Genomic DNA, 230,686 nt, shown 5'->3' with positions numbered 1-230,686 from the left:
GCTTTTACAAAATTTCAACGAATTTTTCAACAGAAAAAGCGAGCTAATATGTATTAGCTCGCTTTTTTCTCTTGATCATAAATATTAATTCCAGCTTGATGTAACATCCATTCAATATGAACACCATATCCGGATGTTGGATCATTTACAAACACATGTGTAACAGCACCAATTACTTTTCCATTTTGTACAATTGGACTTCCACTCATTCCTTGTACGATACCGCCCGTTTTCGCTAATAGACGTTTATCTGTTACCTTTATTACCATACCCTTTGTAGCTGGGAATTTTTGCTGCACTGTACTAACAACTTCAATATCAAACGCTTCTACTTTATCTTGATCAATAACTGTTAATATTTTTGCCGGTCCTTCTTTTACTTGATGAGATAATGCGATAGGCATTGCTTTATCCATTATACCGTTTTTCATATTCGTATTTAATTTTCCAAAAATACCATATGGACTATTAATTGTAATATTGCCAATCACTTCACGATCTGGTGAAAATCTTGCTAATTTCTCGCCTGGATTCCCATGACTGCCTCTTTCAATTGATGTAACTGTCGAGCGCATAATTTGTCCATCTTCGACTTGAATCGGCTTTTTTGTATCATTATCAGAAATAACATGACCAAGCGCCCCGTATTTCATAGAATCCGGATGAACAAATGTCATCGTTCCAATTCCAGCTGCCGAATCGCGGATATACAAGCCAATTCGATAAGACGATTCACCATTGTCTTTTTGCGGCGTTAGCTTCGTGCGAATATATTTTCCATCTCTTAACAATACAAGATTAAGCGGTTCACCTGTTTCTCCACTATTATGAATAAACGGTGCTACATCACTCATTCTTTCAATGGTTTTACCATTAATTTCAGTAATCATATCTCCAATTTGTACACCTGCTGTTTCACCAGGAGATATTTTACCTTTTTCAGTTTGAATTAAATGATGGCCTACAACAAGTACACCTTTTGTATTTAATTTCACACCAATTGATTGTCCACCTGGAATCACTTTAAAATCTTTTAACACTTTCACATTTACTTTTTTCACTGGAAAACCCGCAAGCTGAAATACCATATCAGCTTCACCATTTTGATGAGAATTTACCATAAGTCCTTGTTTTTGTTCATTCGAACTCACTGTAAATACATGACGATTTGTGGATGAAGCTTTGAAAACTGGTAATGATGATATTTCTGATTGTTGTCCTTCAAAAACAACAAGTTGTTTCGGTGATGAAATAAACGTTCGAAGCGGTTTAAAACATCCAATAAAAACTAAAGAAACAAGGAGACAAAGACCTATTATTTTTCGAAATTTTTCTAATTTCAACTTGTTCACTCTCCTCGCTCCTACCCCACATTCAGCCTCTTGGCTTCACTTTTTAATCTCTCCTTGCAATGCTTTATTTATAACCGGAAGAATTAAGAAATCGTCATTTGAGAAAAAAAGCTATCCATTACTGGATAGCCTCTGCTGTCTGTTTAAAATGATGCGCTTGCGTAAGTAATTCTTTCGCATGCTCCGTCGTTAAATCTGTGATTTCCACACCAGAAATCATTCGAGCTATTTCTGTTACTTTATCCTCCATAGTTAAAACAGTAACTGATGTAATTGTCCGATCATTCGCTACTTGTTTTCGAATAAATAAATGCGAATCTGCCATTGAAGCTACTTGAGGTAAGTGCGTAATACAAAGTACTTGCGAGTTTACTGATACTCGATAAATTTTTTCAGCAATAGCCTGTGCGACCCGGCCACTTACACCCGTATCCACTTCATCAAAAATAACAGATGCAACCCCTTGATGCTTAGAAAAAATGCTTTTTAAAGCTAAAATGATACGAGATAACTCTCCGCCAGAAGCAACCTTTGAAAGTGGTTTTAGCGGCTCTCCTGGGTTGGTCGAAATATAAAATTCCACATGATCGTAACCATCTGCCGTAAGTCTTACCGGTGCACCTTCCACAAGGGGCTCTTCTGCATTTCCTTCTCTCTTCATAATTCTCACTTCAAATTTCGTTTTTTCCATATATAATTCTTTTAATTCCTGATGAATTGCATTTGTAAGGTGTTCTGCAAGCTCATGACGCATATTACTTAACAACGTTGCTTCTTTCAGAATAACACTTTCTAATTCCTTCAACTGTTTCTTCGTCGTTTCAATATGAACGTCTTTATTTTCAATTGTAAATATTTCTTGTTCAATTTTATCTGCATACGCTAAAATCTCTTCTACAGTATTTCCATATTTTCTCTTTAGCATACGAATTTCATTCAAACGTGTTTCGATTTCATCTAAACGATTTGGATCATATTCCATCATATCGAGCTTTTCTCTCAGTTGATATGCAACCTCTTCTAATAAGTAATAGCTATTTGCAATTGAATCATGATTCTCTTGATACATTTCATCTAAATGTGTAATACTTTCCATTTGTCCCATTGCGCTTCTTACATTATCTAATCCTTGTCCGTCAGCACTCAATGAACGATATGCATCACCTAATGCTTTATAAATCTTTTCAAAATTAGAAATTTGCAATCGTTCCTCAGTTAATTCATTTTCTTCATCCATCTTTAAATCAGCTTTGCGAATTTCTTCATGCTGAAATTGAATTAAATCTAAGCGATGTGCCATCTGTTGTTCATTTTCACTTAACGATTTCAATTGTTTTTTTAATTTTTCATAGTCAGCGTATACGTTTTGATATATGTCTAGTTGTTTAACGATTCGATCCCCATCAAAGTGATCAAGCATAAACAGATGTCGTTCTTCATTCATTAAATCTTGCGTTTCATGCTGTCCATGAATATCAACAAGTGTTTTCCCAATTTCTTTTAATATGCTAAGTGTAACAAGCTTCCCATTTACACGACATACACTCTTCCCGTTCGCAGCAATATCACGCTTTAAAATAATCATGCCATCTTCTATTTCTATATCTAACTCTTCTGCCTTTTCAATACATGGATGCTTATCATCTTCAACATAAAACAGCCCTTCAATCTCAGCCTTTTCTGTTCCATATCGAACAAATTCTGCTGACCCACGGCCACCTACAAGTAAACTAATCGCATCAATAATAATCGATTTTCCGGCCCCTGTTTCACCGCTTAAAACCGTTAAACCTTTTTGAAAAGAAATATTTAATGCTTCAATAATAGCAAAGTTTCTAATCGATAATTCCGATAACAATGCCCCATTCACCTCGTTATAAAATAATCCCTTACTAAAGGATTTTCTCATTTCTTCATTCAAATAATCATGCTATATATTTGTATGTATATACTCTTCTAACCCGCTTCATTGTACCAAACATTTGTTTTACGGGTCAATCCATCTATTTTCTAACTTTATGCAAACAAAATATTATATTACAATTGAAAAATCATATTTTTGACCAATAAAAATATCTTGTTCACTTCCCACTTTACGATGGAAAGCAAACAAGATTTTTTGTTACAACATATTTAAGAAACGATCAGAGACAACACCTGTATCGTCAGGTGTACGGCAAATAATTAAGCAAGTATCATCACCACAGATGGTTCCGATGATCTCATCCCACTCTAAATGATCAATAAGTGCTCCAAGTGAATGAGCGTTACCAGGCAATGTTTTTAGCACAAGCATATGTCCTGCCGTGTCTAATTTTACAAATGAATCCACTAGATTTCGTTTTAATTTTTGTAACGGGTTAAATCGTTGATCTGCTGGCAAGCTATATTTATAGCGCCCATCATGTAATGGCACCTTCACTAAGTGCAGTTCTTTAATATCGCGCGATACTGTTGCTTGCGTTACATTAAATCCCTCATTACGTAAAATATCAACTAATTCATCTTGTGTTTCAATTTCTTTGTTTGCAATAATTTCCCTGATTTTAATATGGCGCTGACCTTTATTCATACATTTGCACCTCACACTATCTCTTACCATAGTTTAAACATTGGTATACTTCACTTATTTATGTTAACTTATAATTCGTTTCTTGTACACAATTGTTTTTACAATCATTATACAATTACAGCAAAAAGAGGAACAACATATGTTATTCCCCTTTCCCTTTTTGTTTTAGAACGTCATGTGCTTCTGTAACAACTTGCTCTATAGAAATCGGAGAATGATTTTCGCCATTCTCACGTTCACCATGCCATTTCAGATGAATTAAAAATTCAATATTACCATCCCCACCCGTAATTGGTGAGAATGTTAAACCTTCCACATCATAGCCCTCTTTTAAAGCAAAATCGACAATCATTTCTACAACAGCTTCATGTACTTTTCTATCACGAACGATACCTTTTTTCCCAACTTGCTCTCTTCCAGCTTCAAACTGCGGTTTAATTAACGCTGCTACATCTCCGTTAGGCATAAGCATTGTTTTTAAAACTGGCAGTATAAGCTTTAATGATATAAATGAAACATCAATACTTGCAAATTGAGGTAAACCACGTTCTAAGTCTGCTGGTGTCACGTAACGGAAGTTTGTTCGTTCCATTACAACAACACGCTCATCCTGACGTAATTTCCACGCTAGTTGATTGTATCCTACATCTAATGCATAAGATAATTTCGCTCCATTTTGAAGCGCGCAATCTGTAAAGCCACCAGTTGATGAACCAATATCTATCATAACTTTATCTTGTAAATCAAGATGAAATGTCTCTAATGCCTTTTCAAGTTTATAACCACCACGACTTACATACGGCATAACTTGTCCCTTCACCGTAATCTCAGTATCTTGCGAGATTTTCTCTCCTGGCTTATCAAGTCTCATCTCATTTGCATATACGAGTCCGGCCATAATGGCGCGCTTTGCTTTCTCACGCGTTTCTATAAGTCCTCGCTCTACTAATAGTACATCTACTCTTTCTTTTTTTACGCTCATTTGTTACGCCCTTTTTTGTTTTGATGGAATCATTGTATGAATACGGTCTACAACAGCATCTGTCGTTAAACCAATTTCTTCTAATAATTTTGTTACACTTCCGTGCTCTATGAAGCGGTCTGGAATACCCATTCGTTCAACTAATGCACTATGGTAACCATTTTCAGATGCAAATTCAACTACTCCTGTTCCAAAACCACCGATTAAACAAGCTTCTTCAATCGTTAAAATCGGTATATTCTTCCCTAGAAGATCATGTAAATATGCTTCATCCATTGGTTTAATAAAGCGAGCATTCACTACTTTCACTGAAACCCCAGCTTTTTCAAGACGCTCAGCTGCTTCCATTGCCATTGGTATTGTTGTACCAAACGTTAAAATAGCTGCTTGTGTACCCTCTTTTAACGTCTCCCACGTACCGATTGGAATCGCCTTTAATTCTTCATCCATATGAACGCCAAGTCCATTACCACGAGCATAACGCAATGCGATTGGTCCATCTTCATATTGCATCGCCGTATAAACTAAATGTTGCCCTTCATTTTCATCTTTCGGCATCATAAGCACCATATTCGGCAAGTGACGTAAGAATGAGATATCAAATACGCCTTGATGCGTTTCACCATCTGCTCCTACTAATCCCGAGCGATCTATTCCGATGAAAACATTTAAATTTTGGCGGCATATATCATGAACAACTTGGTCATATGCTCTTTGTAAAAATGTCGAATAAATTGCTAAGAATGGCTTCATTCCTTGCGTTGCCATACCTGCTGCCATTGTTGTAGCGTGCTGTTCTGCAATACCTACATCAATCATACGATCTGGGAATTCTTTTTGGAATTTCTCAAGTTTTGATCCAACAGGCATTGCAGGTGTAATTGCTACGATACGCTCATCCGCTCTCGCTAGCTTAAGTACTGTTTCACTAACGACAGCACTCCATGCTGGTGCAACTTCTTTTGGCTTAACGAAGTCACCTGATTCAATTTTATAAGGTCCTGTTCCATGCCAAGTTCCAATAACGTCACTCTCAGCCGGTTTATAACCTTTTCCTTTTTTCGTAATAACGTGAACAAGTACTGGGCCTTTTGTTTTCTTTGCATATTGCAACGTTTCGAATAACTTTTCATAATCATGCCCATCGACTGGACCTAAATATGTAAAGCCTAACTCTTCGAAAAAGACACCAGATACTAGTAAATATTTAAGACTATCTTTTATTTTCTCTGCTGTCGCAGCCACTTTTCCGCCAACTGCTGGGATTTTCTTTAATATATACTCTAACTCATCTTTTACCCAGTGATATTTTCCTGCGGTACGTAAACGACCGAGTACATTATGAAGCGCACCAACGTTTGGTGCAATTGACATTTCATTATCATTCAAAATAACAATCATGTCTGTTTTTTCATGTCCAATATGGTTCAATGCCTCTAAGGCCATTCCACCTGTTAAAGCACCATCTCCAATAATTGGTATAACATATTCTTTCGTTTTCTTTAAATCACGTGCCAGAGCCATTCCCATTGCAGCCGATAACGAAGTCGAGCTATGACCAGTTTCCCATACATCATGCTCACTCTCGCAACGTTTCGGGAAACCACATAGACCTTGATATTGCCTTAATGTACCAAACTCTTTCGCGCGTCCAGTTAAAATTTTATGTACATAGGATTGATGTCCTACATCCCATAAAAATTTATCTTGCGGGCTATCAAATAATTTGTGCAGAGCAATTGTGAGTTCTACTACACCTAAATTAGGTGCAATATGTCCACCTGTTTGAGAGAGCTCTTCAATTAAAAACTTACGAATATCCTCACTCAATCCCTCTAGTTCACTGATAGACATATCTTTCAAAAAACTAGGGTTTTGAATTTGCGTTAGATCCACATGGATCACTCACTTTCATTTCATAATCTGTCAACATGTCAAATATTATAAAAAACATTTACACAAAACAAGAAATTCTCTTTTCTATTTTTCGTCTTGTCCCGCTATTAACCAGTCTATTGCGCCTTAATCCTATTATAAACCATATTTCTTTAGGCGATGAAAAAAATAGCCGCTAACACGAAGTGATAACGGCAATGTAATCTACATATATTTTTGCCAATAACAAGAAAAGAAAAACCTTTTCCTACATTTATATCATAAAATGATGAATGACTCAACAAATGAAAACGCTGTTATATTAGTTATTACGTTTTGCAATCAAATCGCAAATAGATAGTAAATATTCATCTTGTAATTGCAAGGAGCTAATTGCACCTTTTGCTTCTGCAATTGTTTCTTCTAAAATATCCTTTGCTCTATCTACAGTAAACAACGTCGTATATGTGCTCTTTTCATTAGAAAGATCGCTACCAATCGGTTTTCCAATCTCTTCTTCGGTGCCTTCGACATCTAAAATATCGTCTCGAATTTGGAAAGCTAGACCGATATATTTAGCAAACGTAAGCAACTTTTCTTCTTGCTCTTCTGTCGCATCAGAAAGTATCGCACCCGCAAGTACAGCAAATTCAAGCAGTTTTCCGGTCTTATGTTTATGGATGTACTCCAATTCATCAATCGTAAGGCGTTTCCCTTCAGCTTCCATATCTGCCACTTGTCCGCCAACCATTCCTTCTGGTCCTGCTGCTTTTGCAAGTTCAAGTACAAGTCTTACTTTTTTTTCTGCAGAAATTTCTTTTTGCTCATATGCCATAATAACTTGAAAAGCATACGTCAATAAGCCATCTCCTGCTAAAACTGCCATCGCTTCACCAAATACTTTGTGATTTGTGGGCTTTCCTCTTCTTAAATCATCATCATCCATACAAGGTAAATCGTCATGAACTAACGAATATGTATGAATCATTTCAAGAGCACAAGCTGCACCTACTCCAAGATTTCTTTCTTTCCCAAACGCTTGTAATGTTGCAAACAAAAGTAACGGGCGGAGACGTTTTCCACCCGCTTCTAAAGAATATGCCATCGCTTCACGAAGTACATTTGGACATTGTAATTCATTTGCATAGCTTACAAGTTTCTCTTCTACGAAAGTTTTACTTTCCTTCAAAAAAGTATCAAAAGCAATCGTCACTATGCTTCATCTCCTAAAGCAGTAAACGGTTCAAGCTCTCCATCTTCCCCAAGAATAACTGCCATTTGTTCTTGTACATTCTTCAACTTCTCATCACAAAGCTTAGATAATTCCATACCCTCTTTAAAATAAGAAATCGCTTCTTCTAAAGGTACGTCACCTTGTTCTAGCTTAGAAACAAGATGCTCAAGTTGCGAAATTGCCTCTTCAAAGCTTAATTTATTTTCCATTATTCAATTCACGCTCCTCTATGCCTGATACGCTACAATCTAGTATTCCATCTTGTAATTGAACTGAAACAGCATCTCCAAGGCTTACATCTTTCACACTTTTTAACACTTGCTTCTCTTCATCATATACAAGCCCGTACCCTCTCATCATTACTTTAAGCGGACTTAACGCTTCAAGTTTTTGAGCAGCTCTTACAAAGGCAAATTCTTTCGTTTGAAGTAACGTTTGCATTTCACGTTGTAATTGCTTTTGCAAAGTTTCAACAGCTACCTTCGTTTGAATAATTTTTTGAGATGGGTGGTGCTTCTCTAAATAAAATGAAAGTTGCTTTAACTGATTCACCTTTTTATCAATATAGCGCTCTTTCGCTAAAACAAGCTGTTCTAGCGCTCTATCTAATTGCTCTTCCTTTTGCTCATATACTTGTCTTGGATAACGGAACGCATACGATTTTTGCAACACTTGTAGTTTTTCTTCTTTTTTATGTACTAACTCTTTCATTGCTCTTTGCAATCTCAGAGTTCTTTGTAATACCTTTTCTTGTAACTCTATAATATTAGGTGCTGCTAGCTCAGCTGCTGCAGTCGGTGTTGGTGCGCGTAAATCTGCAACAAAATCTGCGATTGTAAAGTCCGTTTCATGGCCGACTGCCGAAATAATAGGAATTTCACTCTTAAAGATTGCTCTTGCAACCATTTCCTCATTGAAAGCCCATAATTCCTCAATAGAACCTCCACCACGACCAACGATTAGTACATCTATCTCTCCCATTTCATTCGCTGTACGAATCGCTTGTACAATCGAGGGAGCCGCTGACTCCCCTTGTACAAGTACCGGAAATACAATAACATTCCCAATTGGATAACGACGTTTAATCGTTGTTATAATATCACGAATCGCTGCTCCTGTTGGCGACGTAATCACACCTATTGTTTTAGCGTAAGGAGGAATTGCTTTTTTATAAACTTGAGAAAAAAGTCCTTCTTCTTCTAAGCGAACTTTTAACTGTTCGTACGCTAAATGTAAATTTCCGACTCCGTCAGGCTGCATGTCTTGAATATAAATTTGATAAGAACCACTCGCCTCGTAAACAGAGATTTTCCCTTTCACGAGTACCTTCATCCCATTTTCAGGTTTGAATTTAATATTACGATTATGACCCGCAAACATAACCGCTGCGATTCTTGCATTTTCATCTTTCAATGTAAAATACATGTGGCCACGGCTATGATTTTTAAAGTTGGAAATTTCACCTTTTAACCAAACAGACTGCAAATGCGGATCATATTCTATTTTTGTTTTTATATAGCGTGTTAACGCTGTAACGGTTAAATATTGCTTCTCCATTTCTCTCTCCTCATAGCCGACTCAAATTATTTACAAACGACACCTGCACGTTTGGCAGATTCAACAGTATTATGAAGAAGCATTGTGATTGTCATTGGACCAACACCCTTTGGCACAGGTGTAATGTAACCCGCAACATCTAACACGTTGTCAAAGTCAACATCACCACAAAGTTTTCCTGTTTCTAAACGGTTAACACCAACGTCAATTACAACCGCTCCTTCTTTAATATAATCCGCTGTTATCATTTTAGGTCGTCCAACAGCTACGATTAAAATATCAGCTAACTTCGATAACTCTTTCATATTTTGCGTCTTAGAATGACAATATGTGACAGTTGCATTTTCATTTAAAAACAATTGCCCCACTGGTTTACCGACAATATTACTTCTTCCAATTACTACTACATGTTTTCCAGAAATATCAAGATTTGTTTCTTTTACTAATTCTACAATACCATGCGGTGTACATGGAAGGAATGTATCTTGTCCCGTCATCATACGTCCCACGCTGATTGGGTGAAATCCGTCTACATCCTTTTCTGGTGAAATTCTTTCAATGATAGCTTTTTCTTCAATATGTTTTGGTAAAGGTAATTGCACTAATATGCCATTAATACGGTCATCGCCATTTAAGCGATCGATTTCAGCAAGCAAACGTTCCTCAGTAATTGTTTCAGGAAGTTCAATTAGCTCTGAGTAAATCCCTACTTGTTCACAGCCTTTTTCTTTTCCTTTCACATAAGAACGAGATGCTGGATCTTCTCCAACTAAAATAACTGCTAACCCTGGTACAATACCTTGCTCTTTCAACTTCACAACTTCTTCTGTTAATTGTGCTCGTTTTTTCTCCGCAACTTCATTTCCTTTGATGATTACTGCTACCATTTTAAGATTCCCCCTTAAAGAATTTACAGTGTATCTTTTATATTAGATAAAACGCCGTTAATAAAACGACGAGATTCCTCATCCCCAAATGTTTTAGCAATTTCAATTGCTTCGTTAATTGTTACGTTGTGTGGAATTTCTTCCATGTATTTCATTTCATACACAGCTACACGTAAAATACTGCGATCAACAATGCTAATACGCTCAAGCTTCCACTTTTTTAAGTTTTGACGAATCGCTTCATCGATTGCTTCTTTATTTTCTACAAAACCTACTACAAGTGACTCTAGAAACTCATTTGTTTCTTCGCCTTCATCTAGCGTGTTTTCCACTGCTACTTTCGGTTCTAATTCACCTGTAATATCCATTTGGTATAATGCTTGCATTGCTCTTTCTCTAGCCGTCCTACGTTTCATTGTAACTCTCCTTTATGCTTCAAGTCTTTCCTTATACTTTGTTATATTATTATAATTTATAAGCCGTCAATTCACTTACTCTTACAGTTTTCATTGATTTTCCAACCTTATAATACAATGATAATAACACAATTTATCGTTTCACACACGGGTTACAAGGCTGAAAAATAATAAAAAGATTAACTTCAAGTTCCATATCTTATCACAATGTACGTTTTTTGGAAAAACGACACATTTTCTTGTTTATTTCTTATTTTTTGAAATAGTATAATAATTAGAGGGTTGTAATTTGTGAAGAAATGAAACGATAAAAAAGATGCCTATGTTACTAGGCACCTTTTCATTCTTACACTGGTTCGATTTCTGTTTTTTGTGTTTCGAATGTTACGCCAACGATGTGAACATTCACTTCTTTTGGCTCAAGTCCTGTCATCGTAAAGAGTGCTTGGCGAATATTGTCTTGAATCTTTTGTGCAACAACTGGAATTGCTACACCAAAATACATTACAACATAAAGGTCAACGATAATATCTTCGTTTGCTAATTCAACCTTTACACCTTTACCATGATTTTTCTTACCTAACTTCTCAACAACATCTGTAGCAAAATTACCGCGCATTGCCGCTACACCTTCTACTTCAGCAGCTGCAATACCTGCAATTACTTCAATTACTTCTGGTGCAATTTCTACTTTACCAAGAGTTGTATCTTGACCCATATCTAACATATGTTCAGCCATGAAAAAAACCTCCTTTAATGTATCACTGCGTCACAAGTTCATGCTCTTCCAAAAATTTCGTATTAAACTCACCTTTTACAAAATCAGGATGATCTAGCAATTGCAAATGGAACGGGATTGTTGTATGTACGCCTTCAATGACAAATTCACTAAGTGCGCGCTTCATTTTTGCAATTGCCTCTTCACGTGTTTTTCCGTGAACAATTAATTTAGCAACCATCGAATCATAGAAAGGTGGGATTGAATATCCCGGATATACAGCTGAATCGACGCGAATACCAAATCCTCCTGGTGGTAAGTACATTTCTACTTTACCTGGAGATGGCATAAATTTTTTGGCAGGGTTTTCCGCATTAATTCGACATTCAATTGCCCAACCATTAAATTGTACTTCTTCTTGCTGTAACGATAACTTTTCTCCTGAAGCAACAAGAATTTGTTCTTTAATTAAGTCCATTCCCGTTACCATTTCAGTAACCGGATGCTCAACCTGAATTCTCGTATTCATCTCCATGAAATAAAAGGTTTTCGTTTTATATTCATAAATAAACTCAACCGTACCAGCACCTGTATAATCAACCGCTACCGCCGCTTTAACTGCCGCTTCACCCATCTGCTTGCGAATATCTTCATCAAGTGCAGGTGATGGACTTTCTTCTAATAGTTTTTGCAAACGGCGCTGAATTGTACAATCACGCTCTCCTAAATGAATGGCATTTCCGTGTGTATCTGCCATTATTTGAATCTCAACATGGCGGAAATCTTCAACGTACTTTTCTAAGTATACACCAGGGTTCCCAAAAGCGGTACTAGCTTCTTGCTGTGTAATTTGAATTCCTTTTATAAGCTCTTCTTCATGGCGTGCAACACGAATACCTTTTCCGCCGCCACCTGCAGTCGCTTTAATAATAACTGGATATCCAATTTGATTAGCAAGCTCGATCGCTTCTTCGGTATTTTTAATAATCCCTTGTGAACCTGGTACAATCGGAACCCCTGCTTCTTTCATTGTATCACGAGCAACGTCTTTTGTGCCCATCTTTGAAATAGCTTCTGGACTTGGACCGATAAAAATCAAGTTACATTCACGGCATAACTCTGCGAAATCTGCATTCTCTGCTAAAAATCCATATCCCGGATGAATAGCATCGCAGCCTGTTAACTTCGCAACGCTAATAATGTTCGTCAAATTTAAATAGCTTTCTTTCGAAATCGTTGGTCCTACACAATACGCCTCGTCTGCAATCTGTACGTGAAGTGACTCTTTATCTGCTTCTGAATAAATTGCAACTGTTTCAATATCCATTTCTTTACAAGCACGAATAATTCGTACAGCAATTTCCCCACGATTGGCTATTAATACTTTTTTTATCATCACAAAGACTCCCTTATTACGCTTTTACAAGAAATAGCGGTTGTCCATACTCAACAAGCTGTCCGTTATTAACAAGAATTTCAACAATTTCGCCCTCTACATCAGCATCAATTTCGTTAAATAACTTCATAGCCTCGACAATACATACGATAGAATCTTTCGATACTCTATCCCCAACACTTACATATGGAGGTGTATCAGGTGAAGAAGAAGAATAGAATGTACCTACCATTGGTGAGGTGATCTTATGTAGGTTTTCATCTTGAACAGTTTTCTTCTCTTCTTGTTTTGGCGCTTCTGCTTGCGCTGCTGCTACTGTCGTTTCAACTTCAACAGGCGCTACTGGTTGCATAGCTTGTTTTGCTGCAGGTGCTTGCACAGCAACAACTTCATTACCACGCTTTTTCATTTTGATTGTTGTACCGTCTTTTTTGTATTCAAATTCATCAATATTAGAGCTATCAATTAATTTAATTAATTCACGAACTTCTTGAATTTTAAACATGTAAAATCCACTCCCATACTCTTGTTTGTCCCGTTTTTACAGATTCTCATCACGAAAACTAGATTGACTGTAAAAATACGATGTATTCTATTAGAAAATATATTTCATTAACTAATAGAAATATTTACTATTTCCATCTTACGATAAATTTTTTAAACATTCCAATTTATATTTCTTTATAATAAATCGAAACTCCTGTAAAAATATTATTCCAATAAAAATTTAATACCTAGTAATAATACCAAGTTTCACATGAAATTGGCAAGACCACTTCTTAAAAAACATTCACTACTTTAGCAAAACGTTACACAGCAAACATGCCATTCCCTCTCCACTCTTCACTACACCTATAGTCAATAACATATTTTTACCAAATATTATTTTTTTGTTTACACGCCGTTCATCATTCCTTCATATAAGAATAGTATGTTCAAAGTGTAGAAAATATATTGTGTCGAGGTGTGGAAATATGATATGGCTCATTCTCTTTTTACCTGCTGTAATCGTTTGGGCATGTGTTCTTTGCATCCACGTCAAATCCGGAAAAAGTAATCATCAGTACCATGAACCATTAATCTTTTACTCGCAACGTGTTTCTCCATTCCGAGTTGAACATAGTAAAAATAACTACAAAGACGAAATAGAAAAAAGCTATCGAAAATGATAGCTTTTTTCTATTCACACATTTACTTACATACTCTATTTTACTATTTGCATACCCTTTGCTTAATAAAAGATAATAATCCGCAGGGAAATCCCTGCGGATTAAAGTTTCACTTATTTCGCTGGTGGATCAAATTTCACACCTACATCTTTTGATCCGCCTTCACTTCTTACAAGTTGAATAATTTTATTTGCTTCTTTCTGTGAATGTTTTGCCGCTTTAACCGTTACTCTAATGTCAGTACCATCAGCTCTTACAAGAGCATCTGGATATCCTCCTTGAGATTTAATTACTGTCTCAAGTAATTCTTGCTTCGTTTCCATTGTCGTAATGGCATCAAAATTTTCTTTTGCTTTATTCTTTTCTGTTGCTGAAGCTTTTGTTGAACTCATCACTTCTTGTAATTTTGCTTTCGCTTCACTACGCTGATCTTCCATTTGCATACGTAAAGCTGTGAAATTCTCATCACTTGATTGAACTGATACATTGCCCTCTTTTTTACTTGTTTCTTTTTTTGCATTTTCTTTTTTGTCTGTTTCTTTATTTGTTGTTTCCTTGCTTGTATTTTCTTTTTTCGGAGTTTCTTTAGGCGCTTCGTTTGTTACTGCTTTATCAGTACCTTGTTTTTCTTGTCCAATCTTTTCACCTGTTGCCGGCGATGCTGTATTCATTTTGTCAGGAGTTGTCACGTAATACACAGATAGTACAACAACTAAACTTAACATCGTTAATAACCAAACTGTTTGTTTTTTTAACACTTTATTTCCTCCCTATCAATTTTTCGGTGAAACTGAAACGCGATGGGCCGGTACATCTAGCAGCCTTATCACAGCTTCTTTTACCATTGCTTTAACTTGTATATTATCCACTCCCTTTGCTACGACAAGAACACCACGTACTTTCGGCTTCTCTGTTCGTAAAACAACAGGAGTTTCTTTATCCCCTTCACGTATAATGACAGTCTTTTCATCAAGAGACTCGTCCTCTACTTCTCTCTTACCGCCTGTTTTATCTGTTTCACCTGTTGTTTGTGAGCGTTTCACTGTATTTTTTTCTAAAATTTTTTCTTCAGATGAATCTAAATTCACTTTAATCGTTACGTCTTTTACTCCTGCTATTTCTTCTAAAGCCGTTTTTAATTCTTGTTCATACGCTTTTTCATATTTTTCTACAGTTGACATACTATCATTACTTTTTTGTCCGAAAGTTGGTACGTCTTTTTCTTGATTTTGAGTTTTTTGTTCTTTAAATACAGGTACTTCTTCTTTTTTACTTGAAAAGAGACTACTAGAAAACATAAGCAAAATTCCAAGTATGAGTAGGACAAGTAAAAACTTAGGTGTTACCTTTTTACCCTTCTCGTTGCTTTCTTTTTGATCCCCATTCAATAAGTTTCGAAAAAATGAGAACTTCGAATTTTTATCTTTATTGTCCATTTACTCTACCTGTCCTCCCTTCCATTTGAACTTGGATTTGTTTACCCTCTAGTTGCCACCTGCTTGAAAAGAAATCTTTCATTTCTACATTCGTTTCTTCCACTTTTTTTGGAGGCTCTTTCGTGTTAATTTCAATTGGCTTTACTGTTTCGATTGCATCATTTTTACTACGTTCTTTTTCTTTCAACGTCACAACAACAGATTGAATATCTTTCGCTGACTTTACTTCTTCTGTATTTTCTGCTGCGACTATTTGTATTTCAGAGACAGTCATACCATACTTTTTCTCAAACTCTTTTCCTACTTCTTTTTTCATTTTGGTAGCCATCTCTTCTAAACTATATGCACGTGTTAGAGCTTGTATTTCTTTTTTCTTCGAATCTATTGAATTTTTTACAGATCCTTCTGCTACGTACTTTTCTTCATTAAAATTTGCAATTACTTCATTTACATCTGTCTGCAATAGTTTAAAAAGGGGCGTTAAAATTAATACAACTAACAAAAGACTTACAACGAATTTAACGTATTTTTGCAAATTCGAATTTGGAAGAATAAGATGAAGCATTGTTGCTAAGAGCAAAAAAACGATAATATTTCTGATCCACTCTGTAACAAATTGCATACTCTTCACCTCCTACCGCATCATAAGTGTAATATTCCCCGCAGCAATAATAATTGTAATACTTAAAAAGAACATAAATGATACGATAGCTAAGCAAGCAAATACGTAAATGATGCTTCGTCCAATAATGTCTAAACATTGAATAATTGCTCCGCCGCCAACCGGTTGCAATACTGCTGCTGCGAATTTATAAATAAATGCAATACAGAAAATTTGAATCGCTGGAAAAGCAACAATTAAGCATAAAATGACGAGCCCAATAATTCCGACTGTGTTTTTCAATAATCCTGATGCGCTAATAACAGTATCTGCCGCTTCTGTAAACATCCTTCCAACTACTGGAATGAAGTTTCCTGTTACAAATTTAGCAGTTTTCACAGCTATTCCATCAGCAACAGCTGTTGCTGTCCCTTGTACAGATAATACTCCTAAAAAAATTGTTAAAAAGACACCGATAATCCCTACGCTAACGTTTTGCAGAAGCTTGGATAATTTCGTCACTTTATATTGATCACTCATTGTACTTACAATACTTAATATCGTTGCCAGTAATAAAAGTGGTAGAACGATATAATTCATAAGAAGCCCACTCGTATTCATTAAGAAAATGATAACCGGATGAAAAAATGATACAGATACAACCCCGCCCCCAGTTGCTATAAGCGCCAGCAAAATTGGCAATAACGCTAATATGAAATCTACCATTGTTTGTATCGTTTCTCTTGCATATGTCATAACGACATAAAAACTATTTAAAGCAAAAATAATAAGTACCATATACACAACAGCATCAGCAATTTTACTTACGCTACTTTTTGAAAAAGCGGATTGCAGTGATTGCAACAATGCACTAAAGATTGTGAGCATAATAAGTGTGCCAAGCAGTTTTCCATTAGCAGCAAGCTCATGAAATAAATATTTTAATAACCCTATCATCCACTCTTTTAGAGAGAATTCTTTTTCTCCCTTTACAAACTCCATAAAGCTCCCTTTTTGACTCTCTGGCAAATAGCCTCCATATTTTGTAACAAGCCCGTCCCAAAATTGCTTCACATCTTCAATTCCGAGCTTATCCAATTGTTGATCAACGACGTTTGTTTCTACAGGAGAAGCTTGTACAACAACCGGTAAAGAAAAGAAAAGGAAGCAAGCAAATAGCAGCTTAGCTCCAAACCTCCTCAACATTCACTCCCCCTTATCCCGTCGGTAAAAATCCGAGAATAGTTTCAATTACAACCGTCAAAATAGGAATCGCCATAACGAGAATTAAGATTTTCCCAGCAAGTTCAATTTTCGAAGCGATGGCACCTTGACCAGCATCTTTTGTAATTTGGGCTCCAAACTCAGCAATATAAGCAATTCCAATAATCTTTAGTAACGTTTCCACGTAGACGTTACTAACTTTCGCTTCACTTGCTACTCTCTCAATCATTTGTAAAATAGAATGAATTTGATCGATTAAAATAAGAAACATCACGCTACCTACGAACACAATAAATAAAGATGTAATACTAGATTTATGCTGATTCAAAACAGCAGCTAAAAACGTAGCAACGAGGCCTAATCCGACAATTTGTATAATTTCGATTCGAACCGCCTCCTTTACTGGAAGAGAAAGACACTTTTAATCTTGTCAAATAGCGTGTTAATTAAAAATGCAACATGAAATAAAATGACGACAAAACCGACAAGGATAACCCAATTTGCAATATCCTCCCGCTTTAATTCTTTTAGTACAGTATGAATGAAAGCTAAAACAATGCCGATTCCGGCGATTTGAAATATTAATCCAACATCAATGGACATCGCCTTTCTCCCCCCTATAGCAGTAAAATTACAATAAGTAGCCCTGCTAGTACCCCTAAGCTCTTAATCATTTTTTCGTATTGCAGTTGTAGTGCTTTCGCTTCTCCTTCTTCTCTCTCCAAATGTGTAATACATAAGCGAATATGTTTTTGTTGTGATTCACGATCATGTTGCCCGAGCGTTTCACCAAATTGCTGCAGTATTTCATACTCAGTTTGTTGAAATGCGGTTAACTTCCAGTTCTCTTTCAAACTATCTATCCACGCTTCTCTTACTGTTTGTTCCCCGCTTTGTAGTCTTCTGGCGAAACTTTGAAATATCCAATTTAATGGCTTTGGCATTTGTTTAACTAATCGCTCGGCAGCCTCAGATAAAGGTGTGTGTCCATACATAATTTCTGCTTCTAATGATTGAAGTGCTGATTTTAATAATCTAAGTTGCCTCGGCCTCTCACTATATCTTTTAGCGTATGAAAACCCGAAAAAGGTGCTGACCGCAACGATTAACACTGCACCGAATATTTTCACCATACGCCCTCAGCCTTTCTACTTGATAGCACTGGTTTTCCATATTTATCTTTCACCTGCATAACCGTTCCTGGACCCCTCGCTTTTGACAACTCCACAAACCTATCAAATATACCAAGCTCTAGCACTGCCTTTAGCGATGGACGTCTCACAACATCCTCATAGGAAAATCCGTGTGCACTTATAAAAAGCTGAACACCTGCATGCACTGCCTCCATAATTGCTTCACTATCTTCTTTACGGCCAATTTCATCTACGATCAAAATATCAGGACTCATAGAACGAATCATCATCATCATTCCTTCTGCCTTTGGACACGCGTCTAACACATCGACTCGGGTACCAAAATCATATTGCGGGATCCCTTTCACACAGCCAGCAATTTCTGACCGTTCATCAACGATCCCCACTTTACAAGAAGGAATTTCCGAAGCACTTACTCCTTGACTCATGCAACGAGCTACATCTCTTAAAAGTGTCGTTTTTCCCGTTTGCGGAGGGCCAATTACCATCGTGTTTAACCATCTTTTTTCATACAAATATGGCAAAAGCGGTTCAGCAATCCCTATTTTTTGACGAGCAATACGAATATTAAAGGAAGAGACATCACGAATCATTTTCACTGCGCTTTTTTCTGTAATGACTTTTCCCGCTAATCCGATTCTATGCCCCCCGCGAAGTGTCACATACCCACGTTTTAATTCCTCTTCCATCGTATAAATTGAGAATTGACTTAACTTATTCAGTAAGTAAATAGCATCCTCTGCAGTAGTGATATAGTCATAAAAAAACACCTTTCCGTGTGCAATACACTCTAGCGGTCTTCCAATTCGAACACGAATTTCCTCTAAAGCATCGTATTGCTTACATTCTTCAATTAAATACTTCATCGTTTTTGGTAAAACTTCTAATACCTCTTTCATCGGCTTCTCCCCACTATACTCGACTTACTATTTCAGTAATGCGATAAAAATACAGCAAATTCCAAGCGCTAGAAAAAAGAGCTTCAAGAAAGAAATTTCACTTGCTACACTCGCTATCCCAATTGTCATTGTTAAAATTAATACGGTAGGTCCAACAAACGCTAACATACCATTTATAAACAACGCTTTCTTCGCATCATTCACATAAAGCATAAGCAAAGCAGCAAATATCTCCGCACTACCTGAAAATAATCGAAGTGCTCCCATAACAAGCACGGATGTTTCCATTGCCGCTAGCCACTGTTTCATTCTTCCACCTTCTCCCGTAACAGTTACTAACTTCGTATTCTTAAAAAGAATATATTTGTACAACCATATGCAGAGGTTGTCTATTTCAGAAGTAAAAACATAATTTTTCTCTAAAGCCCGAATTAGAATCTGAATATTCATATTATTTTATGGTATATTATGGTACATTTAGTTTAAAAGGGGTAGAAAACATGCAGCACGTTACTTTATTACCACTCGATTTACGCTATACAAATGTGATTTTCGAGCTATCAAGTGATCCACATATAAAAAATGCATTAGGGATAACGGTAGAAAACATCGAAGACACAAAAGCATTTCTTCTTTTCGCAATAGAAGAAGAACATCAAAAGAAATCCTTATCGAGAATGATTGTGAATGAAGAGAATGAAATAATTGGCCTCACCACACTTAAACATATTAATGATGAGAAGAAGCAATCTCACATTGGTAGTTGGCTCGGCTATCCGTACTGGGGAAAAGGCTATAACGAGGCTGCTAAAAAAGAAATCTTTAAAATCGCCTTTTTAGACTTACAACTTTCCTACGTATTTGCTGGTGCTAAAACGAATAATACCCGCTCGTTAAAAGCACAAGAAAAACTACCTTATATTTCATTGCATGTGGAAAACAAGTTTCCAGACGAATACGCTGCACTAGAGAAAGAAGTAAAGTCAACTTGCTCTTTGCATGTCGTGTCACGTGAAAATTTTTTAAACTGGTTGAGATTACAGAATGAGGGGGAAAAATATGAAGACATTGAAAATTAGTTTAACCGTTGTAGTAGAATTAGCTCTTATTTATCTTTTTTCCTTATTGGTCGGTTGGTCATTTATAGAGACATTTTTCCTTGGTAGTTTAGCAATATTTGCAATTATGTGGTTAATTATTATGAGTAACCATAGAAATAACATTACAGATCACGCAATAAGTAAAACATTAACTGGTGTTGAGACTGGCGAAATAAAACCATTTCAAATTGTTTTGACTCCATCTATTATGGGTACTCTTTCACTTGTTTTAGTCAGTTTTATTATAACAGCTATTTACTATATACCCTATTTCCTATAAAAAAAGCACTCGTGAATTATCACGAGTGCTTTTCTACTATGCACGAGAAACGTATTTACCTTCACCAGTGTTGATGATAAGCATTTCGCCTTCGTTAATGAAGATTGGTACTTGTACAACAAGACCAGTTTCTAATGTAGCTGGTTTTGTTACGTTAGAAGCAGTATCACCTTTAATACCAGGCTCTGTTTCTGTAACTTGTAATTCAACTGTGTTTGGAAGTTCAACACCAAGTACTTCGCCTTGGTAAGTCATGATTGCTACTTCCATGTTTTCTTTTAGGAATTTAAGCTCGCGCTCGATTTGTTTTTCACCAAGCTCGATTTGCTCATAAGTTCCGTTATCCATAAATACGTGAGCCTCACCACTTGCGTATAAGTATTGCATACGACGGTTTTCGATGTGTGCTTTTTCTACTTTCTCACCTGCACGGAATGTTTTCTCCTGAACAGATCCTGTGCGAATGTTACGTAGTTTAGAACGAACGAATGCAGCACCTTTACCTGGCTTTACGTGTTGGAAATCAAGTACTTGCCAAAGGGCATTGTCCACTGAAATTGTTAAACCTGTACGAAAATCGTTTACTGAAATCATGTAAAAAAATCCTCCTGTGTATTACAAAATAATAAGTTCTTTTGGTGATTTCGTAATTACTTCATTACCTTCACTTGTCACAATGATATCATCTTCAATACGTACGCCGCCAATACCTGGAATATAAATACCTGGTTCTACTGTTACAGCCATGCCGGGTTCAAGTACTGTATCAGAACGGAACGCTAAACCTGGCGCTTCATGGATTTCAAGACCTATTCCATGACCAGTAGAGTGTCCAAAGTATTCACCATATCCTTTTTCCGTTATGTAATCACGCGTTAGCGCATCAGCCTCGCGACCTGTTAAACCAGCTTTAATACCGTTCACACCACGTAGTTGCGCTTCTAAAACGATATTATAAATTTCTTTTAATTTATCAGATGGTTCACCGACTGCAATCGTACGAGTAATATCAGAGCAATATCCTTTGTAATAAGCGCCGAAGTCTAATGTAACGAAATCTCCTGTTTCTATCACTTTTTCAGATGCCACGCCGTGCGGTAATGCCGAACGAAGACCTGAAGCAACGATAATATCAAACGAAGAAGATGTTGCTCCTTGTTTTCTCATGAAAAATTCAAGTTCATTTGACACTTCAATTTCAGATACTCCCGGGCGAATGAATGATAGAATATGCTCAAAGGCAGCATCTGCAATCTGTGCAGCTTCCTTTAATATCTTAATCTCTGAATCAGTCTTTATCAAGCGTAACTTTTCTACAAGTCCAGAAGTTGGGATAAATTCAGCATCAATCGCTTCCTTATGCGCTGAATAAGAACTATATGTAAGAGTATCTTGCTCAAAACCAAGCTTTTGAATTCCAAGCTCTTTCACTTGCTTTGCCACTTCATCAATGATTAATCCTGCGTGCTGTACAATCTCATATCCAACCGCTTGTTTACTTGCCTGCTCGACGTAACGGAAATCTGTAATAAATTGAGCACGATCTTTTGAAATAAGAACTACACCTGCTGTTCCTGTGAAGTTAGCCATATATCTACGACTATGTTCATTTGTTAACAAAATACCGTCAATGCCAGCCTCATCAAATGCACTTCGTAATCTTTCAATTTTCTCCATTACTTTATGCCTCCCTTAATTTCTCCATTAATGCAAATAACGCTAACTTATAGCCATAAAAACCAAATCCTACAATTTGACCTGCACAAACAGCTGCCGTCACAGATTCATGACGGAACGATTCGCGCTGATGAATGTTAGAAATATGTACTTCAATAACAGGAATCGAAATGCTCGCAATGGCATCACGAATCGCATAGCTATAATGCGTAAATGCTCCCGGGTTTAAAATGATCCCTTCATATATATCTTCCGCTTCATGAATAATGTCGATAATGGCACCTTCATGATTCGATTGGAAACATTCTAACTCCACTCCCATTGTTTCCGCTTCTTGCTTCATATCTGCTTCAAGTGTCGCTAGCGTGCCCTTTCCATATACATTTACCTCACGAACACCGAGGCGATTTAGGTTAGGACCGTTTACGAGGAGTAACTTTTTCATATTCTTAAAACTCCTTAATATTAAATATCTATACAATATTTTAACATAGGAGTTACTTATTTGAATAGTTCGTCTTCTCTCGCCCTTCTTGCTCTACTTTATTGCTATTTACTGCGTAAGAAACAGAATATGCTATAAACACACCATACAATATAAAAATACATATTGTCGTTACAATTGTCTCTTTTGGTAAATGGAGCGCACTTTTAATAACAGGAGCCATTAAACCCATCCCCAAAAACAGTAATGCCCACCAAAATAATCCATAAATAATTCCCGCAATAATCCCTTCAAACTTCGCAAAAAATGCTTTATACAAAAAGGCAATCAAAATTGAAAGAAGTCCCATACAAACTATTCCTGACACATTCCCCCATACACCTTCCTTCCAACTTCCAAACGCAAATGGTAAAAGGAAATAATTCGGTCCCGCCTCCGTGAATGAAAATATATGAAGGAAATACCATATCCCGCCCCAAAAGATTCCACCAAACAAACCGATTTGTACAAAATTCCTTGTTCCTAATTGTTCTTGACTCACATCGACACCTCCGCTCAATAGTATGCCCGAAACTATTTTGAAGCATGTTTAAATCCTGCGAAATTTGTCTATAAAAAGAATAAGAAATGTCCGACTCTCATAACATTTTCCCTTGTCATCTACTTGTATTTGCCGATAAAATAAAGGAAACTCGGTGATTGTCTTATTTCAAAACGACAGAACCCAGTATGACAATTGCCTCTTTTTCTACATAAGAGAGAAACAAATACAGGTTGGTGTTAACATGGCAGAAGAGTCAAAACAAATATATGGCGGGCAAGCGGTCATAGAAGGAGTTATGTTTGGCGGTAGAGAATATACTGTTACAGCGGTTCGTCGTAAAGATAAATCGATTGAATTTTATCGATTACCACGCGTTCGTAATAAAGTATTATCTATCCTAAAAAAAATTCCATTTTTACGAGGTATTGCCGCTATTGTGGATGCAAGTGCGAATGGAGCAAAGCATTTAAACTTCGCTTCAGAACGATTTGACGTCCACCCAGAAGATGATGAACAAATTGCAAATAAAAAAGAAGAACAATCAAAATTAACGATGGTATTAGGAGTTGCAGCTGTTGGCGTTTTATCTTTCATATTCGGTAAAGTCATCTTCACAGCAGTTCCTGCACTATTAGCTGAATTAACGAGACCGATTTTCCCATCTCATACTGGGCAAATCATTGTCGAAAGTGTCATTAAGCTCATGCTATTATTGAGCTATATATACTTTATTTCTTTAACCCCACTTATTAAGCGGGTATTTCAGTATCACGGTGCAGAGCATAAGGTAATCAATGCTTATGAGAATAACCTTCCTCTGACTGTAGAAAACGTTCAAAAGCAAACTCGCCTCCATTATAGATGCGGCAGTAGCTTTATTATATTTACAGTCATTATTGGAATGTTCGTTTATTTCCTAGTCCCTACAGATCCTCTTTGGGCACGAGTTATAAACCGAATTTTATTAATTCCAGTTGTACTTGGTATTTCTTTTGAAGTATTGCAATTTACAAATCGATTAAGAGATATTCCCGTATTACGCGTACTTGGATATCCTGGGTTATGGCTACAACTATTAACAACGAAAGAACCAACAGATGACCAAGTGGAAGTAGCAATTGCATCGTTTGAAGAATTATTACGTTTAGAGAACAAACAATAATTATTTAAAAATGGTGTTCAACTCCTTTCCTCATCGTTAATATACTAATTTTAATATACGTTTTTAGGAGGTGTCCCTTATGAACGGTCGTTCGTTTACTTTCGCTATATTTGTGCTTATTATTGGATTGGCAATATTCGGCCTTGTTTCATCTGTTATTACAAATCCCATGGGTGTATTAAGAAATATCGGGTACATGTTACTTGTTGTCGGTATCTTTTACTTGCTATACAAGATGTTTACAAATTCCAGTGGTTCCGCAAATTCGCAAAGCTCATATAAGCGTGCGGCAAAACAATCGAACCGCAAACATGGGAAACAAAATGTAGCACCCCTAGGCAATTCTTTCTTTAAGTCAAATACTTCTAATGACAAAAGTAAAAAAGGGAATTCTTCCACTTTGAAACGAAAAAGAAAACAGTCTCATTTAACTGTCATTGAAGGAAAAAAAAGTAAAAAGAAAGACCGTGCTTCCTTTTAGGAAATACGGTCTTTTTTTTTACTTTGAAGCACTTCTTTTAAACTTTTCTCTCTCATACTTTCAATTCGAAGATGATGATTTTTAAATGGTAAATTCCGTGTCACATCATTAGGTACAACAACGCACGTTAATCCCGCTGCAACTGCTGCTCTCAATCCATTTAATGAATCTTCAAATACAACAGCTTCAGATGGCTTAATTCCTAATTCTTCTATTGCAACTCGATAAAGAGCTGGATCTGGTTTTACCTTCTCAACATCTTCTCTCGTTTTAATTACTTCAAAATATTCTCGAATCTGTAGCTCTTCTAAAAAATGAATAACCCATTCTCTAGACGAACTAGAAGCTAGTGCGATTTTTAATCCCATTTCTTTCGCTTCTTCTAAATATTCTTTTACCCCGTCACGAGCTTCTGGTATTTTCATTTTCTCTTTATGTAAAGTTGCCACTTTTTCTTTTAATACACTTTTGTTAAACTTCTCTTTTAATTGATCATTTAAATATGCATAAAGTACCTCATCTGTTGTTCCAATGCATTTCGCAAATTCCTCTAAAGGTAGTTCCCCGCCGTATTCACGAACAGCATCTCTGAAAGAGTGAAACCATATCGTTTCTGTGTCCACAATTAATCCATCAAAATCAAAAATAATTGCTTTCATAATTCTCCCATCCTTTTCGAATTGAAATAAAAAAGGAAACGCCATCCGTTCCCCTTAATTACTTTTCTCTTCATTTGCTTTTTGAACACCACGAAGTGTTTCCACTCGAACCTCATCTTGTTCAAAGTATTGTACTAAATCACCGATACGGTCAATTGATTCCCAACTTAAATGATGTTCAATTCCTTCTACATCATTATAAATTTTGCTTTCATCCACACCGATAATGCGCATAAACTGTTCTAACAATTCATGTCGATATACGAGACGTTCCCCGATTTTTTTACCTTTTGATGTTAATACAAGCCCTCTATATTTTTCATAAATTAGATATTCGTCTTTGTCTAATTTTTGTACCATTTTTGTTACAGAGGATGGATGTACACTAAGCGCTTCAGCAATATCAGATACACGGGCATAACCCTTTTCATCAATCAACAAATAAATTTGTTCAATATAATCTTCCATACTAGGGGTAGGCATCGGTTTCCTCCATCCAATTTCATTTTGCTTATTCCGTACGAAGCAATCAATAAAATGATACACCAGAAAGAATAACGTGACAAGGTGGAAACGAGCCTAAATCTGCAAAAGTGAAAAGAACCTGTATTCACATACAAGTTCCTTTCATGTAAAATATTGAATTTCTGCGTCAGGAAAAAAGTGATGAATATATCCTCGAATCGTTTCCTCCAATACTTCTGCATCATCTTTTTTATATACATATTTCCCAATTCCATATCGTCCCCATTTATACTTTCGCTTCTCTTCATCCATTTCAAGCTTCGTATTTGGATAACGCTCTTGAATAACCTTTTTCGCTGGTTTCGTAAAACGATGCTGAATTAATTCAAACGTTAAATTTGGTATCGTCATATCTTTCAGCGCATTGTACAGTCGCTCAAATAGTTCACGATATCCTTCTTCCCATCCTTCATGCATATAAAGTGGCGCGACTATAAAACCAAGTGGATAACCTGCACCTGCTACTTTACGTGCCGCCTCAATTCGCTCCTCAAATGGCGATGTCCCTGGTTCAAAATTTTTAATTACATATCGTGAATTTATACTAAACCTGAAACGAGTTTTCCCATTATGCTTTGCATCTAATAAATGATCAACGTGCGAATATTTCGTGACGAAACGTAAGCGCCCATATTCACTTTCTCCAATGAATTCAATCGCCCGCTTTAATGCATGTGTTAAATGATCAATCCCAACAATGTCTGATGTACACGCTGCTTCAAATCTTGTTATTTCAGGTGCCCTTTCATCCATATATTGCTTTGCCTTCTCAAATATTTCATCAAGATTCACATACACACGAACGTAAGGCTTACTCCCAAGTGTTGTTTGCAAATAGCAATAATGACAATGTCCCATACACCCTGTTGCGAGCGGAATTGCATATTCAGCTGACGGTTTTGACGTATCAAACTTTAGCGTCTTCCTTACTCCAACGACAAGTGTAGCCTTTGCATTACGATACTTTTGCAAATCATTTTCTCCTGGCAAATTTCTAATTTGATTATGTGATGTCGTTTCACGAATTTCTAATCCCATCTTCGTAAACTTCTCATAAAGCTCTTTTCCAAGCGGATATTCAAGTGCCTTTGGTTCAAAGTAAACGAGTTTTGGCATAAATGGTTTCATGTGCTTCCCTCCCTCTCGTTAGTATGGGAAACGTTAAAAAATTAACACGCATTAAAGTTTTCCACTTCAGTAACTTGCGTTGCAAGTTACTGAATGTTATAATTTGGATAACAGCTACCTTGCAACGCAAGTTACCTGAGTAAAAGGTGGTGAAATCATGCACAGCCAAATGTTAAAAGGTGTACTAGAAGGTTGCATCCTATACATCATTTCACAAGAAGAAGTGTACGGATATGAACTGAGCACAAAATTAAATAAACACGGATTTACATTCGTAAGCGAAGGAAGCATATATCCGTTATTGTTACGTATGCAAAAAGAAAAATTGATTGAAGGAACATTAAAAGCCTCCTCACTCGGTCCAAAACGAAAATATTATCACGTAACCGATAAAGGATTAGAGCAGCTTGAAGAATTTAAACAAAGCTGGGGAATGGTTTCAACTACGGTAAATAACTTATTACAGGGGGAGTGATAGGGATGAATGCACAAGACATGATTGAATTGAATAATAAAAAACGTGAGCTTCTAACACCTGAAAATGAAGTTGCTTATAGCGATATGTTAGTTTATCTTCGTTTATCTAACGTGCCAGAGCAACAAGTAGAAGAACTATTACTAGAAATATTAGACCATCTCATCGAAGCACAAACAGAAAATAAAAATGCTTATGACATTTTTGGTGATGACTTACAATCTTATTGTGATGAACTCATATCGGCTTTGCCGGTTCAAACAATGTTAGAAAAAACTTCTTTAATCGGCTTTGTTATTAGCTTACTTCTCGCTATACAGTTTGGAATGGACACCATTGCTTCTCTTTTCATTTTCTTTTTTGAAAAGAACACCGAAATAATAAGTCCACCTTTTAGTATCCTTGGAACTACTTCGTCTGTTTCAATAATTATACTAGGTATACTATTTATTTTATATTTATTAAAGCGGTACTCCTTTGATCAGAAAGTGAATTGGAAAAGAAGAATTCTATTTGGATTCGCATTTGCTATCCCGTTTTGTTCCGCTATATTCTTAAATATTTATTTTAAAAAACAACCTTATCTCATTTATCATCTAACCTTTTGGCAAAATGCCTTAATCGCTATCTTATTTTTTATTTTATATAAATTACTATATAAAAAATCAAATTTTTAACAGCCCTTCAAAAGGCTGTTTTTTCTTCTGTCTAATTTTACAAATTGAAAAATTTCATAAAGAAAATAAGAAAAATGCAAAATAATTAAAGTTAATTGTTGACGTGATGCTTTTATTATCGGTATCATAAATCTTCGTGAGCAATTATTTTTCGTTATACGATTTTTTTATTATTACTGAATTTTTGAGAGGAGAAATTAGATGTCAGTTAAGAAGAAAACGCAAGTACGCACCGGCAAAATGGTACGTGAACTAATGTTAGCAGACGAAGATGTAAATGCTTCGCTAATTATGGTATATAGTGAAAACGGTGTAAACGCAGAAATTAAAATCGAGGGCTTAACGCCGAAATGTAACGAAGAATTATTTTTGAGCGGAAACGTGGATTGGAACAAGAGTGTTATTTATAAAATTGTTGATTTCACTGGGAACGCTGAAGTTGGTAAAGTTACATTAACAGCGATGAACAAAAACAATGTTTCTCTAGAAATTGAACGCGTTATGTGGAGCAAAGAGAATAAAGAAGCTGCTGAGCAAGAAGAAACTGTTATAGAAGCTACTCCGAAAAAAGAAGTAGTTGTAGAAGCGCCAAAAGCAGTTACACCTGCTCCAAAACCTGTTACGCGAGTAGAAACACCTGCAGCACCTAAACCTACTCCGGTACCAACACCGAAGCCAGTAAGTGTAGAAGCTGCTATGGAATTATCTACTCCAGCACCTGTGAAAAAAGCAGTACCAACTCCAGTTACAAAGCAAGAGTCTGCACCGGTTGCGCCTGCAAAACCGAAGCAATCTGCTTTGACTGAAACAAATACAAAACTACAAGAAAATTATGTTAAACTCGTGAAAAAGACAATTGAAGTTTGTCAAGATTACGAGCTTGGCATCGACATAGATGATTCTATTGAAAGCTTAAAAGAAGAACTACAAAGCCAAGGTATTAGCGTTACATTTGACAAAGAAATTATGGACGTTGTAAGTCGCCTTCGTTCTTTACAAGATAAAGGAATCAAAGTAGAAAAAGTACTTAATTTACTATAAAAAAATAAGAGGTGGCAATTGCCATCTCTTATTTTTTATAATTCCACTCATTACTTTCATACTTTTCTTTCGCTAACGTTTGAACTTCATGTAACTGTTCTTCTGTTAATTCATATGGAACAAGTTCTACATCCAATCCTTTTTCAAAGCCAACTTCAAACGCTTTAATTAACTGTTCTATCGTAAATGTACGGTCTGTTAATTCATTAATTGCTACTGCTTTAGAAGAGAACATACTCTTCATACGTTCCTTCACACGTTCATTTGGGAATAAAAATAGATCATATAGTTCATCTAAATCAATTTCTAATGGAATCGATCCATGCTGTAAAATAACACCTTTTTGACGTGTTTGAGCACTACCAGCAATTTTTCTTCCTTCCACTACAATTTCATACCAAGATGGTGCATCAAAACATACACCTGAACGTGGATTTTTCAAATTTTCACGATCTGCTTCTGTTTTTGGAACTGCATAATATGCTTCTAACCCTAATGCCTTAAAACCATCTAATAAGCCTTGCGAAATAACACGATATGCTTCTGTAACTGTTTTCGGCATATTCGGATGATCTTCAGACACAATAACACTATACGTTAACTCTTTGTCATGTAGTACACCCCTGCCGCCTGTTTGACGACGAACGAATCCATATTTTTTTTCGTTAACTACATCCATATTAATATCTTTCTCAACACGTTGAAAATATCCAACTGTTAATGTTGGTACTTCCCATTCATAAAAACGAATTGTTGGTGGCATTTTCTTTTCACTTTGCCAATTTAACAAACATTCATCTAACGCCATATTAAATGCCGGTGAACATTGACCAGAGTTAATATAACACCATTTTTCTTTTCCCATCCTGCACCTCATATAACCAATTATTTTTCACATTCTCTAGTCTACCAAATTCGACAAAATTTGTGAAAGAATACGAAATTTCTTCTTATATGCAAATGAATCTGTTGCATAAATACATATGGGCATTATAATATTGAAAGTAGGATAAGAAAAAAGGGAGCGATAGAATCGTGTCAACAACTTGGATTATTTTATTAGCCGTAATCGTAGCATTTATCGGCTACACTGTATGGATGTACTTCTATCAGAAAAAATTAATTAAAACTCTTACAGAAGAAGAATTTCGCGCTGGCTACCGTAAAGCACAGCTTATCGATATTCGTGAAGCAGACGAATATAACGCAGGGCATATTTTAGGTGCACGTAACATTCCGTTATCACAAATTCGCCTTCGCCATAAAGAACTTCGTCAAGATCAACCTGTTTACTTATATTGCCAAAGCGGATTCCGTACAGGTCGTGCAGCGCAATACTTAAAAAAACAAGGCTACAAAGATTTCTACCAATTACAAGGTGGATTTAAATCTTGGACAGGCAAAATTAAAAAGAAATAATAACATACAAAAAACTAGCTGAATAAATCAGCTAGTTTTTTCATTTCATCTTATTCGCAATGTATAATAAATTCTGCTTGATTACCTTTTCATCGTTCTCTTCTACATTCCGATACAGCAGCTGATATTCAATTCCTTTCTCTTTCCATATAAGCGTAGCAAATTCGTCACCACGTTCATAATCATCTTTATTTTTAAAATAAGCAGACGTTCCATTATTCAGTTTCATTTGTTCTTGAAATCGCTTCTCTTCCATAAGATCCGGAAAACTATAAGGAAAGTTCGCGACATTTAACTCAATATACTCATTTCTACCTGGCTCCTTCTGTTTATATTTAATCGTTAAGACAGCGTTCTTTTTCCCAAGCGTTCTTACTTCACCCTTCACATCACTTGTAATGTCGTACGGTAAAAACGTTGGAACTTTAAACTTCACCGGAAAATATTTTGGAAGTTCCTTTAGCGGAATAGGATCCGTAACACGATCCATAGCTCCTCCTGTTGTTCCCACAAAGTGTTTTTCTTCTTGCATCGTTTGCTGAAACGAACACGAACTAAGTACAAAACTAGAAAACACGAAACAAATGATTCTTTTTTTCAATTTGTTTCCGCCCTTTCATACCGCTCTCTTAACGAACGAAGCGTTGATATGCTCTTCATATTCGCTTTGTCATCAAACTCCACCTTTGAAAACTTTCCACGTTATTCTCACACATTTTGACAACACTTTTTGCAAACAAAAAAGACCCCTATCATTCTTACGCCCAAGTGAAAAGGTTACGCGAATAAAAAGAAGTCTTATTAATACCATAGTTTGTGAAAAGCTTTTCAGGTCAAGATTTTTTCTTTCTTATTATTTTCCCTTTATAATAAGGGAAAGAGGTGATACATATGGCCAATATAAAACAAATTGCTAAAACTGCTGGTGTATCGATATCAACTGTTTCTCGTGTTCTGAATAATCACCCTTACGTAAAAGAAGAAAAGCGTAAGCGTGTTCTAGACGCTGTTGAAGAATTAAACTACGCAAAAAATATAAATGCTGTCCATTTAATAAGAGGGAAAACATATACAATTGGCGTTATGCTTCCTTTCATTAACCTCCCCTACTTCAGTACCATTATTGAAGGAATCGGTAACGAAGCATTATTAGCTGGATATCACATTAATTTATGCCAAACAAATTACGATAGCCTTGAAGAAATTCGTGTTCTTGAAATGATGAAAATGAAACAATTTGATGGGATGATTATTTGCTCCCGAACGAGCTCTTGGGAACAAATCGAACCTTTCGCAAAATTTGCCCCTATTATTTCATGTGAAAAAATGAAGCCCCCCCTCATTTCATCCATCTACGTAGATCATTATGAAGGTTTCCGTCTCGGTACTGCCTATTTACTAAGTAAAGGCCATGAAAAAATCGGAATTTGTTTAGCAAGAAAAACAAGTGTAAATTCCATGGAGCGCGAAAAAGCGTTCGCCGATACCCTTCGTAACGAAGGGAAAACGTTGCATCCTGAATGGATTTTCCACCAATGCTATACAATGCAGGACGGAGCACAAATACTCCATCGTATTTTAAATATGAAAAATCGTCCAACTGCTATTTTTACAGCGAACGATCAAGTTGCAGCTGGTTTATTAACAGAGGCTCGAAAACATGGTATTCGAGTACCTGAAGACCTTGCTATCCTTGGATTTGATAATCATGAAATTTCAAAGGCATTAGAAATTTCCACAATTGAACATCCCGGTCTCGCAATGGGCTCACATGCTTTTTCTTTATTCCATAAGCAGATCCAAAGCGAGCAAATTGTCGGCAGTGCAAAAGAACTTTCATTCCATTTAATTGAGCGAGAGACTGTCTAAAAAGAGCGTTACCTATAACGCTCTTTTTCAGCTCTTCACCTATTGACATTATATTTTTTATCTCATATAATGAACCTAACGAACGGTAGGTAGGGGATGAAAATGACAGCAAACCGCATTAAAGCTGTAGCACTTTCTCATTTCGCACGCTACGGCTATGAAGGAACTTCATTGGCAAATATTGCTCAAGAAGTTGGGATTAAAAAACCATCGATTTACGCACACTTTAAAGGAAAAGAAGAGCTATATTTCATATGCTTAGAATCTGCTCTTCAAAAAGATTTGCAGAGCTTCACAGGCGATATCGAAAGCTTTTCCAATTCGTCCACTGAAGAATTGCTTTTAAAATTATTAAAAGGCTATGCAAAACGCTTTGGTGAAAGTGAAGAATCAATGTTTTGGTTACGAACTTCTTATTTTCCGCCTGATGCATTTCGCGAACAAATTATTAATAAAGCAAATGTACACATTGAAAACGTCGGAAAACTTTTATTCCCTGTATTTAAAAGAGCAAGCGAACAAGATGAGTTGCATAACATTGAAGTAAAAGACGCCTTAGAGGCTTTTCTATGCTTACTCGACGGTCTTATGGTTGAACTACTATACGCAGGTTTAAATCGTTTTGAGACACGTTTAGACGCTTCTTGGAAAGTATTTTGGCGCGGACTTTCAAACTGACGGATTGCTCCTTTGCAATGCGTCGTTTTTAAGCCCTTTACCTAACGACTGGTAGGAAGGAGAAATGACATATGGCATGGATTTATGTAATCATCGCTGGTATTATTGAAATATTTTGGGTGATTGGACTAAAAAAAGCAGAGGCACCACTTGAATGGGCTGGTGTTGCTCTATTAATTACAATTAGTTTCGTCTTATTATTTAGAGCTTATAAAGATTTACCTGTCGGCACTGTATACGCAGTCTTTACAGGAATCGGAGCTGGTGGAATCGTTCTTACAGAGATTTTCATCTTCGGAGAACCTTTCTCTATCTTAAAAGTTTTATTAATCGGTTTAATCTTCTTTGGAGTAATTGGTTTAAAACGAGTAACAGAAGAAAAAGAAGCGAAGGAGGCCGCATAAAATGGCTTGGGTATTTTTAATTCTAGCTGGTATTTGTGAAATTATTGGTGTACTCTTTATGAAAGTAGCCACTGAAAAGAAAGGCTGGGCACCAAAAGTTATTTTAATCGCTAACTTCGGCGTAAGCTTCTTCTTCTTATCTCTTGCGATGAACACATTACCGATGGGAACTGCTTACGCAATTTGGACTGGAATCGGAACTGCTGGAAGTGCAATTCTAGGCATTCTCATTTTCCGAGAATCAGCGGATTGGCGTCGTCTTGCTTTCTTAAGCTGTATTCTATGCGGCGCTGTTGGCTTAAAACTATTAAGCTAACGTGAGGTGAATGTCATGTGGAAAGAAAAAGGAAAGAAAATATTAGCATGGATCACACTTAGTATCCTCATTCTATTACAAATAAGTTTTCATATAATAGAATCATTGTTTCATAAAGTATTATCCATTCTCACATTCCTTCCTAACATGACACTTGAAATTATATCGATTGTTTGGTCCATTATCGCCTCCATTGCAATCGTCATTATATGGAGTATCGCCAAACTATGGAATAAGTTATTTAAAAAGGACAGTACTTCTGAAAAAGAATAACTGTCCTTTTTTATATTCATTCATATTTTCTATAAAAGTTAGATGCAATAAGACAAAGAAGACCAACTATGACAATACTTATACCAATTCCTTTATGCAAATTAGGAAACGGTGATGGTATGTCTGAATAAAAATTTGCTAATATGAGACCGATTGAAACGAAAAGTACCCCTATTCTATATAACCATTTTCTTTTGTTCATCATTCTCCCCTCCTAAAATTTTTCATACACTCCTTTCTTTTGGACATACTACCTAAAAAAGGAGTGAATAATATGCAAAATTCTATACATAAGCAAATCCTATTTTTATTTTTCCTATTTCTTATTCTCATCATCGTTTTCAGCTTTATATTACATACTCCGAAAGATGTACCAAATAGCGTTTCTTTCTATAAACTACTGCTCTCGTATTGCCGTTATTGAAGAAGGTGCCTTTTATGAGGCACCTTTTAAAATTCTCTTTTTTCATATAGCTTTATCGAAACGAAGGTAGCTAAAATTAGCATACACATATTGAATAAAGCAATATTAAGGTTGTGATACAAATAATAAACAAAAATTATACAAAGTAGAAATTTATAGTAAAATCTTTTTTCCACTAATCCAAGCAGTTGATCAATACATATACAGATTGAATCCGTAAATTAATTTGTGTTTTTCCTCCCTACATGTCACTCCTATATCAAATAAAGTAGCCATAATCGCTTGGTAAGATTTTAATAATACACACGCTTTTTAACAAAATAATGAACTTATTCCACAATATAAATCAAATACCTAAAGGCATCTGTTATTCATACTTCCACAGTAATCACACGGGGCGTAGAAATATAAAAAGAATGCAACAATTTCTTGAAAAATCGCTTCACACCCATATAATTTCTAGCTTCACTCAAATGAAGGTCAATCGTATTCTCTTCAGAATTAATAGTAAGATATCAATACATCCATTATCCTTATATCCATGTCATCTACTCTCCCTGAATCGTTCCTTTAAGATAAAGCCCAATTCTTTTCTCAACCCCGGGTCTATATTGATAAACCCCACGCATAATTGTAGAATAAGTCAATGCTATTTCTCATTCTTCCGCCATTTCCACCAAATCACAAAAACTGAGATTGCCTTATTAGAGTTATAGCATCTACGTATCCGCTTTCAGTAAATCTCTTATAAGAGAACCGTCCTTTCTAAAATAAGTTATTCTACTTATTATCAAACACTTCAACTCTTTGTTAACAAAGATTATAAACTCGAATACCGTAGGAATTAAATAGTAAAAAACCATGAAATTGCATTTCCGCAACTTCATGGCCTTCATAAACAGATAAGAAAGTACTATTATTTAATTAAAAACATTCTATTTTACCAAGCTACAGCCTTATCTCTTCCCTTCTTCTTAATTACATACTTAATTCCAGCTATTCCTCCTGCGGCAATTAACCCCGCACCAGAAACTGCACTTACCATACTAATGATTGTTAAAACTGTAGATCCTTTATTTATTAAATCAATAACTATAGCCGCAGCAGATTGTGTTAATCCTAACTTTGTAGCAAAAAAGCTACTTTGACTTCCAAAATCAATTTCCGTTATAGGAATATTTCCAGTAACTGTACCAAAAAATGTGACCATAATAATTGAAACCATCATAAAACTTGTAACAGTTAGTTTTTCTCTTTTTGAAATGGTTAAATTCATGTTACCCCCCCTAGTATAATTACTTCACAACAAATCTTTTTACCAAGCTACAGCCTTGTCTCTCCCCTTCTTCTTAATTACATACTTAATTCCAGCTATTCCTCCTGCGGCAATTAACCCTGCACCAGAAACTGCACTTACCATACTAATGATTGTTAAAACTGTAGATCCTTTATTTATTAAATCAATAACTATAGCCGCACTAGAATGTGATAATCCTAATAATGTAGCAAAAAAGCTACTTTGACTTCCAAAATCAATTTCCGTTATAGGAATATTTCCAGTAACTGTACCAAAAAATGCAATCATAATACTTGAAGCCATCATAAAACTTGTAACAATTAGTTTCTCTTTTTTTGAAATGGTTAAATTCATATTAATCCTCCTAGTATAATTACTTCAAAATAATTTTTTTACCAAGCAGCAGCTTTATCTTTCCCCTGCTTCTTAATCACATACTTAATTCCAGCTATTCCCCCTGCGGCAATTAACCCTGCACCTGTAACAGCAGTTACTATACTAACGATTGTCATAATTGTAGATCCTGTGTCTATTAAGTAAATAATTCTATTCGCCGAAAGATTGGTAAGTCCTAATTTTGAAGCTAAAAAACTACTTTGACCCGAAAAACCAGTACTTGTTACAGAGATATCCCCAGTAACTGTACCCAGAAACCCTATCATGATAATTGCAATCAAAACTAAAGTTGAAACTATCACCTTTTCCTGCTGAGATGCATTTAGATTCATCCATTCCCTCCTCTTAATTATTTAAATTTACTCCCTCACAAAAAAACATTTTCATACATTAAAAGAAATAATTGGAAGTAATGTTTATGGTTTATATTATACAATATATTTAAATAATAACAAGATTTAAATTGGATTTTTTATACAATTAGAATTATAGAATAGCGATAATTTCACAATAAAGTTTGCGAGGCAATTTGAAATAGGTAATATGTAACACAGTAAATCACTATAACTATTCTTTTTAATTTAGTCGTACTTAATAATCTATAAAAAACATATATAGCCAACATTAAAAATGGATTAAACATAACAAAATATAAATTTGTAGACGGCGTTATTAATTTATCACCTTCAAATAAATTTAAACAGCCTAACGGGACAGTAATTAACATATTAAAGAAAACCACGACACTGATGATGTATAGATATTTAGTTTTTGAAGTATCATCCTGCATTAACACACCAAAAAAGTAAAATATTATACTAACTAACATTAGACCTACTAATATAAATATTAAAACTAGTATTTGTCCAGTTACTATAAGAGTGATTAACGTCGAATCTTCTAACGAATTTACCCCACTCTGTTTTACTGTATTAAGTACACTATCCAAAAGACTATATTGATAAAATGTGTACATTGTAATTATACCTATCCATACCATTAATACATTTTTAAACGATACTTTCTTATCCATAAATATCTCCTTTTTTAAATACTCACCAACAAAGCCCAGAATAGTCCTAACGATATAACAGCAAAACTAATTAATATAAATTTTTTCATATATGCATTAGAAAAATATTTATAGGCTATGATAGAATATAAAATTAAAGCTACTTCAATTAAAGGTAATGCTATAATACTATATTCCTTATTAATAAAAATAATAATAAAAGCGATTATTATCATTAAAGTGGCAACCTTGTCCATTATTTTCATTGTATTCTCCTTTCCATTATTAAGAAGGCGTTATATACCATTCTATTAATCCTGCTAAGCAAATCAAAATTAAAACCAAAATAATTAGAGTTAGTATCTCTAAAAAACCTTGATAAAGTACTATCCTTACTCTTTTTTTACTAAAATACATTCTTATAATTAGGTCTACTGCTTTAAGTCCTATAGCTGATGCAAGAATTAGGGCTGGAAGCTCAAATATACCATGGGGAATTAATTTCACTAGTATTTCTGATATATCCATATTATTTTGAAAAGCATCCCTTATGGCTACCCCTATAATTAAACCATTAAATAATCCATAAAATAGAGTTGTGCCACCCAGTGTTAAAATGCCAGATGCTAAAAATAAACAAGCAACTATATTATTTACTATAAGATGAAGAGCACTATCAGCCCTAATATACGTATCCATATAAGATTCACTAGTAGGTATGTTAAGCCCCATTAATACCCCACTACATAATATGAAAAACGCCATCAAAATAATAACTATATTACTCTTTAAAGATATAACAATTAAACTGCTTGCTTTTCTAATCATTTATATAAATTCCTTTTATAATATTTTCAATCTCATCCAATGAAAATTCATTTGTAGATAATTGTTCTCGAATGTTTCCTTTGTGCAAAATAAATATTTTTTTACTTAGTGAATAAGCTAACTCTAAAATATGAGTCGTAAAAATTACCGTATTTAATTCTGCATAATCTTTTAAATAACTTTTTATAGAATCTGTACTTATAAGATCAACTCCTGTTAAAGGTTCATCTAAAAATAATATATCCGGATTATCAATAATAGCCGAGGCTATAGCTATTTTTTGCTTCATCCCATTACTGTAAGTTGTTAGTAATTTATCCTTAGAGTTATATAAGTTAAAAAGCTTTAACTTATCTCTAACAATATCTAAACGTTGTTCTTTCGAAACCCCTAAAATAGAAGAAACAAACATTAAATACTCTTCTCCACTAAGGTATTCATACAAAGAAGGTGTATCTGGCACAAAGCCTAATCTCTCTGTATTTATATTTATATCTCCACTATCATATTTGGCATAGCCTAATATCGTTTTAAATAATGTTGTTTTCCCCACTCCATTTGTACCAACTATAGAATATATACCATTGGATTCAATACTAAAGCTTAAATTATTCAATACCTGTTGTTTTTGATACTTTTTATTTAAATTATTTACTTGTAGTATTGTCATTTAATAAAAACATCCTTTATATATTTATTCTTTAAAAATTTTATTGTCAGAAATTGAGCTAATATATATAACGCTAAAATTACAGGTATTAATAAAATTAAATACAATTCACTCAAATAATATATACCCAATTTTTCGGAAAGATATGTAGCTATTAATAAAGGTAAATATAAGGGAATTAATATAATACTTAACAAATTATTAACCCTGGTTCCTTTTTCTGATCCCCCAATTTCAAAATGGTGTTCCCAATTTAGTTTAGGATATAAGCCAGTCGTAGCTAATTGAAATAAACCAGATAACATTCCAAATGAGAAAGAAATTGTGGCGGTTAAAAACATTAACAAAAGACTTCTTGACAATAAAAAAACTATTAACCCTACTGTACTAGTTGTTATCAAAACAAAAAAACTATATATATATAATTTTTGTCTTACTAAATTCCATACAGTGTATCCTTTATTTATAAACAAATGAATGCTATTTTTCTCAGCATCAACCGATAATATCGTCCTTAATGCATCTCCGATTAATTGAAAAGAAGGTATTACAAGTATTAAACATATCGCAATAGCAGATGTATAAGGTGATTCGCCCAAGTAATAATAAATAAATGGTAAAGTCATCCCCATAAAAAATAATAGTCCTAGCGTAGTTTTAATAATATATTCAATAAACCATCCCCCTGCTCTTTTCATATGAATCACATCCTTAGTATAAAAAGGAATATCACTTTTTATAAATAGATTCCCTTCACCCTTAACCAAAATATTACTAGCTAGATTTCTAAATTCTATTAAGTCAAATTTCTTTATTGTATATAACCATAAATAAGAAAGCCCTATTATACATAAAATTATCAAAAATATGTAAACATAATACATATCTTGAATGAGAAAAATCCTCATATATTCTATCGCAATGTTTACCACATTAATTTCCGATATTCCCCTTATTTGATTAATTACAAATTTATCATTCAAGACTAACGATATGATCGAATACGGTATTAGAAAAAGAAATATCCCCGTAATAAAATAGTTAAAAACTCTCATAGCGCTAATTTTTTTATTTGAATAAAAGATTTTAGAAACATTAAATTGTATATATGTTATTAACAGACTTAATCCTACATTGACTAAAATCATAAAAGGTATAATTTTAATCCAAAATAACATTTCAAAATTCTTGATAAAAATTATAGGTAAAATAAACGGTAAAAAAATTACTCCCCATATAAAAAATGATTTAAAAAGAGCTGAAAATGTAATACCAGATAAAATTCGCATTTGCTTAAATACAGTTAAAGAATCTAGTATTTTTGTTTCGTCTAAAAGAAACAAATGTTTATTCTGATGAAAATATCCAAAATTATCCATTGCAGATACAAAAAATAAAAAAATTACAAATAACGGCAATAATTCTAATGTTATTTGTGTTTTAATAGTAAAGTATACTGAAAGTGTAAGAACCACTAAAAACGAAATAATCAAAAAAGAAAAAATATATTTTATGAATAGTTTAAAGTTGAAATTATGGATATCCCAATCTGCAAAAAACTTTCGATATTTATATTTGGAATTAAAAACAACAAAAGAATAATATTGTTCTAATTGTTTTCTCATTTAAATTCTCCTCCCTACTACAATTACCTATTTTTTCATAAAACTTAATATTTTTCTATTTTTGTATTAAGTTTACATTATATATTCATTATAGATACTCTGCCCTTAAAAATAAACCTTTTTTGTAATTTTTGTTAAATTATCCCTTGTCAACCTTTTAAATAATTAGTTTTTATCTTACATTTAAGTCCATAACATACTTCATGCCTGCGAAATCTTCATAACTTTTACAAACGTTTTTTAGCTCTAACATCTCTTATTCCCCCTTGTATAAACACGCAATCAGCTGCTGCAAATCTTCAAGTGACAGCTGCAACGCTTTACTTTCCAATAAACGAAGCCTTTGCTCTTTTAATAGTTCATTATTTTTACGTGAAACATAAGTCCCCTTCCCAGCAACAGTTTCTATATATCCTTCTTTTTCAAGCTCCTCGTACGCACGCTTCGTTGTAATTACACTAATTTGTAATTCCTTCGCTAAATTGCGAATAGACGGTAATTGGTCTCCACCCTTTAAACCACCATTTAAAATAAGCTGGCTTAATTGTTTTCTTATTTGCACATAAATAGGGTCTTGGGAAGAATTCGAAATAATAATATTCATGTTTTCCTCCAGTGTGTGTATATACAAAACATCCTATTTTTAGCAAGAAAAAAAGACCAACATTTTCCTGTTGGTCTTTCGTATATGTATCACTTTTCAAAGCGATCTAACATCTCGTCTCTCATTCCGAAACTTACTACTGCAATTCCTATATACATAAACAGAAGGAATGCCGGATGAACCGTGTTGTACCAGCTGCTGTCAACGATTAAGTAAATCGTTAATGCCACAACAAGAACAAACGCTAAGATAAACATATAAAAGTGTCTTGTACTACCCATGATAAACTCCTCTCTTCTCACTTCACCATTCAACAGTTTATTTTATCGAATAATTCGATATGACTCAAGGTTAACTTTCTGTTATGTAATCAAGTTCCACCTTTACAATGTCCTCACATGCTATTGAAATGATTGTTCCTTGTTTATCAATCGCCGTCACTTCTCTATTATCCATTACACGATTTGCTACTCTTTCTAACACTTTCCCTTGGTCTCGATAGCAAAATTCTTTTACATCTTTAATTGTTTCTCCATTTTCTAAATGGTATACCATTCTATAACATCGATATCCCACACTTTCACCCCCGTCTTGCTCGTTTTTTCACATATACATAAAAATGAGTAATTTTTGCCTCATCACATCTTCTTAATTTCAATAAAATTCTAACAAAAATAAATACTTTTATCAAACCGACTTTTTCAACAAAACTACCTATAAAACTACACCTTTACACCATTAGGAAACAAAAAATATAATTTTTTAACATTTTCTTCACTATTTCTGCATAAAGTGAAACTTTAATCAGTGGGGATTTTTGTTCATCCCCACTGATTATTAGTTGAACCAATCGGGCATTTACGGACAGTTTATCTCCCACCTGGCTTCTTTGCACCAGCTAAGTTTTGAGTTGGGAGTTTACTGTCCGTTAATGCGGGACAAATTGTCCATACAAAAAAAGAACCCGCCGCAGCGAGTTCTCCTTTTGTTATTCTAATCAAACTTGTACAGGAGCTGGCTTTGCATAACGTAAAACTGGTTTACGTGCAGCCATCGTTTCGTCTAAACGTTTAATGACTGTCGTATGCGGTGCTTCTTGTACAACTTCTGGATTTTCTTCTACTTCTTTAGCGATTTGAATCATCTTATCAATGAAACCATCTAATGTTTCTTTTGATTCTGTTTCTGTCGGCTCAATCATAATACACTCTTCCACATTTAATGGGAAGTAAATTGTTGGTGGATGGTAACCGAAATCAAGCAGACGTTTTGCAATATCTAATGTACGTACGCCAAGTTTCTTTTGACGACGACCTGATAATACAAATTCATGCTTACAATGTCTATCGAATGGAAGATCGTAGAATGGCGCTAATCTTCTCATCATATAGTTCGCATTTAATACAGCATACTCAGTTACTGCACGCAAGCCATCTGGACCCATAGAGCGAATATACGTGTATGCACGAACGTTAATTCCGAAGTTACCATAGAATGGCTTCACACGACCAATTGCTTCTGGACGGTCGTAGTTGAAGTGATAACCATTTTCCGTTTTTTCTAAAATCGGTTTTGGTAAGTACGGAATTAAATCAGCTTTCACACCTACTGGACCAGAACCTGGGCCACCACCGCCGTGAGGACCTGTAAATGTTTTATGAAGGTTTAAATGCACAACGTCAAATCCCATATCTCCTGGGCGTGCTTGGCTTAATACCGCATTTAAGTTTGCACCATCATAGTATAACTTACCGCCTGCATTATGGACGATTTCTGCCATTTCTAAAATATTTTCTTCGAATAGACCTAATGTATTAGGATTTGTTAACATAAGTGCTGCTGTTTCTTCGTTTACAACACGTTTTAAGTCTTCTAAGTCAACAAGGCCATTTTCATTTGATTTTACTGTAATTGTTTCAAAACCAGCTACAGTTGCAGATGCCGGGTTCGTTCCGTGAGCAGAGTCAGGTACAATTACTTTCGTACGGTTAAAGTCACCATTCGCTTCATGGTATGCACGAATTAACATTAAACCTGTCCATTCTCCGTGTGCACCAGCTGCTGGTTGTAAAGTAACAGTATCCATACCTGTAATTTCAATTAAATGCTCTTGTAAGTCATACATTAATTCCATTGCACCTTGTACTGTCTTTTCATCTTGCAGTGGATGAATATTTGCAAATCCTGCGAAACGAGCTACACTCTCATTAATTTTCGGATTATATTTCATCGTACAAGATCCAAGTGGATAGAATCCAGAATCAACACCGTGGTTACGGTTTGAAAGTGCTGTATAGTGGCGCATAATATCAAGTTCAGATACTTCTGGTAGCTCTGCATCTTCTACTCGAATATAATCGCTCTCAAACACATCTTCTAGTTTCACTTCTTCTACATCTAATTTGGGTAAGCTATATCCTATGCGTCCTTCTTTACTCACTTCAAAGATAAGTGCTTGGTCTTGGTTCTTCATTGGATAGCCCCCATTTCGTTTACAAGTGTGTCAATTTCCTCTTTTGTACGAAGCTCAGTTACTGCTACAAGCATATGGTTTTCATGCTCTTTATAATCACGGCCTAGATCGTAACCACCGATAATATTCTTTTGTAATAATGCATCGTTTACTTCTTTCACTGGACGTTTGCAATCTACAACAAACTCATTGAAGAATGGTCCAGCAAATGTTACTGTGAAGCCTTTCGCCTCAAATTGACGTTTTGCATACTGTGCTTTAGAAATGTTTTGACGTGCCATTTCTTTCACACCTTGTTTGCCAAGTGCCGTCATTGCAACAGAAGCTGCTAATGCATTTAACGCTTGGTTTGAACAAATATTAGACGTCGCTTTATCACGGCGAATATGCTGTTCACGTGCTTGTAACGTTAATACAAATCCACGTTTACCATCTGAATCTACAGTTTGTCCAACAAGACGTCCTGGAATTTTACGCATAAATGCTTTCGTTGTTGCAAAGTAACCACAGTGCGGTCCACCAAACTGCGTTGGAATACCGAATGGTTGTGCATCACCGATTACAATATCAGCACCAAATTTCCCTGGTGGTGTTAATGCGCCTAATGATAATGGATTTGAAGAAACGATAAATAATGATTTTTGTTGATGAACGATTTTTTCAATATCAGCTAATTTTTCAACTTGTCCGAAGAAGTTTGGATATTGAACGATTACACAAGCAACTGTATCATCTACTTCACTTTGTAATACGTCTAAATCTGTTACACCATCTTTATGATTAATTTCAACAACTTCAAGATTTTGACCTTTTGCATACGTTTCAAGTACTGCTCTTGATTCTGGATGAACCGCGCTAGATACAAGAATTTTCTTTTTGCGAGTATGGCCAGCTGCTAACATTGCCGCTTCAGCTAAAGCTGTACCCCCGTCATACATAGAAGAGTTTGCTACATCCATTCCTGTTAATTCACAAATCATTGTTTGGAATTCAAAGATTGCTTGTAATTCCCCTTGTGAAATTTCCGGTTGGTATGGTGTGTAAGCTGTATAAAATTCTGAGCGAGAAATAACATGATCTACAATTACTGGAGCATAATGATCGTATACGCCTGCTCCTAAGAAAGAAGCGTATTCTTTTAAGTTAGCATTTTTACTAGCCATTTGAGATAGCTCTTTTAAAAGCTCTGGCTCTGATTTTGCTTCTTTAATTTTTAAATCCCCTTTAAAACGAACACTCTCTGGAATATCAGAGAATAATTCATCGATCGTTTGAACGCCGATCGTTTGTAACATTTCTTTTTTGTCTTCTTCTGTCATTGGAAGATAACGATGCAACATGAAATCTACCCCTCTCCCCGTTACTTTGAACGTTTGTAAAATGGTGTTGGAACAACTACTGCTTTGACGCGTTTATTACGAATTTCAATTTCTACTTCTGTATCAACTGCTGCGTATTTTACATCAATTAGTGCTAAACCAATGCTTTTCTTTAACGTTGGAGATTGTGTACCACTCGTTACTTCCCCAATTTTTTCTTCACCAATAAATACAGGGTAATGCGTACGAGGAATTCCACGTTCGATTACTTCGATGCCGACTAATTTACGAGGCGCACCGTTTTCTTTTTGCTCTTTTAACGTTGCTTTTCCAAAGAAGTCTGCTTCTTTATTTGTTTTTACCGCAAAGCCAATTCCAGCCTCAATCGGTGTAATATCTTTTGATAATTCTTGTCCATAAAGTGGTAATGTTGCTTCGAATCGAAGTGTATCACGAGCACCTAAACCACATGCTTTTAAGCCCTCTTCTGCTCCAACTTCAAGAAGTTTCTCCCAAAGTTTTGCAGCATCTTCACTCTTACAGTAAATTTCGAATCCATCTTCACCTGTATAACCTGTACGAGATACAAGTGCTGGAATTCCATCTACAAGAATATCGTTTTTAAATTTAAAGAACTTAATTTCTTTCAAATCTTCTGACACAACTTTTTGTAAAATGCCTTCTGCTTTTGGTCCTTGAATTGCAAGCTGTGCAACTTCACTAGAAACATTGACTACTGTCGCATCGCCAATTACATGACTTGCTAACCATTCGTAATCTTTCTTGATATTTGATGCATTGATTACTAATAAATAGTCTTCTTCACCACGTTTGTAGATTAATAAATCATCTACTGTACCACCATTTTCGTAGCACATAGCTGTATATTGTGCGCCCCCTACCTTTAAGGTAGATACGTCATTTGTAACAACACGTTGTAAAAATGCTAAACTATCTACACCTTTTACTTCAACTTCTCCCATATGAGACACATCGAACAAACCTGCAGCTGTACGTACAGCTTCGTGTTCTTCTTTAATGCTTGAAAATTGAACTGGTAATTCCCAACCACCGAAGTCGATTGTTTTCCCACCATACTTCGCGTATACATCAAATAACGGTGTACGTTGTAATGTAATCATGCTCTCTCCCCCTTATGCTTTGACAAATCAATAAAAGTTGCTTCCCTTTTCTAAACATTTTCATTCTGAAAAGATAGGATATACGGAATCTCATTATATTTTTTTATGAAAGCGTAAATAAAAAATCACTTTCTTGGATAAAATACGAAAGATTCCACACATTTCACACCATTATCCTAACATCATTCGCTATATTTCATCAATATTCTAGCATAAAAAATAATTTAGAATTTTTTATGTTAAAACACAATAAATACAGCTTTTGAGATTTAATACTTTATTATTGTCTATCATATAGCCTTTAATAACGATAATTATGCCTTCTTTTAAGGCAAATCATCATACATTAAAAAATAATTACTTTAGTTTATAAAAGGTGGGAGAGTCGTAATGAATGTCGATATTTCCGTAGATCGGACGTGGCAAAACAATTTTTTAAATAGAATTGATGAAGATGGTCCTTGGACAAACTGGGATTTATATCACTTAGCTTATGAAACAGAAAAATCGTTACTTGTTCCTACTTTTGATGGACTACAAGCACCGAAACATTTATCCCATTTCACACCGCTTCCGCATCAATTAGAAGTCGCTCAAAATGTAATTGAACAAATGAATGGTAAAGCGATTCTAGCAGATGAAGTAGGTCTTGGAAAAACAATCGAAGCTGGACTTATTTTGAAAGAATACATGGTCCGCGGGCTTGTGAAAAAGGTACTTATACTTGTCCCAGCTTCTCTCGTATCACAATGGGCATACGAGCTGAATACAAAGTTTTTCATTCCCGCTGTAGCACAAAAGAAAAGCTACTCGTGGGAACAAGCTGACGTAATCGTATCATCAATTGATACTGCGAAACGTTCACCACATCGCGATATCGTGTTGAACTTAGAATATGACCTTATTATTATCGATGAAGCACATAAACTGAAAAATAATAAAACAAAAAACTATGAATTTGCACAACGATTAAAAAAGAAGTTTTGTTTATTACTAACCGCTACTCCTGTTCAAAATAAGATTGATGAAATTTTTAACCTTGTTTCTTTATTAAAGCCAGGACATCTAGGCAATCAATCCAACTTTGAAGAATATTACGCTTCCAAAAATCGTTCAGCCGAATCAGATGAAGACTTAAAAGCTCTCATTAACAAAGTAATGGTGCGAAATAGACGACATAATACCGGTATCGATTGGCCGAAGAGACATGTACGTACAATTTTTGTTGAGTTTAATGAACAAGAACAAGCTCTATATAATGATATCGAAAATTGGCGAGGGCAAGACGCCTTCACATCTGCTTTCTCATCGTTAACTTTAAAACGGGAAGCGTGCAGTAGTCGTGAGGCTGTTTACTATTCATTGAAAAAGCATGTAGAAAAAAGACAGAAAGAAAATGAACATTATATAAAAGATCCACATATCGATGTGCTAATGGACAAAATTAATCATATTCCTTTCAACTCGAAAGCAACTAAAGCTCTAGAGCTTATAAAAGAAATTGACGATAAAGTCGTCATTTTCACGGAATACCGAGCATCACAGATGTACTTACAATGGTTTTTACAACAACACGGTATTTCTTCCGTCCCATTCCGCGGCGGATTTAAACGCGGGAAGAAAGATTGGATGAAGGAACTTTTCCAAAATCGTGCCCAAGTGTTAATTGCAACGGAAGCTGGCGGAGAAGGCATTAACTTACAGTTTTGTAGCCATATGATCAATTATGATTTGCCATGGAATCCAATGCGTCTTGAGCAAAGAATCGGACGTATTCACCGTCTCGGTCAAAAGAATGATGTTCATATTTATAACTTAGCTACAAAGCATACTGTTGAAGAACATATTTTGAAACTGTTATATGAAAAAATCAACTTATTCGAGCGTGTTATCGGTGAACTCGATGAAATTTTAACGAGAATTAATATGAAAAACATCGACGCGCACATTCAAGAAATTTTCGCGCAATCAAAAAGCGAAGGTGAAATTAGAATTAAGATGGAAAACTTAACATCTATTATCGACTTTGCGAAACGAAATGAAGCTGAGGTGCAAGGCTATGCAGCAACATGAAATTCATAATTACTTATACAATTTCTTTGAGGCGAATAACTGTGAAATTTTAGAACGTTCTCCTCATTTATTAGATGTACAGTTAACAATTGAGATGGATAAATTATTAATGAATCGCCCTTTTTATTGGCACTATCTTGAGAAAACAGGAGGCGTACCGAATCCGATGCGCCTTACTCTTATTACAAATCCAGAAAATGAAGAAAATGATGGTGAGCTTATTCACTACGGTTCACCACGTCTACATCAAATTTTCCAAACGACAAAAGAATTAGGCTCTTACATACGTTTATATGAGGATGTAAGACATAATGGGGCAACACATACACCGCTCCACCCTTGGCTCGGTATTAATATAAAAGTTTCCTATCAATGTGATCGAAAAAAAGACATCCTTCACTCGATTGGCATTCATCTCATTTCTGGAACAATGATGGCAAACTTTCATGAAACATTAACAAACATTAAACTTACACCAAAAATACCTGATTTTTGTTTTACGCTCTCGCCCATCATTAAACCTCAAAGTGGTTTACAACGCATAGAAGACGCTTTAAAAAATATAATTGCAGAAGATGACCATACGTGGGCAAAAGAAGCAAGAGTGCGTTGGAATCATGATCTAGACCTTTTAAACCGTTTTTATGAAGAAAGTGACGAACTTCCTGAGAGCTATGAAATTGAAAAACAAGCTCTGCAAGAACAGTATGAACCACATATTACAGTGCAAATTATTAACGGTGGCCTTTTTTATGTTACCGCGAATCATTTTCTATCTTGAAGAAGCTCCTTCTGCTTTAGAAGGAGCCTCTTTTGAGCTATTTTCTACCCTACTCGCTATCGCCACTACGCTCTTGCTGTTTTTTCTGTGCCATACGTTTCTGGTGTGCACGATCCTTTGCACTCACATGATTTGCATCAGTTGGAAGATTTTCTTTCGAACGTCCAATTCCATTGCTCATCTTTCCCACTCCTTTTTACGTTTTTCAAAATACATGTTTATTTTCAGCTAGAGTTACAATCCTTATACAAAAAATAAGAGCAGCCATTGGCTACTCTTACTCGCTCACATATTTTTGAAACATATCATGGATGCCTTTATTTACTAGGTTCGAGATCTGCTCGTCAGATTTATTCGGATAACGATCACGCAATCTGATAGATGCCTTCACCATTAAATTTTCTAATACAGAACGGCCACCTTCTCCATAAATAATTTCAGCATATTTAACAAGCCTTCCATCCTCTACTGTTGCTGGATTATGATTGAAGAAAAATTTACTCATTGTCTCCACCTCTCTCTTTTGATAACGTTTACATTTATATAGATTATTTATGTTATTTATTTCACAATATTGTATGCATGTATATTTAATTAGTTTCATTATAAAGCAACATATCGATAGTAAATATGTGATTTTCCGTCCATTTTGTGAACAAACTAAAAATGAAAGCGTTTCCTTTATTATATACTAAAAAAACTTACTACGCTAGGGGCAATTTTTTTCAATCTACTAATCCCTCAAAAATTGATATATTTTTTCTTTTCCCATTAAACCTTATACAATTTTCAGAAATTATATTATAAAATATATGTATGACTTAAGGAGGCTTTGTATGAATCAAAATAAAAAAGCTATATTAGATCTTGTCTTTTATCTCGTAATCCCATTCCTCATTTGGAAATTTGCAAAACCTTATATCGATCCTTATTACGCGATGTTACTTTCCTCTGTTCCGGGGATTATTTATACACTGTATACCTTTAAAAAAGAAAAACAGTTTAACGTGACAGGGTTCTTTATTTTAATTACACTCATTTCTAATACAACGGTAGATCTATTATCTGGATCAGCTGAACGAATGTTGTGGAATGATGCATATTATCACATCGTACTCGGTATTATCGTCATCTGTACAATTTTCATAAAAAAACCACTCATGTTATATTTCGCTGCGGATATTGCAGCGCTGCAAGGACATGACCGCGATAAAAGTCGTGAACTGTATCGTGATAGTCGTATCTATCCAGCACTACAATACTTAACGTTATTTTTCGGCCTACAATTCATATTAAAAAGCTTCTTAAAAATTTATTTCATCTCTGTTTTTGGTGTAGATGGCTACGGTGAAATGAGAGCGATTATGACCGCTGTCGGCTGGGGCATTTCTATTTGTATCGGAATAGGGTTCGTATGGGTGAACAATAAAATACATGCCGTTACGGAAGAACAAGAATCCGTGCAGTAAATAAAAATCCCCTAGTGTATTACGACACTAGGGGATCTTTATTTTGCTAGACATATGACTAAAATTTAACTTGATTTTTTTCTTTTACTTTTTACATTTCGATAAAACAAAGCAGCACTCAGCGGCATAACACCAAACCACTTATTCATAAATGGCTCTTTTTCAGCACGGCGTTGTTCTTTCTTTTGTTTTCGATCTTCTTTTGGAGCATCCATATACGACACAAACTGCTGCGTCACAAAGCGAACATAATCATTAGTAGACATATTATCATCACCTCTACTTGATTAGTATGTCCACTTTTTTATACATTAATCTTTTCCTTTAATTCATTCATAATTTGCTTTACAGACTTATTTGTCGTATCGATATGAATATGAGCCTCTTCATAATAAGCTCGGCGTAATTCAAATTTCGTTACAAATGCATCTATATCTTTCTTTTGAAATAGTGGACGTGTCGTATCTTCACGAAGCCTCTCTGCAATTACATGCGGATCACAATATAAATACACGACAGTTCCGTTCTCTTTCATCCACTTGCGATTTTCCGCTCGTTCAATAATTCCCCCACCAGTTGTAATAATGACATTATGGACTGGTAGCGAACGTAACATTTCGCTTTCATATTCCCGAAAAGCCGTTTCGCCTTCTTCGGCAAAAATATCACGAATTGCCTTCTCTTGCTTCTCTTCGATTTTTTGATCAGTATCTACAACATCCATTTGAAGTTCTTGACTTAATGCTTTTCCAATTGTTGTTTTCCCTGCTCCCATATAGCCGGTTATGTATATAGATTTCATTTTCTGTCCTCTCAATCGTCATTTATTAATTGTTATTATAACGAAAGATGCTACTTTGTTTAATAAAAAAACGTTTTGTTCTTATACTATGAAGAACAAAACGTAACACTCGCTTTTACTTATAAGTACCTCTTCTCACCCACTGCGTTGCAATCCATTTCTCGCCTTTCGTTACAGGTGCCCCTCCGTGTAACGTAAGCTCATTTAGTGATTGATCTTGATAAAAATACTCAAAGTATACTGCCATTCCCTTTCTAGGGTGTACAGAAAGATTTAATTTCGGGAAGTACGTTTCCCCGCCTTCTTCTACATCATTTAAGTACATTACAAGCGTACTAATACGATTGTTAGCAGCTGATCTACTATGTTCCGCAAAATAATCATAGTGTGCTTTATATTGTTGATCCACTTCATAATTTAAAATGTGCAATCCTTCACCATGCGACGCAGGAACATTCATGATAGATGAAATTCGTTTTTCAATCTTTGAAGTAAGTTCATTGTCTTCCAAAAATGCACCGCTACTTGTTCGAATATCATTTACATCACGTGATGAACCAACTTTAGAACGCTTCATTTTATTTTTAGACATTTCAATCAATTCATCACACTCTTCATCACTTAGTACATTTGCTAATACGACAATAAGAGGTTCTTCGAATTTTGAAATAATGTGTATTTCTCTATCTTCTGTCATAATCGTATTTCCTTTATGATCAAAAATAGTTTGTTCCTTATTTTCACCTATTTGATTGTTGTTTGTCATTTCCCTATTCTCCCTAAAAATAATGATTGGATAGCATGAATATATCACATTCTTTCTACCTTTCTCTTTTTTGAGAAAATTTAAACTTTTAATCATTATATTTATCCATTTCTTCTAAAAAATCAATTCAATTTACAATAGAAATCCCTGGTTTTTCTTCGTATTTTTTACATACTATTCTTCTATCCAATCGACTATTTTTCCATCCTTTTTTCTATACCGAAAGCTCACCGTATAGAAAGCTTCCTGTTTGAGTGTACACTGCAACGCAACGAGAATTAAATCATTTTCAAAGATATAATTTCCACTCACTTCTCCCTTTTCATACTGAAAGAAAAATGCACCTTCTTTTTCTTTTTGCTGTAAGTCTTTTTTTATATCTGTAATAGATCGGTTAAGTAGTTCATCCAGTAAAAACTTTTGTTCTATTTCTATATAAAAATTTTTATCTGTAAACAACATATTTGTTTCGTATATAAAAAAAGAAGTTAATAAAATAAGAAAGATGAGTGTTCCAGGCATTGTAAACCCATTTTGCCCTCTCATACATTCATTTCCATTTCACTATATCGCATAACTACACCTTCATATATTTTTCCGCTAGTATCTTTCACATTTATAATGAGTACATGAGGTGTTAGTTTGTAAGAAACCGTTCCAATATTTTGTAAAACAACTTCCCTCCCGCGCCTATTTACCTTTCTTATAAGACGACTATTCTCTTTTTCATACGATACTTCACTCCCATTACGCGATCGAAATCGTAAAATACTTTCTCCATTTTCAAATGCTAGCTGTTCTCCAGATGATACTTCACGAAACTCCAATTGCATTTGCCCTAAATACACATCCCACTCCCAATCATTTAACCCTTTCGACTGTTTATTTTCCATTTCAATGAAATGTAAGCGGGGAAAGAGCAAAAAAAATATTGATAATAGAAACAGACATACAATCATTTCTATTAATGAAAAACCAAATTCTAATTTATTTTTTCTCCTACATAAAAGCATTGTTCCATCACTCTGTCTTTCACATCTCTCCACAGGGTACAAACTTCATTGCCTCCCCAATATGTGTAATACACAATTCCATTTATATTCTTTTCTATTATTCGCTTTTCTTCATTTCCATACATATATATAATTGCTTCCTTTTTTAATAATCCAGATGCCTTATAACGAATTTGTATATTTTTTCTTTCTTGCATAACTAATACTGTTTGCGGTAGTAGTAACGATACAGCCATCATTAAAATACTTAACGATACAATCATTTCAGCCATTATGGATCCTTTTTGACATTTCACGATACGTAAATCTCCCTCTTCCAAGCTGAAATACAATTTCATATTTATAATTTCGATATGAAATTATAATCGTACCACCTCTATTAATATTTCCACTTGGATTATATGTCATCGGATTTGGAAACGTATGCAAATCAATTTGTATATCTTCTTCATACTCCCGCTTGACGATATAATACTTTGTACCTGACTCTTTTATAGCATACATATTTCTATCTTTATGCCAACGTAATGTATAGTGCTTTTGACGATTTATCGCTAATTGCTGCATATACAAAATATCATTTGAAAACTGTCTCAAAAATTGTTCAACTTTTTGTCGCTCGTATAAGGAATGAACACTAAAATACGTAACTACACTTAATACAGAAATAGCAAATAAAACGAGTAACATTTCTAAAAAAGTAAACCCCTGTTGTTTCACAATGCCCTAATTGATACTGAGCCATCATCTGAAATATGAATAGATTCGCCATTCGGGCACTTATCAGTTGTAATATACTTTTCATCTGTCAGTTCTTTTAACGATGGAATTTTATTATGTTGTAATTGATATACTTGTATTTGCGCTTCTATAGATTTCACGTAAGCTGCACACCCTTTTCCTTGGACCGATGAACGCTGTGTAACTACATTCGGAATAATTAATAGTAATAATATAGTTATGACAACCATTACTAATAGCATCTCTAACAGAGTAAATCCTTCCTCATTCTGCATACAAATGCCCCCTAAATAGAATTCATCATTTGAAACATTGGCATAATCATCGCTAAATACATAAGGACAACGATTCCTCCAATACATGTAAATAAAATAGGCTGAATGATAACTAACATATGTTTAATTTTCCGTTCCATCTTTTCCATAATAAGATCGCTATAGTCACCTAATTCAATCGCTAAATTGCCGTTTGCTTGTCCATGCGTAATAACATAAGAAAGTTCTTTCTCGTAATACCCACTTTTAGCAATGATAGATTGTAACTGTTCTCCTCCAATTAATTGTCTTTCAATCCGGCTCGCTTCATATTGAAAGAACGGATGATATCTTTGCTCCATCATTATTGTTAAAGCTTCGCATACTGATAGTCCACCATTTAATAAACCACTCAACTGAGTAGCAAAATAATGTGAATGCTTTAAAATAAGAAATGTTTTGATGAGGGGCATACGAAGCATGATTTTTACCTGGCTAATATGTGGAAGTTTCCTAAAATACAACATATACAAACTACATCCAATAATAACAGTTAAAATAGCGGTTAAAATAATGTAAGGTAGCAGTTTTATTGCACTTAAAATTTGTTCTGTAAGTAGTGGTGTATTAGAACCGAACGAACTATAAACCATTTCAACCTGAGGTAATAAAATGAGGTTGAAAATAAAAAGCATGATTAGTAGAAAAAACATTAAAAACATAGGATACTGCATGATTTTCATCATATCTCTCCTATACTTATCTTTCTTATAAAGAAGTGCACTTCCTTGTTGCAAAGCAAAAGAAATATCACCATGTTGCTCGGCATAAAATAAATAACTTAACATGTCCTGATGAAACTTTAACTGATGAAAAGAATCGTGTAGACTTTTCCCATCTTTTAACCCCTCAATCATGTGCTGCAATTGTACTTTCTTTTCTACAGGTAATTGAAACTGTAAAAATTCTAATGCTTGTAGAAGAGAGTAGCCTTTTTCTAGTAATTCTCCTAAACGTTTCAACAATACTACTTGATCACTTAAACTCCAAGTTTTCTTAAACATAAACATCATCTTCTAAAAAACCTAAAGCATATCCTTTTCTTATTGACGATTCTAAAGTCTCATGTTTGTAAGTAACACATTCTCCATCTGCTTCTTTAAGCGCTTGTTTTAACTCATATCCATATAGCAGCTCATAAATGCTTGCTTGCCTTACTTGCCTCATTGATTTACATAAAGTTGAGCACTTTCCTCTGCAAAACGGACACTTCAATTCGACAAGTCGCTGTGCAGCTACAGCCAATAAAGACTGTTCAATCTCTTGCCTCGTTATACCATAATCCATGAAACGAATGATTGCTCCTTTCGCATCATTCGTATGCAGCGTTGTCATGACTAAATGTCCTGTCAAACTTGCTCTTATAGCTATTTTTGCTGTTTCTTCATCACGGATTTCACCGACTAAAATAATATCTGGATCATGACGTAAAATAGCCTTTAATCCTGTTTCATATGTGAGACCCGCTTTTTCATTTATTTGAATTTGTAATACATCGTCACTTCTTTTTTCAACCGGATCTTCAAGTGTAATGATGCGGCGTGTTTTCTTTTTTCTAATTACCTCTAATAATGCATACATTGTCGTTGTCTTCCCAGAACCAGTCGGTCCAGTAAACACGAGTAGCCCCTGTGAATAGCGTAAAAACGAGAGTAGTTTTGCTGCCGTACTTGGAAATAACGAAAGATGTGATAAGGGCTGCACAGATGCTTGTAAATGAAGGCGAATAACGAGACTTTCTTGATATACTGTTGGAAGTGTTGAAAGGCGTAAATACACTTCTTGTCCATCAATTTGCAAATACAACGAACCATTCTGTGGCTTCCGTTTCTCTCCTATGTCCATAGATGCTAAAAATTTAAAATGTGAGACAAGTTTTTCTCCAAACTCCTTTTCAATACAATGTCTCGTCATTAAATCTTTTCCTACACGTAGTTGCACCGCTACATCCTTCTGCCGGGGCACAATATGTAAATCTGACGCTTGTACCCTACACGCTTCTTTTAAAATTGTATTCGCAAAAATTTCAATCCCATTCATCACTTTTCCCTCCTCACTATGTATATAGCATGAAAACATGCACAATAAAAATTTGGAATTTTGTATTTTCACTAGAACAAAAAGGAAAAATATGTTTGTGAAATTATGAACAATTTCTGAATTATTGTCTGAAATTACCTATACTCATGTTTATCTGTATTATAATGTTATTATCTTGGATAAAGTGATAAAGGTGGAGATCCTCATGGAACAAGCTTTAAAAATTACAGGTGTTTTAGCTGACCCAACTCGTTATTACATTTATAAATATATTTCGCAAAAACATAGTTACGTAACTGTACAAGAAATTGCAGATGAATTCGATATTCATCCAAACGTAGCGCGTTTACATTTATCTAAATTAGAAGATGTTCATATGCTTAAATCGGAAACGAAGAAAACTGGAAAAGGCGGAAGACCAAGCAGATTATATGTCTTATCTGAAGATGTTATTCAATTGCAATTTCCATTCCGTGATTATCAATTGTTAGCAAGAATAGCATTTAATTCTTTACTTAGCCTTGGCGCTGCTGGTGAAAAAGCGCTATACGAAACAGGAAAACAATTCGGGGCCGAATTAATGCAACAACATATGCAACGTTTAAATGTGAGTGAAGATGCTTTAACAGTAGAGCAAAAAGTTCAAATTGCAAAAGAAGCTTTCTCAACAGCCGGCTTATCACCTGCATTTGAATTAAGTGCAGATGGAACAAAAATTTTCTATGATGTACACAATTGTCCATTTAAAGAAGTTGCTGTTCATCATCCAACTGAAATTTGTAACATGCACGGAGATATGATGAAAGGCATTTTTGAAATCCTATTCCCTAACATGGAATTAACTCGACATGATAGTCTATTAGATGGATGTAAATCTTGTAATTATAAACTAACAATTTAATTTATCATATAAAAAGAAGCCAATAATAATTGGCTTCTTTTTATATGAACGAATATTTACAATAGTAAGAAAAATAAACTATAATGAAAAGAGGTTTTACTTTTTCTAGAAAAGGAGGGAAATAGCATGGATCGCATGTTTCGCGTTCTCGGCTTTTGGACTGGAATTTTCTCGGTTATGTTTTACGTAGGAGATATGCAACAGGCTGCACTACTATTTTTAGGACAAACAGGTTTCTTCGTACTTTTAAGCTATTTAAAATTAACAGAGCGTATGTATATATACGTATTTGGGGCATATTTAACTGTTTTCTTCATAGGATTTACATACTACACGACATTTTTACTTGTCCCTGGGGCTGGACATTAAAAGATGGCATTTTGCCATCTTTTTTTTAATCCCGGAATTTCCTAGTTGACTTATAGGTTTTATTACCTTATATTCTATATAACAGATTGGAATTAGGGGGAATCAACATGAATACACTGCTTGTCGGAATTAACGTTGCAGTCATGCTCATCTTAGTTGGCGTATTATATTATATGCAACGTAAGCATGTATCTTTTAATAAACGTGTATTTACCGCTTTAGGAGTCGGAATTTTATTCGGTCTTATATTACAATTCATTTATGAGCCAACTTCTAAAGTAATTATTGAATCAAATACTTGGTTTGGCTTAATTGGTAACGGTTATGTGAAATTACTTCAAATGATCGTTATGCCACTTATTTTAGTATCTATTATTTCAGCATTTACAAAATTACAGTTAACGAAAAACCTTGGTAAAATTAGTGGTCTTATTATCGGAATTTTAATTCTTACTACAGGAATCGCTGCAGCTGTCGGTATCGCTGCAAGTGCAGGATTTGATGTATCTGCAACAGGCTTGCAACAAGGTGATGCAGAATCTGCTCGTCTGAAACTAGTTGAAGAAAGATTTACTTCTATTGAAAAGACAACAATTCCAGATAAATTATTAGAGCTATTGCCTACAAATCCGTTTCTTGATTTAACAGGCGCTCGTCCAACATCAACAATTTCTGTCGTAATATTTGCAGCCTTTATCGGCATTGCCTTTATAGGTGTAAAACGAAAATATCCAGAACAAGCAGAGCTATTTAAGAAAATGCTTGATGCTGTATATGCAATCGTAATGCGTATGGTAACATTAATTTTACGCCTTACTCCATACGGCGTATTAGCTCTTATGGCAAAAACAGTTGCTGGTAGCGATATAAATGCTATTTTAAAGCTTGGTAACTTCGTGTTAGCCTCTTATGTAGCACTTATCGTAATGTTTATCATTCACTTATTATTAATTGCATTGTCTGGTTTAAATCCAATTCAATATTTGAAAAAAGTGTTCCCTGTACTAACTTTTGCATTCACATCTCGCTCTAGTGCTGGTGCGATGCCATTAAATATTGAAGCTCAAAAAGAAAAGCTTGGTATCTCCGAAGGAATTGCAAACTTCGCAGCTTCATTTGGGGTATCTATCGGACAAAACGGTTGCGCAGGTATTTATCCAGCAATGCTTGCAATGATGGTCGCTCCAACTGTAGGAATTGATCCATTACAACCACAATTTATTTTAACTTTAATCGCTGTTGTTGCTATTAGCTCATTCGGTGTTGCCGGAGTTGGTGGCGGTGCAACATTCGCAGCTTTAATCGTACTATCTACAATGAACTTACCAATCGGTATTGTTGCTCTAGTTATCTCGGTTGAGCCATTAATCGATATGGGTCGTACAGCTCTTAACGTAAGTGGTTCTATGACAGCAGGTCTTATTTCAAGTAAATGGCTTGGTGAATTAGATCAAGATACGTACAATCAAGATGATACAAAAACTGGTGAAATTGCTTCATAATGAAAAAAAGACGCTAACATACAATTGTTAGCGTCTTTTTTATTCCGTTCCCTCTTTATAGATCTTATCTTGAGAATTATCACTCCAAGTATTCTTCTAATTGCTCTTTTAACTCTTCCTCAATCTCATAACAAGATTCATCAGCGAGTTCTCCTACTTTCTTACTACCCAAAATGTTTGATTGAATTGGCATTCCTAAAAAGATTCTTTCACATTCCCAAATTGGAATATTGTGAAATTTAATCATCTCTTTTTCTTCATCTAATATAGCTATAGCAACTGTTGAATAATAACCCACCTCAAAGGGATTCTCTTTTTCTCTTGCAAATCCCATATCTAATTCCATGTTTTTTTCTATGTATAAATGCGAATACTCTTTATACAATTTAAGTGACATTCGCTCTATTTCCTTCTCCATACATTGAATGTTCTCTTTTAACTCCAACGTAAACTCCTGTTCTTTATATTTCATTTTCGCCTCCTTAAACATAGAAAAAGAGAATACAATAATATATTCTCTTTCCTCAAATATATTTCATTATCTCACAGCCCGTCCTTTTCACAAATAACCATTTTGTTCGCACCATTTATGAAATTGTCCTACGTCTACTCCAACTAACACGATATCCTTTAGCTCTACATCAATAATTTGTTCTCCAATTACAATAGCAAACTGCGATGCTAATTTTGTCTCGTTTTTCTTTACAATTCCAATTCGGTTCCGATGCGGTCCATCTTTTATATATGCTTTTTGTCCTACAATATCAAAGTTCAAGATTCTCACCTCTTTTACTGCGCTCAAATTGGAAATACGATCTCCACCTCGGAAAATTTCCTTTCATTGCACTATTTCTCTATATATATGACGAAACAATAAAAGAGTCCTTCCTTCTTTACAATTATTTTTTCTTTGTTTCATTTTTGTGATTGAAACGTAAAGTTTATAATAAAATACACTTGGAAGCGCTTTCTATGTAATTTTTTATGTTATAATATAAAAGTAGAACTTCGTAAAGAGGGTTAAAAAAATGAATACAAAAATGATTAAAAAAGTAATTGAAGCATTAAAAGTATATGGCTTTCAGGATGTATCATTCTGTGACAAAACGAGGCAATTTTTATTTCATAACGAAACCGATATTATGAGCGGCTATGCAGAAATAACATATAGTAGTCAATTTGAAAAATTCAACGTACAAATTCATCCAATTGAAACACATCACCAAGCAGAGTTACAAGAGGTTGAAAGACATATACAAGCTTGTATAAGAAAAGTGGAATATTTAAACGCACTTCTTACCGGGCAGACAAAACTAGATGATAAAATTATTATTATGTAAAAAAAGAACGTGATTGAATCACGTTCTTTTTTCATTATATGTTCATCTTTTCCTTTAGTTGTAATCCTGTAACAGATTCTAATACATCCATCGATTCTCCAAATGTCATATCAAAAATTGTATTGTTCTCTATGTACGGAAACTGTCTGAAACGCTTTTCTAACACCTTTACAGCATCTGATGTAAAGTTTGCACTATCAATGCCAAATTCTGTTTCAAGAAGAACGATCCAATCTAACACATGAAAACCTAATCCATTGACGAATGCAATAAGTTTTTCTTCTGGGTTTGAAGATAAGAATACTTGGCGTTCCATCTCACTAAAAAGTTCTTCTCCTAAGATTTCAGCTAACTCATCATCATGTTCACGTTCAACAAGTTCTTCGTAGCCGTAATCATCCACAAGCTCTTCTACTTCTTCACTATCCTGACAAAGCAATTGACTAAGAAGTGCCTCTTTCTTAAATTCACTATTTTGTACGACTTCTAAAAAGCTCGTTTCCCATCCATTTTCTAATTTCATATTATGTACTCCTTTATATACGTTTCTTATCATCACTGTACCCAAAAGATCACTTTTATAACCTTTTAGGTAGTTACTATTATTTCACATGATTCATAACATAAGATGCAAACTCAGCTACATCTCCTTCAAAAATATTTATTTCTGGCAAGTGATAGAACGTTGTTTGGAGCGGGTTTCCTGCATCATATACATATATCGTTTTCTCTAGTGCAATCGCCATTCCAAACTCTGTATGGCTCCCGTTTCCGCCATCTAATATAAGTAAAAACACATCCGCTTCTTTTACAGCATTTTTTTCTGCCTGACCAATTTCTCTTAATTGTTCTTGATTCACTGCTCTTTCGTTTTTGGTCCAATCATATGTATGGTGCCATCCTGCATGTTTCAGTTCATTTGCTACGGAACATACAAGATGTTTATTTTGGAAACCTGAGGCGATATAAAAATTCATTTATATACACTCCTTCATTATGTATGGGGAAACTCCTTTTTAGCGTTAATTGTTATAGCTATAATAAAGAACAACTTCAAAAAAAATCCCCATCTTTAAAACTTATTTGCGTTTAAATGATGGGATGCTTCATGGTCTTCTTTTATTTTTTGTTTTTTATAACTTTCATCAGCTAACATTTCTAGTTCAGCTGTTATCTCTGATTTTTCAAGCTCTCTTTCTTGCGAAAATTTCCTTGAAATATAAACAATAACACTACCAACGTACAACACAAAGCATATAATAAGTGCAGTATTTTCATAGAGACTTAGCTCCAACACAGTCACTCCTAATCCATTCGTATTTTCACGCTTCATTAATTGGAATTTCCCTATTAACCCATTTGTTATCCCGCTATTTGAGGGCAGTAAAACCCCCTCCTCAAATTCCAGTGAAAGCAAAGAAGTTAGATGGAGGATGCCCCCAACTGATTAAAGTTTCACTTTATTGTAACATAAAAATATCAATTCTTGGAATCTTTCACCCTACTAAAAGAGGCATGATTGTTTCATCATGCCTCTGAAATATTTTGAATGATTGTTTTAATTGCTTCTTTTCCATTATATTTTTTTAGTGCTGTTTTATACTTCTCATTATTTTGATTCAATTCTTCGACATACTTTATAAGAGATTTTACAGTTACATCTTCTTCATATAATACGGAGGCATACCCTTGCCTTTCAAAGGACTCTGCATTTAATATTTGATCTCCACGGCTTGCAAATTTCGATAATGGAATTAAAACCATCGGCTTTTGTAATGTTAAAAATTCAAAAATTGCGTTGGAGCCCGCGCGTGAAATAACAAAATCTGTTACCGCTAATATATCTGGCAGTTCTCCATGTACATATTCAAATTGTCTATATCCTTCTTTATTTTGTAAACTTTCATCAAGGTTACCTTTTCCGCAAAGGTGAACAATTTGATACTTTTTAAGAAGTTCTGGTAATGCTTCTCGAGCCGTATCATTAATTTTTTTCGCGCCCAAGCTACCTCCCATAATCGTAATAACTGGCTTTTTACGTGAAAAACCTAAAAATGCTAAACCTGTTTCACGATTTCCCTTCAGCACTTCTTCACGTACAGGAGATCCCGTATATATTACTTTTTCTTTCGGTAAATGTTTCGCCGCTTCTTCAAATGTAACAAATATTTTCGAAGCAAAACGAAGCGCAATTTTATTTGCTAGTCCTGGCGTCATATCAGATTCATGTAATAAAACTGGTACTCTATTTAGCCATCCTCCAATTACGACTGGTACGGATACGAAACCGCCTTTTGAAAAAATCACATCTGGTTTTAGTTTTCGAATCCTTACATACGCATCCATAACCCCCTTCATTACAAGAAAAGGATCTTTTATATTTTTTAAATCAAAATAACGACGTAGCTTTCCACTCGAAATACTATAGTAGGGAATGCCTTCCTTTTCTATAATCGTTTTCTCAATACCTTGATGAGAACCAATGTAAGAGATATCCCAGTTGTCTTCCTGTAAATATGGGATAATGGCTAAATTAGGTGTTACATGTCCTGCCGAACCGCCACCTGTAAAGACTATTTTCTTCATACGTCTCCCCCTTCTAGACTATAATACACTAAAATATCTTGCCTCAGGGTGAGAAAATACCATAGCCGTTACGGACGCTTCTGGCTCCATCATGAATCCTTCTGTTAATGAAATACCTATTTCCTCTGGATGAATTAAGCGAAATAGCTTTTCTTGATCTGCAAGTTCTGGACACGCCGGATAACCAAATGACACGCGTATTCCTCTATATTTCGTACGGAAACGTTCTTCCATCGTCAGTTCAGGTGAGTCTGGAATGCCCCAGCGGTCACGAATGAGCATATGTGTTTTTTCAGCAAGTCCTTCTGCTAATTCAAGCGCTAACGATTGAATGGCATGACTACGTAAGTAATCACCTTTCGCCTTCCACTCTTCAGCAATGTCCCGAACTCCTTCCCCAACCGTAACAGATAAGAAAGCAACATAGTCCATCTCATCTCCAATTGGGCGCAAATAATCGCCTAAAGTACGATAGGGAGCCTTTCCTTGTCTAGGGAATGTGAAACGCTCTATAACACGCGTATGATCTTCTGGATCATATATTACAATGTTTTGTCCGTCGCTTTGCGCTGGGAAAAATTGATACACTGCTTTCGGCTTTAACCAAGATTGTCCTTCCTGCAATAATTCATCTATTAAATCATTTAATTCATGTGCTCTCTTATCTCCCTCTTTCAAAAGCTTCTTCACATTTCCTTTTAATCCAAGGTGATGCCCAAGTAGCATTTGTCTATTTAAAAATGGAGCGAGATGAAGAGCCGGAATATCACGTAATACAATTCGTTTTGTTGAATCAGGCACCATAACCTCAGCCTTCGGTAATGGCTCAATTACTGCTGGAATTTCTACTTTCTTCTCCTCTTTTTTTACGATATGAAGATGACGTTCTTTTTTATCCTGTTTCATCTTCTCACGCTCTTCTTCTTTTTGAAGCTTATTAATAATATCGAGCCCCGTCATCGCATCACTCGCATAACAAACGAGCCCTTTATATGATGGTGAAATCCGATTATCTGTAAACTTTCTCGTTAACGCTGCACCACCTACAACAATGGGCACATCAATATTTGCTGCTTTTAAATCTTCAGCAGTCGTTACCATTTGTTGCGCTGATTTTACTAATAAACCTGAAAGGCCTATAATGTCCGGCTTCTTTTCTTGTACTTCTTGAACAATTCGATCCGAACGTACATTAATTCCTAAATTAATAATCTCATATCCGTTATTCGCTAAAATAATTTCAACGAGATTTTTCCCAATATCATGCACATCACCTTTTACAGTTGCTAATAATACTTTCCCTTTTTTTGCACTATCGCTAGATTCCATATGTGGCTCTAAATAACTTACAGCAGCTTTCATACTTTCGGCACTTTGCAATACTTCAGCAACAATAAGTTCATTATTATTAAATAGTCGTCCTACCTCATCCATCCCTGTCATAAGCGGACCGTTAATAATATCAAGAGGTTTTCTTCCTTCTTCAAGTGCAAGACTTAAATCCTCGTGTAATCCTTGTTTCGTACCTTCTACAATATAATTTGCTAGTCGTTCATCTAGCGTTAACGTTTCTTGCACAACGACATCTTTCTTTTTAGCGACTCGGTAAAAGTTTGTAAATTCTTCTAACGTCTCTTTCGTCGTTTCAAACAGTAATGCATCTGCAAGGTGTTTTTCTTCCTCTGGAATCGACGCATAGCGTTCTAATTTTTCCGTATTAACAATCGCGTAATCTAATCCAGCCTTCGTAGCATGATATAAAAAGACGGAATTCAATACTTCACGTCCAGCCGGTGGTAAACCAAATGATATGTTACTTACACCTAAAATCGTTAAACACTCTGGTAACGCTTCTTTAATAAGGCGAATGCCCTCTATAGTCGCTGCCGCTGAACCAATATATTCTTCATCACCTGTCCCTACTGGAAACACAAGTGCATCAAAAATAATATCTGACGGGCGTATCCCATATTTCGTCGTTAATAATTCGTAACTTCTTTTTGCAATTTCTAATTTTCTTTCAGCACTTACTGCCATACCATCTTCATCGATTGTACCAACTACAATTGCAGCACCATACTTACGAAGAAGCGGTGTTACCTTTTCAAAACGCTCTTCTCCATCTTCTAAATTAATAGAGTTGATAACAGCTTTTCCTTGAATATAAGTAAGTGCTCTTGCCATAACATTTTCATCCGTTGAATCAATCATAATCGGTACTTTTAACACTTTCGTAACTTCTGTCAAAAATTTCTCCATATCTTCTATTTCATCACGATCAGGATCTGCCATACAAATATCAATAATATGAGCATTTTTCTTCACTTGCGCTCTTGCCACTTCAGCAGCCTCTTCAAATTTCCCTTCTGCTACTAATCGTTTAAATTTACGTGATCCAATAACATTCGTTCTTTCACCTACAAATAACGGTCTCATAGACTCATCATATTGCAGTGCCTCTAATCCACTAATTCCATGTCCTTCTCTCTCATGATGGTCACGAGGCTTAAGAGATGCTAGTGCTTCTTTCATTGCTTTTATATGTTCTGGTGTCGTGCCACAACAACCACCGATAATATTAACCCATCCTTCTTCAGCAAATCGCTTCACCTTTTCAGCGAGAGAAGATGGAGACTCATGGTAATGTCCATCTTCATCAGGAAGACCTGCATTTGGATAACAAGAAATGTAATACTCCGATAAATCAGATAGTGAACGAATATGGTCCCTCATAAACTCCGGACCAGTCGCACAATTTAACCCAACAGATAATGGTTTCATATGTTCTACTGATAAATAAAAAGCTTCAATTGTTTGCCCAGCCAGAGTCGTTCCCATTGGCTCAATCGTTCCTGAAATCATAATAGGAACCGTTTTTTTCAGTTCTTCAAAAGCAGCTTGAATTCCAATATAAGCTGCTTTCACGTTACGCATATCTTGACTCGTCTCAACGAGTAATACATCAACTTCTCCTTTTAATAATCCTCGTGCCTGCCTTGTATAAGCCTCAATCAATTCTTCAAAAGTCACACCACCAGTAACACTAATTGCTTTCGTTGTTGGTCCCATCGCTCCCGCAACATATACTTCCTTACCGCTTTCTTTAACAGCTTGCTTCGCCAAAAGTGCTGCCTTTTCATTTAGTTCTTCATCTAAATGAGACAGCTCATAATCACTTAGTACAATATTCGTTGCCCCAAATGTATTTGTTTCAATAATATCCGCTCCAGCTTCAATATAAGCTTTATGAATCTTTAAAATAACGTCTGGTCTTGTTTCTACTAAATATTCATTACAGCCCTCGTACTCTTCTCCTCCGAAATCTTCAGCAGTTAAATCCTCTTGCTGAATCATTGTTCCCATTGCACCATCTAATATTAAAATGCTATTTTGTAATTTTTCTTCTATACACTTCATCAATTAATACCTTCTTTCACTTCTTGCTTTTCTCTTACATATTTAACAAGATGTTCTGTAATTTCATATTTTAAAAATGGTGTAATAAGATAAATACCATTAAAATATTTCATCGCTGCGTCGATCAATTCTTGCGAAATGCGAATCCCTTCCTCAATTGCCGCCTCTTTCGTTTCGTGTCCATCCATTCTCTCTCTTATTTCTTCTGGAAGAGTAATACCCGGTACCTCAAAATGAAGAAAATCTGCATTCCGCTTACTTACTAACGGCATAATTCCAATAAAAATAGGTTGTTCCAAATGCTTTGTCGCTTCATACACTTCTTCAATTAACGCGATATCGTAAATTGGCTGAGTTAAAAAATATTCCGCTCCAGCATCTATTTTTCGTTCCATTCGCTTAACCGCTGCTTTTAAGTGCCTCACGTGAGGATTAAATGCGCCGCCTACAGAAAACCTTGTCGCCGGTCCAATTGATTTCCCTAAAATTGAACGTCCATCGTTCATTTCTTTAATCATTTTAATGAGCTCAATAGAGGACAAATCGTATACAGAAGTTGCACCAGGAAAATCACCAACGCGCGCTGGATCACCAGTTAAAGCTAACACTTCTTCCATCCCTAACGCCGATAAACCTAACAAATGAGATTGTAGTCCAATGACGTTATGATCCCTACACGTTAAATGTGTCAATACCGGGATATCATGCTTCGTTAATAACGCACCCATTGCCATATTAGAAATACGAGGCGATGCTAATGAATTATCTGCTAGAGTAATAGCATCTGCTCCCGCTCTTTTTAAAGCTCTTGCTCCTTCAAAAAACCGCTGTGTATCTAACGTTTTCGGTGGATCTAATTCCACTACAACTGTCGTTTGTTTTTTCGCTTTCTCTGCTAGAGTGACGTGAGCCTTCGAACGTTTCTCATGCGTATGAACAACTTTCGGCCTTTGAATGGTGTCTTTTTCTATTACAGGTGTAACATTCGCAACAGCGTGCTTCATACTTTGAATATGTTCTGGAGTCGTACCACAACAACCACCTAATAACCGAATACCTTGCTCAATAAATCTCGGCGTCATCGCCTCAAAATAAGCTGGGCTTCCCTCATATACGTAACGTCCCTCCACATAATTCGGGAGACCTGCATTTGGGTATGCTGATAAATAGCCATTTTGCGGAATCGATATCATTTTGAAAGCCTCCGTCATATGAAGCGGCCCTAGTTGACAATTTAATCCAACAACATTTGCACCGTAATCTATAAGTTGCTTTAATATTTCATTGACATCATTTCCATTTTGAGTCGTACCTGCTTCATGTAACGCTAATTGAGCAACAATTGGAATGTTCGTTTGCTTACGCAATACTTTAACAGCATGAAGTAATTCAAATTCATCGTAAAAAGTTTCTAATAGTAATCCATCAACCTGTTCTTCTAGTAAAGCCCCTGCCTGTTCAAGTAGCATAAACTCCCTTTCCATATCAGTCGTTGTAACGGCTCCGATATGTTTCATACCACCAATTGTTCCTAAAATTGCATTTTTATCTGTAACAGATGCTTTCGCCAGTTTTACTGCCGCTCTATTAATTTCTGTAACTTGATTTTCTAAGCCGTACATACGTAATTTCGCCTCATTTGCTCCATACGTATTCGTTTGAATTACATCTGCTCCAGCAGCTACATATTGTTTATGGATCGATATAATTAAGTCTGGATCAGATACATTCAATTCTTCAAAGCTACTTTGCAAGCCATGTGAATGCAATAACGTTCCAACCGCACCATCACCTATTACAATTCCTTTTGATAATAAATCTAGTAATTTCACGAATCTCCCTCATTTCTATCAATATAAAAACCCCCTCTTCACTTTGAAGAGGGGGACATAATCGTTCCTCCTCTTATTATGCAAAACATTCGTTTTGCAGGTATTAGCACCGTTTCAAACATTTCGTTTGAAGGTTGCCGGGTTTCACAGGGCCTTTCCCTCCACCGCTCTCAATAAGAGTTGTCTTTATTATTTTATTTATGTAGCTAAAAGGAAATGCGTTCCCCTTTTAACAATGTTTGTTAATTTTTTAATAAATTTAGCATGCACAAAAGTAAAAGTCAATGACACTTGCGGAAAAATAAAAATTTTTCAAAATAAAGTTGCAATTCAATTATCTTTTGTTGTAAAGTTAAAAACATAATAAAAATTTCATACGAACATTCTTATCTAGAGAGGTAGAGGGACTGGCCCTGTGACGCCTCAGCAACCATTAACATTTTGTTAATAAGGTGCTAATTCCAGCAAATTGTGAAAGATTTGACAGATGAGAAGAAGACTCTATTCAAACCGAAAGCCTTCTTCTTAGAAGGCTTTTTTTATTTTATATTCACTTAATGTTTCAATTTAAAAAGGAGGAATTTTCACATGTCAACAATCGAAACAAAACTAGCACAAATCGGCAATCGCAGTGAAACTACAACTGGAACGGTTAATCCACCAGTTTATTTCTCAACCGCTTATCGTCATGAAGGAATTGGTAAATCTACTGGCTTTGACTATTCACGAACTGGCAATCCAACTCGAGGTCTTTTAGAACAGGCAATCGCAGACTTAGAATATGGCGAACAAGGTTATGCCTGTAGTTCAGGGATGGCGGCTGTTCTCCTCGTCCTTTCTCTATTCCGCTCTGGAGACGAACTTATTGTATCTGAAGATTTATACGGTGGAACGTATCGATTATTTTCTGAACATGAAAAAAAGTGGAATGTTCGATGTAGATACGTAAATACACAGTCTATTAAACAAATTGAGCAAGCTATCACAACTGAAACGAAGGCTATTTTCATAGAAACTCCAACTAATCCATTAATGCAAGTTACTGATATTGCTGCTGTCGCAACTGTAGCGAAAAGGCACGGACTACTTCTTATTGTAGACAACACATTCTACACACCTTATATACAGCAACCATTAACAGAAGGTGCTGACATTGTACTTCACAGCGCAACGAAATATTTAGGGGGACATAACGATGTACTAAGCGGACTTGTCGTTGCAAAAGGAAAGGAACTTTGTGAAGAAATCGCTCATTATCATAATGCATCAGGTGCAGTTTTAAGCCCATTTGACTCATGGTTATTAATTCGCGGTATGAAAACGTTAGCGCTTCGCATGAGACAGCATGAAGAAAATGCGAAAGCAGTTGTTGCATATTTAAATGATGAAGACGGGGTGACAGATGTATTTTATCCTGGAAGAGGCGGCATGATTTCATTTCGCCTTAAAGATGAAGCTTGGATTAATCCATTCTTACAATCTTTATCCTTAATTACATTTGCCGAAAGTCTTGGTGGTGTAGAAAGTTTAATGACTTATCCAGCAACGCAAACACATGCTGATATTCCTGAAGAAATTAGAACAGCAAACGGTGTATGTAATCGTCTTCTTCGATTCTCCGTTGGCATTGAAAATAGTAACGATTTAATTCAAGACTTAAAGCAAGCCATTAAACTTGTAAAAGAAGGTGTAAGAATATGAGTTATTCTATAGATACACTCTTACTACACAACCAATATAAACATGACTCGCAAACAGGAGCTGTGAACGTTCCTATCTATAACACATCAACTTTTCACCAGTTTGATGTAGATACGTTCGGAAAATATGACTATAGCAGGTCAGGAAATCCAACTCGTGAAGCTCTTGAAGATATCATTGCTTTATTAGAAGGTGGAACAAAGGGATTCGCCTTTGCATCAGGCATTGCAGCAATTTCCACTGCATTCCTCCTTCTTTCACAAGGTGATCACGTACTCATTTCAGAAGATGTATACGGAGGCACTTACCGAGTGATAACTGAGGTACTCTCCCGTTACGGTGTTTCACATACATTTGTTGATATGACCAATTTAGAAGAAATAAAACAAAGCATTAAACCAAATACAAAGCTCTTTTATGTAGAAACACCTTCTAATCCACTTTTAAAGGTGACAGATATTCGCGAGGTTTCTAAACTTGCAAAATCTATTGGGGCTCTTACTTTTGTTGATAATACATTTTTGACACCACTATTCCAAAAACCACTTGAACTTGGAGCTGATGTTGTTCTTCATAGTGCCACAAAATTTATTGCTGGGCATAGTGATGTTACTGCCGGATTAGCAGTAGTAAAAGATGCAGAACTCGCTCAAAAGCTTGGATTTTTACAAAATGCATTCGGTGCTATTTTAGGACCTCAAGATTGTTCTCTCGTACTTCGCGGTCTAAAAACATTACATGTACGCCTCGAGCATTCAGCTAAAAATGCCAATAAAATTGCACATTATTTACAAGAGCACGCTAAAGTACAAAATGTCTATTATCCGGGATTACAAACACATCTCGGATTTGATATTCAACAATCTCAAGCAACATCAGCTGGAGCAGTCTTATCATTTACTTTGCAGTCAGAAGATGCACTCCGCCAATTTTTATCAAAAGTAAAATTACCTGTTTTTGCAGTTAGTTTAGGAGCTGTAGAGTCAATTCTTTCTTATCCAGCAAAAATGTCACATGCAGCACTGTCGCAAGAAGCTCGTGATGAAAGAGGAATCTCTAATTCATTACTTCGGTTATCAGTCGGTCTTGAAAATGTTAACGATTTAATATCCGATTTTGAAAATGCCCTTTCTTATGTAGAAGAACCTGTAAATGCATAGAGAAAAAAGAAGATATGAGAATAGGTTTTCATATCTTCTTTTTATGCGATTTAGTTATAGTCATTTGAAATTTTTCTTATAGTCCATAAAAAATAAAAGTATATCATCTATTTCTAAAAAATTTATTAATTGATATATTAAAAAATAAAAAAGGGGTAAAAATAATGGATACTTGTGCAGATATTTTAATCGTTATCGATTTACAAAATGGCGTATGTTATGGCGGAGAGCATTTATTTGATTTACAGAACTTACTAACAAAAGTAAATAAAAGAATTTCTTCATACAGAAAATTAAATAAACCAATCCTTTTTGTTCAACATTGTGATGATGATTTAGTACCCGAGAAAGAACTTTGGGCTATTCATACCGATCTTGATGTTCAAGAACAAGATTTTTTTGTAAGAAAAACACATGCAAATTCATTTTATAAAACAAACTTAAAAGAAATTTTAGATCAATTATCTGTAAATCGCATTGAATTTTGCGGTGCCCAAACAGAGTACTGTATGGATGCTACGATTAAGTTTGCCCACGGACTGGGATACGAAAACTTTATGATACAGAAAACAACCTCTACGTTGAATAATCCTTTTATGTCCGCAAAAGAGACAATTGATTTTTACGAGAACATATGGAATCACAGATTTTTAACGTTGCTAAAAGATGAATTTTAGAATAAATGACTAATGACTTGATTATCCTAAGATTTATCAGCCGTAATCAAATATTTCATTATCACCATAAAGAAGCGAATTACATTCAGCTTCTTTTCTTTTAACCTGTTTTATATTCTATATATATCATTATAATTCCTTTGTCATATTATTTTAAAAATTTCGTATATTCATTTGAAAGAATAAGAAAATCATGATAAAATTGTGTTACAAATATATCTATATCTTTCAATTTTTAAAACGCATCGAAATTTTCACCCAAAAATGTCATTTTACAAAAACGTGCTAATTTACCTATTTTATTTACATCATGGTCTCTTTTCTTACAATTTCTTTACTTTAGGACTTTTTTTCTGCAACAACTATTTTCTTTTCTTTAAATTTTTGGTATGTATAGTATGGTATAATAGCTCACACGGAGGTGGAAAAGAACATGTTAGAAACCTTTCAAAAAGAATTAGAACTATATGAAAGTAATGCAGAATTATTAAAAGTGCTGGCTCATCCTGTTCGTTTATGTATCGTAAAAGGATTAATTGAGCGCGGTCCAAGCAACGTTTCTACAATGTACACTGGCTTAAACATGCCACAATCTACAATTTCACAGCATTTAGCAAAATTAAAAAGCGCTAAAATCGTTTCTAGTGAAAGAAAAGGATTGGAAATTTATTACAAAGTAGAGAACGAAACAATAATTCAACTCGTTCGCGTATTATTAGGTTAGGGACTAATAATCGAAGAAAAAGAACGTATTCTATATTTTTTATCTCATATCTTTAATATAAATATATATCATGAGAGGAAATATATAATACTACATAAGTCGTATTAAAAAACAAGACACAGTATATACTGTGTCTTGTTTTTTATATTGTTACATACCGATCCAAATGTAAATGTTGCATATCTTTTGTATGTATAACAACATCAAACGCACTCCCTACTCCTCCATTCAAAATCATAGAACGAACTGCTCGATTTTGTTTTTGCGTTTCAGAAAAAGGATTCATATCTTGATGGCTCGTAAGCTGTTCTAATATCCCTGCAGCTAACAAGAACTCAGATTGTTTCTTATGCCATACTGCACTCATTCCTTGCATACTAAACATCTCCTTTAGCTCGTCCCAATGAATATGAGTAGTAAGATCCATTTCACCTGGATGCGCTAGTGGGTTACGTATTAGCTTATGCTGATAATAACCTCGCAAACTTCCTTCACGGTGTGCTGGATGCATCCATTCTTCTTTTGTGTATCCGTAATCAACTGTAATACATATACCTTTTTGAAACCATTTCGCAATTTCTTTTATATACTCCTCCATCACAAGTGGTACTTCAAAACGTTGCCCTTCAGCAATATGAATATTATATTTCAATAAATATCGACCAATTCTTTTATCTAACGGCCTACATATTTCTGAAAGGCTTCCTTCCTCTGTATATGTAATACGCACTTCATACAACATACCATTTCTTTTCTCAATTATTTCAACAGGAAATGCATCAAACAACTCATTCGAAAAAAGAATTCCCTCGAAAGAATCTCCCATTTCACTATAAGAGGTATAGTACGATACATTAGAAAATGAGCTAAGGTGCTCCTGCTGTAATTTCCTATGAAAAGGGCTCACTTCAATCATTGAATAGTTTAAATCAATAAAGGTTTTTGGAGATAATTGCTTCCATTCTTGTAAAACATCATAGGCAAACTTTCCAGTTCCCCCACCAACCTCACAAATATTCGAAGCAACTTCACCATTTTCAACAAGACGAATAAAAAGTTTAGCAAAAGTTTTTGCAAAAACAGAGGATACATTGCTACTTGTAAAAAAATCCCCTTGTCTTCCAATCTTTTCACGTTCTTTCATATAATATCCATGACCTTCTGTATACAATACAAGGTTCATATACGTACTATATGAAATTGAATAATCCTTTTCTTTCCCCATCCATTCTCTTAAAATGAGCTCCATTCCCATAATGACTCCTTATTGTAAAAACGGATTATTTTCTTTTTCAAAACCAATGCTTGTTTCTGGACCATGTCCACATAACACCGCTGTCTCATCTGGTAATACAAATAATTTCTCTTCAATACTTCCAATTAATTCAGCAAAACTTCCACCAGGCAAATCTGTTCTTCCAATGCTCATTTGGAACAATACATCTCCTGAGAATACAGCATTTGCCTCTTTACTATAATAAGAAATACTTCCTGGAGAATGTCCTGGCGTCTCAAAAATTTCAAAATTAAATGATCCAATTGTTAATGTACCTTCTGCATCAATAATATGATCCGCTGGTTTTGCTGTAATACTGCGGTTCATCATAAAAATTTGAGAGCCGTTTACAGTTGCATCTCCTAACCAATCTGCTTCTTCTTTATGTACGTATACAGGAATATGAAAAGCGTCTCTTACCGTATCAACAGCACCGATATGATCAAAGTGAGCATGCGTTAATAAAACAGCCAATGGTTTTAATTGTTCTTCTTGTAAATATGTAACGAGCTTTTCACCTTCGTGCCCAGGGTCAAAGATAATGCACTCTTTTTGATCGTTCATTAAAATATAAGCATTTGTTTGTAATGGGCCTAACGGCATTTGTATCCATTTCATATGAAAATCTCCTCCAGTTATTAAACTTACTTTTAATGATACAACATTTCTTTCTCTTAGGAAAAGAAAGGATGCTATCTCGACAATCATTTTTAAAACATGTACAATATAAAAGAGTAAATATTCCAAAAACTCATAATAAGAAATGGGTAGACAGAGGAGGATATTGCATGGGCCTTGTTATTATTTTTACACTTGTCACTCTGTTAGCTGTATTTGCTACGCTTAGAACACTTCGTGAAAAAAACTTTTTCGCGAGCGGCTTTGCAATTGCAACTGTACTCGTTTTCGGATGGTTTACGATCATGACTGTTCTATATAACGGGTATCCACCAGCAGCTTAATTCGTTTACACTTTATTCTTCATCGAGATTTCACACAAAAAGAGGAAGGGTTCCCCCTTCCTCTTTTCATATTTCAAAACTTATATCATCTTCGCTTCGTATTTGTGCTTTTTTACAAGCCAAGCTCCTCCGATAACACCTGCATCATTACCAAGTGTTGCAATAGCTAACTTCGTGCTCTTTACAGCACGTGAGAAAGCGTATTGCTCGAAATAGCGTTGAATTGGTTCTAATAGCGCATCTCCAGCTTTAGACACGCCTCCACCAATAACAATTTTCTCTGGGTTCAACGTACTAGATAGGTTCGCTACAGCTAACCCTAAATAAGAAGCTACCTTTTCTACTACTTCGCCTGCTAATTCATCACCTTGTCCAAGTGCTTCAAAGACATCTTTTGATGTAATACGTCCTTCTTCAGCTAACATAGAACGCAACATGCTTTCTTTATTAGTCTCTTGTATTTTTTGCATAGCAACACGTACAATACCTGTCGCAGATGCTACTGTTTCTAAGCAACCAGACTTCCCGCAATTACATGGGAAAGCATTTTCTGTAACTACTGTAATATGTCCAATCTCACCAGCAGCACCACTCACGCCGTGTACAATCTCACCATTGGCGATTACACCACCACCAACGCCCGTACCAAGTGTCATGCAGATTAAATCTTTTGCACCTTCACCAGCACCTTTCCACATTTCACCAAGCGCTGCTAAGTTTGCATCATTATCAATAACAACAGGTAATCCTGTTTCTACTTCTAATAAATCTTTTAGCGGATAGTTTTTCCACCCTAAATTAACCGCTTCATAAATCATTCCAGATGCCACATGTACAGGGCCAGGAGCTCCCATACCAATACCAATTAACTTGCTCTTCAATTCGCCTAATTCTTCTAGCTTTTTATCAATTGCTTTCGCAACATCAAGTGTAATATGTTTTCCTTGCTCACCTGTATTTGTAGGGATTTCCCACTTATGTAAAATTTCGCCGTATACATTAATAAATGCTAATTTAATCGTTGTACCACCAAGGTCAACACCAACTAACCATTTCTCTTCCATGTTGCTTACCTACCTTTATCTAATTCTTATTTAGCTCTTTTTGAATTTCTTGCTTCAATAAAAATAAAGCTGTTTGATAGTCTTGTGGATCGATTAGCTGTGATTGATTTAATTCACGCAATTCATCTTGCATTAATTGTAAATCTGCAATTCGATCTCCCGTATAAATAATCGTACCAAATTTCTTTAGCAATTGCTGAATATCATAAATAGATACCATTTCATCACCCTCTATGCTCACTTACTATAAAAATTATAATAAGAAAACGTTCACATATTTTATTATAATCAAGAAGAAAAAGTCTCGTCAATTTTTATTTGTCTATACAAGCTCATTTATAAGCATTGTTCCTTTTTCTGTAATAATTTTTTCTATATTTTTATCAAATGGCTCTATCGGAATGTGTTTTACCATTTGAAAATCATATGCTAATGATAGCGTTTTCCCTTTATAATGCACGAGATAACGATCATAATAGCCCCCGCCGTATCCAATCCGTTCTCCTCGCTCTGTATAAGCTACGCCTGGCACAATTTGAAGATCAATGTCATCCGCACTCACTTCTTCCGTAAGTCCCGGAATCGGTTCACGTAAGTTCATATACACCGTTTCTAATTGATCAAAATCACTAATTTTCCGGAAGGACATCGTTCTTGTTCCTTTATTACACTTAGGAACTACAACTTTCTTTCCTTCTTCCCAAGCTTTTTCGATAATAGGATATGTATTCACTTCATTTTCCATTGAGAGAGTAATTCCAATTGTTTTAGCTTCAACCCACTCTTTTTGCGCATACAACGAAAATGCAATCTGTTCTGATAAAGTTGTATATTGTTCTTCTGATAAAGAATTCATGTGTTCTATTATTTGTTTACGCAAACGCACTTTCTCTTCTTTCACACATTCTCCTCCTTACAGTGACACTTTACTCTATGATGATAGTGTATCACTTTTAACATAGGAATCGAATAAAAAAAGAAACAGTAGGAAAATATTCCTACTGCTTACTTTGTTTCACGGTGTAACGTAGACTTCTTGTCACGCTTGCAATACTTTTTAAGCTCGATACGCTCAGCGTTGTTACGTTTATTTTTCTTTGAGATATAGTTACGATCTCCGCATTCTGTACATGCTAGAGTAATATTCACACGCATTCTTATTTCCCTCCAGTACTAATAACTTAAATCAGACTATACTATAATACCACTTTTAAAATAAAAATTCTACACCTTTTGATATTGTCTAATTTTTTCTATAAGATTTTTCATGTTTTCCCTTGCTATTACTGGGTTTCTAGCATGTGAATACACTAAAAATTTTGGTTGTTTTGTGTCAGAAACGATATAAGACCACTCTTTTTCAGTATATTTGAACTGTACTCCTTCAAATATACCTTCTCCCTTCCTTTCAATATCATCCAATAATTTCCTCATAATTTTCCCTTTTTCATTCCATGAACATACCACTTCATCATAAAGTAAATAGAGCGGAGGTGATTGCTCTACTATGCTGAGAAACGTTTTTCCTTGCAATGCTATTAGCTCAAATAATTTTCCAATTCGATATAAAATATCTCGCTTCCACCTTACTTGAAACGACTTCCTTTCATCCTGCGTATAAAACAGAAGATAACATTCTCCTAATTTCAAAGACATTGGGTAAATATTTCCTGTAGATTCGAGTAAGAAATCTGGAATATCTACCTCTTCCAAATCTGTACCTTGGTAAATATTACTATGTTTATCGTATAACTCGAAATGATTTCCTTGCTCAGAAAACATAAGAGCCATATTTGCTTTACTTGATTTCATCAAAGCTTTCACATGATCTTTTTGTTCGCTTGCATAAATCCATGTAACTGTACAACCAAGTCTTTGTAGAAAGAGCATAAGTAAATGTTGCAACGTATCATTTCTCTTATTAATAAGAAGATGAAACTTCTGCATCTGTATTTTCTCGATATCAATATGCCCCAATATAACTTCTATATACTCATTCATAGAAACATGAACCAGCTTATTTCTCCCCATCTCTTTCTCATGCACGTAATAAAACAATTCGGACATATATACTTGTTCTATCTCTTTTTGCTGCTTATACGTTAACGGCATGCCAGCTTGACCATACAACTTTATAACAATCTCATTCTCATTCTCCACTTGAATGAAAACCCCACCTGCACATTGCAAATGATGAACACTATATTGAAAAAGTGACTCGTTCATTTCTTTGCATTCCATCGTATGAATCCCTATACCATGAATAGCATGTAAAAATAAATTTTTATAAGAGGTTGTTTCTATATTTTCTTGACTTCCAATTAATATACTTTCTCCTTTTGTAAAAAGAGAGCCATACGCCATCGCAATCTTCACGATAAACTGGGGAGTAATTTCAACATTCCCTCTTCCTACAATGCGGCTTTTTTGTAACCACCCTGCACTCATTTCACTCTCTTGAATACCAGCCGCTCCTACTATCGAATGACTATCAATCGCCTTATAAGGCCATAGTTTTCCTTTTTGCTTAATTATCGTACTTCTCCCGATATGACAGTGATCCGCTACAATGCTTTTTTGAAACAGTGTAACGTCATCTTCAACTATTGTACGCTCTCCTATTGTCGTTTCTAATAGTTCACAATACTTTCCAATATGGGCATTTGCAAAAACAATACTTTTTTGAAGATGAGAATAATTTGAAACGATACTATTTTTTCCAATAATAGAATATGGCTCAATTACAGCTCCTGTACCAATCTTTGCTCCTTCTCCAATGAAAGAGGGGCCATGAATTTTTGTCCCTTTCCCAATCGTCACCCCTTCTCCCATCCATACCATCGGTAATACTTCCGTATAAGGAATAGGTACTTGTAACTTTTTCGTTAACAAATCAAATTGTGCTTGTCGATATTGATTAAATGTGCCGATATCTAACCAATAACCTTCTGACAAATATGCGAATAACACATTTTTGTTTGCCAATAACGGAAACACATCATGACTGAAATCAAAAAATTGTCTAGGCGGTATGTAAGAAAAGATTTCTGGCTCCATAATATATATGCCTGTATTCACAACATTAGATACTACCTCATTCCAGCCCGGCTTTTCTATATATCGTGTAACCTCCTGGTCTTTATTCATTACAACCAATCCAAATGAGAGTGGATTTTCTACTTCTTTCACAAACATTGTTACCATTCTTTTCTTTTGTTCATGAAACCTAATTCCTTCTGATAATTGAAAGTCAGTTAATGCATCCCCGCTTATTACAACAAATGTTTCATCTAAAAATTGTTCTGCTTGTTTAATACTCCCTGCTGTACCAAGCGGAGGAGAGTCTTCAAAATAATACAAGTTAACTCCCCATTTACTACCATCACCAAAATATCGCTTAATCGTCGTACTCATATATTGAACAGTAATTGCAATTTCACGAATACCATGCTGGCGTAATAACTCAATATTGTATTCTAAAACTGGTTTTTCTAATAATGGTAACATCGGCTTTGGAGTATTACATGTTAATGGTCTAAGGCGTCTTCCTTTTCCTCCAGCTAAAATAACCCCCTTCATATACTTCAGCCTCCACTTATATAATGTTCAGTAGCTCCATATACCATATGTATATTCTCTATCCCACATGAACTAGCAGCATAAACTTGATTAGTTAAACGAATCCTCATTTAAAAGACCCTATAATTAAATTTCCCACCTATAAAAACGTACGTTTCAAACGACAAGAAAGCGCTTACTATTAATTGATAAATAATACTTATTAACGAACAACATATATACTAATTTTCCCATTACATTATGATACATCTTATCATCATAAACTAAAGGAAACAACGAGCTTTTTTTGTCATGTTTTGACTAAAAAAAGCAGGTGATTTCTCATCACCTACTTTCATTCCTACTCATTCAATAAATAATGCTTTCCTTTTACTAAATAAAATACATTTTCAGCAATGTTTGTAATATGGTCTGCTACACGCTCAATATATCTCGCCACAAATGATAATTGTGTAATTTGCGTAATTGCTTCTGGTTGTTCCGGAACTGAAGATATAAACTCACGAATTGCTTTTCCATATATTTCATCAACGGAATCATCCATTTCAGCAATTTGTTTCGCGAAAGTTAAATTTTCTTGTTCATATGCTTCTAACGCTAAATGCAACATCTTATTTGCAACCGCAAACATTTCATCCAGGTTGTGCAAACTAACAGCCACTTCTTTTTCCCCAAGACGAATTGTAGCCTTTGCAATATTAACAGCATGATCTGCAATACGCTCTAAATCTGTCGCTGTTTTAATTGAAATAAAGATCCTTCTTAAGTCACTTGCTACAGGTTGCTGCTTCGTAATGAGCATAAGCGCAAGATCGTTTATTTCCTCTTCTAAATTATCCATACGGTAATCACCATCAATGACCTCTAACGCTTTCTCTACATCCCTTGTATGCAGACCTTCCATAGCAATCAATAAAGCCGCATTTGCTAATTCGCCAAGCTCAATCACCTTTTGCTGTAACACTTTTAAATCACCTTGAAACTGTTCTCTTACCATTTTTTCTTCCCCCTCAATATTATGTGCCATTATATACAAAGTGAAACTTTAATCACCCCTCATCAATCGGGCTTTTACAGGCCGCCTGCCCACCTAACTTCTTTGCTTTTGCTGAATTTTGAGGTGGGGTCTTACTGCCCGCAAATAGCGGGATAAATCTCCTACATAACCTCTTACGCTTGTAATAAACCTTAAGATAAAGAGAAGGTATTACTTCCCTATTAAAGTGAGATAAAAATAAGAAATGCCCTCTGTTAAGAGGGCATTTTCTCTTAGCTTTGCAACGATATCAACCAAAGCGACCTGTAATATAATCTTCTGTACGCTTATCTGAAGGCGTCGTAAATAATTTGTTTGTATCTGTATACTCCACAACTTCCCCGCTTAAGAAGAAAGCGGTTTTGTCTGAAATACGCGCTGCTTGTTGCATATTATGCGTTACGATAACAATACTAAAGTCTTTCTTTAACTCTTGAATTAATTCTTCTACTTTTAATGTTGAAATTGGATCTAGTGCCGATGTTGGCTCATCCATTAAAATAACGTCTGGCTCAATAGCTAAGCAACGTGCGATGCATAGACGCTGTTGCTGTCCACCAGATAAACCGTATGCATTATCGTGCAAACGATCTTTTAACTCATCCCAAATCGCTGCTCCGCGTAAACTTTTCTCAACAATTTCATCTAATGTCTTTTTGTCACGAATACCATGGATTTTTGGACCGTATGCTACATTCTCATAAATAGATTTTGGAAATGGATTTGGCTTTTGGAACACCATTCCTACGTGCGTTCTTAATTCTTCAACTGGATATGATTTATCAAATATATTGCGTTCTCTATACTCAATTACACCTGTAGTTCGAACGATCGGTACTAACTCTACCATGCGATTTAACGTTTTTAAGTACGTTGATTTACCACAGCCACTTGGACCGATAATTGCTGTAACTTCATTCTCATGAATACTTAAATTAATATCTTTTAAAGCATGGTCTTCCCCATACCATAAATTTAAGTTTTTCGTATCAAATACTACTTTCTTTGGCGCAGTCTCGATTTTCTCTTCGTTTTTCACCTGTACATTTACTACTGTTGCTACCATTTGAATTCCCCTTTCATCCACTTCCAACTTATTTTCGATTTCGTAACCATAAAACAAATATATTGATAAATAGCAACAAACCTAACAAAACAATCATCCCAGCTGCTGCTACATACTGAAATTCTTCTTGTGGCCTACTCATCCAATTAAAAATTTGAATTGGTAAAACTGTAAATCTATCAAACATACTAAATGGAACATAATTTGCAAACGCAAGTGCCCCAATAACTAATAGTGGTGCTGCTTCTCCAATTGCTCTTGATATCGCTAACGTACAGCCCGTTATAATCCCCGGGAAAGCATATGGCAATACAATTTGATACATCGTTTGCCACTTCGTAGCACCTAATCCGTAAGAACCCTCTAATAATGCACTTGGTACTGATCGGATTGCTTCTTGACTCGCCACAACAACTGTTGGTAAGACGAGTAAACTCATCGTCAGTGCTGCTGCAACTATACTCTCTCCTAAATGAAGAGCATATACAAAAATAGTTAAACCAAGCAATCCAAATACAACGGATGGTACTCCTGCTAATGTTTGATTATTAATCTCTACTATTTTTTTAAATAGAGATTCCTTCGCATATTGCTCTAAATAAAGGGCTGTTCCAACTCCAAATATAAAAGAAACAGGTATAACAATACTCATAAATAATATTGTCCCTGACAAAGCTGCAGCAATACCAGCTTCTTTCGGATTACGTGAAGCGAAATTTGTAAAGAAATCTATTGAAAGATAGCTTATACCTTTTTCAACAATTTGAAACAGTAACACAAACAAAATTACGATTGAAAATAAAATCGCTATATAAAATAACAATTTGTAAATTCGATCTTTTAAAAAGCGTGATGCCATGTTTTTTTGTATTTTTTTATGATTCAACATCCGCATATTATGTCATCCTCCTAAAACGGCGCATAATTGACTGCGAAATGATGTTCATAATAAAAGTAAACAAAAATAATGTTGCACCTACAGCATACATGCTGTAATACGTAATCGTTCCATGCGGAGCATCACCTAAACTTACTTGCACAATATAGGCTGTTAACGTTTGAATAGAATGTGTCGGATCAAGCGATACATTTGGTGTGGATCCTGCCGCAATTACAACAATCATCGTTTCACCAATTGCACGCGAAGCCGCTAATATAATTGCTGCCATAATCCCTGTAAAAGCGGACGGAAACACCACTTGTTTTACCATTTCAAACCGCGTCGCTCCGAGTGCTAATGAAGCTTCTTTCGTCCCTTTCGCCACAGCTCTCATCGCGTCTTCAGATAGAGATGCAACTGTAGGCATCATCATAAATCCGATAACGATTCCTGGGCTAATCGCATTAAAAAACTGTAAATCTGGTATAATCCTTTGTAAAAGCGGCGTAACAATTGTTAATGCAAAAAAACCATATACAATTGTCGGGATACCTGCTAATAGCTCTAACATCGGCTTTAATATTTTCCGTGCACTATTTGAAGCATATTCGCTTAAAAATACGGCACACGCTAAACCAATAGGAATTGCTACAAACATAGCGATTGCTGTTACAAGGAACGTTCCACATATAAGTGGTAATATACCGAATTTAGGATTTTCAAAAAACGGTAACCATTCTTTCTCCGTCAAAAAGGAGTACAATGATATTTTTTGAAAAAACATGATTGTTTCATTAGAGAGCGTAAAAACAATTCCAAGTGTCGTAACAATAGAAACGCTAGCAATTATTTTTAGTAACAAAGGCATTATTCGATTGATTCGCTGCGTTTTTTTTCTTTGTTTTGTATTTCTTTCAATCAAATGTTGTACAGAAAATGTAATTTGACTTTTGTCATTATGAGCCAAAGATGAAAACCCCTTTCCACCCTGACATTACCTTTTTATTTCTGTTAACATACGCAGCTGTTCATTGTATTTTTCTTTTCTTAATTTTACATACCCGACCTCTTCAGCGAGGTTACCAACATGCTGAATCATAAACTCAACATAGTTTGCTACATTCATTTTATTTCGGATAGATGCATTATTCACATAAGTAAGTAGCGGCCTAGATAACGGCTTATACTTACCTGACTGAATGGTCTCTTTCGTCGGAAATACACCATTCACTTTTATTGCTTTCACCTTATCTCGATTAGCCATATAATAAGCATATCCTACAAAAGCAATGGCATGTTTATCATTCATTACCCCTTGCATAATAACTTGATCATCTTCAGACAAAGAGACTTTTTTTACAATGCGATGATTTTGTAAGATGACATTTTGAAAATAATCATAAGTACCAGAGTCTACGCCTGGTGCATAAAACTTCACTTGTTCACGTGGCCATGTTGAATGAATTTGTGACCATCGCTTCTCTCTTCCATCTTCACTCCACAGTAAACGTAACTCGTCTACTGACATATCGTCTACCCATGTATTGTGCCGATTCACAACGATTGTAAGACCATCGTTAGCGACCTCAAAAGGTGTGAACTGAATAGAGTTTTTCTTCATCTCATTTTTCTCGACTTGTTTCATTACTCTCGAAGCATTATTTATATCTACTTCTCCTTTACTGAAACGATTAAATCCTCCTCCAGTTCCAGAAACACTGATGGAAATTTTCACGTCTGGATGCACCTTTGTATATTCCTCCGCTACTGCTTCTATAATAGGAAAAACCGTTGAGGATCCATCAACTCTCACTTCTCCCATATCATTTAAAGCAAATGCAGTAGACATTTCAAAACAGAGGAACCATATCGATAGTACGAAAATTATAATCGGTGTACGCATCCATTTCACGTGTTCTTCCTCCTAGAAGTAACCGGAAATAACAGGATTACAGATATAAGAATACTGCTAAACTATTAATTCGGTTTTAATTGTTTGTAAAAGTTTTGTAAAGTTCCACAAAAATCAACATACGATAAAGTGAAACTTTAATCAGCCCTCACCAATCGGGCTTTTACGGACAGCCCGACCCCCACCTAACTTTTTTGCTTTCGCTGAATTTTGAGATGGGGGTCTTACTGCCCGTTAATAGCGGGATACAATTTTAATCGGTAGTAGTTATTCATTTTCTCTGATAATTTCCCTATAAAACAGTTATCCCCTATCTCATCATATACAAGTATTATTTATAAGGCCGCGTATTTCCCAATATTGTATACTTGTCCACATTTATTACACGATATGCATAAACCATAAAAAAAAGCACACTATCTTTTCAGATAGTGTGCTTTTTTAAAATTTTTTTATTCATCATCTTGATCTTTATTTTTATTGTTTTTATCATCTTTTGGAGCTTCACCATTTACTTCTTGGTTTTTTAAATCAAAGTAGGCGTCCATAATTTCACGACCAATATATCCATTAATACCAGTCTTATCATCATGTACCCATGGAACAACAACAGAGAATGCTACTTCTGGATCTTCAAGTGGCGCATAACCTACTAATGTTAAGTTATATGTTTCCACACGTTCACCATTTGCCTTTCTACCAATCTCTTTATCTCCGCCATACACAGTTTGCGCGGTACCTGTCTTCCCTGCCGCTTTATATTTTGCACCTGTAAAGTATTTGGTAGCTGTACCACCTGAATCATTATACACTTGTCTAAATCCTTCTTGAACACGTTTAATTTGCGATTCTGGCATATCAACACGATTTAATACTTTCGGTTCCATAGATTGAACAACTTTCCCAACTTCATCTGGTTTCACTGCCGGTTGACGAATTTCTTTTACAACTTGTGGTTGCATACGATATCCACCATTGGCAATCGTCGAAATATATTGCGCTAATTGAAGCGGTGTATACGTATCATACTGTCCAATTGATAAATCTAGTAAGAAACCTGGTTGACTACCTCTCCCCATCTGACCAGCAGATTCATTCGGTAAATCAATTCCTGTTTTTACACCAAGTCCAAACTGTCCGAAATAATAACGCATCGTATCAAATGCTTTTTGAGGTATATCTAACGTACCACCTCTCACATACTGAACACCGGCGATATTCATCGCTGTTTTAAACATATAAACGTTAGAAGACATTTTTAAAGCTGTAAGGTCATTAATATATCCCATCGTTTTCCAAGATGACTTCGTAGGTGTACCTTTTAATTTAATTGGTTCATCCAATTGTACTGAACCTGGTTGAATCGCACCAGTTTGATATCCAGTAAGTACTGTTGCACCTTTTACAGTTGACCCCATCGGATAAGAACTTGTCATGGTACCTAATGCAAAGTCATTTACTTTCGTTTGACCATCTTCGTTAACTAATTGTTTCCCAGCCATAGATAAAACTTCACCATTTTTTGGGTTCATCATTACAACGAATGCGCGATCTAAAAGAGGTTCGCTTCCTTTAAATCTCATTAAATTCTTCGTAAGAATATCCTCCACACGCTTTTGTAATTCCATATCAATCGTTAAATTCAGGTCATTACCACTTTGTCCTTTTGATACATTAATCGTTTCTAAAATATTACCGTTTTTATCTGTAACATTTCTAACTTCTGCTTTCGTACCGTGCAGACTATCTTCATACTGTTGTTCAAGATAACTTTTTCCTACTCGGTCATTTCGATTATAATCACGAACAAGATAGTAATCTAGTCTTTCTCTTGGTAAACCTTCGTCAGAAGTTGTTACACCACCAAGTACACTTCGGAACAAATCACCATCATATGCATATTTTCGTTCCCAATCAACACTTGTATCTACTCCCGGCAATTGCGCTAAATTTTCACTAATAATCGCATATTCTTCATCTGTTGCATTTTTCTTAAGAACTTGAGGTGTCATTGCATATCCGCCATCCATCTTACTCTTAATCGCTAGTATTTCTAGATCTTTTGCGGATAATTGATTAATCTCTTCTTCTGTTACACGACTGCGCTGACGCTCGTCTAATTCTTTATCATCAATTTTTTTATCTTTAAACTCTTGACGATCTTTATTCGTAATTTTTTCTTTAGCTTCCTCTTTATGCATAGCAAGCCAATAATCTTTTTTATCGCGATCTGTTAATTTATCTGTCGGTACTTCAATCAAATCTGCTAGCTTTTTCGCTGTTTCTAAGCGATCCTCTGCAGTTGATCCTTTCATTTTTGTAAATGTAATAGTACGAATGGCTGCATTATCTACTACAGGTCGCCCATAACGGTCAAATATTTTCCCACGCGGTACAGGATTACTTATCGTTGAGTTTTCTTTCTTCTCCACTTCATTCTTATATTCTTCACCGCGAACAATTTGTACATATCCGAGCCTTACAATAACCGCGGAGAACATTAAAAACACGCAGAAAAACAGCACGTTTAACCGAAAAGGAACGTGGGTCTTTTTCTTATTTTGCTTCTGCTTCTTGCTCATACAAACCCCCTCTACCAACAGCTATGTAATGTGAAAGGGACACCTTCATACAGGTGTCCTCACTGCTGTCTTACATCTTTTTCTATTCTAGCATAAAACAAACGAGAAGTTAACCTTCTGGTTCAGTTTGGTTTTGCGCGTTCCCTTGCGTTACAACACTTGTTTTACTCGCATTTCCCTCATCATATTTGACATTTTTAACTGCAAAATAAATAAGAAAATGTCCAGCACCTAAAATACATAATAAGTAAGGTAAACTTTTTTCAGGTGGAAAGAATAGTACAGCACATAAAAAACTTAAAATAGAACAGATTCTTCCGGCGTTTAACCACAGCTCCCGAACAACGACATATTCCACACGCCATTCTCTCGCATTTTTCGCTCTACCAATTACGTCATATGTCATTGATCCATACGGAACAAGTAAAATAGGATATGCAATCGCAATACATGCCGCATAAATAAGTAATTTCGTGTATGTAACATTGAAAATAACTAAAAAGACGACAGCATATAAAATAATGCCTCCAAGTAAAATTGCTTTTTTTCGCCACTCCTTCTTTAACATACGAGCAACTAAGTAATAACATACAAAGGATACAGCAGAGTTCACTAAACTATATTTCCCTAATGCGAACTCACTATTAGTTGCTAAATAAACATATACTGAAATGACAAAAATAAACGTTCCTTCTCTCAATCCTTGGAAAAAATGAGCTCGTGTAATCTTTCCCCAGTTTTTATCAATCCGTCGTTCTTTCAATACTTGCACGATTTCATAACGCCCTTCACATTCTCTTTTAGATAAAAAGAAGCTTAAGACGACAGCAATTGCAAATAGAACTAATGAAAGAAAGAATATAACAGTATAACCACTCCATTTCTCCATACGTGAAATTGTGTATCCTGCTGCTATTGGTCCGATCATCCCAGAGAAGGATGTAAGAAGTCCAAGAAACCCATTAAAGAAATCTCTTGTTTCTGGTTCTGTAATTTCAAATGTCAATAAGTTAAAAGCCAACCAGTAAAAACCGTATCCTACTCCTAAAAGAGCCCCCATTAATAAAATATACTGAGAAGCACTTTTCCCCGCTACTAAGACAACAATAAAAAAAATTGCGAGCGTTCCTACTCCTATTCGTAATAAAATCGAGCGATCGATACGTTTCGCTAATTTTCCCCCTACAAGAAATGTGAGAGGCTGTAATATAACGCTGGCCAAATTATACAAGCCAAGATTCACATAATTTTGTGTTTGTTTCCATAAATAAATATTTACAAACGTATTCGATAAAGAAATTGCGAGCGTGTATAAACCTCCTATAAGGAGCAATAACACTAAATCCCGATTCACTTCAACGTCACCAATTATATGTTTCCACTTCATACACAACTCTCCTTTACTTCATGTTCTAGTCTTCCAAAGACAAGCCCAATTATGTAAAAGGAAAGCATAGAAAAAAAGCTAGGGGTTCTCCCCTAGCTTTTTTCTATATTTATTACAATTATTTTGCTTCTTGGTAACGTTTTTCAGCAGCGTTCCAATCTACAACGTTCCAGAATGCACCGATGTAGTCTGGACGACGGTTTTGGTAGTTTAAGTAGTAAGCATGCTCCCAAACATCTAAACCGATAACTGGCGTTTTACCTTCAGTTAAAGGAGAATCTTGGTTTGGAGTGCTTGTTACTTCTAGCTCACCATTGTTTACTACTAACCAAGCCCAACCAGAACCGAAGCGAGTTGCGCCAGCTTTTGCGAATTCTTCTTTGAATGCATCGAAGCTACCGAATTTTGCTTCAATTGCAGTTGCAAGTTCACCTACAGGTTGTCCTCCGCCGTTTGGAGATAGGATTGTCCAGAAGAATGTATGGTTAGCATGTCCGCCACCATTGTTACGTACTGCTGTACGGATTGCTTCTGGTACTTCGTTTAAGTTTGCAACTAATTCTTCTACGCTTTTGTCAGCTAATTCTGCATGACCTTCTAAAGCAGCGTTTAAGTTTGTAATGTACGTGTTGTGATGTTTTGTATGATGGATGTTCATTGTTTCTTTGTCAAAGTGAGGCTCTAAAGCATCATACGCATAAGGTAAATTTGGTAATTCGTGTTTTGCCATTGTTATATTCCTCCCAGTTTATGTATTGCCACTTAAGTGACATACAACTTCATTCTACCCTAATTGCCATAGGGTGCAAACAAATAAATCACATTGTCTTGCTATCATTAAAGTAGCAAAATTCCCACTTCTTTTCAATTAAAATGCTCATATATTCCGTAAAAAAAGCTTCCTTCTACAAGGAAGCTTCCTGCTAACATAATAAACATGCGAAATGGATATGGACCCTGTAGGACTCGAACCTACGACCGGACGGTTATGAGCCGTCTGCTCTAACCAGCTGAGCTAAGGGTCCACAATTATGTATATAACAACATATCAAATAAAGGAATTCCTATCGGATATGCCCTTTAAGAAATGTAAGATAAATTTACCATATAGAAAAGAAAAGTGTCAATTGTATTTTTCTTATTTAAAAGAAGAAAGTTAATAAAAAGAAATTTAGTTATCTCCACTATATGTAAATATAATATATCTTGAGATTCTCTAGATTCCTACGTTACAATGATTTTATACATACATAAAGGAAGTGAATCTATGTCCATATTTACCCAATTCGTAAAAAGCATATACTCGCCTAAAGATATGGCGCTATTCCGTTTTCAAAAAATCGGTAAAACCATTTTGTATATTATGCTACTTTGCTTAATTACTACTATTCCAAGAACTTTTTTGTACGGTAGTTTTATCCAAGATGGTGTAGGCATGGTAAATCAAGTCATCGATAAAGATTTACCTGATTTTAAAATTGAAAATGGCGAACTAAAAGCCGATATTGATCAGCCTATTGAAAAAGAAGAAGGAAATGCACTTTTCGTATTTGATCCAAATTCAACAGACCTAGAAAAATATCAAAATAAAACAGGTTTATTTGTTTTAAAAGATAAAGTAGTCTCTATGGGAAATGGTCAAACACAAACGTATTCTTATAACGATTTGTTAGGTGCATCTCTTGAGAAAAAAGATCTACAAGAATTTATTTCTTTATTCGATAATATTTATCCAATTTTATTATTTGTTATTGGATTCTTAGTGTACCTATTCCAATTATTCATCACTTTTGTAGGCGTGACTTTACTTGCGTTCATCGGTTCTGCTATGAGCGGTCAACGTAAACTATCCTATAAACAAGTTTGGACACTAACTGCATACAGCTACACAATCCCAACCATTTTCTTCATGATTATGGATTTATTCAAAATCGTCGTACCTGGGGCAACATTCATTTATATCGCTGTTGTTTTAATCGTTCTATACTTAACGATTAAAGAGGTACCCCAACCGAAAGAAAAATAAAAAAATGCCTAAATAGGCATTTTTTTTTTGGACAAGCATATATTCCTAGCAAAGGAGTGAAGAATATGAAGAGGTTAGGTATATTCCTATTCGTGCTTGTTCTCGGTTATATATTTTATTACGATATAAAAATCGGTACTTTACCGATGTTAAGTTCATATAAAAAAACAACTGCTGCCCAAACGATAAAAAAAGAAAACACAGACAGCCAACAAAATAAAGAGAATAAAACAGAAAAAGAAACGGATACATCTTATAAAACAATTGAAGTAAAAACTGGCGAGACAGTTCTTTCTATTACAGAACAAATTAACAAGAAAAAAATTCCTTCCATAGAAAAAGTCATTGACGACTTTAAACAATTAAACAAAAGTACATCTGCTACAAAAATACAAATTGGAAAGTCTTATAAATTCCCGTTATATCAATAAGCTATCACTTAATCCTTGTCAATTACATAAAGGCGCTGATACAATAGTAAAAGTGAAACCGAGCACTTCGGTTTCTATAGCCCTATATCACGTATACTATCATTGATATGAGGGACTAAATAAGAAACTTCTTTTATAAGGAGAGCGATCTATTCGTGAATGAAATGACTCATCGTACAAAAACACGTCCAGTTAAAGTCGGTAATTTAACAATTGGCGGTAATAATGAATTAATTATACAAAGTATGACAACAACAAAAACACATGATGTTGAAGCAACAGTTGCTGAAATCAAGCGTTTAGAAGAAGCTGGCTGTCAAGTCGTCCGCGTTGCCGTTCCAGATGAACGCGCAGCTAATGCTATTGCTGATATAAAAAAACAAATCAACATTCCACTTGTTGCTGATATTCATTTTGATTATCGCCTTGCTTTAAAAGCAATTGAAGGTGGCATTGATAAAGTACGTATCAATCCAGGTAATATTGGGCGTCGCCATAAAGTAGAAGCTGTTGTAAATGCAGCAAAAGAGCGCGGTATTCCAATCCGTATTGGTGTAAACGCTGGTTCATTAGAGCGCCACATTTTAGAAAAGTACGGATACCCAACTGCTGATGGTATGGTTGAGAGCGCGCTACATCATATTAAAATTTTAGAGGACTTAGATTTCCACGATATTATCGTATCTATGAAAGCCTCTGATGTTAACTTAGCAATCGAAGCATACGAGAAAGCTGCTCGCGCTTTTGATTACCCATTACATTTAGGTATTACAGAATCTGGAACATTGTTTGCTGGAACTGTAAAAAGTGCCGCTGGTCTTGGAGCAATCTTAAGTAAAGGCATCGGAAATACACTACGTATTTCATTAAGTGCTGATCCAGTTGAAGAAGTAAAAGTTGCTCGTGAATTATTAAAATCATTCGGTCTTGCGTCTAACGCAGCGACACTTATCTCTTGTCCAACTTGTGGTCGTATTGAAATCGATTTAATTAGCATCGCTAACGAAGTGGAAGAATACATCTCTACACTTCAAGTACCAATTAAAGTTGCAGTACTTGGTTGCGCTGTAAATGGTCCTGGTGAAGCTCGTGAAGCTGATATCGGTATTGCTGGTGCACGTGGAGAGGGATTATTATTCCGTAAAGGGCAAGTCGTTCGTAAAGTACCAGAAGAAACAATGGTAGAAGAACTGAAAAAAGAAATCGACGTAATTGCTGCTGAAATGGCTGCTGAACGAGAAAAAGAAAAAGAGACACAAGAACAATAAAAAGAAGGTTGCCACAATATTTGTGAGCAACCTTCTTTTCTACGTAAAAAAGCTCGTCAGTTATATAACCGACGAGCTTTTACTTTGCACATTTTGGACAACGACCATATATTTCAAACTTATGACCCGTTACTTCATAACCAGTAAAATCTTTATTCATAAAATCCATTGGGCAGGAAGTAATCTCTTTCGTCCCACCACAATCCAAACAAATAAAATGATGATGATGTTCCATAATAGAACAAGTGAAACGAAAATGTTTTTCACCATTTAATTCCGTTTGTTCTAAAACACCAATCTCAGCAAAAACTGTTAAGTTACGATAAATCGTATCAAAACTAAGCCCTGGATAATCGTCTTTCATATGCTCTAAAACGTCTTTCGCAGTTAAATAACGATTATGTGCTGCAAATAATCTGAGCATCTCTTCTCTTTTTCCAGTATGTTTGTATCCTTTTTCCTTCATTAGGCGTAAAGCTTCTGTTAGATTCATACCTATCCCTACTTTATGCAGTTTTTTTCTTCTTCCATAAAATCGCACCGATTAAAATAAGAACTGCTATCATAACAATTGTACCACCTGGTGCTAGATCAAGTTGATACGAAGCAAACATTCCACCAATTACTGCAATTTCACCAAATAAAATGGAAAAGAAAATTGTTTGTTTAAATCCTTTAGCAATACGAATACTTGCTGCAACTGGTAACGTCATTAATGATGATACGAGAAGAACCCCTACTACACGCATTGATACTGCAATGACAAGAGCAACTAATATAATGAAAATAAAGTGAATCCATTTCGCTCTTAAACCAGTTGATACTGCGTATTCCTCATCAAATGATAGTAGAAACAGCTCTTTATATAATAAAATAATTGTCGCAACAACAACAATTGCTACAATCCCAATAATAATTAAATCCGTACTTGTTACAGCACTGACACTACCAAATAAATAACTAAATAAGTCTGTGTTAAATCCATTTGCAAGTGAAATGAAAATAACTCCAACTCCCATCCCTGCCGAAAGAATAATCGGAATTGCTAATTCTTGATAGTGCTTATATACAGTTCTTAACTTTTCGATTAATAGCGCTCCACCAATTGAAAAAACCATCCCCATATATAAGGGGTTTAAAAATCCACCTGTAAAAATGGTTTTTTCAAGTAATAAACTTGCTGCAATACCTGATAACGTCACGTGACTTAATGCATCCGCAATAAGAGATAAACGACGAATAACAACAAACACACCTATTAGTGGTGCAACAAGTCCAATTAAAATACCTGCGTATAAAGAATTACGTAAAAAGTCATATTGTAAAAAATCTTGTATCATTATATCCTCCCGTGATGCTCATGTTCGTGTTCTAAACGATGAACATGATGTCCATATAAGACGGACATTTCTGCATCTTCTAACTCTCGGAACTTCTCTACATTTCCATGGAAATGTAGATGTTGGTTTAGGCATGCAACATGTGTTACTTTTTCGGTAACAGCTCCCATATCATGAGTAACAAGAATTAATGTGATCCCGAGCCTTTTGTTTAAATCCTCTAATATTTCGTAAAAACTTTCCACATTTTTTACATCGATTCCAACAGTAGGCTCGTCTAAAATAAGCAATTCAGGATCACTAACGAGCGCACGAGCAATAAATACACGCTGTTGCTGTCCACCAGAAAGCTCTCCAATATTACGACCTTGAAACTCACTCATCCCTACATCAGCAATTGCTTTTTCTACCTTTTTCTTATCCTCTTTTGTGAAAAAGCGAAAAAGCCCTTTTTTCGAAACAAGTCCCATTGACACAACTTCAGAAACAGTTGCTGGAAAACCAGAATTGAAACTATTTGCTTTTTGGGATACATAACCAACTTTATTCCATTCCTTAAACTTCTTACTATCAACGCCAAACACACGAATACTTCCTTCTTTTGGCTTTAAAACGCCTAATAAACACTTAAGTAAAGTTGATTTACCTGAACCATTCGGTCCCACTAAACCTAAAAAAGCTCCCTTCGGAACTTGCAAATTAATATTTTCTAACACATTCCGATCTTCGTATCGGAATGTTAAACCTTCAATCTCTAATATATTATTCATAGCATCTCACCTATTTTAATTCAGAATGATTCCGATTTATATCTATTTGAATTATAGTACAGCTTATTATAGTTGTAAACCAATCTGCCTAAAATATATCTATTTTTTCAAGAAACCTTACTATTATAACAAAAAGCAGAGAAAAATTCTCTGCTTTCGAAAAATATTCCTATATACGTTTAGTGAATAGCCGATTTAAACTTACCACCATTTGTCTCTTGCGTGCTCATAATCGTAACAAACGCATTTTCATCAATTTCATGCACAATTGACTTTAACTTCGTCACTTCTAGACGCGTTACAACTGCATAAATAACTTCTTTTTCTTTATCTGTATAACCACCTTTTGCTACAAGCTTTGTAGTTCCACGGCCGAGTCGATGTAAAATCGCATTTGATACTTCCTCATATTGATCAGATACAATTAAAACTGCTTTCGTTTCATCTAGCCCTTGAATTACTGTATCGATTGTTTTAAATGCAATATAGTACGTCATAACAGAATACATCGCTTGTTCCACACCAAACACAAATGCTGCCCATGCAAAAATAAATAAGTTCACAAACATTACGAATTCACCAACAGAGAACGGTAATTTCTTCGTTAATAAAATCCCCATAATTTCAGTTCCATCTAACGATCCACCATGACGAATTACAAGTCCTACACCAAGACCTAAAATAAGACCACCAAACACAGTCGCTAAAATAGGCTCTGTTGTAAACGGTGGCACCGCATGTAACGTTGACTCAATGAATGCTAGTGCTACAATACCAAATGCCGAAGATAACATAAATGTTTTTCCAATTTGCTTATAACCCGAATACATAAATGGGATATTGAGAACAACGACTAAAGTAGAAAAACTTAACCACCAAATATTAGGAGTAAGATAATCTAATATAAGAGAAATACCAATAATTCCACCATCAATAATTTTATTTGGCATTAAAAATAGTTCAATTGCTACCGCCGCGCATGCTGCCCCAAAAATAATCATAACTAAACGATAAATGAGATGAATAACACTTTCTTTTCGATGTTGCTTTTGCTCCATAGGTCCTCCCTTTACTCTTTTTCTGTAGTTTTGTCCTTATATTATAACATACGCTTCTTTTCCTCATGAAAAAAGAAACTCTATACGAATATGTACAAGCTATATGCTCATATATTTCGATAGAAGAACGCGTGAAGGAGGATAATAAGATGAACCTCATTAAACAAATTGTTAATAAAAAATTAAATCATATTTCTACAAAAGAGTTATTAAAATATAGCAAAGAATATGAAGTTTCTATTACGACTGCACAAGCTGACCAAATCGTTTTACTTATGAAAGGTAAAAATATTAATATTTACGATAACAACGAGCGACTAGAGCTCTTAAAACAGATCGCAAAAGTAACTTCCCCTGCCACTGCCCAACAAGTAAATACATTATTTCAGCAATTACTAAAATAAGGAGGGGAAATCCCCTCCTTATTGCGCTTTAATTTTTTCAAGAAGCCCTTCATCAAAAGTACCGTTTTTCAGCATTTCGATTTCCAATTTGTATGGTGGCTTCTTATCTTTTTTATCTTCCCCTACATACGGTGTTTCAAGAATTTTTGGTACATGCATTAACTGTGGATGATGTACAATGTGATGCAACGCTTTATACCCAATGTGACCAAATCCGATGTTTTCATGACGGTCTTTTCCTGCTCCGCGTACATTTTTACTATCATTAATATGAAGTACTTGTAAACGATCTATACCAACGATCTTATCAAATTCGTTTAATACACCGTCAAAGTCATTTACAATATCATATCCTGCATCGTGCGTATGACACGTATCAAAGCATACAGATAGCTTTTCATTATATTTTACGCCATCAATGATCTTTGCAATTTCTTCAAAGCTACGACCACATTCTGTTCCTTTTCCTGCCATCGTCTCTAACGCAATGTTAACCGTCTGTTCTGGCGTTAGTACTTCATTAAGCCCTTTAATAATTTGTTGAATACCAGCATCTGCTCCAGCACCAACGTGCGCTCCTGGGTGAAGAACAATTTGTTTCGCTACACCTAATGCCGATGTTCTTTCAATTTCCATACGAAGGAAGTCTACACCTAATTGGAATGTTTCTGGCTTCGTCGTATTCCCAACATTAATAATATACGGCGCATGGACGATAATTTCCTCAATACCATTCAGCTCCATATGTTTTCTTCCTGCTTCTATGTTCAATTCTTCAATTGGTTTTCTTCGTGTATTTTGCGGTGCACCTGTATAAATCATAAACGTTGTTGCACCGTATGAAACAGCCTCTTCACTTGCTGCTAATAACATGTTCTTACCACTCATGGAAACATGAGATCCAATCTTTAACATACAATCACCTCTTCAATATACAATAGATATAATGATAGCATAATTTGTAGAAATATGTAGTGAATTGTTTGTTCACAAAAGACGCACTACACAAATTTATATGAGTATTTAAACAGACTATACTCTTCATTTAAATTAGCGGGATTAAAAAAAGATAAGGGAAACCCCTTATCTTTTTTTATTGCTATATTTTCTCTTCACTTTGTCACGTTCTGTTGCAAGTTTACGTTTATAGTTTGGTTTTACTTTTTTCGGTTTTTTAATAACTTTCGTTGCCATAACATCAAGTTCGTCATTTGGTTTTTTACGGCTCTTACGACGACGACGCTCACCTAAATCCGCCCACTCATCTCCGCGTAAATCTACATGTTTAAACTCGATATGACGTTGTTTTTCTAAGCTATCTAATGCTTCCTCGTTTGCTGGATCATAAATCGTCACTGCAATACCAGAATGCCCCGCACGTGCTGTTCTTCCAACGCGGTGAACGAAGAAATCTAAATCTGATGGTAGTTCATAGTTAATAACATGGCTAATTCCTTCAATATCAATACCACGTGCTGCTAAATCAGTCGCAACAATATATTGGAATTCAAGGTCACGAATTTGTTTCATCATTTTTTTACGATCACGTGGTGATAAATCCCCGTGAATTCGTCCAACTTTTAAGCCGCGTTCCATTAATCCATCAGCAACTTGATCTGCCATTTTTTTCGTATTCGTGAAAACAACTGCTAAATACGGTTTAAATTGAAGTAGCATTTTATTCACTAAATCAATTTTATTACGATGTTTAGAAGGCACTAAATAGTGTTCAATGTTTCCAGCTGCAACTTGTTTTGGATTGATATGAATATGCTCTGGATTCTCCATATATTTCTTCAGAAACGGTTTTAGTTTTTGAGGAATTGTTGCAGAGAAAACTAGCATTTGCAAGTTTTTAGGCATGCGTGCTGCAATTTTATCTACATCGTGAATGAATCCCATATCAAGCATTAAGTCAGCTTCATCGACAATAATCGTATTTGCTTTATGAACAAATAATGCTTGTTCTTCTACTAAGTCTTTAATACGTCCTGGTGTCCCGACTACGATATGAGGTTGTTTTTTCAACTTTTCAATTGAACGTTGTTTATCAGTTCCACCAATTAAACAACGCGCTGTAATCATTTGATCTTCCGCACAGAATTTTGTTAATTTCACAATCTCTTCGTAAATTTGTTGTGCTAACTCACGAGTAGGTGCTGTAATAACAAGTTGTACTTCTTCACGGCTTGCATTAATTCTGTTCAATGTAGGAAGTAAGTATGCATGTGTTTTCCCAGAACCTGTTTGGGATTGTCCAATTACACTTACACCTTTTTTCACGACCGGGAAAATTTTCTGCTGAATTCCTGTCGGCTCTGTAAAGCGTAGTTCACGAACTGCATCTATTAAAAATGGTTTAAAATCATACTGTGTAAAAGTTTGTTGTGTCATAAGTTACACCTTCTTTCTAAATTTCTACTGCGCGCACAAATCAGTCAAGTCTACATTATATCGAAATCTACAAGTAAAATCCATCTTTAGTTTAGGTTTTCCCTTCAAAAACTAACCTTCTTCCCCCTTATTGCATATTGTATGTGTATATACCTAACTGAAGAAAGGAGGATTTCTCACATGTTTCCAAAATCCCCCACAAGACAAATGTATCCAAATCAAGGGCAGCAACCTTATACACCATATCCAATTCCACAACTACCACCGATGGCACAAAAAAAGAAAGGGTTCCTTGCTAAACTCTTTAAAAAACACGATCCAACCGAACCTTACATGCAAATGGTTCCGCCTTATCGACAAATGGAAGGACCGCCACCAATGATGCACCAGCACCAGCAACCGCCACCTCAATATCGACAACAATATCAACCCCAATATCAACAGCAATACCCACAGCAGTACTCACAGCAATATCAACCATATATGCAGCAGCATCCAGAGCAAATGATTCCCCCTCAAATGTACGAATCAAACGAAACGCGCGGCGGTGCAACAACTACAGCAGCATCCAGTAGCGGCATCGGCAGTTTTTTTGCGAATTTAATTTCGAATCCAACTAATATGATAAACAATATAGAAAAAGTATCCCAAGTCGTTCAATCTGTAAGCCCTGTCGTCGAACAGTACGGCCCTATTATGCGTAACCTACCAAGCATTGTTAAAATCCTCACCTCTGGAAAAAGTACGGAAGAAGATTCAACTAAAAATCAGGCTGAAGACATAACAGAAAAGGTTGAGGTAGCAACTCCACCTCCTCCACAAAAAAAAAGAAAAAGAAAAAAAATAGTGATTGAGCCAGTCATAGAAAAAGAATTACGAGAGGAGCCTGTTCAAAAAACAGCAACAAAACCAAAACTATATGTGTAACAATCCTTTGTTTTCTATCCACTCCTCCTTTATAATGTAAAAGACTATGCACAAAAGTATCCCTTGTTTAGAAGGAGAGGATTACTCATATGAAAATTGTTAAAATTTCCCCTCGTGGTTATTGCTACGGTGTTGTCGATGCAATGGTAATTGCACGTAACGCCGCATTAGATAAATCATTGCCGAGACCCATTTATATTTTAGGTATGATTGTTCACAATAAACATGTTACAGACGCTTTTGAAGAAGATGGAATCATCACATTAGACGGTCCAAGTCGCTTAGAAATTTTAGATAAAATTGATTCTGGTACTGTTATTTTCACTGCACACGGTGTTTCTCCAGAAGTTAAACAACGCGCAAAAGAAAAAGGTTTAACAACAATCGATGCCACTTGTCCAGATGTTACCAAGACACATGACCTTATCGAAGCTAAGAAAGCGGAAGGGTATCATGTCATTTATATCGGTAAAAAAAATCATCCAGAGCCAGAAGGCGCAGTTGGTATTGCACCTGACATCGTTCACCTTATCGAAAAAGCCGATGATTTAAAAACATTAGAAATCCCAACAGATAAAATTTTAGTAACGAATCAAACAACGATGAGTCAATGGGATGTTCAACATTTAATGGAGGACATTCAAAAAAAATTCCCAACAGCAGAATTCCATAAAGAAATTTGTTTAGCAACTCAAGTTCGCCAAGAAGCTGTCGCTAAACAAGCTGATGTTGCAGACTTAACAATTGTTGTCGGTGATCCGAAAAGTAACAACTCAAACCGTTTAGCACAAGTGTCACAAGAAATTGCCGGTACGAAAGCATACCGCGTTGCAGACGTAAGTGAGATTAAATTAGAGTGGCTACAAGGTGTAGAAAACGTAGCTGTTACAGCAGGTGCTTCTACTCCAACTCCAATTACAAAAGAAGTTATCGCTTTCTTAGATCAATATGACCCAATGAATCCCGCTACATGGGAGAGAGTTCGAAAAGTACCGTTACAAAAAATATTACCTCGTGTAAAAGTGAAAAAAGAACAATAATAAAAACCGTTGCCTATATGAGCAACGGTTTTTATTTTTCTTATACAAATGTAAATGGATCTGTATGTAATTGCGAAGCATGAATGTGTACATTGAGTTTCTTTGCATCCACTTTTTCTTGTAATTGCTTTTGCACACCTTGCTTCATTACTTTTTCAACGTTATGTCCTGGGTCAACTATATTTAAACCGAGCATCATCGCATCATGAGCAACATGATAATACATGTCACCTGTTACATATACATCTGCTCCTTTAAATTTAGCTTGATTGATGTATTTGTTACCATCACCACCAAGTACAGCTACTTTGCGCACTTTATCATCTAATTTCCCAACAACTCGTGCACCCTTTACATCTAATGATTGCTTTACATGTTCTGCAAACTGTCCAAGTGTCATTTCTTCTTTTAAGTATCCTATTTTCCCAAGCCCTAATGTTTCGCCTTTGTTATCAAGTGGATACACATCATACGCTACTTCTTCATATGGATGTGCCGTTACCATTGCTTTAATCACTTTTCGTTGTAGTGAAACTGGAATAATCGTTTCGATCCGCACTTCTTCTACACGCTCTAACTGTCCAGTTTTCCCTACATAAGGATTTGTCCCCTCTTGAGGTACAAACGTACCTGTACCCTCGCTACTAAACGTACAGTGGCTATAATTGCCGATATGACCAGCACCTGCGTCTCCTAATGCTTTTCGTACTTCCTCTGCATGAGTTACTGGCACAAACACAACAACTTTTTTCATTTCTTCTGCATATGTCGGTGCCAAAACTTCTGTATTTTGCAACCCTAACGCCTCAGCAAGTAAATCATTTACCCCGCCCTTGGCAACATCCACATTTGTATGCGCTGCATAAATGGCAATATCATTTTTAATACACGTTTCAATAATTCTTCCGTACGCTTTATCTGTATGAATCGCTTTTAACGGATTAAAAATTAAAGGATGATGCGCGATAATGACATTCGCCCCTAATTGAATCGCTTCCTCCACAACTTCCTCCGTTACATCTAATGCAATTAATACGTGTTGTACAGATTTATTAAGCGCTCCAATCTGCAGACCAATTTTATCTCCTTCCATCGCCAGATGCTTCGGATACATACTTTCAAATAAAGAAATAATTTCATGGCCGTTTGGAATTTTACTCATGATAAAATCTCCCCTATCATTTTCATTTTCGCTTCTACTTCTGCACGTTTCGCTTTTGTTTCTTCAGAATTAGCCGCACGTTCTAACTGTTTTAAAATATTTTGGAAGTTTTTCAATTCCCCTTCCCATTTTTCAACGAAAGCTTCACTTTTTTCTTTTATTAAAAATGGCCCCATAAACAATCCCGCTTGTTTATTTTCCGAGTAAGGTGCTTCGACATTTCCTCGCTCTCCTACTAAAATCTCATAAATTTTCCCATCTTCTTTTACGATTTTTTCATGGATAAGCTCCCAACCATTTTCAACAAACCATTCACGAATATGATGTGCTGCAATATTCGGCTGTAAAATTAAACGTGTTACACCTTCTAATTTTTCTTTACCACTTTCTAAAATGTCACGAATTAACGCTCCACCCATTCCAGCAACCGTAATTACATCTACTTCTCCTGGCGCTATAACAGCTAATCCATTCCCTTTACGCACATCTACTTTATCTCGCAAGCCACTTTCAGCTACAGTTGCTTGTGCAGAGCGAAACGGTCCATCTACAACCTCTCCAGCAACTGCTTTTGTAGCAATATTATTTATAATTGTATAACACGGTAAATACGCATGATCCGATCCAATATCAGCAACTGTAGATCCTACCGGTATTTCACGCACAACTTCTTCTAATCGTTTTGAAAGCTTTACTTCATTCATGTATTTCCATTACTCCTTCTCTTGTCAGTCTGTCTCCATGATAATGAATTTATAGTAGTTGTTGCAAGCCTATAACAACAATTCACTTCTCTATCATTTATCGTATTTTAGAAAATATAGAAAAACAAGCCCTTTGCATAAGCAAAAGACTTGTCATACGGAACTTTATTTTTTCTTCGATAACCAATCAGCTACTTTAGTGGCTTGATCAGCTGGAACTATATTAGCAGGCATATTGCCCTTTCCTTTCGAAAGAATTTCTTTAATTTCATCCTTTGAAAGTTTCCCACCAATTTTTTGTAAGTTAGGTCCTACTGCCCCTTGTAACTGATCACCGTGGCAGCTCGTACAGCTTTGCTTCACAATATCCTCTGGTTTTGATGCTGTTTGTGCTGGCTTCCCGCCATTTTTTGCATCAGCTAACTCTTTAGATTTATTTAGCCCCTGAAATGAAAATACAAACATAACGATAATACCCAATGCTGCAATAAGAGCGAACGGAATCAGCGGATTACGTTTCATATCTCTTCTCCCCCCTCTATACCCCTAAATAGTTAGATGATTCAGTCATTTCCATTGTACTTGAAAACGCTCTATCAGAAAAGAGAAAACTACTACTTGTTAAAAATATTCCATAAATTCAGTTTATTGTTTTTTATTGTCATATAGCTTATTATTTCGATAATTATTAACGTTTCTCATCATATTTTTCGCTTTTCTACATATATTTTTGTATAGAATAAACAAAATTAATCGAAAAATCGAAAAATGAGCATTTGCAAATCAAAAGACAATTCTGTAAAATAAATTACAAGAAATTGTAATCGTTGCCGATAGCTAAATTTTAACAAAAATTAACAAAATAAAAAAGTTTACTTCACAAAGGTGAAGTAAACTTAAAAAATAACCTATTCTAAGAAATCCTTAAGACGCTTACTACGACTTGGATGTCTTAATTTGCGAAGTGCTTTTGCTTCAATTTGACGGATACGCTCTCTCGTTACGCCGAATACTTTCCCAACTTCTTCAAGCGTACGAGTTCGTCCATCATCTAAACCGAAACGAAGACGCAGAACATTTTCTTCACGATCTGTTAGTGTATCTAACACATCTTCTAATTGTTCTTTTAGCAATTCATAGGCTGCATGGTCCGCAGGCGATGTTGCTTCTTGGTCTTCAATAAAGTCACCTAAATGGGAGTCATCTTCTTCACCAATTGGTGTTTCAAGAGAAACTGGCTCCTGTGCAATTTTTAAGATTTCACGTACTTTTTCTGGAGCAAGATCCATTTCTTCACCAATCTCTTCAGGAGACGGTTCGCGACCTAAATCTTGTAATAATTGACGTTGTACACGAATTAACTTATTAATCGTTTCAACCATATGAACTGGAATACGAATTGTTCGCGCTTGGTCCGCAATCGCACGTGTAATAGCTTGGCGAATCCACCAAGTTGCATACGTACTAAATTTGAAACCTTTACGATAATCGAACTTTTCAACAGCTTTAATTAGACCCATATTACCTTCTTGAATTAAGTCTAAGAAAAGCATACCACGGCCTACGTAGCGCTTTGCAATACTTACTACAAGACGTAAGTTTGCTTCTGCAAGACGACGTTTCGCTTCTTCATCGCCTTCTTCAATACGCGTTGCAAGTCGAATTTCTTCTTCTGCAGATAGTAAGTCTACACGACCAATTTCTTTTAAATACATACGAACAGGATCGTTGATTTTAACCCCAGGTGGTACACTTAAATCATTGAGGTCAAACTCTTCTTCTGTTTTTGTAATTTGGCGATTATTAGGGCCTTCTTCGTTGTCATTATCACCAACTAAGTCAATGCCTTGTTCACCTAAATATTCATAGTATTCATCCATTTGATCGGATTCAATTTCAAATCCATTCATGCGTTCTGCAATCTCTTCATATGTAAGAACGCCACGTTTTTTTCCGAGCTCAGTGAGTTGTTCTTTCACTTGCTCAAGGGTCATTTCAGTTTCAATTTGTTTAGAACGAGCTGGTTTGTCAGCCATCTGTTCCCCTCCTTACGCGAGATACAAACATTCATTATACTAAAACTTTATCAAAAAAGCTATTTTCTCGCTTTTTGATTTTGTAAATATGCTACATAATATTTAGCAGCCTCTACAGGATCTGTTTTTTCCATTTGTTTCACTTTAAAGATGATCTCCATCTTTTCAAGTTTTTCCTGATGCCGTCTAAGCGTCTCCAAATGGCCTTGCAACACTTCTTCTGTGTATTCTGGATTAATAAATTCATCCGTCGAAATATCAGTGATAATATTTTTCAACTTTTCATCAGAGAGCCAACTTAAAAATGTTCCGACTGAAGGTTCATTTCCCTTTTCATAATATGCGTATAGTTCATATAAAATCCCTTTATGTTCTTCTGTATGAAAATCTTCTATATGGGATTCCATACGAACAGCTACTTCTGCACTTTGCAACATATGGTAAATAATTTCTCTTTCCGCTCTTTCAAAACCTGTTAACTTCGGTTTTGTTTGAACGACTTGAGACGGTTTAGCAACCTGCTTTATTTGTTTTTGCTGTACCTTTTGTTCTTTGCGATATTGGTGCAATTGATTCAAAAGTGTTTCCATTGAATACGAAAATTCTTGCGATAATGACTTCAAATATGACTCTGCCTGCATCGCATCTTGTAACAACGATAACTCTTTTAAAACACTTTTCACATATTCTTCTTTGCCAGACTCATCTTGCAAATTTTTCCCTAAACGCAAATAATTTATTTTAAAACCAACAAAACTCACACTTGATTTCACAAGATTTTCAAAAGCGGTAGTCCCATATTGTTGCACATATTCATCAGGATCAAGCTTATCTGGCAAGGATGTGACTTTCACTTGGCAACCAACTTTTAGCAATAATTGCCCTGCTTTCATCGTCGCTTCTCGCCCTGCTTTATCACCATCATAGCAAAGAACAACAGTTTCAACGTTACGTCGCAGAAGTTTTGCTTGTTCTTCAGTTAAAGCTGTTCCCATTGTCGCAACAGCTTCTTCCACACCACTTTTTACCGCAGCTAGCACATCGGCATATCCTTCAAAAAGAACCACTTGCCCACGCTTTCTAATAAACGGTCTTGCTTGGTGGAAGTTATACAACAATTTACTTTTGTGAAAAATCGGTGTTTCAGGGCTATTTAAATATTTCGGAGTGTCATCCCCTAACGCCCTTCCACTAAACGCTATCACCTTGCCTTGTAACGTATAGATCGGGAACATAACTCTTCCACGGAAGCGATCGTAATGACTACCATCCTTCTCACTTCTTATTAGAAGGCCAGCTTGTTCCATACTAGACAGCGATAAACCTCTTTTTTGTAAAATTTTCGTCGCTGCATCCCAAGCAGGTGATGCATAACCAATTTCAAACTTCTCAATCATCTCTTTCGTAATACCACGGTTTAATAAATATGAAAGTGCTTCATTTCCCTCTTCCGTATTTACTAATAAATGATGATAATACTTTTTCAATAATTCATGAGCTTGTTGCATGATGACAGTGTCATCAGATATGTCTTCTTGTTGTCCTTGCCCTGATGTATACTCTGCAACCGCAATTCCATTTCTTTCGCCTAGCTTTTGAACAGCCTCGGTAAAAGCCAGTCCTTCCATTTTCATTAGAAAGGAAAATACATTTCCACCTTCTCCACATCCGAAGCAATGAAAAATTTGCTTATCAGATGAAACAGAGAATGAAGGAGAATTCTCACCATGAAATGGACAAAGGCCGAAATAGTTACGCCCCTGTTTTCTAAGTTGAACGTATTCACCAATCACTTCTACAATATCGGATGATGTCCGAATTTGTTCAACAACTTCTTCGGGAATTCTGTTCCCCATAACTCCATCTCCGTGTCGTATTTTGTATTCGATATAAATTAAAAAATTCCTTTATAATTCGACAATATTTTTCTAAACTTGTTAGAAAGTGTTGCCGATTACATTGTATAAACGATTTTGAACCTTTCCTATAGGTCCTTTATCTGCATAAATCGCATATACATACTTGCTATATAAAATTGTATACATTTGCTCATCTGTTACAAATGTATCTCTTAGAAACAATACATATACACCTTTTTACAAGAAGAGTAGCAAGCCACATATACTGTTTGATCTTGAGATCTGTAACATTTGCATGTTGATCCATATAACAATCAACTCCATTTTGTTCAGTATCTACAAAGATCCAATTGCCTTGCTATTTCCTTAAAGGATGAGCATATGATGCGACAAACAAAATTCCGACATGAAATTCCGCTCCAACTTGCACAATTTCAGCCTTCACGGGATATACATCTACACCAACTAATATGTTGTTGATGTTTTGCATATTTCTGTATTCTACATCCCTTCTGTGAATCCTTCCATAATGTGCGTTTTCTTGTATAGATTTTGTCGATTTAACGTAATTACATGTCTTTTTCGTAAATCCTATCCCTAGTTTATTCTGAAAAATTAAAGTCTAAACGTAAAATATAGGTTTTTATCACAATTTTTTATTATAATATATTTTCTTCAACTACGCTACATATCCCTTTATTTTTTCATCTTACATTTCAGGATGACAAACTCACACCTTGAATATACTAAAAGACAAAGGAGTATAAGTATAACCATTACACTACAATCTATTACAAAATCCATAGGTATCATATTTCACACGAGCGAAAAAAGCACATTCACCTTTGGTAAATGTGCTAAAACATTTTTTGGTTTTGCACTGCATTCACAATAATATTTGCTGTTTCTTCAATCGCTTTATTCGATACATCGATTACTTGGCAATTTATTTTACTAATTACTTCCTCAAAGTGATCAATTTCTTCTTGAATACGATTAATATTTGCATATGTTGCTCCATCACTTAATCCAAGTGATTTTAATCGTTCTTTTCGAATATGATTTAACTTATCTGGCGTAATTTTCAAACCGAAACATTTTTCTTTTGCCACTTGATATAGTTCTTCAGGTGGGTCAACTTCTGGCACGAGTGGTACATTCGCAACTTTCAAGCGTTTGTTATGAGCTAAATATTGGGAAAGTGGTGTTTTTGATGTACGCGAAACACCAATCAACACGATATCTGCTTTTAAAATACCTCGTGCATCTCTGCCGTCATCATACTTCACAGCAAACTCAATCGCTTCAATCTTTTTAAAGTATTCTTCATCTAACCTACGGACAACACCTGGCTCATATCTCGGCACTTGCCCCGTAATTTCTTCAATTTGATCAATAAGAGGGCCGATAATATCGTATGCCTCTACCCCTTCTTTTGCAGCCTCTGTTACTAAATACTGGCGCATATCAGGCTTAACTAACGTAAAACATATAAGTGCTTGATTACTCTTAGCAATCGAAATCACTTCTTTTAATGTCCCTGTATCTTCTACATACGGTACACGTCTAATATCAGGAGCAAACGGGAATTGCCCCATTGCTGCTCGAACAACCAAATCAGCCGTTTCCCCTACAGAGTCAGATACGACATATACGATTTTATTATCCATTACATTACCTCACTTTAAACAAATTACACTTATTCGTTATTTACTAAATTTACAAACGCACGTGTAATATTTGTTTTTGTAATTCGCCCAATCACTTCTAAACCTTGTTTCGTATCTTTTACAACTGGCATTGCATCAATCTGTCTTTCTATTAATTCCATCGCAATATCATATAAAGAATCCTCTCTACGACACATCGCAATGTTTGGCATCCTTGTCATGATAATATTAACCGGAAGAGAGGTTAAATCCTGCTTTCCTAAGCTCGCTCTTAATAAATCTTTACGAGACACAACACCAACTAATAGAGTCATCTGATCTACAACGAACAATGTACCAACGTCCTCTAAAAACATCGTACAAATTGCATCGTATACGGAAACATTTTTATCAATTACAACCGGTCTAGATTGATAATCTTGTACTTTAATTTTCTTAACAGCTTCAGATAATAGCTGCCCCCCAGTTTTACCCGTATAAAAATAACCTACGCGTGGACGTGCTTCTAAATAACCAGCCATCGTTAAAATTGCTAAGTCTGGTCTTAGCGTCGCACGTGTTAGACCCAATTGCGCTGCAATTGATTCCCCTGTAATAGGACCGTGATCTTTTACAATCTGAATGATATGTTCTTGCCGTTTATTCAGCTCTATGATAATCACCACCTTTAATGCACAACGAAAAAAGTTATACTATCTCTTAAATATTATATACTAAATATGCTATTCGAAAAAGAAAGTATGTAAAAAGGACCGTATACGGCCCAAAATTATATTTGAAACTTATCAAGTTGTTCTAAAAAACGTCTTGATTTCAAATAAATTCCGCAATATTCATCATAATATGTATTCAATACTAAACGCATTTGTTTTTTTGTGCTATCCTTTACCGATACATTTCCGAGCCTATGTAAATCGAAATGGAAGAAAAGACGTAATAATTTATGAACAGCTTCTCCTACCGGTATACGATATGGGTCTTGCTCTGCATGGCGTGAGCACAGAAAACCGCCTTCCCTTACGGAGAAGGCGACAAAGTCTGTTTCTTGATGACAAATCGCACATGTATCAAAGTACGGGCGCATCCCTAATACCGGAAGCATTTTCGTTTGATAAATTAATGATAACACTTCTGGATCAACACCCTCACACATATAATGCAACGTTTGATATAACATTTCAAATAAATACGGATTATGTTTTTTATCTTCTGTTGCTTTATCAGTTAACTCAACAATAAATGATGCATAAGCAGTTAAAAATATATCCTCGCGAATTTCTTTCATAGTTGAAATAATCTCGCCTTGTTGCAATGTTCCAAGCCCAGATCCCATTTGAATAAGAAAATGGCCATGTGTCATTAATTGCGACACAGATGCTAATCGGCTTTTCGGTTTTTTTGCCCCTCTTGCCATTGCACTTACCTTACCAAGTTCTCTTGAGAATATTGTAACAATCTTGTTCGTTTCTCCGTAATCTGTCGTACGGATAACGATGCCCTCAACTTTTTGAAACATGTTCGTCACCATCCAAGGTTTGAACAAAACGGGTCAAGAAATTGGAGAGTCTAGATGCGCTAGCTCCTCTTCATGTTGATCCATCTCATCGTTTACGTCTTTTTCCATTTCTTTCAAAAGCAAGTACGTTTCAATGCTTCCTGTTTTGGAGAAAAACTTCCAGGTAAAATCTAGCATAAGAATCCACCTTTCTCAATAAGCGTAGCCTATAAACCAATTTCCTTTGTTGTTATTAAATTGACCCATTTTGTCCATTTTCATGTGAGAAAAATTTTTCCTAATTTATCAAAGTTCATAAAAACCAATAATCAGTGGATGAACCAACCATCCACTGATTACAACTTTACTCTATTTTAGTACTCATCCTCGCGGAAACCTAGGTCACGAAGCTGAGACATTTTATTACGCCAATCTTTTTGCACTTTTACCCATACTTCTAAAAATACTTTAGAACCAAGTAGCGCTTCAATATCAAAACGAGCTCGCTTACCAACTTCTTTTAACATTTTCCCTTGTTTTCCGATGATGATTCCTTTTTGTGATGCACGTTCAACAACAATCGTTGCATTTATATAAACTGCCCCGCCCTCACGCTTTTGAATCGCATCGATAACAACAGCCACAGAATGCGGCACTTCTTCACGTGTTAAATGTAGTACTTTCTCACGAATAAGCTCTGCAATAATAAATCTCTCCGGATGATCCGTTACTTGATTCTCTGGATAGTATTGTGGTCCTTCTGGTAAATACTTTTTAATTGTTCCAATTAAAGCGTCCACATTATTACCGTCTAACGCAGAAATTGGTACAATCTCTGCAAACTCATGTAGTTTACGATATTGATCAATTAACTCTAGTAATTGCTCTGGATGAAGTTGGTCAATTTTATTAATGACTAAAAATACTGGTTGTTTCGTTTCTTTTAATTTCTCAATGATGAATTCCTCACCACGACCAAATCCTTCAACTGCATTAACCATAAACAGAACAATATCAACTTCTTTTAATGTCGTTTGCGCCATCTTTACCATAAAGTCGCCTAATTTATGTTTAGGTTTATGTATTCCTGGTGTATCAATGAAAATAACTTGTGCATCATTTTCTGTATATACACCTTGAATTTTATTACGAGTCGTTTGTGGCTTATCACTCATAATAGCAATTTTCTGGCCGATAATACGGTTTAAAAATGTAGATTTTCCAACATTCGGTCTGCCAATAATAGAGACAAAACCTGATTTATAACCTTTTCTATTCATGTAAATCCTCCGCTAAAAATGCTCCTGGTAACAATTCTCCGACTGTCGTCTCTTGAACGTCACCATGTAAGTTTGATAAGTATACTTTCGTATCCTGTTTACATAATTCTACCATAACTTGTCGACATGCTCCACAAGGAGGTACTGGGCGCTTTGTATCTGCTACAACCGCAATGGCTACAAATTCTTTATCTCCTTCAGAAATCGCCTTAAATAAAGCTGTTCTTTCAGCACAATTACATAAGCCATATGATGCATTCTCAACATTACATCCACGATATACTTTTCCACCGCGCGTTAATAATGCTGCACCTACTTGAAATTTAGAATATGGTACGTACGCTTGTTTACGCGCTTCGATTGCTTCTAGAATTAATTGTTTACTATTCATATTCCCGCATCCTTCCTGTTCACAGCTATGAAGAGATACACTCTCTCATTAAAGGCCCTTACAGCACTTCCGAAGCTTAATAAAAGCTTCGGAATGCAACTATACCATATACGGTAAAAAGATAATAGCACCAATTATAACAGCTATAATTGCAAACAATAAAACCGCTCCTGCCGCAACATCCTTTGCAATTTTTGCAAACGGATGAATATCGGCAGTCGCTAAATCTACCGTTTTTTCCACAGCCGTATTTACCATCTCTAAACTCATTACACTCCCTATTACAATAAGTAATATCATCCACTCTATTTTCGTAATATGGAAATAAAAGCCGCAGCATATAACAATGACTGCGGCTAAATAATGGATTTTCATATTTCGTTCATGACGAAAACAAAAGAATATACCAGCTATAGCATATCCAAAACTATCTATAAGTTTTCCTTTTTTCATCGTCCTAATCCAAAAGCTTCTAAAATTTCTTTTTGTCTTCCGAACATTTCTTTTTCATCTTCTTCTGTCATGTGATCATAACCAAGTAAATGTAAAAAGCCATGTAACGCCAAAAATCCAAGTTCACGATCGAAAGAATGTCCGTACTCTTCAGCTTGCTCTTTCGCCCTTGGAATAGAGATAATAAGATCCCCTAACATGCGCGGCATCTCTACACCAACAATCTCCATTTCTCCTTCTCCCATCTCTTCCATGGCAAAGGATATTACATCTGTAGGTTGATCTTTATCTCGGTAATCACGATTAATTTCTCTAATGCGCTCATTATCTACAAATGTCACCGATACCTCCGCACCATCCTCGATATTTTCCATTTGAGCTGCTTTTTCTAACACTTCACGAATTAAACTCATATACTCTTCTTTTACTTCTTCTGTTTCATCAATAAAATCAATTAACAAACTCATTCTTTCTCCTTTTCTTCCGGAGGTTCCGGATATGTAATACGCGAATGGAAAATACCATTTAACGTTTCACACAACGTTTTTCCAACGATTTGTAGTTCCTTAAACGTCAAATCACATTCACTAAATTGACCGTCTTGCAGTCGATCTTTAATAATACTTTGCACCAAATTATTAATTTGTTCTGGCGTTGGGTGATTCATAGAACGTACCGCAGCTTCTACACTATCAGCAATACCAACAATTGCCGATTCTTTCGAAGTTGCTTTTGAACCTGGATAACGGAACATCTCTTCTGTATATTTTTCTTTATCTTCTTTAATAGCTTTATAATAAAAATATTTCAGTAACGTTGTACCGTGATGTTGCCCAGCGATATCAATAATTTCTTGTGGAATATGATATTCTTCGAGCATTCTTACTCCATCCGTTACGTGAGCAATTATAATATCTTTACTCGTTACAGGATCTAATTTATCATGCGGGTTTTTAATTCCCATTTGGTTTTCAATAAAGAATTGCGGTTGTACTGTTTTTCCTACATCATGATAATATGCCCCTACACGCGCTAATACACCATTTGCCCCAACTGCTTCACAAGCAGCCTCAGAAAGATTCGCTACCATTACACTATGATGATACGTCCCTGGCGCTTCTAACAAAATTCTGCGTAAAAGCGGATGATTTGGACTTGATAGTTCCATAAGCTTCATACTTGATACGATTCCAAGTCCACTTTCTAAATATGGTAAAATCCCCATAGCCAAAACGGATGATATAATCCCTGAAAGTGAAGCCATTAATAATTGCGTACCAATTTCAAGAGGCGAAAAATTCCCATTACGTAATAATAAGAGCGCCGCTAATACGACTACATTTAATACAGAAACGAGTATACCAGCTTGTAAAATCATTGTACGACGATTTTTTTCTCGCAAGAAAATACTAACTGATAATGAACTTAACAATACGTAAATCCCTACACTATAATTTAATGTACTCGTTACTCCTTCATTAAACATAATACTTCCGCATACAGAAAAAATCATACTCGTTAAAAAGACAAATCGATCACCAATCATTAGTTTTACAAGTATTGTTCCCATCGCAACTGGGACAACATATGCAATCCCTGCGTATTCAAGTTTTTGAAACAAACTAATGATTTTCATTAAGACGATTGTGATAGACAGAATTGTAATATACGCTAAAACATACGGTCTATCTTCTCTTTTTCTCTTTAAAAATAATTCAAATTGTTTATGCATAAAGTATAGTAATACACCAATGAGTACCGCTAATCCAACATAAGGTTGAAAGCCGTTCCCTTTTTCTAACAAACCAACTAATTTCAACTGATTATACACATCACTTGAAATCGTTTCACCTTCTCTAACAAGAACTTGTCCTTGAAGAATATAAACAGGTGGAACTAAATCTTCCTCTGCTTTTCTCTTCTCTTTCGTTAAGATCGGGTCATAAAAATAGTTCGCTGAAATTGCATATCTTCCTAGCGCCTTAATTGACTCTTTTAAACCATTATCAACATTAACACTATTCATCTCACTTACATATCGTTCTTTCGCATCTTTCAATTCGTCCATTTTAATATGCTCAGTCATGATACTATTAATCGCTGTGACCGCAGCATCTTTCGCTAATACTAATTGGCTCGAATCTGCATTAATCAAATTTAGTAAGTTTGAATCAGATAATTCTTTCGTTAAGTCAGCGGGTAGTTTCTTTTTTAACTTATCCACTTTCTCAGCATCAGTCATCTTTTTTTGATCATCCGGTCCAACAGCTTTAATCTCTTGCACCACTTCATCCACTTTAGCAAAGACGTCATTCACAATATCAACTTTGTTTTGTTTATACTCACTTTTATATGTATATTGATCTTCAACTTTTGTAGCGGCTTCTTTTTTCTTTTTATCCGTTGTAACTTTATCTTCAATTTTTATAGGAGAATGGATTGTCTTTTTCGCAATAGAATACATATTAACATCTAATTGTTCTGGTTTTACATTATTCATAAGCGCAAAAAACAGCACTGCTCCTAACACAACGTAAGAAATCCAACTTAGTTTTTTCGAATGTTGTAAATTACGAAACCACTTAGAAATTTCTTGAGATCTTGACATGATTTCAATACCTTCTCCTCTCCAGAAATAAAGTGAAACTATTTATAGCTTTCATTTCTTCTACCCAACGATACTTTGAGGCAACATTTTACACACCAGTACCTATAGTTTATTTTCCTTATCTTTCATGATAGTAAAAAATATGACATTCGCCAACCTTATCATACAAAAAGAAATGATCCTGACAAATAGGATCATTCCATTTTATCATATGCCTCAATAATACGTTGCACCAATGGATGTCTCACAACGTCCGTTTGTTCTAATGTAATAAATGACAGACCTGATACACCAGATAAAATATTAGCAGCTATAGATAGCCCTGATTTTACCCCTTTTGGCAAGTCTACTTGTGAAGGGTCCCCTGTAATAACCATTTTAGAGCTAAAACCTAATCTTGTTAAAAACATTTTTATTTGAGCACCCGTTGTATTTTGAGCCTCATCTAAAATAACAAATGAATCATCAAGCGTACGCCCCCTCATATAAGCAAGCGGCGCGATTTCAATTACTCCTCGCTCCATCATACGCTGCGTATATTCTTGTCCAAGAATATCATGTAAGGCATCATATAATGGACGTAAGTATGGATCTACCTTCTCTTTCAAATCCCCTGGTAAAAAACCTAAATTTTCTCCAGCTTCTACAGCAGGTCTTGTTAAAATAATTTTCTTTACATATCCTTGTTTTAAAGCTCTCACAGCCATTACTACAGCTAAGTATGTTTTTCCAGTTCCTGCAGGCCCTATCCCAAAGACAATATCATTCTTCTTCATCGCATGAATATATCTTCTTTGCCCCATTGTTTTTACACGAATGGATTTACCTTTCGCAGTCTTGAAAATTTCTTCTTCATATAACTCTTCAAATTGAGCAATTTTCCCTTGTTGCGCGAGCTGAATTGCATACGCAACATCTCTCTCTGAAATTGATATACTTTTACGAATTACAACAAGTAATTGCTGTAAGATTTTTTCTACGAGTGTCACCGTTTCAACTGCTCCAGATACATGAACAGTTTCTCCTCTAGTTACGATCGATACATTCAGTTCTCGTTCAATTACTTTTAAATGTGCATCATTGACTCCAAAAAGAGCGATTGCTTCGTTAGTATTTTCCAATTGTTGGTTCATTTCTACTAATTGTTCTGCCATTACTCAGTCTCCTTGAATATCGGATTCGGATATTGGTTGTGGCTCTGCAATATTTTCAACCACAGTATAATGCAATGTGACTTTTAGTTGATCCGCCTCAACCTCTTTACTCAAAATCTTATCACTTACAATCATAGCATGTTCATCCAATTTTTTCTTTAGTTCTTTTTCGGCCATCTCCTTCGCTACTTTCAGCGCTTGCTTTTCTGTATATTCTCGATTCGCTTCTTCCTCTTCTCTCACAACATCTTTTTCATATGCAATCGGCAGTGTAAAACCAAATAATTTCACATCATGCTTTACACTTTCAGTACGAGAGCGTTTATACTTATCATGCTGAAATCCCCATATTTTTATTTTCGTATCCCCGAATTTAAGAAAATGTTCATTGTATACATTACCAGTATACACTTGGAATTGCGTCTTTAGCGGAACATCTACCTTAGATGTATACCACGTTTCGCCATACACAATACCTTTCGCTGAAACAATCGTCGGACTTTCCTCATTACCATATATTCCCGATACGAGAATCTGCCCTTTTTCTACATGATCATTCTTCAGTACAACCGGCTTTCCAACTTCTACAAACGTTTTTGTAATAATCGCTTCTTTTTTTGCTACTAAATTTTGCGGCCTTTGTTCCTTTTCTTTTTTTGGTTCGTTTTTTTCAACAATTTTAAAATGATACGTCGTTCCTCTTACTTCTAGTCCCGCCCAAGTAATGGCATTAATATTATCTGTCAAATGGCGTTGTACATCTTCTACATTCGGCATTTGAAATTGTAATTTCCCTTTTTTAATACCCATTTTATCCAATTCTTTCATCAATATATATTCTGTTTCGGGTTTTGCTCCTGTAATTTCAATTTTCCAAACCATATTTGACATTGCAATCACGCCAAAAAAGAAAATTAAAAACCCAATTAAAAATCCACTATTTTTAATTAAACGCTTATTCCAAAAAGGAAAACCATAACGTCCAATAAAATATAATTTACATTCATTTTTTCTATAAATTGGTTTTATTTTTTTCACATCGCGTAACAACATACAAAAAACTAACGTTTCATCAGCTATTTTCTTAACATCCCAAACTAACAAATTCCTCCGTACACATTCATTAACAAACCGTTCCGCTCCTCTACCTTCAATCCGCACTTTTACATATCCAAGCCACTTTATAAACCATTTATTTTTCATTTACCACCTTCACTGCCTTTCTAAAAGTAGATATACTACTTTTTATTTGAAGCATTAAAATAGCTCGTACTAAAATGAAACAAATTAAAACTGTAATCGGTCTCTATCAACGAAACTTTTACAGGATAAAGAAGAAAAACTTCACAAATGGAAGTTTCACTTCAATCACCTTTTTTTTCATTTTCTAAAAATGTTACTTGCTCAATTATCCCTTCGAGCAAAAGCTCTTCTGGAAGAATCGTTTTAATAACAAAGGATTGTCCTTTAATTAGTAATTGACCATGTTTTAAAAGCAATCGCACTTCTTTATCTGAAAACACTAATAGCCCCCGATGATTTTCTATATAAATATGTATTTGCCCAACAAGAGTAATCCGAGGCAGATCCATTAATACATCCACTGGTAGGTCTACTTGTTTTGTTAACCAATTTTTCATTTGTTCTAATTTCTTCATCTCGAAAGACCCCCTCCTCATCCCATATATATGTATTTCTTCACAAGTGCCTATCGTGTTATAACGACTTCACTAACATAACTATATTCTGTAAGAGTTCATCTCATGTTAATTAAAACAGTCGCTATATGAAATCATATTTATCAGGACAATGATGGATCAGAGAATGTTACCCATAATAATAGAAGTATTAATACAAGAATATGCGCCCTCAGGGGATATCAGTACAAGTTAAATTAAGAAATTGAGCCTAGCAAGAAGTTGGAAACTTGAAAAAACCTGTTACAATTCGTTCTGGACGTGACATACTGACCATAGAATAAGTAGTTGTCATTCATTAGACAAATGAGATAAAATCCGAAAAAGGAAATTGCTCCACTCTGAATTTTGCGGTGTAAGTAAGAATATTTTATAGCTGGTTGTTATATGAATCTCAAAAAAATATTAGGATTCATTAAAAAACAAAAAAATGAATTAATAAGCGAGGAAATACGAAAGGAAATTGGATTTAGTCAAGAAATTTTGAATGTTATAAAACAAGTTACTAACAGCAGCATCCAGCCCTTTTATGCAACTGATTCAAAATCTAAAATAGCCGGAGTCTCTTTCGTTACCTTTGAGGATTCTGCTGAACAGCAAGTTATAAAACTTCAATCTGAGGTTCAGAAACTTGGATACTTAGCTTTTATTTGCGAAAGAAGTTTTAGTCAAGGAAGTAAGAGTGAGTGTAGAATTGCAATTACACAAGGAAATGACCAATTTGATATCCTTACAATCCAACAAACAAATGGCGTTAATTACGAAGTGAGCAATATAGATGTTATTTTTAAACTAAGAAAATGGAATGATCGCTATCCTTTTATCATAATCGGTGCAGATCATGACTGGGTTGATGCCATTTTTAGCGCGTTACCTACAGACGAAGAAATGCAATCTTTCGCGCAAGAAATGTATGAATTTTGTCCAGATATAGTGGAACAAGGAACAGAAAGCATTGAGGAGTTAGTCGAAGAAATTAAGAAAACGAAAAAGCTTTTTTTATGGTGGGATTAATCATAACTAAGGCCGTTACCTTTTTTTACATACCAGAGGCGTTTCTATCACTTACAGAAACGCTTTTTAAGCAATATAGCTTTTTTCCTTAATAAGAACAATAAAAAAACGTCTCATACGAAATGAGACGTTTTTTTATGCTAATAGCTGGATAACCAACTTATTCACAAGTGATCCGTCTGTTTTACCTTTTACTTTCGGCATAACAGCAGTCATCACCTTACCCATATCTGCTTTAGAAGTCGCACCAACTTCAGAAATAACTTGCTTGATTACATCAACTAGTTCTTCTTCAGTTAATTGCTCTGGCAAATATGCGCTTAAAATCTGAATTTCACTTTGCAGTTTATTAACAAGGTCTTCACGACCAGCTTTTTTAAATTCAAGGAGGGAGTCCTTATACTGTTTTACTTCACGAGCTAAAACTGTTACTTCCTCTTCTTCAGTAAGAGTATGTTGCAGTTTAATACCTTCATTTTGTAAAGCAGCCTTAACCATACGAATAACGGTTAATTTTTCTTTTTGTTTATTCTTCATCGCTTGTTTCATATCATCGTTTAAACGACCGAGAAGACTCATAACTTACACCCTCTCTTAGAATTTACGCTTTCTTGCCGCTTCAGATTTCTTCTTACGTTTTACACTTGGTTTTTCATAAAACTCGCGCTTTCTTGCTTCAGCAAGTGTACCAGTTTTAGAAACCGATCTTTTAAAACGGCGAAGTGCATCCTCCAAAGACTCGTTTTTACGAACGACTGTTTTTGACATTCTCTTTCCCTCCCTCCGAAACATCACACTTACATACTAACTTCAGCATGCAAAAAGAAACACTTCTTCAGCATGTCTTTTACGATTATAATACATTTTATCACTTCAGGTCAACTATTTGGCAGAATAAAAGAAGAATAGAAGCATTTCCTTTTCAAAAGTTATACAAATAGCTAGTATCCTTCTTTCATGAAGACAACTATATTTTTATCATTTCAACTTTTTTCATACAGGGATGCACGAAACGCCTCTCCACCTTCTAGTACTTAACCGCTTCAAATAAAGAAAGCATGCAAACCGTTTCCGGTTGCACGCTCTTTTTTATGCGCTTGCTGATTCTTTTTTCACATCATCTTCAAGAACACGAACAAATTGCGCTTCGTTATATGGATAGCCAGCTTTCGTAATTTTCACTTTCACTAGCTTACCAATTAATTCTTCTGATCCTTCAAATACAATTTTCAAGTAGTTATCTGTATACCCTACATATAACCCTTCACGGTCGCCGTCTTTAAATTGCTCTTCTGGAATGATTTCAAGCACTTCCCCTTCAAACGCTGATGCATATTCTTTCGCTAATTGATTAGATAGCTCAATTAAACGATGAACACGATCGTTCTTCACATCTTCAGGAACTTGATCTTCCATGCGTGCTGCAGGTGTTCCTGTACGTTTTGAATAAGGGAACACGTGTAACTCAGAGAAGCGGTTCTCTTTAATGAAATTGTATGTTTCCATGAATTCTTCTTCTGTTTCACCTGGGAAACCAACGATTACGTCAGATGTAATCGCAAGGCCTGGTAACGCTTCTTTCAAACGATCTAAACGCTCTTGGAAGAATTCCATCGTATATTTACGACGCATACGTTTTAATACAGTATTAGAACCAGATTGCAACGGAATATGCAAGTGACGTACAACTACTTCAGATTTATCTAACACTTCAATTACTTCATCTGAAATTTGACTCGCTTCAATAGAAGAAATACGAAGACGTTTTAATCCGCCTACTTCCGCTTCCATATCACGAAGTAATCCAGCTAAGTTATAATCTTTTATATCTTCGCCGTATCCACCTGTATGAATACCCGTTAATACGATTTCTTTATAGCCTGCATCCACTAATTGTTGTGCTTGTTTAATAACCTCTTTTCCATCACGAGAACGCATTAAACCACGCGCCCAAGGAATGATACAGAATGTACAGAAGTTATTGCAACCCTCTTGTATTTTTAAAGACGCACGTGTACGATCCGTGAAATAAGGTACATCAAGTTCTTCGTACACACGTGTTTTCATAATATTGCGGACAGCATTAATTGGTTGACGCTCTTTACGGAATTCTTCGATGTAACCTAACATCTTTTCACGATCCTGTGTACCAACTACAATATCTACACCTGGAATCGCCATAATTTCAGCTGGAGATGTTTGTGCATAACATCCCGTTACGCAAATAACTGCATCTGGATTTTGACGCACAGCACGTCTGATTACTTGACGGCTTTTTTTGTCCCCAGTATTCGTTACTGTACATGTGTTAATAACATATACATCAGCTTTCTTTTCATATTCTGTTCTTTCATAACCACCTTGTTTAAACAATTGCCAAATGGCTTCTGTTTCATAGTGGTTTACTTTACAACCTAACGTATGGAACGCAACAGTTGACATTGATCATCACCCCATCAATTCAAAATGATACGAAGCAGCACTTAACGCGTATAACGGCGCCGTTTCTGTTCTTAAAATTCTTGGTCCTAAACTACATGGTACAAATTTATGTTCACGAAGCGCTGTAATCTCTTCCTCAGCTAAACCGCCTTCTGGGCCAAATACAATCAATAGCTTTTGACCTGGTTTCATTGTCGTTAAAGCTTTCGCAAAATTAGATTTCTCGCCTTGTTTCGCTTCCTCTTCGTAAGCAACAAGACAAACATCATACTCACCACTCATTGTAAGCAGTTGCTTAAATGATGCCGGAGCATGTACTTCCGGAATTTCACTTCTATGTGATTGTTCCGCAGCTTCTTTCACAATTTTTCTTAAACGCTCAACTTTTTTATCAGCTTTTTTCGTATCCCATTTTACGATAGAGCGAGATGCTTGAAATGGTAAGAATGCAGCTGCCCCAAGCTCAGTTCCTTTTTGAAAAATCAACTCTAGCTTGTCTCCTTTTGGCAGTCCACTTGCAATCGTCACGAAAACAGGAAGTTCACTTGACGCCTCTACCCATTCTACAATAGCCGTATTAATAAATTCACTGGTAATTTCATCAATTGAACATACTGCTGTTTTTCCGTTTACACAGCAATAAATTTGATCGCCAGCTGTCATACGCATTACTCTCGCAATGTGATGTACATCATCACCTACAATGCGAATTTTTGCTTCACTTACATGTTTTTCTTCTACAAAATAACGTTGCATATAATCACCTTAGTAGAGTTTCGTTCCTTTCGTAAGTCAACACTTACGAAAAGAACGAAACATTATCATTTTTCATATAACAAACGGCAAGTCCCTCACCTTATAGTGAGAGACTCCCCTTTTCATTATAGACTAAAATCTATATTACGCATTTCGTGCAATAATTGCTACCCAATCTTCCATTCGTAACACTTCTTCAATTGTAAATCCAGCTTGTTCTAACGCCTCAGAAATTACTTTTTCCTTCGCAGCAATAATGCCCGACGTAATAAATAATCCACCTGACTTCACAACTCTCGCTGCATCTTCAGGGAATAAAAGAATAATTTCTGCTAATAAGTTAGCTACGATTAAATCAACAGGACCTTCAATACCTTCTAAAAGACTATTTTGCCCAACAGACACGATATCATCTGTTTTATTTAAACGCACATTCATTTCTGCACTTTCAACTGCAACCGGATCTAAATCATATGCTTGAACAGAAGACGCACCTAATTTTGCCGCTGCAATACTAAGCACACCAGAACCTGTTCCTACATCAATGATAGTGTCACCTGGCTGTACTGTTTTTTCTAAAGCACGAATACACATCGTTGTTGTTGGATGAGTTCCTGTACCAAACGCCATACCTGGGTCTAATTCAATGATTTTTTCATCAGGAGAAGATGGTGTATATTCTTCCCACGTCGGTACGATTGTGAATGTATCAGAAATTTGTACTGGATGGTAATATTTTTTCCAAGCAGTAGCCCAATCTTCTTCATTGACTTCGTTAACGGTAATATTTCCAGTACCAATTTCAATGTCGTAAGATGGAAGCACATCAATAGATGATTTTACACCTGCAATCGTTTCATGTAAAGAATCCGTTTGCGGGAAATATGCTTTTATTAATACACCTTCCGCCGGATATTCATCTGGATTCAATGCATAAATTTCACCATATTGTTGCTCGCGCTCTTTCGTTAACTCCGCTGGATCCTCAATCGCAACTCCGCTAGCACCAGCTTCATGTAAAATATGAGAGACAGCTTCTACTGCTTCTTCTGTTGTATGAATACTAATTTCTGACCATTTCACAATTTACCAACTCCATTTTTTATTTCCATTATTCCCCTTTGAAAGCACGTTTAAGCTTTCCGAATAAACTATCATCCTGCTCTTCTTGTCCTGCAAATTCACGTAATAAATCTTTTTGCTGTGAAGTCAATTTCGTCGGTACAACAACACGAACGACTACATATTGATCTCCTTGGCCGTATCCACGTACGTTCGGAGCACCTTTTCCTTTTAAGCGGAATTCTGTTCCGGTTTGTGTTCCTGCTGGAATTTTCAGCTTCACTTTACCATGAACAGTAGGAACTTCCACTTCATCACCAAGCGCCATTTGCGCAAATGTTAATGGCATTTCGCAAATAATGTGATCCCCTTCACGCTCGAAGAATTCATGATTTCTTACATGAACGACAACATATAAGTCTCCTGCTGGTCCGCCATTTACGCCGGCTTCACCTTTTCCAGACACACGAATTTGTTGACCATTATCGATACCCGCTGGAATTTTAACATTGATTTTTTTACGCTTACGAACTTTACCTGAACCGTGACATGTCGTACATTTTTCTTTAATAATTTGTCCAGTTCCTGAACAATGACCACAAGCTTGACGGTTTACGATACGACCAAACGGTGTGTTTTGTTCTACACTCACTTGACCAGAGCCTGAACAATGTTTACATGTTTCTTTTGAAGTTCCTGGTTTTGCTCCACTACCTTTACAAGTATCACATGGATCTTCTACTGGAATTTCCACATTTAATTCCTTACCAAAAATAGCTTCTTCAAAATCTAAAGTGACTTGATATTGTAAGTCAGCACCTTGGCGCGGAGCATTTGGATCACGACGTCTGCCGCCGCCACCGCCAAAGAAAGAACTAAATATATCTTCAAAACCGAAGCCACCGCCGAAGTCTCCTCCGCCGCCAAATCCACCGAATCCTTGATTTGCACCAGCATGACCAAATTGATCGTACTGCGCACGCTTTTGATCATCACTTAACACTTCGTATGCTTCTTGTACTTCTTTAAACTTTTCAATTGCATTTTCTTCTTTGCTTACGTCTGGATGGTATTTTTTAGCCAAACGACGATACGCTTTTTTTATTTCATCTGTTGAAGCGCCCTTGCTAAGTCCAAGGACCTCATAATAGTCTCGTTTACTCATAAATTTACAACCCCCGAATCTTTCACATAAACGTAATTTTAACACCGAAAGAAAGTGCTTTGCAACAAAGTTTCCTCACTTACAGTATGCAAAGCGAAAAACTTAAGATCCTCACACATCGCTTCTCATTCGTGAAAAAAGCCAAAGTCAAGGCACGCTTGACTTTGACTTTTTGTCATCTTACTTATTATGTTTACAGTTGAATTACTTGTCTTCTTTTACTTCTTCAAACTCAGCGTCAACTACATTGTCTTTCTTCGTGCCAGCGTCTTGTGCACCTTGCGCACCTTCTGCTTGACCAGCAGCTGCTTGAGCTTGCTCGTATAATTTAACAGTTAATTGTTGTACGATTTCTTGTAAAGCATCTTTTTTCGCACGAATTTCTTCAAGCTCGTTTTTCTCAATTGCAGCTTGTAATGCTTCTTTCGCTTCTGTTGCTTTTGCAATTTCAGCTGCATCTACTTTACCTTCTAAATCTTTTACAACTTTGTCTGTTTGGAATACAAGTTGGTCAGCTTCGTTACGAAGTTCAACTTCTTCCTTACGTTTTTGGTCAGCGTCAGCATTTGCTTCCGCTTCTTGTACCATACGTTCTACTTCTTCATCAGAAAGACCTGAAGAAGATTGGATTGTAATAGCTTGCTCTTTGCTTGTTCCTAAGTCTTTCGCACGTACGTTAACGATACCGTTCGCATCAATATCGAATGTTACTTCGATTTGTGGAATACCACGTGGTGCTGGTGGAAGGTCAGTTAATTGGAAACGACCTAACGTTTTGTTGTCAGCTGACATTGGACGCTCACCTTGTAATACGTGAATGTCTACTGCTGGTTGATTATCAGCAGCTGTCGAGAATACTTGTGACTTACTTGTTGGAATTGTAGTGTTACGCTCGATTAATTTCGTGAACACGCCACCCATAGTTTCAATACCTAAAGAAAGTGGAGTTACGTCTAATAATAGAACGCCTTCTACATCACCAGTAAGTACGCCACCTTGAACTGCAGCACCTAATGCTACAACTTCATCAGGGTTTACACCTTTATATGGCTCTTTACCAGTTTCACGTTTAATAGCTTCTTGTACAGCTGGGATACGAGTAGATCCACCAACAAGAATAACTTTATCTAATTCGCTTGGAGCAAAACCAGCGTCTTTTAATGCACGACGAGTTGGCTCTAATGTTCTTTCAACAAGACCTGCTGAAAGCTCTTCGAATTTCGCTCTTGTTAACGTTAATTCTAAGTGTAATGGACCAGCAGCTCCAGCACTAATGAATGGTAATGAAATTTGAGTTTGTGTTACACCAGAAAGATCTTTTTTCGCTTTTTCAGCTGCATCTTTCAAGCGTTGAAGCGCCATTTTATCTTGGCTTAAATCAATGTTATTTTCTTTTTTGAACTCAGCTACTAAGTGATCGATGATAACTTGGTCAAAGTCATCGCCACCAAGACGGTTGTCACCAGCAGTTGAAATAACTTCAAATGTGCCGTCTGCTAACTCAAGGATAGATACGTCAAATGTACCGCCACCTAAGTCATATACTAAGATTTTTTGTTCTTCGTCTTGTTTTTCTAAACCATAAGCAAGTGCTGCTGCTGTTGGCTCGTTAATGATACGCTCAACTTCTAAACCAGCGATACGACCAGCATCTTTCGTTGCTTGACGCTCTGCATCGTTGAAGTATGCAGGTACTGTAATAACAGCTTTCGTTACTGTTTCACCTAAGTATGCTTCAGCAGAAGCTTTTAAGTTTTGTAAAATGATTGCAGAAATTTCTTGAGGTGTATAATCTTTACCTTCAACTTCTACTTTGTAGTCTGTACCCATATGACGTTTAACAGACATGATTGTATTTGGGTTTGTAATTGCTTGGCGCTTTGCAACTTCCCCAACTTGACGTTCTTCATTTTTGAAAGCTACAACAGAAGGTGTTGTACGGTTTCCTTCTGGATTTGGGATAACCTTTGGTTCTCCACCTTCCATAACAGCTACACAAGAGTTTGTTGTACCTAAGTCAATACCGATAATTTTACTCATGGCGAATCCTCCTAGTTTTATGTAAATTATTGATTTACTTTTACCATTGATGGGCGAATCACACGGTCTTTTAATTTATAACCTTTTTGGAATTCTTCCACAACCGCGTTTGATTCAAATTCACTATCTTCCACTTGCATAATAGCTTGGTGTTCATTAGGATCAAACTGTTTACCAACAGCTTCAATCACTTCCACACCTTCTTTATTCAGCGCTTCTAACAATTGACGATGCACCATTTCCATACCTTGTAACAAGGATTTCGTTTGCTCATCAGTCGCTTCCACTTGCATTGCTCTTTCAAAATTATCAAGAGCTGGCAAGATGTCTGAAACTAGACTTTGTGCTCTATATTTTTCAGCAGCCTGTTTATCCATTTGGACACGGCGCTTATAATTTTCAAAATCAGCTTGTAGACGTAATGTGCGACCTTCCGTTTCCGTTAGTTTCGCTTGTAACTCATCTACTTTTTCTTGTAAAAGAGCAGCCTCACTTTTTTCTTCTACAGTTTCTTCACTGTTTTCTGGCGTGACAGCTTCTTCAACTTGCGCTTCTTTTACTTCTTCTACCACTTGTTCGTTACGCTCTTCCACAATATTCACCTCCTTAAAAGGTATTAGGTATCATGCATAGCATGATTACCTAAGCATTATATATTACACACAGCAATGAAAATTTCATCACTTGAGCGAATGTATTACTCTCATTTACTTTTTAAGTCCATCAGTAAATTGTCTCGTAAATAACTGTAACAAACTAATTACACGAGAATATTGCATTCTCGTAGGACCTAAAATAGCAATTGTTCCAAGTTGCTCTTCGCCGATCGAATATGTTGCAGAAATTAAACTGCAATCCTCCATAGCCGTCGAAGTGTTTTCCCTACCAATTTTCACTTGAATCCCGACTTGTTTATGACGCAAAATGTCATAAAATTCGGCTTCATTATCAATCATGGTAAGCAAAGATCTAACCTTTTGAATGTCATGGAACTCTGGCTGCGAAAGCATATTTGCTTTTCCTCCAAAGTATATCTTTTCCGATAACGGAACTTGAAATGTACCATCTAACATTTTTATTGCACTATCGTAATTATGAACATACCCACGTAAAACTGTAACAATCTCCTTAAAGATTTTATTATGAAGTTCTTCCATCGGTACGCCAGATAGCTTTTCATTTAAAACATTAACCATTTTTTCTAAATCTGATAAATCAACAGATTCCGGAACGGTAATCGTTTTACTTTGTACATGCCCTGTATCAGTTACAATAATAGCGACTGCAGTTTGACGATCAAGCGGCACAATTTGTACATTTTTAAGTTTATTTGTACTTAACTTCGGTCCAAGAACAATGGCCGTATAATTCGTAAGTTCTGATAAAATTTGAGCAGATTGCTGTGCAATTTTTTCCGCTTCAAAAATTCTTTCAGCAAATAAATCTTTAATTTGTACAATTTCAGCGTTCGGTAAGTTTTGCGGCGCTAAAAGATGGTCTACATAAAATCGGTAGCCTTTCTCAGAAGGAACACGTCCAGAAGAACTGTGCGTTTTTTCAATAAAACCTAATTCTTCTAAGTCCGCCATTTCATTTCGAATAGTAGCTGAACTAAATGTAATTTCATCTTTTTTAGCCAACGTTCTAGACCCAACAGGCTGCGCTGATCCAATAAAGTCATCAATAATTGTTTGTAAAATTAAGAGCTGACGTTCCGTAAGCATCTCATCATCACCTCTGTTAGCACTCTTTGTCTTTGAGTGCTAAATCTATTAATAACTTACCAAAATTGACATTCAATTGTCAACGGAAACGTCACGAAATAATGAAACTTTTTCACGCCTATGGAACATTTAATTAGTCAATCAAAAATGATTGGAATACTTCATTCCCTAATAATTTTCCTTTTCGCGTTAAACGCACATGTCCATTTTCCTCTTCAAGTAATCCTTGTTCTTGATTGCTTTGTAACTGCTTCGCGAAAACTTGATCCATCTCCACATTAAATTTATTGCGGAATGCCGTTTTAGAAACACCTTTTGTTTTTCGAAGTCCTAAGAACAGTTCTTCTTCCATTCTTTCTTTCTCCGTCACCTTATGAACATCTAAATACGGAAATCCTGTTTCATCAATTTTATTAAAATATTGCTTCAGCGGACCTACATTTTGAATACGTTCCCCATTCACATAACTATGAGCTCCAGCTCCAAAGCCATAATACTCTTCATTATTCCAGTATGTGAGATTATGTCTACTTTTATTGTCACCTTTTGAGAAATTACTAATTTCATACTGGTTATAACCGTGTTTCTCCATTTCATCCATTACCATTTCATACATTTTAGCTTCATGGTCTTCACCCGGAAGACGCAATTTCCCTTTATTCATTAAGTTATAAAACACTGTTTTAGGTTCCACAATTAATGAATATGCCGAGAAATGTTGTACACCAAGCGTAAAAGCAATGTCTAATGTTTCCTTCACATCTTCTATCGTTTGTCCTGGCAAAGCATAAATAATATCTACATTAATATTTTTAAAGCCTACTTCCTGAGCTTCTCGAATCGCTAGGAATGCATCTTCCCTCGTATGCTTGCGCCCGATTTTCTCAAGCAGTTCATCACGGAACGTTTGCACACCAAAACTAATTCGATTCACTCCACCTTCTAGTAGTACATTCAACTTCTCTTTCGGTAGATCTCCTGGATTCGCTTCAAATGTCAATTCACAATTCGGAGCAAACGGACGCAAATGACGATTAATAATCTCGAGTAATTTTTTTGTCTGTTCCATATTTAACGCTGTCGGAGTTCCACCGCCCACAAAAATCGTTTTCATACTATCAAACGGAACTTTTTGAACCGTATTTATTATTTCCTTCTCTAAGTAATCTAAATATTGATCAACCGGTTGGCGTTCAATAAACACTTTATTAAAATCACAATAGTGACAAATGTGCTGACAAAACGGAATATGAATATATGCAGCTTGTACCAAATATAACTCCTACCTTTCTAAAAAGAAAACCTCCGCACTCCGGAGGATTCTCTACTTCTCTAACGTATTACGAATTTGTTCCATTCGCATTTTTCCCCAATCATACATCATTTCAACGATCGGTAAAAGTGACATGCCTAGTTCCGTCATATAATACTCAACACGAGGAGGAATTTCGGGATATACTGTTCGATCAACAATCCCATCTTCCATTAACTCTTTTAATTGGTTCGACAAAACTTTATGAGAAATGCTTGGGAATAACCGTTGTAATTCACTAAAACGATGAGGCCCTTCCACACCAAGATGCCACAGTATCACAACTTTCCACTTTCCACTAATAATAGAAAGCGTCAATTCCTTTTCACAATTAAAATTGCCATTTTGTATTTTATCTTGAATATCTTTTCGAATATTTTCGGACATTAACAATCTCCTAACTCTATATGAACTAAAAAGCTCTCTCATTATTGTAAATGAGAGCTGCTCAGATGTCTAAAAAGTAATTATACAGAAAAAAGAAGCCGCACAAACGACTTCTTTTTTATTTCAAATATTAGTTGTCATCCATTTTCAGTACAGCCATGAATGCCTCTTGTGGCACTTCTACAGAACCAACAGACTTCATACGTTTTTTACCTTCTTTTTGCTTATCAAGAAGTTTACGCTTACGAGAAATGTCACCGCCGTAACATTTTGCAAGTACGTTTTTACGCATCGCCTTAATTGTAGAACGTGCTACAACTTTATTTCCGATAGTCGCCTGAATTGGTACTTCAAACTGTTGTCTCGGAATTAATTCTTTTAATTTCTCTACAATTACTTTACCACGGTCATACGCTGAATCACGGTGTACGATAAATGATAAAGCATCCACTTGTTCATTATTTAAAAGAATATCCATTTTCACAAGTTTAGATGGTTTATAACCAATTAACTCGTAGTCAAATGATGCATACCCTTTCGTATTTGATTTCAATTGATCGAAGAAGTCATATACGATTTCTGATAACGGGATTTCATATGTTAATGTAACACGCGTTTCATCTAAATATTGCATATCAATAAACGTTCCACGTTTACCTTGGCAAATTTCCATTACAGCTCCAACATAGTCATTCGGAACCATAATTGAAGCCTTCACAAACGGCTCTTCTACACGATCGATAGACTGTGGATCTGGCATATTAGATGGATTATCAACAATAACATCTTCACCGTTTGTTAAATAAACTTTATAAATAACGCTTGGCGCTGTTGTAATTAAGTCAATCTTAAATTCACGTTCAATACGTTCTTGAATGATTTCCATGTGAAGAAGTCCTAAGAATCCACAACGGAAACCAAATCCTAACGCTTGAGATGTTTCTGGTTCAAACTCAAGAGCAGAATCGTTTAACTCTAATTTTTCCAACGCATCACGTAAATCGTTATAACGAGCAGAATCAATTGGATACAGCCCACAGAATACCATCGGGTTTAATTTACGGTAACCTGGTAACGCCTCTGCAGCTGGACGTTTCGCATGTGTAATCGTATCACCAACACGTGTATCACCTACGTTTTTAATAGATGCTGCTAAGAAACCTACATCACCTACTGTTAACTCGTCACGTTGCGTAGTTTTCGGTGTAAATACACCTACTTCTGTTACTTCAAATTCTTTACCCGTTGCCATCATACGTACTTTATCGCCAACTTTTACCGTTCCATTTACAACACGGATATAAGCAATTACACCACGGTACGGATCATATAAAGAGTCGAAAATCATACATTGTAACGGCTCTTCTGAATCACCTGCCGGAGCTGGTACTTTTTCAACAATTTGTTCTAAAATTTCTTCAATACCAATTCCAGCTTTCGCAGAAGCAAGTACCGCTTCTGATGCATCTAAACCAATTACATCTTCTACCTCTTGACGTACACGTTCTGGATCCGCACTTGGTAAGTCGATTTTATTGATAACTGGTAAAATTTCTAAGTTGTTATCGAGCGCTAAGTATACGTTCGCTAACGTTTGAGCTTCAATACCTTGCGCTGCATCTACTACAAGAATCGCGCCTTCACAAGCCGCTAAACTACGAGATACTTCGTACGTAAAGTCGACGTGTCCTGGTGTATCAATTAAATGAAGAATATACTCTTCACCATCTTTTGCTTTATAGTTTAATTGAACTGCGTTTAATTTGATTGTAATACCACGCTCACGCTCTAAATCCATAGAGTCAAGCAACTGAGCTTTCATTTCGCGTTGTGTTAACGCATTTGTTTTCTCTAAAATACGGTCTGCTAACGTTGATTTTCCGTGGTCAATATGAGCAATAATAGAGAAATTACGAATTTTGGACTGTCTTTTTGCTCTTTCTTCTTTGTTCATCTATGTTCTCAACTCCTAATAGTCTCGCCAATATACACTAGCACTGATTATATCAATAGAGCAACAAAGATTCAATGAAAACTCGTGCTGCTTACGATACAAATCATTCTATCTATATCTTATGCGAATAAACCATAAGAGACAAACCCTTTTCAAATTTTAAAACGGTTGTCTTACAAATCAGTAAAACAACCATCTCCCATGCTACTCTTAGCTAAAAATCCCCTTTATTTTCCCAACAACTATATCCGTTCCGAACTTCGTCATTTCATAAGCTACACTTGCTACCGCCATCCCAATTCCTTCTACAACATTAAAACTTCTTAAACGTTCTAATTGTTGTTGTTTTTCTGAAGCTGAAAACGAACTACCCAAAATTTCTGATTCAACACCTGTACTCTCTGTCCCTGTCATATGAGCTATTTGTTCATACGACAATTGCCGATAACCTTTCATACTTTTCAAACCATGATTAGCAAGTGACACTCCTGCTATCATCATAAGTAAACATAAAGCTACACTACATATACACAAAAGCGCAAAACGACTCAAACTATTATCATCTTTCTCCCTCAATGTGTATACGCTCCCGTATTATCTTGATCAATTTGATGATGCAGCGCTGCATTTAAACCACTCGCTATTACATTCGCCATATCCTCAATAAAAGTATCTACTTCTTTTGGGGTCACCATTAAGTTATGACCAAGGGGCGATAGCACTTCATAAATCAACCTTCTTTTTTCTTCTTCTTCTAACGTACCAACAGCACCTAAAAACATATTTCGGCTCTTTTCATCTGGCATATCTTCTTCTGTTAATTTTTTCTTTTCTCCAAATGAAAATCCCGCTGGTAACAAAGATCTTGAAGGTTTGTTTCCTTCTTTCATCTCTCGACCAAAATGTTTCAAAATAAAATCAATCGTATCACTTGTAATCGAAACGGCATCGACCACAGTCGGAACACCAATTGCGATAACAGGGATACCTAATGTCTCTTTACTTAGTTCCTTACGTTTATTCCCAACCCCTGATCCAGGATGGATTCCAGTATCAGAAATTTGTATCGTGCTATTTACTCGTTCAATAGAACGGGCAGCTAATGCGTCAATCGCAATTACAAAGTCTGGATTTGTCTTCTCAATAATCCCATAAATAACATCGCTCGTTTCGATGCCTGTAATCCCCATTACCCCCGGCCGAATTGCACTAACAGGCCTGAATCCTTCTTCTACACTTTCAGGCTGCAATTGAAACAAATGTCTCGTTACTAATACATTTTCTACAACTATTGGCCCAAGAGCATCCGGTGTTACATTCCAATTCCCAAGGCCTACAATTAAACAGCTCGCTTCTTTTGTAACACCAACCTCTTCTAAGAAATAAGAAAATTCTTTTGCAAAAATACGCTCCACTTTTTGTTGAAGTTCTGTATCTTGCTGACGTATACCTTGTACTTCAAGCGTTAAATAATTTCCAGGTTTTTTACCCATCGCTTCAGAGGCAGCTTCATCAATTGTTACTTTTGTAATTATAGTACCTTCTTCTTCCCTCTCTTTTACAATTACCCCCTGTATCCCTTTTTGCTCTTCTTGGCTTTCTTGCAACATTTGATGAGCTTCTACAGCAAGGTCAGTTCTAACGCTATATTTACTTAAATCCAATGGTTCTTTCATCGTATCTCCTCCGTAATTCATAGTAAATATCGTTAGATTTCCCAAAGTTATATAAGGTCATTCTTTCCTTTACGTGAAATTTCATGGATATACTATTGCAATTCTCTTCACCGTTTGATAGAATATCACTTGTTCTATGTAAGAATCGAGTCATTCGATTGCACCAGGGAGGTGAAAAGTATGGCAAACATCAAATCTGCTATCAAACGCGCTAAACTTAGCGAAGAGCGTCGTGCACATAACGCTTCTATCAAGTCTGACATGCGTTCTGCTGTTAAAACTGTAGAAGCTTTAGTTACTAATAACGATCTTGAAAATGCTAAAGAAGCTTTCAAAACTGCTTCTAAAAAACTTGACAAAGCAGCACGTAAAGGTCTTATCCACCAAAACGCTGCATCTCGTCAAAAATCTCGCTTAGCGAAACAAGTAAACGCGTAAGGCGTTTAAAAAACGATCCATTTGGATCGTTTTTTTATATACAAAAAAAGTTCATGCACTAGGTACATGAACTTTTTTGTGTCATCACATATGATTTAATCGCATTAAGAAAAACTCGAGCACAAGTTTCTTATCCATCTTTCCCGTCTTCATACTATAATCAGCTTCCGCTAATTCTATAATCACTTTTTTTAATTCTTCAAAAGAGAAAAATTTCGTTTGATTCATCGCCAATTTTACACGATACGGATGTACACCAATATGAGATGCAATTTGATTTTGCCCATAACCACGTTGCTGTAACTCTTTCACTTGATACAACAAACGGAATTGACTCACTAATAACGCAAGCAATTTAATCGGTTCTTCCTGCTGCGTAAATAATCCATCCAAAATTTGCATTGCACCTGCAATATCTTTTTTCACCACTTTTTCTGTCAAAGCAAATACATTTTGCTCAACTGATTTTGGCACAAGCTCCGCAACAAGTTTCGTCGTAATCTCTCCGCCCATACCAACGTATAACGTTAACTTGTCCATTTCCTTCGCCAACATCGTTACATTACTTCCCACAAGCTCTAGCAACAAACTAACAGCCGCGTTATCAATGTGCACATGCACTTCATCTGCACGAGCAATAATCCACTTCTGAACATCCTGCACTTGCATCGCATTCGCTTCTACTACATCTGCTGTTTTCTTTAATAGTTTTGTAATTTTTTTTCGCTCATCAAGTTTTTCGTAAGGCGCAACAAAAACAAGAATAGAAAATGGAGAAGGTTCACCAATGTATTCTTCTAAAATTTTTATATTTTGCTCTAACTTTTCTTTTTGCGAAGTCAGAAATAGCGGTGATTTTATTAACAGTACTTTCCGTTCTCCAAAGAAAGGAAGCGTACGCGCATCCTCAACCACATCTTCTAAATATGCTTCTTCCAAATCGTATGTCACAACATTAAACTCTCGATCTTCTTCTTCAAGTGCTTCTGTCGTAATAAGCTTTATCGTTTCATTTATAAAAAAAGCTTCCGTTCCATATAGTAAATATAACGAAGCAAACTGTTTCTTTTTAATTTTTTTATGTATATCACTCATACTTTTTCCTACTCCCTAACTTGGCAATATATATTTATACTAATGCCCTAGCTTTTGTTTTACAAGTACAAAGGAACAGGCTTTATAACCCGTCCCTTTATTTATATTAAACGCCACGCAATAAGCCCCGGGTTTCTTATTGGTGTGCGGTAATCACCTTCCCTTTATTATTCACAATAAAAATTCGAGTATAAGTGCCAACTGTTAACATGCTTGGAAACAAAAAACTCACGTTACTTCATGATCTAAAAGTAGCAAAAAAGCTCATTTTCTCTTCATATGGAAATTGTAGATTTTTTTCTGACAATATTTTATACTAAAGTGGAATGTTGGGGAGGGATTCTAAATGAATGATTTTGAACAAAACGTTCAAAGTAAACGCAATGACGCTATTGATTCAGGGGTAGGATTTATCGTCTCATTTGGTTTTTTCGCAACACTTTTCATCATTGCAACTGTTATTAAATTTATCGGTTCTTAAAGGCTGCCACTTCATGGCAGTCTTCTCTTTTTCACCTATTATATGTCTTATCGTATGTGATTTTACTTTGAAAGGTTCCATTTTCCCCTTTAAAAACATAGGAAATAGCACCTTGCTTGTCCGTGCGCCATATCGCACTCCCCATCTTCTCCAAACGCTCTATCACTTCTTTATGTGGGTGTCCATATCTATTCTGCTTACCAACAGATATAATCGCTACACGGGGCTGTATAACGTTCAAAAAAGACTCTATAGATGACGTGTTACTTCCATGATGAGCAACTTTTAAAACATCTACTCGCAAATCTGGATACGCAGATACTAAAAACTGCTCTCCTTCTTCTTCTAAATCGCCTGTAAATAGCCACGTCAATCCTCCAAATTTTGCCCATATTACAATTGAAGCATTATTTTCACTTTTTTCTTTTCCTTTTGGAGCTAAAACGAAAAATTCAGCTTCATTTACACTCCAACTTTCCCCTTCCCCCACTTCAGTTATTTTCATTTCCTTTTCTAATGCCTGTTTCTTTACTACTTTTTCTAATACTGCATCTTTTCCCTTTCGGCCAAATACAACTTCTTTTACAGGTATATATGATAATAATTCTTGCGCAGCACCTATATGATCTGCATCTCCATGCGTTACGATTAATTTATCAATTGTTTTAATACCTTCTTTTTGTAAATAGGGTATTAAAACATCATTTCCAACAGAAAATTCATGCTTTTTTTGTTGCCACTCTTCCTTATTGACACGAAGCGTTCCACCTGTATCAATAAGATAAACCCCTTTATCATACGGAAGGCGAATTAATATTGCATCACCTTGTCCAACATCAATAAATGTTACACTTCCACTTCCTCTAAAATATGGATATACATAATGACACGTGCTAATAAAAAGAAATATACTCACAACTATACAAACCATTTTTTTCGGCGCTCTCCTTTCCCAAACCATCAATATACTGACAATACTCGCGCAATATACAGCTACAAGATTGAAGGACGTTTTCCCGAAAATAAGCTGGTTAAATGGTAAACTTTCACAATAACTTAGAAAAACATTAGACATACTCAAGCCTATTGATAACACATCCGCAAATCCTTTTGCGAGAAACGGGACAATTGGCATACACAGTAAAATAATAACGCTACATGGTAATACAATGATAGATAAAAACGGAACGTATAAAAGATTGAGGAAAATGCTATATGGAGAAAAATAACCAAAGTGATATAACAAAATCGGAGTACTAACGAGCTGTGAAATGATAGAAATATAAATAGAATTTCGGATTACTCCGTTGCTACTCACTAACAATAACGGAGCAGACAAAAGTAAAGCGAAGCTACCTACAAAAGAAAACTGAAATCCAATATTAAAAACAAGATAAGGGTCATATATAAGCATACATATAGCTGTTACACTTAAAGCATCTAAACTAGATAAACGAATCGAGCACATAAAAGCAATCAACGTCAAAACTCCTGTTATAGAAGCCCTTATAACAGAGGGTGACGCCCCTGCTAAAACCATATACAAAGGAATACAAATGATAAGGCAAATTGTTGCTACCTCCCTCGTCGCACCACTTCTTAGCAAAATAAAATATACTATCACCATTAACAATACAATGTGCGAACCTGAAATTGCTAACAAATGTACAAGACCAAACTGTTGATATTGCTCTTCCACTTCAAACGTCATTTGTTGTCTATCACCAAATAGTAACGCATTCATAAAAGCACCTGATTGCTCTGGAAACATCTCTGTAACTTTCGAGATTACTTGTTGCCTCAAAAGGAGAATCCGTTGCATGAGCGACAGTGATGTTTTATAGCATTCAGAAATATATGCAGCCTCAAATGTGAAATGAATATGTTGCTTGTATAAATAATCACGGTAATTAAAACCATGAAAATTCCGAGCTGTTTGCGGTTCTTTCCTCTCACCCTCGAATACACATGATATCCCTGCGTATAATTGTTGCATTTTTTCCTTTTCCAAGGCTGATTTTATTCTATAACTTAACTGCACTATATTTTTATTGTGATCTTCAAACTGAAAAGATAGGCGATCTCCATTAACAAGCGGTGTGTTTTGTATAACCCCTCTTGTAACTCCATAGGGCTCTCCTAGAGACTTATTCCACCCTTGAACATAGGAAGTGTATATAGCGCCACTAAAGCACGCTACAATGCAAAAAAAGAAGGTTTTACGCGAAGTGCGATATAAACAGAAGAAACCATTTAAAAAGAGGCAAAAAACTATCAATAAAAGTGACGAGGAAAAGGCAATTGCAATCCCTATTATAAACGAGATTGCAACATACCCCCATTGTTCCTGCAACTTATACTCACTCCTTATAGCATCATTTTTGCTTTCGTGAATACATGCTGTAATTCTTCCATTGATAAATTATCTTTTTCTAAAGACGCAAATAATTCTTTTAACTCCGTATAACGTTTTTGCTCCTCTAATGCAGCGATATCATATTCTAGCGGAACGTGCTTCACTGTTACATTCGCTTGTTCAAATAACTCTATGGCGTATGGATGATTTTTATAATCCTGCGCATAATAAACCGCTGTAATACCACTTTGAATAATTGCCTTACAACATTGTAAACAAGGGAAATGCGTAACGTAAATTTCTGCTTCCTCTGTTTTCGCACCAAACTTGGCACATTGTAATAAAGCATTCATTTCGGCATGAATTGTCCGAACACAATGATTATCGATTACGTAACAACCATCATCTATACAATGTACGCCACCTTTAATCGAACCATTATATCCACCAGCAATAATTCGTTTATCGCGAACGATTGTCGCTCCTACCGCAAGCCTTGTACATGTACTACGTAACGATAGTAGATGGCTTTGCGTCATAAAATATTGATCCCATGAAATTCGTTCCATATTTTTCACCTACTTTTTTGTCTACTTGTAGTGTAGCGAAAGAAGAAAAACTTCGTCAATCTTTTACGGAATAATAATTTGATCTTTTATCTTTTCAAGAGACTTCGCACCAATCCCATCAATCTCTAATAAATCTTCTATTTTCTGAAACGGACCATGCTCTTCTCGATATTTCAAAATACTTTCTGCCTTTCGAGAGCCAATCCCTGTAATTTTTTCCAATTGCTCTTTCGCTGCTGTATTTATTCGAATCTTGCCATCTTCCTTAGAAGAAGTAAACATCCCTTGTTCTGGCTCATTTTTACTCGGTATATAAAGAAGCATTTGATCTTGTACAATTTGTGCTAAATTCACTTTTTTCATATCTACTTCTGATAAAAAACCACCAGCCTTTTGAACCGCATCCTTTACGCGATCTCCTTCCTTCATTTCATATACCCCTTCTTTATTAACCGCTCCTTTCACATCAATTATAATTGTTCTTTTCTGTTCCTTTGTATCCGATATTTTCGGTTTACCCTTTTTTTCTATCTCCTTCTCTTGCACATTCATTGTAATAGGCGTTCGTTCTACACTCTGATTCGTTTTCCAAAAAACAAGAAAAAGTAAAGTTCCAATAATAGCTACTAAACCTAACCACTTTTTCGGAAAATCCCACATCATTTTACACCTCTAATCATAAATTTATAACATCATTCATATTGTTTAGGAGAAAGCTGTTACGAAGGAGGGATGAAACTTTGAACATAGGAATTATAGGGACAGGAAACATGGGGAATATACTAATCGATGCATTTTTAGAAACCCGTGCTGTCAAACCTTCGTGCCTTACAATCATTAATCGGACGCCTGCCAAAGCATATCACATAAAAGAAAAATACCCTTCTGTTCATATAGCAAAAACAATCCCGGAAGTAATCGAACAATCACAACTTATTTTTATTTGCGTTAAGCCGATAGATATATACCCTATCCTAAAAAAATACGCTGAACATTTTTCTGATGAAACGTGCTTAGTTTCTATTACAAGTCCAATATCTCCATCACAATTAGAGACTCTCGTACCGTGCCACGTCGCACGTATCATTCCAAGTATCACAAATCGCGCCCTCTCTGGCGCCTCACTATTTACATTTGGAAATAATTGCTCTGAAGAATGGCAACAAAAACTACTTCGTCTATTCAAAAATATTTCTACACCTCTTGTAATAGAAGAAGATATAACACGTGTTTCATCTGATATAGCAAGTTGCGGTCCTGCTTTCTTTAGTTATTTACTACAATGCTTCATTAACGCTGCTGTAGATAAAACAAATATTACACACGAAGAGGCTACTACTTTAGTAAGTGAAATGGTCGTGGGGATGGGGAAATTACTTGAAAAAGAAATCTTCACATTACCTACCTTACAAGAAAAGGTTTGCGTGAAAGGCGGCGTTACCGGGGAAGGCATTCGGGTTTTAGAAGAACACGTTGGAGATATGTTCCATAAGTTAATCGAGCGAACACATGAAAAATTTGATGAAGATTTAGAATGCGTTGATCAGCAATTCAATAAACACACATAATAAATACGTCATTTTCATTCCAAATCCTTTTTATAAATACTTACTTTTTTACAATACATTTTCACTTCAACTACTATTCCCACACTTTACGCATACGATCTTCAGATTATGCTAGAACTAAAAATACATCTTCTTTATAAAACAAAAGCAACCTTCTCGGTTGCTTTTGTTTTATTTGTTTTATCCGTTTTTCTTCGCCATGAAGAAAATACGCTCTGTTTGTTCTGTAACTTCAAGTCGCTCAAAATCACCTGTTACACGAAGAACTGTAAAACCTGCTTCTTCAAGCCATTTCGTTAACTCTTCCACTTGATATGCACGTTGCACGTGACATTCATCAAACCGATGGTACACATCTTCTTCCGGATCTTGAACAAAGAATGTCAAATCATGCTCTACACTATTTGATTCTTCACCAGGGAAGCAATTCCAAATAAGAGATATTTCTTCTCCATTCACTGTATACGTTTCATTTTGAAATACATGATGTATTTTATATAAAGAATGTACATCAAATAAAAACAAACCATCTTGACGCAAATGGTGAAACACTCTTCTAAATGTTTCTTGTACTCCATCTTCTTGCAATACATAATTTAATGAATCACAAAAGATAGTGACACAGTCAAACTCACCTGGAACATCAAGCTCTCGCATGTCTTGTTGGTAAAAAGGAATAAAGTATCCCTCTCCTCCTAGTTTTTGCTGAGCGACTGTTAACATTTCTTCTGAAAGATCGACACCTATTAAATCGTAACCCTTTTGCACAAGCGGAAGGGTTACATTACCCGTACCGCATGCTACATCAAGAATTTTTGCCTCTTTCATATCTGCCTGCTGCAGGCTTTCCTCTGTGAATTCTACCCATTTATCATAAGGGACATCATTCATCAGTTCGTCGTACAACAATGCAAATTGTTCGTATTTCATTGGCCTAGCTCTTCTGTTATATCTTCACGTGGCACATCGCCCCATAGACGCTCTAAATTATAGTGATTACGCTCATCTTTATGGAATACATGGGCAACTACATCTCCAAGATCAACTAATACCCAACGTGCTTCGTCAAAACCTTCCATACGTTGTACGTCGATTTGGAACTCATGTGCTTTTGATTTAATTTCACGTGCAATTGCTTGCACTTGTTTATCTGAATTACCGTGACAAATAATGAAATAATCTGCAATTGGTGAAATACCTTGCATATTTAGGACAACCATATCTTCTGCTCTTTTATCATCAGCTGCTTTTGCCGCTAACACTAATAAATCTTTATCGTTCATTTACTCATTTCCTCCTTGATAACTGCATTGTATGTTTGGAATGTTAATGGATAAATCGTCTGATTTTTTTCCATTAAAAATTGAATTGTTCTCTTTAAGGCAAATAATAAAGCTTGATTTATATCCGTATATGCGAGTTTACGAGCCTCTTCCACACCTGGAAACTTTCGCCCTGGCTCAATGTAATCAGCTACATAAATCACTTTATCTAACATCGTCATGTTCTCATGACCACTTGTATGATATGTAATAGCTTGCAATATTTCAGAATCCGTAATGCCTACCTCTTTTTCTACTAAGTATGCCCCAACAGGCGCATGCCACAACTCTTTATTATAGCAAAGTAAATCTTTCGGCAAATCTTCACGTTTAATAATCTCTTCCATCTCTGAAATTGCTCTACATTTCGCATAATCATGGAATATAGCTGCCATCTCTGCTTTTTTCTCGTCCACACCGTATAACTTAGCAAGCTCAATCGCTGTCTCCATTACACCAATTGTGTGTATATAACGTTTTTCATGCATTTGTTGTTTGACAATATGCAGTGCATTCTCACGATTCATACAACCCATTCCTCTCGATATATACCTGTACTTTTTCAGGAAGTAAATATTTACACGTTTTCTTCTCCTTATATCTCTCACGTAATAAGGATGAAGAAACTGCAAATTCCGGAATTTCCACTGTAGTAATCTTATATGGTGTATGCAATGTATACCCAGGTCTTGCAACTCCAACAAATGTTACAAGATTAAGTAAAGCTTCAATGTTATACCACTTCGGTAAATACTCAACCATATCCCCACCGATAATAAAGTGAAACTGCACATCCGGATACTTCTTCGTCAATTGTAACATAGTGTCATACGTATAAGATGGGCCCTTCCTGCTTAGCTCTTCTAAACAAATAGAAAAGTGTTCTTCTGCCTCAGTCGCAAGCTCTAACATATGTAAACGACTTTCTATACTTGTAATATTACGTCCTTGTTTATGTGGCGGAATCTGGTTTGGCAAGAACCATACTTCTTCCAATTCCAAAGCGTGATATACTTCATTTGCAATTAGCAAATGTCCATAGTGAGGCGGATCAAATGTACCGCCAATGATGCCAATTTTCCTCAAAAGAAACGCCCCTTCCTTTTACATACAGCAACTCTCCTTGGTTAGGAACGAAGAGAGTTGCTATTAATAAAAGTTCAATTGGTTTCGCTCTCTACATCATTACGCATCAGCGATAAAAAATAGCGCATGCTAATCTTTTTATCGAGGAAGCTTAATTTGTTTATTTTCTCTTGATTCTTTGTATAAAACGATTGTACTTCCAATTACTTGAACGATTTCAGCACGTGCACCTTTTGCAAGTTCTTCCGCAACCTCACGGCGATCAAATTCACAGTTTTGTAATACACTCACTTTAAATAGTTCACGAACTTCTAACGCTTCTCCAATTTGTTTTACCATATTTTCATTTACTCCGCCTTTTCCTACTTGAAAAATTGGTGTTAAATGATGTGCTTGTGCACGTAAAAATCTTTTTTGTTTTCCTGTTAACATATATGTTAGCCTCCAAGCTTTTCTATAACTAATTGTTTCATTCGATCAATATTTGGTACACGTCCTGTCCACATTTCAAATGCAAGTGCTCCTTGATAAACAAACATATCAATACCATTGTGAATGATTGCACCTTGCTCTTTTGCCTCACATAAAATTTTCGTTTCAAATGGATTATAAATTATATCTGATACAATCGTTCCTTTTTTTAACGAACACATTTGTAATGGCGTATGTTCGACGTGTGGATGCATACCTATCGTTGTCGTCTGAATGATAATATCATAATTTCCTTGTTCTTCTGTCGCTTTTTCTAACGACAAAGCAACAGAATTAACATCGGCCGTACGTGCAGCAATAAGTTCTTTCGCCTTATCTACTGTACGATTGGCTACATCAATCTCTTTTACACCTACATCAGCAAGAGAAAAATAAATAGCTCGGCTAGCACCACCTGCACCAAGTAACAAAATACGTTTCCCTTGAAGTGGTTCATTACTAATTGACTGCAGCGCTCGAACAAAACCAATTCCATCTGTGTTATAGCCAATTAACCTTCCATTCTTATGAACCACTGTATTTACTGCACCGATTTTCCTTGCCAATGGATCAATCTCATCCAAATACTCCATGATAGCAACCTTGTGCGGAGTTGTTACATTAAATCCTGAAATACCTAATGCTTTTAAACCTCTTACTGCTTCCCCTAGCGCTTCCTCTTCAACAAGGAATGCATGATAATGGGCATCCATATTCAAGTGTTCAAATGCATCGTTATGCATAACGGGTGATAATGAATGTCCAATTGGATTTCCGATTACACCATATAATTGTTTCATAAATCCCTCTCCATATTAAATTAAAGATTTACGTAGTGAAACACTTACTCCTTTTGGTACGTGTGCAACAATTTTTGCGCCTGGTTCGTTCACAGTAACCCATCCTAATCCAGAGAATACAACATCCGTCTTTGGTTCACGAATATTAAATTCGTATTTCACTAACTCAGGCATATTTGCTAATTCTTCTGGTGTTGGCGGGCTTAGTAAATCTCCAGCATGATTTTTATATAATTCATCTGCTTTCTCAAGCTTTGTACGATGGATTGTTAAACGATTCGAGAAGTGACAAGTAAACGCACGACGACCACCACTTACATAATCAAAACGTGCCAATCCACTAAAGAATAACGTTTGTTCTTCATTTAATTGGAATACCATCGGCTTAATTTCTTTTGTTGGTGTAATAAGCTTTAAGCTTTGCTTCCCAACATAATGAGCCATTTGGTGGTGGTTAATAATACCTGGCGTATCATATAAAGAAGATTCTTCGTCTAATGGAATATCAATTAAATCCAGTGTTGTTCCTGGGAAATGAGATGTTGTAATTACATTTTCAGTCTCATCACTAAATTCTTTAATCATACGATTAATAAATGTCGATTTCCCTACATTCGTACATCCAACAACGTAAACATCTTTGCCGCCGCGATAATACTCAATAGCATCTGCTAGTTCAGCAATTCCTTGTCCCTTCGCTGCACTAATTAAAAAGACATCTTCTGGTTTTAATCCTAGCTGCTTTGCACTATAGCGCATCCAATGCTTTACTTTATCATGTTTTACTGACTTTGGAATTAAATCAGCTTTATTTCCAACAAGTAATACTTTATTATTTCCTACGAAACGATGTAAGCCAGGTAACCAGCTACCATTAAAATCAAAAATATCTACAATTTTGACTACTAATGCATCTGATTTTCCAATTCCATTTAAAATGCGTAGGAAGTCATCATCTGTTAACGATACATCTTGAATTTCATTGTAATGCTTCAAGCGAAAACAACGTTGACAAATGACTTGTTCTTTCTCTAAAGATGAGGTAGGAGCATACCCCACTTCGTTTTTATTTTCTGTTTGAATTTCTACACCGCAACCAATACATTTAATTGTTTCAGTCAAACTTTATTCCTCCCAGTTAATTAAACCTTTTTTCTTCATATTTTTCATGATTCTTCGTTCAATTTTTCGATTAAAGCGCGTCACTAATCCGTCCGTTTGTGCTACCGGTACAACTAAAATTGTATGAAGCCCTACTCGGTTTCCACCCAGCACATCAGTCAGTAACTGATCTCCAATTACTACAACTTCCTCTGCCTGCAGATGCATCTCTTGTATCGCACGCTTAAACGCTCGAACAAATGGTTTACGTGCACTATGAATAAATGGAATACCTAATGGATCAGCAAAATCTTTTACACGTTGCTCATTATTATTTGAAACAACCGTTACTTGGATGCCTTGCTCTTTCATTTTTAAGAACCATTCTTCAAGTTGCGGGGTTGCATTTGGACGATCCCATTCAATTAAAGTGTTATCTAAATCAGTAATAACACCTTTAATCCCACGTTTTTTTAAATCTTCTGGTTGAACATGATATACATTTTTCACGTATTCATTTGGTAAAAATAGCTTCAATTTCTTTCACCTCTTTGAGGATTTTTCATAAAATTTTTCGACAACATTTTTCGATATATAACCTGTGGATAAAATTGTACACATTTTCCACATTAATCTTTCAGTTAATTTGGAATTTACTAACAAACTATACACACTTTATCCACCTAGGTATGTGGATAACCACTCGTTTGTGACTGTCATACTTTTTTGGTACATTAAATGCATCAACGAATCAATCCTTATATTATTAGGAGGTGACTCACCTTGAAAACAAAACATATGGAACAGTTATCCACTGAGTTACTCACTGAGTCTTATTATAAAGCAAAAGAACTAAAATTAAATCCCGACTTCATTTTACTTATAAAACAAGAAATCATTAGACGCTCATTAGAGGACAAGCTTGTCAAATCTTCTTGATTACATATAAAGTGAAAGTTTAATCAGCCCGTACCAATCAAACAGTTACAGGATACATTATTGAATGCCCTGTAAAAAGAGCCATCCTACGATGGCTCTCGAATAAACAAGTACTCCCATCTAGGGGATTTCATCATTAAGTATCTTTGCCCATAACTCTTACTTACGGTTATAAAAGCTTTTCTTTATTTATGAGCTAATCGAGTAGCTATTTTTTCACCAAGACGCAGCTCTTGTCCACTCTTTAATTCCTGCACTACTTCTATCATATCTTTTTCAAACAATAACACAACTGTTGAACCAAATGTAAAGTATGCCATTTCTTCACCTTTTTGAACAGTGTCTCTCTCATGCAAAAGCTCAATACTATTAACAAACATGGCCCCTACTTTTACAAGAGCCATATGTTCGCCATCACTGCTTACTTCTGTAACAGAACGATAATTTTTTGACAGCGGTTCTTTCCCGTATTCCATACCAGCTGCATTTACCGGATACGATTTTCTACCGAGTACAAATCTTTCAGTCACAGAACCAGAAAGCGGACTATGAATGCGATGATAGTGACTTGGACTCAAATAAATTACCATATATGTACCGCCTGCATATCGCGTTGCACGTTCTTCATTACCTAGCATATCCACAATTGAATAGCGCTTTCCTTTAATGTCAAATGTTTTTGTATCCTCAATAGGACCATGATCTGCAAAAACACCATCAACAGGACTAACGATACTCGATGCATCTGTATCAATACTACGCTTTCCTTCTTTTAGCTTACGCGTAAATAATTCATGCAATGTTCTATATTCCTTCAAACCCTTTTCCATCTCATCTTGATTAATTTGAAAAACTTTCGCATACGATGGAATAATGATAGAGCTCAAACGAGATTGTGCAAATTTACGTAATATATAAGAAGTAAAGCGACCATTTGTAAGTTCTATCATAAGTCGATATAATGTACGTCGCAAATTGCGAAACCCCCTAATCAGTCTATAACTTTAGTTTTCCCTTATTTTCTTTCTATATCATACGTAAAATTGGTTCTTATTCCCACATATCATATAAAGCAGCCTTATTATACATACAGAAAACTAAGTATGGTATTATTCTTAAATTATTTAGCACCTTCTAATATTACAGATAGAATCCGTCATTTTCAACAGTGAACATGTATTTCTTCTTAGCATAACGCGTTTTCTTTTCTTATTTACAATAAGAAAAGCAGCCTATTTTAAAATATGGCTGCTTCTAATACACTTTACTCTTTCGCTTTTTTCTCTTTCTCTGCCCTTACAAACTCGTGGAACATTTTCATTAAAGCACGCTTTTCGATCCGTGATACGTAACTTCTAGAAATGCCAAGCGCCTTAGCGATTTCCCGCTGTGTTTTCTCCTTATCTAGCCCAAGTCCAAAACGTTTCACAATCACTTCTTTTTCTCTTTCGTCTAAAATATCGATATACTCTTTAATTTTTTCTAACTCCATACTAAGCTGAATCATATCAATTACATCTTCAGACTCTGATTTTAATATATCAATAAGCGATATTTCATTGCCCTCTTTATCTTGCCCGATCGGATCATGAAGTGAAACATCTTTTTTCGTTTTCTTTAGTACACGTAAATGCATCAAAATTTCATTTTCAATACAGCGTGCTGCATACGTCGCAAGCTTCGTTCCCTTTCCTGCTGAATAGCTCTCGATCGCTTTAATGAGCCCGATCGTACCAATTGAAATTAAATCTTCTGCATCTTCTCCTGTGTTCTCAAATTTTTTAACGATATGAGCTACAAGCCGTAAATTATGTTCAATTAAAAGATTTCTCGCTTGAGCATCACCTTGCTCCATTAACTCTAAGTACTTTCTCTCATCATCTGATGATAACGGCTGCGGAAACGCATTATTTTTCACATAAGAAACAAAGACAAACACTTCTCGAACCATATATCCAATTGCGGCGAATAGACTCAAACCTTTCACCTCCGCCAAAATAGTGGTCTTTATTATGTGTATGTGGGCTTGAGGTTGTTTGTGTCTGTACAGTTTATTTATAAAACTCAACACTTCCAACATTTAAAATATTTTATTGTTATATTATAATTATATAAAATTGTTATTTATATATGAATATGCTATTAAAGGGGAAACTATTCATGCTTACATTAGATCGATTATTAAATGTAACAATTTATTTAGGGGTATTTTTACTTTTCATTTCGTTCATTACTTTTGTTATTAAGAGAGGGCCTGATTTATTATTTTTTCAATTTGGAATTTCTTTGTTTTTTGGAGCTCAAATTATAATTGGAATGAAATTTTTTCATAATTATGGTTTCTCCTTTCACTCAAAACTAGAACTACTTATCTTTATTTTCTATGTAATTGGATTTATTACATGTATACTACTGTTCTTTAACTTTCAAAATCCGTATCGAATTTTTTTATTAATTTGTAGTTTTTTATTTTTAACTGGATCCAATTATTACTTTAAAGAAACATTAAATTTTAGTAAAAAAACTCCAAAGCAACATAAAACTTTTTTAAGTACACAAGAAGACTCTTTTCCAAAAGAAGTCCGTAAATTTTCAGAGGATTACAATAACATAATAAGGAATGATTTTTATGAAATACCGATGATTCCTACTGAATTACAGATTACAAGCAAAAAACATTCTTCCCATAGTACATCTTTCTTAGTTGAACTTTATAATAGCGAGAATGAAATTACTGATGACTCTGTACAATTAACTCCATCAGACCGTTTTTATATACTGTTAAATACACAAAAAACAAAAATATCAAAAATAGTATATGAAGGGCAAAATTTTTTCACATTAACAGTCACACTAAAGGCTCTTAATTTACAGCAAGAACCAGAAATTCATAATATGTTTTTAGAAATAGATAAACGTAGAGCGATGAATCTTCTTAATTTTGAAATTAAAGCCCATACTAAAGAATGGAAAGTAACATTTAAAAGTGATAATTCTTCTTCCAATCTTCCTATCACATTTAATTTTGAAAAACGAACAGGCAAATTATAAAAATAAAAAGAGTTATTTTCTTTGAAAAATAACTCTTTTTACTTTACTTACTCCAAATATTTCTCCCCGTTTGGGCATCAATATAACGAATTTCCCGACTACAATCAAAAGGTTCTTTATGTTTTTCATCTGTCGTTTGTTTATACAGTAGTTTGTATTTCGTTTCCTCTGCATCATGATCTACAAACCATTCTAATTTAACTCGGATAGCCTCTCTGTATATTTCTAACGCTTTTTCTTTTGTTACTTTTGGTGTTGTTTCATATGTAAGTAATTCTTTTATAAAGTTGCCAGACTCTCCAGAGTAGTGCATCACAGCACCATTTTCTGCATTGATGTTGATCATAATATATTTCCGCTCTACATGAATGTCATTTACATAGATTGAAAAGGAAAACCTCTCTATCCCCTCTTCCTCCTCATAATTATCCCAAAGTTGAACATACTTTGTCGCATCTGGGATAATATGCTCTAAAAATTGAAGTGCCTTGCTTAAACATTGCTCTCTCGATAAGATTGTTTTCCTTTTTTTCTCATCCTTCCACATAAAAAAAGAAAGCAATTGATTTGTTTCTTTATCTAGAGTAATTACAACGAATTCATCATGTTTCAACATTGGAAAATGTTTTTTATAAAACTCATCCATTGAATATGAATCCTTCTCTTCTATTTCTTTTTGTAATTCTTCTTTTAATACAAATTTTATCCGGACTTCATCCTCATCTACTTTTTCATCTATTTTGACAAACTTCTCCTTGTCCCAATCAAATAAATCAAACACATCTTTTTTTTGACTACTCTTTAGCGGTTTATCAACAAGTACTGTAGAAGGTAATTTATAGTGTTCTGGCCCATATAAATCTTTACCTGTACTTGCATCAATAAACGCATGACTAGGCTCTGGTTCATATACAAGATGGTACCCTTTTACTTCTTCCCCGTTTTCATACTCACATGAAGAGTATGTTAAATCTACAAATACAAGTCTCATATCTTGTCTAGCTTTCAAATTTTCTAAAACGATATTCTCCCCAACAATTTCACTTGGCCATAACGGTTTTTTCTCTATGGCTTTTTGTCCATTGTAATGAAAATGCACAACATTACCTGAAGGGTGCACTCGCACAACACACCCAGTATTCGGCAATGGATAGCTATTCACTTCTTGCATATAATTTACTTCTTTCCAACCGCGCCTGTCGTCCTTAACCGTTACATATGTATAGAATTCATATCCTTCTTTTGTATATTTTTTTAAGAATGTATTTGCAACCTCTCTTGCTTTATTCTCCTCTATCGCTCCCTTATCACTCGAAAAAGAATTTCCATCATCTATCCTAAATTCAATTAAATTACCAGTATGTCTATTTAATGTAATTTGTATCTGTTTCTCCTCATCATCTTTATGTCCCCACCATAATAGATGATACGGGTCATCAACCCCTTCTTGATCATCTACAACAAGCCTATATTCATCTGGAATTTCAATAATATGAGCTACGTGCTCTTTTCTTTCTTTATCTTTTTGATTCACCATGCCCTCTCCTTTGTTACAATTTAAGGTAATTATAACAAAGAAAACCAAAACTTATTAACAAAAAAAAGACTAGAGATATCTCTAGTCTTCTACTTCGTCTCACGGTGTAACGTTACTCGCTTTAATCGTGGACAATATTTTTTTAGTTCGATACGTTCTGGATTGTTTCGTTTATTTTTTTTAGAAATATAATTACGATCACCGCACTCCGTACAAGCTAATGTAATATTTACACGCATAGGTAATTCTCCTTTCTTTCAAAGATCGCAAACTAAAACGTAATGATTACGATTTATATATTATAAAACTTCATTCTATTTGTCAATTGCAAAAACAAGAAGATTCCATTTAGAATCCCCTTGTTTTTATAGTTAAATAAATTTTATTAAAACGATTCGTATGTAACAAACTCACTAATTGGCTTTCGATATCCTCTTGGACGAACTTTAGTCGTATCACTTTTCCCTATCGTAATCATTAAAACAGGTATTACATGCTCTGGCATATTTAATTCACTTTGTACTGCTTTTTCATCGAAACCAATCATTGGACATGTATCATAGCCATAATATTTAGCTGCGTACATAAAAGTCATCGCGCTTAACGAAGCATTTCTAATCGCTTCATCCTCCATGAAACGCTCTCCTTTTCCTTCATATAAACCTTTCGTTTGCCTAATTGTATCTTCATATTCGCATTCATCAATCATCTTTAAAACTTTCATACCGAAGTAAATATTTTCAACATTTTGGTATGCTCTTTTATCACCACAAACGAGCACTACCGCTGATGCACTCGATACTTTATATTGACCGAACGCTAATTCTTTTAATCTTTCTTTTCGCTCTTGATCACGAATTACAACATAATGTGTGTGCTGCAAATTATAGCAAGATGGAGAAAGCTTAGTTAACTCAAACATTTTTTTAAAATCCTCATCAGGGATTTCTATACCTTGTATAAATTTCATTGCAGAACGTCTAGCAATTGCTAATTCTTCAAAGTTCACCATATATCCTCCTTAATAACTATAAATTTAAATATACATTAATTTATACAAATAGATAAATCAAATAAAAACACTTTAAATCCGAATAATAATTATGATTAACAGCAAAAAAGACAAAAAGCTGAAACAATTAGTTCATACGAAATTCACACGAATCTATTACTATAGAAATTGTACATAGTGAACTTATTAACAATCACGTTTATTTATATAGAATCTTACTCGAAAGGAGTTGAAAGTATGAAAACTAAATATCGCTTTATGATCTCATCATTTGCCGCTTGTGCTTATATGATTTGGTATTTAGTATAATAACAACCTCACTTGTAAATAGGAAAAGGTGTGTATATAAAATGGAATATAATCAATCAACAGTTAACTACTGGAAAGCTTTTGTATTACCATATACATTTGCTTTAGAAGAGTTAAAAACTAAATTTGAAATTATGAACCGGGAAGCTCAATTTTTAGAGGATTACAACCCGTTTGAACATATAAAAACAAGACTAAAACAACCTGAAAGTATTATTAAAAAGCTGGAACGTAAAAATTTATTACCGACAGTTGAAAATGCTCAAACGCATTTACAAGATATTATTGGTATTCGTATTACATGTTGCTTCGTAGAAGATATTTATCATTTAAAAGAAGTCATTCAAAAGCGTGAAGATATGGAAATCATAGAGGTAAAAGATTATATCGCTAATCCAAAGGGAAACGGTTATAAAAGTTTACACATGATTATTAAATATCCTTTATCACTGAATTCTGGTACAAAAGATGTATTTGCAGAAATTCAGTTACGTACACTGGCAATGGACTTTTGGGCAAGTTTAGAACACAAACTTTATTATAAATATGAAGGGAAAATACCGGAGTATTTAAAAGATGAACTACATGATGCAGCAATGAAAGCTGAAGATCTTGATAATAAAATGGCCACAATTCGTCAAGATATTGATGATATTGAGGCATGCTCAAATCAAATTATGCTACCACTATAAAAAAAGGTTCTCGCCAATGAGAACCTTTTTTTATACCATTTTTTTGGAGATGTGACTCCCACACTTATTAAAGTTTCACGTTATTTTTTCTCTATCGTGCGAACCTCTTCAATCTTCCATTTCTCATCTTCTTTTCCAAGAGCGTACTGTACTTTCTTTTGAAGAGTGACACTATCGTCTACTTCCTTTTCTTTCGTTTCAACAATAACATACCCTACTTTACTAGCTTTCATATCTATATGTTCCAATTCAATCTTCTTATTTCCCTTTTGAAATGCGGCTTCTTTTTGTGTTTTTAAGTCTTCAGCACTAGGCATCTTCTTTGAAAATAACTCCATATGTTCTGCAAGATTTTTTTCATTCGTCGTTCGCACAAATGTAGTAATAACATCTTGAATAGATTTCTCTTCTTCTTTTGTTATTTGTACCTTTTCCTCAGTTTTTTTAGTAGTAAATTTTTGTTCTACGTTATTCTCTTCTTGTTGACATCCAACTAGTAATACTACAAATACTAGAAGGAATCTTAATTTCCTAAATATTTTTTCCATATTCCCAACTCCTAAAAAGAAAAGTGAGGCATTTCGCCTCACTTTCGCTCTTAATTAACGTCTTCCTTTATTCGGATCGCCACCGCCAACAATATCAAAGACACGTTTCGCTATATTTGTATTCTCTTGAACGCCTGAGAATAAGTATTTACCTGGACCAAATGCATACACGTTCACATCTTCCCCTGTATGTCCACCAGTTGTCCAGCCTGTAACCGAGCGCTTATTGAAAATATCTTCAATTGCATTATCAATCTTTGTTACATCTTTTGACGGAGCTATATCATTTACAGCTTGAATTTCTTCTGGAGTTAATTGTAAATCAATATACTTTTTCAATGTTTCTTCTACATTTGCACCTTTTGCAATCTCATTTGCCATAAAGTCTGGTGTGCGTTTTGCAGCTTTAATTGGATCTACTTTAAAGTTATACTCGCCATTGGCCCCTAAAGATAATCCACCTGTAGCGTGGTCTGCCGTTGCAACAACTAACGTATTTTTATCTTTTTTCGCAAACTCAATCGCTGCTTTGAAAGCTTTTTCGAAGTCTTCCATTTCACTCATTGCACCAACGATATCATTATCATGTCCAGCCCAGTCGATTTGACTTCCTTCCACCATTAAGAAGAAACCATTTTTATTTTTGTTCAAACGCTCAATTGCTGCATTAGTCATTTCTTCTAATGAAGGTGTTTTATCATTACGATCAATCATTTTATCTAATCCACCTGGTGCAAATAAACCAAGAATTTGATCATTTTTATCATTTAACAATTGATCTCGATCCGTTACATAGCTATAACCAGATTTCTTAAACTCTTCTGTAAGATTACGATCTTTTCTAACAAAGTTCTTTACGCCGCCGCCAAGCATAACATCTACTTTATGCTTCCCTTTAATTTTCTCATCAAAATAATCATTTGCAATTGCGTCCATATTTTTACGGCTAATGTCATGCGCACCGAAAGCAGCTGGTGTTGCATGTGTAATTTCAGAAGTTGCAACAAGTCCCGTTGATTTCCCTTTTTCTTTCGCTTGCTCAAGAACCGTTTTCACTTCCGCTTTATCATTATCAACTGCAATTGCAGCATTATATGTTTTAATCCCTGCTGACATAGCTGTTGCTGCTGATGCAGAGTCTGTAATATTTTCATGCTCATCTTCTGGGTATGTTTTTTGTGTTCCTACAAGATGCTTATCAAATTCTGTAGATTCCATTTCAAAGGTTTTTGGATTATCTTTCATATAACGGTGAGCCGTCATATATGAAGGGCCCATACCATCCCCAATTAATACGATAACATTTTTAATCTTTGCATTGCTTCCGTTCTCATCTGCATTAACCTCACTAGAACGAGTAAAATTCCATGTTGCTACCGAAGTAACTGCTAATGATGCCACAACTGCAAATGGCCATGCTTTTTTCACAAACTTTTTCACTGTCTTGTCCCCCTAATTAGGTTATTCATTTCCCACTATCAAATTTAATGGAAGACTATTAAGAGAAAATTAGCTGTATGTAAATTTTTTGTTAACTTATGTAAATATCAGTTATAATTTGTATAACTTTGTCTCTTCGTATCAGCCATCCTGCCCTTTACAATTTAAATATAAACAGGTTGGATTTCATTTAACGTAAATCTCTTTTTTTTACATTTTGACTCTATTTTTATGAAATTAAATAGAAATGCGGTGAGCCTTTATGAAAATAGTAAAGCTAAATGAGTCTTTTATTTTTGAATTACTTAATCTTTGCAAATCTGTTGGATGGTTACACGATGAAATTTTTATGAAAAAGCAATTCGAAATGTATCTTTCTATCGGCACACTTGTAGGTTATATTCATGAAAACAAACTCATTGCGACTGGAGGAGTATTTCCTTTTACAAGTAACTTCACTTCCATTGGTATGTTAATCGTTCACCCTAATTTTCAAGGACGAGGAATAGGGCGCATGTTGCTAAATCATTGCTTGGAACAAATTCATCCAAAACAACCAATTGCACTTATTGCGACAAAAGCTGGCGAACCTCTATACACATCATGTGGATTTCAAACAGCAACAACAATTCATCGTTTTGAAAAGCAAACTACTAAGACATATCCTTCTCACTTACAACAAGTACGAGAAGAAGACCTTATATCTCTTACTTCTCTTGATCAAATTGCAACTGGTGTGAATCGTTCTCTACTTTACTCTTTGCTATTACCAAGGGCCATACACGCTTTTAAAATTGAAAGAAATAACCGTATAGAAGCTTTTTCATTATGCATACAAAAGGGCAATATATTATGTATCCATCCACTTATCGCCAAGCAAGAAGAAGATGCTATTCAATTATTAAAAAAGATATGTGAATGTTGGAATGGTATAGTACGAATTGATGTCCCACATTCACAATTTATATTTCGTAAATTTCTTCAAACAGAAAATTTCCAAGAAACGCTCCTTTCACCTCTTATGATAAAAAATGGTAGCCAACTTCCTGGAAATCGTAATATGCTATTTGCTATGATAGATACAGCGTTATGTTAGAAAGGAGACACCTAATTGAAGCGATTTAGCTATTTTATGGTAGGTTGTCTTACTCTTACACTATTAGTAGGATGTAGTGCAGCAGAAAAGCCAGTAGAACAAGTAAAGCAAGTAAAAAATACAATTACAGCTAAACTAGCTACCGAGGAAAAAATGGTAGAAATAGATGGTCAAACCATTTACTTTAAAAAGATTGGTAATGAAAAACCACCTTTACTTATGATTCATGGCTTTGGAGGGTCATCAGATGGTTTTCAAAAGATTTACTCCGATTTAGCAAAAGATCATACAATTATTTCTGTAGATGCTTTAGGATTCGGGCGCTCATCTAAGCCAATGGATTTTTATTATTCTTTTCCAACTCATGCAAATTTGTATTATAAATTAATGAAAAAACTAGGGTATGATTCATTCGCAATACTGGGGCATTCCATGGGGGGAGAAATTTCTCTAAATTTAACATATTTATATCCTGAAGCAGTTACTCACCTTATTTTAACTGATGCTACAGGTGGTCCTCATACATTCGTTACTAAACAAGGCTCACCAAAACCACAATTGCCGACTGATTTAAATGCCGTTTCTTCTATTACTGATTATGATGAGAGCAAAGTGAAATTCAAACGTAACGATGAAGAGCATTATAACAAAATGAAACTATGGCCTAGACGTCTTAAAATTAATGCGAATGAAATGAAACAGCCGACTTTAATTATATGGGGCAGAAATGATAGTAGCGTTTCTTGGAAAGAAGGAGAAACGTATCATCAATTCTTAAAAAATAGCACTTTACATATTATTGAAAAAGGTTATCATGCACCATTTCGCCAAGAACCACAAGAATTTGTCGGGTATGTACAAGACTTCTTTAAGAACAATCCGATCAAAGTTGAAAAATAACATAAACGGGTATCTCATTTTGAGATACCCGTTTTCATATATTAAGCAGCTTGCTTTTGGCGTTTTTGAGTTTTTGATCCTAATACTTTCGGGATAACAAAGCCATCCATTCCAAATTTCCCAGCGTTCATACCGGCAACAAGAACAAACATAGATAAGATAACCATCTCAGGGTTCACACCAATTGACCCACTAAACATATAGGAAAAGTTCATTACAAGACCAAAAAAGACCGCTGTTTTTGTTAAACAGCCTACAATTAAACCAATTCCGACTAAAATTTCTCCCCATGTTACAAGCGTATTAAACAAATCTACATTTGGAATTGCAAATTCTTGTAAGAATGATGCCCACCAAGATTGAACAGCCGGTTGTGCACCTTTAGATTTTTCAATTGCGCCTTGCAAATAACCTGTTGCATCGAATCCTTTTCCTTGTAGTTTACCGATTCCAGCCATTAACCATGTGTAACCAAGATATACTCGAATTACTGCTAATACAAAAGAAACTGCTTTGTTTTCTCTTAAAAATTGAATAACCATATCTTCCTCCTAAAGTTGTAATTAAGTTAGTTACAGTTAATATAATAACATTAGTTACTTATTTTTCAAATGTTAATTATGAATAATTCATGACATGTGTATGAAACATTAAAAACTAACGTTTATATAGTAACTTTTATTACCTGTAAAAACTTGAACATATCATAACACAGGTGATAATCATTTTCATTGAAAAAAATGTAAAAAAAATGTGAGTTAAATGTGAAACACGTTTATTCGAATATAGAATAAACGTGTTTCATACTAATTATAGAATCGAAATGTATGTGTCTCCTCATCAATTAAACTCGCTTCTTGAAACGCTTCTTCTAACGTTTTCCCATGGTTAATAACCCCATAAAATAAGCGTATAGTAAACATAAGTGCTGCATTTCCATCTACATAATCAATCGATCCAATATATGATTTTGCACCACTATGTAAAAAAGATTTTGCAAGTTTTTGCTCCCCTAATGTGCACCCGCTATTTACAATATGTGTATTATGCAATTTTGCATATTTATAAATTTCTGCTTTACCAAAATACCCTCTCGGTTCATCTTGTTCATATACTTCTTCGCCTAACTCTTCCATGACAAACTTCCCTTCTTCACCATGAAAGCAAAAAATAATATAATTAATATCGTTAAATAAGTTCTTTCCAGAAAGAACTTCCACAAAATCTTTCGGTCTACCAATCCAATATGTCACAACTCTTGCACCAAAATACTCAAGAGATGCTCGTATTGATTGCGCCTCTAAATCCGAATTAAAACCAACTACTAATGCAATATTCAACAAACAACCTCCATCCTATAATCAGCCCTTATCAATCAGACTTTTATGGGATAAATCCATTTCATATATACCTGTTTCTTTCAAAAAATCTGATCTAGTTAAAACGACTTTCTGTAAATATTGCCTATATGCTGTAATTGTTCCATCGTGAGATACAATGGAAATTCTTTCCGCACCCAGTTCATAACACCAAAGAAGAAATTCATCTACTATTTGCTGAAAACTATTCTCTGAAATAGTGTTTATACCTTCCTTCCATAACTGATTATTTGAGCTTTTCTCTATCGAAAAATGCGGAAATAACTTTGTTATCATTTCCTGATCTACTATATAATCGCACGGTAATGTTTTCGCTCCTTCTCGATAAGGAAAAATACGCGGAGATACATATGGATGGACTATTTTTTGACAAGCTACTTTCGCACTCCATATTGTCGCCGTTTGTAAAGTTCTAAGTGTAGGACTAACAATTAATATATCCGTTTCTTGTAATGATACATCACGTTGAAGTAATTTAGCTTGAGCCTTTCCTACTCTCGTCAATGGTGGGTCAAACACTTGTAAACTTTCTGTTAAATCCGTTGTATGTTCACCTTCACCATGCCGAACAAAAACGATTTTCATATTCAGTCTCCTCTTACTATAAAATCCTCACACATATTTCTTCCCTATTGCATTCTTTATTCCTGCTGTATAAAAACCGATATGTAAAAAATGTTTGACACGAAGGTTTGTAAAACATTACAATATTACATGTAAAATACTTTTTACACCGAAAGGAGAATTACATATATGAAATGGATAATTGTCTTTATTGGAATGATTATATGGGGATATATAAACGGCTTCTTTAGTAGTGATAAAACTGCTAATCCTTGGATTACAGATGATGAACGTGAAACAAAAATTAAACAAAAAGCAATTACGGCAAGCTGGTCCGGTGTTTTTATGTTTTGTACCATTAGCCTCTTAAATAAATGGTTAGGTTTAAGCACAAATGATAAATCACCGTACTTACCAGACCCTATCGCAGCTATTTTAAAGGCAAATGTAGAGTTACAAGTTTTACTCATGCTATTTGTTATGTATGGAATATTTTACTTACATTATCGAAGAAAATTAAGTGCCTAACTTCTAACTCATGATTATCCTCCTAATTGGTTATAGTAATCATGACAAAATGAAAGGAGAGATATAAACATGAGTAACTCGAATGAATTTTTAGATACACTACATGAAAAACAAGCAAAAGATGAACAAAATAGAAAGCGCCAAGGGAACGGAAACCCAGCGAAAAAAAAGCCAAATAAAACACATAAATAACAGTGAAAAACTGCCTAAAACAATCTTTTAGGCAGTTTTTTATTCTTCTTTCACCGAGATAACATTTTCCCAATTCCATTTCTCATAATACCACTCTGGTATATCTACATTTTCAATCCACTTTTTTTCATGTTTTCCATCACTATGAGCTATCCATATATTAGCTTTCTTACGATCTGAACGTATCCATATTAATTGATTGCTCTTCTTCATGAAAATTGGATGATAATCGCCTTGCTTATTAGATGACTTTGTAATTTGATATTGTTTATCGCTTGTGCTATTTATCTCATATAAAGATGGGAATGGCCTTTTTTCTGGCAGAGTTTCAAACCCTCCCTCTTTTGCTCGTGAAACGATAATTACATTATCGTTCTTCCATGTAAAATCCCAATCCACATATCCTTTCGGCGTAAATGTTTGCTGCTGGAGTGCTGGCAGTTCTTTTATTTTTAAATGTTTATTCTCTAATGCAACTCTCCCGCTTCCTTCAATATAAGCCAATATGTTTTTTGATGGCGCCCATTTGAACCATTCTGTATTTAATAGCATTTGATCTACTATTTCAAACCGACTACCATCTGCTCGAACTAAGCAAAGCGTATTACTATCAGCTGACCATGAAGCTGTCGGTACCGCTAAAAATGAAATCCACTTTTGATCTGGTGACCACTTAAAGCCACTTGCTACTAGCGATAGAAAATCATCATGTTCATTTGGCAATGCATACAAATGCTTCATTTTGTGAGGATTCATATGTGCATCTTTTTGCACTTCATATAGCTGAGCCCCTGTCCATCCTGTTGGAAGTAAGTGCGCTTCAGAGGATACAAGAAAGTTCTTTCCATCAGGATACCATGCATAATCACCCACACCAGCCGATACATTTTCAAAATCTGCATTCTTTTTTTCTACATCAAATGTATTCAATGTACCTGTAAATATAAATGCAATTATATTTTCTGTTGGTGACCATTGATAATTCGATGCTTCTGAGTGAAACGGCGTAACTTTCTTTCCATCTTTCAGCCGATATAACTCAAGAATATTTTGTTTCTCCCCTTTTACATATGCCAGCCATTCTCCATCATGTGACCACTTTGGCCCTGTTATGTTCTCTCCTTTTGTAAGTTGTTTTTCTTTCCCATCAACTTTAATCCAAAGGTTATGATGACGAATAAAAGCAACTTTCACACTATTATTTTCTGCGCTAGTAATAGCGATAGAACATAAAAACATAAACAACACTACACTACCACTTACTATTAGCCTTTTCATACCATCACTCCATTTCCCTCATAGCATTCCTCACTTTCTTCCTACAATATGTGAAAAATATCGATTCGACATAATCAGAAAAAATTTCCCAAGAAATTTTCAATTCATAGAGGATTGGTATGAATTATGTCGAAAGTATAGTTTAGCCAACATTTATATTTATAAGTTCTAACTAAAATGTAAGATTTCATTTCTGAATATTGGCACTTTTTATTAGGGGGAGTATCAATGAAAAAAACTACATCTACACTATTAAGCATGGCGCTTGTCTTTTCTAGTTTTGGAGCTTTAAGCACTCATGCTGAATCACTACAAAAGGAGAAGCAATTTAGTCCACAATTAAAAACAACGATTGAACAGTGGGGAGAACATAAAATTGCTCAAAATGTTGAAACGAAAACAACAAAAGAAATATCAGTAATTGTAGAATTGCAACATGCACCTCTCGCTGCTCAAAGTAATATTCAGCATGCTCCAGATTTACAAAATAGTAATGCGCAGTCTTATCATGCTGAGCTAAAAAAAGCACAAGAAGATACGACTAAGAAAATAAAAGAAAAAGCACCTGGTGCAAAAATTAAAGAAGTGTATAATACGTTATTTTCCGGATTCTCTATTTCAGTTCCTGGAGATCAAATTACCTCTCTTGCCTCTTTACCTGAAGTAAAAGCAGTCTATCCGAACTTAACATATAAATTGCATGAAACATCAAAAAGTACTACTAACGAAGAAGCACCAAATATCGGTGGACCGACAATTGGTGCACCTGAAGCGTGGAATTTAAAAGATCCATCTGGCAAAACGCTTGATGGAAAAGGCATGAAAGTAGCCATTATCGACTCTGGCGTAGACTATACACACCCTGACTTAAAGGCAAATTATATCGGTGGATATGACACGGTTGATGAAGATAGCGATCCAATGGATGGTAACGTACATGGTACTCATGTAGCTGGAATTATTGCGGGTAATGGAAAAATTAAAGGCGTTGCTCCAAACGCTTCTATTCTAGCCTATCGTGTAATGAATGACGGTGGAACTGGTACAACAGATGATATTATCCAAGGGATTGAGCGAGCGATTCAAGATGGTGCGGATGTGTTAAACCTCTCCCTTGGGCAGGATTTAAATGTACCTGATCAGCCTGTAACATTAACGTTAGAACGAGCAGCGAAACTTGGTGTTACTACTGTCGTTTCAAATGGAAATGACGGACCAAAACCTTGGTCTGTTGATGCTCCCGGTAACGCAAGTAGTGTCATTTCTGTTGGAGCATCTACGGTTTCTATCCCGTTTCCAACATTCCAAGTAGCTGGTTCCAGCAAAACATATCAAGGGTTACCGTTATCAAAATCCGATTTTCCAATAGGAAATGATTCCCCTCTTGTATACGTTGGTTATGGCAATCCAAGTGATTATGCAAAACAAGATGTGAAAGGGAAATTCGCACTTATTTTACAAGGTACTTCTAGTACATTAGTAAAAGCAGAACAAGCGAAGCAAGCTGGGGCACTTGGTGTGTTATTAATCTCTAGCGAAAAAGAAATTAATATGATGCCGGAATATTTTTCACGTGAACATCTAGCTGTCCCAGTAATGCAATTATCAAATACAAATGGGGAAGAATTAAAAACTTTAATTACAAAACGAAAGAAAAATATAAAAATTGGACAACCAAAGCAAACAGAACTTATCGGTAACTTTAGTTCAAGAGGACCATCACAAGGAAGTTGGCTAATAAAGCCTGATGTTGTTGCACCTGGAGTACAAATTACTAGTACAGTACCGCGAGGCGGCTATGAATCGCATAACGGAACAAGTATGGCTGCTCCGCAAGTAGCTGGAGCGGTTGCCCTCTTGCGTCAAATGCATCCTGATTGGACGACAGAACAATTGAAAGCGGCTCTTGCTAACAATGCAAAAACATTACATGATGTCAATGAAAATACATACCCTATTATGGCACAAGGATCAGGTTTAATTAACATTCCGAAAGCAGCTCAAACAAATGTATTAGTAAAACCTAACAATGTCAGCTTTGGTCTTATTAAGCCAAATAGCGGAAAAGTAAAACTGACGCAAAATGTTACATTACAAAACCTTTCTAGTAAAAAGAAAAGTTTTTCAACTCGTGTGGAGTTACTAGATGCAAACACAAACACAAAAGTAAAAGCTTCTGTCCCTTCATCGATTAGCATTCAACCGAATAGTAGTACCGAAAAACCATTTACTATCACTGTAGATAGCTCACTACCACAAGGTGTGTATACTGGAAATGTATATGTAAAAGAACAAGGGGCAAAAGAAGAAATTCGAATTCCATTCACATTTAGTATCGATCCTAAAGATTATAAACGTATCGATGGACTTGAAATTATTAATTCTACTTTTAGCCCAAATGGCGACCAAGTACTAGATGATAATCTCATCAACTACTATTTAGTTGCGCCTGTGGATGATGTAACATTGCATGCAAATTTAGTTACGAAAGAACGTGTAACGTATCAAGGGATTATCCATCAAGCTAAAAATGCAACTCCTGGATACAAACCTTTCAAATGGAATGGTACAAAAACCGATGGAACTCCTTTAGCTGACGGGCTATATCAAATCGAAGCAGTTGCTTCTAATTCTGGCGGAGAAACAAAACAAACAGCTGCTGTATTTCTTGATCGAACTGCACCTAAGTTAACATACGAAGTTGACCAAGAAAATCTCGTAATTAGAGGAAAAGTTGATGATATTCTACTAGATTGGATGTCAGAATCTGGTTGGATAGCACCTGGTATTCCAGTGAGAATGCAATATGAAATTAACGGAAATGGTGTATGGGACCAGGCATTCCTGAACCCTTGGGAGAAAAGCTATGACATTTATTTCGATCGTACTCAATTACAAGAAGGAAAAAATACTATTCACATTGTAGCAACTGATGCAGCTGGCAATACCTCTAATTTAACTGTTAATTTAGAAGTGAAATAAAGTGAAACTTTAATCAGTAGAGATTTCGTTCATCCCCACTGATTATTACCCTTCACCAATCGGGAGTTACGGGCAGTTAATCTCCCATCTCACTTCTTTGCTCCAACCGAATTTTGAGGTAGGAATTTTACTGCTCATTAACACGGGATAAAAAATTTTTGTTGACAATTTTTTTAATATAGTTTTATAATACAAAACATAGTTTAGTTGAACGAATTATATATCGGCTTTGAAGGAATACTAGTAGCGACTTATATCACTGTCTCAGAGAACTGATGGTTGGTGCGAATCAGTACATATACAAGCGTGAATTACAATTCTGGAGCTTCTTTCCCGTAATGCTTTTTATGCATGAAGAGAAAGACGGATCTTTCCGTTATCGTAAAGTGAGTGGTAAACAATTAGTTGTTTACAAATAGGGTGGTACCGCGATTTTTATCGTCCCTATCGGATTTTCCGATAGGGACTTTTTTGCGTCCATCCTCTTACACAATTTCATATATACGCGTTGAAAGAATCGCAGTAGTATCTTATATCCCTGTTACAGAGAGCTAATGGTCGGTGGAAATTAGCACATATATAAGTATGAATTACAATTCTGGAGCTTCTTTTTCGTAGTGCTTTTATGCATGAAGGAAAAGACGGAATTTTTCCGTTATCATTAATTGAGATGTAAGTATATTTTCACTTACAAATAGGGTGGTACCGCGATTCTTTCGCCCCTATCGGATTTTCCGATAGGGGCTTTTTCTATTTCTCACAGAAACAGATGTTAAATAATTCCGAATCTTATGATAAAATTTTATAAGCGCTTACAAATAATGAAGGGAGGTGATACAAGCTATACGAAATCGATATTCAATTTTATAGAAAAAAAGGAGGATGTCTAAATGACAAAGAAAACAGAAATTCCATCGCATTTAAAACCATTCGTATCCACACAACATTATGATCAATACACACCGGTGAATCACGCTGTGTGGCGTTACATTATGAGACAAAATCATAGCTTCTTAAAAGACGTTGCTCATCCAGCCTATGTGAACGGACTACAATCATCTGGTATTAATATAGATGCAATTCCAAAAGTAGAAGAAATGAATGAGTGTTTGGCACCAAGTGGCTGGGGCGCTGTAACGATTGACGGACTTATTCCCGGCGTAGCATTCTTCGATTTTCAAGGACACGGATTACTACCGATCGCAACAGATATTCGGAAAGTAGAAAATATCGAGTACACACCAGCTCCAGATATCGTACACGAAGCCGCAGGACACGCACCGATTTTACTTGATCCTACATATGCAAAATATGTGAAACGTTTTGGGCAAATTGGTGCAAAAGCTTTCTCTACAAAAGAAGAACATGATGCATTTGAAGCTGTTCGTACATTAACGATAGTGAAAGAAAGCCCTACTTCTACTCCTGATGAAGTTAAGGCTGCTGAAAATGCTGTAATTGAAAAACAAAACTTAGTTTCTGGTTTATCAGAAGCTGAACAAATTTCACGTCTTTTCTGGTGGACAGTAGAATATGGATTGATCGGAAATATAGATGATCCAAAGATATATGGTGCTGGTCTCCTTTCTTCTGTTGGCGAAAGCAAACATTGCTTAACAGACGCTGTAGAAAAGGTTCCATTTTCTATCGAAGCATGTATAGGGACAACTTATGACGTAACAAAAATGCAACCACAACTATTTGTTTGTGAATCCTTTGAAGAATTAACAGATGCGCTTGAAACATTTTCTAAAACAATGGCCTTTAAAACAGGTGGAAAAGAAGGTTTAGAAAAAGCAATTCGCTCTGAGAACTATGCAACAGCTGAGCTAAATAGTGGATTACAAATTACAGGTACATTTAGCGAGACAATTGAAAACGATGCAGGTGAATTAATTTACATGCGAACAAATTCGCCAACGGCATTAGCGCTTCATAATAAACAGTTAGCAAATCATTCTACTTCTGTACACAGTGACGGATTTGGAACACCGATTGGATTACTCACTGAAAATATTGCATTAGAAAATTGTACAGACGAACAACTACAATCATTAGGAATTACAATTGGAACTATCGCTGAGTTTACTTTTGCAAGTGGTATTCATGTAAAAGGAACAGTAACAGATATTGTAAAAAACGATAAGAAAATTGCTCTTATTTCCTTTATCGATTGCACAGTTACTTATAACGCCCGCGTTTTATTTGATGCTTCATGGGGCGCATTTGATATGGCTGTTGGCTCACAAATCACTTCAGTATTCCCAGGTGCCGCAGATGCCGCAGCATTTTTCCCAATGGATGAAGAAGTTCACGAAATTCCTGCTCCACTTGTACTGAATGAACTTGAACGTATGTATCAAACAGTTCGAGATATTCGAAGTGAGGGGATTTTACACGACGCGCATATCGATCAATTAGTAGCAATTCAAGAAGTATTAAATAAATTTTATGCGAAAGAATGGTTGCTGCGCCTTGAAGTATTAGAGTTACTTTTAGAGCATAACAAAGGGCATGAAACATCGGCAGCATTACTACATCAACTTTCTACTTTCACAACTGACGAAGCTGTAACACGCCTTATTAACAATGGTCTTGCGTTACTTCCAGTAAAGGATGTGAAAAATGATGCTAAGATTAACTGAAGAACAAGTTCACGAAGAATTATTGAAGGTAGATAAATGGATGGTAAAAGATGAGAAATGGATTGAACGAAAATATATGTTTTCCGACTACTTAAAAGGAGTCGAATTTGTCTCTGAAGCCGCCAAACTATCAGAAGAACATAATCACCATCCATTTATCCTTATCCAGTATAAAGCAGTTATTATTACTTTGTCATCTTGGAATGCAAAAGGTTTAACGAAACTAGATTTTGAGCTTGCAAAACAATTTGATGAACTATTTTTACAAAACGAAAAAGCAATTATAAGAAAATAAAAGGAGAAGCCTTTTTAGGCTTCTCCTTTTATTTTGAAATGGATACAATGTCCAAATGGATCCTCGACTTGTAATATTCCATCTTTGTACGTAGCAATCTTGCCAATATTTTTTAAGCTTTCACATACTTGCTCTTTTTGTTTTTCATTCGCTAGTACAACTGTGAAATATTTCAAACCAACAGAACCTGGCATTTGCGGTGGTACCCCTTCACCTTGCCATGTATTTAAACCGATATGATGATGATAACCACCTGCAGATACGAACAATGCTCCATTACGAGCTGGAATCGTTACTTCAAAACCAAGACCATCAACATAGAAACGTTTCGCTTCCTCTAAATCAGCTACATGAAAATGAATATGCCCCATCACAGTACCAGCTGGAAAGCCATTCCATGTACTTCCTTGCTGTAATAATTCTTCACCAGCTAACGGGTTACTAACAAATGGGAGTTCTCCATTCTCATCACGCCAAACTTCTTTTTGTCGATCATGATAAATTTCAATCCCGTTTCCATCTGGATCAGCTAAATAAAGAGCTTCACTAAAGTAATGATCGGCTCCGCCATGTAGTGGATATACCATCTCTACAAGATGACGAAGAACATTCGCTAAATCCTGTCTACTTGGTAATAAAATTGCATAATGATATAACCCTGTTCTTCCTCTTTGCTTCGGAAAAGCTTCTTTCTTTTCTTCAATGATAAGAAGTGGTTCATCATTTTCATTCCCAAATGTAACGACTGCTTCTTCTTCTCTTAGCACCTTCATACTTAGTACTTCCGTATAAAACTCTAGTGATTTCTTTACATTAGATACGTATAAATGAACAACATCAAGTGTTGTATCGGGATGAAGTTGAAAACTCATCTTGTTAGCCCCCCCATTTAAATTAGTTCTTTTTTGACATTTTTTCTTTTAAGAAATTATCTACAAAACCATCAGCTTTTGCAACAAATAAGTATGCACCCATTGCTAATAATGCAAGTTCTAATTCGAAACCAGGATTTTTTCCATCTCCCAATAAACCAGCTGACCATTTCACTTTTACGATTGCTCCAACCATAACAAGTGCAAATAATAATCCAATATATCTTACACCTAAACCTAGAATTAATAATAGACCTCCAACTAATTCAAACGTTGCTACACCGTATGCAAGTCCTCCTGGTAAACCAATACTTGTAAACCATCCTGCAATATTGTCAATTCCTGATTGGAATTTTGTTAAACCGTGCATGAAGAATGTTACCCCTAACACGATACGAATAATTAAGTTACCAATATGTTGATTCATTTCATTCTCTCCTTTATAGTTTTCTCATACAAAACTTTTATTTACATTACAAAACATACACTAATTTTTTTTATTCGTCAATTCATTTTCACTGGGAAAAAATATATTTTTTTTGCTATGATACAAATAGTTGTTTACAAAAAGGAGCTTGATTTTATGAATATTGGTTCTGCAATACGTGAAATTCGTCAACGTAGAGGCATAACAATTGCACAAATTTGCGAGGGAACAGGTCTTTCTAAAGGATTTATGAGTCAGGTTGAAAATAATAAAACATCACCATCTATCTCAACTTTAGAAACGATCTCCAATTTTTTAAACGTTCCCCTTCCCTATTTATTGTTAGAGCAAAAAGATCGATTAAAAATTGTCAAAAAAGAAGAACGGAAATACAGTGTATACGGCAAAGATGAGCAAAGAATTGAACATGTTGCGGAGCAAGGGGGCCTTCGCCTATCTTTAGTAGAAATCCCTACTGGATTCCCGAAAGAAAACTCACCAAATGCCCATGAAGGGGAAGAATGTCACCTTGTATTACGCGGAAAACTAGAAGTTCAGCACGGTGAAGATATTGCAATTGTAGAAGAAGGTGATTCTTTCTCATGGAATGCATGCGTTCCTCATATTGTTCGTAATATAGGAGAAGAAACTGCATTATTACTCATCTCTAGTTATGCGGAAAATCGAAAACGTGTTTATTAAATAATAAAAAAAAGAAGCCTGTTAAACAGGCTTCTTTTTTATCCCCTTATAATTCCATAACTTGTCCCAACTAGTACAGTCTTTTCATGCTGATTGCGATAAACTGACTCGATTGAAACTTTTTTATAGCCTTCCATTTGCTCAACATTTGTTAAAGTTAGTTCACAAGTGATCGTATCTCCTGTGAAAACTGGTCTAATAAACTCACTTACTAATTCTCTTGCTATGTAATGTAACTCTTCTCCCACTTTCGTCCCAATGCTAGCAGTCAATAAACCATGAACCATTAATCTTCCATTTTCATCGTATTCCACATGGTGTCTACCTTTATCACCGGTAATATTTGCAAATTCAAAAACTTCTTCCTCAGTAAATCTTCTTTCATATTTAAATACATCCCCAGCTTTTACACTCATTTTTATCCCCCTAATAATAAACAGAATTTTCTTTTATTTTATCATAAAACGAGCCTCAATCCATTCTCTATTATCAAAAGTCTCAAAATTACCTCGCTATACTTTTTTACTTTCCATTCATTTATCGGTGACCATCTCTTTTCGCGACTTGGTATCCATAATACGCACATGTTCCATTTCTCGATAGCTCTCTAACTTCAAATCCACAACTTCTATAAAAATCAAAATTGTTCGCTGATGTATGCGCAAACCAATCACCGTGGGGAAGTTTTTGCAGGCAAAGAGCTACAAGCTTCTTACCTAATCCCTTCCCTCTATATTCACACTTCACAACTAAATTTACTATGTTCGCAATCATAATTCCATCAGAAATGACTCTAACCATCGCAACCATCTCTTCCTCATCCCAAATTGTGAAAGCCCATGTTGAATTTTCGAATGCTATCGTAAATTTTTCAATTTGCCAAGAAGGGATATTATCATTACTCCAACCAGCATCTTCAAACAAAGCTTTAATTGCATATGCTGGTACGCTACTCGTTCCCTCACGAATAATAAGTCCATTATGATAAATGTACATGTAACCCCTCCCTTTATTTTCATATACCATTCTTCAAAAAATGCAATTTACCTTTAAAAAAGTAATTTTTTCATCCAACACGCTTAATAGAATAAACTAGAACATCGATTCCATGAAATGACGTTGTTTTCTCATAGCTGAGCCCGGTTTTTCTAGCAACAAATATTGAGGCGGGATGATTCGGATTAATAAGAGAAATTAATTTATTCATTCGTAATGCTTGGAAACCATAGTCACGAAATGCTGCCGCCGCTTCTTTTGCATACCCTTTTCCCCAATACTGAGGAAGTAACCAATAACCAATTTCAATTTCCTCTTTTCCATCTATCTTCTGCTTTACCAGCCCTGCATGACCAATTCTTGTTCCCGTTTCCTTTTCAATCAATACAAATAAACCGAGACCGTTTTTATAGCTAGGAATCACCCATTCCTCCAGACTTTTTTTACACTGCATATATGTTTTTAACGTCCCATTTCCAATATAACGCATTACCTTCTCGTTCCCCCACAGTGAAGCGTAGAACTGTAAATCATCCATTGTATATTTGCGAATTTGTAAACGTTCTGTATGAAACATGCTGGCACTCCTTTCCACTAATTTTTTCTTCATTTCACGATCACGTTTTGTGTGTATACGAAATGTTACTATTTATTATAAAGTGAAACTTTAATCAGTGGGAAATTTTGTTCATCCCCACTGATTATTAGCCTTCACCAACCAGGCGTTTACGGGCAGTGTATCTCCCGTCTAACTTCTTTGCTTTAGCCGAATTTTTAGGCGGGAGTCTTACTGCCTGGAAAATAGCGGGATAAATGAACCAACAATAAAATACAGAATATTCATTCTTAATAACTAAAAAAAGCAGTAGACAAATATTGTCCACTGCATCCATATCATAACTAGCATAAAGAAAACTACAATTGAGGGGGGTGTAGGATTTTCAAATATACTAGATACTTATCCCGTTCTAACGGGCGGTAAACTTTCCAATTGTTTCAAGTGAAAAGTTTACCGCACATAAGAACTTCCTTCGTTCATTAAGATAGTATTGCTAAATAATCATATACACGCTTAGATTTCTCTCCACCCATTCGTGCATGTTGAAGAAGAGAAATACCATGAGGGCCAGATGCACGCAATGCTTCTGGTTGAGCTACTAAAATAGCTTGTACAACTTCTAATTCACCAAGCATAGCTGCTGCAAAAATATCCATCCGAGCACCCTTTTCTAGTAAATAAAGAGCAATATCTTTACGACCTACATGTGCCGATGCGCCTAACGCACTTTCCCAATCTGATCCACCCCAATTATAAGAGGCGTGAAGTAAGCTTGGCGATTCAGCTAATAGCTCTTGTACTTTCTCTAAATTCCCGTGAGCTGCCATAACAAATTCTCTTACTAATTCAGTGGTAATACGCTCTTCTGTTTGCATCGCTCTTCTCCCCTTCTAGAAATTCGTTTCGGTGTAAAAAACGGTTTGTCATTTCCTTGAAAAATATCTACATCTATGCCAAATACATGTTGAAACATTTCATGGCATAGTACTTCTTCTGGTATACCATCATACTGAATCTTTCCTCGCTTTAATACGAGTAAACGATCGCTATATTGAGCAGCTTGGTTAATGTCATGTAAAACCATTATAATTGTCATTCCAAACTCCTCATTTAATCGTTTCACAAGTTCCATTACTTCCAACTGGTGAACGATATCTAAAAAGGTTGTTGGTTCATCCAATAATAAGACATTTGTACGTTGCGCTAGCGTCATCGCAATCCAAGCACGTTGCCGTTCCCCTCCTGATAAAGAATGTAAAAGACGATATTCATACCCTTCAAGATTTGTAACAGACAATGCCCAATCAACAATTTCTTCATCTTCTTTATTTAAGCGGCTACTCCATGATTTATGTGGACCTCTTCCGAACTCAATTAGTTCTTTCACTGTCAAATCTAATTGATGATCATGCATTTGTGGTAACATCGCTAATTGCTTCGCTACATCAGCACTCTTCATCATATGAATATTTTTCCCATCTAAAATGATGTCCCCTTCGCTTTGTTTCAGTAGCCTTGCTATTAAACGAAGCAAAGTAGATTTTCCCGATCCATTCGGACCAATTAAACTAACGATTTCTCCAGCCTTAATATGTACATTCATATTTTGCATTTGAAATCTTTCAGAGTGTGCATAAAACACTTTGTTAACGGAAATCACGTTGTTTTCCTCCTCTATGAATTAAATATAAGAAGAAAGGACCACCTAAGAAGGACAGTAAAATACCAACAGGCAATTCGATTGGGTCAAACCAACTTCGAGCTATTGCATCTGCAAAAACAAGTAATACCCCGCCGCCAAGGCATGATAAAGGTAGCAAATATCTATAATCATTTCCAACTAATAAACGTAGCATATGTGGTACGACAAGACCGACAAATCCAATAAGACCAGACACACTTACCGCAATTCCAGCTAATAATGTACTTACTACGATTAAATAAAACCGACTTTTTTCCACATTATGTCCTAATAGTTTTGCCATTTCATCTCCAAGCATTAACACTCGAATATGCTTAATACCAAAGAAAGCTAATATAATGGCGAATATTGCATAATAAATAATCATGTTTAAATGTGCCCAACTTACACCACCAATGCCGCCCGCTAGCCACGGTAACACGGATTGTACTTTGTCACTATGTAATAACATTAAAGCTGACGTTGCTGCACCAATTAATGCATTGATTGACACTCCTACTAAGACGATTCTTGAAGGTGGTGCCCCTTTTTGCCATGATAAAGCATAAATAACCATCGCTGTTATGAAAGCTCCTAAAAACGCCCCTAGTGGTAAAAAAGCTAGATGCTGTGGGAATAAAATCATGATGACAATTGCTACAAGGCCTGCTCCAGATGAAACCCCGATAATACCAGGATCTGCAAGAGGGTTTCTCATAACCCCTTGCAGCAGTGTACCAGATGCAGCTAAACATGTTCCTACTATAAACCCAACGAGAACTCTCGGTATGCGAAGATCCCATACAATTCGATGAACTGTCGAACCTTCATCTTGTATACCTGTTAGAATGTCTCGTACAGAAAAAGATAAACTTCCTGCGAAAAGTCCGTAAAAGAGGCCTAGAATTGTTAATACAACTAAAGTAACTGCTATTATCCATCTTTTTTTCGCAAAAGGATGTTCCTTTTCTCTTACTACTTCACTACTTTCCATACGTATCATTTCCTTACATCTTGTATACTTTTATACATAAAGTCCATTGCTTCTGTAACTTTTGTCCCAGGATTAGATCCAAATAAATCAGGTGGCAAAATAACTACGCGGTTTTGTTTTACTGCATCTAAATTTTTCCACGCTTCATTTTTCATCATTTCGCCTTCGAATGCTTTTTTCACACTTTTGGGATCTCCGTGTGTAATTAAATAAATGACATCTGGATTCGCCTCAATAATACGTTCTACACTTAGCTGTGCATATTGCGGATATTCTTTCGTTTCTGGAAAATCAGAAGCAATATTTTTCCCGCCTGTTTTTTCTAAAACATCACCTGATAAAGATGTTGGTAATGCCGCTAAATAAGTACCTGGTGCGCCATACACTAGCAATGCTTTCACATCGCTCTTTTTCTCATATTTCTTCATTTGATCATTGATTTTTTGATTAAGTTCTTTTGCTTTATCTTCTTTCTTCATTACCGTTCCATATAATTCAATATTCTTTTGAATATCTTGTACAGAATTCGCAGAAGAAATGATTACTTTCGTTCCCTGTCCTTCAACCGTTGGCACATTCTTTTGGAATCCATTGTTAGCAACAAGTACATCGGGCTTTAAACTAGCAATTTGCTCAAAGTTCGGTTGATGTGCATTCCCGATTACTTTTGCTTTCTTTAACTCCTCTGGAAGAGTTAATTTCGTATCCGGACGACCTACTACTTTTCCACCTAAAGCATGAATAATATCCATGTCTCCCATACTTAATGTTGCAAAACTTTCTGGTACTTTATCGAATGTTACCTTTCTCCCTGACAGGTCGGTAATTTCGATTTTTTCTTTTCCTTTTTCTATTTTGGTTGCAGACGCTTTTTCGTCCCCTTTGGCACTGCAACCTATTAACAAGAAAAAAATAGATAAAATCGCTGTAAATAGCGTAATAGATTTTTTCATTCCTTCACCTCTAATTGATAATGATAATCATTAACTACCATTCTACTTTAATTGATAAGGATTATCATTGTCAACATGAAACGCATACATTTTTCTACAAAAAACAAAAAGCGCGACAAAAAGATTCTTTCTTTTCGCCGCGCTCTAGTTAACAATATTATTCACATTCATTTTCCTCTAACTGGTCACGCATCACTTTCACACGCTGAAAGAAAAAGAACGATAAACTTAAAAATATAACGATGCTCCCCATCATAACAAAAAATTGGATTGTCTCTTTTGCTCCATCCGGAATCAACAAGCCAACCATTAACAATGTACTTACAGCGAGAAGAATTTGTCCGAACCTAGTATAATCTTCTATTTTCCCTTGTAATTCTTTCATTATATTCTCACTCCTCCATTTCACTTTATCATATTCTATGAAACTGAAAGACCAGTAAATACAGCCATTCTGGGAGATGTTTTCCAACAAAAAAAGAGCCGCTTTACTGCGGCTCTTTTTTAATCATTATTCACCTTTATATGCTTCCATATAAATTTCTTTCAGCTCTGAAATAAGCGGTAACTTTGGATTAGCAGTTGTACATTGATCTTCAAAAGCTCTTTCTGCTAATACTCCAACAACCTCTTCAAATTGCTCTTTATCTACCCCTTGTCCGGCAATACTCATATTAATATTTAAGCTTTTTCCAAGCTCAATAATTGCTTTGACGAGTGATTCCACACCTTCTGCTACTGAGCTTGCTGGAAGCCCGAGCATTCTCGCAATATGTGCATAGCGTTCATCTGCTACAAAGTGCTCATATTTTGGGAACAATGCGTGTTTTCTTGGCTTAATAGCATTATAGCGGACTACATGCGGCATAAGAATTGCATTTGCACGTCCGTGCGGAATATGGAATTCTGGACCAATTTTATGTGCTAAGCTGTGATTAATACCTAGAAAAGCATTTGCAAATGCCATCCCTGCAATTGCAGAAGCGTTATGCATTTTTTCCCGTGCTTCTTCATCATTTCCATCTTTATATGCTCTCGGTAAATATTTGAATACGAGATCAATAGCTTTTAATGCTAATCCATCTGTATAGTCATTTGCCATAACAGACACATACGCCTCAATTGCATGTGTTAAAACATCCATACCAGTATCTGCTGTTACATGTGGTGGTACTGTCATTACAAATTGCGGATCAACAATTGCTACATCTGGTGTTAATTCATAATCTGCGAGCGGATGCTTTATATTATTTTTCTTATCTGTAATAACCGCAAATGGTGTCACTTCTGATCCTGTTCCTGATGTTGTTGGAATCGCAACAAACTGCGCCTTATTTCCTAATTCCGGATATTTACATGTACGTTTTCTTATATCTAAAAACTTCTGTTTAATGCCATAGAATGTCGTTTCTGGATGCTCATAGAATAACCACATTCCTTTTGCTGCATCCATAGCTGAACCACCACCAAGTGCGATAATTACATCTGGCTTAAAGCTTCTCATCATTTCCGCACCTTTAAAGACAGTTTCATCTGATGGATCTGGTTCGACCTCAAAGAAAACTTCAATTTTCACATCATTTGCATGCTTGTTTAAATAGTGCGTGACTGTATCTACATAGCCATGTTCAACCATTCCAGGATCCGTTACAATAAATGCACGTGAAATGTTAGGCATATTTGCTAAATACGCTGTAGCATGTTTTTCAAAATAAATTTTTGGTGGCAATTTGAACCACTGCATATTCTTTTTTCTATTTGCCAGCCTTTTTATATTTAATAAATGAGTCGCTGTTACATTTTGGGAAACTGAATTTTTTCCGTAAGAACCACAACCAAGTGTAAGTGATGGAATAAATCCGTTATATATATCCCCTATTCCACCTTGTGATGAAGGTGCATTTACAATGAGACGGCAAGCTTTCATACGTAATCCAAATTGCTTTTGCACTTCTTTATTTGTAGAATGAATAACTGCTGAATGTCCTAAACCACCGAGGTTCAACATTTCTTCGCAATATGTAAATCCTTTTTCTAATGAATTCGCCTTCACACAGGCTAATACTGGGCTCAGTTTCTCACGAGATAACGGGTATGCTGCTCCGATACCTTGAATTTCAGCTACAAGCATTTTTGTATGTTCAGGAACAGTAATCCCAACTAATTCGGCAATATACTGTGCTGATTTTCCTACAATATCACTATTTACTGCACATGTATTTTCATTTATAACGAGCTTTTCTAATTTTTTTCTTTCTTCTTCTGTTACAAAGTAACAATTGTTTTCGATCATTTCTGTTTTAACATCATCATAGATTTCTTTATCGACAATGATTGCTTGTTCCGATGCACAAATCATACCGTTATCAAATGTTTTCGATAAAATTAAATCATTAACAGCTCGTTTTACATGTGCTGATTTTTCTATATAACACGGTACATTACCAGGACCTACACCTAGCGCTGGTTTTCCAGTAGAGTAAGCTGATTTCACCATACCAGCGCCTCCAGTTGCTAGAACGAGTGCCACACCCTCATGGTTCATTAATTGTTTCGTCGCTTCGACAGACGGTCTTTCAATCCATTGAATACAATGTTTTGGTGCACCAGCTTTCATTGCTGCATCATATACGGTTTTCGCTGCTGCCACCGAACAATTTTGTGCAGAAGGATGAAATGCGAAAATAATTGGATTTCTCGTTTTTATCGCAATCAACGCTTTAAACATTGTTGTCGACGTTGGATTCGTTACTGGTGTTACCCCAGCTACTACACCGACAGGTTCTGCAATTTCTATTATTTCTTCATGAGGATCTTCGTGAATAATTCCTACCGTTTTATTTTGCTTTATACTATGCCAAATATATTCAGTGGCAAAAATATTTTTAATGCATTTGTCTTCATAGACACCACGGCCTGTTTCTTCAACAGCCAATTTTGCAAGTGGCATATGTTGATCAACACCTGCTAATGCCATTTCATGAACAATGTTGTCAATCTGCTCTTGTGTAAAACTTTCTAATGCTTGTAAAGCTTGTTGACCGTTATTTACTAACGTATCAATCATCTCTTTTACCTCTTGCATTTCATTTACAACTTTCTCTTTGACTACCATGTAAATTTCCTCCTATTCTGTTATCACGGTCTTTATAAGTCCCTATAGGTCATAATAAGTCCCGATTAGCGAAAAAAAATAGAGTTACCGTCCTACATGAATTCCATTGTTTGTGAAACATTTCACAAGATTGCTCGTGAATAACATTTCATGAATTCAATATACATGAAATCATTTCATTTGTGTATGTCTAATTTGTGAAATGTTTCACAAATTAACATAATAAAAATGCACTGCTCCACATTAGCAGTGCATTTTTTATTACGCTAGCGCTTGTGCTAAATCTTCAATTAAATCTTCACCATCTTCAATACCGACAGAAATACGAATTAATGTATCTGTAATTCCTAATTCTTTACGGCGATCTGCTGGGATTGATGCATGTGTCATTTGAGATGGGATAGAAATTAAACTTTCTACTGCTCCTAAGCTTTCAGCAAGTGTAAAGTATTGCAGTTTCTCAAGTACTTTATTTAATGTTTCCTCACTATCTACATCAAACGAAATAATAGCACCAAATCCATTTGCTTGTTCTGTTGCTAATTCGTGGTTTTGATGTGATTCAAGACCTGGGTAATATACTTTATTTACTTTTGGATGATTATTTAAGAATTCAGCAATAGCGCGTGAATTCGTTTCATGTTCTTCCATACGAATTCCTAATGTTTTTAAACCGCGAAGTAGTAAGAAGCTATCTTGTGGTCCAAGAATACCTCCTGTTGAGTTTTGTACAAAGTGAAGGTCTTCTGCTAGTTGTGGGCTATTTACCACTACTAGACCTGCAACTACGTCACTATGACCTCCTAAATATTTCGTTGCACTATGAAGTACAATGTCTGCTCCTAAAGAAATCGGCGACTGCCAATATGGCGTCATGAATGTATTATCAATAATTGTTAATAAATCTTTCTCTTTAGCAAGAGTAGATATTTTCTTAATATCAGTAATTTTTAGTAATGGGTTCGTTGGTGTTTCCACATAGATCGCTTTCGTATTTGGACGAATTGCTTCTACAACTTCCTCTAAGTTTGTTGTGTCTACAAATGTATGTTCAATACCGAAGCGGTTTAATACTTTCGTAATGACACGATACGTTCCACCATAAACATCATCTGTTAAAATAACGTGGTCACCTTTTGAGAACAACATAATTGTCGCTGTAATAGCAGCCATTCCAGAACCGAATGCAAATCCAGCATGACCATTTTCTAATACGGCAATCATTTCTTCTAAAGCTGCACGTGTTGGGTTGCCTGTACGTGAATATTCATATCCTTGATGCTTACCAACCGCTTCTTGTTTGTACGTACTTGTTTGATAGATCGGTACATTTACAGATCCAGTTGAAGGTTCTCCTATGCGAATACCATGAATTAACTTTGTCTTTGCTCTCATTTTTTATTCCCATCCTTTGTATATGTCTTTACTTAAATAGCGCTCACTACTATCAGGAAAAATGGTTACAATATTTGTACCTGGTGCTGCCTTCTCTGCTTCAAGTAAGCTCGCATGAAATGCTGCTCCTGAAGAGCTCCCAACGAGAAGTCCTTCTTTTTGCGCTAATTCTTTCACTCGTAAAAATGCATTCCGATCAGAAATCGTATGAATTTCATCAAAATAAGATGTTTTCAAAAATGGCGGGATAAATTCCAGTCCAATTCCTTCGGTCTCATGTGAACCAGCCTTACCACCATTTAAAATAGATCCTTCTGGCTCTACGATAACTGTTTTAATATCTATATTTTTTTCTTTCAAATAAGATGCAGTCCCCATAAACGTACCGCCAGTTCCTGCTCCAGCAACAAATATGTTAATCTCTCCATTCAGTGCATCCCAAAGTTCAGGACCTAGTGTTTTGAAATAAGCACGCGGGTTTGCTTCATTCGCAAACTGACTTGGAGAGTATGAATTCGGTATTTCATTTACTAATTCTTTTGCTTTTGCAATTGCACCGGTCATTCCTTGCTCAGTCGGTGTATGCACGACCGTTGCACCTAGTGCTTTCATTAATTCTTGTTTTTCAATACTAAATTTCTCTGGTACACAAACGATAACACGTAAATCATGTTCTAATGCTGCAAGTGCCAGTCCAATACCAGTATTCCCAGCAGTCGGTTCAATAATTGTTCCACCTTGGGTAACAAGCCCTTTTTCTAGCGCATCTTCGATTAATTCTCTTCCTAAACGATCCTTAACGCTTCCGCCTGGGTTATAAAATTCAAGCTTTGCAAATAAGCGGACCCCTTTCGGAAGTGAAAAACGAGTAATTTCTACAATTGGTGTATGACCAATTAACTCATGAACTCCACGATATACATTCATCGTGTTCTCCCCCTTGTTTGCCAATAAAGAAAAGGCAACTGTATGTATTTTCTTTATATGAGACAGTTGCCTTTTTGTTACATTACTTTAACTCTTCTAACACTTTTACGATAAAGTTTGTAGAATGAAGAGCTGCTTGATCTAAAAACTGATCAAATGAAACATTTGATTCTTTACCAGCAATATCAGAAAGTGCGCGAATGATAACAAACGGAACTTCATATTGGTGGCATACTTGTGCGACAGCTGCTGCTTCCATTTCTACCGCATAAAGATTTTCAAATTTATCACGGATGGCTGCAACGCGGTTCGGATCACTCATAAATGAATCGCCTGTTGCAATCATGCCTTTTACAACTTGAATATTTTCTTCAGTTTGCATACATTTCTCAGCTAATGCAACTAACGCCTCATCAGCTTTAAATCCAGGCGGCATTCCTGGTACTTGACCATATTCATAGTTAAATGCTGTTACATCTACGTCATGGTGACGAACTTCAGTGGAAATAACTACATCACCAACGTTTAGAGAATGATGGAATCCACCAGCTGAACCAGTATTAATTACTTTTTCAGGCTTATATTTTTCTAATAAAATTGTCGTTGACATCGCTGCGTTTACTTTACCAATACCAGACTTTAACAAGATTACTTCATGTCCTGCTAATAGTCCTTTCGTAAATTCACAACCTGCAACCGTTTCTGTCTCTGCTTGTTCTAATTTGTCACGTAAAATACGTACTTCTTCTTCCATTGCTCCAATTACAGCAATTCTCAATCTAATCCCTCTTTCTATTGCTTAGTTGCCTCCATTACCCAAACGAAATGATTTAATCTCGTAAACGTTACATGGAAGCCATTGTTTTCAAAAATAGTCTGCATAACTGGAATACGTGTATAGTATTCCGTTTGCAAATCGTTTGCTAACTGGTGAAAACCTCTTTGTTTTGCTGTTTCAACAGTTTTATCATATGCATCTTGATCTGCAAATATCGTATCAGCAAACACTATTTTACCACCTTTGTTTAGCAATTGACTATACTTCGCAACCGCTACATTTTTTTCATCATCTGTTAAATGATGAAATGCATAGGTGCTTACAATGGTATCAATTGAATTTGGGACTTCAAACGAAAGAAAATCACCTTCTGTAATCGAAAATTCTTTTGGCAATTTCTCTTTTGCAATCATACGCATTTCACGCGACGGTTCTATACCGTAAACTGTGCGGCCAGCAAGTAATAATTTATTTGTTAAATTACCTGTACCGACACCAAATTCTAATACATTACCAAATGACTTGTTAACTACATCCTCTAGAATATCCTCATAATGGGCGAAAACTTCTTTATATTGTATATCTTCGCCTTGTACGAATGAGTCGTACGTATGAGCCCACTCATCAAATAAACCATTAAATTCTGTGCCCATAAAAATTCCCCTTTTTCTTATCGGTTTTATCAGTATGATATTCCCTCTTTCTAAAAATGTCAATTGAAATGTACATGGTATTTCCTTCTTTTCTTTGTTACACTATAGTTGATTACATAGGAGAGGGGCCGTCTTCATGTCATTTACCTTTGAAATGTTAGAAGATAAAGTAGAATTTTTTGAAGCGGGAGACTTAGCTTCTTTAGAACGAAAAATTAGTGAACAAATCGATAATAATAAAGCACTTATGCTTGAAGTTCATCACATCTCACATCAAATGGTTATGGATCCTGAAAGCAAAAGACCGTATTATAGCGCGGTTGTTCATTTTAAATTAAAGAAATTGCGTTAACTAAAAAAGAGAAGCTCCTAAGGAGCTTCTCTTTTTTAGTTTAGAGTTTGAACAAGTACTGGTTTCCAGCCCTCATTGTCTACCCAATCAATATTTACGTAATATCTTTTTCCACTTTGCTTATCTTGAACGTCACCATAAGCTTTACTCTTTCCAGTTTTGTCTCTTCCAACAAAATGGAATACTAATTGCTCCTTCGGTACTTCAATACCTGCAGCAATTGCACTTTGCATCTCATTCCAATCTGATGACCCCTGTTTAAACGTCATCGCTGGTGATGAACCTTGCTCTGTTCCTACAGCTTTCCAAGAAGGTTTTGTATAAGCCTCTTTTGCCTTGGATACAGTTTTTTCAGCTGATACTTTCTCGTTAGCTTTCGCTTCTTCTTCAGCTTTTTTCTTTTCTTCCTCAGCCTTTAACTTCTCTTCTTCAGCTTTTTGCTTAGCTTCTGCTTGCTCTTTTTCTTTTTCTTTTTTCTTAGCAGATTCTTTATCTTCTGATTTTCCAGCTTTCTCATTCTTTGTTGTTTGTTGAGAGACTTTCTTATCAGTAGAAGATGCTTGCTCTTTCGTACTAGGAACGAACAATTGATATGCTACAATAGCTACTAATAGTAATACAATAGCGATTGCAATATTTAAAACACCGTTTTGACGACGTTTTTGTTGTTTCTGTTGGAATCTTGATCCTCCTGCCATTCTCCAAACCTCCATGCAGTTTTTCCTAATTGCTATTGTAACATTAAATCTAGAAAGGTTGAACATTTACAATGATATTTTCATGAAATGAAAACAATTCACTATAAATTGCAAGATTACTTTTCATTCTCCAATTGATAGATTGCTCCTACCATATCTTTAAAAATAGGTGTGACTTTATTCACTTTGTTATCAGTCTCTAGATCAACAACAACTAAAGCATATCTTGGATTCTCATACGGAAAATAACCTGCAAACCAGCGATTCACCCTCGTCCCTTTCCCTGTTTGCGCTGTCCCGGATTTTCCAGCGACACTGAGCGGCAACGAGCGGAATGCCGTTCCTGTTCCTTTCTCCCTTGTTACAACGCCTCTTAATAACTCTTGTAATGTTTTCACTGTTTCATACGAAAGCTGTTTTCCATGTAACGTATGGTTCTCAAATGTAAAAAAATCCGCTCCATTTTTATATACTATTTTTTCAACAGCTTTCACTTCCATTTTTTCTCCATTCCTCGCAATCGTCGCCATCATATTAGCAATTGCTAGAGGTGATATACGTACATCTTTCTGTCCAATCGCTGTTTGCTCTACCGCTTTTTTACTATTTTTGTTTTCTTCATTCCCCCAAATAGTAGTGCCTTTTTCTTCTGGCATTTGCTCGAAATGAGGTGTATGAAATACAGAACCTTTCCATCCGACCTTTTCATTTGCTCCTAAAGCTGCTACGTATGTTTCTAGCACCGTCCTATCCTTTTGTAATAGCTCGTTACCTAACTCGGAAAATGTCCTGTTACAGCTCCTAGCAAAGCTCTCTTTGAAGTTAAGTGTACCCATCATAACTTGTGGGTCGTTTTCACCATATAAATCTTTATTACAATTAAATGTCCGATTAAACAAATTTACTTTTTGATCAATGACTGCAGCTGCAACTACTGTTTTAAAAACAGAGCCTGGAAAATGCGGCGTTAACATTTGATTTTCAAGTGTAGTCTTATATAAATTCTTATCTCTTACTTGTAAAGACGGCTTACTGACCATCGCTAATATTTCATTTGTCTTTACATCAAGTAATACTAATCCCCCCTTCTTTATTTCATTTGCTTCAATCACTTCTTCTGCTTTTTGCTGCAACCCTTTATGTAAAGTAGTTTGAATCCTAACTGGGTAAAATGGATTTCCTGGTGAAGTATATTTCGCTTGCTTTCCGAAAATTGGTTCTCCTTGCCGATCTACTTGATACAATACTTTTGCCTCTCCATCAGTCAATAAAAATTCATCAAAAGATTGCTGTAATCCTGAAATACCTATCGGCGTTTGTTTTGAAATTTTTTTCACTTCTCCATATCGCTTTTGAAATTCTCTTTCGTTCTCCCCTACATCACCAATTAAATGATTTATCTCCCCAGTTTGTTTTAATCGCACTTCAGCTGCTACAATACCTAATACATGTAATTGATTCACCTTCTCCATCTGCTCTCGTGTCACTCGAAATGGAGCAGTTTCCCCTTGCAGTATAAATGCATTTTTTTTATTTTTCATTTGTCTTCTGATCTCTTGTCTCGACACACCAATGATATGCGCGATTTTCTCTAACATGTCATTTTTTATTTGTAAAAATGGAAAAACAATTAAAACAGGATACTTTTCCTCACCTATTTCTTTACCACTACGATCTATAAACTGCCCACGTCCATCGTCTACTGCAATGGATTGCGTACGTTGCGTAACACTTTTTTCAATTAAATTTATTTTGCGATCAGTAAATGATTCTGTATCTATAATTTGGATTTGAATTAAACGACAAAGCAATAAAAACATAATGCCCATAAAACAAATTAAAACAATTGTAATTCTCCGTTTTATTTTCATAAAAAAACACCTCGTCTATTATAGTTTGGACGGAGTGTTTCATCTTTTATACAAATAAAAAAATCACTCGTTTTTACACGAGTGATTTTTTTATTATTTTACAGAGACAATCTCTACTTGCATTTCTCCGCCTGGTGTTTGGATTGTTACTTTCTCACCAATTTGCTTACCTAATAAGCTTTTTGCGATTGGAGAATCGTTAGAAATTCTTCCTTCAAATGGATCAGCTTCCGCACTACCTACGATTGTGTACGCTTCTTCATCTCCATTTGGTAATTCTTTAAATGTTACTGTTTTACCTAATGTAACAACAGTAGATACTTCGCCATTATCTTTAATGATAACTGCGTTACGAATCATATTTTCTAATTGTGTAATACGTCCTTCTACGAACGCTTGCTCATCTTTTGCTGCATCGTACTCAGAGTTCTCAGAAAGGTCTCCGAAGCTACGTGCGATTTTAATACGTTCTACTACTTCTTTACGTCTTACTGTTTTTAATTGCTCAAGTTCGTTCTCTAGTTTTTGCTTACCCTCTTGCGTCATAGGGTATGTTTTTTCTGTTGACATATTTTCCACTCCTTTTATATACCAATCCCCCGAAAAAAAGAGGAGTTCCATATGAAAACTCCTCCGCTTCCATTGTTAGCGGAGGTTTCTAGTACCCTTGCACTAGCGGAGTTGTCACATACAACCCCGTATTTCCAATTCTTCTTTATATAAAGAAGATATGTATGGAAAGTTGATATAAATATGCCCTCACCTATATATAGATGAGGTTGCATGTTTCATTGTATTCGATGGGAAGGGAAAAAATCCCTTCCTACCGTATATCTTTTACTATGCTATTACAAATTTACTTTTTGTTCAAGAATTGTTGCAATTTTTGTCACCATAATATCAATTGCAACATGGTTTTGTCCACCTTCAGGGATAATAATATCCGCAAACTTCTTAGAAGGCTCAATAAATTGATTGTGCATTGGACGTACAACAGTTACGTACTGATCAATAACTGAATCCATCGTACGACCGCGCTCTTTAATATCACGCTGCATGCGGCGCAGAATACGAAGGTCAGCATCTGTATCAACGAATAACTTAATGTCCATCAACTCACAAAGACGTGGGTCTTCTAAAATAAGAATTCCTTCTAAAATAATTACATCTTTCGGCTCAACTGGAATAATTTCTTCTGAACGCGTATGCAATGTATAGTCATATACAGGCTTATCAATTTGCTCATATGCAAGCAACTGCTGCAAATGTTCAATTAACAGATCATTATCAAACGCAAGCGGATGATCATAATTTGTTTTTAAACGCTCTTCCATTGGTAAATGGCTTTGATCTTTGTAATAATAATCTTGCTCCAAGATTAAAATGGAATGACCTTTAAAATGGTCAAAAATCGCTTTCGTTACACTTGTTTTTCCTGATCCTGAACCACCAGCGATTCCAATTACAACAGGCTTATTCGTCCCCATTCGACTACCACTCTTTCTTATTGAAGTATGCTTTTGCGCATCATATTATTCACATACACTGGTTGATCCACTTTGAATTTCACGATTTGCAACGGATGTCTCGCTGCATCTAATTCGTTTCCATCCTCATCCCAAATTTTCTCCACCGTCTGCGTAAAGTTTTCTATTTCTGGTCCAAAGAACTCCACTTCATGTCCTGGTTTGAAATGATTACGTTGCTCAAGCGTTACGATGCCCGTTTCTTCATTATAATCTAACACTAAACCAGCAAAATCATACGTTGTTTTCTTACTATGATTTCCAAACATTTGCTCTTGATGTCCTGGAACCCCTTCAAAGAATGCAGGAGCTGTATCACGATTTGCACATTTATCAAGCTCATCTAACCATTCTTGTTTAAACTCAAAGTTATCCGGATCCGCACAATAAGCATCAATTACTTTACGATATACAGTTGCTACAGTCGCTACATAATGGATTGATTTCATACGTCCTTCTACCTTTAAACTATCGATTCCAATTTCAATCATTTTCGGAATTGATAAAATTAAATTTAAATCTTTTGGACTCATCGCAAAGTGAGCATCTTCTTCTTGGAATAGAGGAAGCTCTTTTGCATCTTTATGTTGTGATACTGTTTGAACTAAATCATAATCCCAGCGGCAAGATTGGCAACAACCGCCACGATTAGAATCACGCGCTGTCATATGGTTACTTAGTGTACATCTTCCTGAATATGCGATACACATTGCACCATGGACGAATGCTTCAATTTCAATATCCACTTTGTCTTTAATTTCTTTCATTTCTTCATAGCTTGCTTCACGAGCTAATACAAGACGATGTAAACCTTCTTCTTTCCAATACTGTGCTGCTTTCCAGTTGGATAGTGATTGCTGTGTGCTTAAATGCACCTCAACAGAAGGCGCTACACGTTTACACGTCTCAATGATAAGCGGATCAGCAACGATAATTCCCGTTACGCCAGCTTTTTCAATCCCTTTTAAATATTCCTCTAGCCCGTCCATATTTTCATTATGTGCGAAAATATTTGTTGTTACATATATTTTCGCTCCATATTTCTTTGCAAATTCAACGCCTTCTGCCATATCTTCCAGCGTAAAGTTACCTGCATTCGAACGAAGACCAAATTCTTGTCCACCTAAATATACAGCATCTGCCCCATAATGGATAGCTACTTTTAATTTTTCTAAGTTACCCGCAGGGATTAACAGTTCAGGTTTCTTCACAATAACGCGCTTGCCATCGATCACTCGTGAAATTTCTTGTACAGTCATTTCCTACACCCTCCTCGTTTAGTAAACCGTTTCTTTAAAGAAGAATCCTGTGTCTAACGGACGATTTACTGGTTGCATTTCTTCTATTTCTTTATATAGAGCATCTTTCACGTCATAATACGCATCACGATCTTCTACGCATAAATCAATCGCTTGACGATATTTCTTCGTTACTTCAATAATGTATTCAGAACTTTTTAGTACACCATCGATTTTTAAGCTGTCAACTTCAGCTTCGATTAGTTCCTCTAATTCATCGATGAAACAAATATCGTTCGGACTCATAATATGAGTACCATTTTCATCTTCATAGATTGGATATTTATTATTACGCTCTGGGTCATATAAGAACATATTTTCTTCATATTTTTTCTTTTCAATGTCAAGATTACGTCCTTGATACTCAAAGTAGTTTCCTACTAATGAACGCTTCGATTGGAACATACAAGTCATACCGTGAATTTGTACTTCTAGTTCCACTTCAGCATTTTCTTTTAAATCAACAATTTCATCTAAGCTCAGCTCACGAGCTAATACAGCACGCTTCGCTCCTCTTTGGCCCCAGTAATTACAAGTGAACCAATTGGTTGCTGTCGTTTCTGTATTCCAGTGCAACTGCATATTTGGCGCTACTTCGCGAACAGCCATTAATACTGCTGGATCTCCGAAAACAATTGCATCTACATTTACTTCATTTAAAAATGAAACGTAATCTGTTAATTCTTCTACTTTATCGTTGTGGAACATAGCGTTCATTGCTACGTATACTTTCACACCATTTTCATGCGCAATCTTCACAGTTTGTTTTACATCTTCACGTGAAAACTCCCCTGCTAAACGTAAACCAAACTTTTGCTCACCGATCATTACCGCATCTGCTCCTGCTTTCGCAAGAAGTTCGATATCCGCCACCGCTCTTGGCGTTACTAACAATTCAGGTTTCTTCATACCTTGGTCACCCTCTCTTTTTACTAACAGCTACTCCATCACCAATTGGGAAAATCGTTGTATCATATCCTTCATGGTTCATAAGCCACTCATTGTACGTCTTAATACGACGGATTAAACCACGTGTACGTCTGTTTTCAATCTTCTCTTTTGTCGTTACAAGACCATGGTACATAACATTATCTGAAATAATTACGCCACCAGGATTTAATAACGGTTCATATAAGTCAAAAAAGCGACGATACTGTCCTTTTGCTGCATCAATAAAAATAACGTCAAATGTCCCGTGTTCTTTTACTTGTTCACCTGTTTCTAACGCATCACCGTAAATAACTGAAATACGATCTGTTACTGGGGAACGTTCTATATATTCAAGTGCTTTTTCATATCGCTCACGATTGCGCTCAACTGTCACAATACGTGAATTTGGAATAGCTTGCATCATACGAATACTAGAATAACCGATTGCTGTTCCAAGTTCTAAAATGCTTTTCGGTCCAATTAAACGTAAAAATTGCAGCATAAATTCCATTCCAAGTCGATCCATAATCGGCACATGATTTTCTGTTGCATATTCTTCCATTTCAAGAATTAATTTATCTTTCGGATCAATAAATGATAATAGGTACTCGTTAACTGCATCCTCCATAAATGGTCCTCCTTATTTACATGGAGAAGTGCCTCTATGACGTCTTTTCCCACATAGAATGCAATAAAAATACAAGCCAGCTTTACCCTTAGCTTGTACGTCCCGTTTTGATATTAAAAACGATTCTTCTGCCAGTTTTTAACCCGATATATTTTACCACAAAAAAGAGGGATGTGCGACTTTTTTCGCTATCCCTCCCCATTTCACTGTTTTTTCGTAATGTATTTTTGCTTTAATGCATTATGCTCTTCTAATGTTTTCGCATAGTACACTTCACCACTTGGTGCAGCTAAGAAATAATAATAATCTGTTTGCGCAGGTTCTAACGCAGCTTCCACTGAATGTTTACCAGAGTTTGCGATCGGCCCTACCGGCAATCCCTTTACAACATACGTATTGTACGGTGAGTTGACCTTTAAGTCTTCGTATAATACACGTTGTTTATGCTTTCCAAGTGCATATAATACCGTTGGATCCGTTTGAAGCGGCATACCTTTTGCTAAACGATTATAAAAGACACTAGCGATCTTTTGACGATCTGTAAAACCAGTTGCCTCTTCTTCAATAAGTGAAGATAATGTTAAAAGCTGATGAACATCCCAGTTCTTCGCTTTCATTTTCGCCTCATTTTGAACAATGATTGCATTTGTTTTCTCAAGCATCGGAATTACAATTTCTTCTAACGTTGTATCTTTCTTATAAAACGAATACGTTGCAGGATATAAATAACCTTCTAATGGGTATTTAATATTACTATCAAAGATTTTATCCGTTAATAACTTCGGATACTTTTGCTGCATTTTTTGAATAAATGCTTTATCGTTTAATTGACGCGTAACATCATCTTTATTCCACTTTAGTTCTGTCGCAATCGTTTCTGCAATTTCAGTTACTTGCGCCCCTTCTTTAATCGTCACTTTATAAAGAGCTGGACGATGCACGTTGCCAGATGACATTTGTTCGATCACATCTTCAGCATTCATTGAAGGGTTTAATAAATATGTACCTGCTTGTAAACTTTTCGATTTAGCCTTTGTATAAAAACTAAAAACTGTACCGTTTTTTACAGCGCCTTTTTCTTCTAAAATTTCTCCAATTTTACTTGTAGATGATCCTTTCGGAATTTCTACTTCAATCTCTTTTTTATTCCCGCTATCAACTGGTCCTAATGCGGATGAAATATACGCATAGACTGAACCACAAACTAAAAGCAGTGCAATAATCGAAAATAAAAAGATGCGTCTACGCTTCTTTTTCACTTGATTCTCTATCAAAACATTTCCTCCTTACTTAATTGTAGACCGTATGTACACCTTTCTATACAGCACGATGTAAAAACGCAACAAATTCACTTATCTTTTTTTAATAGACACTTTATTTTTCTACAATCCGTCTCATTATACTACAAAGACTTACACAGTTTCGACAAAAAATCTTTCATTTTACATATAAATACAAAAAAAGATGGACTGTATGTCGTCCATCTTTTCAGTACCTATTATTCAGCTTCTTGCTCATCAGCAAGAGTGTTGAACATTTCTTGTACCATTTCCCACTCTTCTTCAGATTCGATTGGAAGTAAGCTTCCGCCCTCTTCTTCATTTTGCTCATAAGCCATTGCATCATAAATTGGGTCTCCATCTTCGTCTACTTCACCGATTGGAGAGAAGACTACATATGATTTTTTACCAAATTTTTCAGCATCAAAAGTGAAAATAATTTCACATAAATGTTCGTTACCTTTTTCGTCTACAATTGTAATTTGATTTTCTTCCATTTTGGTCACCTCTTATTTACTATCTAAAAATCCTTGTAAGATTACGACTGCAGCCATCTTATCGATTACTTGTTTTCGCTTCTTACGACTTACATCAGCTGAAATGAGTAGACGTTCCGCTGCCATCGTTGACAAACGCTCGTCCCACATTACAACGTCTAATTGTAACAGCTCTCGTAGGTTTTCTGCAAATTGTTGGCACGCTTCACCACGTGGGCCAATTGTACCATTCATATTTTTAGGTAAACCTACTACTATTTTATCCACATTGTACTGCTTTACTAACTCAGAAATACGATCAAAACCAAAGTGACCTCGTTCTTCGTTAATCTTAATTGTTTCTAATCCTTGTGCTGTCCAGCCCATTTCGTCGCTAATTGCAACTCCGACTGTTTTTGTACCTACATCTAAACCTAATATCCGCATAAACTACTCCTCACGATGATGTTTCAAGTAAGACTTCACAAGCTCTTCAATAATCTCATCACGTTCAAGCTTGCGAACGATGCTACGTGCATCTTTATGGCGAGGTATGTATGCTGGGTCTCCACTTAATAAATAACCGACGATTTGGTTAATCGGATTATAGCCTTTTTCTTGAAGTGCATCATACACAGTTAAAAGTACATCATTTACATGGACACTCTGTTTTTCATCTTGAATGCTAAACTTCATTGTTTTATCAAAACCGTCCATTTCAAGCACCTCACTTATATAGTAAGTATAGGGAGAAGAACTTCTCCTCTCCCTACCATTGTACACTACTATCTCTTTATTTTGAAACAGATTTAACGTACTCTTGTACAAATGCTAAAGCTTCTTCGACTTGAGCTGGGTTTTTACCGCCTGCTTGTGCCATATCAGGACGGCCACCACCGCCACCGCCGCAACGAGAAGCTACTTCTTTCACAAGTTTACCAGCATGGTAACCTTGGCCAATTAAGTCTTTCGTTACACCTGCTAGGATGTTTACTTTATCGTCATTAACAGACGCTAATACAACAACTGCTGACTCTAATTTATTTTTTAGATCATCCATCATCGTACGTAAGTTATTCATATCTGCAACATTTACTTTCGCTGCTAATACATTTACGCCATCAACTGTCATTACAGAATCAGTTAAGTTTCCAGCTTCGATATTGCTTAATTTCGCAGCAAGAGATTCGTTTTCTTTTTGAAGTTGTTTTACTTCAGCAAATAGACCATCAACTCTTGTTAAGATATCTTTCGGATTTGTTTTCATTTTTCCTGCTGCTTCTTTTAATAAACCTACTTGATCGTTCATTAATTCGTATGCAGACTTACCAGTTACTGCTTCAATACGACGAGTTCCTGCACCGATACCAGACTCAGCAACGATTTTGAAAATACCGATAGAAGCTGTATTATCAACGTGACAACCACCACAAAGCTCTAAGCTGTAATCGCCAACTTGTACAACGCGTACAACATCACCGTATTTTTCACCGAATAATGCCATTGCGCCCATTTCTTTCGCTTCTTCGATTGCTTTTTGAGAAATCTCAACATCAATACTTTCCCAAATTTTCTCGTTTACCATACGCTCAATTTTTTCTAATTCGTCAGCTTGTACTTGACCGAAGTGAGAGAAGTCAAAGCGTAAACGTTCAGAAGTTACAAGAGAACCTGCTTGGTTAACGTGTGTTCCAAGTACATCTTTTAATGCTTGGTGTAGTAAGTGAGTTGCTGTATGATTTTTCACAACGCTACTACGGTTTTTCGTATCGATAATAGCTTTCACAGCCGCATCTTTCGTTAATGTACCTTCTTCAACAACAACTTTGTGTAAGTTTTGACCATTTGGTGCTTTTTGCACGTCTTTTACAAGAACTTTCACGCCATCAGCAAGAAGGTAACCACGGTCTGCAATTTGTCCACCGCTCTCAGCATAGAATGGTGTTACATCAAGCATTAATTGTCCTTCTTCACCAGCTTGTAAGCTGTCTGTGTATTCGCCGTTTTTCACAAGTGCAACAACGTTACTTTCTGTTGCAACTGTACCGTAACCAACGAACTCACTCGCTACTTTAACTTCTCCAAGTACACCGCCTTGAACTTGCATTGAGTCAACGTCTTGACGAGCAGCACGTGCACGCTCACGTTGTTTTTCCATTTCATTTTCAAAACCTTCATGATCAACTGTCATGCCAGCTTCTTCTGCATATTCTTCTGTTAATTCAATTGGGAAACCGTATGTGTCATATAGACGGAACGCATCTACTCCAGAAATAACAGTTGTTTTTTCTTCTTTTGCTTTTGTAATAACTTCAGCTAAAATTGCTTCACCATCATGAAGTGTTTCATGGAAACGCTCTTCTTCGTTTTTCACAACTTTCGCAATGAAATCTTTCTTTTCAAGTACTTCTGGATAGAAGTCTTTCATTACTTCTCCAACAACCGGTACTAATTCAAACATGAATGGACGGTTAATGTTTAATTTCTTCGAATAACGAACAGCGCGGCGTAATAAACGACGTAATACATAACCACGGCCTTCGTTAGAAGGAAGAGCACCGTCACCAACAGCAAATGTTACTGTACGGATATGGTCAGCAATTACTTTAAACGCCATATCTTTTTCTAAATCGCCATTACGATATTTCTCACCAGAAATTGATTCTGTTGCACCAATCATCGGCATGAATAGATCTGTATCAAAGTTCGTAGGCACATCTTGAACGATAGATGTCATACGTTCTAGACCCATCCCTGTATCAATGTTTTTCTTAGGAAGTGGTGTATATGAACCATCTGGATTATGATTAAATTGAGAGAATACAAGGTTCCATACTTCTAAGTAACGCTCGTTTTCTCCGCCTGGATATAATTCTGGGTCACTAAAGTCATTACCGTAAGCTTCTCCGCGGTCATAGAAAATCTCTGTATTCGGTCCACTTGGTCCTTCACCGATATCCCAGAAATTTTCTTCTAAGCGGATAATACGCTCTTTTGGAACGCCCATTTTCTCATTCCAAATTGTGAATGCTTCTTCATCTTCTGGATGGATTGTAACTGATAGTAATTCTTTATCGAATCCGATCCATTTGTCGCTCGTTAAGAATTCCCAAGCCCATGTAATTGCTTCTTCTTTGAAGTAATCACCGATTGAGAAGTTTCCTAACATTTCAAAGAATGTATGGTGACGAGCTGTTTTCCCTACGTTTTCAATATCGTTTGTACGAATTGATTTTTGAGCATTTGTAATACGTGGATTTTGTGGGATTACACGTCCATCAAAATATTTTTTTAATGTTGCTACACCACTATTAATCCATAGAAGAGATGGATCTTCATGTGGAACTAGTGATGCACTAGGTTCTACTGCATGTCCTTTTTCTTGGAAAAAGTCTAAAAACATTTGACGAATTTGTGCGCCTGTTAGTTGTTTCATTGTATTTTCCTCCTTAAATATAAAAAACTCCCGTCCCTATAAAAGGGACGAGAGTTAACTCGCGATACCACCCTAATTATGAATTGATTACAATAACAATCAATTCATCACCTCATGGTGCCGTAACGTGGCAAGACGGCAGTGATTAGCTGCTCTCAGGATTAGCTTTCTGTTACCCTTCATTTAAAGCTTCTTTCAGCCATATGGAAGCTTCTCTCTATAAATGGACTGTAACGTACTTGTTCCGTCATTGATTTAATGTATTATATGACTAAATATAATAGAATTCTCTTAAGTTTGTCAATGTAGATAATCATTTATATTGTATTAATCGCTTATTAATCATAGGTATTCTACTATTCATTCTTAACAGCCTTTTCATATATTATGCGTTTATTAATAAATTGGAATCTCCTTACAATAATAATTTATAAAAATTTCTAAATATTACTTTTTTTGCTATAATTAAATTATTGTTAATAAAATAAAGGAGCGATCACAATGACAACCTTACTTAACAAAGCTAAAAACATATTAGCAACTGACGAAACGATATTATTTTACGCAGCATGTTCATTAGACATATTTATTTATCGTTCCGTCGCAAGGCCAGGATTGCTAATTTTAACGAACAAAAGGCTATTCTTTTACGGGCCAGATGTAAGTAAGAATCCAATATTTGAAGAGTACTCTTTTGCAAAAATTTCTAATCTAAAAGAACAAAAGCGTCTTTTCAACAATCAAATTGTATTTATGTATGATAATGAATGGAAAAAAATAAAACATATTCAAACAAATGATGTGAGCTCCCTCGTTCAAAAGATACACGAGCAGCTTTCTAAATAAATATATGATTAGCCCTCTATTTCTTACATAGAGGGCTTCTATACTTACACATTTTCTTTTTTCAAGAGAGGTCTCACATGAACAATGACAGTACGAATAACTGCTAAAATCGGAACCGATATTAGTAATCCTACAATACCAGCTACTTCCCCCCCAACTAGTAATGCAAGCATAATAATAACAGGATGCATACGAAGTGACTTACCAACAATGTAAGGCGATAAAATGTTACTTTCCACAAATTGCAAAATAGCAATCGTAATCCCCGCCTTAATAAGTAAACTCGTTGATACTGTTGCTGCAATCATTAACGTCGGGATCGCTCCTAAAATAGGACCAAAGTACGGGATTATATCCGTTACCCCAATAATAATGCCAAGCAATAATGGATATTTCATACCGATAAACCAAAAAGAAAGAGCTGATACTCCCCCTAATACTAAACAAACAAATAACTGTCCTCGAATATAACTTCCAAGTGACTTATCAATTTCTTTCGCAAGCATTTGCCCCGTACCTCGCCATTTACTTGGGACTAGTTTCCAAAAGATATGATAAAACTCACCATAATCTTTTAATATGTAAAATACAATGAACGGTATTAAGAAAATAATGAGCAATGAATCGAGTACACCACGAGCTGTACTCATCACTTTATTTAAAAGCGCTTGAATCTTCGTTTCCACACCCACAAAAAGTTGTTTCACCTTTTCATGAATGAACGAAGGGAAATTCGCTGTTTGTTCTGTAACGCCATCCATCCACGAATCGTACATCTTTGTAAACTGCGGAAATTGTTCATTAATCTCTTGTAACTGTTTAATAACGACTGGTGTTCCTTTATAAATCCCATAACCAATTCCGCCAAAGAAAAGGATATAAATGAGCAAAATGGCCAGTGTACGGGGCATCCCTTCCTTATGAATTTTTTCAATTAAAGGGTGCAATAAATACGCAATAAAACAGGCGATAAGAAACGGCGTAATCGCTACTTTAAATACAAAAATAATCGGTGCCCATAGTGGCTTAATTTTTAAAAAGACGAGCAAACAAAGAAAAACAAGTAACAATAATCCTAAACGATATATCCAAATGATTTTAAGATTCTTCACATGAAAAACCTCCTCCACCTTTATTTTGAAAATAAATGGGTTAGGTTATGTGTGAAACTTTTAAAATCTTTTCATACGGACCATACTGTTTTTTAAAGACGTACATATAAATAACATAACAAGGACAACCACCCCTGAGAATACAGCATGAAATAATGTAATCAGGAGGGCTAATTATGGTTTTGTTTATGCTTGGATTATCAGCACTTTTTATGATTCTTGAATGGATTTGTATCGGCTTTGGTATTTGGAAGGGGTTCTTTATTCGTTCCTCACGTAAAGAAAAAGCGAAGCAATTATGGCAGTATGGAATACTTGGCGTCGGCTGTTACGGTCTATCTTATCTTTTCTCAGAAATTGGACTTTTTTATTTGCATATGAGTGCATAAAAAAACTCCCTTGTCTATAAGGGAGTTTTTCACTTTATCGAAATGATTATAAGTAAGACTTAATCATCTTACGTGCTTTTTTCATATTGCGTTTTGAAAATACATCTTGCTTACGAGCATATTGATATGCTGCAGCTCCAACACCTAATGCGATTAATGAATTGCGTAGATTCAAAGTAAATCCCCCTTTTCGTTATCCGATCGTTCTTTCATTCTCATCAAATAAATCATCAAGAGAGCTTAATGAACCATCTTCCTCAACTTGATGCGTATGGATTTTCCCCTTTGAAACCGATAATTCGATATAACAATTCCAGCAATAAAATTGGTTGACACCTATTTTCCCAATGTCTTTCCCTTTGCAATTTGGACAAATGAACATATGGCTTTCATCTCCTTACAGTCTCCCAGATTCTATTCGCCATTATGTCCAAACCGCATTCATTTATACATTGCTGGAGCCTTTCAACGCTATGCGTTTGAAAGTTTCACTATATAATTTCACCTTGTTACATGAAATCATACGGTGAAATGTTTTCCACGTCCATTTCCTCGCCATTAACTGTGACCATCTGTACTTCTCCTTGTGATTCCTGCAAGCGACTAGCTAAAGTTGTTTGACGCATTGCATCATCAAGGCGATTTACACCAGATTGGAAAGCTACTTCCTCCCCGCAAATAATAAGGAACTTCTTACTTCTTGTAATGCCCGTGTAAATTAAATTACGGCGTAACATACGGTTGTAACTTTTCACAATCGGCATAATAACAATCGGAAATTCACTACCTTGTGATTTATGAATCGAACAACAATATGCATGTGTAATTTGATTTAAATCCGGCTTTGTATACGTTACCTCAATTCCATCAAATGAAACGATAATCATATCTTGTTGCTCAACGTTTTCTTTCGCATAAAACACCGAAACAATTTCTCCGATATCCCCATTAAACACTTGGCTCTCCGGCTGATTAACGAGTTGCAGTACTTTATCGCCTCTTCGGTATACAACATCACCGTACTGGATTTCTTTACTCTTTTCCCTTTTCGGGTTAAATACTTGTTGCAGCGCTTCGTTTAATACATTAATACCAGCAGGCCCGCGGTACATCGGTGCTAATACTTGAACATCCCTTGCACTAAAGCCTTTTGTTTTAGCGTTTTCGCAAACTTTTTTCACAACCTCAACAATTTGAGCCCCTGTACAGCTGATAAACGAACGATCTTTTTTATTTTGCGCTAAATCTGGCGGGAGTGTGCCGTCTTTGATCGCATGGGCAAGTTGAATAACAGATGAGCCTTCTGCTTGACGATAAATTTCAGTAAGCTTCACTGTCGGAACTGCACCTGCATTTAATAAATCTTTTAATACTTGTCCAGGTCCTACAGATGGCAACTGATCTTCATCACCTACAACGATAACTTGAATATTCGTTGGTAGCGACTTAAATAGCTGATTTGCGAGCCAAATATCAACCATTGAAAATTCATCGATAATAAGGAGCTTACCTTGGACAGGATCCGTTTCATTACGCTGGAAAGATCCTTCTGGCGTCCAGCCAAGCAAACGGTGAATTGTGCAAGCTGGAAGTCCTGTCGATTCACTCATCCGCTTCGCTGCTCTTCCTGTTGGAGCTGTTAATAGTATTGGAAATGGATTATCATCACTGTATTCATTCGGATTTAACGATAATCCGTGAAGTGACGCATACATTTCAACAATCCCTTTAATAACGGTTGTTTTTCCTGTTCCTGGTCCACCTGTTAATAACATCATCGGTTTATGAAGTGCCGTTTGAATCGCTTCTTGCTGAAACGGTGCATATTGTACATTCAACTGTTCTTCAATTTCACCTAATGTTTTTAACACTTCTGCTTCAGGAAATGAAGGTGTTTCCTCTTGATTCATCAATCGACGAATAGACTTTACAACACCTTTTTCAGAGTAGAATAAAGTTGCTAAATACACTCGTTCTTCTTCTATGATGACTTTCCCTTCACTTTGCATCGTTTCAATACAACCTATAATATCTTCTTCAGTCACTCTTCCTTCTTGATTGTTTAAAAGTGACATCGTTTCTCTTACAAGTTGATCTTTCCTCATATAAACGTGACCAAGTTGCAATGAGACATTCTCTAATGTGTAAAAACATCCCGCTCGTACACGGTCGTCGTGATTACCCGATATCCCTAACGCACGCCCTATATCATCCGCTCGTCCAAAACCAATCCCGTCCACTTCTTCAATAAGTTGATACGGATTATTACGAATCACTTCTAATGTCATCTCTTTATATTGCTGGTAAATCTTAATAGAAAGTTTCGTTCCAAAACCGTAACCATTTAAAAAGCTCATTACTTTTTCTAATCCTTGATGTTCAACAATTGTCTCATATATTTCCTGAGCCTTTTGTTTGTTAACAACACCATTTAACGCCTCAGGGTCATCCATAATTTTAGAAATAGCATGTTCCCCGAGATGATCCACAATTTTTTCCGCTGTACGCTTTCCTATCCCTTTAAATAAATCACTCGCTAAATATTGCACCATACCTGCTTTTGTTTGCGGCAATTCTTTTTTAAATGTTTCAACCATATATTGTTTTCCATACTTTGGATGGTCCTTAAAGTGACCTGTCAATGTAAACACTTCATCTTCATGCATGCGGGGAAAATGACCGTTTATCATTACTTTCTTTTCGTCATACGTTTCATTCGTTTCAATGACTTTCATACTGACAACGGAATAGAGGTTTTCTTCGTTGTGGAAAATGGTATGAAGAACTTGCGCTTTTATAAATTTTTTCTCTTCCTCAAACAAATCCATTGCATGTTGATTTCCCATCTTTCCTCTCCTTTCCGATATTTTCACTTTAATGAGCAGTACATCCCCCACCTTTTTAGATGAGGGATAACTACCCATTAAACTATATTTTTATCTTATTCAGCTTCTTGCTCTAATAAACGAACGCCATTACCAGCTAAAAAGTGATCTGGCTGAATTTCAGTTGCTTTCTTAAATAAAGCGAGAGCTTTCTCGTTATTTTCTTCAAATACGTAAGCAACACCTAAATTGTAATACGCATCTGCATGCTCTTCATCCATTTCTAATACCTTTTCAAAATAAGGTTTCGCCTCTTGAATATGTTCTAGTCGCGCGAAGCAAAGTCCGCACTGGAATACAGCTTCTACATCGTTTTCATCTAATTCTGTTGCTCTTTGTAAGAATGGTAGTGCAAGACGATCATTTCCAAGCTGTACATGTGTAATACCTAACATAAATGTTACATCAGCTGATTGTAATCCAGCTTGCATTGCTTGTTCGAATACAACTTTCGCCTCAGTAAATTGCTCTTGGCCATAATATACGTTTCCTAAGCCATAATAAGCAGCTGCAGATTTATCATCTAACTCTAATGCACGTTTATAAAATAAAATCGCTCGCTCACTATCTCCTAATACGTCTAATAAATTTGCAAAATTAATGTATCCAAGCGCATCTTTCGGATTTTCTTCAATTGCTTCTGTAAAATTTTTAGCTGCTTCTTCCCAATTTCCTTCTTGCATATATTGAATACCTGTTTCAAGTTTGTTTGACATGTCCTTCACCTCTACAACAAATTATAACAAAGAATGTATTTTCCAAGCGAACGAAAATTCGCTTTATGTAAAAGAAACCTCTAACCGCTAATCGGCAGAGGCTTCTCATTTATCCTAAATAATCCAATTTCTTACCACTACGGTATACTTCATCAATTGTAGCACCGCCTAAGCACTCATCTCCATCATAGAAAACGACTGCTTGTCCTGGTGTAATTGCACGAATTGGCTCATCACAAAGAATACGAACTGTATTTTCATCAACGATTTGAACCGTTACTTTATTGTCTTCTTGACGATAACGGAATTTCGCCGTGCACTTAAATTCTGTTTCTTTTTCTTTGTTACTTACCCATCCTACATTCGTAGCAATAACTTCATCACCATATAGAAGTTCGTTATGGAATCCTTGATCAACATATAAAATGTTTTCTTTTAGATTTTTTCCAACAGCAAACCATGGATCACCATTACCACCAATTCCAAGACCATGACGTTGTCCAATTGTATAATACATTAAACCGTCATGCTTCCCTTTCACTTCACCAGATAATGTTTGCATTACACCTGGTTGTGCTGGTAAGTAGTTACTTAAGAAATCTTTAAAGTTACGCTCCCCAATGAAGCAAATACCTGTACTATCTTTTTTCGCCGCTGTCGCTAAGCCAGCTTCTTTCGCCATTTCACGAATTTGTGGTTTCTTCAGTTCACCTAACGGGAACATTGTTTTTGATAATTGCTCTTGGCTTAATTGATTTAAGAAGTATGTTTGATCTTTATTGTCATCAACGCCGCGAAGCATTTTATATTCGCCGTCCATATAAGCAACGCGTGCATAATGACCTGTTGCTACATAATCAGCACCAAGCGCAATTGCATGCTCTAAAAATGCTTTAAATTTAATTTCTTTATTACACATTACATCTGGGTTTGGTGTACGACCAGCTCGGTACTCATCTAAGAAGTACGTAAATACTTTATCCCAGTATTGTTTTTCAAAGTTTACTGCATAATACGGAATACCAATTTGGTTACACACTTCAATTACATCATTGTAATCTTCTGTTGCTGTGCAGACACCATTCTCATCTGTATCATCCCAGTTTTTCATAAAAATTCCGATTACATCATAACCTTGCTCTTTTAATAAAAGTGCTGCTACAGATGAATCGACGCCACCGGACATTCCGATGACAACGCGTGTTTCGTGAGGTAGTTTGTTCATCATGTCACCTCCCATGCTAATTTTGTGTTAATCGCTTCACGATTTTCACTGTTTCGTACGCCGCTTTTTCAATTTGCTCTTTCGTATTTCCAAGTCCAAAACTAAAGCGTACGGATGAACGTATTTGATCGGAGTCTTTTCCAAACATCGCTACTAATACATGTGATGGATCAATCGAACCAGCTGTACAAGCAGAACCACTTGATACTGCAATGCCAGCTAGGTCTAAGTTCACAAGAAACGGTTCAATGTTCATTCCTGTAAAACTTACATTAAGTACATGCGGTAAGCGATGTTCTAAGTTTCCGTTTACCTCGAAAGTAATGCCTTCATTTTTGAAGACAGATACCATTATATCTTTAAACTCTTCATATTGGGCATTTTTTTGCTCACGAGTTTTTTCAGCTATAAGAATTGCATGCTGAAGCCCAGCAATACTAGGCACATTTTCCGTACCAGCACGGCGTTTTCTTTCTTGCTCTCCGCCTATTAATAACGGCTCAAATTTCACATTTGCACCAGCGAATAAGAACCCTACACCTTTTGGCCCATTAATTTTATGAGCTGAAATTGATAATAAATCAATACCAAACTCTTTCACATTAATTTCTACTAAACCGTAAGCTTGTACCGCATCTGTATGGAAATAAGCTTGATGCTCTTTTAGCAGCTTTCCTATTTCCACAATTGGTTGCATTGTCCCTACTTCATTATTCCCAAACATAATAGATACAAGAATCGTCTCTTCTGTTAATGCCTTTTGTATGTCAGAAACTTGAATGCGTCCTGTTTCATCGACAGGTAAATATGTCACTTCAAACCCTTCACGCTCTAACAATTCGCACGTATGCAAAATCGCATGATGTTCAATTTGCGTCGTTATTATGTGGTTACCTTTATGACGGTTCGCACGTGCTACACCTATAAGCGCTAAATTATCAGCTTCTGTACCACCACTCGTAAATATAATTTCATTCGGATTCGCATGAATGCTGCGTGCACACACTCGTCTCGCCCCATCTACTGTGTGACGAGTTTGACGTCCATAAAAGTGAATACTAGACGGGTTCCCGAATATTTCTGTCATATATGGAATCATCTTTTCGACCACTTCTGGGTGAGTCGGAGATGTCGCAGCATGATCTAAGTAAATGCGTTCCATTAAATCTCCTTCTTTCCAAATCGTTTCACAAGGAATTAAATGTAAAACATATAGCCCCCGTGATTTTCTTCCTCATAACGTACTAAATCTTCTAACGTTGTACTATCTAACACTTCTTGCACCGCATCACGAACACGCATCCATAACTGGCGCTGTGCTGGCTCTTCTTCTTCTATCATTTCTACAACACTAATCGGTCCCTCTAATACACGGATTACATCCCCAGCTGTAATGTTAGCCGGTTGATCAGATAATACATATCCGCCATATGCCCCGCGCGTACTCTTTACAAGACGAGCGTTACGAAGTGGTGAAATTAATTGCTCTAAGTAATGCTCGGATAAGTCATGCGCCTGCGCAATTGATTTTAATGAAATCGGACCTTCACCAAACTTTTTTGCAAGATCAATCATAATTGTTAAGCCATAGCGGCCTTTTGTTGAAATCTTCATCTATTTTGCACCTCTTTTCAAATTTTCACTTCTATTGGTTATATCTTATTTATAAAAAGAACACAATTTAAAATCCTATGAAATTATAGCATAATATAGTATTATAAGAAATTTCAACTTGTGTATCAAAATGATAACATAAAATCACATTGAAAAACTCGGAAATTATTACAATTGAAAGAAAAATGAAAATATTCTTCTTCATTTTTCCCATAAAACAGCATCCTATTTCAAATTTCGTAGAAAAAAATGATACGATAGAACGAGATTATATATTAAGGGAGACGGTCTAAATGAAACAACCACTCGCACATCGAATGCGCCCTACAAATATTCAAGAAATTATTGGGCAACAACATTTAGTTGGTGAAGGAAAGATTTTATGGCGAATGGTCCAAGCAAATCATTTTCAATCTATGATTTTATACGGTCCTCCAGGTACAGGAAAAACATCCATTGCCAGTGCAATTGCAGGAAGTACCGGTACCCCGTTTCGTCTATTAAACGCTGTTACTCACAATAAAAAAGATATGGAAGTTGTCGTACAAGAAGCAAAGATGCATCGACACCTCGTTTTAATTCTAGATGAAGTTCACCGTCTAGATAAAGCAAAGCAAGACTTTCTATTACCCCACTTAGAAAGCGGACTTCTTACTTTAATTGGTGCAACGACAAGTAATCCATTCCATGCAATAAACTCCGCTATTCGAAGCAGGTGTCAAATTTTCGAATTACACGCACTAACAGAAGATGATATTTTAATTGGGTTAAAAAGAGCTTTAGAAGATAAAGAAAAAGGCCTTGGAGAATATGCTGTAACGGTAACAGATGAAGCACTACATCATTTTGCAAATGCCTCTGGTGGTGATATGCGTTCCGCTTATAACGCACTTGAACTTGCTGTATTATCTAGCTTTACTACAGACGATCAAGCGGCTGAAATCACACTCGAGATTGCAGAAGAATGCTTACAAAAGAAGAGCTTCGTTCACGACAAAGGCGGCGATGCTCATTATGACGTATTATCAGCATTTCAAAAATCAGTACGCGGAAGTGATGTAAATGCAGCGCTCCATTATTTAGCACGCCTTATTGAAGCAGGTGATTTACAAAGTATTGGCAGACGCCTTCTTATTATGGCTTATGAAGATATTGGACTTGCTAGCCCACAAGCTGGACCGCGTACACTAGCTGCAATTGAATCAGCTGAACGAGTTGGATTCCCAGAAGCACGCATCCCACTTGCAAATGCCGTTATAGAGCTATGCTTATCACCAAAATCAAATTCAGCTTATAAAGCACTTGATGCTGCATTACACGATTTACGCAACGGTCAAACAGGTGACATTCCAAGCCATTTAAAAGATAGTCATTACAAAGGCGCAGAATCACTCGGAAGAGGCATTGGATATTTATATCCACACGACCATCCAAATGGCTGGGTAAGGCAACAATACTTACCTGATAAAATAAAAAACAAGCAATATTATAAACCGAAAACGACAGGGAAATTTGAGCAAGCACTTTCTACTGTTTATGAAAGATTACAAACTTCGAATAAAACGAAAAATAAAGGGTAACATAAACGAAAACGTCACCATTATGGAGGCTTCGCTTATGAAAACACGTCAAGATGCATGGACAAAAGAAGATGATCTCCTTTTAGCAGAAACTGTTTTGCGACATATTCGCAGCGGAAGTACACAAATAAAAGCGTTTGATGAAGTTGGCGACGCTTTAAACCGCACTTCCGCAGCTTGTGGTTTTAGATGGAATGCTGAAGTAAGACCGAATTACGAAGATGCGGTGCAGCTTGCAAAAAAACAACGTAAAGAATTAAAACGTTCTGAAGCTAATATAGAAAAAGATCGGTTCACGAAAACGAAACAACTCGTAATTGACGCCGATTTTTCAGAAGATATTACGCCAAGTAAACAAGATCTTACAATGCAAAATGTCATCTCATTTTTACAAAATTTAGAACATAACAATCCTTCACTTGCAAAGTTGCAAACTGAAAATGATGTATTACAAGCTCAGCTCACTTCTCTGCAAAAAACGAATCATGAACTTGAAACGAAATTAGCGGTACTCACAAAAAAACAACAAGCAATCGAAGAAGATTACGCGATGCTTGTTCGAATTATGGATCGCGCTCGAAAACTTGTTTCGGTTGAAGAACAAGAAGAACAGATTGCTCCCATTTTCAAGACAGATCAAAATGGAAATTTAGATATTATATATTCTGCAGAGAATTAAAAACAAGGATGTCACTTTTTTGACTAAGTGACATCCTTGTTTGTTTTCGGTAAACCATATATATACATGTCGGTAAATGAATTTATATCAACGATTTTTCGAATATATCTATCGTAACTTGCAATATATCAACGGTTTTTCGAATATATCTATCACAACTTGCAATATATCAACGATTTTTCAAATATATCTATCACAACTTACAATATATCAACGATTCAATAAAGGAGATCGATTTAATGACAAAGATTTACAATAACATTACTCCCTGTCATACAAGAAAACTCCTAAAACATATTGGATAATTTTTACTAAAATGTTATTATAAACATATACCTTTAAAGGGAGATGGTTGCTATTTCATTAATAATCTTCAAAATAACTCTTGGCCTTCTCGTCCTGACTTTAGCTCTTTTCACCATTAACAGTCTAAAAAAGACATCCGCCTATAAATCAGATAAATATGATTATTACTTACTAACCTTACTTACATTTGAACTAGTAGTGATGCAAATATCCATATTTCTTTAATACATATAAAAAAGCATATATCCAAAATGGATATATGCTTTTCTTTTATTCTTGCCCTACACGTTTCACTTCTACATTTTTAATACGTTCACGTACAACGTGACTTGCCATAATTAAACCTGCCACAGATGGTACGAATGCATTTGATGAAGGCGGTAATTTCGCTTTACGAATTTTTGCATTCTCGTCTGGTACGATTTCTTTACGTACTTCTTCACGAATTACGATTGGGTTTTCGTCAGAGAAGACAACTTTTACACCTTTTTTAATACCCTCTTTACGAAGCTTCGTACGAATTACTTTCGCAATTGGATCTGTATGTGTTTTAGAAATGTCCGCAATACGGAAACGAGTTGGGTCCATTTTATTTGCTGCACCCATACATGAGATAATTTTAATTTTACGACGTAAACATTGTTTAATTAAATGAATTTTGAACGTAATCGTATCAGATGCATCCACTACGAAATCTAAACCGTGTTTAAAGAACTCTTCATATGTTTCATCTGTATAAAACATTTCTAATCCAATTACTTCACATTCCGGATTAATGTCTGCAATACGCTCTTTCATTAATTCTACTTTTGAACGTCCTACAGTAGATACTAAAGCGTGAATTTGACGGTTTACGTTTGTAATATCTACAACGTCTTTATCAACTAATACGAGACGTCCTACTCCAGAACGCGCTAACGCTTCAGCTGAAAATGAACCTACGCCGCCAATTCCTAAAATACCGACTGTACTATTTTTTAATATTTCAAGTCCTTCTTTACCGAAGGCTAATTCATTACGTGAAAATTGATGTAACATTCAGCTCTACACTCCTATTACAAAAATGGTCTACCATGTATTCTAGCGTTTTTCCGACTATTTGTATAGAAAAAGTTATAGAATTCCTAAAAATACATATTTCGAGAATGAAAACATAGACCAGAATTTTACTTCTTCCTAAATACACGTTTAAAAAAGAGGATTTAAAGAACCGAGCAGATCGAGGCGCTTATGCCAGGAGGAGCGCAGTGTAGCTTTAACTACTCGAGCACCGGACTTTTTAAACTTCCCCTCAAAAAAAGTCTAGATGGTTATAGTATAACCATCTAGACCCTATTCTTACTTTTCTTCTTTTAAGCTTAATTTTAAGTTTAACTCTTCAAGCTGTGCTTCTGCAACTGGGCTTGGAGCTTCTGTTAATAAGCAGCTTGCGCTTGCTGTTTTTGGGAATGCAATTGTATCACGAAGGTTCGTACGGCCTGCAAGTAACATAACAAGACGATCTAAACCTAATGCGATTCCGCCGTGTGGTGGTGTACCGTATTCGAATGCTTCTAATAAGAATCCGAATTGCTCTTGCGCTTCTTCTTGTGAGAATCCAAGTGCTTTGAACATTTTTTCTTGTACGTCACGCTCGTAAATACGAAGTGATCCACCACCAAGCTCATAACCGTTTAATACAAGGTCATATGCTTGTGCACGTGCTTTTTCTGGTGCTGTTTCTAGTAGCTCAACGTCTTCACGGAATGGCATTGTGAATGGGTGATGAGCTGCGAAATAACGATCTGCATCTTCATCGTACTCAAGAAGTGGCCAATCAGTTACCCATAGGAAGTTAAATTTACTTTCATCAATTAACTCAAGCTCTTTACCTAGACGTAAACGAAGTGCGCCTAAGCTATCTGCAACAACGCTCTTCTTATCTGCTACGAATAGTAATAAGTCGCCAGCAGTAGCTTCTAATGTACTCATTAACACGTTTGCATCTTCTTCACCGAAGAATTTCGCAATCGGTCCTTTTAAGCCGTCTTCTTCAACTTTAAGCCAAGCTAGACCTTTTGCACCGTATACTTTCACGAATTCAGTTAATGCATCGATGTCTTTACGAGAATATTTACTTGCAGCACCTTTTGCATTAATTGCTTTTACTTGTCCGCCGCTTTCTACAGCACTTGTAAACACTTTAAAGCCACAACCTGCTGCAAACTCAGATAAGTCTGTTAGTTCCATTTCAAAGCGTGTATCTGGCTTATCAGAACCGTAGCGAGCCATTGCATCAGCATATTTCATACGAGGGAATGGTGCACTAACTTCTACACCTTTTGCATCCTTCATAACTTTCGTCATCATACGCTCCATCATTTCTAAAATCTCATCTTGTGTTAAGAATGAAGCTTCAATATCGATTTGCGTGAATTCTGGTTGACGATCTGCACGTAAATCTTCGTCACGGAAACAACGTGCTACTTGATAGTAACGCTCAAATCCGCCGACCATAAGAAGCTGTTTAAATAACTGTGGTGACTGTGGTAATGCATAGAATTCACCGTCATGTACACGACTTGGTACTAAATAGTCACGAGCTCCTTCTGGCGTACTTTTCGTTAAAATTGGTGTTTCTACTTCTAAGAACTCTTCTGTATCTAAGAAGTTACGAATTGTTTTTGTTACGTCGTGACGCATTTTGAATGTGTTGAACATTACAGGACGACGTAAGTCTAAATAACGATATTTTAAACGCACATCTTCTGATGCATCTGTATCATCAGCAATAATAATTGGTGTTGTTTTCGCTGCATTTAGTACATTTACTTTTGTTGCTTGTACTTCAATACGACCAGTTGCCATATTGTCATTAATTGCGCCTTCACCACGTTCAACAACTGTACCTTCTATGTGTAATACGTATTCGCTACGAATTGTTTCTGCTACTTCTAACGCTTCTTTTGATGTTTCTGGGTTAAATACAACTTGTACGATACCTGTACGGTCACGTAAATCGATAAAGATTAATCCACCTAAGTCACGGCGTTTTTGTACCCAACCTTTTAATTGAACTGTTTGTCCAACAGCTTCTACTGTTACTTTTCCACATGCATGTGTTCTTTCAGCCACTGTAAGTTCCCCCTATATTAATTTCTCTGCTACGTATGAAGCAAATACATCTAACGCTACTTCTTCTTGTTCACCTGTTGCCATATCTTTTAAGTTAATGATGCCTTTATCTAGCTCATCTTCTCCTAATACAGCTACAAATTTCGCCTTTAGACGATCTGCTGATTTAAATTGTGCTTTCATTTTGCGATCTAAATAATCTTTTTCAACCGACAATCCAGCTTTACGAAGATCGAATGCCACTTTTGCAGCATGGTCTTTCGCTTTTTCACCAAGCGCTACAACGTAACAATCAATGCTATGTTCAAGTGGTAATTCAATGTTTTCAGCTTTTAGCGCCATAATTAAACGTTCAATACTCATTGCAAAACCGATACCTGGCATTTCTGGTCCACCGATTTCTTGTACAAGTCCGTTATAACGGCCACCACCGCTTAATGTAGTGATCGCACCGAAACCTTCTGCCTCACTCATAATTTCAAAAACAGTATGTTGATAGTAGTCTAAACCACGCACTAAGTTCGGATCTTTTTCAAATGGAACATCCATCATCGTTAATAGTTCTTGTACTTTGTCGTAGTATACTGCTGAATCTTCGTTTAAGTATTCTGTAATAGATGGAGCTGTTGCCATTAATTCATGGTTACGGTCCTTCTTACAGTCTAAAATTCGAAGTGGGTTCTTTTCTAAGCGAGATTGACAGTCAGAGCAGAATTCGCCGATACGTGGCTCAAAGTGTGCGATTAATGCATCACGGTGTGCTTGACGACTCGCTGCGTCACCTAAACTGTTTAATACAACTTTAATATTTTTTAAGCCCATGCCGCGGTAAAATTCAACAGCAAGTGCAATTACTTCTGCATCAATTGCAGGGTCATTACTGCCGATTGCTTCGATACCGAATTGTACGAATTGACGATAGCGACCTGCTTGTGGTCTTTCATAACGGAACATTTGACCGATATAGTATAATTTCGTTGGTTGTGTTGCATCACCAAACATTTTATTTTCAACGTAAGAACGTACAACAGGTGCAGTACCTTCTGGACGTAATGTTAAGCTGCGCTCTCCACGATCTTGGAATGAGTACATTTCTTTTTGTACGATATCTGTCGTATCACCAACACCGCGTAAAAATAGCTCAGTGTGCTCAAAAATTGGTGTACGAATTTCTTTATAATTGTAACGACGGCAAATTTCGCGTGCTTGCCCTTCGATATACTGCCATAACTCAACAGTGCCTGGAAGAATATCTTGCGTTCCGCGTGGGATTTGAATAGACATATTCAGTTCCTCCTCAAATTGTTTTAATCTTAATAAAAATAAAAAAACTCCCGCCTCTACTGTTTAAACAGTAGGGACGAGAGTATTATACCCGTGGTGCCACCCTAATTGAAGCACGTATGCTTCCACTTTTTTAATAACGCTTAAATATGCGTTCATCCCTACTAAGCATATATGCCGTTCAAGTTGAAACCTCTAGAGTGTCATTCAATCAGTCATCATGCAGAAATGTTTTCAGCCTAAGACATTCCTTCTCTTTCCATGTGTATCTCATTTACTCTTCTCTATCAACGGTTATATTCATATGTAAATATAAAATTACTATACGTTTGTTAAGTAGGATTGTCAAGTGCTCTAAGAACGTTCAATCTGCTTCTTTAAACGCTTTACATCTTGAAGAGAAATCCCAAACTCGGAAGCAAGCTCCATTGAAGTATTATTTTGCTCTTTTGAAATGAAATCATGAAAATTCACGTTAAACAGTTGATTTGCACCATTTGTAACAGAATGCCCTTTTTCATTCATACGCATACGTATATCCCTCACATTCAATATGGATGTTTTACTTTTTATTGTTCCATATTGATGAGAGAGTTATACATAACCGAAACTGCTATTGATTCCAAATAAACATTAGTATTCGATTTACAACAATAACAATAGCCAGTCCACTTGCGAGCATATGATGCTTCAAATGATATAACGCTGCAACACCTACTCCAAATACGATAATTTCTAATAATACATGTAATATACCTTGTACTTCCCATTCTGCATGTGGAGCTCCAAATAGCCCCCAAATGACAGCAATAACAATTGGAATAATAATAGCAAGTGTAATTTTTATAGCCATTGTTGTTCCTACTCGATATCCCCAGTATCCAACAATCCCAAGAATACATAACTCTAACATAAAACGTAACGCTATATTAAATTCTTGAAGCATGCTACACCTTCTTTTTCTTTTATTCCCCTTTAAATTAATCCTATGATAAAGTGAAACTTTAATCAGTGGGGGTTTTGTTCATCCACCACTGATTATTAGTTGAACCAATCGGGCTTTTACGGGCAGTTAATCCTCACCTAACTTCTTTGCTTCCGCTGAATTTTGAGGTGGAGGGTCTTACTGCCCGTTAATGCGGGATAAATGAACAAAACATACAACAATGTATAAAAAAGAGAGGATTATATAACCCTCTCTTTTTTATCAACACTATTTACTTTCTACAATTAAGGTCACCGGACCATCATTGATTAAAGAAACGTCCATCATTGCTCCGAACTTCCCTGTTTCCACATGCAATCCTTGTTTGCGAACTTCTTCATTAAAGAAATCGTATAAACGCTCTGCGTAGTCAGGTTTCGCAGCATCCATAAAGTTTGGACGTCTTCCCTTGCGACAATCTCCGTATAATGTGAATTGCGAAATAGATAGAACTTGTCCTTCTACATCAAGTACAGAATGATTCATCTTTCCGCTCTCATCTTCAAAAATACGTAAGTTTGCAATTTTTTCCGCAATATAAGTTGCATCTTTTTCTGTATCTTCATGCGTAATGCCAACTAGTAATGTTAAACCGAACGGAATTTGTCCTACGATCTCACCGTCTACTGTGACAGACGCTTTCTTTGATCGTTGTAAAACAACTCTCATCTTTCTACACTCCCTATTAATGCATCATGCGTCGTACTGCATAAATTTCTGGAACGCGTTTAATGCGTTCTACTACTTTTTTCAAGTGTTGTAAGTTACGAATCGAGATTGACATATTAATTGTTGCCATTTTATTACGGTCACTTCTACCAGAAACAGCTGAAATGTACGTTTTCGTCTCTGTAACAGCTTGCAGTACTTCATTTAATAAACCACGGCGATCGTAACCCGAAATTTCAATATCAACGTTATACTCAATTTCTTTTTCAGGGCTACCTTCCCACTCTACTTCTAATAAACGTTCTACAGCTTCTTCTGTATGAACGTTTACACAATCACGGCGGTGAATCGATACACCTCGGCCTTTCGTAATATATCCAACGATATCATCGCCTGGAACTGGGTTACAGCATTTCGATAAACGGATTAATAAATTATCAGCACCGCTTACCTTTACACCAGAATCCCATTTTCGAATTTTCATCGGTTTACGAACTTCTTTAACTTCAACAATTTCTTCTTCTTCGCGTTGTTTGCGGAACTTGTCCGTTAGTCGCGTAACAATTTGCGAAGCTGTAATTCCGCTATATCCAACTGCTGCAAACATATCTTCTTCATTTGCAAAGTTAAATTTCTCAGCGACGCGTTTTAAGTTATCAGGCGCTAATACTTCTTTCATCTCATACTCTAGACCACGTACTTCCTTTTCAACAAGTTCACGGCCTTTTTCAATATTTTCGTCTCTACGTTGTTTCTTAAAGAATTGACGAATTTTATTTTTTGCATGAGATGTTTGAGCAAGTTTTACCCAATCTTGACTTGGGCCATATGAATGTTTCGACGTTAAAATTTCAATGATGTCGCCTGTTTTTAATTTATAATCCAACGTCACCATTTTACCGTTTACTTTTGCGCCAATTGTTTTATTCCCAATTTCCGAATGGACACGATACGCGAAATCAATCGGAACCGATCCAAGTGGTAATTCCATTACATCGCCTTTCGGTGTAAAGACGAATACCATGTCAGAGAATAAATCAATTTTTAATGACTCCATAAATTCTTCTGCATTAGAAGCTTCATTTTGCCATTCTAGTATTTGACGGAACCATGTGAGTTTCTTCTCTAATGTACCTGTTGTTTCTGCTGTTTTTCCTTCTTTGTACGCCCAGTGTGCCGCGATCCCGAATTCTGCAATTTCGTGCATTTCTTTCGTACGAATTTGCACTTCAAGTGGATCACCTTTTGGTCCAATTACAGTCGTATGAAGAGATTGATATAGATTTGCTTTTGGCATTGCAATATAATCTTTAAAACGACCTGGCATCGGCTTCCAGCACGTATGAATAATTCCAAGCACCGCATAACAATCTTTAATACTATTTACAACGACACGTACAGCTAATAAATCGTAAATTTCATTGAACTGCTTATTTTGCAGTGCCATTTTACGATAAATGCTGTAAATATGTTTCGGTCTTCCAGAAATCTCAGGTTGAATTGCAACTTCTTTTAATTTCTCACGAATACCAGTCATTACTTCGTCTAAGTATTCTTCACGTTCTGCACGTTTACGCTTCATTAAATTTACAATACGATAATATTGTTGGGGATTTAAATAGCGAAGTGACGTATCCTCTAGCTCCCATTTAATAGTACTAATTCCGAGTCTATGTGCTAAAGGTGCAAAGATTTCTAACGTTTCATTCGCTATGCGACGCTGCTTCTCTTGAGGCAAATGTTTCAATGTACGCATGTTATGAAGACGATCAGCTAGTTTAATTAAAATAACTCGAATGTCTTGAGCCATTGCAATAAACATTTTGCGATGGTTTTCGGCTTGTTGTTGTTCGTGAGATTTATATTTAATCTTCCCAAGTTTTGTAACACCATCAACAAGCATAGCAATTTCTTTGTTAAATTCCCGTTCAATATCTTCTAACGTAATCTCTGTATCTTCCACTACATCATGTAAGAAACCTGCTGATACCGTAGCTGGATCCATGTGTAAATCAACTAAAATACCTGCAACTTGAATCGGATGAATAATATACGGTTCACCCGATTTTCTATATTGTTCGCTATGCGCATCACGTGCATATTCATAGGCACGCGCCACTAGCTCAATATCTTCATCCGCTAAATATTGACTTGCTTTCTCGAGTACCTGTTCAGCTGTTAGTACCTGCTCATTTGCCATCGAATCACCTTTTATTGAAAATTGACTTTATCTTTATTTAATAGAATAAATTATATTCTATCATTATAACCCAATGATTGTGAATTGTGAAAAGGAAAAGATTTTACTGACATTTCACCATGATTTTTTGTTCAATTATACAAAAGTACCCGCTCCTCTCCAAGAGATTCACGGGTACTTTTTATCACCGTAGTTTTACCTATATAGTGATTAGTATTTTTCTAATACTAATACATCGTAACCATCTAACATTTTACGACCATCTAAGTAAGTAAGCTCTACTAAGAATGCAATCCCTGCTACAACTCCGCCTAGCTCTTCAACTAACTTAATTGTCGCTTCGATTGTTCCACCTGTAGCTAATAGATCATCTGTAATTAATACGCGTTGACCTGGCTTAATTGCATCTTTATGGATTGTTAAAACATCTTTACCATATTCTTTACCGTAGTCAACTGTAATTACTTCACGTGGTAATTTTCCTAATTTACGAACTGGCGCAAATCCTACTTCTAACGCATAAGAAACTGGGCAACCGATAATGAAACCACGAGCTTCTGGTCCTACTACAACATCGATATCTCTTTCTTTTGCGTACTCAACGATTGCATCTGTTGCTGCTTTGTATGCTTTACCGTCATTCATTAAAGGTGTAATGTCCTTAAACACAATACCTTCTTTCGGATAATCCGGTACAATTGCGATATGTTGCTTGAAATCCATATTTCTGAATCCTCCTCAGATCTAAAAGGTTTGTAAATACAAATCCTTTACCCTAACTGTTCTACTTCTTTATGATTACGAATCGTTTCAAACCATGTATATAGTTGCTGATATGTGCTATAAACCAATTCTTTTTCTAATTGTAAGTGGTTCATTTTCTCACGATATGTGTTCGATTCAATTAAATCACGCTTTTGTTTTTTGTCTGCCATAAAAATGACGCCATCTTTTATTGTAACAAATTCTAACTCAAAAAACACCTGTGTCATGAAATTTACTGTATCTTTTGACCAGCCTTTATGGCGACATAGTTGTTCTCCATATTGTCTTAAAGAAAATGGTGTTTTTTGGCTTAAGAAAGAATAGTACCATTTAAAGTGTTCTCTCGTAGGAACTGTACTAAATAGATGGTTATTTTCTTGATAAAACAGCGTATAAATTCGCGCTGGGAATCCTACTTTAAATAACTCACGTAATTCATCTGTTCCGCTTGGCAAATCGAGTAACACGATGTATTGATCATCCAAATGCGTTACTTCTGACGCATGCATAAGCTTTTCTTTATAGTCCTCTAAAGAAAATTTATTCAATACCTCTTCAGAAAAATACACCATTGTTATTTTTTCTTTCGGAAGTTCTGCTAAATTTGCTTCTGCATTACGCATACTACGCCAATCAAATAATTGCCACGCCTCTATAGCAATATCTTGTACCATTAATTGTGGCTTCTTAAAATTGTTCCATTCATTGATGGATGCTTCTCCTATTACAGATACTTTTGCAACTGGAGAGATTTCTTTCGCATATGCACCAAAACCAAATCCAATTGTATCCAGTGTTGCTTGTCCATCACGAAGAGCCATTTTTAAATGAGAGCCATCTGATCCGATTGCGCGAATACTTTCTAACTCTGCATCTTTCACTGCAATACGTGGTTTCGGATTTCCAACACCAAATGGTGCTAACTTCTGCATATCTTCAATTGCCGCTAGTGTTACATCCTCTACTTTGCAAAAAACATCAACTGCTGTAATTGGAATAAAATCTTCTTCTGTTAAAATTGCATCTGCTTGTTCATTTAAGCGGCGACGTAATTCAGCTACATCATTCATATGTAGCGTCATTCCCGCTGCCATCGGATGCCCTCCGAAGTGTGGCAATAACTCTCTACAATCTGATAAATTTGCAAACAAATCAAATCCTGCAATACTACGCGCTGAGCCTTTTGCTGTTTCTTTTATAGGATCAATGCATAATACAATAGTCGGACGATAAAAACGTTCAACTAATTTAGAAGCGACAATCCCAATTACACCCGGATTCCAACCTTCTTTTGCAAGTACTAACACTTTGTTTTCTTCTGGCGGGAAGTTATTTTCAACTTCAGCGATAGCCTCTTCTGTAATTTGCTTTACAATATCTTTTCGCAGTTTGTTCAGCTCATCAATTTCTTCGGCTAACTCTTTTGCTTCCTCAGGATCATCTGATAATAAAAGGTGTACAGCCGGCGTTGCATCTTCTAAACGCCCAACCGCATTAATACGCGGTGCAATTGAGAAGCCGATACTCTCTTCTGTAATTTCACTTTGCGAAACGTTAGCAACTTTAAACAATGCCTTTAAACCAATATTTTTCGTCATACGCATATGTTTTAAACCGCGTTTCACTAGCAACCTATTTTCACCATGAAGTGACACTAAATCGGCTACTGTACCGATTACTGCAATCTCTAATAAATGTTCTGGTACACGGCCTAATAGTGCATGCGCAACTTTAAACGCAACACCTACACCAGCTAAATAGTGAAACGGATATACACCGCCATCTAATTTCGGATGTATAATCGCAAGTGCTTCTGGCAATTCTGGCGGTGGCTCATGGTGATCTGTAATAATTAGATCTATTCCAAGCTCTTTCGCTACATTCGCTTCATGTACTGCTGCGATGCCAGTGTCGACAGTAATAATCAGTGAGAACCCTGCGCTATGCGCCCAACGAAACGCTTCTTCGTTCGGCCCATACCCTTCTGTAAAACGATTTGGAATATAAAATTCTACTTCTGCACCTAATTCTTGAAGAGCAAGATATAACACAGTTGTACTACTTACTCCGTCTGCATCGTAATCACCAAATATTAATATTTGTTCTCCATTTTGAATCGCCTTATTTACACGTTCTACCGTTCTATCCATTCCTTCTAATAAAAATGGATCATGAAATTCTTGATTTTCTGTATTTAAAAAATCTAAAATCTTATCTTCTGTATCTAGTCCTCTACCGAGGAATAATGAAACGACAAGTGGCGATAACTGTAATTTACTTGCTAATTCACTCACTCGTTCGTCATTATATTCTTTTTCTTTCCAACGCGTCTTCGGTTGTAACACGAAATCACCCCTTAACCTGTTCATTATACAAGACAGATTAAGGGGTGACAATATAATGCAAACTACGATGCAATATCTATATACTAAAATGTTAATGATGTTTAATTTGGAGAATACGGATTTATATGTACGAATACATTTTGTACATTATCTTGTTTCATAAGTATTTCTTTCACATGTTTTCCAATACGGTGTCCTTCTTCTACAGTAATGTATGGATCTACAGACACTTTAATATCGACAATAACATAATGACCATGCTCCCGTGCATATAAAGAACCAATTTTTTTCACACCATCTACTTGAAGAACTGCTTCTCTAAGCGGAATAACATCCTCCTCATGAAGAACATGGTCAAGCGTTGCATGAATTGCTTCCGCTCCAATGCTCCATGCCATTTTTACAACAAGAAGCGAAACAACTAATCCTGCAATCGGATCAGCATATACAAGCCAGTCTATACCAAGCTTACCACCGAGTATAGCTGCACAAATACCGATTAAAGCTGCAATTGAAGAAAATACATCCGAACGGTGCTCATATGCATTTGCAATAATTGCATCACTATTTACCCTTTTCCCTAATCGGAATTTATATTGAAACATTCCTTCTTTCACGACGATTGAAAGAACAACAGCAAAAATCGTAATTCCTTTCGGCGGTTCTAGTTCTTGCGAAAAAGCTTTTATAGATGAAATCGCGATTTCAAGTCCCACAATAAATAATAATACCGCAACAATAATCGCTGAAATCGATTCCGCTTTACCATGACCATACGGATGATCTTCATCAGGTGGCTGCTTTGCCGCTCGCAATCCAAAAAGTACAGCTAGCGAACCAATTACATCTGATGCAGAATGCACCGCATCTGCTAGCAGTGCTTTACTGTTCCCAATATAACCAATTACCGCCTTTACAATTGCTAATATAATATTACCAACGATCCCGACAATAGCACCAAACTCGGCCTGTTTAAAACGTTCATCTTTTTCCATAATTAAAATCCCTTCTTTTCTTAACCTATCTTTTTATTTTAACAAAAACAGCGATAACACCACCACTTTCTTCCATCTTCTTCCCATCAAAAAGTTGCTATCTTATTGTATCCACAAACGAAAAAAGAGATGCCTCATAATAAGGCATCATCTTTTCTATACTTGCGGTTCAGATTCTACTTTCTCAACCTTCTTCTTGTTTTTCCCCTTTTTCAAACGACGGTTTTCAAGCATTAACCAAATTTGAGAGGCAACGAAAACAGAAGAGTACGTACCTACAATTAATCCAACAAGTAACGCAAACGAGAAGTTACGTAGTGACTCACTACCGAAGATAAGCAGTGCAATTACTGGGAATAACACTGTTAATACGGTGTTAATCGAACGACCAAGCGTTTGGCGGATACTTGCATTTACAATCTCTTCTAGGTCTTTTATATCGCGCACTCGTTTTTTCTGCTTGTATAATTCACGGTTTCTATCAAATGTAACAATTGAGTCATTAATAGAATAACCGATGATTGTTAGTACTGCAGCGATAAACGTTAAGTCTACCTCTAATTGGAAAATACTAAACATAACAACCATAACGAATGCGTCATGTAGTAATGCAAGCACTGCAGATAACGCATACGTAAATCGGAATCGAATACTTACGTATAAAATGATAACTGCAGAAGCAATCAGTACAGCGATAAATGCATTTCGTGCAATTTCTTTACCGATTGTCGGTGAAACTGTACTTATGTTTGGATCTGTACCATATTTATCGTGGAAGAATGTTTTTGTTTTGGCAATTTCATCTTTTGATAAAACACCTAATGTACGAACTGCGAAACCTTTATTGTCATCTCCAGTCGGTACAATATTTTCTTCCTTCACATCAATGTTCAATTCTTTAAAATCTTTATGAACATCAGATACCGTAACGGCTTGTTTTGATTGCAAGTCAATACGTGTACCACTCGCAAAGTCAATCCCAAGATTCAATTTGAAAATTGGTAAGATAATTGCACCCGCAATTACAACTACAATTGAGAAGATAAGGAATTTATGACCGATATTCACGAAGTTAATACGATCAAATCTCGTTGGCGGATGCACTACACCTTTTGTTAATGGAATAATATCCTTTTGTTTCACACCAAAATATCCTGGTTTTTTATCGAAGTAACGGCTCTTTACAAGTAAACCTAATAAGAAACGAGTACCGAATACGTTCGTAATAAAACCAACTAAAATACTTACGATTAAACTTGTTGCGAATCCTTTTACAGAGCTATTACCATAAACGAATAACACACCAGCTGCTGCAAGAGTCGTAACGTTTGCATCTAGAATTGTTGCTAAGGAACGATGGTTACCAGCTCGGAATGCCGACATCATTGACTTACCAATTTTCAGCTCTTCTTTCAGTCTCTCGTACGTAATAATATTCGCATCAACTGCGATACCTACTCCGAGCACTAACGCCGCAATACCTGGCAACGTAAGAACTGCATGCATCCAGTTAAAGACAAGTAATGTAACGAAAATGTATAAACCTAACATAATAACCGCTACAAGTCCTGGTAAACGGTAGAATACAAGCATAAATAAGAAGATAAGAGCGATACCAATCGCACTAGCGAAAATCGTTTGCTCTAACGCTTGTTGACCAAATTTCGCTCCAACAGATGTTGAATACATTTCTTTTAAATCAACAGGAAGTGCACCTGCATTTAATAAAGATGAAAGTTGTTTCGCACTTTCAACTGTGAAGTTTCCACCTACGATAGATACTTCAGCTTGGTTAAATACTTGGTTTACTGTTGCTGCTGATAAGAACTTCGGATTCGGTTTTGCAGATTCTGCTTTATACGAATCTTTTCCTTCTTCAAAGTCAAGCCAAATTACCATTAAATTCGTTGGTGGTGGCATTTTAGAAATTTTTTCAGTTACTTCACGGAATTTTTCAGCGCTTTTTAGTGTAAGACCTACGCTCGCACGGCCTTGCTCATCAAATGTTTGCTTCGCTCCGCCGCCTTTTAAATCCGTTCCATCCATAAGAAGGTTATCATCCACATCACGGAATGTTAATTTCGCTTGTGTTGATAACATTTCACGTGCTTTTTGCTGATCTTGTACACCAGCAAGCTGTACACGAATTCGATCTTGCCCTTCGATTTGAATGTTCGGCTCACTTACACCGAGAACATTGACACGATTTTCAAGAGCACCTACTGTACTTACAAGTACGTCTCGATCGATTTTATCACCTTTTTTGGCTGGTTTTACTTCATACAGAATTTCAAAACCACCGCGAAGGTCTAGTCCTAGACTAATTCCTTTTGCTATGTCTTTTCCTGCCGCACCAATTACTCCACCGATTAATAAGACGATGAGGAAAAAGGCGGCAATTCTCGTACCACGCTTTGCCATATGTACCCTCTTTCTGCTACTAACACTTTCAATAAATCTTTTACGATTCACTGCTATACGTGTGCATACGCCTAGTTAGTAGACTTCCTTTCTATAATTTTTGCTAGCTCATCACTAGCTGTATAGGTAAGCTTTTACACTCCCTACACTTTCATCATTTATTTTCCTCTTCACTACCTCCTTTATATATAATCTTAGACACAATTATTTCCTCTTTATCAATACATATCATTATACTGCAAAAGGAAGAACAAACCAATTGCAGTCGGTTATTTATTTTCGTACTCATCAAATGACCAAAGCGGTGCTTGGTAAGCTTCAACAGTTAAATATGTCATATATTCATTAGTACTTACTGTTAATACGTCATTAACTAATTCATACAATCTAACATCGCTGTCTATCTTCTTCCACTTTTTCACTTTGAGAAACTTCCAAATGTCATCATCTGTTACTCGGTCGTAACCGAACATTTGAAACTCTTCTACTTTACTTTCTAAAACGACTTGTAACTGTCCGCGGTATGATTCTACCAAAGCCTCTCTATCTAACATTTATAACATCTCCTTCTTATTTCAGCACGAAAAAGTCGCTTTAATCCCGCTCTAATGGACAGCAATAACTACTTTCAAGAGCACTATCATACTTCACTCTCTTAAATGCTTGTCATTCTTGTCTCGTACGTGCATATAAATTATTGTAAATCATTCCATTGATTTTGAGAAGGTAGGAGAAGAACATGACGAGACAAAGCTTTTTAAAAGGCGCATTTATTTTAATGATAGCCGGCTTTATTACAAAAATACTTGGCTTTATCAACCGCATAGTAATGGCACGTATTTTAGGAGAAGAAGGCGTTGGTCTTTATATGATGGCCGTTCCTACATTCATTTTAGCAATTACATTGACACAAATTGGTCTTCCTGTCGCAATCGCAAAGTTTGTAGCAGAAGCGGAAGCTGTAAACGATAAACAAAGAGTTAAAAAAATATTAACCGTATCACTAGCTGTTACATCCGTTATTAGTATCATTTTAACAATCGGAATTATGTTCCTCACGCCTATTTTAGCAAAAACATTATTAACCGACGAAAGAACGTACTATCCATTAATGGCCATTTTGCCCGTTGTCCCGGTTATTGCTGTTTCTTCTGTTTTGCGTGGTTACTTTCAAGGGAAACAAAACATGAAACCTAGCGCTTATGCGCAAGTTCTAGAACAAGTCGTCCGCATTACCATTATCGCTATATGCATCCAGTTATTTTTACCTTACGGCATAGAATACGCTGCAGCCGGCGCTATGTTATCAGCTGTTCTCGGTGAAGTTGCATCCTTATTATTTTTACTCACGTTATTTCAGCGAGAAAAACATTTATCAATACGCTCTGGATTTTTCACTACTGTAAAGGAAAGCAAAGGGACATTTTATTCTCTGATGGATATTGCCCTTCCAACTACAGGAAGTCGTTTAATCGGCTCCGTTTCATATTTTTTTGAACCTATTGTCGTTATGCAAAGCTTAGCAATCGCTGGTGTCGCTGCTTCTGTTGCAACCCAGCAATACGGTATATTAAACGGTTATGCATTCCCGCTTCTATCACTACCCGCCTTTATTACATACGCTCTTTCTACAGCGCTCGTCCCTTCTATTAGTGAAGCAATGGCAAAAAGACAACATAAATTAGTGGAGCACCGTTTACAACAAGCACTTCGAATTTCATTAATTACCGGCGGATGGTCTGTCGTTATATTATACGTATTCGCTTCTCCTGTTTTAACTCTTATGTATGGATCAGACAGCGCAACAGCATTCATTCAACTTCTTGCGCCTTGCTTTTTATTTCATTATTTCCAAAGTCCACTTACCTCTGTTTTGCAAGCTTTAAACTTAGCAAGGGCTGCAATGATGAATACATTTATTGGTGCCATCGTGAAATTAATCGTTATTTTTGTACTAGCATCAAGGCCAGAATTTCAAATGATGGGGGTTGCACTTGCTATCGCTGCAAATATTGTAACAGTAACATTTCTTCACTACGCTACTGTTTTAAAAAAGATTACATTTACCATTTACGCAAAAGACTATATTTTCGGCGGACTTGCCATCGGTATCTCAGGCGCCTTCGGTTTTTATCTCCATAAATATATTATTTTCTCTCATTCCCTTGGCATACAAACATTATGGGAAATCACTTTAACAACAATTGTTTATATCGTACTTCTCTTCACTTTCAAACTCATTCGAAAAGAAGAGTTAAGTCGTCTCCCTATCATTCGTAAACTTTCATTTTTGAAATAAGATGAAACTTTAATCAGTGGGGTAATCTCCACTGATTATTAGTTAAACCAATCATTCTTACTCTTTCAAAGGATAAATCTCTAATTTTCTTTTACATCAACAAAAAATTGTCCGTTTTGAAAACTACAGTATAAAATTTGTGTTACATCGTTATAACCTAAGTTTTTTAATTTCTCAATAAGCCATTCATCTGTATGCTCAATCATTTGTAAATGACTAGATTGAATTTCTCCATCAATAATAAGAGGAAGCGTAAACTGTAATGTATCTTGTTTATTTTTTTGTTTTTGAAAGACAGATAACTTCCCAGACGGTTCCAAAATAGCATATTCTACATCCCGAATATCTCCAACTCCTTGTTCCCTTAATTGCATCATTAAATCATCTATATTATACCGTTGCTTTCTCATCTTCTTTTCATCAATCTTCCCCGCGTTTACAAGAATAGCTGGCTCACCTTCTATTAAATGCCGAAAGCGTTGATACTTTAGGGAAATGACTGACAAAATAATTTGGATGCACATAAGAAAAGTCATCGGAACTAATTGATGCCAAAGTGATTTATCGGTATTTTCAATTGCCACTACGGCCATTTCTCCAAGCATAATAAATACGACTAAATCTAATACACTTAGCTCTCCTATCTCACGTTTACCCATAAGACGAAAAATAATTAAGATGATGATATACAAAAGCATTGTCCGTCCAATTATTGATATCCATTCCATTTCTACATCTCCTTTTTTACGTATAGACTCCCCTATAAAAAAGAAACTAGTCTAACTTGGGCAAAAGGAAAATATGCTTGTATTAAAAAGGGGGAATGCATAAATGGATGGAACGAAAAAATTATCAACTGCAATTGGCTTCGGTATTGTTACACTACTAATTCTCGCATCTATTACTAGTATGATTATGGCTCTTTTATTAAAGTTTACAAATATAAATGAAGGGACATTAACCGTTACTATTTTTATACTCGCTCTTTTATCTATGCTTATGTCTGGATTTACTGCCGGCAAAAAGGCTCAAGGAAAAGGTTGGCTAGTAGGTTTCACAACAGGGCTCACATTCACTATACTCGTCTTTCTAGTTAACTATTTAGGCTTTTCTCAAACCTTATCGAACTCACAATTACTTTATCAATTAGCATTAATGGGGGCGAGTACACTAGGTGGTATTTTCGGTGTAAATATGTCAAAGCAAAGTAACTAAAAAAAGGCCCTGCACATTTCATGCAGGGCCTTCCACATTAGTTTTTCACAACTTCACGAATCGCATTGCGATCGAAAGTTAAGTGTGAACCACCAGATTTAATAACGATTTTCGTCTCATCTACTGATTCGATTGTACCGTGTAAACCACCGATTGTTACGATAGCATCACCTTTTGCTAACTCACTTTGCATTTGAGCAACTGCTTTTTGACGTTTTTGTTGCGGGCGAATTAATAAGAAATAGAAAATCGCAAACATCGCAACGATCATAACGATATTCATCATACCTGCATTCATCTTTTGTTCCTCCTTTTAAATTATGTATTAGAAGTTTTTAGCATTCGGTTTATTAAAGCCATACTGTTCAAAGAACTCTTCGCGGAAATCGCCAAGACGGTCTTCACGAATAGCTTGTCTCACCTGCTCCATTAAGTTTAACAGAAAATGAAGGTTGTGATAAGACGTTAAACGAATTCCGAACGTTTCATCACATTTCATTAAGTGACGAATATACGCACGTGAGTAGTTTTTACATGTGTAGCAATCACAGTTTGGATCAAGCGGACCGAAGTCTCTTGCGAATTTCGCATTTTTTACAACGAGTCGACCTTCACTTGTCATACATGTACCATTTCGAGCGATACGAGTTGGAAGTACGCAGTCAAACATATCAATACCACGAATTGCACCATCGATTAATGAGTCAGGAGAACCTACACCCATTAAGTAACGAGGCTTATTATCTGGAAGAAGTGGTGTTGTAAACTCAAGTACACGGTTCATAATATCTTTCGGTTCACCAACAGATAAACCGCCTACAGCGTAACCAGGGAAGTCCATTGAAACAAGGTCTTTCGCACTTTGACGACGAAGCTCTTCGTACTCCCCGCCCTGTACAATACCGAATAAACCTTGATCTTGCGGACGTTCATGCGCTTTTAAGCAACGTTCTGCCCAGCGGCTCGTACGCTCTACAGATTTCTTCATATATTCAAAAGTAGCCGGGAATGGCGGACACTCATCAAATGCCATCATAATATCCGAACCTAATGCATTTTGGATTTCCATCGCTTTTTCTGGTGATAAGAATAATTTATCTCCATTTAAGTGATTACGGAAGTGAACGCCTTCCTCTTCAATACGACGGAAGTCACTTAAACTGAATACTTGGAAACCACCAGAGTCTGTTAAGATTGCACGATCCCAGTTCATAAATTTATGCAAGCCGCCTGCTTCACGAATAATTTCATGACCTGGACGTAGCCATAAATGATACGTATTACTTAAAATAATGCCAGAATCCATTGCTTTTAATTCTTCCGGTGACATTGTCTTAACTGTCGCAAGTGTACCAACTGGCATAAATGTTGGTGTATCAAATGAACCGTGCGGTGTATGCACACGACCTAAACGGGCACCCGTTTGTTTACATGTCTTAATAAATTCATAACGAATTGCTGTCATAACTTACTCCTTTTATTTGTTTCTCATTTTAGCGTGAGATGCAACGAACATTGCATCACCGAAGCTAAAGAAACGATATTTTTCTTTTACTGCTTCATTATAAGCATGAAGTACATTATCTCTATTTGCAAATGCACTTACAAGCATGATTAATGTTGATTTCGGCAAGTGGAAGTTTGTAATTAAACCATCAATTGCTTTAAATTCATATCCCGGATACATGAAAATATCTGTCCATCCAGAAGCGGCGCAAAGCTTACCGTCATGATCTGTTGCAATTGTTTCTAACGTACGAGTTGATGTCGTACCTACAGTAATAATACGTCCACCATTCTCTTTCACACGATTTAATAATGCCGCTGTCTCTTCAGACATATGGTAATATTCTGCGTGCATATGGTGTTCTTCAATCGTGTCTGCAGAAACTGGTCTAAATGTTCCAAGCCCTACGTGAAGTGTAATGAATGCCAACTGAACGCCTTTTTGCTTTAACTTCTCAAGTAACTCTTCTGTAAAGTGAAGTCCCGCAGTCGGCGCTGCTGCTGAACCGATTTCTTTCGCATATACTGTTTGATAGCGATCGCGATCTTCTAGCGTCTCTTTAATATATGGAGGAAGTGGCATTTCCCCAAGTTCATCTAAAATTTCATAGAAGATGCCGTCATATGAAAATTCAAGCTGACGTCCACCTTGATCTGCAGTTCCTGTGCAAGTTGCTTTTAATTTCCCTTCGCCAAAAGAGATAACAGTTCCTTCTTTTACACGTTTCGCTGGCTTTACAAGCGTTTCCCACTTATCGCCTTCTTCTTGTTTTAAAAGAAGTACTTCAATGTGCGCGCCTGTATCTTCTTTCACACCGTGCAAACGAGCAGGCATAACTTTCGTTTCATTTAAAACTAAGCAATCCCCCTCATGTAAGTAAGAAAGAATGTCCGTAAAATGTTTATGCTCAATATCACCTGTTTCACGGTCTAACACCATTAATCTTGATGTTTCACGATCTTCTAACGGGACTTGTGCAATAAGTTCTTCTGGTAAATGAAAATCAAACAGATTTATATCCATAGCTATATCCACCTATTTCTTATTTAAATCGATTTATTATATACATAATAAAAGATAGTACAATACTTAACACAATACATGTAATGATAGGAAAATAAAAGGTAACGTTTCCTTTTTTCACAAAAATATCGCCTGGAAGCCTGCCAATGAACTTCCAAGCTAATCCAACAACGATGAGTAAGATTCCCGCTGTAATAAGCATTTTGGGCATCTCCATCATACTTTTGGCATCTCCATTCCGAAATGTTCATACGCAAGCGGCGTTACAATTCGGCCCCTTGGCGTTCGTTGTAAAAAGCCAATTTGTAATAAATACGGCTCATACACATCTTCAATCGTATGAGATTCTTCTCCAATTGTTGCTGAAACCGTTTCTAATCCAACTGGACCACCACGGAATTTCTCAATAATACCAAGCAGTAATTTATGATCAATATGATCTAGACCTAATTTATCTACTTGCAGTAGCTCTAATGCCATTTGCGTAATTTCCATCGTAACCGTTCCGTTACCACGAACTTGCGCGAAATCACGTACACGTCTTAAAAGACGATTCGCAATACGAGGTGTACCACGAGCACGTCTTGCAATTTCTAATGCAGCTAACGAATCGATTTCAACTTCAAACACTTCTGCTGTACGTTCAACAATCGCAGAAAGCTGATTTACTGTGTAGTACTCTAACCTTGAAAGTACACCGAAGCGGTCACGAAGCGGTGCCGATAATGCTCCGGCGCGTGTCGTTGCTCCAACTAATGTAAATGGCGGTAAATCTAGGCGTACAGAACGTGCTGAAGGCCCTTTTCCAATTACGATATCAAGGCAAAAGTCTTCCATCGCAGGATACAATACTTCTTCAATTGATCTATGCAAACGATGAATTTCATCAATAAATAATACATCCCCTGGCTGAAGCGCTGTTAATACAGCAGCTAAATCTCCTGGTCTTTCAATAGCGGGACCTGAAGTTGTTCTAACATTAACGCCCATTTCATTTGCAATAATATTCGCAAGCGTCGTTTTACCAAGACCTGGCGGTCCATATAAAAGCACGTGATCTAACGTTTCTTCACGCATTTTCGCTGCTTCAATAAATACTTCTAAATTATGTTTCGCTTTATCTTGGCCAATATACTGACGGAGCGTCTGTGGCCGTAATGAATATTCTAAATCCGCATCTTCATATGCAGATTCCCCTGAAAGGAGACGTTCGTCCATTATACTCACCTCTTACCATTTAGTAAAAGACTAAGTGCCTTTTTAATATACTGATCCGTCGTTAATGATTCTTTTAATAACTCTGGTACAACGCGAGAAACTTCGCGTTCTGCGTATCCAAGTGCGCGCAGAGCTTCCAGTGCCTCATCAAGCTCAGCTGATGAACCTTTCTTCTCATCAAAACGTTCTGTGTCTGAGAATAAATCCACAAATGCATCTGGTACGACATCTGCTAGTTTTCCTTTTAAATCTAAAATCATTTGGCGTGCTGTTTTCTTTCCGACGCCTGGGAATTTCACTAAAAACTTCTCATCTTCATGCTCAATCGCTTGAACGACCTGTCCTGTTTGACCAGAAGCTAAAATTGCAAGAGCGCCTTTTGGCCCAATGCCAGACACGCCTAACAACTTTGTAAATAATAAACGCTCTTCACGTGTTTTAAACCCGTAAAGTGCCATAATATCTTCTCTCACATAATGATATGTATAGACACGGATTTCTTGCTTACTTCTTTGAAATACATACGGATTCGGTGTGAAAATTTGATAACCAATCCCATTATGGTCAATTACGACATATTCCGGCCCTACATACTCCACGTAACCTGTAACATATTCAAACAAAATACGATCTCTCCCTCTTAAATCATGTATTCCATTTTAACATATTTAATGATAGAAAAGCGAGACTGCCCCAACAAATGTTCTCCACTTGAAACTTCTGTTATTTTCCATTGACAGAAAGGTTAAAGCACCTTAATATACAGAGGTCGATAATGATTATCAATACTAATTAAAGGGGTTACATCAGGATGAAACGTAAGCTATTTATTTTATTTACTATTATGCTTGTTGTTCTTTCTATCGTTGGCTGTTCTTCTCAAAAAGAAGAATCAAAAGCAAAAGAACAACCGAAAACAAAAGTTATAAAACATGCTAAAGGTGAAGCTACAATTCCAGTAAATCCAAAGAGAATTGTTGACTTATCTGGATCAACAGAAGAACTATTACTTCTTGGACACAAACCTGTTGGTACAGCAAATACATATAAAGATAAAATCCAAAATCACTTAACAGACAAATTAGATGGAGTAAAAGCAGTTGGTTGGTACTGGGCACCTAAAGTTGATTTAGAAGCTGTTACTGCTTTAAAACCAGACTTAATTATTTTAAACAACCGTCAATTAAAAATTTATGATCAACTAGAAAAGGTTGCACCTACAGTTGTTCTAGAAACAAACTTAGAAGACTGGCGTGGTAAGTTTAAAGAAGTAGGTAAGCTATTTGACGAAGAGAAGAAAGCAGACAAATGGATTGCAGACTACGATAAGAAAGCAGACTCTTTATCTAAAAAAATTAAAGAGAAAACAAAAGATGAGAACTTTATGTTCGTTGCAGTTACACCACAAAACTTCCGTGTATATGGTAGCTTCGGATACGGTGACATCATCTTTAATGACTTAAAACTTCCAGCAACAAAAGGTACGGATTTAAAACAAACGATGGCGCAAGTATCACTAGAAGGTCTAGTTGCATTCCAGCCTGACCAAATGTTTATTGTAAACTTCGGCGGCGAAGCTGATAAAGTTTACGAAGACTACAAAAACAGTGCCGTTTGGAAAGACAATAAAGCAGTTAAAAATAATCACGTATATGAAGTATCAAATGAAGTCTTCAATACGAAAGCATTCAATCCAATCGGAAAAGATATGCTAATTGATGAAATCGCAAAAGAAATTTTAGCTAAAAACAAATAAGAAAAAAAAGCAGCTCACCATGAGCTGCTTTTTTTCTTATTTTGCACTGCGTATTGTTTCATTTTTTCAATCGTCTTTACAAAACCTTCTTTTGATTTAATCCGAATACCACGCTTCAATTTCGCACGCTCATAACTCTCAAGCTTTTTCATATCAATTTGAAAGAAAGAATGGATCGCATTATCACTTTTTGGCACACCTTTGAAAATTTGTAATATCCCTTCCTCTGAAACACCAAAATACCCGCTCGTTTTCAATAACGGAGAAATATCATCAACTTTCTTTTGTAATACGATTTGTACATCATCACGATCAACAAGTTGCCATTCTTTATATTGCTGTAAAAACTTTTCTAAATCCGCTACTTTTTCTGTAAGTATTTCCTCACTTACTTCTCCATCAACATACATACGCTCTAATAAAATTGTAACCTCAGGTTCTTTTTCCGTTACTTCTGGTACTGGCCCTTCCGCCTTCACATTCGTTTCATAAACGAAACAAAACATCATAACGAAAGCTTGCATCGCAATCAGTATCCATTTCATTTCCGTTCACCTCTTTTAGGCAAGATCATACTTTCATTAGTAGTTTTTCCGGAAATGGTGGTTTTATCCCTAATTCATAGAATGCCATCATTAAGAATTATAGTGTTCAATTACTTTTATCTATTTCGAAATACATTGATTATGCGAAAGCTTCTTTATATCTTTATTTGATTGTACTGTTACTATATAAACCCCCATTAGTATAATTATCATTCCAACTATTTGTTGCCACGTAACAATCGCTTCATATAATACAACTGATATACCAGTAGCCACAATAGGAGTTAGATTTAAATACATACTAGCTTTACTTGCGCCTAACTCTTCAACCCCCTTATTAAACACGATATACCCAATTAACGTCCCACATACGACCATGTACAACATTTCTATCCAACCTTGTAAAGAAAGCGTTAAAACCTTTCCCCATCCATCCTCATGTAGAGAAAATCCTGCTAAAAAAACAGTTCCTAATATCGTCATACTCATTGTAGTTAACAAGGGTGATACACCACGCATAACTTTTTTCCCAGTTAAGCTATATAGCACCCCACAGATTAAAGCAGCTATAAATAAAAGATCTCCTTTATTAAAGGATAAAGACATAAGTTTATGTATGGAACCACTCGTAATAACAACTATTACGCCAAGCAGGGATAAGATTACACTTATTCCTATTTTTAAACTCCAAGACTCTTTAAAAAATAATATTGCCCCTAATGTCACAAAAACTGGCATTGTAGCAATGATAAGTGAGCCATTCATAGTAGAAGTATAATGAAGTCCCATAAAGAAAAAAACGTTGTAGCCAAAAATACCTGTTAACGATACAAATAACAGCCCTTTCCAATTCTTTAATAACAAACTTGTATCCCACTCAGATTTCATAAAAACTATGCCTATTAAAATAAAACTAGCTAAGCCAAAACGAATTGTTGCTGCAGTAATTGGTGGAATCTCCGTAATAATATGCTCCGCTGTCGCAAAAGAGCCACCCCAAAACAAAGGAACAAGTAACATAATCACGTACATACGATTTATACTATTCATTTTCATTACCCCTTTTCCACAAAACGTGTTTATAAGTTTAAACTCATTTACTTATCAATCAAAAAAAATTAATAATTTGACTCTATCGCTTGAATTAAATCTTTTACCTGTTTTAAAAACTCTCCAGCCACTATAGAATAAAAAATCTCTTTTCCATTTCGATCGGCTTCAACTAGTTCTGCTTGTTTTAAAATTTTTAAATGATGCGAAACAGCCGGTCTAGAAATTCCCATTTCATCTGTTATTTGCGTTACATTCATCTTTTTATTTTCTAATAACAGCATAATAATTTGCTGACGATTCTCATCTCCCAACGCCTGAAATATAGGGGTTACGACCTGAAATTTCTCTAATACAACTTCTGTATTTCTACATTCAAAGTTCTCCATATCCTATTCATCCCAACCTTTTATATCTAAAAAACATGTAATATTTTACTATTAAATAGTAACCCTTTCATATACACTTGTAAATAACTTTATTTTCCGACTTTTATTTCAACAAAAAAGGGAAGATTGGATTCCTCCATTCTTCCCATTACATTCATATAAAATGAAAGACGCCTGCAAAGCAGGCGTCTTGATGCGTTTACGGCGAGAGACCAGGCGACCACATTCGCGTGTTTAGCACTTAAGCATATCTCTCGTCTTACGTAAATTAGCTCATCGCTTTGTTAATATAACATTAATAAAGTGTAAGTGCAACATGTTTATAAAAATATTTTATTCCCTCTTTTATCCAACTGAATAGTATGTAAATTATAAATTGATAAAAGTAATATATATGTTACAATTAATATAACAGCGAAATCATAATAAACAGGAGATGGATATTGTGAAAAAAATAAAGGATGAACGTCTCATTCTGAAAACATTAAAAAACATACGTATTGCCTTTCTTTTTCAATCGCTTGGTATAATTGGCATTTTAGGCTATATCGGATTCACTGAAGGAATGGATCAAATTACGAAATCTCCATTATGGCTATTATTTATTCTTACAAGTATCGTCCTTAGTTATTTACAGTTAAGTGTTTCAATCGATGTAGAAGAAAGTGAAAAGGAAATAAAGTTAACTCCTTATTATAAACTTGTCTTCCGCTCCCTTATTGTAGGAATCGTTATGGCTATTATTTATATTATTTTCAGTCCAGAAAGACCACTGTTTGAAGCTATTTTAACAGGTAGTATTCTTTTCATATGCTTTTTAGTTTCTTACTCCGTTAGTTATTTTATTAAAAAACGTCGTTTACAAGACAACGATGAATAAAGAGGAAGGGCTACCCCTTCCTCTTTTGTTTTGCTATCGTACTGTACCAGTTAAACCGTAACGAATGTCTCGGAACATATTCACTATGTCACGATTAAAATCGTTTGTAACTGTACCGTTACGTAGACGAGTACTCATTGCATCGACACGAGTAAACATATCATTTCTTACAGAAACATATACGTTTCTGTTTCCAACTTCATTTGCAACAGCTTGACGAACTTCATTTGCAAGCGCTGTTTCATTCGATACTGGATTACGTGGTTTTACCGCAATCGCTACATCGTTTCCATATACAACTGTTGACACACGGTCTACGTTATTCATACGTTTCACACGATTTGTAATTCTTTCTGCTGTTTTACCATCATTGTTAATGTATGAATTGTTCATTGTAATATTACGTGTTGGATGTGGATTAGCAATTTGGCCATTATAATTTACATCGCGGTAATAATTATTATATCCTGTATCGTTACGACCATTTCTATATGTTACATAATCTGTATAACGATCATTACGCGTTACATTATCACGATACTGGTGTGTATCATTATAAGATGTACGCTCGTAATTGTAGTTACGTCCATCCATTGCATTGTTATCTTTTGGTGTACCACATGCAGCTAATGCACTGGTAACTAACAAAGAAGCAGCAATCACTTTTACTTTCGTATTCAATACAAAAACCCCCTCTGTTAGAATGAGCTTCTCTACTGAAAAGCTCCCTCTTATGATGAGTAACAGAGAAGGTTTTTACACTGTTAATATTTCACTGGGAATTTTCTAGCACCTCATAAAAAAACTTCATTTTCTTAATTAACACGCATGCAAAAAAGGCGGGAATACTCCCGCCTTTTTAAACTTCTTCTTCGTCCTCTTCTTCTGAAACGGGCTCTCCAAATACATTTGGTGGATCTGGTTGATAATACATCGTTCCTGGCTGTGGTGCATATGCAGACTGAGTTGGTTGATAATATAAAGGATTCGCATATTGCGGACCACCTGGTTGTGGACTATATAGTCTACTTTCTCCTCCGCATCCACAATCTTCCTCACCCTGCACAAGCGGCGGCATATTATTATCCATTGGCATCATATTCGGATTTGGCATAGACGTATATTGTGGTCCAAACGGCGCTCCTTGCTGATATGGCATTTGATATGGATTTGGTTGTTGATAATACGGATTCGGCGGCATCATGGGCTGTTGATACGGCATTTGATATGGCATCATATTCGGTGGTTGATTGTTATCCATTATCGGCATTATATTCGGCATTTGATTGTTATCCATTATCGGCATCATATTCGGCATTTGATTGTTATCCATAATTGGCATCATATTCGGCATTTGATTGTTATCCATAATTGGCATCATATTCGG

The 230,686-nt window shown here is 35.9% G+C and carries 258 protein-coding genes, 1 tRNA gene, 1 pseudogene, 2 riboswitches and 4 other annotated features; of the genes and pseudogenes, 57 read left to right on the top strand and 203 right to left on the bottom strand.

The window, feature by feature from the left end; genetic code table 11:
- Positions 1-53: 53 nt before the first annotated feature.
- From spoIVB to accB, 13 genes are all read right to left on the bottom strand, one after another.
- Positions 54-1,352, bottom strand: a complete 1,299-nt coding sequence (gene spoIVB, locus IBT51_RS04670; protein WP_002000940.1) for a SpoIVB peptidase — start codon at positions 1,350-1,352, stop codon at positions 54-56.
- A 118-nt stretch (positions 1,353-1,470) separates the two neighbouring features.
- Positions 1,471-3,210, bottom strand: coding sequence for a DNA repair protein RecN (gene recN / locus IBT51_RS04665; RefSeq protein ID WP_000947734.1), 1,740 nt, complete (start codon positions 3,208-3,210; stop codon positions 1,471-1,473).
- Positions 3,211-3,474: 264 nt separating this feature from the next.
- Positions 3,475-3,924 carry an arginine repressor ArgR gene (gene argR / locus IBT51_RS04660; protein ID WP_001032580.1) on the bottom strand — a complete coding sequence of 150 codons (450 nt, stop codon included), beginning with the start codon at positions 3,922-3,924 and terminating at the stop codon, positions 3,475-3,477.
- A gap of 142 nt (positions 3,925-4,066) precedes the next feature.
- Complete coding sequence (locus IBT51_RS04655) at positions 4,067-4,906, bottom strand: TlyA family RNA methyltransferase (RefSeq protein WP_000111872.1); 840 nt, start codon at positions 4,904-4,906, stop codon at positions 4,067-4,069.
- A 3-nt stretch (positions 4,907-4,909) separates the two neighbouring features.
- Complete coding sequence (gene dxs, locus IBT51_RS04650; protein ID WP_000366452.1) at positions 4,910-6,802, bottom strand: 1-deoxy-D-xylulose-5-phosphate synthase; 1,893 nt, start codon at positions 6,800-6,802, stop codon at positions 4,910-4,912.
- 301 nt (positions 6,803-7,103) lie between these two features.
- Positions 7,104-7,994, bottom strand: coding sequence for a (2E,6E)-farnesyl diphosphate synthase (ispA, locus tag IBT51_RS04645; RefSeq protein WP_000150374.1), 891 nt, complete (start codon positions 7,992-7,994; stop codon positions 7,104-7,106).
- A complete protein-coding gene (gene xseB, locus IBT51_RS04640) occupies positions 7,994-8,224 on the bottom strand; it encodes an exodeoxyribonuclease VII small subunit (RefSeq protein WP_000428423.1) in 231 nt (76 codons plus the stop codon). Before xseB ends, ispA begins: the two co-directional genes overlap by 1 nt.
- Positions 8,214-9,572, bottom strand: coding sequence for an exodeoxyribonuclease VII large subunit (gene xseA / locus IBT51_RS04635; RefSeq protein WP_000415244.1), 1,359 nt, complete (start codon positions 9,570-9,572; stop codon positions 8,214-8,216). Before xseA ends, xseB begins: the two co-directional genes overlap by 11 nt.
- Positions 9,573-9,598: 26 nt before the next feature.
- Positions 9,599-10,459 carry a bifunctional methylenetetrahydrofolate dehydrogenase/methenyltetrahydrofolate cyclohydrolase FolD gene (gene folD, locus IBT51_RS04630; protein WP_000226732.1) on the bottom strand — a complete coding sequence of 287 codons (861 nt, stop codon included), beginning with the start codon at positions 10,457-10,459 and terminating at the stop codon, positions 9,599-9,601.
- Between the two features lie 23 nt (positions 10,460-10,482).
- Complete coding sequence (gene nusB / locus IBT51_RS04625) at positions 10,483-10,875, bottom strand: N utilization substance protein NusB (protein ID WP_000830247.1); 393 nt, start codon at positions 10,873-10,875, stop codon at positions 10,483-10,485.
- Positions 10,876-11,221: 346 nt separating this feature from the next.
- Positions 11,222-11,614, bottom strand: coding sequence for an Asp23/Gls24 family envelope stress response protein (locus IBT51_RS04620; RefSeq protein WP_000807630.1), 393 nt, complete (start codon positions 11,612-11,614; stop codon positions 11,222-11,224).
- A gap of 22 nt (positions 11,615-11,636) precedes the next feature.
- The gene (accC, locus tag IBT51_RS04615) at positions 11,637-12,989 is read right to left on the bottom strand and encodes an acetyl-CoA carboxylase biotin carboxylase subunit (RefSeq protein ID WP_000592870.1); all 1,353 of its coding nucleotides are present in this window, start codon (positions 12,987-12,989) and stop codon (positions 11,637-11,639) included.
- A gap of 16 nt (positions 12,990-13,005) precedes the next feature.
- A complete protein-coding gene (gene accB / locus IBT51_RS04610; RefSeq protein WP_000472863.1) occupies positions 13,006-13,494 on the bottom strand; it encodes an acetyl-CoA carboxylase biotin carboxyl carrier protein in 489 nt (162 codons plus the stop codon).
- A gap of 469 nt (positions 13,495-13,963) precedes the next feature.
- Between accB and IBT51_RS04605 the strand changes: the two genes are divergently transcribed.
- Positions 13,964-14,158 (top strand): hypothetical protein, encoded by a 195-nt coding sequence (locus IBT51_RS04605; RefSeq protein WP_002000935.1) that lies wholly within the window; start codon positions 13,964-13,966, stop codon positions 14,156-14,158.
- Between the two features lie 113 nt (positions 14,159-14,271).
- Here the strand turns inward: IBT51_RS04605 and IBT51_RS04600 are convergent, their stop codons facing one another.
- The 9 genes from IBT51_RS04600 to IBT51_RS04560 are packed head-to-tail and all read right to left on the bottom strand — an operon-like array spanning position 14,272 to position 19,781.
- Complete coding sequence (locus tag IBT51_RS04600; RefSeq protein WP_065485172.1) at positions 14,272-14,916, bottom strand: SpoIIIAH-like family protein; 645 nt, start codon at positions 14,914-14,916, stop codon at positions 14,272-14,274.
- 15 nt (positions 14,917-14,931) lie between these two features.
- Entirely contained in the window at positions 14,932-15,594 is a 663-nt protein-coding gene (gene spoIIIAG, locus IBT51_RS04595; RefSeq protein WP_088022414.1) for a stage III sporulation protein AG, read from the bottom strand.
- Complete coding sequence (spoIIIAF, locus tag IBT51_RS04590; protein WP_001161037.1) at positions 15,584-16,216, bottom strand: stage III sporulation protein AF; 633 nt, start codon at positions 16,214-16,216, stop codon at positions 15,584-15,586. The genes spoIIIAG and spoIIIAF overlap by 11 nt, the downstream gene beginning before the upstream one ends.
- Before the next feature lie 12 nt (positions 16,217-16,228).
- Positions 16,229-17,401, bottom strand: coding sequence for a stage III sporulation protein AE (gene spoIIIAE, locus IBT51_RS04585; RefSeq protein ID WP_000946113.1), 1,173 nt, complete (start codon positions 17,399-17,401; stop codon positions 16,229-16,231).
- Between the two features lie 10 nt (positions 17,402-17,411).
- On the bottom strand, positions 17,412-17,795 hold the full coding sequence (spoIIIAD, locus tag IBT51_RS04580; RefSeq protein ID WP_077393170.1) for a stage III sporulation protein AD: 384 nt from the start codon (positions 17,793-17,795) through the stop codon (positions 17,412-17,414).
- 23 nt (positions 17,796-17,818) lie between these two features.
- On the bottom strand, positions 17,819-18,022 hold the full coding sequence (gene spoIIIAC / locus IBT51_RS04575) for a stage III sporulation protein AC (RefSeq protein WP_000020914.1): 204 nt from the start codon (positions 18,020-18,022) through the stop codon (positions 17,819-17,821).
- A gap of 14 nt (positions 18,023-18,036) precedes the next feature.
- Positions 18,037-18,552, bottom strand: coding sequence for a stage III sporulation protein SpoIIIAB (gene spoIIIAB / locus IBT51_RS04570; protein WP_000238703.1), 516 nt, complete (start codon positions 18,550-18,552; stop codon positions 18,037-18,039).
- Positions 18,546-19,472, bottom strand: a complete 927-nt coding sequence (gene spoIIIAA / locus IBT51_RS04565) for a stage III sporulation protein AA (RefSeq protein WP_000665907.1) — start codon at positions 19,470-19,472, stop codon at positions 18,546-18,548. Before spoIIIAA ends, spoIIIAB begins: the two co-directional genes overlap by 7 nt.
- A 27-nt stretch (positions 19,473-19,499) precedes the next feature.
- Positions 19,500-19,781 carry a YqhV family protein gene (locus IBT51_RS04560; protein ID WP_000816050.1) on the bottom strand — a complete coding sequence of 94 codons (282 nt, stop codon included), beginning with the start codon at positions 19,779-19,781 and terminating at the stop codon, positions 19,500-19,502.
- A 191-nt stretch (positions 19,782-19,972) separates the two neighbouring features.
- Here IBT51_RS04560 and IBT51_RS04555 point away from each other — a divergent pair, with 191 nt between their 5' ends.
- Positions 19,973-20,551: a GNAT family N-acetyltransferase gene (locus IBT51_RS04555; RefSeq protein WP_023522996.1), complete on the top strand. Its 579-nt coding sequence runs from the start codon at positions 19,973-19,975 to the stop codon at positions 20,549-20,551.
- A complete protein-coding gene (locus tag IBT51_RS04550; RefSeq protein ID WP_078400973.1) occupies positions 20,532-20,852 on the top strand; it encodes a hypothetical protein in 321 nt (106 codons plus the stop codon). The genes IBT51_RS04555 and IBT51_RS04550 overlap by 20 nt, the downstream gene beginning before the upstream one ends.
- 36 nt (positions 20,853-20,888) lie before the next feature.
- Here the strand turns inward: IBT51_RS04550 and efp are convergent, their stop codons facing one another.
- The 4 genes from efp to IBT51_RS04530 are packed head-to-tail and all read right to left on the bottom strand — an operon-like array spanning position 20,889 to position 23,515.
- Entirely contained in the window at positions 20,889-21,446 is a 558-nt protein-coding gene (gene efp, locus IBT51_RS04545; protein ID WP_000626513.1) for an elongation factor P, read from the bottom strand.
- Positions 21,447-21,467: 21 nt separating this feature from the next.
- Positions 21,468-22,529 (bottom strand): Xaa-Pro dipeptidase, encoded by a 1,062-nt coding sequence (pepQ, locus tag IBT51_RS04540; RefSeq protein ID WP_000411037.1) that lies wholly within the window; start codon positions 22,527-22,529, stop codon positions 21,468-21,470.
- Positions 22,530-22,533: 4 nt separating this feature from the next.
- Complete coding sequence (gene aroQ, locus IBT51_RS04535; RefSeq protein ID WP_000735140.1) at positions 22,534-22,974, bottom strand: type II 3-dehydroquinate dehydratase; 441 nt, start codon at positions 22,972-22,974, stop codon at positions 22,534-22,536.
- 52 nt (positions 22,975-23,026) lie between these two features.
- Positions 23,027-23,515, bottom strand: coding sequence for a YqhR family membrane protein (locus tag IBT51_RS04530; protein WP_000076886.1), 489 nt, complete (start codon positions 23,513-23,515; stop codon positions 23,027-23,029).
- 244 nt (positions 23,516-23,759) lie between these two features.
- Here IBT51_RS04530 and IBT51_RS04525 point away from each other — a divergent pair, with 244 nt between their 5' ends.
- Positions 23,760-24,680: a DUF1385 domain-containing protein gene (locus IBT51_RS04525; RefSeq protein WP_000807120.1), complete on the top strand. Its 921-nt coding sequence runs from the start codon at positions 23,760-23,762 to the stop codon at positions 24,678-24,680.
- A gap of 79 nt (positions 24,681-24,759) precedes the next feature.
- Positions 24,760-25,161, top strand: a complete 402-nt coding sequence (locus IBT51_RS04520) for an SA1362 family protein (RefSeq protein ID WP_001014463.1) — start codon at positions 24,760-24,762, stop codon at positions 25,159-25,161.
- On the opposite strand, the gene IBT51_RS04515 is transcribed toward IBT51_RS04520, so the two are convergent.
- The 3 genes from IBT51_RS04515 to splB all read right to left on the bottom strand — a co-directional run bounded on the left by IBT51_RS04515 (position 25,158) and on the right by splB (position 27,473).
- Positions 25,158-25,820, bottom strand: coding sequence for an HAD family hydrolase (locus IBT51_RS04515; RefSeq protein ID WP_141552616.1), 663 nt, complete (start codon positions 25,818-25,820; stop codon positions 25,158-25,160). The genes IBT51_RS04520 and IBT51_RS04515 overlap by 4 nt on opposite strands.
- A 54-nt stretch (positions 25,821-25,874) precedes the next feature.
- Positions 25,875-26,303 (bottom strand): transcriptional regulator MntR, encoded by a 429-nt coding sequence (mntR, locus tag IBT51_RS04510; RefSeq protein WP_001143080.1) that lies wholly within the window; start codon positions 26,301-26,303, stop codon positions 25,875-25,877.
- Between the two features lie 144 nt (positions 26,304-26,447).
- A complete protein-coding gene (splB, locus tag IBT51_RS04505) occupies positions 26,448-27,473 on the bottom strand; it encodes a spore photoproduct lyase (RefSeq protein WP_065485176.1) in 1,026 nt (341 codons plus the stop codon).
- Between the two features lie 157 nt (positions 27,474-27,630).
- Between splB and IBT51_RS04500 the strand changes: the two genes are divergently transcribed.
- The 3 genes from IBT51_RS04500 to IBT51_RS04490 all read left to right on the top strand — a co-directional run bounded on the left by IBT51_RS04500 (position 27,631) and on the right by IBT51_RS04490 (position 29,666).
- The gene (locus IBT51_RS04500) at positions 27,631-27,948 is read left to right on the top strand and encodes a PadR family transcriptional regulator (RefSeq protein ID WP_000556083.1); all 318 of its coding nucleotides are present in this window, start codon (positions 27,631-27,633) and stop codon (positions 27,946-27,948) included.
- 5 nt (positions 27,949-27,953) lie between these two features.
- Positions 27,954-28,625 (top strand): DUF1129 domain-containing protein, encoded by a 672-nt coding sequence (locus IBT51_RS04495; protein ID WP_069356190.1) that lies wholly within the window; start codon positions 27,954-27,956, stop codon positions 28,623-28,625.
- A 201-nt stretch (positions 28,626-28,826) separates the two neighbouring features.
- Positions 28,827-29,666: a hypothetical protein gene (locus tag IBT51_RS04490; protein WP_200458067.1), complete on the top strand. Its 840-nt coding sequence runs from the start codon at positions 28,827-28,829 to the stop codon at positions 29,664-29,666.
- 28 nt (positions 29,667-29,694) lie between these two features.
- On the opposite strand, the gene IBT51_RS04485 is transcribed toward IBT51_RS04490, so the two are convergent.
- Positions 29,695-30,531: a lipoate--protein ligase family protein gene (locus IBT51_RS04485; protein WP_000514081.1), complete on the bottom strand. Its 837-nt coding sequence runs from the start codon at positions 30,529-30,531 to the stop codon at positions 29,695-29,697.
- A 170-nt stretch (positions 30,532-30,701) separates the two neighbouring features.
- Between IBT51_RS04485 and IBT51_RS04480 the strand changes: the two genes are divergently transcribed.
- A complete protein-coding gene (locus tag IBT51_RS04480) occupies positions 30,702-31,085 on the top strand; it encodes a rhodanese-like domain-containing protein (RefSeq protein ID WP_000108653.1) in 384 nt (127 codons plus the stop codon).
- A gap of 40 nt (positions 31,086-31,125) precedes the next feature.
- Here IBT51_RS04480 and IBT51_RS04475 read toward each other — a convergent pair whose 3' ends face one another.
- Entirely contained in the window at positions 31,126-31,662 is a 537-nt protein-coding gene (locus IBT51_RS04475; RefSeq protein WP_033695179.1) for a hypothetical protein, read from the bottom strand.
- A 314-nt stretch (positions 31,663-31,976) separates the two neighbouring features.
- On the opposite strand from IBT51_RS04475, the gene IBT51_RS04470 reads away from it, so the two are divergent.
- The 5 genes from IBT51_RS04470 (at position 31,977) to IBT51_RS04450 (ending at position 34,625) form a co-directional block, all read left to right on the top strand.
- Positions 31,977-32,954, top strand: a complete 978-nt coding sequence (locus IBT51_RS04470; RefSeq protein ID WP_200458068.1) for a LacI family DNA-binding transcriptional regulator — start codon at positions 31,977-31,979, stop codon at positions 32,952-32,954.
- Between the two features lie 96 nt (positions 32,955-33,050).
- The gene (locus IBT51_RS04465) at positions 33,051-33,632 is read left to right on the top strand and encodes a TetR/AcrR family transcriptional regulator (protein ID WP_002005730.1); all 582 of its coding nucleotides are present in this window, start codon (positions 33,051-33,053) and stop codon (positions 33,630-33,632) included.
- 71 nt (positions 33,633-33,703) lie between these two features.
- The gene (locus IBT51_RS04460; RefSeq protein ID WP_098125886.1) at positions 33,704-34,036 is read left to right on the top strand and encodes a DMT family transporter; all 333 of its coding nucleotides are present in this window, start codon (positions 33,704-33,706) and stop codon (positions 34,034-34,036) included.
- Position 34,037: 1 nt separating this feature from the next.
- Positions 34,038-34,352 carry a DMT family transporter gene (locus tag IBT51_RS04455; RefSeq protein ID WP_200458069.1) on the top strand — a complete coding sequence of 105 codons (315 nt, stop codon included), beginning with the start codon at positions 34,038-34,040 and terminating at the stop codon, positions 34,350-34,352.
- 15 nt (positions 34,353-34,367) lie between these two features.
- Positions 34,368-34,625, top strand: a complete 258-nt coding sequence (locus tag IBT51_RS04450; protein ID WP_000265372.1) for a DUF3975 family protein — start codon at positions 34,368-34,370, stop codon at positions 34,623-34,625.
- A 16-nt stretch (positions 34,626-34,641) separates the two neighbouring features.
- Here IBT51_RS04450 and IBT51_RS04445 read toward each other — a convergent pair whose 3' ends face one another.
- The 15 genes from IBT51_RS04445 to gcvT all read right to left on the bottom strand — a co-directional run bounded on the left by IBT51_RS04445 (position 34,642) and on the right by gcvT (position 46,415).
- Positions 34,642-34,830 carry a hypothetical protein gene (locus IBT51_RS04445; RefSeq protein WP_088022411.1) on the bottom strand — a complete coding sequence of 63 codons (189 nt, stop codon included), beginning with the start codon at positions 34,828-34,830 and terminating at the stop codon, positions 34,642-34,644.
- Between the two features lie 1,159 nt (positions 34,831-35,989).
- Positions 35,990-36,325 (bottom strand): uberolysin/carnocyclin family circular bacteriocin, encoded by a 336-nt coding sequence (locus IBT51_RS04440; protein ID WP_088022409.1) that lies wholly within the window; start codon positions 36,323-36,325, stop codon positions 35,990-35,992.
- A 39-nt stretch (positions 36,326-36,364) separates the two neighbouring features.
- Positions 36,365-36,700 (bottom strand): uberolysin/carnocyclin family circular bacteriocin, encoded by a 336-nt coding sequence (locus IBT51_RS04435; protein ID WP_088022406.1) that lies wholly within the window; start codon positions 36,698-36,700, stop codon positions 36,365-36,367.
- A gap of 38 nt (positions 36,701-36,738) precedes the next feature.
- A complete protein-coding gene (locus IBT51_RS04430) occupies positions 36,739-37,008 on the bottom strand; it encodes an uberolysin/carnocyclin family circular bacteriocin (RefSeq protein ID WP_170924963.1) in 270 nt (89 codons plus the stop codon).
- 239 nt (positions 37,009-37,247) lie between these two features.
- Complete coding sequence (locus IBT51_RS04425) at positions 37,248-37,775, bottom strand: hypothetical protein (RefSeq protein ID WP_088114542.1); 528 nt, start codon at positions 37,773-37,775, stop codon at positions 37,248-37,250.
- A 14-nt stretch (positions 37,776-37,789) separates the two neighbouring features.
- Positions 37,790-38,020: a hypothetical protein gene (locus IBT51_RS04420; protein WP_088022069.1), complete on the bottom strand. Its 231-nt coding sequence runs from the start codon at positions 38,018-38,020 to the stop codon at positions 37,790-37,792.
- A gap of 19 nt (positions 38,021-38,039) precedes the next feature.
- On the bottom strand, positions 38,040-38,582 hold the full coding sequence (locus IBT51_RS04415; RefSeq protein WP_088022068.1) for a stage II sporulation protein M: 543 nt from the start codon (positions 38,580-38,582) through the stop codon (positions 38,040-38,042).
- Positions 38,575-39,252: an ABC transporter ATP-binding protein gene (locus tag IBT51_RS04410; RefSeq protein ID WP_088022067.1), complete on the bottom strand. Its 678-nt coding sequence runs from the start codon at positions 39,250-39,252 to the stop codon at positions 38,575-38,577. Before IBT51_RS04410 ends, IBT51_RS04415 begins: the two co-directional genes overlap by 8 nt.
- Positions 39,249-40,877 (bottom strand): hypothetical protein, encoded by a 1,629-nt coding sequence (locus tag IBT51_RS04405; RefSeq protein WP_088022066.1) that lies wholly within the window; start codon positions 40,875-40,877, stop codon positions 39,249-39,251. Before IBT51_RS04405 ends, IBT51_RS04410 begins: the two co-directional genes overlap by 4 nt.
- Before the next feature lie 256 nt (positions 40,878-41,133).
- Positions 41,134-41,481: a GntR family transcriptional regulator gene (locus tag IBT51_RS04400; protein ID WP_088022065.1), complete on the bottom strand. Its 348-nt coding sequence runs from the start codon at positions 41,479-41,481 to the stop codon at positions 41,134-41,136.
- Between the two features lie 89 nt (positions 41,482-41,570).
- Complete coding sequence (locus IBT51_RS04395) at positions 41,571-41,762, bottom strand: hypothetical protein (protein WP_000535933.1); 192 nt, start codon at positions 41,760-41,762, stop codon at positions 41,571-41,573.
- A gap of 70 nt (positions 41,763-41,832) precedes the next feature.
- Positions 41,833-42,036 carry a DUF3929 family protein gene (locus IBT51_RS04390; RefSeq protein ID WP_000262496.1) on the bottom strand — a complete coding sequence of 68 codons (204 nt, stop codon included), beginning with the start codon at positions 42,034-42,036 and terminating at the stop codon, positions 41,833-41,835.
- Between the two features lie 442 nt (positions 42,037-42,478).
- The gene (gcvPB, locus tag IBT51_RS04385) at positions 42,479-43,954 is read right to left on the bottom strand and encodes an aminomethyl-transferring glycine dehydrogenase subunit 2 (protein ID WP_000795702.1); all 1,476 of its coding nucleotides are present in this window, start codon (positions 43,952-43,954) and stop codon (positions 42,479-42,481) included.
- Complete coding sequence (gene gcvPA / locus IBT51_RS04380; RefSeq protein ID WP_000903240.1) at positions 43,951-45,294, bottom strand: aminomethyl-transferring glycine dehydrogenase subunit 1; 1,344 nt, start codon at positions 45,292-45,294, stop codon at positions 43,951-43,953. The genes gcvPB and gcvPA overlap by 4 nt, the downstream gene beginning before the upstream one ends.
- A 20-nt stretch (positions 45,295-45,314) precedes the next feature.
- Complete coding sequence (gcvT, locus tag IBT51_RS04375) at positions 45,315-46,415, bottom strand: glycine cleavage system aminomethyltransferase GcvT (RefSeq protein ID WP_200458070.1); 1,101 nt, start codon at positions 46,413-46,415, stop codon at positions 45,315-45,317.
- A gap of 390 nt (positions 46,416-46,805) precedes the next feature.
- Between gcvT and IBT51_RS04370 the strand changes: the two genes are divergently transcribed.
- Both IBT51_RS04370 and IBT51_RS04365 read left to right on the top strand, forming a co-directional pair.
- Entirely contained in the window at positions 46,806-48,488 is a 1,683-nt protein-coding gene (locus IBT51_RS04370; RefSeq protein ID WP_001100040.1) for a DEAD/DEAH box helicase, read from the top strand.
- Positions 48,475-49,269 carry a YqhG family protein gene (locus tag IBT51_RS04365; protein WP_044784477.1) on the top strand — a complete coding sequence of 265 codons (795 nt, stop codon included), beginning with the start codon at positions 48,475-48,477 and terminating at the stop codon, positions 49,267-49,269. Before IBT51_RS04370 ends, IBT51_RS04365 begins: the two co-directional genes overlap by 14 nt.
- Before the next feature lie 49 nt (positions 49,270-49,318).
- Here IBT51_RS04365 and IBT51_RS27205 read toward each other — a convergent pair whose 3' ends face one another.
- Positions 49,319-49,450 (bottom strand): hypothetical protein, encoded by a 132-nt coding sequence (locus IBT51_RS27205; RefSeq protein ID WP_050844516.1) that lies wholly within the window; start codon positions 49,448-49,450, stop codon positions 49,319-49,321.
- Positions 49,451-49,546: 96 nt separating this feature from the next.
- The gene (locus IBT51_RS04360) at positions 49,547-49,774 is read right to left on the bottom strand and encodes a hypothetical protein (RefSeq protein ID WP_000032702.1); all 228 of its coding nucleotides are present in this window, start codon (positions 49,772-49,774) and stop codon (positions 49,547-49,549) included.
- A 73-nt stretch (positions 49,775-49,847) separates the two neighbouring features.
- On the opposite strand from IBT51_RS04360, the gene IBT51_RS04355 reads away from it, so the two are divergent.
- Positions 49,848-49,964 (top strand): hypothetical protein, encoded by a 117-nt coding sequence (locus IBT51_RS04355; RefSeq protein WP_003279814.1) that lies wholly within the window; start codon positions 49,848-49,850, stop codon positions 49,962-49,964.
- A 141-nt stretch (positions 49,965-50,105) separates the two neighbouring features.
- Positions 50,106-50,738: a VC0807 family protein gene (locus tag IBT51_RS04350; RefSeq protein ID WP_001073111.1), complete on the top strand. Its 633-nt coding sequence runs from the start codon at positions 50,106-50,108 to the stop codon at positions 50,736-50,738.
- A 65-nt stretch (positions 50,739-50,803) separates the two neighbouring features.
- Here the strand turns inward: IBT51_RS04350 and IBT51_RS04345 are convergent, their stop codons facing one another.
- From IBT51_RS04345 to comGA, 10 genes are all read right to left on the bottom strand, one after another.
- On the bottom strand, positions 50,804-51,004 hold the full coding sequence (locus IBT51_RS04345) for a YqzE family protein (protein ID WP_000106083.1): 201 nt from the start codon (positions 51,002-51,004) through the stop codon (positions 50,804-50,806).
- A gap of 38 nt (positions 51,005-51,042) precedes the next feature.
- Positions 51,043-51,540 (bottom strand): shikimate kinase, encoded by a 498-nt coding sequence (locus IBT51_RS04340; RefSeq protein ID WP_000836660.1) that lies wholly within the window; start codon positions 51,538-51,540, stop codon positions 51,043-51,045.
- Between the two features lie 115 nt (positions 51,541-51,655).
- Positions 51,656-52,306 (bottom strand): 2OG-Fe(II) oxygenase, encoded by a 651-nt coding sequence (locus IBT51_RS04335; RefSeq protein WP_000183863.1) that lies wholly within the window; start codon positions 52,304-52,306, stop codon positions 51,656-51,658.
- A 174-nt stretch (positions 52,307-52,480) separates the two neighbouring features.
- Positions 52,481-52,852: a competence type IV pilus minor pilin ComGG gene (gene comGG / locus IBT51_RS04330; protein ID WP_069356197.1), complete on the bottom strand. Its 372-nt coding sequence runs from the start codon at positions 52,850-52,852 to the stop codon at positions 52,481-52,483.
- Positions 52,849-53,319 (bottom strand): competence type IV pilus minor pilin ComGF, encoded by a 471-nt coding sequence (gene comGF / locus IBT51_RS04325; RefSeq protein ID WP_000923102.1) that lies wholly within the window; start codon positions 53,317-53,319, stop codon positions 52,849-52,851. Before comGF ends, comGG begins: the two co-directional genes overlap by 4 nt.
- The gene (locus IBT51_RS04320; RefSeq protein WP_140155598.1) at positions 53,289-53,591 is read right to left on the bottom strand and encodes a type II secretion system protein; all 303 of its coding nucleotides are present in this window, start codon (positions 53,589-53,591) and stop codon (positions 53,289-53,291) included. The genes comGF and IBT51_RS04320 overlap by 31 nt, the downstream gene beginning before the upstream one ends.
- Positions 53,584-54,039, bottom strand: coding sequence for a competence type IV pilus minor pilin ComGD (gene comGD / locus IBT51_RS04315; protein ID WP_002094140.1), 456 nt, complete (start codon positions 54,037-54,039; stop codon positions 53,584-53,586). The genes IBT51_RS04320 and comGD overlap by 8 nt, the downstream gene beginning before the upstream one ends.
- Complete coding sequence (gene comGC, locus IBT51_RS04310; protein ID WP_053563652.1) at positions 54,036-54,335, bottom strand: competence type IV pilus major pilin ComGC; 300 nt, start codon at positions 54,333-54,335, stop codon at positions 54,036-54,038. Before comGC ends, comGD begins: the two co-directional genes overlap by 4 nt.
- A gap of 11 nt (positions 54,336-54,346) precedes the next feature.
- Entirely contained in the window at positions 54,347-55,378 is a 1,032-nt protein-coding gene (gene comGB / locus IBT51_RS04305) for a competence type IV pilus assembly protein ComGB (RefSeq protein ID WP_083530659.1), read from the bottom strand.
- Entirely contained in the window at positions 55,371-56,414 is a 1,044-nt protein-coding gene (gene comGA, locus IBT51_RS04300; protein ID WP_001013187.1) for a competence type IV pilus ATPase ComGA, read from the bottom strand. The genes comGB and comGA overlap by 8 nt, the downstream gene beginning before the upstream one ends.
- A gap of 205 nt (positions 56,415-56,619) precedes the next feature.
- Here comGA and IBT51_RS04295 point away from each other — a divergent pair, with 205 nt between their 5' ends.
- The 3 genes from IBT51_RS04295 (at position 56,620) to IBT51_RS04285 (ending at position 59,186) form a co-directional block, all read left to right on the top strand.
- On the top strand, positions 56,620-57,315 hold the full coding sequence (locus IBT51_RS04295; protein WP_000434107.1) for a helix-turn-helix transcriptional regulator: 696 nt from the start codon (positions 56,620-56,622) through the stop codon (positions 57,313-57,315).
- Positions 57,316-57,441: 126 nt separating this feature from the next.
- A complete protein-coding gene (locus tag IBT51_RS04290) occupies positions 57,442-57,684 on the top strand; it encodes a DUF2626 domain-containing protein (RefSeq protein WP_000375619.1) in 243 nt (80 codons plus the stop codon).
- 107 nt (positions 57,685-57,791) lie between these two features.
- Positions 57,792-59,186 carry an L-cystine transporter gene (locus IBT51_RS04285; protein ID WP_001094344.1) on the top strand — a complete coding sequence of 465 codons (1,395 nt, stop codon included), beginning with the start codon at positions 57,792-57,794 and terminating at the stop codon, positions 59,184-59,186.
- A gap of 79 nt (positions 59,187-59,265) precedes the next feature.
- On the opposite strand, the gene IBT51_RS04280 is transcribed toward IBT51_RS04285, so the two are convergent.
- A complete protein-coding gene (locus tag IBT51_RS04280; protein ID WP_053563649.1) occupies positions 59,266-59,658 on the bottom strand; it encodes a hypothetical protein in 393 nt (130 codons plus the stop codon).
- Between the two features lie 87 nt (positions 59,659-59,745).
- On the bottom strand, positions 59,746-59,961 hold the full coding sequence (locus IBT51_RS04275) for a DUF3912 family protein (RefSeq protein ID WP_001008326.1): 216 nt from the start codon (positions 59,959-59,961) through the stop codon (positions 59,746-59,748).
- Between the two features lie 253 nt (positions 59,962-60,214).
- Here IBT51_RS04275 and IBT51_RS04270 point away from each other — a divergent pair, with 253 nt between their 5' ends.
- Positions 60,215-60,526 (top strand): hypothetical protein, encoded by a 312-nt coding sequence (locus IBT51_RS04270; protein WP_001093240.1) that lies wholly within the window; start codon positions 60,215-60,217, stop codon positions 60,524-60,526.
- Between the two features lie 34 nt (positions 60,527-60,560).
- On the opposite strand, the gene IBT51_RS04265 is transcribed toward IBT51_RS04270, so the two are convergent.
- The 6 genes from IBT51_RS04265 to IBT51_RS04240 form a co-directional block, all read right to left on the bottom strand.
- Positions 60,561-61,049: a hypothetical protein gene (locus IBT51_RS04265; RefSeq protein WP_139213257.1), complete on the bottom strand. Its 489-nt coding sequence runs from the start codon at positions 61,047-61,049 to the stop codon at positions 60,561-60,563.
- A gap of 79 nt (positions 61,050-61,128) precedes the next feature.
- The gene (locus IBT51_RS04260) at positions 61,129-61,503 is read right to left on the bottom strand and encodes a nucleoside 2-deoxyribosyltransferase (RefSeq protein WP_088020495.1); all 375 of its coding nucleotides are present in this window, start codon (positions 61,501-61,503) and stop codon (positions 61,129-61,131) included.
- 95 nt (positions 61,504-61,598) lie between these two features.
- Positions 61,599-61,859, bottom strand: coding sequence for a DUF3966 domain-containing protein (locus IBT51_RS04255; protein ID WP_000817964.1), 261 nt, complete (start codon positions 61,857-61,859; stop codon positions 61,599-61,601).
- Positions 61,860-62,053: 194 nt separating this feature from the next.
- Entirely contained in the window at positions 62,054-63,112 is a 1,059-nt protein-coding gene (gene murG / locus IBT51_RS04250; protein ID WP_000724780.1) for an undecaprenyldiphospho-muramoylpentapeptide beta-N-acetylglucosaminyltransferase, read from the bottom strand.
- Between the two features lie 18 nt (positions 63,113-63,130).
- Positions 63,131-66,529 carry a methionine synthase gene (gene metH, locus IBT51_RS04245; RefSeq protein ID WP_200458071.1) on the bottom strand — a complete coding sequence of 1,133 codons (3,399 nt, stop codon included), beginning with the start codon at positions 66,527-66,529 and terminating at the stop codon, positions 63,131-63,133.
- Positions 66,529-68,361, bottom strand: coding sequence for a bifunctional homocysteine S-methyltransferase/methylenetetrahydrofolate reductase (locus IBT51_RS04240; protein WP_000770353.1), 1,833 nt, complete (start codon positions 68,359-68,361; stop codon positions 66,529-66,531). Before IBT51_RS04240 ends, metH begins: the two co-directional genes overlap by 1 nt.
- A gap of 70 nt (positions 68,362-68,431) precedes the next feature.
- A riboswitch (SAM riboswitch) is annotated at positions 68,432-68,541 on the bottom strand.
- 203 nt (positions 68,542-68,744) lie between these two features.
- A riboswitch (SAM riboswitch) is annotated at positions 68,745-68,855 on the top strand.
- Between the two features lie 94 nt (positions 68,856-68,949).
- Between IBT51_RS04240 and metI the strand changes: the two genes are divergently transcribed.
- The 4 genes from metI (at position 68,950) to IBT51_RS04220 (ending at position 72,623) form a co-directional block, all read left to right on the top strand.
- A complete protein-coding gene (gene metI / locus IBT51_RS04235) occupies positions 68,950-70,062 on the top strand; it encodes a cystathionine gamma-synthase/O-acetylhomoserine thiolyase (RefSeq protein ID WP_000103889.1) in 1,113 nt (370 codons plus the stop codon).
- Entirely contained in the window at positions 70,059-71,222 is a 1,164-nt protein-coding gene (metC, locus tag IBT51_RS04230; RefSeq protein WP_023523020.1) for a cystathionine beta-lyase, read from the top strand. The genes metI and metC overlap by 4 nt, the downstream gene beginning before the upstream one ends.
- A 164-nt stretch (positions 71,223-71,386) precedes the next feature.
- On the top strand, positions 71,387-71,899 hold the full coding sequence (locus IBT51_RS04225; RefSeq protein ID WP_069356200.1) for a cysteine hydrolase family protein: 513 nt from the start codon (positions 71,387-71,389) through the stop codon (positions 71,897-71,899).
- Positions 71,900-72,332: 433 nt separating this feature from the next.
- Positions 72,333-72,623, top strand: a complete 291-nt coding sequence (locus tag IBT51_RS04220; RefSeq protein ID WP_000894377.1) for an ArsR/SmtB family transcription factor — start codon at positions 72,333-72,335, stop codon at positions 72,621-72,623.
- Positions 72,624-72,765: 142 nt separating this feature from the next.
- Here the strand turns inward: IBT51_RS04220 and IBT51_RS04215 are convergent, their stop codons facing one another.
- Together IBT51_RS04215 and IBT51_RS04210 are read right to left on the bottom strand one after the other, a co-directional pair.
- Positions 72,766-73,878, bottom strand: a complete 1,113-nt coding sequence (locus tag IBT51_RS04215; protein WP_200458072.1) for a class I SAM-dependent methyltransferase — start codon at positions 73,876-73,878, stop codon at positions 72,766-72,768.
- 9 nt (positions 73,879-73,887) lie between these two features.
- Positions 73,888-74,517: an MBL fold metallo-hydrolase gene (locus IBT51_RS04210; protein ID WP_200458073.1), complete on the bottom strand. Its 630-nt coding sequence runs from the start codon at positions 74,515-74,517 to the stop codon at positions 73,888-73,890.
- A 170-nt stretch (positions 74,518-74,687) separates the two neighbouring features.
- Between IBT51_RS04210 and IBT51_RS04205 the strand changes: the two genes are divergently transcribed.
- Positions 74,688-74,861, top strand: coding sequence for a DUF2759 domain-containing protein (locus IBT51_RS04205; protein WP_000524852.1), 174 nt, complete (start codon positions 74,688-74,690; stop codon positions 74,859-74,861).
- A gap of 80 nt (positions 74,862-74,941) precedes the next feature.
- Here the strand turns inward: IBT51_RS04205 and glcK are convergent, their stop codons facing one another.
- From glcK to IBT51_RS04135, 14 genes are all read right to left on the bottom strand, one after another.
- On the bottom strand, positions 74,942-75,925 hold the full coding sequence (glcK, locus tag IBT51_RS04200; RefSeq protein WP_000391701.1) for a glucokinase: 984 nt from the start codon (positions 75,923-75,925) through the stop codon (positions 74,942-74,944).
- Between the two features lie 19 nt (positions 75,926-75,944).
- A complete protein-coding gene (locus tag IBT51_RS04195) occupies positions 75,945-76,145 on the bottom strand; it encodes a YqgQ family protein (protein WP_000253699.1) in 201 nt (66 codons plus the stop codon).
- Positions 76,146-76,247: 102 nt separating this feature from the next.
- Positions 76,248-76,826, bottom strand: coding sequence for a 5-formyltetrahydrofolate cyclo-ligase (locus tag IBT51_RS04190; protein ID WP_069356203.1), 579 nt, complete (start codon positions 76,824-76,826; stop codon positions 76,248-76,250).
- A 104-nt stretch (positions 76,827-76,930) separates the two neighbouring features.
- Positions 76,931-77,080, bottom strand: a complete 150-nt coding sequence (gene rpmG / locus IBT51_RS04185; protein WP_001265616.1) for a 50S ribosomal protein L33 — start codon at positions 77,078-77,080, stop codon at positions 76,931-76,933.
- 69 nt (positions 77,081-77,149) lie between these two features.
- The gene (locus IBT51_RS04180) at positions 77,150-79,504 is read right to left on the bottom strand and encodes a sugar phosphate nucleotidyltransferase (protein WP_048563824.1); all 2,355 of its coding nucleotides are present in this window, start codon (positions 79,502-79,504) and stop codon (positions 77,150-77,152) included.
- A 340-nt stretch (positions 79,505-79,844) separates the two neighbouring features.
- The gene (gene phoU, locus IBT51_RS04175) at positions 79,845-80,501 is read right to left on the bottom strand and encodes a phosphate signaling complex protein PhoU (RefSeq protein ID WP_000251246.1); all 657 of its coding nucleotides are present in this window, start codon (positions 80,499-80,501) and stop codon (positions 79,845-79,847) included.
- A 289-nt stretch (positions 80,502-80,790) separates the two neighbouring features.
- Positions 80,791-81,606: a phosphate ABC transporter ATP-binding protein gene (gene pstB, locus IBT51_RS04170; protein ID WP_000226681.1), complete on the bottom strand. Its 816-nt coding sequence runs from the start codon at positions 81,604-81,606 to the stop codon at positions 80,791-80,793.
- A gap of 28 nt (positions 81,607-81,634) precedes the next feature.
- Positions 81,635-82,501: a phosphate ABC transporter permease PstA gene (gene pstA / locus IBT51_RS04165; RefSeq protein WP_029443309.1), complete on the bottom strand. Its 867-nt coding sequence runs from the start codon at positions 82,499-82,501 to the stop codon at positions 81,635-81,637.
- Between the two features lies 1 nt (position 82,502).
- Positions 82,503-83,453 (bottom strand): phosphate ABC transporter permease subunit PstC, encoded by a 951-nt coding sequence (gene pstC, locus IBT51_RS04160; RefSeq protein ID WP_000940904.1) that lies wholly within the window; start codon positions 83,451-83,453, stop codon positions 82,503-82,505.
- Positions 83,454-83,480: 27 nt separating this feature from the next.
- Positions 83,481-84,389: a PstS family phosphate ABC transporter substrate-binding protein gene (locus IBT51_RS04155; RefSeq protein ID WP_206702091.1), complete on the bottom strand. Its 909-nt coding sequence runs from the start codon at positions 84,387-84,389 to the stop codon at positions 83,481-83,483.
- Between the two features lie 461 nt (positions 84,390-84,850).
- Positions 84,851-86,980 (bottom strand): peptidoglycan D,D-transpeptidase FtsI family protein, encoded by a 2,130-nt coding sequence (locus IBT51_RS04150; protein ID WP_098678671.1) that lies wholly within the window; start codon positions 86,978-86,980, stop codon positions 84,851-84,853.
- A 109-nt stretch (positions 86,981-87,089) separates the two neighbouring features.
- Positions 87,090-88,367 (bottom strand): MFS transporter, encoded by a 1,278-nt coding sequence (locus IBT51_RS04145; protein ID WP_023523062.1) that lies wholly within the window; start codon positions 88,365-88,367, stop codon positions 87,090-87,092.
- Positions 88,368-88,485: 118 nt separating this feature from the next.
- Positions 88,486-89,097 (bottom strand): superoxide dismutase [Mn], encoded by a 612-nt coding sequence (gene sodA, locus IBT51_RS04140; protein WP_001052031.1) that lies wholly within the window; start codon positions 89,095-89,097, stop codon positions 88,486-88,488.
- A 221-nt stretch (positions 89,098-89,318) separates the two neighbouring features.
- A tRNA-Ile gene (locus IBT51_RS04135) sits at positions 89,319-89,392 on the bottom strand.
- Positions 89,393-89,634: 242 nt separating this feature from the next.
- On the opposite strand from IBT51_RS04135, the gene yqgB reads away from it, so the two are divergent.
- From yqgB to ispG, 3 genes are all read left to right on the top strand, one after another.
- The gene (yqgB, locus tag IBT51_RS04130; RefSeq protein WP_000021895.1) at positions 89,635-90,393 is read left to right on the top strand and encodes a protein YqgB; all 759 of its coding nucleotides are present in this window, start codon (positions 89,635-89,637) and stop codon (positions 90,391-90,393) included.
- 65 nt (positions 90,394-90,458) lie between these two features.
- Entirely contained in the window at positions 90,459-90,824 is a 366-nt protein-coding gene (gene yqfZ / locus IBT51_RS04125) for a protein YqfZ (protein ID WP_000825415.1), read from the top strand.
- A 164-nt stretch (positions 90,825-90,988) separates the two neighbouring features.
- The gene (gene ispG / locus IBT51_RS04120) at positions 90,989-92,092 is read left to right on the top strand and encodes a flavodoxin-dependent (E)-4-hydroxy-3-methylbut-2-enyl-diphosphate synthase (RefSeq protein ID WP_161114734.1); all 1,104 of its coding nucleotides are present in this window, start codon (positions 90,989-90,991) and stop codon (positions 92,090-92,092) included.
- A 79-nt stretch (positions 92,093-92,171) separates the two neighbouring features.
- Here the strand turns inward: ispG and IBT51_RS04115 are convergent, their stop codons facing one another.
- The 4 genes from IBT51_RS04115 to IBT51_RS04100 form a co-directional block, all read right to left on the bottom strand.
- On the bottom strand, positions 92,172-92,585 hold the full coding sequence (locus IBT51_RS04115; RefSeq protein ID WP_001054516.1) for a Fur family transcriptional regulator: 414 nt from the start codon (positions 92,583-92,585) through the stop codon (positions 92,172-92,174).
- Positions 92,586-92,598: 13 nt separating this feature from the next.
- Positions 92,599-93,432 carry a metal ABC transporter permease gene (locus IBT51_RS04110; RefSeq protein ID WP_000613817.1) on the bottom strand — a complete coding sequence of 278 codons (834 nt, stop codon included), beginning with the start codon at positions 93,430-93,432 and terminating at the stop codon, positions 92,599-92,601.
- Positions 93,432-94,202 (bottom strand): metal ABC transporter ATP-binding protein, encoded by a 771-nt coding sequence (locus IBT51_RS04105; RefSeq protein WP_001059662.1) that lies wholly within the window; start codon positions 94,200-94,202, stop codon positions 93,432-93,434. The genes IBT51_RS04110 and IBT51_RS04105 overlap by 1 nt, the downstream gene beginning before the upstream one ends.
- Positions 94,203-94,381: 179 nt before the next feature.
- Positions 94,382-95,260, bottom strand: coding sequence for a YitT family protein (locus tag IBT51_RS04100; RefSeq protein WP_000435960.1), 879 nt, complete (start codon positions 95,258-95,260; stop codon positions 94,382-94,384).
- Between the two features lie 149 nt (positions 95,261-95,409).
- On the opposite strand from IBT51_RS04100, the gene IBT51_RS04095 reads away from it, so the two are divergent.
- Positions 95,410-95,664 carry a DUF2624 domain-containing protein gene (locus IBT51_RS04095; protein ID WP_001048958.1) on the top strand — a complete coding sequence of 85 codons (255 nt, stop codon included), beginning with the start codon at positions 95,410-95,412 and terminating at the stop codon, positions 95,662-95,664.
- An 18-nt stretch (positions 95,665-95,682) separates the two neighbouring features.
- On the opposite strand, the gene IBT51_RS04090 is transcribed toward IBT51_RS04095, so the two are convergent.
- Together IBT51_RS04090 and IBT51_RS04085 are read right to left on the bottom strand one after the other, a co-directional pair.
- Positions 95,683-96,579 (bottom strand): deoxyribonuclease IV, encoded by an 897-nt coding sequence (locus tag IBT51_RS04090; RefSeq protein ID WP_000912471.1) that lies wholly within the window; start codon positions 96,577-96,579, stop codon positions 95,683-95,685.
- Positions 96,580-96,747: 168 nt separating this feature from the next.
- The gene (locus IBT51_RS04085; protein WP_000194023.1) at positions 96,748-98,058 is read right to left on the bottom strand and encodes a DEAD/DEAH box helicase; all 1,311 of its coding nucleotides are present in this window, start codon (positions 98,056-98,058) and stop codon (positions 96,748-96,750) included.
- A gap of 180 nt (positions 98,059-98,238) precedes the next feature.
- On the opposite strand from IBT51_RS04085, the gene vrrA reads away from it, so the two are divergent.
- Together vrrA and IBT51_RS04075 are read left to right on the top strand one after the other, a co-directional pair.
- Positions 98,239-98,985: a VrrA/YqfQ family protein gene (gene vrrA, locus IBT51_RS04080; RefSeq protein ID WP_000484179.1), complete on the top strand. Its 747-nt coding sequence runs from the start codon at positions 98,239-98,241 to the stop codon at positions 98,983-98,985.
- A gap of 89 nt (positions 98,986-99,074) precedes the next feature.
- Entirely contained in the window at positions 99,075-100,025 is a 951-nt protein-coding gene (locus IBT51_RS04075; protein WP_000706657.1) for a 4-hydroxy-3-methylbut-2-enyl diphosphate reductase, read from the top strand.
- Positions 100,026-100,065: 40 nt separating this feature from the next.
- Here the strand turns inward: IBT51_RS04075 and IBT51_RS04070 are convergent, their stop codons facing one another.
- The 19 genes from IBT51_RS04070 to yqfC all read right to left on the bottom strand — a co-directional run bounded on the left by IBT51_RS04070 (position 100,066) and on the right by yqfC (position 116,495).
- Positions 100,066-101,187: a Nif3-like dinuclear metal center hexameric protein gene (locus IBT51_RS04070; RefSeq protein ID WP_088022798.1), complete on the bottom strand. Its 1,122-nt coding sequence runs from the start codon at positions 101,185-101,187 to the stop codon at positions 100,066-100,068.
- On the bottom strand, positions 101,184-101,891 hold the full coding sequence (locus IBT51_RS04065; protein WP_088022799.1) for a tRNA (adenine(22)-N(1))-methyltransferase: 708 nt from the start codon (positions 101,889-101,891) through the stop codon (positions 101,184-101,186). The genes IBT51_RS04070 and IBT51_RS04065 overlap by 4 nt, the downstream gene beginning before the upstream one ends.
- A gap of 165 nt (positions 101,892-102,056) precedes the next feature.
- A complete protein-coding gene (cccA, locus tag IBT51_RS04060) occupies positions 102,057-102,413 on the bottom strand; it encodes a cytochrome c550 (protein ID WP_000828142.1) in 357 nt (118 codons plus the stop codon).
- Between the two features lie 386 nt (positions 102,414-102,799).
- On the bottom strand, positions 102,800-103,927 hold the full coding sequence (gene rpoD / locus IBT51_RS04055; protein WP_000764066.1) for an RNA polymerase sigma factor RpoD: 1,128 nt from the start codon (positions 103,925-103,927) through the stop codon (positions 102,800-102,802).
- A 59-nt stretch (positions 103,928-103,986) separates the two neighbouring features.
- Positions 103,987-105,783 (bottom strand): DNA primase, encoded by a 1,797-nt coding sequence (gene dnaG, locus IBT51_RS04050; RefSeq protein ID WP_000528221.1) that lies wholly within the window; start codon positions 105,781-105,783, stop codon positions 103,987-103,989.
- An 81-nt stretch (positions 105,784-105,864) separates the two neighbouring features.
- Positions 105,865-106,008, bottom strand: coding sequence for a hypothetical protein (locus tag IBT51_RS04045; protein WP_000479733.1), 144 nt, complete (start codon positions 106,006-106,008; stop codon positions 105,865-105,867).
- A gap of 136 nt (positions 106,009-106,144) precedes the next feature.
- On the bottom strand, positions 106,145-106,276 hold the full coding sequence (locus IBT51_RS27200; RefSeq protein WP_002024806.1) for a hypothetical protein: 132 nt from the start codon (positions 106,274-106,276) through the stop codon (positions 106,145-106,147).
- Positions 106,277-106,643: 367 nt separating this feature from the next.
- The gene (locus IBT51_RS04040; RefSeq protein ID WP_000368944.1) at positions 106,644-107,456 is read right to left on the bottom strand and encodes a pyruvate, water dikinase regulatory protein; all 813 of its coding nucleotides are present in this window, start codon (positions 107,454-107,456) and stop codon (positions 106,644-106,646) included.
- A 29-nt stretch (positions 107,457-107,485) separates the two neighbouring features.
- Entirely contained in the window at positions 107,486-108,118 is a 633-nt protein-coding gene (gene ccpN / locus IBT51_RS04035) for a transcriptional regulator CcpN (protein WP_000583756.1), read from the bottom strand.
- A 107-nt stretch (positions 108,119-108,225) separates the two neighbouring features.
- A complete protein-coding gene (gene recO, locus IBT51_RS04030) occupies positions 108,226-108,972 on the bottom strand; it encodes a DNA repair protein RecO (protein WP_000487009.1) in 747 nt (248 codons plus the stop codon).
- A 33-nt stretch (positions 108,973-109,005) separates the two neighbouring features.
- Positions 109,006-109,149: a YqzL family protein gene (locus IBT51_RS04025; RefSeq protein ID WP_000883924.1), complete on the bottom strand. Its 144-nt coding sequence runs from the start codon at positions 109,147-109,149 to the stop codon at positions 109,006-109,008.
- A gap of 176 nt (positions 109,150-109,325) precedes the next feature.
- Positions 109,326-110,231, bottom strand: coding sequence for a GTPase Era (era, locus tag IBT51_RS04020; protein WP_001080230.1), 906 nt, complete (start codon positions 110,229-110,231; stop codon positions 109,326-109,328).
- The gene (locus IBT51_RS04015) at positions 110,224-110,622 is read right to left on the bottom strand and encodes a cytidine deaminase (RefSeq protein ID WP_088022801.1); all 399 of its coding nucleotides are present in this window, start codon (positions 110,620-110,622) and stop codon (positions 110,224-110,226) included. Before IBT51_RS04015 ends, era begins: the two co-directional genes overlap by 8 nt.
- 99 nt (positions 110,623-110,721) lie before the next feature.
- The gene (locus tag IBT51_RS04010; protein WP_000715464.1) at positions 110,722-111,075 is read right to left on the bottom strand and encodes a diacylglycerol kinase family protein; all 354 of its coding nucleotides are present in this window, start codon (positions 111,073-111,075) and stop codon (positions 110,722-110,724) included.
- Complete coding sequence (gene ybeY / locus IBT51_RS04005; protein ID WP_088022803.1) at positions 111,072-111,542, bottom strand: rRNA maturation RNase YbeY; 471 nt, start codon at positions 111,540-111,542, stop codon at positions 111,072-111,074. Before ybeY ends, IBT51_RS04010 begins: the two co-directional genes overlap by 4 nt.
- Entirely contained in the window at positions 111,539-113,683 is a 2,145-nt protein-coding gene (locus tag IBT51_RS04000) for an HD family phosphohydrolase (RefSeq protein WP_000091513.1), read from the bottom strand. The genes ybeY and IBT51_RS04000 overlap by 4 nt, the downstream gene beginning before the upstream one ends.
- Before the next feature lie 194 nt (positions 113,684-113,877).
- Positions 113,878-114,837 (bottom strand): PhoH family protein, encoded by a 960-nt coding sequence (locus IBT51_RS03995; RefSeq protein WP_000840520.1) that lies wholly within the window; start codon positions 114,835-114,837, stop codon positions 113,878-113,880.
- A gap of 3 nt (positions 114,838-114,840) precedes the next feature.
- Positions 114,841-116,040 (bottom strand): sporulation protein YqfD, encoded by a 1,200-nt coding sequence (gene yqfD, locus IBT51_RS03990; protein WP_000792498.1) that lies wholly within the window; start codon positions 116,038-116,040, stop codon positions 114,841-114,843.
- A gap of 161 nt (positions 116,041-116,201) precedes the next feature.
- A complete protein-coding gene (gene yqfC, locus IBT51_RS03985; protein WP_000732269.1) occupies positions 116,202-116,495 on the bottom strand; it encodes a sporulation protein YqfC in 294 nt (97 codons plus the stop codon).
- A 426-nt stretch (positions 116,496-116,921) separates the two neighbouring features.
- On the opposite strand from yqfC, the gene IBT51_RS03980 reads away from it, so the two are divergent.
- The gene (locus IBT51_RS03980) at positions 116,922-117,548 is read left to right on the top strand and encodes a DUF4253 domain-containing protein (RefSeq protein ID WP_075719067.1); all 627 of its coding nucleotides are present in this window, start codon (positions 116,922-116,924) and stop codon (positions 117,546-117,548) included.
- Between the two features lie 135 nt (positions 117,549-117,683).
- Here IBT51_RS03980 and IBT51_RS03975 read toward each other — a convergent pair whose 3' ends face one another.
- The 14 genes from IBT51_RS03975 to gpr all read right to left on the bottom strand — a co-directional run bounded on the left by IBT51_RS03975 (position 117,684) and on the right by gpr (position 132,066).
- On the bottom strand, positions 117,684-118,127 hold the full coding sequence (locus tag IBT51_RS03975; RefSeq protein ID WP_000054582.1) for a GatB/YqeY domain-containing protein: 444 nt from the start codon (positions 118,125-118,127) through the stop codon (positions 117,684-117,686).
- Positions 118,128-118,142: 15 nt separating this feature from the next.
- Positions 118,143-118,316: a 30S ribosomal protein S21 gene (rpsU, locus tag IBT51_RS03970; RefSeq protein ID WP_000048061.1), complete on the bottom strand. Its 174-nt coding sequence runs from the start codon at positions 118,314-118,316 to the stop codon at positions 118,143-118,145.
- 321 nt (positions 118,317-118,637) lie between these two features.
- Positions 118,638-119,990, bottom strand: a complete 1,353-nt coding sequence (mtaB, locus tag IBT51_RS03965) for a tRNA (N(6)-L-threonylcarbamoyladenosine(37)-C(2))-methylthiotransferase MtaB (RefSeq protein ID WP_000108679.1) — start codon at positions 119,988-119,990, stop codon at positions 118,638-118,640.
- 6 nt (positions 119,991-119,996) lie between these two features.
- Positions 119,997-120,746 (bottom strand): 16S rRNA (uracil(1498)-N(3))-methyltransferase, encoded by a 750-nt coding sequence (locus IBT51_RS03960; RefSeq protein ID WP_199716877.1) that lies wholly within the window; start codon positions 120,744-120,746, stop codon positions 119,997-119,999.
- Between the two features lie 144 nt (positions 120,747-120,890).
- Positions 120,891-121,829: a 50S ribosomal protein L11 methyltransferase gene (prmA, locus tag IBT51_RS03955; RefSeq protein WP_000872103.1), complete on the bottom strand. Its 939-nt coding sequence runs from the start codon at positions 121,827-121,829 to the stop codon at positions 120,891-120,893.
- Between the two features lie 28 nt (positions 121,830-121,857).
- On the bottom strand, positions 121,858-122,973 hold the full coding sequence (gene dnaJ, locus IBT51_RS03950; protein ID WP_000043947.1) for a chaperone protein DnaJ: 1,116 nt from the start codon (positions 122,971-122,973) through the stop codon (positions 121,858-121,860).
- 204 nt (positions 122,974-123,177) lie between these two features.
- Positions 123,178-125,013 carry a chaperone protein DnaK gene (gene dnaK, locus IBT51_RS03945; RefSeq protein WP_053563639.1) on the bottom strand — a complete coding sequence of 612 codons (1,836 nt, stop codon included), beginning with the start codon at positions 125,011-125,013 and terminating at the stop codon, positions 123,178-123,180.
- Positions 125,014-125,039: 26 nt separating this feature from the next.
- Positions 125,040-125,606: a nucleotide exchange factor GrpE gene (gene grpE, locus IBT51_RS03940; protein WP_000392710.1), complete on the bottom strand. Its 567-nt coding sequence runs from the start codon at positions 125,604-125,606 to the stop codon at positions 125,040-125,042.
- Positions 125,607-125,720: 114 nt separating this feature from the next.
- Positions 125,721-126,737 carry a heat-inducible transcriptional repressor HrcA gene (hrcA, locus tag IBT51_RS03935; RefSeq protein ID WP_000954942.1) on the bottom strand — a complete coding sequence of 339 codons (1,017 nt, stop codon included), beginning with the start codon at positions 126,735-126,737 and terminating at the stop codon, positions 125,721-125,723.
- Positions 126,738-126,870: 133 nt separating this feature from the next.
- Positions 126,871-128,010, bottom strand: a complete 1,140-nt coding sequence (hemW, locus tag IBT51_RS03930) for a radical SAM family heme chaperone HemW (protein WP_000249436.1) — start codon at positions 128,008-128,010, stop codon at positions 126,871-126,873.
- 51 nt (positions 128,011-128,061) lie between these two features.
- Positions 128,062-128,436 carry a winged helix-turn-helix transcriptional regulator gene (locus IBT51_RS03925; protein ID WP_001293539.1) on the bottom strand — a complete coding sequence of 125 codons (375 nt, stop codon included), beginning with the start codon at positions 128,434-128,436 and terminating at the stop codon, positions 128,062-128,064.
- A 130-nt stretch (positions 128,437-128,566) separates the two neighbouring features.
- The gene (gene lepA, locus IBT51_RS03920; protein WP_001030948.1) at positions 128,567-130,390 is read right to left on the bottom strand and encodes an elongation factor 4; all 1,824 of its coding nucleotides are present in this window, start codon (positions 130,388-130,390) and stop codon (positions 128,567-128,569) included.
- A 210-nt stretch (positions 130,391-130,600) separates the two neighbouring features.
- Complete coding sequence (locus IBT51_RS03915; protein ID WP_001207095.1) at positions 130,601-130,966, bottom strand: YqxA family protein; 366 nt, start codon at positions 130,964-130,966, stop codon at positions 130,601-130,603.
- The gene (gene gpr / locus IBT51_RS03910; protein ID WP_000662644.1) at positions 130,963-132,066 is read right to left on the bottom strand and encodes a GPR endopeptidase; all 1,104 of its coding nucleotides are present in this window, start codon (positions 132,064-132,066) and stop codon (positions 130,963-130,965) included. Before gpr ends, IBT51_RS03915 begins: the two co-directional genes overlap by 4 nt.
- Before the next feature lie 180 nt (positions 132,067-132,246).
- On the opposite strand from gpr, the gene rpsT reads away from it, so the two are divergent.
- The gene (rpsT, locus tag IBT51_RS03905; protein ID WP_001274012.1) at positions 132,247-132,504 is read left to right on the top strand and encodes a 30S ribosomal protein S20; all 258 of its coding nucleotides are present in this window, start codon (positions 132,247-132,249) and stop codon (positions 132,502-132,504) included.
- A gap of 84 nt (positions 132,505-132,588) precedes the next feature.
- Here rpsT and holA read toward each other — a convergent pair whose 3' ends face one another.
- Positions 132,589-133,599 carry a DNA polymerase III subunit delta gene (gene holA / locus IBT51_RS03900; protein ID WP_001279933.1) on the bottom strand — a complete coding sequence of 337 codons (1,011 nt, stop codon included), beginning with the start codon at positions 133,597-133,599 and terminating at the stop codon, positions 132,589-132,591.
- Positions 133,600-133,945: 346 nt separating this feature from the next.
- Here holA and IBT51_RS03895 point away from each other — a divergent pair, with 346 nt between their 5' ends.
- Positions 133,946-134,080: a YqzM family protein gene (locus IBT51_RS03895; RefSeq protein ID WP_000997609.1), complete on the top strand. Its 135-nt coding sequence runs from the start codon at positions 133,946-133,948 to the stop codon at positions 134,078-134,080.
- Between the two features lie 31 nt (positions 134,081-134,111).
- On the opposite strand, the gene IBT51_RS03890 is transcribed toward IBT51_RS03895, so the two are convergent.
- From IBT51_RS03890 to IBT51_RS03880, 3 genes are all read right to left on the bottom strand, one after another.
- On the bottom strand, positions 134,112-136,433 hold the full coding sequence (locus tag IBT51_RS03890) for a DNA internalization-related competence protein ComEC/Rec2 (protein ID WP_088022813.1): 2,322 nt from the start codon (positions 136,431-136,433) through the stop codon (positions 134,112-134,114).
- A gap of 14 nt (positions 136,434-136,447) precedes the next feature.
- Positions 136,448-137,005 carry a ComE operon protein 2 gene (locus IBT51_RS03885; RefSeq protein WP_000439773.1) on the bottom strand — a complete coding sequence of 186 codons (558 nt, stop codon included), beginning with the start codon at positions 137,003-137,005 and terminating at the stop codon, positions 136,448-136,450.
- 63 nt (positions 137,006-137,068) lie between these two features.
- Entirely contained in the window at positions 137,069-137,668 is a 600-nt protein-coding gene (locus tag IBT51_RS03880; protein WP_053563636.1) for a helix-hairpin-helix domain-containing protein, read from the bottom strand.
- 77 nt (positions 137,669-137,745) lie between these two features.
- Here IBT51_RS03880 and comER point away from each other — a divergent pair, with 77 nt between their 5' ends.
- On the top strand, positions 137,746-138,573 hold the full coding sequence (gene comER / locus IBT51_RS03875; protein ID WP_053563635.1) for a late competence protein ComER: 828 nt from the start codon (positions 137,746-137,748) through the stop codon (positions 138,571-138,573).
- Between the two features lie 180 nt (positions 138,574-138,753).
- On the opposite strand, the gene IBT51_RS03870 is transcribed toward comER, so the two are convergent.
- The 8 genes from IBT51_RS03870 to IBT51_RS03835 form a co-directional block, all read right to left on the bottom strand.
- Positions 138,754-139,503 carry a class I SAM-dependent methyltransferase gene (locus IBT51_RS03870; RefSeq protein ID WP_000873069.1) on the bottom strand — a complete coding sequence of 250 codons (750 nt, stop codon included), beginning with the start codon at positions 139,501-139,503 and terminating at the stop codon, positions 138,754-138,756.
- A complete protein-coding gene (rsfS, locus tag IBT51_RS03865) occupies positions 139,500-139,856 on the bottom strand; it encodes a ribosome silencing factor (RefSeq protein ID WP_000998173.1) in 357 nt (118 codons plus the stop codon). Before rsfS ends, IBT51_RS03870 begins: the two co-directional genes overlap by 4 nt.
- The gene (gene yqeK / locus IBT51_RS03860) at positions 139,853-140,422 is read right to left on the bottom strand and encodes a bis(5'-nucleosyl)-tetraphosphatase (symmetrical) YqeK (RefSeq protein WP_001078478.1); all 570 of its coding nucleotides are present in this window, start codon (positions 140,420-140,422) and stop codon (positions 139,853-139,855) included. The genes rsfS and yqeK overlap by 4 nt, the downstream gene beginning before the upstream one ends.
- Positions 140,412-140,981 carry a nicotinate-nucleotide adenylyltransferase gene (gene nadD, locus IBT51_RS03855; protein WP_001226037.1) on the bottom strand — a complete coding sequence of 190 codons (570 nt, stop codon included), beginning with the start codon at positions 140,979-140,981 and terminating at the stop codon, positions 140,412-140,414. The genes yqeK and nadD overlap by 11 nt, the downstream gene beginning before the upstream one ends.
- 138 nt (positions 140,982-141,119) lie before the next feature.
- Positions 141,120-141,413: a ribosome assembly RNA-binding protein YhbY gene (yhbY, locus tag IBT51_RS03850; RefSeq protein WP_000955227.1), complete on the bottom strand. Its 294-nt coding sequence runs from the start codon at positions 141,411-141,413 to the stop codon at positions 141,120-141,122.
- A gap of 5 nt (positions 141,414-141,418) precedes the next feature.
- Complete coding sequence (aroE, locus tag IBT51_RS03845) at positions 141,419-142,252, bottom strand: shikimate dehydrogenase (protein ID WP_200458074.1); 834 nt, start codon at positions 142,250-142,252, stop codon at positions 141,419-141,421.
- A 15-nt stretch (positions 142,253-142,267) separates the two neighbouring features.
- On the bottom strand, positions 142,268-143,374 hold the full coding sequence (gene yqeH / locus IBT51_RS03840) for a ribosome biogenesis GTPase YqeH (RefSeq protein WP_000140807.1): 1,107 nt from the start codon (positions 143,372-143,374) through the stop codon (positions 142,268-142,270).
- Between the two features lie 3 nt (positions 143,375-143,377).
- Positions 143,378-143,890: a YqeG family HAD IIIA-type phosphatase gene (locus IBT51_RS03835; protein ID WP_000765307.1), complete on the bottom strand. Its 513-nt coding sequence runs from the start codon at positions 143,888-143,890 to the stop codon at positions 143,378-143,380.
- A 246-nt stretch (positions 143,891-144,136) separates the two neighbouring features.
- On the opposite strand from IBT51_RS03835, the gene sda reads away from it, so the two are divergent.
- A complete protein-coding gene (gene sda / locus IBT51_RS03830) occupies positions 144,137-144,292 on the top strand; it encodes a sporulation histidine kinase inhibitor Sda (RefSeq protein WP_000850094.1) in 156 nt (51 codons plus the stop codon).
- A 185-nt stretch (positions 144,293-144,477) separates the two neighbouring features.
- On the opposite strand, the gene IBT51_RS03825 is transcribed toward sda, so the two are convergent.
- Together IBT51_RS03825 and sigK are read right to left on the bottom strand one after the other, a co-directional pair.
- Positions 144,478-145,266, bottom strand: coding sequence for a phosphatidylserine decarboxylase (locus tag IBT51_RS03825; protein WP_001255000.1), 789 nt, complete (start codon positions 145,264-145,266; stop codon positions 144,478-144,480).
- A gap of 290 nt (positions 145,267-145,556) precedes the next feature.
- Positions 145,557-146,270: an RNA polymerase sporulation sigma factor SigK gene (gene sigK, locus IBT51_RS03820; RefSeq protein WP_000051382.1), complete on the bottom strand. Its 714-nt coding sequence runs from the start codon at positions 146,268-146,270 to the stop codon at positions 145,557-145,559.
- 152 nt (positions 146,271-146,422) lie between these two features.
- Between sigK and IBT51_RS03815 the strand changes: the two genes are divergently transcribed.
- A complete protein-coding gene (locus IBT51_RS03815; protein WP_088022816.1) occupies positions 146,423-147,343 on the top strand; it encodes a hypothetical protein in 921 nt (306 codons plus the stop codon).
- Positions 147,344-147,386: 43 nt separating this feature from the next.
- Here the strand turns inward: IBT51_RS03815 and IBT51_RS03810 are convergent, their stop codons facing one another.
- From IBT51_RS03810 to IBT51_RS03800, 3 genes are all read right to left on the bottom strand, one after another.
- Positions 147,387-148,880 carry a YcdB/YcdC domain-containing protein gene (locus IBT51_RS03810; protein WP_200458075.1) on the bottom strand — a complete coding sequence of 498 codons (1,494 nt, stop codon included), beginning with the start codon at positions 148,878-148,880 and terminating at the stop codon, positions 147,387-147,389.
- An 89-nt stretch (positions 148,881-148,969) separates the two neighbouring features.
- On the bottom strand, positions 148,970-149,119 hold the full coding sequence (gene rpmG, locus IBT51_RS03805) for a 50S ribosomal protein L33 (protein WP_001265617.1): 150 nt from the start codon (positions 149,117-149,119) through the stop codon (positions 148,970-148,972).
- A 146-nt stretch (positions 149,120-149,265) separates the two neighbouring features.
- Positions 149,266-149,892 (bottom strand): nitroreductase family protein, encoded by a 627-nt coding sequence (locus IBT51_RS03800; RefSeq protein WP_200458076.1) that lies wholly within the window; start codon positions 149,890-149,892, stop codon positions 149,266-149,268.
- Positions 149,893-150,242: 350 nt separating this feature from the next.
- On the opposite strand from IBT51_RS03800, the gene IBT51_RS03795 reads away from it, so the two are divergent.
- Positions 150,243-150,893, top strand: coding sequence for a GTP pyrophosphokinase (locus tag IBT51_RS03795; protein ID WP_000456213.1), 651 nt, complete (start codon positions 150,243-150,245; stop codon positions 150,891-150,893).
- Between the two features lie 80 nt (positions 150,894-150,973).
- Here IBT51_RS03795 and IBT51_RS03790 read toward each other — a convergent pair whose 3' ends face one another.
- On the bottom strand, positions 150,974-151,441 hold the full coding sequence (locus IBT51_RS03790; RefSeq protein ID WP_053563631.1) for a hypothetical protein: 468 nt from the start codon (positions 151,439-151,441) through the stop codon (positions 150,974-150,976).
- A 54-nt stretch (positions 151,442-151,495) separates the two neighbouring features.
- Positions 151,496-152,881 carry an alkaline phosphatase gene (locus IBT51_RS03785; RefSeq protein ID WP_000714908.1) on the bottom strand — a complete coding sequence of 462 codons (1,386 nt, stop codon included), beginning with the start codon at positions 152,879-152,881 and terminating at the stop codon, positions 151,496-151,498.
- A 262-nt stretch (positions 152,882-153,143) separates the two neighbouring features.
- Here IBT51_RS03785 and IBT51_RS03780 point away from each other — a divergent pair, with 262 nt between their 5' ends.
- The gene (locus IBT51_RS03780; protein WP_000706702.1) at positions 153,144-153,977 is read left to right on the top strand and encodes a GNAT family N-acetyltransferase; all 834 of its coding nucleotides are present in this window, start codon (positions 153,144-153,146) and stop codon (positions 153,975-153,977) included.
- A gap of 15 nt (positions 153,978-153,992) precedes the next feature.
- Positions 153,993-154,877 (top strand): alpha/beta fold hydrolase, encoded by an 885-nt coding sequence (locus IBT51_RS03775; protein ID WP_000819813.1) that lies wholly within the window; start codon positions 153,993-153,995, stop codon positions 154,875-154,877.
- Positions 154,878-154,918: 41 nt separating this feature from the next.
- On the opposite strand, the gene IBT51_RS03770 is transcribed toward IBT51_RS03775, so the two are convergent.
- From IBT51_RS03770 to IBT51_RS03760, 3 genes are all read right to left on the bottom strand, one after another.
- Positions 154,919-155,419, bottom strand: a complete 501-nt coding sequence (locus IBT51_RS03770; protein WP_000236608.1) for a DoxX family protein — start codon at positions 155,417-155,419, stop codon at positions 154,919-154,921.
- A gap of 264 nt (positions 155,420-155,683) precedes the next feature.
- On the bottom strand, positions 155,684-156,220 hold the full coding sequence (locus IBT51_RS03765) for a hypothetical protein (RefSeq protein WP_025118463.1): 537 nt from the start codon (positions 156,218-156,220) through the stop codon (positions 155,684-155,686).
- Between the two features lie 18 nt (positions 156,221-156,238).
- On the bottom strand, positions 156,239-156,841 hold the full coding sequence (locus IBT51_RS03760; RefSeq protein ID WP_088022818.1) for a phosphoglycerate mutase family protein: 603 nt from the start codon (positions 156,839-156,841) through the stop codon (positions 156,239-156,241).
- A 168-nt stretch (positions 156,842-157,009) separates the two neighbouring features.
- On the opposite strand from IBT51_RS03760, the gene IBT51_RS03755 reads away from it, so the two are divergent.
- Both IBT51_RS03755 and IBT51_RS03750 read left to right on the top strand, forming a co-directional pair.
- Positions 157,010-157,348 (top strand): hypothetical protein, encoded by a 339-nt coding sequence (locus IBT51_RS03755; protein WP_053563627.1) that lies wholly within the window; start codon positions 157,010-157,012, stop codon positions 157,346-157,348.
- 69 nt (positions 157,349-157,417) lie between these two features.
- Complete coding sequence (locus tag IBT51_RS03750; protein WP_000071866.1) at positions 157,418-157,540, top strand: DUF4023 domain-containing protein; 123 nt, start codon at positions 157,418-157,420, stop codon at positions 157,538-157,540.
- Between the two features lie 39 nt (positions 157,541-157,579).
- On the opposite strand, the gene IBT51_RS03745 is transcribed toward IBT51_RS03750, so the two are convergent.
- Positions 157,580-158,818: a TolB family protein gene (locus IBT51_RS03745; protein WP_197234390.1), complete on the bottom strand. Its 1,239-nt coding sequence runs from the start codon at positions 158,816-158,818 to the stop codon at positions 157,580-157,582.
- 228 nt (positions 158,819-159,046) lie between these two features.
- Here IBT51_RS03745 and IBT51_RS03740 point away from each other — a divergent pair, with 228 nt between their 5' ends.
- From IBT51_RS03740 to IBT51_RS03730, 3 genes are all read left to right on the top strand, one after another.
- Positions 159,047-161,800, top strand: a complete 2,754-nt coding sequence (locus tag IBT51_RS03740; protein WP_200458077.1) for a S8 family peptidase — start codon at positions 159,047-159,049, stop codon at positions 161,798-161,800.
- 220 nt (positions 161,801-162,020) lie between these two features.
- Positions 162,021-162,249 (top strand) — a binding site (T-box leader).
- A gap of 50 nt (positions 162,250-162,299) precedes the next feature.
- Positions 162,300-162,527 (top strand) — a binding site (T-box leader).
- A gap of 163 nt (positions 162,528-162,690) precedes the next feature.
- Positions 162,691-164,445, top strand: coding sequence for an aromatic amino acid hydroxylase (locus tag IBT51_RS03735; RefSeq protein WP_000163188.1), 1,755 nt, complete (start codon positions 162,691-162,693; stop codon positions 164,443-164,445).
- On the top strand, positions 164,426-164,740 hold the full coding sequence (locus IBT51_RS03730; RefSeq protein ID WP_000979553.1) for a 4a-hydroxytetrahydrobiopterin dehydratase: 315 nt from the start codon (positions 164,426-164,428) through the stop codon (positions 164,738-164,740). Before IBT51_RS03735 ends, IBT51_RS03730 begins: the two co-directional genes overlap by 20 nt.
- A gap of 14 nt (positions 164,741-164,754) precedes the next feature.
- Here the strand turns inward: IBT51_RS03730 and IBT51_RS03725 are convergent, their stop codons facing one another.
- Together IBT51_RS03725 and IBT51_RS03720 are read right to left on the bottom strand one after the other, a co-directional pair.
- Positions 164,755-165,612, bottom strand: coding sequence for a VOC family protein (locus tag IBT51_RS03725; protein ID WP_000009848.1), 858 nt, complete (start codon positions 165,610-165,612; stop codon positions 164,755-164,757).
- 22 nt (positions 165,613-165,634) lie between these two features.
- Complete coding sequence (locus tag IBT51_RS03720) at positions 165,635-166,039, bottom strand: DoxX family protein (RefSeq protein ID WP_001071553.1); 405 nt, start codon at positions 166,037-166,039, stop codon at positions 165,635-165,637.
- Between the two features lie 156 nt (positions 166,040-166,195).
- Between IBT51_RS03720 and IBT51_RS03715 the strand changes: the two genes are divergently transcribed.
- Positions 166,196-166,741, top strand: a complete 546-nt coding sequence (locus IBT51_RS03715) for a helix-turn-helix domain-containing protein (RefSeq protein WP_001020693.1) — start codon at positions 166,196-166,198, stop codon at positions 166,739-166,741.
- 38 nt (positions 166,742-166,779) lie between these two features.
- Here IBT51_RS03715 and IBT51_RS03710 read toward each other — a convergent pair whose 3' ends face one another.
- The 13 genes from IBT51_RS03710 to IBT51_RS03650 form a co-directional block, all read right to left on the bottom strand.
- Complete coding sequence (locus IBT51_RS03710; RefSeq protein WP_000111564.1) at positions 166,780-167,157, bottom strand: hotdog family protein; 378 nt, start codon at positions 167,155-167,157, stop codon at positions 166,780-166,782.
- A 121-nt stretch (positions 167,158-167,278) separates the two neighbouring features.
- The gene (locus IBT51_RS03705) at positions 167,279-167,737 is read right to left on the bottom strand and encodes a GNAT family N-acetyltransferase (RefSeq protein WP_000276127.1); all 459 of its coding nucleotides are present in this window, start codon (positions 167,735-167,737) and stop codon (positions 167,279-167,281) included.
- A gap of 70 nt (positions 167,738-167,807) precedes the next feature.
- Entirely contained in the window at positions 167,808-168,347 is a 540-nt protein-coding gene (locus tag IBT51_RS03700; RefSeq protein WP_002024815.1) for a GNAT family N-acetyltransferase, read from the bottom strand.
- 428 nt (positions 168,348-168,775) lie between these two features.
- A complete protein-coding gene (locus tag IBT51_RS03695; RefSeq protein ID WP_053565472.1) occupies positions 168,776-169,171 on the bottom strand; it encodes an ankyrin repeat domain-containing protein in 396 nt (131 codons plus the stop codon).
- A complete protein-coding gene (locus IBT51_RS03690; RefSeq protein ID WP_000626528.1) occupies positions 169,138-169,956 on the bottom strand; it encodes an ABC transporter ATP-binding protein in 819 nt (272 codons plus the stop codon). The genes IBT51_RS03695 and IBT51_RS03690 overlap by 34 nt, the downstream gene beginning before the upstream one ends.
- Positions 169,943-170,971 carry a FecCD family ABC transporter permease gene (locus IBT51_RS03685; RefSeq protein WP_002082127.1) on the bottom strand — a complete coding sequence of 343 codons (1,029 nt, stop codon included), beginning with the start codon at positions 170,969-170,971 and terminating at the stop codon, positions 169,943-169,945. The genes IBT51_RS03690 and IBT51_RS03685 overlap by 14 nt, the downstream gene beginning before the upstream one ends.
- 5 nt (positions 170,972-170,976) lie before the next feature.
- Positions 170,977-171,924 (bottom strand): ABC transporter substrate-binding protein, encoded by a 948-nt coding sequence (locus IBT51_RS03680; RefSeq protein ID WP_048558750.1) that lies wholly within the window; start codon positions 171,922-171,924, stop codon positions 170,977-170,979.
- 157 nt (positions 171,925-172,081) lie between these two features.
- Positions 172,082-172,309, bottom strand: a complete 228-nt coding sequence (locus IBT51_RS03675) for a YrhC family protein (protein WP_000661454.1) — start codon at positions 172,307-172,309, stop codon at positions 172,082-172,084.
- A gap of 126 nt (positions 172,310-172,435) precedes the next feature.
- Complete coding sequence (gene adhE, locus IBT51_RS03670; protein ID WP_200458078.1) at positions 172,436-175,039, bottom strand: bifunctional acetaldehyde-CoA/alcohol dehydrogenase; 2,604 nt, start codon at positions 175,037-175,039, stop codon at positions 172,436-172,438.
- Positions 175,040-175,300: 261 nt separating this feature from the next.
- Positions 175,301-176,434, bottom strand: coding sequence for a bifunctional cystathionine gamma-lyase/homocysteine desulfhydrase (locus IBT51_RS03665; protein ID WP_001201921.1), 1,134 nt, complete (start codon positions 176,432-176,434; stop codon positions 175,301-175,303).
- A 3-nt stretch (positions 176,435-176,437) separates the two neighbouring features.
- Positions 176,438-177,361 (bottom strand): O-acetylserine dependent cystathionine beta-synthase, encoded by a 924-nt coding sequence (locus tag IBT51_RS03660; RefSeq protein ID WP_001103877.1) that lies wholly within the window; start codon positions 177,359-177,361, stop codon positions 176,438-176,440.
- Between the two features lie 82 nt (positions 177,362-177,443).
- Positions 177,444-178,139 (bottom strand): 5'-methylthioadenosine/S-adenosylhomocysteine nucleosidase, encoded by a 696-nt coding sequence (mtnN, locus tag IBT51_RS03655; protein WP_001217027.1) that lies wholly within the window; start codon positions 178,137-178,139, stop codon positions 177,444-177,446.
- A 14-nt stretch (positions 178,140-178,153) separates the two neighbouring features.
- Positions 178,154-178,792, bottom strand: coding sequence for a class I SAM-dependent DNA methyltransferase (locus tag IBT51_RS03650; protein WP_000536323.1), 639 nt, complete (start codon positions 178,790-178,792; stop codon positions 178,154-178,156).
- Between the two features lie 136 nt (positions 178,793-178,928).
- On the opposite strand from IBT51_RS03650, the gene IBT51_RS03645 reads away from it, so the two are divergent.
- Positions 178,929-179,144: a YrzA family protein gene (locus IBT51_RS03645; protein WP_000010984.1), complete on the top strand. Its 216-nt coding sequence runs from the start codon at positions 178,929-178,931 to the stop codon at positions 179,142-179,144.
- A 35-nt stretch (positions 179,145-179,179) separates the two neighbouring features.
- Here the strand turns inward: IBT51_RS03645 and IBT51_RS03640 are convergent, their stop codons facing one another.
- From IBT51_RS03640 to alaS, 12 genes are all read right to left on the bottom strand, one after another.
- Positions 179,180-179,842 (bottom strand): YrrS family protein, encoded by a 663-nt coding sequence (locus tag IBT51_RS03640; RefSeq protein WP_000897094.1) that lies wholly within the window; start codon positions 179,840-179,842, stop codon positions 179,180-179,182.
- Positions 179,843-179,958: 116 nt separating this feature from the next.
- Positions 179,959-181,713, bottom strand: a complete 1,755-nt coding sequence (locus IBT51_RS03635; RefSeq protein WP_000695142.1) for a peptidoglycan D,D-transpeptidase FtsI family protein — start codon at positions 181,711-181,713, stop codon at positions 179,959-179,961.
- Between the two features lie 93 nt (positions 181,714-181,806).
- Positions 181,807-182,283, bottom strand: a complete 477-nt coding sequence (gene greA / locus IBT51_RS03630) for a transcription elongation factor GreA (protein WP_014894880.1) — start codon at positions 182,281-182,283, stop codon at positions 181,807-181,809.
- A 278-nt stretch (positions 182,284-182,561) separates the two neighbouring features.
- The gene (gene udk / locus IBT51_RS03625; protein WP_000537080.1) at positions 182,562-183,200 is read right to left on the bottom strand and encodes a uridine kinase; all 639 of its coding nucleotides are present in this window, start codon (positions 183,198-183,200) and stop codon (positions 182,562-182,564) included.
- Between the two features lie 17 nt (positions 183,201-183,217).
- A complete protein-coding gene (locus tag IBT51_RS03620; protein ID WP_000217961.1) occupies positions 183,218-184,498 on the bottom strand; it encodes a peptidase U32 family protein in 1,281 nt (426 codons plus the stop codon).
- Positions 184,499-184,516: 18 nt separating this feature from the next.
- On the bottom strand, positions 184,517-185,446 hold the full coding sequence (locus IBT51_RS03615) for a peptidase U32 family protein (RefSeq protein WP_000742793.1): 930 nt from the start codon (positions 185,444-185,446) through the stop codon (positions 184,517-184,519).
- A gap of 7 nt (positions 185,447-185,453) precedes the next feature.
- A complete protein-coding gene (locus IBT51_RS03610) occupies positions 185,454-186,095 on the bottom strand; it encodes an O-methyltransferase (RefSeq protein ID WP_000389102.1) in 642 nt (213 codons plus the stop codon).
- 203 nt (positions 186,096-186,298) lie between these two features.
- Entirely contained in the window at positions 186,299-187,369 is a 1,071-nt protein-coding gene (gene mltG / locus IBT51_RS03605; RefSeq protein WP_000572135.1) for an endolytic transglycosylase MltG, read from the bottom strand.
- A 224-nt stretch (positions 187,370-187,593) separates the two neighbouring features.
- A complete protein-coding gene (locus IBT51_RS03600) occupies positions 187,594-187,872 on the bottom strand; it encodes a DUF1292 domain-containing protein (protein WP_000392245.1) in 279 nt (92 codons plus the stop codon).
- A 12-nt stretch (positions 187,873-187,884) separates the two neighbouring features.
- Positions 187,885-188,298: a Holliday junction resolvase RuvX gene (ruvX, locus tag IBT51_RS03595; RefSeq protein WP_001221193.1), complete on the bottom strand. Its 414-nt coding sequence runs from the start codon at positions 188,296-188,298 to the stop codon at positions 187,885-187,887.
- Positions 188,299-188,301: 3 nt separating this feature from the next.
- Positions 188,302-188,568, bottom strand: a complete 267-nt coding sequence (locus tag IBT51_RS03590) for an IreB family regulatory phosphoprotein (RefSeq protein ID WP_000348591.1) — start codon at positions 188,566-188,568, stop codon at positions 188,302-188,304.
- 76 nt (positions 188,569-188,644) lie between these two features.
- Positions 188,645-191,287: an alanine--tRNA ligase gene (alaS, locus tag IBT51_RS03585; protein WP_071729607.1), complete on the bottom strand. Its 2,643-nt coding sequence runs from the start codon at positions 191,285-191,287 to the stop codon at positions 188,645-188,647.
- 40 nt (positions 191,288-191,327) lie between these two features.
- Positions 191,328-191,547 (bottom strand) — a binding site (T-box leader).
- A gap of 241 nt (positions 191,548-191,788) precedes the next feature.
- Between alaS and IBT51_RS03580 the strand changes: the two genes are divergently transcribed.
- Complete coding sequence (locus IBT51_RS03580; RefSeq protein WP_000209466.1) at positions 191,789-192,133, top strand: PH domain-containing protein; 345 nt, start codon at positions 191,789-191,791, stop codon at positions 192,131-192,133.
- Positions 192,134-192,177: 44 nt separating this feature from the next.
- Here the strand turns inward: IBT51_RS03580 and IBT51_RS03575 are convergent, their stop codons facing one another.
- Positions 192,178-193,245: an AI-2E family transporter gene (locus tag IBT51_RS03575; RefSeq protein WP_000793129.1), complete on the bottom strand. Its 1,068-nt coding sequence runs from the start codon at positions 193,243-193,245 to the stop codon at positions 192,178-192,180.
- A gap of 176 nt (positions 193,246-193,421) precedes the next feature.
- Here IBT51_RS03575 and IBT51_RS03570 point away from each other — a divergent pair, with 176 nt between their 5' ends.
- Positions 193,422-193,634, top strand: a complete 213-nt coding sequence (locus IBT51_RS03570; protein WP_000242539.1) for a hypothetical protein — start codon at positions 193,422-193,424, stop codon at positions 193,632-193,634.
- 46 nt (positions 193,635-193,680) lie between these two features.
- On the opposite strand, the gene IBT51_RS03565 is transcribed toward IBT51_RS03570, so the two are convergent.
- The 7 genes from IBT51_RS03565 to cymR form a co-directional block, all read right to left on the bottom strand.
- Positions 193,681-193,809 carry a YrzQ family protein gene (locus IBT51_RS03565; protein ID WP_001053553.1) on the bottom strand — a complete coding sequence of 43 codons (129 nt, stop codon included), beginning with the start codon at positions 193,807-193,809 and terminating at the stop codon, positions 193,681-193,683.
- An 18-nt stretch (positions 193,810-193,827) separates the two neighbouring features.
- On the bottom strand, positions 193,828-194,016 hold the full coding sequence (locus tag IBT51_RS03560) for a hypothetical protein (protein ID WP_000469281.1): 189 nt from the start codon (positions 194,014-194,016) through the stop codon (positions 193,828-193,830).
- A gap of 127 nt (positions 194,017-194,143) precedes the next feature.
- On the bottom strand, positions 194,144-196,480 hold the full coding sequence (gene recD2, locus IBT51_RS03555; protein WP_000528080.1) for an SF1B family DNA helicase RecD2: 2,337 nt from the start codon (positions 196,478-196,480) through the stop codon (positions 194,144-194,146).
- Positions 196,481-196,575: 95 nt separating this feature from the next.
- Entirely contained in the window at positions 196,576-197,235 is a 660-nt protein-coding gene (locus IBT51_RS03550) for a tetratricopeptide repeat protein (protein WP_000066411.1), read from the bottom strand.
- A gap of 109 nt (positions 197,236-197,344) precedes the next feature.
- On the bottom strand, positions 197,345-198,460 hold the full coding sequence (gene mnmA, locus IBT51_RS03545) for a tRNA 2-thiouridine(34) synthase MnmA (protein ID WP_001038010.1): 1,116 nt from the start codon (positions 198,458-198,460) through the stop codon (positions 197,345-197,347).
- A 16-nt stretch (positions 198,461-198,476) separates the two neighbouring features.
- Complete coding sequence (locus IBT51_RS03540; protein ID WP_053563619.1) at positions 198,477-199,622, bottom strand: cysteine desulfurase family protein; 1,146 nt, start codon at positions 199,620-199,622, stop codon at positions 198,477-198,479.
- A 35-nt stretch (positions 199,623-199,657) separates the two neighbouring features.
- Positions 199,658-200,074, bottom strand: a complete 417-nt coding sequence (gene cymR, locus IBT51_RS03535) for a cysteine metabolism transcriptional regulator CymR (RefSeq protein WP_000704116.1) — start codon at positions 200,072-200,074, stop codon at positions 199,658-199,660.
- A 293-nt stretch (positions 200,075-200,367) separates the two neighbouring features.
- On the opposite strand from cymR, the gene IBT51_RS03530 reads away from it, so the two are divergent.
- A complete protein-coding gene (locus IBT51_RS03530; RefSeq protein ID WP_000812919.1) occupies positions 200,368-201,654 on the top strand; it encodes a replication-associated recombination protein A in 1,287 nt (428 codons plus the stop codon).
- A 37-nt stretch (positions 201,655-201,691) separates the two neighbouring features.
- On the top strand, positions 201,692-202,333 hold the full coding sequence (locus IBT51_RS03525) for an RsfA family transcriptional regulator (protein ID WP_000857709.1): 642 nt from the start codon (positions 201,692-201,694) through the stop codon (positions 202,331-202,333).
- A 576-nt stretch (positions 202,334-202,909) separates the two neighbouring features.
- On the opposite strand, the gene IBT51_RS03520 is transcribed toward IBT51_RS03525, so the two are convergent.
- From IBT51_RS03520 to IBT51_RS03465, 12 genes are all read right to left on the bottom strand, one after another.
- Entirely contained in the window at positions 202,910-203,677 is a 768-nt protein-coding gene (locus IBT51_RS03520) for a tRNA threonylcarbamoyladenosine dehydratase (protein ID WP_000903182.1), read from the bottom strand.
- A 300-nt stretch (positions 203,678-203,977) separates the two neighbouring features.
- Entirely contained in the window at positions 203,978-205,753 is a 1,776-nt protein-coding gene (gene aspS / locus IBT51_RS03515) for an aspartate--tRNA ligase (protein WP_000840885.1), read from the bottom strand.
- Between the two features lie 12 nt (positions 205,754-205,765).
- Positions 205,766-207,037, bottom strand: coding sequence for a histidine--tRNA ligase (gene hisS, locus IBT51_RS03510; RefSeq protein ID WP_000027079.1), 1,272 nt, complete (start codon positions 207,035-207,037; stop codon positions 205,766-205,768).
- Between the two features lie 69 nt (positions 207,038-207,106).
- Positions 207,107-207,337: a binding site (T-box leader), on the bottom strand.
- Between the two features lie 54 nt (positions 207,338-207,391).
- Positions 207,392-207,568: a hypothetical protein gene (locus IBT51_RS03505; protein WP_001242605.1), complete on the bottom strand. Its 177-nt coding sequence runs from the start codon at positions 207,566-207,568 to the stop codon at positions 207,392-207,394.
- A gap of 82 nt (positions 207,569-207,650) precedes the next feature.
- On the bottom strand, positions 207,651-207,983 hold the full coding sequence (locus IBT51_RS03500; RefSeq protein ID WP_069356225.1) for a YrdB family protein: 333 nt from the start codon (positions 207,981-207,983) through the stop codon (positions 207,651-207,653).
- A gap of 267 nt (positions 207,984-208,250) precedes the next feature.
- The gene (locus tag IBT51_RS03495) at positions 208,251-208,691 is read right to left on the bottom strand and encodes a D-tyrosyl-tRNA(Tyr) deacylase (protein ID WP_001266965.1); all 441 of its coding nucleotides are present in this window, start codon (positions 208,689-208,691) and stop codon (positions 208,251-208,253) included.
- A 16-nt stretch (positions 208,692-208,707) separates the two neighbouring features.
- Positions 208,708-210,891, bottom strand: coding sequence for a GTP diphosphokinase (gene relA, locus IBT51_RS03490; RefSeq protein ID WP_001262795.1), 2,184 nt, complete (start codon positions 210,889-210,891; stop codon positions 208,708-208,710).
- Between the two features lie 210 nt (positions 210,892-211,101).
- Positions 211,102-211,614 (bottom strand): adenine phosphoribosyltransferase, encoded by a 513-nt coding sequence (locus tag IBT51_RS03485; RefSeq protein WP_000346215.1) that lies wholly within the window; start codon positions 211,612-211,614, stop codon positions 211,102-211,104.
- A gap of 47 nt (positions 211,615-211,661) precedes the next feature.
- Positions 211,662-214,001: a single-stranded-DNA-specific exonuclease RecJ gene (gene recJ / locus IBT51_RS03480; protein ID WP_088025465.1), complete on the bottom strand. Its 2,340-nt coding sequence runs from the start codon at positions 213,999-214,001 to the stop codon at positions 211,662-211,664.
- 101 nt (positions 214,002-214,102) lie between these two features.
- Positions 214,103-214,996 (bottom strand): cation diffusion facilitator family transporter, encoded by an 894-nt coding sequence (locus tag IBT51_RS03475; protein WP_000409746.1) that lies wholly within the window; start codon positions 214,994-214,996, stop codon positions 214,103-214,105.
- Positions 214,997-215,152: 156 nt separating this feature from the next.
- A complete protein-coding gene (secDF, locus tag IBT51_RS03470; RefSeq protein ID WP_001119065.1) occupies positions 215,153-217,417 on the bottom strand; it encodes a protein translocase subunit SecDF in 2,265 nt (754 codons plus the stop codon).
- Between the two features lie 269 nt (positions 217,418-217,686).
- The gene (locus IBT51_RS03465; RefSeq protein ID WP_000886979.1) at positions 217,687-217,971 is read right to left on the bottom strand and encodes a post-transcriptional regulator; all 285 of its coding nucleotides are present in this window, start codon (positions 217,969-217,971) and stop codon (positions 217,687-217,689) included.
- 185 nt (positions 217,972-218,156) lie between these two features.
- On the opposite strand from IBT51_RS03465, the gene spoVB reads away from it, so the two are divergent.
- Complete coding sequence (spoVB, locus tag IBT51_RS03460) at positions 218,157-219,716, top strand: stage V sporulation protein B (RefSeq protein WP_089171792.1); 1,560 nt, start codon at positions 218,157-218,159, stop codon at positions 219,714-219,716.
- Positions 219,717-219,796: 80 nt separating this feature from the next.
- On the opposite strand, the gene IBT51_RS03455 is transcribed toward spoVB, so the two are convergent.
- Entirely contained in the window at positions 219,797-220,444 is a 648-nt protein-coding gene (locus IBT51_RS03455; protein ID WP_000454821.1) for a DUF421 domain-containing protein, read from the bottom strand.
- A gap of 103 nt (positions 220,445-220,547) precedes the next feature.
- On the opposite strand from IBT51_RS03455, the gene IBT51_RS03450 reads away from it, so the two are divergent.
- Entirely contained in the window at positions 220,548-220,931 is a 384-nt protein-coding gene (locus IBT51_RS03450) for a TIGR04086 family membrane protein (protein WP_000349148.1), read from the top strand.
- A gap of 37 nt (positions 220,932-220,968) precedes the next feature.
- Here the strand turns inward: IBT51_RS03450 and yajC are convergent, their stop codons facing one another.
- From yajC to ruvA, 6 genes are read right to left on the bottom strand one after another with little or no spacing between them, the layout of a single operon-like run.
- Positions 220,969-221,229 carry a preprotein translocase subunit YajC gene (gene yajC, locus IBT51_RS03445; RefSeq protein ID WP_000991115.1) on the bottom strand — a complete coding sequence of 87 codons (261 nt, stop codon included), beginning with the start codon at positions 221,227-221,229 and terminating at the stop codon, positions 220,969-220,971.
- 27 nt (positions 221,230-221,256) lie between these two features.
- Entirely contained in the window at positions 221,257-222,396 is a 1,140-nt protein-coding gene (gene tgt, locus IBT51_RS03440; protein ID WP_000125365.1) for a tRNA guanosine(34) transglycosylase Tgt, read from the bottom strand.
- Between the two features lie 12 nt (positions 222,397-222,408).
- Entirely contained in the window at positions 222,409-223,461 is a 1,053-nt protein-coding gene (gene queA, locus IBT51_RS03435) for a tRNA preQ1(34) S-adenosylmethionine ribosyltransferase-isomerase QueA (RefSeq protein ID WP_000354014.1), read from the bottom strand.
- Positions 223,462-223,480: 19 nt separating this feature from the next.
- Entirely contained in the window at positions 223,481-223,681 is a 201-nt protein-coding gene (locus IBT51_RS03430; RefSeq protein WP_000970410.1) for a DUF2905 domain-containing protein, read from the bottom strand.
- A complete protein-coding gene (ruvB, locus tag IBT51_RS03425; protein WP_200458079.1) occupies positions 223,678-224,679 on the bottom strand; it encodes a Holliday junction branch migration DNA helicase RuvB in 1,002 nt (333 codons plus the stop codon). Before ruvB ends, IBT51_RS03430 begins: the two co-directional genes overlap by 4 nt.
- Positions 224,680-224,684: 5 nt before the next feature.
- Positions 224,685-225,302, bottom strand: a complete 618-nt coding sequence (ruvA, locus tag IBT51_RS03420) for a Holliday junction DNA helicase RuvA (protein ID WP_000464511.1) — start codon at positions 225,300-225,302, stop codon at positions 224,685-224,687.
- A gap of 188 nt (positions 225,303-225,490) precedes the next feature.
- On the opposite strand from ruvA, the gene IBT51_RS03415 reads away from it, so the two are divergent.
- Entirely contained in the window at positions 225,491-226,435 is a 945-nt protein-coding gene (locus IBT51_RS03415; protein ID WP_197242774.1) for an iron-hydroxamate ABC transporter substrate-binding protein, read from the top strand.
- Between the two features lie 14 nt (positions 226,436-226,449).
- Here IBT51_RS03415 and IBT51_RS03410 read toward each other — a convergent pair whose 3' ends face one another.
- The 3 genes from IBT51_RS03410 to IBT51_RS03400 all read right to left on the bottom strand — a co-directional run bounded on the left by IBT51_RS03410 (position 226,450) and on the right by IBT51_RS03400 (position 228,419).
- Positions 226,450-226,980, bottom strand: coding sequence for a BofC C-terminal domain-containing protein (locus tag IBT51_RS03410; RefSeq protein WP_000871172.1), 531 nt, complete (start codon positions 226,978-226,980; stop codon positions 226,450-226,452).
- A gap of 120 nt (positions 226,981-227,100) precedes the next feature.
- On the bottom strand, positions 227,101-228,030 hold the full coding sequence (locus IBT51_RS03405) for a DMT family transporter (RefSeq protein WP_088025469.1): 930 nt from the start codon (positions 228,028-228,030) through the stop codon (positions 227,101-227,103).
- Between the two features lie 68 nt (positions 228,031-228,098).
- Positions 228,099-228,419 (bottom strand): ArsR/SmtB family transcription factor, encoded by a 321-nt coding sequence (locus IBT51_RS03400; RefSeq protein ID WP_088025470.1) that lies wholly within the window; start codon positions 228,417-228,419, stop codon positions 228,099-228,101.
- A gap of 445 nt (positions 228,420-228,864) precedes the next feature.
- Between IBT51_RS03400 and IBT51_RS03395 the strand changes: the two genes are divergently transcribed.
- A complete protein-coding gene (locus IBT51_RS03395) occupies positions 228,865-229,299 on the top strand; it encodes a hypothetical protein (protein ID WP_023523099.1) in 435 nt (144 codons plus the stop codon).
- Between the two features lie 33 nt (positions 229,300-229,332).
- Here the strand turns inward: IBT51_RS03395 and IBT51_RS03390 are convergent, their stop codons facing one another.
- Positions 229,333-229,980: a YhcN/YlaJ family sporulation lipoprotein gene (locus IBT51_RS03390; RefSeq protein WP_016080194.1), complete on the bottom strand. Its 648-nt coding sequence runs from the start codon at positions 229,978-229,980 to the stop codon at positions 229,333-229,335.
- A gap of 178 nt (positions 229,981-230,158) precedes the next feature.
- A pseudogene (gene exsA, locus IBT51_RS03385) lies at positions 230,159-230,686 on the bottom strand (spore coat assembly protein ExsA); the annotation flags it as partial.

Origin of the sequence: Bacillus sp. S71, from assembly GCF_016625265.1 — a bacterium.
Classification (GTDB): domain Bacteria; phylum Bacillota; class Bacilli; order Bacillales; family Bacillaceae_G; genus Bacillus_A; species Bacillus_A cereus.
Note: the sequence above shows the minus strand (reverse complement) of the source record. Positions and strands in the feature narration are given on the sequence as shown.

Coding starts and splice junctions, on each gene's coding strand:
- argR (WP_001032580.1), bottom strand. CDS start 3,924: ATGAATAAAGGTCAGCGCCATATTAAAATCAGGGAAATTATTGCAAAC.
- IBT51_RS04655 (WP_000111872.1), bottom strand. CDS start 4,906: ATGAGCGTAAAAAAAGAAAGAGTAGATGTACTATTAGTAGAGCGAGGA.
- xseB (WP_000428423.1), bottom strand. CDS start 8,224: ATGGAAAATAAATTAAGCTTTGAAGAGGCAATTTCGCAACTTGAGCAT.
- xseA (WP_000415244.1), bottom strand. CDS start 9,572: ATGGAGAAGCAATATTTAACCGTTACAGCGTTAACACGCTATATAAAA.
- folD (WP_000226732.1), bottom strand. CDS start 10,459: ATGGTAGCAGTAATCATCAAAGGAAATGAAGTTGCGGAGAAAAAACGA.
- nusB (WP_000830247.1), bottom strand. CDS start 10,875: ATGAAACGTAGGACGGCTAGAGAAAGAGCAATGCAAGCATTATACCAA.
- IBT51_RS04620 (WP_000807630.1), bottom strand. CDS start 11,614: ATGGCTGAACATATGTTAGATATGGGTCAAGATACAACTCTTGGTAAA.
- accC (WP_000592870.1), bottom strand. CDS start 12,989: ATGATAAAAAAAGTATTAATAGCCAATCGTGGGGAAATTGCTGTACGA.
- accB (WP_000472863.1), bottom strand. CDS start 13,494: ATGTTTAAAATTCAAGAAGTTCGTGAATTAATTAAATTAATTGATAGC.
- IBT51_RS04605 (WP_002000935.1), top strand. CDS start 13,964: ATGATATGGCTCATTCTCTTTTTACCTGCTGTAATCGTTTGGGCATGT.
- spoIIIAG (WP_088022414.1), bottom strand. CDS start 15,594: ATGGACAATAAAGATAAAAATTCGAAGTTCTCATTTTTTCGAAACTTA.
- spoIIIAF (WP_001161037.1), bottom strand. CDS start 16,216: ATGCAATTTGTTACAGAGTGGATCAGAAATATTATCGTTTTTTTGCTC.
- spoIIIAE (WP_000946113.1), bottom strand. CDS start 17,401: ATGTTGAGGAGGTTTGGAGCTAAGCTGCTATTTGCTTGCTTCCTTTTC.
- spoIIIAC (WP_000020914.1), bottom strand. CDS start 18,022: ATGTCCATTGATGTTGGATTAATATTTCAAATCGCCGGAATCGGCATT.
- spoIIIAB (WP_000238703.1), bottom strand. CDS start 18,552: ATGGTGAAAATATTCGGTGCAGTGTTAATCGTTGCGGTCAGCACCTTT.
- spoIIIAA (WP_000665907.1), bottom strand. CDS start 19,472: ATGAAAGAGGTATTAGAAGTTTTACCAAAAACGATGAAGTATTTAATT.
- IBT51_RS04560 (WP_000816050.1), bottom strand. CDS start 19,781: ATGAAACAGTGGCTAGCGGCAATGGAAACATCCGTGCTTGTTATGGGA.
- IBT51_RS04555 (WP_023522996.1), top strand. CDS start 19,973: ATGCAGCACGTTACTTTATTACCACTCGATTTACGCTATACAAATGTG.
- IBT51_RS04550 (WP_078400973.1), top strand. CDS start 20,532: ATGAAGACATTGAAAATTAGTTTAACCGTTGTAGTAGAATTAGCTCTT.
- efp (WP_000626513.1), bottom strand. CDS start 21,446: ATGATTTCAGTAAACGATTTTCGTACAGGTTTAACAATTTCAGTGGAC.
- pepQ (WP_000411037.1), bottom strand. CDS start 22,529: ATGGAGAAAATTGAAAGATTACGAAGTGCATTTGATGAGGCTGGCATT.
- aroQ (WP_000735140.1), bottom strand. CDS start 22,974: ATGAAAAAGTTACTCCTCGTAAACGGTCCTAACCTAAATCGCCTCGGT.
- IBT51_RS04525 (WP_000807120.1), top strand. CDS start 23,760: ATGGCAGAAGAGTCAAAACAAATATATGGCGGGCAAGCGGTCATAGAA.
- IBT51_RS04520 (WP_001014463.1), top strand. CDS start 24,760: ATGAACGGTCGTTCGTTTACTTTCGCTATATTTGTGCTTATTATTGGA.
- IBT51_RS04515 (WP_141552616.1), bottom strand. CDS start 25,820: ATGAAAGCAATTATTTTTGATTTTGATGGATTAATTGTGGACACAGAA.
- mntR (WP_001143080.1), bottom strand. CDS start 26,303: ATGCCTACCCCTAGTATGGAAGATTATATTGAACAAATTTATTTGTTG.
- splB (WP_065485176.1), bottom strand. CDS start 27,473: ATGAAACCATTTATGCCAAAACTCGTTTACTTTGAACCAAAGGCACTT.
- IBT51_RS04500 (WP_000556083.1), top strand. CDS start 27,631: ATGCACAGCCAAATGTTAAAAGGTGTACTAGAAGGTTGCATCCTATAC.
- IBT51_RS04495 (WP_069356190.1), top strand. CDS start 27,954: ATGAATGCACAAGACATGATTGAATTGAATAATAAAAAACGTGAGCTT.
- IBT51_RS04490 (WP_200458067.1), top strand. CDS start 28,827: ATGTCAGTTAAGAAGAAAACGCAAGTACGCACCGGCAAAATGGTACGT.
- IBT51_RS04485 (WP_000514081.1), bottom strand. CDS start 30,531: ATGGGAAAAGAAAAATGGTGTTATATTAACTCTGGTCAATGTTCACCG.
- IBT51_RS04470 (WP_200458068.1), top strand. CDS start 31,977: ATGGCCAATATAAAACAAATTGCTAAAACTGCTGGTGTATCGATATCA.
- IBT51_RS04465 (WP_002005730.1), top strand. CDS start 33,051: ATGAAAATGACAGCAAACCGCATTAAAGCTGTAGCACTTTCTCATTTC.
- IBT51_RS04460 (WP_098125886.1), top strand. CDS start 33,704: ATGGCATGGATTTATGTAATCATCGCTGGTATTATTGAAATATTTTGG.
- IBT51_RS04455 (WP_200458069.1), top strand. CDS start 34,038: ATGGCTTGGGTATTTTTAATTCTAGCTGGTATTTGTGAAATTATTGGT.
- IBT51_RS04450 (WP_000265372.1), top strand. CDS start 34,368: ATGTGGAAAGAAAAAGGAAAGAAAATATTAGCATGGATCACACTTAGT.
- IBT51_RS04445 (WP_088022411.1), bottom strand. CDS start 34,830: ATGATGAACAAAAGAAAATGGTTATATAGAATAGGGGTACTTTTCGTT.
- IBT51_RS04440 (WP_088022409.1), bottom strand. CDS start 36,325: ATGAATTTAACCATTTCAAAAAGAGAAAAACTAACTGTTACAAGTTTT.
- IBT51_RS04435 (WP_088022406.1), bottom strand. CDS start 36,700: ATGAATTTAACCATTTCAAAAAAAGAGAAACTAATTGTTACAAGTTTT.
- IBT51_RS04430 (WP_170924963.1), bottom strand. CDS start 37,008: ATGATAGGGTTTCTGGGTACAGTTACTGGGGATATCTCTGTAACAAGT.
- IBT51_RS04425 (WP_088114542.1), bottom strand. CDS start 37,775: ATGGATAAGAAAGTATCGTTTAAAAATGTATTAATGGTATGGATAGGT.
- IBT51_RS04420 (WP_088022069.1), bottom strand. CDS start 38,020: ATGAAAATAATGGACAAGGTTGCCACTTTAATGATAATAATCGCTTTT.
- IBT51_RS04415 (WP_088022068.1), bottom strand. CDS start 38,582: ATGATTAGAAAAGCAAGCAGTTTAATTGTTATATCTTTAAAGAGTAAT.
- IBT51_RS04410 (WP_088022067.1), bottom strand. CDS start 39,252: ATGACAATACTACAAGTAAATAATTTAAATAAAAAGTATCAAAAACAA.
- IBT51_RS04405 (WP_088022066.1), bottom strand. CDS start 40,877: ATGAGAAAACAATTAGAACAATATTATTCTTTTGTTGTTTTTAATTCC.
- IBT51_RS04400 (WP_088022065.1), bottom strand. CDS start 41,481: ATGAATATTATTATTTCGAATTCTTCCCAAGACCCTATTTATGTGCAA.
- IBT51_RS04395 (WP_000535933.1), bottom strand. CDS start 41,762: ATGGGTAGTACAAGACACTTTTATATGTTTATCTTAGCGTTTGTTCTT.
- IBT51_RS04390 (WP_000262496.1), bottom strand. CDS start 42,036: ATGGTATACCATTTAGAAAATGGAGAAACAATTAAAGATGTAAAAGAA.
- gcvPB (WP_000795702.1), bottom strand. CDS start 43,954: ATGAAGAACCAAGACCAAGCACTTATCTTTGAAGTGAGTAAAGAAGGA.
- gcvPA (WP_000903240.1), bottom strand. CDS start 45,294: ATGTTGCATCGTTATCTTCCAATGACAGAAGAAGACAAAAAAGAAATG.
- gcvT (WP_200458070.1), bottom strand. CDS start 46,415: ATGATTACATTACAACGTACACCGTTATTTGATGTATACGCGAAGTAT.
- IBT51_RS04370 (WP_001100040.1), top strand. CDS start 46,806: ATGAATGTCGATATTTCCGTAGATCGGACGTGGCAAAACAATTTTTTA.
- IBT51_RS04365 (WP_044784477.1), top strand. CDS start 48,475: ATGCAGCAACATGAAATTCATAATTACTTATACAATTTCTTTGAGGCG.
- IBT51_RS27205 (WP_050844516.1), bottom strand. CDS start 49,450: ATGAGCAATGGAATTGGACGTTCGAAAGAAAATCTTCCAACTGATGCA.
- IBT51_RS04360 (WP_000032702.1), bottom strand. CDS start 49,774: ATGAGTAAATTTTTCTTCAATCATAATCCAGCAACAGTAGAGGATGGA.
- IBT51_RS04355 (WP_003279814.1), top strand. CDS start 49,848: ATGCATGTATATTTAATTAGTTTCATTATAAAGCAACATATCGATAGT.
- IBT51_RS04350 (WP_001073111.1), top strand. CDS start 50,106: ATGAATCAAAATAAAAAAGCTATATTAGATCTTGTCTTTTATCTCGTA.
- IBT51_RS04345 (WP_000106083.1), bottom strand. CDS start 51,004: ATGTCTACTAATGATTATGTTCGCTTTGTGACGCAGCAGTTTGTGTCG.
- IBT51_RS04340 (WP_000836660.1), bottom strand. CDS start 51,540: ATGAAATCTATATACATAACCGGCTATATGGGAGCAGGGAAAACAACA.
- IBT51_RS04335 (WP_000183863.1), bottom strand. CDS start 52,306: ATGACAAACAACAATCAAATAGGTGAAAATAAGGAACAAACTATTTTT.
- comGG (WP_069356197.1), bottom strand. CDS start 52,852: ATGAGAGGGCAAAATGGGTTTACAATGCCTGGAACACTCATCTTTCTT.
- comGF (WP_000923102.1), bottom strand. CDS start 53,319: ATGCTTTTATGTAGGAGAAAAAATAAATTAGAATTTGGTTTTTCATTA.
- IBT51_RS04320 (WP_140155598.1), bottom strand. CDS start 53,591: ATGGCTGAAATGATTGTATCGTTAAGTATTTTAATGATGGCTGTATCG.
- comGC (WP_053563652.1), bottom strand. CDS start 54,335: ATGCAGAATGAGGAAGGATTTACTCTGTTAGAGATGCTATTAGTAATG.
- comGB (WP_083530659.1), bottom strand. CDS start 55,378: ATGTTTAAGAAAACTTGGAGTTTAAGTGATCAAGTAGTATTGTTGAAA.
- comGA (WP_001013187.1), bottom strand. CDS start 56,414: ATGAATGGGATTGAAATTTTTGCGAATACAATTTTAAAAGAAGCGTGT.
- IBT51_RS04295 (WP_000434107.1), top strand. CDS start 56,620: ATGGAACAAGCTTTAAAAATTACAGGTGTTTTAGCTGACCCAACTCGT.
- IBT51_RS04290 (WP_000375619.1), top strand. CDS start 57,442: ATGGATCGCATGTTTCGCGTTCTCGGCTTTTGGACTGGAATTTTCTCG.
- IBT51_RS04285 (WP_001094344.1), top strand. CDS start 57,792: ATGAATACACTGCTTGTCGGAATTAACGTTGCAGTCATGCTCATCTTA.
- IBT51_RS04280 (WP_053563649.1), bottom strand. CDS start 59,658: ATGAAATATAAAGAACAGGAGTTTACGTTGGAGTTAAAAGAGAACATT.
- IBT51_RS04270 (WP_001093240.1), top strand. CDS start 60,215: ATGAATACAAAAATGATTAAAAAAGTAATTGAAGCATTAAAAGTATAT.
- IBT51_RS04265 (WP_139213257.1), bottom strand. CDS start 61,049: ATGAAATTAGAAAATGGATGGGAAACGAGCTTTTTAGAAGTCGTACAA.
- IBT51_RS04260 (WP_088020495.1), bottom strand. CDS start 61,503: ATGAATTTTTATATCGCCTCAGGTTTCCAAAATAAACATCTTGTATGT.
- IBT51_RS04255 (WP_000817964.1), bottom strand. CDS start 61,859: ATGAAGCGTGAAAATACGAATGGATTAGGAGTGACTGTGTTGGAGCTA.
- murG (WP_000724780.1), bottom strand. CDS start 63,112: ATGAAGAAAATAGTCTTTACAGGTGGCGGTTCGGCAGGACATGTAACA.
- metH (WP_200458071.1), bottom strand. CDS start 66,529: ATGAAGTGTATAGAAGAAAAATTACAAAATAGCATTTTAATATTAGAT.
- metI (WP_000103889.1), top strand. CDS start 68,950: ATGTCAACAATCGAAACAAAACTAGCACAAATCGGCAATCGCAGTGAA.
- metC (WP_023523020.1), top strand. CDS start 70,059: ATGAGTTATTCTATAGATACACTCTTACTACACAACCAATATAAACAT.
- IBT51_RS04225 (WP_069356200.1), top strand. CDS start 71,387: ATGGATACTTGTGCAGATATTTTAATCGTTATCGATTTACAAAATGGC.
- IBT51_RS04220 (WP_000894377.1), top strand. CDS start 72,333: ATGTTAGAAACCTTTCAAAAAGAATTAGAACTATATGAAAGTAATGCA.
- IBT51_RS04215 (WP_200458072.1), bottom strand. CDS start 73,878: ATGGGAATGGAGCTCATTTTAAGAGAATGGATGGGGAAAGAAAAGGAT.
- IBT51_RS04210 (WP_200458073.1), bottom strand. CDS start 74,517: ATGAAATGGATACAAATGCCGTTAGGCCCATTACAAACAAATGCTTAT.
- IBT51_RS04205 (WP_000524852.1), top strand. CDS start 74,688: ATGGGCCTTGTTATTATTTTTACACTTGTCACTCTGTTAGCTGTATTT.
- glcK (WP_000391701.1), bottom strand. CDS start 75,925: ATGGAAGAGAAATGGTTAGTTGGTGTTGACCTTGGTGGTACAACGATT.
- IBT51_RS04195 (WP_000253699.1), bottom strand. CDS start 76,145: ATGGTATCTATTTATGATATTCAGCAATTGCTAAAGAAATTTGGTACG.
- rpmG (WP_001265616.1), bottom strand. CDS start 77,080: ATGCGTGTGAATATTACTCTAGCATGTACAGAATGCGGAGATCGTAAC.
- IBT51_RS04180 (WP_048563824.1), bottom strand. CDS start 79,504: ATGAAGGGGGTTATTTTAGCTGGAGGAAAAGGAAGACGCCTTAGACCA.
- phoU (WP_000251246.1), bottom strand. CDS start 80,501: ATGGTAAGAGAACAGTTTCAAGGTGATTTAAAAGTGTTACAGCAAAAG.
- pstB (WP_000226681.1), bottom strand. CDS start 81,606: ATGGTAGCAACAGTAGTAAATGTACAGGTGAAAAACGAAGAGAAAATC.
- pstA (WP_029443309.1), bottom strand. CDS start 82,501: ATGCGGATGTTGAATCATAAAAAAATACAAAAAAACATGGCATCACGC.
- IBT51_RS04155 (WP_206702091.1), bottom strand. CDS start 84,389: ATGCGTACACCGATTATAATTTTCGTACTATCGATATGGTTCCTCTGT.
- IBT51_RS04150 (WP_098678671.1), bottom strand. CDS start 86,980: ATGAGCAAGAAGCAGAAGCAAAATAAGAAAAAGACCCACGTTCCTTTT.
- IBT51_RS04145 (WP_023523062.1), bottom strand. CDS start 88,367: ATGAAGTGGAAACATATAATTGGTGACGTTGAAGTGAATCGGGATTTA.
- sodA (WP_001052031.1), bottom strand. CDS start 89,097: ATGGCAAAACACGAATTACCAAATTTACCTTATGCGTATGATGCTTTA.
- yqgB (WP_000021895.1), top strand. CDS start 89,635: ATGTCCATATTTACCCAATTCGTAAAAAGCATATACTCGCCTAAAGAT.
- yqfZ (WP_000825415.1), top strand. CDS start 90,459: ATGAAGAGGTTAGGTATATTCCTATTCGTGCTTGTTCTCGGTTATATA.
- ispG (WP_161114734.1), top strand. CDS start 90,989: ATGACTCATCGTACAAAAACACGTCCAGTTAAAGTCGGTAATTTAACA.
- IBT51_RS04115 (WP_001054516.1), bottom strand. CDS start 92,585: ATGAATCTAACAGAAGCTTTACGCCTAATGAAGGAAAAAGGATACAAA.
- IBT51_RS04110 (WP_000613817.1), bottom strand. CDS start 93,432: ATGATACAAGATTTTTTACAATATGACTTTTTACGTAATTCTTTATAC.
- IBT51_RS04105 (WP_001059662.1), bottom strand. CDS start 94,202: ATGAATAATATATTAGAGATTGAAGGTTTAACATTCCGATACGAAGAT.
- IBT51_RS04100 (WP_000435960.1), bottom strand. CDS start 95,260: ATGGAGCAAAAGCAACATCGAAAAGAAAGTGTTATTCATCTCATTTAT.
- IBT51_RS04095 (WP_001048958.1), top strand. CDS start 95,410: ATGAACCTCATTAAACAAATTGTTAATAAAAAATTAAATCATATTTCT.
- IBT51_RS04090 (WP_000912471.1), bottom strand. CDS start 96,579: ATGTTAAAGATTGGATCTCATGTTTCCATGAGTGGTAAGAACATGTTA.
- IBT51_RS04085 (WP_000194023.1), bottom strand. CDS start 98,058: ATGACACAACAAACTTTTACACAGTATGATTTTAAACCATTTTTAATA.
- vrrA (WP_000484179.1), top strand. CDS start 98,239: ATGTTTCCAAAATCCCCCACAAGACAAATGTATCCAAATCAAGGGCAG.
- IBT51_RS04075 (WP_000706657.1), top strand. CDS start 99,075: ATGAAAATTGTTAAAATTTCCCCTCGTGGTTATTGCTACGGTGTTGTC.
- IBT51_RS04070 (WP_088022798.1), bottom strand. CDS start 101,187: ATGAGTAAAATTCCAAACGGCCATGAAATTATTTCTTTATTTGAAAGT.
- IBT51_RS04065 (WP_088022799.1), bottom strand. CDS start 101,891: ATGAATGAAGTAAAGCTTTCAAAACGATTAGAAGAAGTTGTGCGTGAA.
- cccA (WP_000828142.1), bottom strand. CDS start 102,413: ATGAAACGTAATCCGCTGATTCCGTTCGCTCTTATTGCAGCATTGGGT.
- rpoD (WP_000764066.1), bottom strand. CDS start 103,927: ATGGCTGACAAACCAGCTCGTTCTAAACAAATTGAAACTGAAATGACC.
- dnaG (WP_000528221.1), bottom strand. CDS start 105,783: ATGGGGAACAGAATTCCCGAAGAAGTTGTTGAACAAATTCGGACATCA.
- IBT51_RS27200 (WP_002024806.1), bottom strand. CDS start 106,276: ATGCAAAACATCAACAACATATTAGTTGGTGTAGATGTATATCCCGTG.
- IBT51_RS04040 (WP_000368944.1), bottom strand. CDS start 107,456: ATGGATAATAAAATCGTATATGTCGTATCTGACTCTGTAGGGGAAACG.
- recO (WP_000487009.1), bottom strand. CDS start 108,972: ATGTTTCAAAAAGTTGAGGGCATCGTTATCCGTACGACAGATTACGGA.
- IBT51_RS04025 (WP_000883924.1), bottom strand. CDS start 109,149: ATGCTAGATTTTACCTGGAAGTTTTTCTCCAAAACAGGAAGCATTGAA.
- era (WP_001080230.1), bottom strand. CDS start 110,231: ATGAATAGAAAAGGTTATAAATCAGGTTTTGTCTCTATTATTGGCAGA.
- IBT51_RS04015 (WP_088022801.1), bottom strand. CDS start 110,622: ATGAATAGTAAACAATTAATTCTAGAAGCAATCGAAGCGCGTAAACAA.
- IBT51_RS04010 (WP_000715464.1), bottom strand. CDS start 111,075: ATGAAAAAAGGAAAACTTATAGATAGTTTTGGATATGCTATAGCTGGT.
- ybeY (WP_088022803.1), bottom strand. CDS start 111,542: ATGAGTTTGTTAATTGATTTTATTGATGAAACAGAAGAAGTAAAAGAA.
- IBT51_RS04000 (WP_000091513.1), bottom strand. CDS start 113,683: ATGTCAAGATCTCAAGAAATTTCTAAGTGGTTTCGTAATTTACAACAT.
- IBT51_RS03995 (WP_000840520.1), bottom strand. CDS start 114,837: ATGGCAGAACAATTAGTAGAAATGAACCAACAATTGGAAAATACTAAC.
- yqfD (WP_000792498.1), bottom strand. CDS start 116,040: ATGAAAAATAAATGGTTTATAAAGTGGCTTGGATATGTAAAAGTGCGG.
- yqfC (WP_000732269.1), bottom strand. CDS start 116,495: ATGAAGAAATTAGAACAAATGAAAAATTGGTTAACAAAACAAGTAGAC.
- IBT51_RS03980 (WP_075719067.1), top strand. CDS start 116,922: ATGAATCTCAAAAAAATATTAGGATTCATTAAAAAACAAAAAAATGAA.
- IBT51_RS03975 (WP_000054582.1), bottom strand. CDS start 118,127: ATGAGTCTTCTCGGTCGTTTAAACGATGATATGAAACAAGCGATGAAG.
- rpsU (WP_000048061.1), bottom strand. CDS start 118,316: ATGTCAAAAACAGTCGTTCGTAAAAACGAGTCTTTGGAGGATGCACTT.
- mtaB (WP_000108679.1), bottom strand. CDS start 119,990: ATGTCAACTGTTGCGTTCCATACGTTAGGTTGTAAAGTAAACCACTAT.
- IBT51_RS03960 (WP_199716877.1), bottom strand. CDS start 120,746: ATGCAACGTTATTTTGTAGAAGAAAAACATGTAAGTGAAGCAAAAATT.
- dnaJ (WP_000043947.1), bottom strand. CDS start 122,973: ATGAGTAAACGAGACTATTATGAGGTCCTTGGACTTAGCAAGGGCGCT.
- dnaK (WP_053563639.1), bottom strand. CDS start 125,013: ATGAGTAAAATTATCGGTATTGACTTAGGTACAACAAACTCTTGTGTA.
- hrcA (WP_000954942.1), bottom strand. CDS start 126,737: ATGCTTACGGAACGTCAGCTCTTAATTTTACAAACAATTATTGATGAC.
- IBT51_RS03925 (WP_001293539.1), bottom strand. CDS start 128,436: ATGTCCGAAAATATTCGAAAAGATATTCAAGATAAAATACAAAATGGC.
- lepA (WP_001030948.1), bottom strand. CDS start 130,390: ATGAACAAAGAAGAAAGAGCAAAAAGACAGTCCAAAATTCGTAATTTC.
- gpr (WP_000662644.1), bottom strand. CDS start 132,066: ATGAAAGAACCATTGGATTTAAGTAAATATAGCGTTAGAACTGACCTT.
- rpsT (WP_001274012.1), top strand. CDS start 132,247: ATGGCAAACATCAAATCTGCTATCAAACGCGCTAAACTTAGCGAAGAG.
- holA (WP_001279933.1), bottom strand. CDS start 133,599: ATGAGTGATATACATAAAAAAATTAAAAAGAAACAGTTTGCTTCGTTA.
- IBT51_RS03895 (WP_000997609.1), top strand. CDS start 133,946: ATGAATGATTTTGAACAAAACGTTCAAAGTAAACGCAATGACGCTATT.
- IBT51_RS03885 (WP_000439773.1), bottom strand. CDS start 137,005: ATGGAACGAATTTCATGGGATCAATATTTTATGACGCAAAGCCATCTA.
- IBT51_RS03880 (WP_053563636.1), bottom strand. CDS start 137,668: ATGATGTGGGATTTTCCGAAAAAGTGGTTAGGTTTAGTAGCTATTATT.
- IBT51_RS03870 (WP_000873069.1), bottom strand. CDS start 139,503: ATGAAATACGAACAATTTGCATTGTTGTACGACGAACTGATGAATGAT.
- rsfS (WP_000998173.1), bottom strand. CDS start 139,856: ATGAACGATAAAGATTTATTAGTGTTAGCGGCAAAAGCAGCTGATGAT.
- yqeK (WP_001078478.1), bottom strand. CDS start 140,422: ATGAATCGTGAGAATGCACTGCATATTGTCAAACAACAAATGCATGAA.
- yhbY (WP_000955227.1), bottom strand. CDS start 141,413: ATGTTAACAGGAAAACAAAAAAGATTTTTACGTGCACAAGCACATCAT.
- aroE (WP_200458074.1), bottom strand. CDS start 142,252: ATGAAACAATTATATGGTGTAATCGGAAATCCAATTGGACATTCATTA.
- IBT51_RS03815 (WP_088022816.1), top strand. CDS start 146,423: ATGAATATGCTATTAAAGGGGAAACTATTCATGCTTACATTAGATCGA.
- IBT51_RS03810 (WP_200458075.1), bottom strand. CDS start 148,880: ATGGTGAATCAAAAAGATAAAGAAAGAAAAGAGCACGTAGCTCATATT.
- rpmG (WP_001265617.1), bottom strand. CDS start 149,119: ATGCGTGTAAATATTACATTAGCTTGTACGGAGTGCGGTGATCGTAAT.
- IBT51_RS03800 (WP_200458076.1), bottom strand. CDS start 149,892: ATGGTGAACTTTGAAGAATTAGCAATTGCTAGACGTTCTGCAATGAAA.
- IBT51_RS03795 (WP_000456213.1), top strand. CDS start 150,243: ATGGAATATAATCAATCAACAGTTAACTACTGGAAAGCTTTTGTATTA.
- IBT51_RS03790 (WP_053563631.1), bottom strand. CDS start 151,441: ATGGAAAAAATATTTAGGAAATTAAGATTCCTTCTAGTATTTGTAGTA.
- IBT51_RS03780 (WP_000706702.1), top strand. CDS start 153,144: ATGAAAATAGTAAAGCTAAATGAGTCTTTTATTTTTGAATTACTTAAT.
- IBT51_RS03770 (WP_000236608.1), bottom strand. CDS start 155,419: ATGGTTATTCAATTTTTAAGAGAAAACAAAGCAGTTTCTTTTGTATTA.
- IBT51_RS03760 (WP_088022818.1), bottom strand. CDS start 156,841: ATGAAAATCGTTTTTGTTCGGCATGGTGAAGGTGAACATACAACGGAT.
- IBT51_RS03755 (WP_053563627.1), top strand. CDS start 157,010: ATGAAATGGATAATTGTCTTTATTGGAATGATTATATGGGGATATATA.
- IBT51_RS03750 (WP_000071866.1), top strand. CDS start 157,418: ATGAGTAACTCGAATGAATTTTTAGATACACTACATGAAAAACAAGCA.
- IBT51_RS03745 (WP_197234390.1), bottom strand. CDS start 158,818: ATGAAAAGGCTAATAGTAAGTGGTAGTGTAGTGTTGTTTATGTTTTTA.
- IBT51_RS03740 (WP_200458077.1), top strand. CDS start 159,047: ATGAAAAAAACTACATCTACACTATTAAGCATGGCGCTTGTCTTTTCT.
- IBT51_RS03735 (WP_000163188.1), top strand. CDS start 162,691: ATGACAAAGAAAACAGAAATTCCATCGCATTTAAAACCATTCGTATCC.
- IBT51_RS03730 (WP_000979553.1), top strand. CDS start 164,426: ATGATGCTAAGATTAACTGAAGAACAAGTTCACGAAGAATTATTGAAG.
- IBT51_RS03725 (WP_000009848.1), bottom strand. CDS start 165,612: ATGAGTTTTCAACTTCATCCCGATACAACACTTGATGTTGTTCATTTA.
- IBT51_RS03720 (WP_001071553.1), bottom strand. CDS start 166,039: ATGAATCAACATATTGGTAACTTAATTATTCGTATCGTGTTAGGGGTA.
- IBT51_RS03715 (WP_001020693.1), top strand. CDS start 166,196: ATGAATATTGGTTCTGCAATACGTGAAATTCGTCAACGTAGAGGCATA.
- IBT51_RS03710 (WP_000111564.1), bottom strand. CDS start 167,157: ATGAGTGTAAAAGCTGGGGATGTATTTAAATATGAAAGAAGATTTACT.
- IBT51_RS03705 (WP_000276127.1), bottom strand. CDS start 167,737: ATGTACATTTATCATAATGGACTTATTATTCGTGAGGGAACGAGTAGC.
- IBT51_RS03700 (WP_002024815.1), bottom strand. CDS start 168,347: ATGAAGAAAAAATTAGTGGAAAGGAGTGCCAGCATGTTTCATACAGAA.
- IBT51_RS03695 (WP_053565472.1), bottom strand. CDS start 169,171: ATGCAAACAGAAGAGCGTATTACCACTGAATTAGTAAGAGAATTTGTT.
- IBT51_RS03685 (WP_002082127.1), bottom strand. CDS start 170,971: ATGGAAAGTAGTGAAGTAGTAAGAGAAAAGGAACATCCTTTTGCGAAA.
- IBT51_RS03680 (WP_048558750.1), bottom strand. CDS start 171,924: ATGAAAAAATCTATTACGCTATTTACAGCGATTTTATCTATTTTTTTC.
- IBT51_RS03675 (WP_000661454.1), bottom strand. CDS start 172,309: ATGAAAGAATTACAAGGGAAAATAGAAGATTATACTAGGTTCGGACAA.
- adhE (WP_200458078.1), bottom strand. CDS start 175,039: ATGGTAGTCAAAGAGAAAGTTGTAAATGAAATGCAAGAGGTAAAAGAG.
- IBT51_RS03665 (WP_001201921.1), bottom strand. CDS start 176,434: ATGAGAGCAAAGACAAAGTTAATTCATGGTATTCGCATAGGAGAACCT.
- IBT51_RS03660 (WP_001103877.1), bottom strand. CDS start 177,361: ATGAATGTATATCGTGGAGTTCATGAGTTAATTGGTCATACACCAATT.
- IBT51_RS03650 (WP_000536323.1), bottom strand. CDS start 178,792: ATGGGCACAGAATTTAATGGTTTATTTGATGAGTGGGCTCATACGTAC.
- IBT51_RS03645 (WP_000010984.1), top strand. CDS start 178,929: ATGTCATTTACCTTTGAAATGTTAGAAGATAAAGTAGAATTTTTTGAA.
- IBT51_RS03640 (WP_000897094.1), bottom strand. CDS start 179,842: ATGGCAGGAGGATCAAGATTCCAACAGAAACAACAAAAACGTCGTCAA.
- IBT51_RS03635 (WP_000695142.1), bottom strand. CDS start 181,713: ATGAAAATAAAACGGAGAATTACAATTGTTTTAATTTGTTTTATGGGC.
- greA (WP_014894880.1), bottom strand. CDS start 182,283: ATGTCAACAGAAAAAACATACCCTATGACGCAAGAGGGTAAGCAAAAA.
- udk (WP_000537080.1), bottom strand. CDS start 183,200: ATGGGGACGAATAAGCCTGTTGTAATTGGAATCGCTGGTGGTTCAGGA.
- IBT51_RS03620 (WP_000217961.1), bottom strand. CDS start 184,498: ATGACTGTACAAGAAATTTCACGAGTGATCGATGGCAAGCGCGTTATT.
- IBT51_RS03615 (WP_000742793.1), bottom strand. CDS start 185,446: ATGAAGAAACCTGAATTGTTAGTAACGCCAAGAGCGGTGGCGGATATC.
- IBT51_RS03610 (WP_000389102.1), bottom strand. CDS start 186,095: ATGGAGGATGCAGTTAACGAGTACCTATTATCATTTATTGATCCGAAA.
- IBT51_RS03600 (WP_000392245.1), bottom strand. CDS start 187,872: ATGGAAGAAAATCAAATTACAATTGTAGACGAAAAAGGTAACGAACAT.
- ruvX (WP_001221193.1), bottom strand. CDS start 188,298: ATGCGGATATTAGGTTTAGATGTAGGTACAAAAACAGTCGGAGTTGCA.
- IBT51_RS03590 (WP_000348591.1), bottom strand. CDS start 188,568: ATGGACGGTTTTGATAAAACAATGAAGTTTAGCATTCAAGATGAAAAA.
- alaS (WP_071729607.1), bottom strand. CDS start 191,287: ATGAAACAACTAACAGGCGCACAAATTCGTCAAATGTTTTTAGACTTT.
- IBT51_RS03580 (WP_000209466.1), top strand. CDS start 191,789: ATGACAACCTTACTTAACAAAGCTAAAAACATATTAGCAACTGACGAA.
- IBT51_RS03570 (WP_000242539.1), top strand. CDS start 193,422: ATGGTTTTGTTTATGCTTGGATTATCAGCACTTTTTATGATTCTTGAA.
- IBT51_RS03560 (WP_000469281.1), bottom strand. CDS start 194,016: ATGTTCATTTGTCCAAATTGCAAAGGGAAAGACATTGGGAAAATAGGT.
- recD2 (WP_000528080.1), bottom strand. CDS start 196,480: ATGGGAAATCAACATGCAATGGATTTGTTTGAGGAAGAGAAAAAATTT.
- IBT51_RS03550 (WP_000066411.1), bottom strand. CDS start 197,235: ATGTCAAACAAACTTGAAACAGGTATTCAATATATGCAAGAAGGAAAT.
- mnmA (WP_001038010.1), bottom strand. CDS start 198,460: ATGAACAAACTACCTCACGAAACACGCGTTGTCATCGGAATGTCCGGT.
- IBT51_RS03540 (WP_053563619.1), bottom strand. CDS start 199,622: ATGGAACGCATTTACTTAGATCATGCTGCGACATCTCCGACTCACCCA.
- cymR (WP_000704116.1), bottom strand. CDS start 200,074: ATGAAGATTTCAACAAAAGGCCGCTATGGCTTAACAATTATGATTGAT.
- IBT51_RS03530 (WP_000812919.1), top strand. CDS start 200,368: ATGAAACAACCACTCGCACATCGAATGCGCCCTACAAATATTCAAGAA.
- IBT51_RS03525 (WP_000857709.1), top strand. CDS start 201,692: ATGAAAACACGTCAAGATGCATGGACAAAAGAAGATGATCTCCTTTTA.
- IBT51_RS03520 (WP_000903182.1), bottom strand. CDS start 203,677: ATGTTACATCAATTTTCACGTAATGAATTAGCCTTCGGTAAAGAAGGA.
- hisS (WP_000027079.1), bottom strand. CDS start 207,037: ATGTCTATTCAAATCCCACGCGGAACGCAAGATATTCTTCCAGGCACT.
- IBT51_RS03505 (WP_001242605.1), bottom strand. CDS start 207,568: ATGCGTATGAATGAAAAAGGGCATTCTGTTACAAATGGTGCAAATCAA.
- IBT51_RS03500 (WP_069356225.1), bottom strand. CDS start 207,983: ATGCTTCAAGAATTTAATATAGCGTTACGTTTTATGTTAGAGTTATGT.
- IBT51_RS03495 (WP_001266965.1), bottom strand. CDS start 208,691: ATGAGAGTTGTTTTACAACGATCAAAGAAAGCGTCTGTCACAGTAGAC.
- relA (WP_001262795.1), bottom strand. CDS start 210,891: ATGGCAAATGAGCAGGTACTAACAGCTGAACAGGTACTCGAGAAAGCA.
- IBT51_RS03485 (WP_000346215.1), bottom strand. CDS start 211,614: ATGGATTTCAAGCAACATATCGCAATTGTACCGGATTATCCGAAAGAA.
- IBT51_RS03475 (WP_000409746.1), bottom strand. CDS start 214,996: ATGGAAAAAGATGAACGTTTTAAACAGGCCGAGTTTGGTGCTATTGTC.
- secDF (WP_001119065.1), bottom strand. CDS start 217,417: ATGGCAAAGCGTGGTACGAGAATTGCCGCCTTTTTCCTCATCGTCTTA.
- IBT51_RS03465 (WP_000886979.1), bottom strand. CDS start 217,971: ATGTTAGATAGAGAGGCTTTGGTAGAATCATACCGCGGACAGTTACAA.
- spoVB (WP_089171792.1), top strand. CDS start 218,157: ATGACGAGACAAAGCTTTTTAAAAGGCGCATTTATTTTAATGATAGCC.
- IBT51_RS03455 (WP_000454821.1), bottom strand. CDS start 220,444: ATGGAATGGATATCAATAATTGGACGGACAATGCTTTTGTATATCATC.
- IBT51_RS03450 (WP_000349148.1), top strand. CDS start 220,548: ATGGATGGAACGAAAAAATTATCAACTGCAATTGGCTTCGGTATTGTT.
- yajC (WP_000991115.1), bottom strand. CDS start 221,229: ATGAATGCAGGTATGATGAATATCGTTATGATCGTTGCGATGTTTGCG.
- tgt (WP_000125365.1), bottom strand. CDS start 222,396: ATGACAGCAATTCGTTATGAATTTATTAAGACATGTAAACAAACGGGT.
- queA (WP_000354014.1), bottom strand. CDS start 223,461: ATGGATATAAATCTGTTTGATTTTCATTTACCAGAAGAACTTATTGCA.
- IBT51_RS03430 (WP_000970410.1), bottom strand. CDS start 223,681: ATGATGGAGATGCCCAAAATGCTTATTACAGCGGGAATCTTACTCATC.
- ruvB (WP_200458079.1), bottom strand. CDS start 224,679: ATGGACGAACGTCTCCTTTCAGGGGAATCTGCATATGAAGATGCGGAT.
- IBT51_RS03415 (WP_197242774.1), top strand. CDS start 225,491: ATGAAACGTAAGCTATTTATTTTATTTACTATTATGCTTGTTGTTCTT.
- IBT51_RS03410 (WP_000871172.1), bottom strand. CDS start 226,980: ATGAAATGGATACTGATTGCGATGCAAGCTTTCGTTATGATGTTTTGT.
- IBT51_RS03405 (WP_088025469.1), bottom strand. CDS start 228,030: ATGAATAGTATAAATCGTATGTACGTGATTATGTTACTTGTTCCTTTG.
- IBT51_RS03400 (WP_088025470.1), bottom strand. CDS start 228,419: ATGGAGAACTTTGAATGTAGAAATACAGAAGTTGTATTAGAGAAATTT.